The organism is Agrobacterium sp. CFBP 3001 (assembly GCF_027871605.1).
GTDB lineage: Bacteria > Pseudomonadota > Alphaproteobacteria > Rhizobiales > Rhizobiaceae > Agrobacterium > Agrobacterium leguminum.
Map to the genome: position 1 here is coordinate 1 of NZ_JAQAHD010000002.1, position 230,686 is coordinate 230,686.

Here is a 230,686-nt window from a genome sequence, read left to right on the forward strand (position 1 = left end):
TTCTCTTATCCAAACGTGACCGTCAAAGTCTATTCCAGAGGTCCAAATCTCTTCAGACCCCGCAAGCTTCGCCGCCCACGTTTCTCTTTCTTCTCATATTCAATTGTCAAATAACAGACCACTCTAAGCAGTCACAAAACCAAATCCCCAAAGCCTAAACCCCGGGAAACCAACAAGCATTCAGCTCATCAACTTGATTTCTTCAGAACGAAAGTCGCCCTCGCCAGCAGCGCCGCCGCCCTCGTTCAGTGAGCGGACTTATAAGAGATCACCCTCAAACAAGTCAACACACCCATCGTCAAAAAACTGACATTTTTATCAAACTGTTGATTTTATTAGGTAGTTTCGTATTTCTACCGGAAACCGGAGAAAAAGGCAGCCTTCATGTCGCGACTGGCCCTGCTCCAGGAAACATGCAATAGGAACGGACGAGAGTTTCAGAAGACTTGAGGCGTCCAACGCCTCTTTATAAAGCCAAGAATTGGAGAGCCCGTGCGCATTCTCGATGAAGCCGTCATTTCCGAGCTGCCGAATTATTACCGTGGCAAGGTGCGGGAAAACTACGATCTGCCCGACGGCAACCGCATCATCATATCGACCGATCGCCTTAGCGCGTTTGATCGTGTCCTCACCTGCATACCTTATAAGGGACAGGTATTGACCCAGACAGCACGCTACTGGTTCGAACAAACGAAGGATATTTGTCCGAACCACGTCGTGAGCTATCCCGACCCAAATGTCGTCATCGGCAAGCGGCTGGACATATTGCCGGTCGAGGTGGTGGTTCGCGGTTATCTGGCCGGTACCACCGGCACGTCGATCCTGACCCTTTATAAGAAGGGTGAGCGGCAGATGTACGGCATGAGCCTGCCGGACGGGATGAAAGACAACCAGATTCTGCCCGAACCGGTGATCACACCGACGAGCAAGGCCTTCGATGGCGGCCATGACGAACCGCTGACGCCGGCCGAGATCGTGGAGAAGAAACTGCTGACGCAGGAGCAATGGGACACGCTTTCCCGTTACGCGCTGGCGCTGTTCAAGCGCGGGCAGGAAATTGCCGCAAAGCAGGGCCTCATTCTCGTCGACACGAAATATGAATTCGGGACGGATGAAAACGGCACAATCATCCTGGCCGATGAGATCCACACGCCCGATAGCAGCCGCTACTGGATGGCCGACAGTTATGACGAAAGCTTCCGCAACGGAACACGGCCGGCAAGCTTCGACAAGGATTTCGTGAGGGCCTGGGTCGCCGAACGCTGCGACCCCTATAAGGACGAGGTTCCCGAAATTCCGCAGGACCTCGTCTTGCAGACTTCGAAGGTCTATATTGATGCTTACGAGCGCATCACCGGACAGAGCTTCGCTCCCGACGATAGCGGCGAGACACCGCTTGCAAGAATACGCCGGAACCTGGAGCCGTTCTTCCCCGGAGTCTGACCGTGAGCAAAACGATCGAACAGGCGAGAAAGGCCGACAGGAAGAGTGACCGTCCTGTCAGGCGCCGGCCTCGCCGTTCCGCCGAGGAAACGCGGCGGGACATTCTCGCCAAGGCAGAAGAGCTTTTCCGCGAACGTGGTTTCAATGCGGTGGCGATTGCCGATATCGCCGCGGCGCTCGGCATGTCTCCCGCCAACGTCTTCAAGAATTTCAGCTCGAAGAACGCGCTCGTTGATGCGATCGCCTTCGAGCAGATCGGCGCATTCGAACGGGACATCCAGCCGCTGGATAAAAGCCACGCGCCGCTTTCGAGACTGCGCCATCTCGCCCGCACGCTGATGGAACAGCACCACCAGGATCTAAACGACAATCCCTACATATTCGAAATGATCCTGATGACGGCAAAGCAGGACATGAAGTGCGGCGACTATTATAAAGCCGTCATCGCCAACCTGCTCGCCGAGATTATCCGCGATGGTATCGATGCGCGAATCTACGCGCCGGCCGAGATTTCTCCCCTGGCGGAAACCGTGCTCCACGCGCTGACAAGCGTGATTCATCCCGTCCTCATTGCCCGGGAAGATATCGGCAATTTAGCAACACGTTGCGATCAACTCGTCGATTTAATCGACGCGGGATTGCGCAATCCGCTTGCTAAGTGACGATTCCCAATTTACGTCACCTTCTCGCAATTGCTTGCGAAGCGCAAAAGCCTGCGCTTCTATGCGCGTGGCGGTCCGGACAGAATGAGCGAATCGGGTCCTTCCAAGGCCTTCGCCTGTCGTGTCTGTTTCCGGACGCGCATCCGCCGAGCGACATTGCGCTTATAGTTGAATGCGATCGATACGCAGGGAAGAACAATGAGCCGACGTATTTTACCCCTATTTGCTTCTCTGTGTGTGACCGCTCTTCTGGCAGGTTGCAGCGATGGCGGCGAGAGCAGCCAGAACGCCGCCCAGAGCGCCGAGCGTCCGCCGTCCCCGGTCAGCATCATCCTGATGAAGACCAGCGAATATCCCTTGACCACGGTTCTGCCCGGTCGCGCCAGCGCGTTCCAGACAGCGGAAATCCGCCCGCGCGTCACCGGCATCATCCGCGAAATTCCCTTCAAGGAAGGCAGCGAGGTCAAGCAGGGCGATATTCTCTACCAGATCGAGGACAATACCTATCTGGCGGAAGTGGCGCAGGCCAAGGCAAACGTGGCGAAGGCGGAAGCAAGCATTCCGAGCGCCCAGGCGAACCTTGCCCGTTACGAACGCCTGGTCAACAGCGGCGCGACGCAGATCGAATATGAAAACGCCAAGGTGACGCTGCTGCAGGCGCAAGCCGATGTGGCCCAGACCAAGGCGGCGCTGGAAACGGCGGAAATCAACCTCGATCTCACCAAGGTCCGCGCCCCCTTCGACGGCATCACCAGCGCAACCGCCTTCAGCATCGGCAACGTGGTGACGGCCAACCAGACGACGGCTTTGACGACGCTGCGCCGCATCGATCCGATCTATATCGACCTGATGGAATCCAGCATCAATCTTCTGCGCCTGAAAAAGGCGATCTCGTCGGGCCAGCTCGGCGGCGATACGAAGGAGACCGGCATTCACCTGACGCTGGAAGATGGCACGGAATACAAGCATGACGGCAAGATCGACATGTCGGACATGGCCGTGAGCGAAACGACGGGCACCTTCTCCATCCGCGCCCTCTTCGAAAACCCGGACGATCTTCTGCTTCCCGGCACCTATGTCCGCGCCACGCTGACCATCGGCAAGGAAAAAGGCTTCCGCATTCCGCAGCGCGCCGCGAGCCGGAACGCCAATGGCGAACTGACAGCGAAATTCGTGACGGCGGAAAACAAGGTGGAAACCCGCACCTTCCCGTCCAGCCAGCAGTCGGGCAATGCCTGGCTGGTGACGGAAAACGTCAAGGATGGCGACAAGCTCATCGTCGACGGCTTCCAGTGGATTGCCGACGGTGCGACCGTCGCACCGGTTGAAGTGACCATCGACGATCGCGGTATCGTCGTTATGCCGCAGCAAGCTCAGCCTGCCGCCGCCCCCTCGAAATAAGCATGAGCACGAAACCCTCGGTCGAAGCTCGTAAAAGGTAAGGCAGGACTGCCATGGCCCATTTCTTCATCCGGCGCCCCGTGTTTGCATGGGTTATCGCCATCGTCATCATGCTGGGCGGCGCCCTTGCGATCTGGACGCTTTCCATTTCGCAATATCCCGATATCGCACCGACAACGGTACGCGTCAGCGCGACCTATAATGGCGCGAGCGCCGAGACAGTCGAAAAATCGGTGACGACCATCATTGAGGACGGCATGACCGGCCTTGATGATCTCACCTATATGACATCGTCTTCCTCAACCGGCAGCGCCGAAGTGACGCTGACCTTCGGCAATACCATGCTGCCGGACATCGCGCAGGTTCAGGTGCAGAACAAGCTGCAGCTTGTCCAGTCGCAACTGCCTGACACCGTGCAGCAGCAGGGTCTTCAGGTCAGCCGATCCACATCCAGTATTCTGATGGTTGGCGCGCTGATCTCGACCGACGGCAAACGCAACTCGGCCGATCTCGGTGACGTGTTCTCCTCGCGTGTCGAAGACCAGATCAAGCGCCTCGAAGGCGTGGGCAGCATCAACGTCTTCGGTTCCGAATATGCGATGCGCATCTGGCTGGATCCGTTCAAGCTCAACAAGTACCAGCTGACCACGGCCGACGTGACCAGCGCCATCGAGAGCCAGAACACCCAGGTTTCCGTCGGTTCGCTTGGCGCGGTGCCCGCAGTCAAGGGTCAGCAGCTCAACGTGACGGTGACGGCGCAGAGCCAGCTCACCACTGTTGCCGATTTCGAATCGGTCATCCTGAAAGTCGAAAAGGACGGCGCAACCGTTCGCCTGAGCGACGTGGCCCGCATTGAAATCGGCCAGGAAACCTATGGTGGCGATTCCCGTTCGAACGGCCGTCCCTCTGCCGGTTTCGCGGTCAACCTCGCCACGGGTGCCAACGCACTCGATACGGCAGCGCGCGTAAAGTCGGCGCTTTCCGCTGTCGAAGGTTCGCTGCCCGAGGGGGTTTCAATCGAATATCCCTATGACACGACACCCTTCGTGAAGCTGTCGATCGAGAAAGTGGTACACACGCTGATCGAGGCGATCATCCTCGTTTTCGTCGTGCTGCTGGTGTTCCTGCAAAACCTCAGAGCCACCTTCATACCGATGATCGCGGTTCCCGTCGTGCTTCTCGGCACGTTCGGCGTCCTTGCGCTGACAGGATATTCCATCAATACGCTCACCATGTTCGCCATGGTTCTGGCCATCGGCCTTCTCGTTGACGACGCTATCGTCGTTGTCGAAAACGTCGAACGAATCATGTCGGAAGAGGGCTTGTCGCCGGTCGAGGCGACCGAGAAGTCGATGGGCGAGATCACCGGTGCGATCATCGGTATCGCGCTCGTGCTCACCGCCGTGTTCATTCCGATGGCTTTCTTCGGTGGATCGACGGGTATCATCTACCGCCAGTTCTCGGTCACCATCGTTTCGGCCATGTTGCTTTCGGCAGTGGTCGCCATCGTTCTGACGCCGGCGCTCTGTGCCACGATGCTGAAGCCGATCGACCATCACAAGAAGCAGCGCGGACCGGGCGCCTGGTTCAACCGTGGCTTCGGCAAGACGACGGATGGTTACGTCTCCTCTATCGGTTATCTGCTGAAGCGGCCCCTGCGCGTGATGATTATTTTCGCGATCGTCATCGGCGGCTGTGCCTGGTTCTTCAGCAAGCTGCCCAGCTCGTTCCTGCCACAGGAAGACCAGGGCGTGCTGCTGACGATCATCCAGACGCCGACCGGTTCGAACATCGAACGGACCAATGAGGTGGTAAAGCAGGTCGAAAGTTACTTCCGTGAAAAGGAAGCCGCCAATGTCGAATCGGTTTTCGGCGTTCTCGGCTTCAGCTTCAGCGGTTCTGGCCAGAACAACGCCATCGTCTTCACCAAGCTCAAGGATTTCGCCGAGAGAACAGCCCCCGACCAACACGCCGGCGCCATCGTGCAGCGTGCGATGGGCACCTTCTTCGGTTTCCGCGATGCGCAGGTGTTCCCGCTTCTGCCGCCGGCAATTCAGGGCATGGGCACATCGAGCGGTTTCTCGATGTATCTCGTGGATAGCGGCCGCAACGGCACCGAGGCACTGACCGCCACGTCCAAGGAACTGATCGCGCTTGCGACCAGCAATCCGAAGGTCAGCTCGCTCAGAAGCGACAGCCAGGACAATGAAACGCAGATGAAGATCATTCTCGATCAGGAAAAGATGGGCGCCATGGGTGTCGATCTCTCCTCCGTGAACCTCATGCTGTCGACGATCTTTGCCGGCCGGGATGTCAACGACTTCACGCTGAACGGCGAGCTCAAACCCGTTTATGTTCAGGGTGATGCGCCGTACCGCATGCAGCCGGACGATCTCAAGTTCTGGTATGCCCGCAACACCAGCGGCGAGATGGTGCCTTTCTCTTCCTTCAGCGAGGTGAAGTGGATCAATGCTCCGCCGTCTCTCGCCCGCTTCAACGGCACGGGCGCCATCTCGCTCGAAGGCACCGCCGGTGCGGGCGTTGCATCCGGTGACGCCATGGACGAGATGGAACGCCTGACGGCAAGCCTGCCGGGCGGTTACACCGTGGCGTGGCAGGGCATTTCCTATCAGGAACGCCTTTCCGGCTCGCAGGCGCCGATGCTCTATGCGCTGTCGGTTCTGATCGTGTTCCTTTGCCTTGCCGCCCTTTATGAAAGCTGGTCGATCCCCTTCTCGGTCATCATGGCCGTGCCGGTGGGCGTCCTCGGCGCATTGACCGCGGCGCATTTCTTCGGGCAGTCGAACGACGTCTACTTCAAGGTGGGCCTGCTGACGACCATCGGCCTTGCGGCGAAAAACGCGATTCTGATCGTCGAATTCGCCAAGGAAAGACAGGAGCATGGACTAAGCCTGATGGAAGCGACGCTCGAGGCGGCGAAGCTGCGCCTGCGTCCGATCATCATGACGTCGCTAGCCTTCATCCTGGGTGTCGTGCCTCTCGCAATCGCAACCGGAGCGGGTTCTGCCGCACAAAATGCAATTGGTATCGGGGTGCTGGGTGGTATGCTTTCTGCAACACTGCTCGGAATTTTCTTCGTTCCGTCCTTTTTCGTCATCATTCGTCGCCTTTCAAGGCGTTAACAAAACAAAAATGGGCTGTGCCAACCGTTAATACGCTGCTAGAAATGTTGCCGATTTGGCAAATGCACGTTTCTACGGCATATCGACCGCGCAGCCCATTTGTCAGCAAGCCGCGCTCGGTAAGCCAACCAGAGAATTGGGAAAATTACATGCTGTCTATTCGCGCTACTCTTCCCCTGACAATGCTGCTGCTCTCAGGCTGCGTTGTCGGGCCCGACCACAAGACGCCGGAAATTCAATTGCCGGGAAAGTTTGCGGAAGCCGGAAAAACCAGTAATGGCGACATCAGCACCGTTGCGTGGTGGACAGCCTTTAACGATAGCCGCCTCAATGGGTACGTTTCCACTGGCCTCAGCCAGAACCTGACCGTGATGCAGGCGATCGAGCGCATCAATCAGGCGGAAGCACAGGTCATCTCGGCCGGCGCGGGCGGTCTGCCGAGCCTGACGGCTAACGGCAGCCACACGACCAGCGAGACCAAGGGCAGCTACCGTGATGTTCCCGTCACCAACGTGTCCTCAGGCAGTCTCAGCGTCTCCTGGCTGCTTGACCTCTTCGGCCGCTATCGCCGCGCCACGGAAAGCGCCAATGCATCGCTCGATGCCGCTTACTCCACCGTTGATGTTCAGCGCCTGACGCTGATTTCCTCGGTCGCAGCAGCCTATATCGATGTGCGTTATTATCAGGAGCGCCTGGCGATTGCCCGTCAGAACCTGGCTTCCCGCCGCGAAACGCTGGACCTGACCAAGCTGCAGCTTGAAGCGGGCGCGGCCTCCCGCCTCGATGTCGTCCAGTCCGAAGGTCTGGTCAACTCGACGCTGTCCGACATTCCCGGCCTCGAAACCAACTTCCGCAAGGCGGCGCATCGCATCGCCACGCTTCTCGGCCTGCCGGCCTCATCTCTGATTTCCGAATTGCAGAAGGGCGCACGCCAGCCGGTTGCCCGCAGCATTCCGCGCACCGGCATCCCGGCCGATCTCATCCGCAACCGTCCGGACATTCGTGTCGCCGAACGCAATCTCGCCGCCGCAGTTGCCTCAATCGGTGTCGCGGAAGCGCAGCTCTATCCAAGCATCGAGCTCGGCGGCTCGATCACGCCAAGTTACAATTTCCTGAGCGGTGGCGGCAGGGGAACGGCCAATAGCTGGTCCTTCGGTCCGAGCCTCGTTCTGCCGATTCTCGATGGCGGCAGCATCCGCGCCAATATCGATCTGGCCAACTCCCAGGCGCGTGAGGAATATCTCGTCTGGAAGCAGACGGTGCTGACCGCTGTGGAAGAAGTCGAAAACGCTCTGGCCGCTGTCACCCGCGATCAGCGCACGGCCGATGCATTGCGCAAGACCGTGGCGTCCTATCAGGAAGCGTTGCAGCTTTCGACGGCCAGCTACCGCGACGGCGCCTCCTCGCTGCTCGACGTTCTCGATGCGCAGCGCCAGGTTTCCACCGCACAGGCAAGCCTTGCACAGGCTGTTCAGCAGACCGCGCAGGACTACGTCTCGCTGAACGTAGCGCTCGGTGGCGGTTACGCCGTTGGCCAGACCACGGCTCCGAAGAAGGCGCCCGGCCCAACCCGGACCGCGGCAAAGGCCATGTAAGATACGCCGCAAGGCAAAGAAAAGCCCGCGTCTCGACGCGGGCTTTTTTATTATTCGTGACACAAAAAAAGCACCGGTCTCCCGGTGCTTCTGTCTAACCGGCCGTCAGGCTCAGTTCTTGGCGCGCTCGACGTAGGAATTGTCTTCGGTCGCGATGACCACGCGGATACCAGCATCGATATGCGGCGGCACCATGGTGCGGATGCCGTTGGAAAGAATGGCCGGCTTGTAGGAAGAAGACGCCGTCTGGCCCTTAACGACCGGTTCGGTTTCCGTGATTTCCAGCGTGACGTGGCGCGGCAGTTCGACGGCCAGCGGATTGCCTTCATGAATGGAAAGAATGCAGGTCATGCCTTCCTGCAGATAGGCCTTCTGATCGCCCATCGTTTCGGCATCGACCACAACCTGATCATAGTTCTCCGGGTTCATGAAGTGGAAGCCTTCGCCATCTTCATAAAGGAACTGGAAGTTCAGGTCTTCAACGAAAGCGCGCTCGACCTGCTCGGTGGTGCGCCAGCGCTCGGAGACCTTCACGCCGTCAACGATGCGGCGCATGTCCACCTGCGTGACCGGCGTGCCCTTGCCGGGGTGAAAGTTCTGCGCGGTAAGAACGACGTAAAGCTTGCCGTCCACGTCGAGAACATTGCCCTTGCGGACGGATGAGGCGATAACCTTGACCATATGACTTCCTTGTAACTCGATGAAATGCGTCGTAAAGGACTGCGCGGCAGCACCGGCCCCGGCAGACGTTTTGTCTTTTTTCTGGGGCGCAACTACCTTAAATCCGCACGAATTGCCAGCCTTCTACAGCAATTCGCGGAAGAGTGCCTAGCGGTTTTCCGCCCGGAATAGCTTTAAATGACGCGATCAGGCGTTTTGCGGGCCGTTTATCCGCAATTGGGCGCCGCAGAGAAGACGGAAAAGAACAGAGAATGCGCGCAAGCAACGAAACAATGTCGCCATGGTGGACGCCGGACGTCCACGCCGACCGCCGCGCGTTTCTCATTGGGCGCAATGCGATCCAGTCGGCTTTTCGCGGCTATTTCGCCAGCGCCGATTTTCTTGAGGTCGACACTGCTGCATTGCAGATTTCCCCCGGCAATGAAGCGCATCTGCATGCTTTCGCCACGCAGGGCCTGACGCCGGCCGGCGACGCCGTGCCGCTTTATCTGCACACCTCGCCTGAATTCGCCTGCAAGAAGCTGCTCGCCGCCGGTGAAAAACGCATCACCTGTTTTGCCCATGTTTACAGAAACCGGGAACGAGGCCCCCTGCATCATCCGGAATTCACCATGCTGGAATGGTACCGGGTCGGCGAAACCTATGAGAGCCTGATGAAGGACAGCGCCAATCTTCTGGCGCTGGCAGCCGAAACCACAAAGACAAAGAATTTCACCTATCGCGGCCGCAGCGTTGATCCCTTCCTCGAGCCGGAGCGGGTAAGCGTCGCCGAAGCCTTCGAGCGATATGCGGGCGTCGACCTGCTGGCCACCATCAGCCGAAACGGCGAAACCGACGCTCGCCATCTTGCGGCGAACCTCACCGAGGCCGCGATCCGCGTGGCCGATGACGATACCTGGGCAGATATGTTCAGCCGCGTCATCGTGGAGCGGGTGGAACCGGAGCTGGGTTTCGGCAGGGCGACCATTCTCGATGAATATCCGACCTGTGAGGCGGCCCTTGCCCGCAAGTCACCCAAGGATGCGCGCGTGGCGGAGCGTTTCGAGCTATATGCCTGCGGCGTCGAACTCGCCAATGCCTTCGGCGAATTGACCGACGCCGCCGAGCAGAGGCGGCGTTTCGAAATGGAAATGGCCGAGAAGCAGCGGGTTTACGGCGAAACCTATCCGCTTGACGAGGACTTTCTGGCCGCGCTGGCAATCATGCCGCCGGCAAGCGGCATAGCGCTTGGTTTCGACCGGCTGGTGATGCTGGCTACCGGCGCGCGCCGTATCGATCTCGTCATGTGGGCCCCAGTCGCGGAATATGGACGATGACAGGGCTTGAGACCATCAAGACAGCCGAAGCACTTCTCGAAACGGGGCTTATCGAAGCCGAAGCGCTCGAGACGCTGCGCACTGTGACGCAACGTTACGCGCTCGCCATCACGCCATCGATTGCCGGGCTGATTGACAGCCGCGACCCGCAGGATCCCATCGCCCGACAATTCGTTCCTGACCCGGCCGAACTCGTTCATCTTCCTGAAGAACGGGACGATCCGATTGGCGACGACGCGCACAGCCCCGTCCACGGCATCGTCCACCGTTATCCCGACCGGGTGCTTTTAAAGGCAGTGCATGTCTGCCCCGTTTATTGCCGCTTCTGTTTCCGCCGGGAGATGGTCGGACCACAGGGCAACGGCATGATGAGCCCGGCGGAACTTGACGCCGCATTCGGCTATATAAAGGCCAATCCCGCCATCTGGGAGGTCATCCTGACCGGTGGCGATCCGCTGGTGCTTTCCCCCCGGCGCTTGTCCGACCTGATGACGCGCCTGAAAGACATACCGCATGTGAAGATCGTCCGCTTCCACACCCGCGTGCCGGTGGTCGATCCCGACCGTATCGACGCGGCGCTGATCGATGCGCTGAAGGCCAGCGGCAAAACCACCTATGTGGCCCTGCACGCGAATCATTCCCGGGAACTCGGCGAAGCCGCAAGGCAGGCTTCGGCACGCCTGATCGACGCCGGTATCGCCATGGTGAGCCAGACGGTCCTTTTGAAAGGCGTCAATGACGACCCGGCGGTTCTTGCCGAGTTGATGCGCGCCTTTGTCGAGACCCGTATCAAGCCTTATTACCTGCATCATCCCGATCTTGCGCCTGGCACCAGCCATTTCCGGCTGACGATAGAAGAGGGGCAGCGAATCGTTTCCGCTTTGCGGGGGCATGTCTCCGGCCTTTGCCAGCCGACCTATGTTCTCGACATTCCCGGCGGCCACGGCAAGGCGGCAATTGGCAGAAATGCGGCCGAAAAAACCCGCGATGGCTGTTATTCCGTTTCCGACTTCAACGGAAACGATCATGTTTATCCACCACCAGCCACCGGCGACGATTAAAAAATACATAAAAAGCCTGCTACAGCGGGCTTTTCGCGGCGGCAGCCGACGAAAACAAAAATTTCACATTTCCGCCCCTCTCCTGTCATCATAAAGAAAAATATTCTACCTATAACAATCAGCATTGATTTTAGTGCTGGTCTGGATTATCAGTGTGGAACTGGAGAACGAGTCTCCTGATTCCGGGCCAACACCAATACAGGGAGTGTGTCATGTCAAAACATATCAACATCAACGCAATCCTTGGTTTTGAGTCCTGGAACGCTGGATTTAAATCCACGTGTTCCCGCTGCTGTCGAATGTGACTTAACGGTCTCAATTTACTGAAAATCAGTTCGACAACATGCTGTGTGAAGTAGCCACAGCGGGAGTATATCTATGCAGAAGCAAGTTATTGAATTCGCTGGCGAACCCGTCGGCATCGTCATCCCGGATAATGACCGGTTGAAGTTCATCGCGGTGAAGTTCCACGTTCACGACCTGGACGAACAGAAGTTCGACAGCGCAGACGACGTGCGGATTGCGATCCGCGATCTCGTGCGCAACCGGAATCTGGCCGCGGTCGCCTGATGCGGGAAAACTTTCGCCCGTTCACAGAACCGTCAAAACCAGAGCGCGCCAAATATCGGACCCCGAACAGCGGCCCGATGGCGCGCTTTTTTCTCGGTTGACAAGCCATCTACCCGCCTGGCACCAGCCATTCAGGGTGTATCAAAAGCTCTGATGCACTAAGCTAACAAAGCGCCTGAAAGTCAGGATTAGAGCCGAACGCCACGTACGCGGTCTTCCTGACGCACCCCACTCTTCCCTCATTCCTGTGCTCGTCACAAGAATCTAGCCAGATCAAGTCCTTGGGCTGAGAAGCCTCTCCCTCCGCGCAGACGCGCGTCGACTGGATTCCTGTCACAAGCACAGGGATGAGGGCCGAGCTTGTATCGAAGGTTCGAATTGCGGGTCAGAATGCAGTAAAGGTCAGCGTCGTCAGCGAACGCACGATTCCCGGAATATTGACGATGTTCTGGTTGATGAACTTGCCGATATCTTCTTCCTGCGGCAGATAGATTTTCAGCAGCAGATCATATTCACCGCTGGTGGAATAAAGCTCGGAAACCAGTTCCGTCTTATAGATGGCGTCGGCGACATCATAGGTCTTGCCGGGCTCACATTGAAGCTGAACGAAAATGGGCTTCACGGACATCTCCCGTATTTGAACTTTCGGTGCATGGCTGCTCGCGCCACGCGTCATGGCGCACTATTGGCTGAGCAGCGTCCGTCTTGCAAGACCGCTTACCGGTTTACGCCGAAAACTCCGCGGTACTGCCGTTCGCGCCAGTTGCGGCCTCGGAAACGATCCACCGCCGAAAACTTTCGAGCGGCGCATAACCGGCGCGATCCGGCATGCAGGCGAGGTAATAGGCTTCCTCGCTCTCCACTTCCCCCGCAACAGCCGCAACCAGACGACCGCTTCGCAACTCCTCCTCGATCATGAAAGAAGGAATGAGCGAAGCTCCAACCCCGGCGCTCGCCGCCTCGGCAATCGTCGTGAACTGATCGAAAAGCATGCCATGCACATTGTCGAAACTGACGTCATGGCTGCGAAACCATTGCTCCCAGGCATCCGGCCGAGTCGTCATGTGCAGCAACGGGACATACAGCAGATCGTCCGGCCTTGAAAGCCCGTGTCGCGCCTTGAAGGCCGGGCTGCATACCGGAATGACCTTTTCATGCATCAGGAAAACCAGCTCGGTGCCCGGCCAATGCGGCAATCCGAAATGGATGGCCGCATCGACTGTATCGGTGCGGAAATCGAACAGCGATGACCGCGTCAGAAGATTGACCGAAACGCCGGGGTGTCTGGCGATGAAATCGGGAAGGCGCGGCACAAGCCAGCGCGTGCCGAAGCTCGGCAGAACCCCGAGGTTGAGCGTGCCGCCATCCGGATTGGCGCGCAGGTTGAGCGAGGCCGTCGATATGCGCCGCAACGCCTCGCGGATTTCCCGCGCATAGCCCTCCCCAGCCCTTGTCAGCCGGATCGTCTGTCGCTCGCGCAGGAACAGCGCCACGCCTAGCTGCTCTTCGAGCGCCAGGATTTGACGGCTGACCGCACCCTGCGTCAGCCCCAGTTCCCTCGCAGCGGTGGTGACGCTGCCCGTCCGGGAAGCGGCTTCGAAAGCCGCCAGCAGCGAAAGCGACGGCAGAAAACGGCGTGGCGGCAGGACCATATTCCCTCACGGAATGAACTCTTGACGATATGTCGATATTCAACAGGCAAGTCCGCTTGTAAAGTCTTATAAACAAGGGCTTGTCACTCATACGAAGAACAAATGAACTGGCCCGGAACACGGTGGAACGATGTATAATGACCCCCGCTCGCACGGCCTCTGGGAAAAGACCGCGCCGCAGCCGCCCGTAACGCCCGCCTTGCGGGGCGCAGCGGTTGCCGATGTCGTCGTCGTCGGAGGTGGCTTTACCGGCCAGTCCGCCGCCCTTCATCTTGCCGAACGGGGTGTGGATGTCGTTCTTCTCGAAGCAAGGGAAATCGGCTTCGGCGGCGCAGGCCGCAATGTCGGCCTCATCAATGGCGGCATGTGGGTCATGCCGAAAGAGCTACCCGGCGTGCTGGGCGAGGTTTACGGCGAGCGGCTTCTAGACCTTCTGGGCAATGCCCCGCTTCTCGTGCGTGAACTGGTGGAAAAACACGCAATTCCCTGCGAGATCGAAAAAAACGGCACGCTCCATTGCGCCGTCGGAGAAAAAGGGCTCGCCGAAATCCGTGAGCGCTGCGAACAATGGGCGGAGAGAGGCGCACCCGTCCGCATCCTCGATGCCGAAGAGACAGCGAGACGCACCGGCAGTACGGGCTATTCCGGTGCGCTTCTGGATACACGCGCCGGCACGATACAGCCGCTTGCCTATGTTCGAGGCCTTGCCGCAGCCGCCCAGAAAGCGGGCGTGCGCCTGCACACCGAAAGCCCCGTGGTAGCGACCGAACGCAGCAACGGAAAATGGGTGGTGAAGACGTCGCAAGGGTCTGTAACCGCCAACTGGATCGTTGTGGCCACTGAAGCCTATAGCACCGGCCCATGGCGGATCGTTCGCGATGAACAGGTCTACCTGCCCTATTTCAATTTTGCGACGAGACCGCTCGGCGATAATCTGCAAAAGACCATCCTGCCTGGCCGTGAGGGCTGCTGGGATACGAAGGAGATTCTCTCATCCTTCCGCATGGACAAAGCCGGCCGGCTGGTCTTCGGCAGCGTCGGCGCCCTGCGCGGCACCGGCACCGCCATTCATCGCGCCTGGGCGAAGCGCTCGCTGAAGCGACTTTTCCCGCAACTCGGGGATACGGAATTCGAATGTGAATGGTACGGCCAAATCGGCATGACCGACAATGCCGTGCCCCGCTTTCACAAATTCGCTGAAAATGTCGTCGGCTTTTCAGGCTATAACGGCCGCGGCATCGCGCCGGGCACGGCCTTCGGCAAGGTCATTGCGCAGCATATTCTCGGTGAAATTGCTGAAGCCGAATTGCCGCTGCCTTTGACGGAGCCGAAAGCGCAGACTTTCCGGACGGTGAAGGAAGCCTATTACGAGGCAGGCGCACAGATCGCCCATTTCGCCGGCGAGCGTTTTTGATCGGACACAGAGTCGCTTCTAATGAGCCACATCATCCTTGGGCTTGCCTCAAGGATTTAATCACATTCAATAAAATGAAGACGTTGCTGATGCGCGGGACAAGCCAGAGCATGACGAGGAGGGCTTTTCGAGCTTAGCCACCCCTCTCCGCAGACACACCGGCAGCCTCTTTTCCTCATCCCATCGATATATCCTTGAAAATATAATGATTGCCCTATAGGCCTATCGATATATTCATCGGAATATCTCGAACCGGGGGTAACAGACCATGAGACTTTTGCGTCGCAGCTTCTTCAAAACCATTGCCGCAGCCACATCCTTCTGGATGGCGGCCTCACTCGCGGCCGTTCCGGCCCATGCCGCCGAAAAAGTCACGGTGTTTGCCGCCGCAAGCATGAAAAACGCACTCGATGCTCTCAACGCCGAGTGGGCGAAGGAAAGCGGTAACGAAGCAACCGTTTCTTATGCAGCAAGCTCGGCGCTGGCCAAGCAGATCGAGCAGGGCGCACCGGCGGATATCTTCATTTCGGCCGATCTCGCATGGATGGACTATATCGCCGAAAAGAAGCTGATCAACGCTGACACCCGCTCCAATCTTCTCGGCAACCGCATTGTTCTCGTCGCTCCCGCAGACAAGGCAAAGCCGGTCGAGATCAAGCAGGGCTTCGATCTTGCCGCTCTGGTGGGCGATGGCCGACTGGCCATGGGTGCGGTCGATTCCGTGCCGGCGGGCAAATACGGCAAGGCCGCTCTGGAAAAACTCGGCGTCTGGTCCTCGGTGGAACAAAAGGTCGCCGGCGCGGAAAGCGTGCGTGCCGCCCTGCTGCTAGTCTCGCGCGGCGAAGCACCCTATGGCATTGTCTACCAGACCGACGCCGCCGCCGATCCGGGCGTGAAGATCGTCGGCACCTTCCCGGAAGACAGCCATCCGCCGATCATCTACCCGGTCGCCATTCTTTCGGAAGCCAAGTCCCCGGCAGCAAAAGCCTATCTGGATTTCCTGAAATCGGCCAAGGCAACGCCCTTCTTCGAAAAGCAAGGCTTTACCGTTTTGAAATAAACTGCCTTTCGTGGCCCCAACGTATGGGCCACAAGAGATGACGATTGCAGGATATGGCATTGCATTGGTGGACACTCAGCCCTGAAGAATGGACGGCGATCAGGCTCAGCCTGTGGGTGTCGTCCATCGCCATGCTTGCCAGCCTGCCTTTCGGCATTCTGGTCGCCGTGGCGCTGGCGCGCGGCCGCTTCTGGGGCAAGTCTCTCCTCAATGGCATCGTCCACCTGCCGCTCATCCTGCCGCCCGTCGTCACCGGCTTTCTGCTGCTCGTCCTGTTCGGCCGCAGGGGCGCGATCGGGCAATTTCTCGATAGCTGGTTCGGCATCGTCTTTTCCTTCCGCTGGACCGGGGCCGCGCTCGCCTGCGCCGTCATGGCCTTTCCGCTGATGGTGCGTTCCATCCGCCTCTCCATAGAAGCGGTGGACCGCAAGCTGGAAGAAGCGGCGGGAACATTGGGGGCAAGCCCGTTCTGGGTGTTCCTCACCGTCACCCTGCCCTTGACCCTGCCCGGTATCATTGCCGGCATGATCCTGGCTTTCGCCAAGGCCATGGGCGAATTCGGCGCAACCATTACCTTCGTGTCCAATATTCCCGGCGAGACCCAGACTTTGTCCGCCGCCATCTATACCTTCACTCAGGTTCCGGGCGGCGATGCCGGCGCGTTGCGGCTAACAATTGTCTCCGTCGTGATTTCCATGCTCGCTTTGCTCGTCTCGGAGTTTCTGGCCCGCATCGTCGGCAAACGGGTGAGCATCGAATGATGCTTTCGGTCGCCACCCGCCATCGCCTCGGTTCTTTCGAACTCGATGCGTCATTCACCTCCGAAGGCGGCGTCACCGCGCTGTTCGGGCGCTCCGGCTCCGGCAAAACCTCGATGATCCGCATCATAGCAGGCCTGTTGCGGCCGGATGAGGGACAGGTTTTGCTTAATGGTGAAGTGCTGGCAGATAGCGGAACACGGCTGTTCCTGCCGGCTCATCAACGCCGCTTCGGTTATGTTTTTCAGGAAGCGCGGCTCTTCCCGCATCTCAGCGTGGCGCAGAACCTGCATTACGGCAGATGGTTCGCCGTGAACAAAACCGGGAGCGCGAATGAAGACCGCATCGTCGACATGCTCGGCATCGGCCACCTCTTGCAGCGCCGGCCGGACAAGCTTTCCGGCGGCGAAAAACAGCGTGTCGCGATTGGCCGCGCGCTTCTGTCATCGCCTCGCATGTTGCTGATGGACGAGCCGCTCGCCTCGCTCGACGAGGAGCGAAAAGCCGAAATCATTCCCTATCTCGAGCGGCTGCGCGACGAGACAAAAATCCCGATCGTCTATGTCAGCCATTCTATTCAGGAGGTCGCCCGCCTCGCCGACAGCATCGTGGTGATGAAGGACGGCAAGGTGGAGGCGCAGGGAAAAGCGGCCGACGTTCTTTCCAGACCGGATTTCAGCACGTATCTCGAACGGCGCGAGGCGGGCAGCATTCTTTCCGGCCACATTGAAAGCTTTGATGAGCGGCATGGACTTGCCGCCGTAACGCTGAAGACCATGCTGCTCCATGTTCCTGCAAAAAGGGGAACGGCCGGCAGTCCGGCGCGGGTGCTCATACCGGCGCGCGATGTGATGCTGGCAACCGTAAAACCCGAAGGCTTAAGCGCGCTCAACATTCTCGCGGGCCATGTCGCGACGGTTTCTGCCAGCGAAGATGGCATGGTCACCGTTCAGGTGGATTGCGGCGGCGACATCATCCAGTCGCGCATCACCGATCTGTCACGCGAACGACTGCAACTGGAGCCGGGAAAACCGGTGCACGCGATCATAAAGTCGGCGGCTCTCGATCCTTATTGAGAGCCGCATCGGGATTGCGGTTGGCCTCCAGCCAGTCGATATCCGCGCGCAAGGCCTCGTTCATCCGTTTTTCCATGCCGCGATAACGCTCCAGCACCTCAGTGCCGAAAGCGGTCAGCGCCGCACCGCCGCCCTGTTTGCCGCCACGCTGCGATTCGATAACCGGTTGCGTGAACATATGGTTCAGCGCATCCACCAGCAGCCATGCGCGGCGATAGGACATGTCCATCGCCCGCCCGGCGGCAGAGATGGAGCCAGTCTCGACAATCAGCTCCATCAATTCGATCTTGCCGTGACCGAGACGTTCCCCGGGTGGAAAGTCGATACGAAGAACAGGCTTCAATGGAGAAAGGGCCTCACTCATCGTTCAAAGGCTCCGTCCATGAACATCGCGATAGGCCTTTTGCGCTCCATCCACCGGTAAGGCCGTCGCCTCGTAGACGCCACGCGCGACCGCGCGCGCCATCACCATGGTCGCCAGATGGCAAAGCTCGGCGAAATGAACGCCGCCCTCAAGCGGCTTTTCACCGGTCGCGGCCGCGAACATGGTATCGCCGTCGCTCGGCAGATGGGCGGGCAGAACGGCGCGCGCCAGCCCGTCATGCGCCATGATGGAAAGGCGATGCGCCTGCGCCTTGGTCAGCGCGGCATCCGTCACCACCGCACCGATGGTCGTTGCCGTGAGATTGACCCCCTTGAGGCGCAGCGCGGTATGATCCGGCTCGAAACGCTCGGGAAAACCGCAATCGCCGTATTCACCCTGCACTTCAAACGGCGCGGACCAGAAATGGCGGCCCGTTCCAACGGTTGCCGAGCCGAGCGCATTGACGGCAACGATGGCGGCCACCTTATAACCGCCGGAACTGACAGCACTTGCCGAACCGAGTCCGCCCTTGAAGGTGGCTGTCGTCGCACCCGTTCCGGCCCCGACCGTTCCAAGCGCGAAGGGCTCCGGACGCGCCGCCTTGAAGGCCGCATATCCCATCTCGCGATAGGGCGAATGCAGTCCCCAGTCCTTGTCGCCGCCATTCAGCAGATCCATCAGGATCGCCTGTGGCACGATAGGAACGCGGGTGGAACCCACCTGCAGGCCGCGTCCGATTTCGCGCAGCCCGGCCTGAACGCCGCCCGCCGCATCCAGCCCGAAGGCAGAACCACCTGACAGCACGAAGGCATCCACCGTTTCCACCGTCATCGCGGGATCGAGCAGGCCGGTATCGCGCCCGCCCGGCGCACCACCCAAAACAGAACCGGAAGCGATGGCGGGCTTTTCGAAAACAATCGCCGTAACACCGGAGCCGAGAGCAAGATCGGTGACATTGCCGACCGAAACGCCGCCGATATCCGTCAGAAGATTGGTGAGTGCCGCCATGCCGTTTCCCTTTTTCTCCCGGTATCCCGCCACAATCAGGCACTGTCAACGCAAAACGTGAGGTGCCTGATGTCGACGACAAGCCACGATCAGGAAAAAACAGCCGTTCCGATCACGGGCGTCGAGGGAACGGCCATGTCCCTCGGCTCCAGCGGCCCGGAAAGATATGCCTGATGGCCGGCGTCTATGGCGCGGGCGAAAGCCTCCGCCATGCCGACCGGGTCTCCCGCACCCGCCACAGCCGTGTTGAGCAGAACGGCATCGTAACCGAGCTCCATCACCGTGACAGAATGCGACGGGCGGCCGATACCGGCATCGACGATCAGCGGCACATCCGGGAAACGCGCCCGCATGGATTTCAGCGCCGTCAGATTGAGCGGTCCCATGGCGCTGCCGATTGGCGCACACCAGGGCATCAGCACCTTGCAGCCTGCCTCCAGCAGCTTCTCGGCGACGACCAGATCGTCCGTCGTATAGGGAAAGACCTCAAAACCGTCGTCGCAGAGGATTTTTGCCGCCTCGACAAGTGCGAAGACATCGGGCTGCAGCGTGTCGTGATGACCGATGACCTCCAGCTTGATCCAGTTAGTGCGGAACACATCGCGGGCCATCTTTGCCGTCAGCACCGCTTCCTTGACCGTGTGGCAACCGGCGGTATTGGGCAGGATCTGGCGATCCAGCTCACGGATAAGCTCAAAAAACTGACCGCCCTTCTTGCCAGCCGCCGTTTCCCGGCGCAGTGAAATCGTCAGAATATCCGTGTTGCTCGCCCGCACGGCATCGGCAAGCACGGCAGGCGACGGATAGCGCGCCGTGCCGAGCAGGAGACGGGACGAGACCTCGCGGCCATAAAGCGTCAGCATGATTTCAGCCTCCCTGCATCGGCGAGAGGATTTCGATACGGTCGAAAGCCTTCAACTTATAATCGGCGCGCTCTTCCGAATGCACCAGATCGCCGTTTACCGCCGTCGCCAGCCACTCACCCTCGTATTCGAGGCTGGCGAGCAGGCCGGCCAGCGTCTCGGCGGCGAGATCAAGCTCGTCGCCATTCACCATAAGTTTCATGATCCCGTTCCTTTTGAGAGAGAGTTTGGCAGACGATTTCAGCCGCCTGCCGCGCCATCGCCGGCGACAGCAGAAAGCCGTGCCGGTGCGCGCCGTTGATGAAAATTGTCCGGCCATCCTGCGTGACCTTCGGCAGATTGTCGGGATAGGCGGGGCGCACGCCGGTGCCTGTCTCGATGATTTCCGCTTCCGCGAAAGCCGGATGCACGGCATAAGCGGCATTCAGGAACTCCATCATCGAGCGGGCGGAAATGGCGCCCGCATCTTCCGTCTCGATCATCGTCGCGCCCACCATGAAACGGCCGGGCTCGCGCGGCACGATGTAAAGCGGAATGCGCGGATGCAGCAGCCGGACGGGACGAGACAGGGAAACCTCCCGCGTGGCGAGATAGAGCATCTCTCCCCGCACACCGCGAAGTCCGGAAATCCCGCCGATTGCCGCAGAACCAGTGCAATCCACCACCCGGTCGAACGGCTCTTCATCCAGCGGGATACCCATATGGAACTGCACACCCATGGCGCAGAGCCTTCGATACAGCGATTTCAGTGCAAGACGCGGATCGAGATGCCCCTCACCCGGAAAATAAAGCCCGGATCGAAACCGCCCGGCAAGATCTGGCTCCAGCGCGGCGATTTCGCCCTCATCCACCCAGCGATAGCCAGCGGTCCGCGATGCGAAACGCGAAAGCTCCGCCTTATCGCGGGCCGGCGCAACAACCAGCGTGCCGTTACGGACGACAAGGCCGGGTGTCGCTTCATCCCACCAGTCGAGCGCCGCCTGACCGAGCGTCAGAACCGCCGCTTCAGCGCTTTCACGCTCGCACCAAGGCGCCAGCATGCCGCCCGCATACCAGGATGCGCCGCGAGAGGGTTCGGCATTGCGCTCGCAAACCTCGACGGTAACACCGGTCCGCTCCAGTTCGAAGGCCGCCGTCAAACCGGCGACCCCCGTTCCCTTGACCAGAACGCGCATGCTATTCGGCATCCGCAGGCGTCGCGAGCGGCATGTAAAGCTCACCGCCTTCCTTGAAGCGTGCGGCCATGGCCTCCAGTCCCTCCTTCTGCGCCTCGGCGCGGATATCGTGGGAAATCCGCATCGAGCAGAATTTCGGCCCGCACATGGAGCAGAAATGCGCGACCTTGTGCGCTTCCTTCGGCAAGGTCTCGTCATGGAAGGAGCGCGCCGTATCCGGGTCCAGCGACAGGTTGAACTGGTCCTCCCAGCGGAACTCGAACCGCGCGCGCGACAGCGCATCGTCCCGCACCTGTGCCGCCGGATGACCCTTGGCGAGATCGGCGGCATGGGCAGCGATCTTGTAGGTGATGACGCCGACCTTCACGTCGTTGCGATCCGGCAGGCCGAGATGTTCCTTCGGCGTGACGTAGCAGAGCATCGCGGTGCCGAACCAGCCGATCATCGCCGCACCGATGCCGGAGGTAATATGGTCGTAACCCGGCGCAATATCGGTGGTGAGCGGCCCGAGCGTATAGAACGGCGCCTCGCCGCAGGTCTTCAGCTGCTTGTCCATATTTTCCTTGATCTTGTGCATCGGCACATGGCCGGGGCCTTCGATCATCACCTGGCAATCCTTCGCCCAGGCGATCTGCGTCAACTCACCGAGCGTCTCCAGTTCCGCGAATTGTGCGGCGTCATTGGCGTCGGCAATCGAGCCGGGACGCAAGCCATCGCCCAGCGAGAAGGAGACGTCGTAAGCACGGCAAATATCGCAAATCTCGTCGAAATGCTCGTAGAGAAAACTCTCCTTATGGTGATGCAGACACCACTTGGCCATGATCGAGCCGCCGCGCGAAACGATGCCGGTGACGCGGTTGACGGTGAGCGGGATGTAATGCAGCCGCACGCCGGCATGGATGGTGAAATAATCCACACCCTGCTCCGCCTGTTCGATCAGCGTATCGCGGAACACTTCCCAGTTCAGGTCTTCGGCAATGCCGTTGACCTTCTCAAGCGCCTGATAAAGCGGCACCGTGCCGATCGGCACCGGCGAATTGCGGATGATCCATTCGCGGATATTGTGGATGTTGCGGCCGGTAGACAGGTCCATGACGGTATCCGCACCCCAGCGGATCGCCCAGACCATCTTCTCCACCTCTTCCGCCATGGAGGAGGTGACGGCGGAATTGCCGATATTGGCGTTGATCTTGACGAGAAAATTGCGGCCGATGATCATCGGCTCAAGTTCCGAATGATTGATATTGGCAGGGATGATGGCGCGGCCGGCCGCCACTTCCTGACGCACGAATTCCGCCGTGACGTAGTCCGGGATATGCGCCCCGAAGCTTTCGCCGTTGCGCACCAACTTTTCCCTGGCCGCCTCGCGCCCGAGATTTTCGCGGATGGCGATGAATTCCATTTCCGGCGTGATGATACCGGCCCGCGCATAGGCGAGCTGGGTTACGGCTTTACCGGCCGTGGCTCTGAGCGGCTGGTGGCGCACGGAAAATTCAGGCGTCAGGCGTTCGCCGGTGGCAAAGCCGTTATCCTCCGGCTTGACGTGCCGGCCGTCATAGGCCTCGACGTCGCCGCGCGCCACGATCCAGTCATGACGCAGACGCGGCAGACCCTTTTCAATCAAAACGTTATGCGAAGGATCGGTGTAGGGACCGGAGGAATCGTAAACCGTCACCGGCGGTTCACCCGCCGTCGGATGAACGGCGATCTCGCGCATCGGCACGCGGATATGGGGATGTAAAATGCCGGCTTTGTGGATTTTGGTAGAGGCGGCATGCGGCCCCGTAGTAACCGACAACGGGATATTCTTGGCAGCGATATTCATCTTGAGGCTCCAAAGTTTGACAGTGGAGACCCAGTTCGAGCCGGAATGATGGAAAATACCGCAGCGCCGACAGCGCAATGCACACGCCAGCCGACCTTCGGTCTTTGCACCGTCCCTACGCCAGTATGAACTGGATCAGGTTCAACGGGTCACTGCGCAGGAAAGCAGAATCTCAGCCCCTTGACGGGACACCCCTGGTGAATGGCCACAGCAAAAAACACCGACCGGCATTTGTCAAGGCCGACGATCCATGCTTGGCAAAGGTGCGGGAATGGCGCATGCTGCCGTTAGTTGTAATTAACCTAACGGTTTAGGCGAATATTATCGTTTGCAACGTAACGATAAGCACAAACCATCCTGATGTGAAATTCATGGGAGATACGTCGGAATGAGCGCGACTATTCGTGAAATACTGGCCAAATTCGGTCAGCTTCCAACCCCTGTCGATACGATTGCAGATGAAGCCGATCTTTATGCGGCAGGCCTTTCTTCCTTTGCATCCGTGCAATTGATGCTCGGCATCGAAGAAGCATTCGATATCGAATTCCCCGACAATCTGCTGAACCGCAAGTCATTTGCGAGCATCAAGGCCATTGAAGACACCGTTAAGCTCATTCTGGATGGTAAAGAGGCAGCCTGATGAACGTCACCGTAGCGCCGCAGGATGAAACGCTGTCCGCGCGCGCGGGCCGTGTCGCGGCAATTGCCGCCAAACACGCGGATGATGTGGATGTCACCGGCCGTTTCCCACAGGAAGCCGTCGACGCCTTGCGACAGGAACGCCTGCTCGGCATCCAGGTCCCCTCTTCGCTGGGCGGCGAAAGCGCGTCCTTACAGGAGATCGCCGATATCTGCGCCCGGCTCGGCCAGGCCTGTTCGGCAACCGCGATGATTTTCGCCATGCATCACATCAAGCTGTCCAGCCTGGTGGAACACGGCGTGGAAAGCGAATGGCATGCGGGCTTCATGCGCCGCGTTGCCAACGAACAGCTTCTGCTCGGCTCCGCCACCACTGAAGGCGGCATCGGCGGCAATCTGCGCAACTCCATCTGCGCGATCGAAGTCGAAGGCGAAAGCTGCCGGCTGGAAAAGGACGCCACCGTTATTTCCTATGGCAGCAATGCCGATGCGATCCTCATCACCTCGCGCGCCCACAAGGATGCCGCGCCCGCAGATCAGGTGATGACCGTTTTCCTGAAAAATCAGTACACGCTTGAGAAGACCCATGTCTGGGATACGCTCGGCATGCGTGGCACCTGTTCGGATGGCTTCCTGTTCCGGGGCGAGGCGCCGGCGGCGCAGATTTTCCCGAAGCCCTTTGCGGAGATTGCCGCACAATCCATGCTTGCAAGCTCGCATCTGCTGTGGAGCGCCGTCTGGTATGGCATCGCGTCGGATGCGGTGCTGCGCGCCCAGTCCTTTGTCAGAGCCGCGGCCCGCAAGTCGCCCGGAACGGCTCCTCCCGGCGCGATCCGCCTTGCCGAGGTTTCCACCAAGCTGCAGGTGGTGAAATCCAACATCATAGCCGGTATCAAGGCTTACGAAGAGACCAAGAGCGACGCCGAAAAACTGATGTCGATGGCGTTTGCAGTGGCCATGAACAATGTGAAGATCTGCTCTTCGGAAACCATTCTCGAGATAATCGACCATGCCATGCTGGTCTGCGGCATCATGGGCTACAAGAACGGCACGCCCTATAGCCTCGGTCGCCACCTGCGCGACGCGCATTCCGCCCGCCTGATGATTTCCAACGACCGCATTCTCGGCAATTCCGCCAATCTCCTGCTGGTTCACAAGCAGGACACCAGCCTCTTGGGATAAAACCATGGACATGCAAACATCGTTTCTCGATCGACTGTTCGAAGAAGGCCTGCTGATTGAAACCGGTGTGGACGGTCTTTATGGACGCAGCGGCCAGTTCGAGGATGTCATTGCCGCATTCGAGAGGCTGATCGACCGCACGGGCGGCGCTGACGGCGCCGAAGCGATCCGCTTTCCGCCCGGCATCAACCGCGCCTATTTTGAAAAGAGCGGTTATATGAAGAGCTTCCCACAGCTCGCCGGCACGGTCCATTCCTTCTGCGGCTGTGAGCTTGACCATGTCAGCCTGCTGAAAACCATGGACGAGGGCGGCGACTGGACCAAAGACCAGAAAGCGACAGACATCGTGCTGACGCCGGCGGCCTGCTACCCGCTTTATCCGACGATTGCCAAGCGCGGCGCACTGCCTGCCGGCGGCGGTCTCTATGACATCCAGTCCTATTGTTTCCGCCATGAACCCTCCAAGGACCCGGCCCGCCAGCAGCTTTTCCGCATGCGCGAATATGTTTGCATGGGCACCGAATCCGACGTCACCGAATTCCGCCAGACCTGGATGGATCGCGGCGTGGAGATGATGAAAGCGGTCGGGCTAGACGTCACCATCGATATCGCCAACGATCCCTTCTTCGGCCGCGCCGGCAAAATGCTCGCCAACAACCAGCGCGACCAGAATCTGAAATTCGAGCTCTTGATCCCGGTCACATCGACGACCAGCCCGACGGCCTGCATGAGCTTCAATTATCATCAGGATGCCTTCGGCCAGAAATGGGGCCTCAACCTCGCCAATGGCGATGTCGCCCACACCGCCTGTGTCGGTTTCGGCCTTGAACGCATAGCGCTGGCGCTGTTTGCGCATCATGGTCTCGACGTGAAGAAATGGCCTGCGAAGGTCGTGGAAACGCTCTGGGGCTGATTATTCATGCGGCAGATTTTCCCCGGTCTCGATCCCAGAAACTATGTGCAGCATCCACTCCATTCCTCCGAGAGAATGTGGCCGGAGACCAATTGCTACATCGATTTATGGATCGAGGTGCTGGCCTCGAAAGGTCTGCCGCCGGAAGCCATGTTCGGTTTCACGCTCACGCAGGATTTCGAAGGCGACCAGTTCACCTTCTTCAAGGTGCCGCTGGAAGACCTCGAGGCGCTTTATGGCGTTCGCGCCACCGAACTTGCGATCTTCGACAGCGTGGAAAACCACATCGAGGCGCAGCTCGCACGCGGCCGCATCTGCCTGATCGAGATGGACAGCTTCTATATGCCGGATACCCATGGAGTGGGCTACCGGAACGAACATGGCAAGACCACCATCGCCATCAACCGGCTCGACCTCGCGAAGCGCGAACTCGACTATTTCCATAACGCCGGCTTCTTCCACCTTTCAGGTGAAGATTTTGACGGCCTGTTCCAGCATCATCTGGCCGAGACGGACCCGCCATTCCTGCCCTATACCGAATTTGCGAAATTCGCGGATAGCAGCCCCTCGCCCGCACATATTCGCAAGACGGCCGAACGGCTCCTGAAGTTTCATTTTTCCAGACGGCCCTCCGCCAACCCGGTCCGTGCTTTTGCCGGCGTTTTTCCGGCGCAGGTGGAAAAGGTCGCTGACCGACCCTTCGGCTTTTTCCACAAATATGCCTTCAACACGCTGCGCCAGCTCGGCGCCAATTTCGAACTGGCGGCAAGCCACTTCGAATGGCTGGACGCGGAGGGTTTTTCTGAAGCAAGAGACCACGCGCTCAAGATTTCCGAGGTTGCCAAGACCGTGCAGTTCCAGCTCGCCCGCGCCGTCACCCGCCGCAAATTTGATGCGCTGGCCACCGTGCTCGATCCAGCAGCGGATGCGTGGGATGGTGTGATGGAAGCGCTTTCGACTAAACTCACTGATGCCAGCGAGGCCGCGTGAGGACTTATCTTCCCGGCGAAAGCGAGGAATTGCTGAGTGAAGGCTGGACGCTGACGCTGACGCCCGCCGATGCCTGCGAGACGCCGTCCGATATTCCCGCATCGCTTGAAAGCCTTCACGTCTCCGTTCCCGGCACGGTGGCGCAGGCTCTGGAAGCGGCTGGAAAATTCGACCGCCTTGCCCCGGCGCCTCTCAATGACAGGGATGCCTGGTATCGGCTGACGATGATTTCCGATACGCGCGAACGCGCCACCCTGCGCTTCGACGGTCTCTCCACCATTGCCGAAATCTTCTTCAACGGCGAGCTGATCGCCGCGAGCCAGAGCATGTTCGAAAGGCTGGAAGTGCCGGTCGAACTTACGGGCGCGGACGAGCTTTGCATCTGCTTCCGGGCGCTTGCGCCGAGGCTTGAAAAAACCGGTCCCCGCGCCCGCTGGCGGCCGCAGATGATGAATACGCAGGGGTTGCGGCTGATCCGCACCACCGCACTTGGTTACATGCCCGGCTGGTGCCCAGAAATCCACGCCGCCGGCCCATGGCGACCCATCAGTCTGATCAGACGGGACGCGGTGCTTTGCACGCTCCGATCTTCGCTGGACGAGGCAGGAACGGGAACGGTCGCCATCTCGCTGGAAACCAACCGGCCCATAAAATCGGCACGGCTTGGCTGCGCGGGTTACAGCGCCGATCTTTCCAGGGATGAGAACGGCAAGTTTTCCGGCGAACTCCATATACCCGAAGTCGAAACATGGTGGCCGCACACCCATGGCAGGCCTGCGCTGCACGACACGCTTTTGGAATTGGACGGCGAACAACATAGACTGGGGCGTACCGGCTTCCGGCGGGTCGAGATCGATCATGGCGAAGACGGTGAGGGTTTCGGCCTCAAGGTGAACGGTCAGCCGGTCTTCTGCCGTGGCGCGGTCTGGACAACGGCCGATATTGTGCGCCTGCCGGGAACCGGGGCGGATTATGAGCCATGGCTTCGAAAAGCCGCGGAAGCCGGCATGAACATGATCCGCATCGGCGGCACCATGGCTTATGAGACTCCGGAATTTTTCGCGCTTTGCGACGAACTCGGCATCATGGTCTGGCAGGACGCCATGCTCGCCAATTTCGATTACCCGGCAAAGGACGAGAGCCTGCGCCAGCATATCGTCACGGAAATCTCGCAGTTCCTCGAAGCCACCGCGCTTTCTCCATCGCTCACTGTCTTCTGCGGCGGCAGTGAAATGTACCAGCAGGGCGCGATGCTCGGTCTGCCGGAACAGATATGGAAGGGAACGCTCACCGAGGAGGTTCTGCCGGAACTCCTTGCCGAGAAACGCCCGGACACAGCCTATGTCGCCAATTCCCCCTCCGGCGGCGCGTTGCCCTTCTTTCCCAATGTCGGGGTCGGCCATTATTACGGCGTGGGCGCCTATTGCCGCCCGCTGGAAGACGCCCGCCGGGCCGATCTGCGCTTCGCCGCCGAGTGCCTCGCCTTCGCCAATATTCCCGAACAGGAGACGCTGGACAGATATCTACCCGGCGTGGCCGTGCACGATCCGCGATGGAAGGCACGCGCACCGCGCGATCGCGGGGCGTCCTGGGATTTCGAGGATGTTCGCGACCATTATCTAAAGCTGCTCTATGACGTCGAACCGGATGTTCTGCGTCGCGAGGACGGCGGCCTTTATCTCGACATGTCCCGGGCCGCCACGGCCGAGGTCATGGAGGCGACTTTCGCCGAATGGCGGCGCAGCGGCTCCTCCTGTCAGGGCGCTCTGGTCTGGACCCTGCAGGATCTCGTTCCCGGCGCAGGCTGGGGTGTCATCGATGCCACTGGCCGGCCCAAATCCGTCTGGCACGCGTTGAAAAGGGCGTTCCGCCCCATTCAGGTTACTTTTTCCGATGAGGGCACGAACGGGCTGGATATACACCTCGTCAACGAGACCGGCGGCGGCCTCGAAGCCATGCTGGAACTGACCTGCCTGCGCGAAGGTGTGCAACCCGTCGTCCACGCCAAACGACCGCTCACGCTTTCGCTGCGACAGAGCCAGACCATTGCCGCAACAGATTTGTTCGGCGCCTTTTTCGATACGACCTATGCCTATCGTTTCGGCCCTCCGTCCCATGATGTAACGGTCGCCCGGCTTCGCGACGTTGCGACAGGACACGTGATCGCCGACGCATTCCATTTCCCTCTCGGTCGGAAAAAGGCGCTGCACGCCGCGAACCTTCAGGTCGCGATCGGTGAAACGAGCGGCAACTGGTCTCTTGAAATCGGCACGGACCGGCTGGCGCAGTCCGTCCATGTCGAGGTGCAGGGTTATTACGCCTCGGAAAACTGGTTCCATCTCGGCCCCGGCGAAACGAGAAAGATCAGCCTCCTGCCGGAGACCCCGGCGACGGAAGCCCCTCCTTCCGGAGAGGTCGTGTCACTGGGTTCCAGCCGGCGATTTTCCTTCTAGGGCATGACGGCCAGGCATTTTTACCGCAAATGCTCGAGAGCCAGCCGCTTCACCGCGTCGATATAGATTTGTCTGGCTTCCGGCGTTGAAAGATTGTGATCGGCATCGGGAATAATGGTCAGCGACACGTTCTTATAGGCGGCCAGTCCTTCGCCATTGGCGTCGAAGTAATATTGGAAATGTTCCAGACCATCGTCGTTGTCGCTGTAGAGCAAATGAACGGCAGTATCATTCGCTTTCAATTTATCGAACGCACCGTAGACGGCACGCCCTTCCTCGCTGCCCCTGCGGAAAAGCCTCGCCGTTTTTGTCGAAAGCCTCTTGATCGTCGCCTTGACGATGTTCAGCCCCGCACTTGCCACATCGACATCGCCGCTGATGAGACGCTTGAATGTCGCGCCCTGACGAAAACGCTGGCTGTACTCCCCGAAGGAACGCGGGCGTTTATGCAGGGCCTCATCCACCGAGCGGCCTTTACGCCAATGGAAGACGACCGGATTGACCGCGACCACGGCGTCGATCCGCTCATCGGCGATTGCGCCGTTGAAGGCGAGATAAGCGCCGCTGCACCGGCCCGCCGCAATGAAAGGTCCCTTGCCGCGCTTGCCGAGAAAATCGAGTGCGGCAGCCACGTCGTCATTCTGCGCGGCATCGTAAAGAACCTGCTCGGGCACGTTTTTGACCGGAGGGCTGTCGGCAATATTGGCCGCGTCGAAGCGAAGCGATGCCACCCCCTCGCGCGCCAATGTACGGGCCATCTGCACGGAAAGCCTGCCCCAACCCGCATGCCGGTCATAGGCGGCGCCAAGCAGAAGAACCGAAGAAACCACCTCCCGGTCGTCAGGCCCGCAAAAAATACCGAAAAGCCGTCCGCCTTCTCCAAATTGCACCGGCTGCTCGACAAAACCGCGCCCACGCTGCGGGGCATTGACTGTGAAATCCTCCTGGAAGATCGCCGGACTCTCGGCATGGGTCTGGGAGAGCACCCAATCGACCAGCCGGTTGACCACATCGTCGGATATTTTCGAAAGCGTAGGGCTGGAGACGAGATCGTCGTAACCTGAAAACTCCGCCTCCTCCACCGCACCGCCCATCGCAACGAGATGCCTGGCGAAATCGGCATCGGTTACGCGGCCCGGCCGGGAAAGCGCCAGAATGCTGCGCGCCGGAGCAGCGGTCAGATTTGAAAGATTGGCCTTCCTGATCGCATCCGCAACACCGGCAGGCATGGCCATGCCGGCAATCGATCCCGCCTCCGTCATCCGTTGCGCGGGCCGAAGACCGAGGCCATCGTCGATCATGGAGGACCACATCGCCAGCTCACGCAGATAGGCGCGGCCGGAAACGACAGGCGCCAGAAGCGCCATGGAGCCCACTTCAGCCGCATCGGCAAACGCCTGAGCAGCAATCAGGCAGCCGAGGCCCTGAGCGACAACGACCACTTCGGCGCAGCCGGAAAGACGTTTCAGACAGTTGAGCGCCACGCGCGCGTCGGAAATCCAGTCCGCTACACGGCCCGTATCATCAGGGTCGAAGGCGTCACCCGCGCCAAGATAGTCGAATCGCAGGCTGGCGACACCGCAAGCGGCCAGCCGCTCGGCCAGTACCCGTTGAAACTTGCGGCTACACAGCTCCTCCATGCCCCATGGGCTGACGAAAAGAACGGCATGGCGCTGTCTGACGTCCTTGCGCGCCGGATGGAAAATCCCTGTGAGCCCATCAAAAGAGACCGGATGCGCAACCGCCCCATTCGAGGCAATGCCGGAAAGCGACAATGCATCAAGAGACGGATCGCTGCCTGTACGCTCTGAAATATCTATCGCCATCGACCTTGCCATCATTGCGCCAGTGTCTGGCTCAACCATTACGGGATCATTGTATCGAAGCGTCTTACCGCCGGATCTACAATAAAAACAACAACATTAGAGAAGTCTAAAAATATAGTCGCATTTATATCCATTGCCGCCCGCACGCTGCAAAAACGAACACTGCGATGATGGGCAAGTCCCGGCGGGGCCGCTATTTTACTCGAAACCGCTTGAATATACTGATAAATAGCGAGTCCCATACCTATTTGCAGGAGGAGGTTGCGCCACCCGGCCACCGGATCGTCTAGACATCGCGCAAACCAACACGCCGGGCCACGCCCGACAGGTCATAGAAGTTTTATATGGAACAAAGCCTTACGCGTTATATCTGGTCGCACACGAGGCGGCAGCAGCTTTTCATTCTGCTGATCGTGGCCCTGTCGATGATCCCCTATTTCCTCGCCTTCGATCTGCCCAAGCAGATCGTCAACGGCCCAATTCAGGGGGACGGTTTCGAAGGGGCGAATGCGACGCAGCTTTTCATGCATCTCACGGTCGATATCCCCTACTGGGGCACCGTGACATTATTCCCCGGGCTCGAGCTCAACCGTATGTCGATGCTGATGGCGCTCAGCCTGACGTTCCTTGCGCTTGTCATCATCAACGGGCTCTTCAAATATTACATCAATACCTATAAGGGCCGCCTTGGCGAGCGGCTTCTGCGGCGCATCCGTTTCGAGCTCATCGACAAGATCCTGCGGTTCCCACCCTCCCATTTCAAGCGGGTCAAAGGTGCGGAAATCTCCAGCATGGTGAAGGACGAGGTGGAGCCGCTCGGCGGCTTTACCGGCGACGCCTTCGTGCAGCCGGCCCTCCTCGGCGGCCAGGCGCTCTCCGCGCTCTTCTTCATTCTGGTGCAGAATTTCTGGTTGGGCCTGATCGCGGCTTTCATGGCCGCCATTCAGGTGGGTATCATTCCCAAAATGCGCCGCCGCCTCATCGAGCTTGGCCGCCAGCGGCAGCTGAGCGCCCGCCAGCTTGCCGGACGCATCGGCGAAATGGTTGACGGTATCGGCACCATCCATGCCTATGACACGTCGAATTACGAGCGCGCGGATGCCTCGCACCGGCTCGGCGACATCTTCAAGATCCGCTACGATCTCTACCAGTGGAAGTTTCTGGTCAAGTTCATCAATAACTTCCTCGCACAGCTCACTCCCTTCTTCTTTTATGCGCTCGGCGGTTATCTCACACTGAAGGGCAGTCTCGATGTCGGGCAGCTGGTCGCCGTCATCAATGCCTATAAGGAACTGCCCGGACCGCTGAAGGAACTGATCGACTGGGATCAGGCACGTCAGGACGTGCAGGTGAAATACGAGCAGGTCTTCGAGCAGTTCGATGCCCCGAACATGATCGACGAAAAGGTTCAGAAACTGTCTCCCGGCGCAGTCGCGGCGATCAGCGCCCCGATCGTCGTCGCCAATCTGACACTGGAGGACGATAGCGGCAGCCGGCTTCTGGAACAGGCATCGCTGAAGGTCGAGCCGGGCGAGGTGATCGCCATCGTCGGCGGCTCGGGCGCCGAGGCGCTGGCGGATGCAATCGGCCGCACGCTCTGGCCAACCTCGGGCAAGATCAGCATCAACGACGTCGACATATTGGAACTGCCGGAATCGCTGACCGGGCGGCGCATTTCCTATGTGTCCTCGGACAGCTATTTCTTCCACGCCAGCCTGAAGGACAACCTGCTTTACGGCCTCAAACACGCCCCGCTCGCGGACAGGAACTATGAGGGGGCAGCGCTGGAACATCGCAAGTGGGAAATCCGCGAAGCAAAGATGGCGGGCAATCCGCTGATCGATATCAACAGCGAATGGATTGACTACGCTTCGAGCCCGGCCGGCGACGGCAGGCCGGAAAATCTCATCCAGGCCATTCTGGCTGTCCTCGACAGCGTGGAACTGTCGCAGGATATTCTGGAGTTTGCGCTGCGTTCGTCGATCGACCCTTTGACCGACCTGCATCTTGCCGCGCGCATCGTTGAGCTGCGGCATGTGCTGCGTGCGGAGCTCGAAAAGGAAAATCTGAGCGGCCTCATCGCACCCTTTGAACTGGAGAGCTATAACAGCGAGGCGACGGTCGGGGAAAACCTGTTGTTCGGCACCATGCGGGATTCTTCCCAGACGATCCGAACCGTCATCGAAAGCGACTATTTCCGCTCCCTGATGCGCGAAACCGGCCTCGTGAAAACCCTGTTCGAGATGGGTTACACGATTGCTGAAAACATCGTGGAAATCTTCGCCGACCTGCCGGGAGACCACCCCTTCTTCCAGCAGCTTACCTTCATGACGCCTGACGACATTCCGGTGTATCAGCAGATGCTGCAACGCCTTCAGAGCCGGAGTTTCGACGAGGCCAATGAAAGCGAAAAGCGCGCAATGCTGCGGCTCAGCTTCTTCTACATCGAGCCTCGCCAGCGTTTCGGCCTGCTGTCGCCGGAGATCATGAAGCGGATCGTCGAAGTCCGGCACATGTTCCATGAGAACCTGCCCGACAGCCTGAAAAACGTGATCGAAATCTACGATCCGACCAAATATATGAGCGCTACCAGCCTGCTGGACAATATCCTGTTCGGCAAGGTCAGCCATCGCTACACCGACGCCTCGCGGCGCATCACCCGCATCGTCGCCGATGTCATGCGCAAGCAGGGTGTCTATGAGCGCGTGCTGGCGGTGGGCCTGGACTTCAACCTCGGCGCGGGCGGCAAGCGGCTCGGCCCGCTCCAGCGCCAGAAGCTCAATCTGGCACGGGCGCTGATCCGCAAATCCGATTATTACGTCTTCAACCGCCCTCTTCCCGGCCTCGATCCCCGACAACAGGAGGAAATTGTCGAGCGGGTCATCACACTCCTGAAACAGAACAACAATAACCCGTCGATCATATGGGTCCTGTCGAATGCGACGCTCTCCCGCATGTTCGAGCGGGTGATCGTTGTTCATCAGGGCCTGATCACCGCCGACGGAAGTTACGAGACTCTCGCCGAGGAAAACGGTACATTCAAGGACATGGTCGCAACATAAATCCAAGAAGGTGACCGAGGTGGAACAAGAACAGGGTAAGTCAATGCTGTTTAAAGACGAAATTCAGATGCTGAAAAGGGTGCCGTTTTTTTCGGAAATGGAACCGTCAAAGCTCAAACTACTGGCATTCGCATCCGACCGGGTGTCCTATCATGCTGGCGACGTGCTGTTTCATCAGGGAGATGTTGGCGATGCGGCCTATGTCGTCTTGACCGGAAAAGTCGATGTTCTGGTCGATTCCCCTTCGGGCACGCTGAAAGTGGCCGAAATGACCGGCAATGCCATTGTCGGCGAAATCGCTATCCTCTGCGATAGCGTCAGAACCGCGACCGTTCGCGCCTCCACCAATGTGGAAGCCCTGCGCATCGGCAAGGAACAGTTCTTCAAGCTCATGTCCGATTTCCCCGACATCACGATCAAGGTCATGCGCGTTCTGGCCGAACGCCTTACCCAGACGACGGCGGAACTGAGCAAAGCGCGGGCAGGCGCCCGGACATAAACGACAATTCCTTGCTACCTTGAATGGCGATATTGGAAAAATAAATGTCGTACTATTGCAATATAAATGAAATGCTGACTGAATAAGGGGTAAAGGCGTCCGCCAGAAACGAGCGGATATAAGAATCTATAGAGACAACGGGCTTCATGGGAGGAAAGCGTGCAAGATTCCGTTGTTATTGGGGTGTGTCATGGCGTTCGATTCCGACACAGCAAGTCGGGAAAGTAATAGAAATTTTCGGGTAAAGATCTGGGGTGCGCGGGGAACGCTTCCTGTTTCAGGTGAAAACTTCCGAAAATACGGCGGAAATACCATCTGCATCGAGGTAAGATGCGGCGATCACGTTCTTTTGTTCGATGCGGGTTCGGGCTTGCATCCCGCTGGCCTCGCCCTGCGGGCGGAAGGCATTACCGACGTCAACCTGTTCTTCTCGCATTGTCATTACGACCACATTGTCGGCTTCCCCTATTTCAAGCCCTTTTATAACAGCTCCAACGATGTCGCCATCTGGTCGGGCCACCTCGCCGGCACCATGACCACCCGGGAAATGCTCAAGGACTTCATGAGCCCGCCGTGGTTTCCCGTGCCGCTGGAAATCTGCTGCGCAAAAATCGACACGCGGGACTTCATGCCGGGCGATACGCTCGATGTGCATCCCGGCCTTTCGATCAGAACCGGAATGCTCAACCATCCCGGCAACGCCATCGGATATCGGCTGGACTGGGAAGGAAAGTCCCTCGCCATCATCACCGACACCGAACATGAGCCGGGCGATATGGACGAAACCGTGCTCGACCTGATCAGGGATGTCGACCTTTTCCTCTATGACGCCATGTTCACCGATGAGGAAATGAGCCTTTATCGCGGCTATGGCCATTCATCCTGGCAACAGGCGATCCGCCTCGCCAAACACGCCGGCGCAAAAAATGTCGGCTTCATCCACCATGCCCCAAGCCGCAGCGACGAAGAACTGGACACTATCGAAAAACAGGCGAAAGCCCAGTTCAGCGGCGCCTTCGCGGCCATGGACGGCCAGATCATCGAGCTCTGACGCAATCCGGCTTCGGCGAAGTCGACCTGTCCGACCGCGTTTTCGAAACCCTGAATTCGACATCCCTTGCCATGCGGGCGTTCGAACACGCACAATTGACCGTTTCCGATCAATTGCTCCACGATATTGCCACGAGACAGTCTGCAATAAGGGTGCCACCGCATACTACATGATGATTCTGCGCTGAATGACCACATGATGGGATTTGCATGATCCGTTTCTTTTCGGAGACCAATTTGAGACGCGCCCGGATTTTATCCGGCCTCATCATATTTGCTTTCGTATTTTCCCATCTTTTCAATCACTCCCTCGCACTCATCTCCATCGATACCGCCGAACGGGCGCGAAAATGGTTCAGCCTGATCTGGCTCAACCCCGTCAGCAGCCTGCTTTTTTACGGTTCGGTTCTGGTACATGTCTGTCTTGTTCTGCGCTCGCTTTATCTGCGCAGAACGCTGCGCATGCCGCTCCGCGAAGCGCTTCAGGTCATCTTCGGCCTGTCGATCCCGTTCCTGATCATCGGCCACGCCGTCAATATCCGCGTGTCGCATATGCTTTATGGCATCGATGTCGGTTATTATTCGGTCATCCGCAGGCTGTGGATCAACAACCCGATACAGGGCGCCTGGCAAAGCCTCGCCTTGATCGTGATCTGGGTCCACGGATGCATTGGCCTCTATTTCTGGCTGCGTTATCGGGACTGGTATCCGCGGATAGCCGGGCTGTTCATGACGGTGGCCGTGATGCTGCCGCTCCTGGCGCTGCTGGGCTTCAGCGATGCCGGCCGCTGGCTGGCGGAAATCGATGAAAAATACGCGCTCCCACCCGGACTTGCCGACAATACGATTCAAAAGGACGAGCTGCCACTGCAGCGGGAAATGGAAACGCAGATCCGTTTCATCACCGGCACAGCGGAGACGTTGTTCGTCGGCGCGGTAATGCTGGTTTTCGCCATGCGTGGCGTACGCAGCTTTCGGCAACGATTGACGGCGATCGAAATCCGCTATGAACATGGCGCGCAGGCACATGTACCGGCCGGGCTCAGCATTCTGGAAGCCAGCCGCCTTGCGGGAATTCCGCATTACTCCGTCTGCGGCGGCAAGGGGCGCTGCTCAACCTGTCGGGTCAAGGTTCTGAACAGCAAAGGCCCGCTACCGCCACCGGGAGACATCGAGCAAACCACATTGCGGCGCATCCATGCCGATTCCGATGTCCGGCTCGGCTGTCAGCTACGCCCCACCAGCGATATTGATATCGCGCTTCTCGTTTCGCCGCCCCAGCAAAGCGACCTGCCGGCCGATGCACAACCGGCCCGCCCCGGCCGGGAAGAAGAAATCGCTATCCTCTTTTGCGATCTGCGCAACTTCACCACGCTTTCCGAAGCGAAGCTGCCCTATGATGTCGTCTTCCTTCTGAACCGCTATTTCACCATCGTCGGCCAGGCCGTCGAACAGGCGGGAGGCCATCTCGACAAATTCATCGGCGATGGCGCCATGGCGCTTTTCGGACTTGGCGAGGACGCGGAACATGCCTGCCACAACGCCATGAAGGCGGCCGCGACCATATTGCGGGATATCGCAATCCTGAACGAGGGGCTGGAGAAACAATTCGCCGTCCGCCTGGAAGTCGTCGTCGGCATTCATTCCGGTCCGAGCATCGTCGGGGTCATGGGATATGGGGCGGCCAAAACCCTGACGGCAATCGGCGATACCGTCAACGTGGCAAGCAGGCTCGAATCCAAGGCCAAGGAATTCGGCGCAGCCATCGTTGTTTCCGAACCGGCCATCATTCAGGCGGGACAGGTGATTGCCGATCTCAGAAGCGAAGAAATCGCCATTCGCGGCCGCAACTCGCAAATGAAGGTCTTCCTGCTCTCGAAAGAAGAGAGCGAGCGCTATTTATGAGATAGCCCCGACACACCTGTGGGGCGCCCGATCTTAAATCTTGCGATAGAGAAAATAGCGGTCCGTCGGCACGCTTGCCGGCACCGGCAGCGGCTTCAACATGGGATGATCCAGAGGCAGACCGCTGACCGCGAGACCGCCTTTCGCCAGCATGCCCGCCGCAAGATCGGGCAACCATGTGAGGGTAACCGCATCCTTTTCCGGATAGCCCGTGCCGATATCGGCATGCACGAACGCCGCTTCCGTGCCGACGAAAGCCGGAGCGGTTTGCGATATTTCACCGATCACCAGATCTTCCTGTGCCGGAACGGAGGAGGCATGCGCACCCATGGCCCTGTCGAAAGCGATGATGCGGCGGTTGGGGAACAATTCCCGCAGGTGATTGAAGGTGCGCCCATTGCCAAGGCCGATTTCCATGAGCGCGCCTTCATCCGGCAGATCGAGATCGGCTGCGACATGGTTGAGGATATCGCGCTGCGCGGTCAGCCGGCGAATGAAACTATCGAGTCTGCTCATGTTATCAGGCCTTGATGATGTGTTTTGCGGCTATATCCCGACGCGCGAAAACATTGCGCGTGTCGATGATAAGCGGCGCCCATTCGCTTAGAGCGGCATAATCCACATTGTCATGATCGGTCGCAACGAGAACGGCGTCGAAAGCGCCGATCGCCTGCCTGTCCCACGGCACGGATTTCATGCCCATCAGGTGGCTATATTCCCGGGTTTTCGGGATTTCGGCCACGTGAGGATCGAAATAGGCCGCTTCGCCGCCACGCTCCTGAATAAGCTCGATGAGCTTCAGAGAGGGGCTTTCGCGAATATCCGGCACATTCTTTTTATAGGCGAGGCCGACGACCAGCACCTTCGAGCGGCTGAGCGCCTTGCCGGAATGAATATCGAGCGCCTCCGCGACCCGTCCGATGACGTGACGCGGCATGCCGGTATTGATCTCGCCGGCCAGTTCGATGAACCGCGTCGGCAATTCATATTCGCGCGATTTCCAGGTGAGGTAAAAAGGATCGATCGGTATACAATGGCCGCCAAGGCCCGGGCCGGGATAAAACGGCATGAAACCGAACGGCTTGGTCTTCGCCGCATCGATCACTTCCCAGATGTCGATACCCATCGCCTCGTAAACGACCTTGAGTTCGTTGACGAGCGCAATATTGACGGCACGGAAGACGTTTTCGGTGATTTTCACCGCCTCGGCGGTGGCATTTGTCGAGACGGGGACGATCTTTTTGACCACCGAACCGTAAAATGCCGCCATCAGCTTTCCGGCCGCCTCGCCATCGCCAGCGACAACCTTCGGAATGGTCGAAGTTTCGAAATCGCGATTGCCGGGATCTTCCCGTTCGGGTGAAAAACCGATGAAGAAATCAACGCCGGAGACAAGCCCCGTGCTTTCCAGAATGGTCTTCACCACCCCGTCAGTCGTGCCGGGATAAGTGGTCGATTCCAGAACCACGAGCTGGCCCTTGCGCAGATAGGCGGCAATATCGCGACAGGTCTTTTCAACATAGGAAAGGTCCGGCTCGCGATATTTCGTCAGGGGCGTGGGCACGCAGATTGCAATGACATCGCATTCGGCCAGCCTGGAGAAATCCGAGGTGGCGACAAAGCCGTCATCCTGTCTCACACTTGCCAGAACCTCGTCGGAAACGGCCTCGATATAGCTGCGCCCGGTCTCGATCGCAGTAATTTTACCGGGGTCGATATCGAAACCGACAACCTTGAAACCGCCCCTGGCGATCGTCATGGCAAGCGGCAGACCGACATAGCCGAGGCCTATCACCCCCGCTTTGGCGCTTTTGTTTTCAATGCTGGAAAGCAGGTTCCGGGAAATGTCTGGGGAAGTCAAAGCGTGTCACGCTCCGCGCATGTGCAAAAGATGCCTTTCAGTTGGGCAAGAATGACGGACCTGTCAAGGCTCGGCCCTTTCAAATTCCGGTTGACGCCCTAGCCACTGCCAACGCACAACCGTCGCCATGAAGATCGCCTTTTATGCGCCGCTCAAATCTCCCAACCATCCCGTTCCCTCCGGTGACCGGCTGATGGCCCGTTTGCTGATGACGGCGATCACGATGGGCGGTCACGATGTTTCCGTCGCTTCGGAACTGCGCAGCTTCCTGAAACAGCCCGATGACCCGGCAAGGGCGTTGGTCGCCGATGAGGCCGAGCGCGAAATCGAGATCGTCACACGGCGCTGGCGACGGGATGGCGTGCCGGATTTCTGGTTTTGTTACCACCCCTATTACAAGGCGCCGGACTTACTCGGACCGGAACTAAGCAAACGTTTCGACATCCCCTATGTCAGCGCTGAAGCGTCCTATTCGCCGAAACGGAATGGTATGGGATGGCAGGCGGTTCAGGATGGGTTGCTGGCCGCATTGAACGCCGCCGCCATCAATATCTGCTTCACCGCGCGGGATCGTGAAGGGCTTGTGCGGGCCTCGCCCACCCTTCGCTGGGCCATGCTGCCGCCTTTCATCGATACTGGGGCTTTTCTCAAGAACACGCCCAAGCCGTTACCCGCAAGGCTCATCACCGTCGCCATGATGCGGGCGGGTGACAAACTCGACAGCTATCGCGCCCTTTCCGAAGCGCTCGCCCTGTTGCCGCAGGATCTCGACTGGACGCTGGATATCGTCGGCGACGGACCGGAACGCACGGTCGTGCAGGCCATGTTCAGCACGTTTCCCAACCACCGTCTCGTCTGGCACGGGGAAAAAACCGCAGCCGAGATCGCAATGCTCCTTTCAAAAGCCTCTCTCTATGTCTGGCCGGGCCATGGCGAGGCCTATGGTCTTGCCTATCTCGAAGCGCAGGCTGCCGGCCTGCCCGTTGTGGCCGAGGAAGCGGCTGGCGTTCCCGAGGTGGTAAAATCCGGCATCACAGGATTACTGACACCAGAAAATGATAGAGCCGCCTATGCCGACGCGATTAAAACCCTGCTCGGTGACGACAGACAGCGCGAAGAACTGGCACGGGCGGCCCGGCAATTCGTGAGGAACGAACGGTCTCTGGAAAATGCCGCAAAAGAACTGAACCATATCCTGCTGCAAGCAAAGGCGCGAAGATCATGAGTCTGGAAAAACTCGTTGCGGCACTGGACGAATGCGGGCGGCGCGGCATATCCGCCGATCTCTGGCTCCGGGACGACGATGCGGTGGAGCCGACGCCCGCGCTCGACACGTTGCTCGATCTTTGCGGCGGCTTCTCCGCTCCGGTCACGCTCGCGGTCATCCCCGAGATGACGACCGATAAGCTCGCACGGCATCTGGATGTGTCGGACATTGCCCAGGTCGCCGTGCATGGCTGGTCCCATACGAATTATGCCGGCGAGAAGGAAAAGAAACAGGAACTCGGATCGCATCGCGACCCCGCTGTCGTTCTCGATGAATTGCAATCCGGACTGGATAAACTCCACGACCTGCATGGCGGGCGTTTGGTGCCGATGCTCGTGCCGCCGTGGAACCGCATAGATGCCGGTATCGTGAAGGCACTGGCGGGCCTCGGATATCGCGCCCTATCCGTTTTCGGCCCGGAGAAAAGCACCCTGCCGCCCTGCCTGAACACCCATGTCGATGTAATCGACTGGCACGGCAGTCGCGGTGGCCGTAACGACGACGTGCTCTTCGCGGAGACCGCCGCCCGCATCCTGACGACCGCCGAAAACGGCGGCACCACCGGCATCCTCACCCACCATCTCGTCCATGACGACAATGTCTGGCGCTTTCTGAGACGGCTTTTCGAGGTGACCGCCGAACATCCCGCCGCCCGCTGGCGTTCTTCGAAAGACCTCGTCGGCGACATCTCACCATGATTTCCAGGCGATCAGCAACCCGCTCGCCTTGGTGGAAAGTTCCCGCCTGACCGCTTCCACGGTCTCAAGAGGGGCGCGGTCGGGAAGGGACGCGGCAACGAACCCCGCCGGCGCAAGGCTGATACTTCCCGCGCGGGCGATGATGGTGAAGATCAAGGGGCCGGTCGACCACCAGGCAGGCGCGCGCGGCATGTCTTCGATAATCCCGGGAAAGGCTTCCAGCATCCTGCTGAAAACCGGATGTCCGGCAGGCGCAGCAATGAAGGAATTGGCAAGCAGCATGCTGCCCTGCCCCGTGTCCCGTGGCGTTTTTTCGTCAAACACCGTCAGCCCCACCAGAGGCAGGAATGTATCGAAACTCATATCGTCCCGCGCCGGATACCAGTCGCAATCGAGATAGATGCCACCAAACCGCTCCAGCAGCATATAACGGGCCACATCCACCGCGCCCGGATAATCGCCCTTGTCCAGCATGGTTTTGAAGACGCCGTTCGAAAACACACCTTCCCGCTCAAGATCGGCCTCCCGCCAGAGCCGATAGTCGTAACCATGGTTCGAAGCGTGGGCGGCCCATGCCTCAACCGATACCGGCGGGGCTTTTTCCCCGATCCATATCTGGTGAATGAGCCTTGGCACATCTTCACGGCTTTTGAGGCTGATCGTGCGACGTTCTTCCGTGGAAAACCGCGCATATTTCTCCAGCACCTGTGGAGGTGGAACAAGCGTATATTGATAACCGATCTTGGCGACCATATCGCCCTCGGCCTTGGCGAGGCGCAGCCGTGCCGCGTGCAGCCGGCGCGGCAGGCCGAGCACCGTTTGCTCACCCATCAGGTGGCCGTCCTTTGCTGCAACCAGCGATAAGAGAAGCGCATTCGCTTCCGCATACTGACCGCCATTTTGCAACTGCCGGGCCTTATCTAGCTGGGCATCGTAATATTTCTTGTCGGACATGGATCCTCATCCAGAAACGCTCGTTAACATATCGCCAAACAAAAGGCGTCAGGCAAGCCGTCGTGTTTCGGAAGCCGGCTTTGAATTCGCTAAACAATTCGATGTTTCAGAGGCATAGACAGACAACACACCCTGCGATAACGTGGATTTAAGCCCTCCTGAGCAAATTGTCACAAGGCAACGATAAAGAGACGGCAAGGAACCCTTTGGCATGAGCGCAGGCGCAGATTTGCTTCGTATTGAAAATCTGCGGGTCTCGTTTTCTCTCATGGGCGGCACCATAGATGCCGTCAGGGGCGCGAGCCTTCGCATTCTTCCGGGAAAAGTCACGGCTCTCGTCGGCGAGTCCGGCTCCGGAAAATCCGTCATCGGCCAGACCATCATGGGCATCCATCCCAAGACGGCGCGCGTGAATGGCCGCGTGCTGTTCACCGATCCGGAAAATGCCGCGGCCGGCCCTGTCGATCTGCTGCAATTGCCGAAGGACGGCCGGGAAATCCGTTCGATACGCGGAAATCGCATCGGCCTGATTTTTCAGGAGCCCATGACCTCCTTTTCGCCGCTGCACACCATCGGCAACCAGATCGACGAGGCGCTCAGAATCCACAGCATCCTGTCACCGGCAGAGCGCGCGGAAAAAATGTATGAAACGCTCGATCTCGTAGGGTTTTCCAAGCCCAAGAAGGTCGTGAACATGTATCCCTTCGAGCTGTCGGGCGGCATGCGCCAGCGCGCCATGATCGCCATGGCGCTGATCTGTCGTCCCGCACTTCTGATCGCCGACGAGCCGACGACGGCGCTGGATGTGACCATACAGGCGCAAATCCTCAAGCTTCTGCGCGATCTGCAGAGCCGCCTGAACATGAGCATGCTGCTCATCACCCACGATCTCGGCGTGGTGGCCAATATCGCCGACGAGGTTGCCGTGATCTATCAGGGCGAGATCATGGAGGCCGGTACGGTCGACGACATTTTCAAGTCGCCGAGCCACCCCTACCTCAAGGGCCTGATGGCCGCCGTGCCGCATTTCGACATGAAGCCCGGCGAAAGGCTGAAGGCGCTTCGCGAAATCAACATTGACCACGAAAGCCTCGTCGGCAAAAAAAACGCCGCGGTGAACAAGACCCCCGGCCCGCTTCTGACCGTGGACGATATCAGCAAGACTTTCACGACCCGGAAATCCAGCTGGTTCCGCAAAGGCGACGCCAACGCCACCAAGGCGGTCAATAGCGTCAGTTTTGAAATTCGCCGCGGAGAATGCCTCGGGCTGGTGGGTGAAAGCGGCAGCGGCAAAACCACCGTCAGCAAAATCCTCATGCGCGCCGTTCGCCCGGATGAAGGCTCGGTGACCTTTCACCGGCCTGAGGGCGACATCGACGTCCTCAATGCCAGGGATGGAGACCTGAAAGAGCTGCGGTCGAAGATACAGATGGTCTTCCAGGACCCGATATCGTCTCTGTCGCCACGCATGACCGTGGGCAACATCCTGAGCGAGCCGCTGGAAATCCACGGACGGGGGGATGCGAAATACCGCGCGGAGAAAGTCCGGGGTCTCGTCAGGGCCATCGGCCTGGGCGAAAGCGCGCTGAACCGCTACCCCCATAGTTTCTCCGGCGGCCAGAGGCAACGCATCGGCATTGCCCGCGCCTTGGCACTCGGCCCCGAATTGCTGATCTGCGATGAGCCGGTCTCCGCCCTCGATGTCTCGGTGCAGGCGCAGATCCTCAATCTGCTGAAGGATTTGCAGCAGGATCTCGGGCTCACCTATCTCTTTATCTCCCACAATCTCGCAGTGGTGGACTATATGGCCGACCGAGTGGCCGTGATGTGCGAAGGCCGCATCGTGGAGCTGGCGCCGCGCGAAATCCTGATGCGCTCTCCGGTTCATCCCTATACGAAATCCCTTCTGGCGGCCGTGCCTTTCCCCGATCTCGACCGCCCGCTCGATTTCCGCACCATCGGCAAGATCAGCGCGACGGGCAAATTCGACTGGGGCAAACAGTTCCGCGACGAGGGTGATGGCGACATGATCTCCGCCGATCTCGGCGAAGGCCATTTCGTGCTTGCAAACGGCAATGCCGATATCCGGGAGCTTCGCCCTTGATCACGCGTCGCACCACCCTTGCCCTCTTGGCCTCCGTCTTCCTGCCGGCCTATGCGCGGGCCGCCTATACCGACCCCGCCTATTTCAAAGAAAAACGGGAGAAGGGCGAATTGCCCGAGGTGGCCGAACGCCTGCCGAAAAACCCGCGCGTCATCGACATGAAAGCGCTTGGCCGCGAGCCGGGAAAACATGGTGGCTCGGTGCGTATGCTCATTGGCGGCCAGCGCGACATTCGCCTGATGCCGATCAGCAGCTATGCCCGCCTTGTCGGTTATGACGAGAAATTCGAGCTTCATCCGGATATTCTCGAAAGCTACGACGTTCAGGAAGAACGCATCTTCACCTTCAAGCTGCGCGAAGGCCACAAATGGTCCGACGGCAGCGATTTCACCTCCGAGGATTTCCGTTATTTCTGGGAGGACGTTGCCCTCAACAGGGAAATCCACAAGGGCGGCCCGCCGATAGAGCTTCTGGTCAACAGCAAGCCGCCGCTTATCGAAGTCATCGACCGGTTGACGGTGCGCTATACCTGGGATGGTCCGAACCCGGATTTTCTGGCGAAGCTCGCAGCGGCCTCACCGGCGCGGCTGTTCCTGCCCGCCGCCTATATGAAACAGTTCCACGTCAAATATCAGACGGCGGAAAAGCTCGCCAAGCTGATCAAGAAAAACAAGGCGGATGACTGGAGCGGGCTGCATATAAAGATGTCGCGGCAGGTGCGTCCCGAAAATCCCGATCTGCCGACGCTGGATGCCTGGCGCAACACCACCGCGCCGCCGGCCGAACAATTCGTCTTCGAGCGTAACCCCTATTATCACCGGGTCGACGAAAACGGCCTGCAACTGCCCTATCTCGATCGTTTCCTGCTCAACGTCACTTCGTCCGACATCATCTCGGCCAAGACGGCGTCCGGCGATAGCGATCTGCAATATTTCGGCCTCGATTTCGCCGATTACACCTTTCTCAAAGATGCCGAAAAGCGCTTTCCCCTGAAGGTGAACCTCTACAAGCGCTCTCAGGGCTCGCGCATCGCGCTGCTGCCCAACCTCAATTGTGCCGACGCAGTCTGGCGCAGCGCTTTTCAGGACGTGCGCGTGCGCCGGGCGCTGTCGCTCGCGATAAACCGGCACGAAATCAACATGGTCTGCTTTTACGGGCTGGCAAAGGAAAGCGCCGACACCGTTCTGCCGGAAAGCACGCTTTACCGGCAGGAATTTGCGGACGCCTGGAGCGCTTTCGACCGTGCGGCGGCCAACAGGCTGCTCGATGAAGCCGGTCTCGACAAGCGCGACAATGCCGGCCTTCGGCTCCTGCCGGATGGTCGCCCGGCCTATATCATCGTCGAAACGACAGGCGAAAGCACGCTTGAAACCGACGTGATGGAACTGGTGACGGATCACTGGCGGCATATCGGCATTGCCGTTTCCGTCCGCCCCACCCAGCGCGATGTCTTCCGCAAGCGCGCCATGGGCGGCGAGGTGCTGATGTCGGTATGGATGGGCATGGACAACGGTGTGCCGACGCCCGACATGCTGCCTTCCGGCCTCGCGCCCACCGGTGACGACCAGCTGCAATGGCCGGTCTGGGGTGTGCATCATCTTTCCGGCGGCCGCGAAGGCAAGGAGCCCGATCTGCCGGAGGCGGCGCATCTGCTCGATCTCCTGAAAAAATGGCGCCGAAGCGTCACTGAACAGGAGCGCGAAGCCATCTGGCTGGAAATGCTGGGTATTTATACGCAGCAGGTGTTTTCCATCGGCATCGTCAACGGCGCGCTGCAACCCGTCGTTCATGTCAAACGCATGCGAAACGTGCCGGACAAGGCGCTTTTCGGTTACGAGCCCACATCCTATCTCGGCGTCTATATGCCGGATGCCTTCTGGTATGACGGAGACGCCTGATATGCTGCGGTATATTTTAAAGCGCATCCTCGTCATGATCCCGACGCTGATCCTGATCTCGATGCTGGTCTTCACCATCATCGAGCTGCCGCCGGGCGATTATTTCGAAAGCTATGTCGCCGAGCTGCGCGCCATGGGCGAGACGGCGAACCTTGCCGAAATCGAGGAGCTGCGTGTCCGCTACGGTTTCGACCAGCCGGCCCCGATCCGCTATTTCCGCTGGGCGACAGGGATGCTGGTCGGCGATTTCGGTTATTCTTTCGAATATCAACTGCCGGTCAGCGATGTGGTGGGAGACCGCCTGTGGCTGACGGTTCTGGTCTCCTTCGTCACCATCATCGTCACCTGGCTTATCGCCTTCCCGATCGGCATCTACTCCGCCACGCATAAATACAGCTGGGGCGATTACGGCCTCACCTTCCTCGGCCTGCTCGGCATCGCCATTCCCAACTTCATGCTGGCGCTGATCCTGATGTATTTCGCCAATATCTGGTTCGGCATTTCCATCGGCCATCTGATGGACCGGGAATATCTGAACCAGGCGATGAGCTGGGCGAAGTTCAAGTCGATCCTCGAACATATCTGGATTCCCGTCCTCATCATCGGAACGGCGGGCACGGCAGGCATGATCCGTCGTCTGCGCGCCAATCTGCTCGATGAATTGCAGAAACAATATGTGGTGACCGCCCGCGCCAAGGGGCTGCACCCCTTCAAGGTGCTCACCAAATATCCGCTGCGCATGGCGCTGAATTTCTTCATCTCGGACATCGGCTCGATCCTGCCCGCCATCATCTCAGGCGCGGAAATCACCGCCGTCGTGCTGTCGCTCGAAACCACCGGTCCCATGCTCATCAGGGCGTTGCAGAGCCAGGACATGTATCTCGCCGGCTCATTCCTGATGTTCCTCGCATTCCTGACGGTGATCGGCGTTCTGGTGTCGGATATCGCCCTTGCCATACTCGACCCGCGAATCCGCTTCGGAGGTGGTAACGTCAAATGACTTCATCCATTCCGAAACCCGGCGAAGCGCTGCCCCATTACGTCTCGACCGCGCCCTTCGACCCGTCGCTGATCGAACCCAACACGTCAGGAATGGCGGCCTTCAGCAAGGCCTCACAGCTGCGTCTCATGTGGTGGCAGTTCCGTCAGCACAAGATCGCGGTGTGGTCCGGCGCCTTTCTGGTGGTGCTTTATCTTTCGATCCTGATCAGCGAATTCCTCGCACCCTATAATCTCCACACCCGCAATATCGAACATATCTACGCCCCGCCGCAGGCCATTCACCTGTTCAACGACGGAAAATTTGTTGGCCCCTTCGTTTATGGCCGGGAGATGACGCTCGATATGGACAATCTGAGACGGGTCTACCGGGATGTGCCGACGGATATCCAGCCGCTGCGTTTCTTCTGCAAGGGCGATACCTATCGCTTCTGGGGCATGTTCGAGGGCAGAACCCATCTCGTCTGCCCGGCGGAGGGCGGTGAATTGTTCCTGCTCGGCACGGATCGTCTCGGCCGTGACGTGCTGTCCCGCATCATCTATGGCGCGCGCATTTCGCTGACCATCGGCCTTCTCGGCGTCGCCATGAGCTTCGTTCTCGGCATTGTGATCGGCGGTCTGGCGGGTTATCGCGGCGGCACCTTCGATCTGATTGTCCAGCGCATCATCGAGGTGCTGCAATCCATCCCGAGCATTCCGCTCTGGCTGGCGCTTGCGGCGATCATGCCGGTGACCTGGAGCCCCATCCTCGTCTATCTCGGCATCACCATCATTCTCGGCATGCTGGACTGGACGGGCCTTGCGCGCGCCGTGCGCTCAAAACTTCTGGCGCTTCGCGAAGAAGACTATGTTTTGTCTGCACAATTAATGGGTGCCGGAACGCCGCGCATTATCGGCAGACACCTTATTCCCGGCTTCATGTCACACTTGATCGCATCCGCCACCCTGACGATACCGGGCATGATTCTCGGCGAAACCGCGCTGAGCTTCCTCGGCCTCGGTCTCAGACCACCGATCACAAGTTGGGGAATTCTGCTCACGGAGGCGCGCAGCGTCAGCGTCATTGCGCTATATCCATGGCTTCTCATCCCGACGATCCCTGTCGTTCTCGTCATTCTGGCCTTTAATTTCTTCGGCGACGGACTACGTGATGCTGCGGATCCCTTCAGATAAAATGGAACACCCTTTGATAAACTGCCCTTCCGCCATCGCCTTTTTTGTGAAAGGCAAAAAGAGGTGTGGCCCATGACCTCCCGTTTGAACGACGCGCGTATCCTCATGTACAGCCACGATTCCTTCGGGCTCGGGCATCTGCGGCGGTGTCGCACCATCGCGCATGCTCTGGTGGAGGATTATCGCGGCCTCAACGTACTCATCATTTCAGGCGCGACGATTGCCGGCGCTTTCGATTACCGCGCCCGCGTCGATTTCGTGAAAATCCCGAGCGTCATCAAGCTGCGCAACGGCGAATATACGTCCATGGACAGGCATATCGATCTTCAGGAAACGCTGAAGATGCGCCGCTCCATCATCTACCACACCGCCGAAAGCTTCCAGCCGGATATCTTCATCGTCGACAAGGAGCCCATGGGCCTGCGCGGCGAGGTGGAGGAAACGCTCGCCTATCTCAAGGGACAGGGCACCAAGCTCGTCATCGGCCTGCGCGATGTCATGGATGCACCGCAGCTGCTCGAAGCGGAATGGAAGCGCAACAATGTCATGACCAAGATCGGCCAGTTCTATGACCACGTCTGGATTTATGGCCCACCCGATTTCCACGACCCGCTGACGGGGCTCGACGTTCCGCACACCGTTCGCGACAAGATGGATTTCGTCGGTTTCCTGCAAAGATCCAAGACGCAGGCCGAAACCGTAGCGCATCGGCCGGAAGGCGATTACCTTCTCGTCACCACCGGCGGCGGCGGCGATGGCAGCGAATTGATCGACGACGTCATCAACGCCTATCGCCATGACAGCGAACTGACGCACAAGGCGCTGGTGGTGCTCGGCCCCTATATGCCGGCGGATCAACGCCAGCGCTTCACGAGCAGTGTTGCCGATATTCCGCATATCGAAATCATCGAATTCGACAACCGCATGGAAGACCTCGTCGCTGGCGCGCAGGCCGTCGTCTCCATGGGCGGTTACAACACCGTCTGCGAGATATTGTCCTTCGACAAACCCGCCCTCGTCGTGCCGCGTACGGTGCCGCGCGAAGAGCAGCTTATCCGCGCCAGCCGTGCCTCGGAGCTTGGCCTTTTCGACATGCTTCTGCCGGAAGATGCCGAGAACCCGGCAAAAATGGCGGCTGCTCTGAAAGCGCTGCCGAACCGCGCACCGCCTTCCGTCAATGCGCGCGGACTGAAGCTGGACGGTCTGGAAAACATATCGCGCCGGATAGCCGAATGGCTGCCGTCCGAGGGCGACAAGGCGCCGATCACGCTGACTGCGTGACCGATTCCCCGACAAACACCGCTTCAAAAGAGACACGCGCAACGTGACCGATACAAAAAAAATCGTGGTGCTCCTCAAGGGCTATCCGCGCCTGTCCGAGACTTTCATCGCCCAGGAACTTCTGGGGCTGGAAAAGGCAGGGCTGAAACTCGAACTCATGTCGATGCGCCGGCCCACGGACAATAAGCGCCACCCCGTTCACGATGAAATTCGCGCACCCGTCACATATCTTCCGGAATATCTGCACGAGGAGCCACTGCGGGTTTTGAAGGCGCTTTGGGCCTGCCGCAGGAAGCCGGGCTTCACCAAGGCGCTTCGCCGGTTTTTCACCGACCTGCCGCATGATCTCAGCCGCAATCGCTTCCGCCGTTTCGGGCAGGCTGCGGTGCTCGCGCATGAATGGCCGGCGGATGCCGAATGGCTGCATGTCCATTTCATCCACACACCCGCCTCGGTCGCCGCCTATACCCACCTCATCACCGGCACGCCCTGGACGATTTCGGCCCACGCCAAGGACATCTGGACCTCCAGCGACCGCGACCTTGCCGCCAAGCTGCAAAGCGCCCGGTGGGCCGTGACCTGCACTGCCGGCGGCTTCCAGCATCTGCAGACCCTTTCCGGGTCAAGGCAGAATGTGCATCTGAGCTATCACGGCCTAGATCTCACCCGTTTCCCGCATTTCGAAACGCCACGACCGGCAAGAGACGGTTCAGATGCCGATAATCCGGTGAGGATTTTGAGCGTCGGCCGGGCGGTCAAGAAAAAGGGCATCGATATTCTCCTGCGTGCGCTCGCCTCGCTGCCGCAGGATATCCATTGGCGCTTCACCCATATCGGCGGCGGCGATGAACTGGCCTCCCTGAAGAAACTCGCTGACGAACTCGGCGTTGCCGACAGGATCGTCTGGACCGGCGCCATGGACCAGAAGCAGGTGCTGGAGAACTACCGGGAAGCGGACCTCTTCGCCCTTGCCTGCCGCATCACCAGCGATGGCGACCGCGACGGCCTGCCAAATGTGCTGGTCGAGGCCGCAAGCCAGGCGCTGGCCTGCATCTCCACCAATATTTCCGGCATTCCGGAGTTCTTCGTCAGTGGTGAAAACGGCCTGCTGACGGAACCGGAAAATCCGGCCGCCTTCGCAGAGGCCCTGCGCACGGCCATCACCGATCCGCAATTGCGCCAGCGTCTTGGCAGTGCCGCCGAAAACCGTGTGCGCACCGCCTTCGACCATCGCACCAGCATTGTCGAGTTGAAGGCCCTGTTCGAGACCGAGTGGGAAAAAACGCCATGACCGATACGGAAAAACGCCCCTGCGTCTTCTTCTACGTTCAGCACCTTCTCGGCATCGGCCATATCGCCCGCGCCAGCCGCATTGCCAATGCCCTTCAGGCGAACGGTTTCGATGTCGTGCTGGTCACGGGCGGCACGCCGGTTCCGGGCTTTCCGGGCGAGGGCATCCGCCATGTCGAATTGCCGCCCATCGCCGTCAGCGACGGCAGTTTTGCCGGCCTGGTCGACAGTTCCGGCAAACCGGTGGATGACGACTTCAAGAGGCTGAGAACCGATATGCTGATCGGCGCCTATCACGGCGCCAAACCCGATATCGTTATCATCGAGGCGTTCCCGTTCGGTCGCAGGCAGGTGCGTTTCGAATTGTTGCCGCTTCTCGATGAGATAGAAGACAGCGAACCGCGCCCGCTCGTCATGGCGTCACTGCGCGATATCTTGCAGGAAAAGACCAAACCGGGCCGGGACGAAGAGACCGTGTCACTGGTGAAGAAACATTTCGATGCGGTGCTCGTCCATGGCGATCCGGATTTCGCCCGGCTCGAAGACACGTTTCCCCTCGCAGGCGAAATCAGCCAGCGCATCGTCTATACCGGCCTCGTCGCCCCCCTTCCGCCGCCGGAACCGGCAGAAAAATTCGATATCGTGGTTTCCGCAGGCGGCGGCGCCGTTGGGGCCGCACTCATACGGGCTGCTCTCGAGGCTGCCCCCCTCTTGGATGGCATCAAGAGCTGGTGCCTCGTGACCGGTCCAAACATGCCGCAGGCGGATTTCGATGCGATCTCGGCGCGGGCGGCGGGCAATGTGTCCGTCTTCCGTTTCCGCAAGGATTTCGCAAGTTTGCTCGCCGGCGCGCGGCTTTCGATTTCACAGGCCGGTTACAACACCGTCTGCGATATTCTTCAGGCAAAATGCCGCTCGCTTCTGATCCCCTTCGCAGCCGGGGGCGAAACCGAACAGAGCGCCCGCGCCGAACGGCTGGCGCGGCTGGGGCTGGCGCATGTGCTGGAGGAGAAGGATATTTCTGCGCAAGCGATGGCCGATGCCATAAAGGCCGCATTGTCCCTGCCGGCGCCCGGCACGATCACGCTCGATCTCGATGGCGCGGCCGGAACGGCTAGAGCGCTGCGCCGTCTTTACGATGAGCGGTGAGGATCGTCTTCAACTCGCGAACCGCCGCCTCATCGGTAACCTTGCGCCCTGCGCCGGTGAAACCGAGCTTCGCCACCCTGCTGTCCGGATCATAGGATGGAACGGCGGAACAGGATGCGTGGATTTCCGTGATCGGAAAGCGATACAGCAAGGTCTGAACGCTCTGCGGACGCACACCGGCACCGGGCATGATGACGATCCGGCCTGCCGCCATCTCGGACAGGTGGGCCAAAGCCTCGATCCCTTCAAGCGCCGAACGCGCGCCGCCTGAGGTGAGAATTCTTGGGAACCCCAATGCGATGGCAGCTTCCAAGGCCTCGTCCATATCAGGCACGACATCAAAGGCCCGGTGCAGCGTCACATCCAGCCCGTCGGCATGACTGCGCAATTCTTCAAGCAAGCCAATATCTAGTGAACCATCGCCACGCGATGCGCCGAGCACCACGCCGGAAAGACCGGCGGCACGTGCCGTGTCGATATCGCGTTTCATCACATCCGCTTCGTCGCGCGTGAACACGAAATCACCGGCGCGCGGCCTGATCATGACGCTCACCGGCAACCCGCACGCCGCCGCGCGCTGCATGAAACCCGCCGATGGCGTCACACCGCCGCCCGAAAGCGCCGCACAGAGCTCGATCCGATCAGCCCCGCCGCTGACCGCCGCTTCCAGACCGGCGACATCGTCCACGCAAATTTCGAGAATCATCGTAACCTCTTTCATTTGAGTGGCCGTTACCTGCGGCGGCCCTTTCCATCAAGCGCGTAAAGCATATAAACGCCGCCGAGCCCCACGATCGCCCCCAATATGGAAGTTCCCGAATAGCCGGAGACCAGGGTACCAACGGCAAAAATCAGCGCACCGAGACCAGCGCCGAGGAAGATGTTGACGGCGATCAGCGAGCTTCCGAGTCCCGGCCGGTCTGCGATCAGTTCCTGCAGATAGGTAATTGGAATGCTGATGATCGCGGCGGCGCCCAGCGCACTGATGACCGTCTGGGCGTAGATATGCCACGGCGCTGAAGCAAGCCCCTGCAAAATGAGATAGATGGCGTAAAGCCCCGCTCCCGCCGCAAGTGTCAGTGTCTGTGGAACCTTCTTCTCGATCCAGCCCCACAGGAGAATGAAGACGATTTCCAGCGCAGCGACGATACCCGCAACAATGCCGATATCCGCCACCGTGCCCCTGGCCTGTCCGGTTATGATGAGCGAGCGCACGGAATCGTTGAGATGCAGCATCGAGCAGATGAGCGCAATGGCGATGATCCGGAGCAGCACCCGCCGTGATCCGATTTCCGCAAGCGAGGCGCGCAGGCCAAACCGCGCTTCAGTATTTGCCGATGCCGGCGTGGCGGCCCGCGGCAGGCAGAAGGCGACGAGTAGAAAGCAGACAAGCGCGCAGATGCCCGAAAACAGGAACGCCATCAGCATATTGCCGGAATTCACCAGAAAAACACCGACAATGCCCGGCACCAGCACCCAGGAAAGCGAGATGGTTGCCCGCATGATCGAATTCACCGCGATCATCTCACCCGTCGAAAGGTTGCGCGCATCGGCGCGCACATGGGCGAAGATCAACGAATTCATCGCTCCGAAAATCGGCAGAAGCACCAGCTTTGCAGCGACGAAGGCGGTGGCGTTGCCGGCCAGATAGACCAGCAGATAACCGCTGACGCCAAAGAGCGCGATATAGAGCATTGGCTTGCGATATTCACCCAGCCTGTCTGCGACAATGCCCATCAAAACGCTGGCGCTGACATTGATGACGGCAGCAAACAGCATCAACAGCGAATAGACGCTGTTGCTCAGTCCTATTTCGCGAATGCCGATGACCGCCTGATAGGGGGCGGTCGCCGCATTCGAGAACCCGAAGAACAGGATGGCGAGCGCCCCGATGCGGATCGACGGATTGTTGATGACGATGGAAAGAGCCGACGGCATGGATATTCGCCTGAGATGATCCGGCACCGCCGGATCGCTGGGTAAAAGCTACCGGACCGCTGTCATCGCCAGCGGGCCGAAAGGATGGGCTGAGGGGTATAATCGAAATGCGGCTTCCATGGGTAAAAATCGCCGTCCCGGCGGCGATTGGGAAGGTTTTCGATATCCTGATTGATGACCCCTTCCGTCAGCGCCATGAGGTTGGGATTGGCGATAGGCGCAAGCTCCGGTGAAAGATAACCGGACTTGACGACCAGCAGCCGCACCTCCTTTGGATTAAAGCCGAGACGGGTGAAATCGGAAATCATGTGATAGGGCCTGCGCCGCGCCGCCAGAATGACCGTGATGCCGCCGATGGCGACTACTGCCTGCCGCTGGTCAGCAGCACCTGGATCGTCCAGTTTCACAAGACGGGCCTCGACGGTCACGGACGGGCTCTGCGGATCGAGACTGCCGCCGATCTTCAGGGAAAGCGCAGCACCTTCGCCGGCCGCAAAACAGGCTTCGACCGCCGGCCTGTCGGTGATGCCGCCCAGCAACGCGCCCTGCCAGTTGCGCGCAATCAGCGCAGCCAGAACATCGGCGCGATCGCCAACCCCACCGCCGGTCGGGTTATCGCCGGAGTCGGCCAAGATGATTGGCAGCGTTGCCGTTTTTTCGGCGATATCCAGAATGGCCTCGAGCGGCTCGGTCACGGGGCCGAAACGAAAATCCTGCCGGGCATTCCAGTAGGATTGCGCGATCTCGGTCGCGACCGCCTGTGCGGCCGCTTTGTCCGTTCCCGTCACCACGGCGCAGGCCGTCGCCCGGGGTTCGTCCGCCCAGACGTAGCCGATCATGAAATTCGCATCCCAAATGCCGGGCCGCGCATCGTGATCCGGCAAAACCGCATAAAGGCTTTTAGTGGGTTCGTCTTCCGTGGAGGTCTTCTCCCCCGGCAGTAGAACCGGAATTTTCGCCCAGGCGACGCCGGGCTTTTCGCCCGTCTTCAGGGCCTTCAGCAGCATTGTCCACGCCCGCACCATCGTCTCGCGCACATCGATATGCGGCGCAGTTCGGTAGCCGGCAAATATGTCGAGCTGATCGATGATCGTCTGGCTGACATTGCCATGCAAGTCATAGCTCGCAGAGACCACGACATCCGGCCCGACGACGGCGCGGGCGCTGGAAATCCAGTCACCTTCCGCATCGTCCATGCCTTCGACATTCATCGCGCCATGCATGGCGAGATAAAGCCCGTCCAGCGGCGGGCAGGCCTTAAGGCGTTCGAGAAACTCCGCCTTGAACGCCTCATAGGCCACGCGCGACACCGGGCCGCCCGGTACCGCCCGCGCATGCAGAAGCGGCAACACGTCCACCCCGCCTTCACCGAGGAAATTGAAATACTCGGCCTCCAGCAGTTCCGCGCCGCGAAAGACGCGAAAATCCTGCTCGCCCATCAGCACCGGGGAATAGGTGCTGCATTCGGTATGAATTCCACCCACGGCAATACGCATGTCGGTTTCCCCCTCAATAGATCGGGCTCAAGGGGACGATGGCCGCAAAACGCAGCCAGTCCTTTTGCGCCTTTGGCGTCCACGCCGCCTCGGCAATCGCCGGCAGACGGGGGAAAACCAGATGGTTGAAATAGGCGCGATTGAGGAAATGTTCGGACCAGATGCAGGCCTGAACGCCCTTCATCCGCTCCTTCAACTCCTCGGGAAATTCGCCGACAGCCTCATAGGCATAAGTATGCGAAGGCGGAACGGTGCCGGCCCAGCTTGCGCCCGGCTCCTGCCATGCTTCATCCTGCACCATGTCGAGATAATAGGCCTGACCCGGCGTCATCACCACGTCATAGCCTTGGCGTGCAAGCTCAAGCCCGACTTCCGGCTTCTGCCATGCCATCAGCAACGTTCCGGCAGGATCGACGCCACCACCGTGGGAAACCTCATCCCAGCCCGCAAGCTGGCGACCGCGCTCATGCAGCATCCCCTGAATGCGCTTCATGAAATAGGACTGGATACCGAAGGTGCCGTCGAGCCCTTCCTTTTCCATCAGCGCCTTGGCAAGCGGCGAGGCCAGCCACGACCCATCCGCAACCTCATCGCCGCCAATATGGATCAGCCGCGACGGGAACAGCTCCACCATCTCGTCGAATATCTTGCCGAGGAATTCATAGGTCGGTTCGATGGCCGGGTTAAGCGCATTGTTCGGGTATCCCTGCACAGAGCGGTAGCTGTCCGGCGCTTCCTGCCCGTCCGTCAGCTCCGGATAGGCCACGAGAGCCGCCGTGCTGTGGCCGGGAATATCGACTTCCGGCACGATTTCGACGTTCAATGCCGCCGCATGCGCAACGACCATGCGCACCTCATCCTGTGTGTAATAGCCCGACACCGGCTCAGCCCCGTTACCGAGCTGCGGCAGAAGCGGCGCATCCGGGCCGCGCGTTGCGCCAACGGTGGTCAGCAGCGGATAGGCCTTGATTTCGAGCCGCCATGCCTCGTCATCCGTCAGGTGCCAATGGAAGCGGTTCATGCGCAGCCATGCGAGAATATCGATAAGCCGCAGGACATCGCCTGTCGGATAGAATTGCCGGGAGACATCGAGATGGCAGCCGCGCCAGCTATAACGGGGTGCATCGCTGATGGCGCCGGAGGCCGGGAAGCGGAATTGAGGATCGATGCGCGCGCCATGCAGCAGCTGCGCCAGAACCGTCAGGCCATATTGCAGACCGGCAGCGGCCGAATATTCCACGACCACCGCTTCTTTTGAAAAAGTGAGGCGATAACCTTCCGCTTCCAGCCCGCTGTGCCGCTTGAAGCGAAGCGGTTTTCCCTCATGAACCGGCGCAAGGCTAAAGGGCACGTGCCCGACGGCAAAGAGCCGGCGGAACAGCGAAAGCACGGTTTCCACCGCAAGCACTTCTTCTGCACCCGCATCTTCCGCCGGGAAGAGCGCGACGGGAAAACCGTCGCCCGGTTCGGCGTCGATTTCAGCGGGCCAGGGCTGGATGGAAAAGGGCAGATCGAGCTTGCCTTCCGGAAGCAGCACCGGCGCCGGCTCGCTATGACGCCCATCCAGCATCAGGTCACCGACATCGACGGCGCGATGCGTTCCATCGGCAAGGCTGACATAGGCGGATTTCGCGCCATCCGTGCGATGCCGGGCCGGCCGCAGCAGGCCATCGACGGTGAAGCGCCAGGATTTCCCCGGCTCGAGCACGAAGCCCGGCGGCGGTGCAAACTCATGGAAATTGGCGTTGCGGCGCAGGTAAACGGCATTGTCGCAAGCGGGCTTGTCTACCGTCCGCGTCAACGACGTGTAGACGATGCGAAAATCCTTCAGCGGCTCGCGGGAAAGATTGACTAGGGTAAAGGTAAAACCGCCGGAGGCGGAATCTTTGAGCGGATGCCAGGAATTTTCGAGACGATAATGTGCGAGCGCCATGATGCTCCCCTTTATTGCGCATTGAGCCCTCAGGAGGGCTTCGGTCAGTAATGTTCGGATTGCGAGAAGGTCCGGGCCAGCGGCGCCTGCCCCGCCGTCAGTCCGCAATCGACCGGCAGGCACACGCCGCTGATCGCCTCCGCCTGTGGGCCGGCCAGAAAGGCAACGGCATTGGCCACATCGTCGGGCCTCACGATGCGTTGCAGCGGATACCAGTGCTTCGCCTCTTCGAAGACCTGAGGATTGGCGGCGGCCCGCGCCTCCCACGCCTGGGTGCGCACGGTGCCCGGCGCAACGGCATTGGAACGGATGCCGAATTTGCCATATTCCACGGCGATCAGCTTGGTCAGATGGATCAGCCCGGCCTTTGCGGCGCTATAGGCCGGATGGCCGAACACCGCCATGCCGTTGACGGACGTGATATTGACCACCGACCCCTGGGTCCGCTTCAACGCCTCTTCGAAAGCCCTGAAGCAGAGAAACGGCGCTTCCAGATTGAGGGCATTGTCCCTGCGCCATATATCGGCGGTCGTGTCGTGCAGGCTGACCGCTCTTGCCGCGCCCGCATTGTTGACGAGGGTAACAACATCGCCCAGCTCCGCGACCTCAGCGGCCAGCCTCGCAAGGTCCTGCGGATCGGTGACATCGCAGGTTTTCGCAACGAAGCGGGGACTGGAAAGCAGGGATAGCGCGCTCGAAAGGGCGTCGGGATCGATATCGACCAACACGACCTTTGCATGGCTTTCAGCGAGCGCCGTGGCAATTGCCCGGCCAATATCACCTGCCGCGCCGGTAACGACGGCGAGCTGGTCTTTCCTGTCCTTCATCTCCTACAACTCCCTTGAAGCTTTCCGACCCGCCACAAAGCGGGTCTCAGGCAAAGCAGCCTGTGTTTTTCGTCAGCCCGCCTCAGTCACCGAGCAATTGCTTGTCATCCGGGTCACGATGTTCCACGAGCTGCTGCTTGATATGACGCAACGTCACCATCGATCGTTGCCGTTGATGATAGGCAGCAAGCGTCGCCAGAACATCGACGGCGGCCAGATAGGCGTAGCGCGATGAGGTGGGGCGGAAGATATTGTTTCCCTCGGGCACATTGACCGCCACCACCATGTCGGCGGCCGCGGCAACAGGCGTGTCGCTCTGGGTAAGCGCAATGGTGGTGACCCCCATTTCCCGCGCCAGCCTGAAACATTTCACCAGTTCCATGTTGCGGCCGGAAAAGGACGAACCGATGATGACGTCTTCCTTGCGCGCCGCAGCCGTCATCATCAGCTGCATGCTGTGATCGGCGCTGGTCGAAACGCGCAGGCCCAGGCGGAACAGCCGATTCTGGATTTCCGAAGCGATCATCGAGGAGTTGCCGCCTGCGCCGAAGGCATAGATCATGCCGCTATTGGCGATCCTGATCGCCGCTTCATCGGCAAGGGCGGGATCGAGCGTCCTGTGCAACAGGAAAAGCGCTTCCTGTGCCTTGGCGAGCACCTCTTCCGCCACATCCGAGGGACCAGTGCTGGAGGGTTCGGAGGTGAGGTATCGAATACCCACATAGGCCGTCTTGGCGAGGCTGACCTTGAAATCCGAAAAGCTCTGGCACCCCAGCCGACGGCAGAACCGCGTCACGGTCGGCGGAGACACTTCGGCGCGGGCCGCCAGCTCGATGATCGAGGCATTGACGGCGAATTCGAAGTCCGAAACCAGAATATCGGCAATCCGCCGCTCCGACTGCGAGAATTGCCCCCTGTCTTCCTGTATTCTTGCGAAAATATCCATGTTCACCGGTCTCCGTTCCGCCAAAACTTAAGGCTTGGCCCCGTTTCCGATGCACCCTAAGAAAGCGCGCCCGTCAACCGCATAGATCCATGAATCGAGGATGTTTCGTCTTGCTGACGACACCGCGCGCACCTTTGATTTGAAAATTATTTTCTCTGTTGATTGAGAGATGAGCATATGCCAACAATCGACACCAGAGAAATCTCCAAATCTTGAAAATAATTTCAATAATGGACCCAAACCATGCGTGATCCCTTCAAAAACCCCTTTCCCGAAACAGATATCGCCCGCCATTCCATCTGGGAGATGCTGGTAACGCGGGACATCGACGCTTTTCTTGCTGCCGACTGGTCGAAGGTCGCGGATGATTTCGTCGAAGACGGCTTTCTCGGCATCAACGCCAACCGGGATGCGAACCCAGACAATTGGCGCCTGTCGTTCCCTTCGCTCAGCGCCTATCGCGACGAGTGGCTGCGGCAGGCGCAGGATTTTCAAACCCAGCAATTCGCAGATAACCCGCGCGATGCGATCTTTGCGACCACCACGCTGGAAGAAATCGAAGTGGAAGGTGAGACCGCGCTGGTGCGCAAGAAGTTCGACGGTGGGCTTCGCAAGGCCGATGGCAGCTTCGACGTCATGAAATGGCAGACGCTCTATTATTGCCGGCTGCATCAGGGACGCTGGAAGATCAGCGGTTTCACCGGCTACATGCCCAACCCCATGCCGTGATCCGGCGGACATCGGGAAAAGCTTCGCACGCCGGGCCGAAAGACCGGCGTTGTTTTTTCGTCTGGAAGGGGCGGAAAAATGCTGCCGAAGACGGATCGCGTCAGAAACAGCCGGGCATTGGGAAACAGATAACATGGCCCGGCTCCTGCGCCTTATTGGATCAGCTTGAGGACTGAAAGATCGACGCGCCGCTCGAGCGCAATGCCGCTTTCGTCAAACAAATGGCAATCCGATGCCTTGATACCCGTGACGATGGGCTCATCCACGACCACAGGTGCGGAGCCGGAAAGCAGCGCGCAATAATTCTCACCCGTCGGCGCGACGCCATAGGCGATGGTATTGACCCCGAGCCGCTCGATCACGCTGGGCGCGACCGTGACATTGAGGTCGGCCGTTTCGAGGCCGGTATGTTCCGGGCGGATGCCGAGCGTCAGCTGCGCGCCTTCAAGACCGGCGCGGGGCTCTACCGGCACGGTGATCGTCTGGCCCTCATATTCCACCGTCACACCCTCGGCGCTGACGGATTTGCAGGTGACCTTCAGAAAATTCATTTTCGGGTTGCCGATGAATCCTGCCACGAAGAGGTTAGCCGGCTTGTGATAAAGCTCGAGCGGCGCACCGACCTGTGCGATTTCGCCGGCATTCAACACCACGATGCGGTCGGCCATGGTCATGGCTTCCACCTGATCGTGGGTGACATAGATCATCGTCGCCTTCAGCGTCCGGTGAAGATTGGTGAGTTCAATGCGCATATCGGCGCGAAGTGCTGCATCGAGGTTGGAAAGCGGCTCGTCGAACAGGAATATTTTCGGCTCGCGAACGATGGCGCGGCCGATCGCCACGCGCTGGCGCTGGCCGCCGGACAACATGCCGGGGCGCTGCTGCAGACGCTGATCGAGCTGGAGAATCTTGGCGACGCCCTCGACCTTCTGCTTGATCTTGTCCTCCTCCATCTTCTCGACGCGCAGCGGAAAAGCGATGTTTTCAAAAACCGTCATGTGCGGGTAGAGCGCATAGGACTGGAAAACCATGGCGATGCCGCGTTTGACCGGCGGCAAGTCATTGACCTTCACGCCGTTAATGACGACGTCGCCAGCGGAAATATCCTCAAGGCCGGCGACCATGCGCAGCAATGTGGATTTGCCGCATCCCGAGGGGCCGACAAAAACGACGAACTCGCCATCCCTGATGTCGAGCTGAACGCCCTTGATGACTTCGAAATGTCCATAGTTCTTGCGGACGTTGTTGAGATAAAGCTGACCCAAGACTTGCCTCTCCCGTCAGCGGCCGACATCTGGCCACGTTCAGAGATGTTCCGAAACAGGGGCAAAGCCACACGGAATCGGAACCGTTGAAAACAGGGGGAAAGAGCATCCCGGAAGACGCAAGGCATTCCCACGGCGAAACTTGCCGGATGCGGACGGCTAGCGCCCGCATCCGTGCTCATGAAAGATTATTTATACTGCTCGAGAGCCGAAGCCGCTTTCTTCGCGGCATCTTCCGGTGTTGCCTTGCCAGTGACGACAGACTGCACCATTTCGATCATCGTGTCCTGGAAGCCCTTGTAGTCCGTGAAGAGCGGCTCGGGACCACCATAGGCGATACCGTCGATCAGCGGCTTCCAGAAGGGATCCTTGGCGATGAATTCATCGACCTTCGGCGACGGACGCAGCGGGGTGAGGCCCGCGCCGCCCTGCAGTTCGTATTCGCCCTGCGGGCCGGGGGAGGTGATGAATTTGGCGAATTCGGTCGCCTTTTCTTCCACGCCGGTTCCCTTGAAGATCGCAAGACTGTCGGTGATGAGCAGCGTGCCGGGACCCTTTGCTTCCGGGCCGAGCGGCAGCGTGGCGATGCCCCAGTTGATCTTGGTTTCCTGCAGGCGCGTGGCGGCGCCCGAACCGGCCTGGATCATGCCGACCTTGCCATCGAGGAAGATGGCGCGGATTTCGTTCTGCTCATAGGCCGTCGGGCCTTCGACGGAATAGGGCGTGATGTCCTTATAGGCCTTCAGCGCGGCAACAACCTGCGGGCTGTCGACGGTGATCTTGTCGCCGTCGATCACCTTGCCGTTGTTGGTGTAAACCCAGTGCATGAACTGGTGCATGGTGTTGTCGAAGGTCTTGGCCGGCAGGCCGTAACCGGCGATGCCCGTCTTTTCCTTGATCTGCTTGGCAAACGCGATCTCTTCGGCCCAGGTCTTCGGCGGCGTTTCCGGATCGAGACCCGCCTGCTTGAACAGGTCCTTGTTCCAGTAAAGCGCCTTGGTCGAGAAGGCGACCGGCACGCCCCACTGCGTGTCCTCGAAGGTCACTGTGTCGACGATGTTGGGGTAATAGCTCTTCTTTTCATCTTCGGTCATCGGCACCGGAACGATGAGATCGTTCTGCGCGAACTGCTTCAGCGTGCGCGAACCGACATAGGCCATGGCGACCGGGGTGCCGGCAGCGGCGAGTGTAGTCGCCTTGTCCTGGCACTGGGCCCAGCCGACGACCTCAGGCACGACCTTCCAGCCCTCGTTCTTGCCTTCCCATTCCTTGATGTATTTCTCATGGATGGGGTCCATCTTGTCGCCGCAATAGATCCAGCTGATCTCCTTGTCGGCGGCGTGCGCCGTCACCGTCGTAAGGGCAGTGGAACCGGCAAATGCGAAAGCGCAGAGCGCCAATCCGTAATGTTTCAGTGCCATAGGTAGTCTCCCGTTTTGGTGGTCGTTCCGGTTGTTGATTATTTCACCGCGCCGGCGGTAAGGCCGCTGACGAGATATCGTTGCATGAAGAAGATCACGACCATGGCCGGCGCAATGCCGACGAAGCTGGCCGCCATCAACTCATTCCAGATGACTTCCTGGCGACCGAAATAGGCGAAGAGGCCGATGGGCAGCGGCATATATTCGGTCTTGGAATTGAAGGTGAGCGCGAAGATGAACTGCTGGGCATAGGCGCCGATGAAGGTGGTGATGGAGACGACGGCGATACCCGGCATCGCCAGCGGCAGGATCACCCGGCGGAAAGTGTAGAAATAGCTCGCACCGTCCACATAGGCCGCCTCTTCCAGTTCTCGAGGAATACGCAGCATATAGGTGCGCAGCAGCCAGATGGCGGTGGGGATCAGGAAGGCCGCGCCGGGAATGATCATCGCCAGATAGGTGTTCAGCACACCCATGTTGCGCATAAGCCGGTAAAGCGGGATCAGAAGCACCGCGCCCGAAAACATGTTGATCGCCAGAAATGCGCCAAGCAACTGCCCACGCCCACGAAACTCGAAACGGGCGAAAGCATAAGAAGCCGGCACCACCAGGATGAGGACGATGATGGTCGAAATGGTGGAGATGAAGAAGGAGTTGAAAACGTAGCGGGCAAAACCCGGAACGCTGACCCACATGGTCCGGTAGGCCTCGAAGGAACCGTTTTCCGGCCAGAATTTGTAGGGCGAAGAGAAAAGCAGGCTGAGCGGTTTCAGCGAAACCAGAAATCCTTCCACGAAGGGCGCCAGCACGAAGGTCAGGAACACGGCGATGCCGCAATAAATCCCGACGATTTCATACCACCTGTAGCGGTTGATCATCGCATTCTTGTCGCTCATCGGCTGGCCTCCTGCGAGATGCGGCTGGTGATGCGGAAGTAGAAATAAGTGAAGATCGACAGGAAGATGCAGATCAGCACGGCGCGGGCCGCACCTTCACCGTATTTGTAGGAGCCGATCGCCGTCTTGTACGTGTCGATGATCATGGTCGTGGTCTGGCCGGTCGGACCGCCCTGTGTCAGGATCCAGATGATATCGAAGGAATTGAAGGTCGAAATCAGCGAGATCATCGACATGGTAATCATGGCCGGCAGCATCAGCGGCAGCGTGATGCGGCGGAAGCGGTAGAAGCGGCTTGCCCCGTCTGTCCACGCGGCCTCGTAGAGATCCTGCGGAATGGCCTGGATGGCCGCCAGCAGATAGAGCGTCACCATCGGCACGCCGATCCAGACGTCGGTGACGATCGTTGCCCAGAAGGCCGTTCTGCCATAGGCGAGGAACGCGACCGGACCATCCACCAGGCCGAGGTTCTGGAGCACCCCGGAAATCATGCCGAACTGGCCGTTATACATCCAGCCCCACATGAAGATGCCAATAGCCATCGGCACGATCCATGGCGGCATGGTCAGGATACGGAACAGCGCCCGGCCGGGCACGGCCGAATTCAGCAAGACCGCACCGAATGTGCCGATGATCATCTTTATCGAGACGGAAAAGAACGTCCAGATAAAGGTCCGCGTGATGACATCGGCAAAAGTCGCGTTGAAAATCTTCTCGTAGTTGATGAAGCCGACCCAATTCGTCGTTTTTCTAAGCGACGCATCGGTAAAGGACAGGATGAAGGTATCGACGAGCGGATAAGCAACGATAACCGTGATGTATAAAAGCGCCGGCAGAAGAAGAAGCCAGGCAAAGACGACCGCGCTGCGTTTCGCATCCATCGCGCCGCCCCCTCAAGCCGATTTCACAGCGGGGGATTTCGGCTGCCCGTGCAGCGCCAGATCGTATTCCTCCCACACCGGCTTGAGATCGATCACTTTACGGCCATGGCGCGCTTCATCCATGGCAAGCGCCAGAATACCGGCCTCGATCGCATCGAGCGCGGAAACCGGAAGGGCCGCACCCTTGACGATATGGGCGATCACGTCCTCGGCCATCTGCTCGTCCGCACCGTAATGCTGCGAGAGCGCGGTCGCCGCCGAATAGGTCTTGGCCACGGTCTTTTCATTTGTCCGGGCATTGTGCACGTTCAGGAAGCCGCGCACGAAATCGCCCTCAGCCATGCCCTTGGCGCCGATGACGCAGAAACGGCGGAAATCGTCGGGAACATTGAGATTGGTATGGAAGGCGAGCGATGCGCCGTTCTCATATTCGACGATCGCCGTCTGGTAATCGATGATGTCGCCGTCGCTGTCGAAGACCTTGTCGGAACCCATCCAGCCGCTCGGCTTGCGATGGTAAACCTCCATGTCGTTGATGCCGTCATGCTGCGGCGCGTTTGCCGGCGTGAAGCTCTTGCGCCCGCCGAAGCTCGAGACGAAACGCGGCCGCGCACCGACCACGCCATTATAAAGATCGAGGTCGTGGCAGCATTTTTCCAGCATGAAGGAGCCGGAATAATTCTCGTAACGCCGCCAGTCGCGCATGAAGAATGCGCCGTGATAGGGCGGGATATGCTCCGAGGCCTCGATGGAAACGACATCGCCCAGCTTGCCTTCCGCCTGTGCGGCGCGCAGATCGCGGTAGAGCGGGGAATAACGCAAAACCAGACCGACGAGCAGCCGCTCATGCCCGTGCTTGTTGAGCAGCCGGGCGAGCTCAAGACTTTCCTCGATGCTGACGACGATGGGTTTTTCCGAGAAGATGGTGCAGCCGGCCTCAAGCCCGATACGGATATGCTCCAGATGCATGTGGTTCGGTGAGCCGATCATCAAGAGATCGAATTTTTCGTTTTCGATCAGCGCCTCGGGACTATCGTAAGCCTTGCCGGCCGAAATGCCCTTTTCCTGCAGGCCCGGCAGGCCCGCCGGCGCGGGATCGACGTAACCGACGATCTCGAAATCCTTGTCGATCTCATGAAAAACGTAGCCCAGATAACCGAGACGGAATCCGAGTCCGATAATTCCCACCTTCATGAACTTTGTTCCCTGTTCATTCGTAATTCATTTTCGCAGAAGCGACCATTTCTGTGCTGGTCATCCAGTTATCTGCGATAATTTCCTGCCACGATGAAATTAATTTTCACAACGGTCAAGCTAAATTCGATTTCGCAAACGCTGCCGCGAGTCGAAAACCGATTTTCCCGGCGCGACGGATGCGAAACGCATCGCCGCCGACCACCGACGTAAAAAACAATACCAAAAAAATGCCAATCGTCCAGAGCAATTCCGTTATCGAGAAAATTTTTTTGGTTAATGCGAAAATATCAAGCATGCAGCCTTATTATTCGGCAAAATATCGAAAAAACCACCGATTAATCGTACAAATCTAGCAATGGTTCTATTTTGGTATTGCTGATTACGCGGCATATGATATAGCCAGAGCCGGCCATATCGCCGACCACATGGATCGTGACAGAGGTTATGGATGAACGGGGCAGCGCTTAATCTGGACGACCTGCAATCAGGCGGCGGCCCGCTTTACCTGAAACTGCGCCAGACGATTGAAGACGCCATCAATGGCGGCCGCCTGAAGCACGGCGACGCCTTGCCGCCGGAGCGGGATATCGCCGAAAGCGCCTGCGTCAGCCGCGTCACGGTGCGCAAGGCGGTGGACGATCTCGTCCGCGACGGCCTTCTCGTTCGCCGGCACGGTTCGGGTACTTTCGTCGTCAAGCCCATCACCCGCATGCAGCAGCCCCTTACCAAGCTCACCTCGTTTACCGAGGACATGCGCCGGCGCGGAATGACGGCGAGCACCCGCTGGCTGGACAGGGGCCTATTCCACCCGACCGGCGACGAGATGATGGCGCTCGGCCTTTCCCAATCCGCCATGGTGGCGCGGCTCACGCGTCTGCGTCTTGCCAATGACCAGCCAATCGCACTCGAAGTTACCAGCCTGCCGGGCGATATCCTGCCTGACCCGCAACTGGTGGAAAACTCGCTTTATCTGGAGCTTGAGAAAAACGGCATTCGCCCGGTGCGCGCCATTCAGCGCATCTCCGCCCGTAACCTCACCGATGAGGAAACATTGCTGCTCGGGGTTCCGCCGGGCTCGGCAGCGCTTTCCGTTCAGCGAATGGCCTATCTGGAAAGCGGGCGCCTCATGGAAATATCCCGCGCGCTGTACCGCAGCGACGCCTATGACCTCGTCGCCGAACTGACGATGGGGCCCGAGTGACAAATCTCTTGATCAAGGACATGAAACGATGACAACCCTGATGCGCCAGGAAATCGATGAGATTCCCGATGCAGTCGCCCGCCTGCTGGACAATGCCAATGCCGACTTCCACGAAGCCGGAGACAGGCTGAAGGCCCGTGACCCGGCCGTTATCGTCACCATTGCACGCGGCTCCTCCGACCACGCCGCGCATTTTCTGAAATATGCGATCGAATTGCAGACCGGGCTTCCGGTCGCTTCGCTCGGCCCCTCGCTCGCCTCGATCTACCAGACGAAACTGCGGCTGGACCTGGCGGCGGCCTTCGCCGTCTCGCAATCGGGTAAAAGCCCTGACATCGTCGCTCTGGCGGAAAGCGCCCGCAAGGGCGGTGCGCTCACCTTCTCGCTTGTCAACACCCTGCCCTCCCCGCTCGGCGATGCGGCCAATCACGCCATCAATATCCAGGCGGGCCCTGAAAAGGCGGTGGCCGCAACCAAATCTTTCGTCAACTCCATCGTCGCTGGCCTCGCAATCCTGGCCGAATGGACGGAAGACAGCCTGCTCGCCAAAGCCGTCAGCGCCTTGCCGCAGAATTTTGCCAAGGCCATCGGACTCGACTGGAGCCAGATCGGCGAAGCGGTCAAGGGTGAGGAATCGCTCTATATGCTGGGCCGCGGTCCGGCGCTGGCCATTGCCGCGGAAGCCGCGCTGAAATGCAAGGAAACCTGCGAACTCCACGCGGAGGCCTATTCGTCGGCGGAAGTGATGCACGGCCCCGTTTCGCTGGTCGCACCGAAATTTCCCGTCATCGCTTTTGCCGCGCGTGACCGCGCCGAAACCTCCGTGACGGATATCGCGGCCGGTCTCGCCGGTAAGGGCGCAAGTGTTTTCGTCACCTCCGCAAAAGGCAGCCCGGCCAAGCCCCTGCCGTTTGTGGAAACCAATCACCCGCTGACCGATGCCCTGTTGCTGATCGCGCCGTTTTACGGCTTCATCGAGCAATTGTCGCGCGCCCGCGGCTTCAACCCGGATGCGCCCGTGGCATTGAAGAAGGTGACGGAAACCCAATGAGCAGCAGCAAGGCATTTGTCGGCGCCCGCATTTTCGATGGCGCCGCGTGGCACGATGGCAAAGCGCTCGTGACCGGTGATGGCCACATTGCCGACATTGTTGAGCGCGTATCCGTGCCAGCAGACGCCGAAATCATCGACGCGGAAGGACTGTTCATTGCGCCAGGCTTCATCGACCTTCAGGTCAATGGCGGCGGCGGCGTGATGTTCAATAACGAGCCGGATGTGGAAGGCATCGCCCGCATCTGCTCGGCCCATGCGCAATTCGGCACTACGGCGCTGATGGTCACACTCATCACCGACCGGCCGGATATCACAACCAAAGCCGCCGAAGCCGGCATCGCCGCCCACAAGGCAGGGGTGCCCGGCTTTCTCGGCCTGCATTTCGAAGGGCCGCATCTTTCCGTTGCACGCAAGGGCACCCATGATCCGGCGCTGATCCGAAAGATGGAAACGGCCGATCTCGCGGTTCTGACGGACTGCAAGGCGAAGCTTCCTTTCGTGCTGACAACCATCGCCCCGGAAAACGTAACCGAAGCGCAGGTCACAGCGCTGCACAAAGCCGGCATCGTCGTCAGCCTCGGCCATACCGATGTGGGCCTTGGCGTTGCGACGGCCTATGCCGAGGCCGGCGCATCCATGGTGACACATCTTTTCAACGCCATGAGCCCGCTCGGCCATCGCGAGCCGGGACTGGTGGGGGCGGCACTTTCGAACGGCAAGCTGGATTGCGGGCTGATCGCTGACGGCTTCCATGTCGATCCTGCAGCAATCGGCATTGCGCTTCGCGCCAAGAATAATCCCGGCCGCATTTTCCTCGTCACCGACGCCATGTCCACCATCGGCACGGATGATGACGGTTTCGAACTGAACGGCAGGCGCGTCTATCGCAACGGCGGCAGGCTGACGCTGGCCGACGGCACGCTGGCGGGAGCGGATATCGATATGCTCTCCTGCATACGCTTCATGCATGAAAAGCTGGACACACCGCTGGAAGAAGCCTTGAGAATGGCGTCCGCCTATCCCGCCGAGGCAATCGGCGCTTCCGGCAAGGGTAAGCTCCTGCCCGGCTTCGATGCGGATTTCGTCATGCTGACGCCCGACCTTCAGATGCATTCGACATGGATCGGTGCAGAAAAAATCCACGATGCCACCCGTTCCGGAGCCTGAATCATGATCGTTTGCTTCGATATAGGCGGAACGACCATCAAGGGCGCTATTGCCTACGCTCCCGACGATATTCGGCCCGTGCCGCGCATCCCGACGCCCAAGACCAGTTTCGAAGACTTCGCCGCCGGCCTGAAATCCGTCATCGACAATAGCGGCGGCACACCCGCCTGCGTGTCGCTGTCGATTGCGGGCGTCATCGATCCCGACACCGGCAAAGCCACTGTCGCCAATATTCAGAGCATCCATGGCAGGGTCTTGAAAGACGAGCTGGAAAAGGCGCTGAACCTTCCCGTCATCGTATCGAACGACGCGGATTGCTTCGTGATCGCCGAATCGGAAATCGGTTCCGGACGGGGTCATCGCGTGGTCTTCGGCGTCATCCTCGGAACGGGTGTGGGCGGCGGGCTGGTGATCGACGGCAAGCTCATCAACAGCGACGGCGGTTTCGCCGGCGAATGGGGACACGGGCCGGTGGCCGCGACATTGGCCGGAAATCCGCCGGTTTCGCTGCCGCGTTTCGAATGCGGTTGCGGGCTTACCGGCTGCGTCGATGCAATCGGCAGCGCCCGTGGCATGGAAAAACTACATTCGCATCTTCACCAGCAGGCAATGACCAGCGAGGATATTATTGCAGCCTGGCAGGCGGGCGATCCGAAGGCCGCAAGAACCATCGATGTCCTTATCGATATTCTCGCCTCGCCTCTGGCAATGGTGATCAACGTCACCGGCGCAACCATCGTGCCGGTCGGCGGCGGACTTTCGAATTCGAAGGCGCTTCTCGCCGCTTTGGACGAGGTGGTAAGGAGCCGCATTCTGAGGCGCTTCGACCGCCCCTTAGTCGTGCCCGCCATCTGCCGCATCGAGCCGGGGTTGATCGGATCCGCCGTTATCGGGCTGAAATATGAGAAAGAAGCCGCCGGCACTGCCTGAGCGGCATCACATCGTCTCGATCTTTTCCCGGCGGAAACCCAGCCCCACCAGCCGGCCGGTCAAATGGGAAAGAAGCGGAAACCGCATGATGGCCAGCACAAAGGCTGGCGGTCCCTTCGGTTTTTCCGCATCTGCCCGTCCTTTTTTGCCGCCGATACGCATCATCCGCTGCAGAAATTGCGTGGCCTTGGTCGGGAAGGATCGCCGCTTTTCAATTGCGGCGAGATCATCATCGGCAATGGCCCGGCCGGAGACGAGCACCGGCACCAATATATTGGCCACCGCAACCGCATCCTGAATGGCCAGATTAATGCCGACACCGCCGACGGGGGACATGGCGTGGGCCGCATCACCGATGCAGATCAGGCCGGGTTTCCACCAGCGCTTCAGCCGGTCGATACGGACGGTCAGGAGATGCACATCGTCCCAACTCTTGAGCTCATCGAGCCTTTCGCGTGGGAAAGGGCAGATTTCCGCAACCCTATCCCTGAAGGCTTCAATTCCCTGTAGCTTTATGTCAGCGAAAAACCCCTTTCGCACCACATAACCGCATTGCCAGTAATCGCCCCGGTTGATCATGACGAAACCCTGCCGCGAGCCGGCATGCCCCATGGTTTCCGTCGGATCGTCGGGCTGTTTCGAAAGGCGCATCCACAGCACCTCCGTCGGAATGCCGAAGCGCTGCACTTCCAGCCCCGCCGCCTCGCGGACGGTGGAGTTGCGCCCATCCGCCCCCACCACCAGATCGGCCTCTATCTCGATGATGCCTTCCGGCGTGCTGACCGTGAGACCGCCGACATGGCCGCTGCGCTCGATCAGTCCGGTCACCGGCGCATTCATCAGCAATCGGAAATTTTCGTATTGTCCCGCCTTGCCGACGATGAAATTGAGAAAATCCCATTGCGGCATAAAGGCGATGAAGCGGTGGCGGACCGGCAGGCGGGAAAAATCCGCTATCGTGATACGCTCGCCGCCGATAATCGCATTCAGCCTTGGTGCACGTGTGTGCGGCAGGCTCAGAAACTCATCGATGAAACCGAGTTGCTCCATCAATTCAAGCGTTGAAGGGTGGATGGTGTCGCCGCGAAAATCGCGGAGAAAATCCCCGTGTTTCTCGACGACCACAACATCGATACCGCTGCGCGCAAGCAGCAGGCCAAGCATCATGCCCGCCGGCCCGCCACCGGCCACGACGACGGACGTGCGGATGTGCTGAACGGCCCCGCCGTCATTTCCCGGAGCGATTGTCGCTTCTTCCATCACCTTCCCCCTTACATCCCGCTTGAAGGCCTTATCGTGTATCCGCCGCCGGGAGGTTTACATTCTTCGGCTGCGGCCAGCCCTGCGCATCGAACCGGAACAGCATTTCGGACCGGGCAAAGATAAAGGCGAAGGCCATGGCCGTCCACATGCCGAGCAAAAGCCCGGCGGCGACATCGCTTGGATAATGTGCGCCGACGATGACACGCGAAACACCGATGACAAGGGCAAGCAGGAGAAACGCCCAGCGGAAGCGCGGCATCAACATGGCGAAAGCGCCGAAAAACGCCCCGGCGGCGGTCGAATGGCCTGAGGGGAAACTTTCATAGAGATTGTCGCCGTTAAATGGGGTGAGGCTATAGGCGCCCATTTCCAGCACAAGCTCCGGCCGTGCCCGTCCTATCAGGAATTTCAGCGTATGGACGAGAATGCTCGCCGTTCCGATCGTCAGGAAGAAATAGGTAAGAAGCCGCCATGCCGTCCTCAGCCGTCCATTATAGGTCTCCGCCTTTAAAACCCGTGCGGCGATATAGGCCAATATCGCCAGAAGGCCGGTAGAATAGAGCATCCAGCGGAAGGTTCCGAAATCGGTAATGGCGCGATTGAAGGAGACCACGCCGCCTGGCAGCGCCTGCGCACTTTCGGAAAGACGCGGATCAAAAGGAATGAAGACAAGGACCAGCACAAGGCTTGCCGCAAAAATCCACCCGCTGGAAACAAGAAAACGTCGCATCGATATCCTCTCATTGTTTTTCTTGCATATGGCTTTGCCTTCCGCAAAAACAATAGCCCCGGCTTTGTCCTTGTTATGGCTGGTTTTCGCGGGTAGAGGCTAAGGAATGTTGCTCGAAAGTGCATGGCGTTTTCGGGAAAACGACGTGCACCGAGAGGTGCGAACCGGAAACGACCTACGGACTGAAAATGACGAATGCCAGTGAAATGCCACGCAAGCTGACAATATTGGGTTCGACCGGTTCGATCGGCACCAATACGCTGGATGTCGTCCGCCAACTGGGTGGCCGCGACGCGTTCGAGATCACGGCTTTGACCGGCGCGGGCAACATCGCGCTTCTGGCGGAACAGGCGCGGGAATTCGGCGCGCGGCTGGCGGTTACCGCCGAGGACGACAAATACGAAGCGCTGAAATCGGCCCTTGCCGGCACCGGCATCGCGGTTGCGGCGGGCAAATCCGGCCTCGAAGAGGCCGCGTCGACGGATGCCGGCTGGGTGATGGCGGCGATTGCCGGAACCCCCGGCCTTGCACCTACTCTTACAGCCGCACGGCGTGGCGCAGACATAGCGCTCGCCAACAAGGAATGCCTGGTTTCGGCTGGCGATGTTTTTCTGCGCACGGTCAAGCAGGGCGGCGGCAGGCTGATCCCGGTCGACAGCGAGCACAGCGCAATCTTCCAATGCCTGACGGGCGAACATAAACAGGCCGTGGAACGCATCGTGCTGACCGCATCTGGCGGCCCATTCCGCACATGGTCGCGCGAGGAGATGGCCAATGTTACGGCGGATATCGCCCGCGCCCATCCCAACTGGTCGATGGGACTGAAGGTCTCCATCGGCAGCGCCTCCATGTTCAACAAGGGGCTGGAAATGATCGAGGCGAAATATCTCTTCGATCTCAGGCCCGATCAGGTGGAGGTGATCGTCCACCCGCAGTCGATCATCCATTCGATGGTGGGTTACACCGACGGTTCCTATATCGCCCAGCTCGGCTCTCCCGACATGCGCACTGCTATTTCTTATGCCCTCACCTATCCGCAACGCGGCAATCTAAGTGTCGAGCGGCTGGATTTCGCAAAACTGGCGCGGCTCGATTTCGAAGCGCCGGATGAGGCCCGTTTCCCGGCGATCCGTCTGGCTCGCACCGCGCTAGAGCGCGGCGGTCTACAGGGCGCCGCCCTGAATGCCGCCGAAGAGACCGCCTTTCACGCTTTCGTTGCAGGCAATATCGGTTTTCTCGATATGGCCGAGATCGTCGAAACGGTCATGGACCGTTTGCATGACGGTCGCTCCGCCGCCACGATTGAAGATGTCTTCGCAGCGGATGACGAAGCCCGTCGTCACGCCCGCGAACTGATCGCCACCAAAGAAAAGGCCGCGTAAACGCGGCCCGGTCTTCTCTTATCTAAACTGCGGCCTCACGCCACCGCCCGCGCCAGCGCACAATGCGACCAGAGCTGGTGCAGCGCGCCGACCAGATGCTCGATATCGGCATCGCTGTGCAGCGGTGTCGGCGTAATGCGCAGGCGCTCAGTCTTGCGCGGCACGGTCGGATAGTTGATAGGCTGCACATAGACACCGTGACTGTCGAGCAGGATATCCGAAATCCATTTGCACTTGGCGGCATCACCCACCATGACAGGCACGATGTGGCTTGGGTTGTCCATGTGCGGAATACCGCGCGCATCGAGAAGGCCGCGAAGCTTGCGCACCCGGTCCTGATGGCGGGCGCGCTCGAAGGGGCTTGCCTTCAGATGCTGGATCGACGCAATCGCACCGGCGGCAAGCGACGGCGGCAGGGCCGTCGTGAAGATGAAGCCGGAAGCGAAGGAGCGGATGAAGTCGCAAACTGCCGTGGAGCCGGTAATATAGCCGCCCATGACGCCGAAGGCCTTGCCGAGCGTTCCCTCGATGATCGTCAGGCGATCCATCAGGCCTTCGCGCTCGGCAATGCCGCCGCCACGCGTTCCATACATGCCAACGGCATGAACTTCGTCGAGATAGGTCATGGCGCCATAACGGTCGGCCAGATCGCAGATTTCCTTGATCGGAGCGATATCGCCATCCATCGAATAGACGGATTCGAAGGCGATCAGCTTCGGCGCATTCGGATCCGCCGCCTTGAGCTTGGCTTCGAGGTCCTCGAGATCGTTGTGCTTCCAGATCACCCGCTCGCAGCGGCCATAACGGATGCCTTCGATCATCGATGCATGGTTGAGCGCATCCGAGAAAATGATCAGGCCCGGAATTTTCTGACCGAGCGTGCCGAGGGTCGCCCAGTTGGAGACATAACCCGAGGTGAAAATCAGCGCCGATTCCTTGCCGTGGAGATCGGCAAGTTCGCGCTCGAGCAGGACGTGGTAGTGGTTGGTGCCAGAAATATTCCGGGTGCCTCCCGCACCCGCGCCACAGTGATCGATGGCGGCCTTCATGGCTTCGATGACTTTCGGGTTCTGGCCCATGCCGAGATAGTCGTTGGAGCACCAGACGGTCACATCCTTGCGCTCGCCATTGGCGTTATACCGTGTCGCACGTGGGAAATTGCCCTGCTGGCGCTCGATATCCGCAAAAACGCGATAACGTCCCTCAGAATGCAGGCTTTGCAGTTCCGTCGTGAAAAATGCCTCGAAGTCCATGCCATGCTCCAGAATTGACCAGATCGTTTTGTGCCTCGACACCGGGAGCGTCAACCCTTGCGGGCCACATTAACCGCGTCTGCGTCAATTCGCCGTTGTTTTGAACCATTCCAATAAACCGTTTATAGAACCCGATGAAAAGTACAAAATTGATTCACATCAAAAAACCCGGATTTTTGGAACCTTTTTTGCGCCGCGCCGTTGTTTGGGACGCAATCGATTACGCTCGGAGGAATGCCGAAAGTGGAGGCTTCCCTAAACGACATCGAATTGTTAGTTATCTGTGGCGGTCGGAGGTAGCAGTCGCCGCAGATAAATATGGGACGCCTACCGAGCCACAAGAGCTCATTGTAACGTTGGAGAGAGTTTCATGAAAAAGGCAATCATATTTGCGCTGGTCGGCCTGTCGCTCGCAAGCTGCACGCAGACCGAAAAGGGAGCTTCAATCGGCGCCGTTTCCGGTGCTGTCCTTGGCGGCGCTATCACGGGCAACGTTCGTGGCGCGGCAGTGGGTGCGGCAATCGGCGGCGTGGGCGGTGCCCTCATCGGCAATGCTTCCGAACCGGGCTATTGCTATTATCGCGACCAGTACGGTCAGCGTTACACGGCGCGTTGCCGCTAATCGCTTCGCTAAATACCGTTGCACAGAAGCCCCGGTCAACCGGGGCTTTTTGCGTTTTGGGCGGCAAAACACAAGCGCAAGGGTCCTCAAAGCCGTTTATTTATGATTAAATTGCAATGTTAACGGACAGGAAACGGGTTAGGGCGACAATAAAGGCTCAACCATAAAGCAGCTTATGCGAAGAACACGAACTAACCCGAAGACAGGTATTGCGTATCGGAAAGCTGGCACCGCGCTTGCGGTTGCTGTGACGTTCGCCCTGTATCCGGCGTTTACCCGTGATGCCTTTGCCTTCAAACTGTTCGGCATGCGCCTCTGGGGTTCGGAAGAACCGGAGGTCGAGGTTATCAACCCCGTCAAATACGCCGTCACGCTCGATGCCACGGACGCCGATAGTTCCCTGAAAGACAGCCTGGAAAACAGTTCGCTGCTTCTTGCCGACAAGGACAAACCGGCCTCCGGCGATCTTGGCCTTCTGATAAAGGCAAGAGACGACCGGGACAGGCTGATCGCGGCGCTTTATGAAAACGCCCGTTATGGCGGCATCGTCAAGGTCACCGTTGCCGGCAAGGATGTGGATAGCCTGCCGCCCAATCCGGTGTTCGATCATTCCGCTCCGGTGCCCGTGGTCATTACGGTTACGCCCGGCCCGGTCTTCAAACTCGGCAATGTCAGGCTTGAAGGCGATGTCACCGGCCGCAACCTTGAGGAATATGGCCTGACGACCGGCGGCGACGCGGGTTCTCTCGCCATCATCCGCGCCGGCAACAAGCTGATCGATGATCTGAAGGCCGAAGGCCGTCCGCTTGCGAAGCTGACGAAACGCGAGGCCGTCGCCAACCACGCGACAAACACGGTGGACATTACCATGGCGGCCGAAGGCGGTCCCGTGGCGCCCCTCGGCACGGTGACCGTTACGGGGGAAAAAACCGTCGATGGCGATTTTATCCGCCGTTATTCGCGCCTCAATGGCGGCGAGCCCTATTCGCCGGAAAAACTGCGCAAGGCCGCCGACCGGCTGCGGCAGCTGGGCGTCTTTTCCAGCCTGACCATCAAGGAAGCGGGAACGCTGGCGCGCGACGGCACCATTCCGCTTACCATCGAGGTTTCGGAAGGCAAGCACCGCTATTTCGGCGTCGGCGCGCAATATTCCACCACGGAAGGCATCGGCCTCCAGGGTTATTGGGGCCACAGGAACCTGTTCGGGCAGGCGGAATCGCTGCGTATCGAAGGTTCGGTTTCGCGCATCGCAGAGGCATCGAGCGTCGAAGGCATGGATTATTCGGCGGGTATCACTTTCACCAAGCCCGGCATGTTCAATCCACGCACCACATTCAAGACCAGCCTGATTGCCAAGACCGAACACCCGGATACATACGACGCCAAGACCGTGACTGGCACGGCCGGTTTCGCCTACGAGCTGAACGATACCGATACAGCCGCAGCCGGCCTCGAGGTGCAATGGGCCGATACGGAAGACGCATTCGGCAAGAACGAATATCTTACCACTTCCATCCCGCTGGAATTCGTTCGTGATACACGCGACGACAAGCTGAACCCGACAGAAGGCTTTCGCGCCTCTGTGGCCGCCAAGCCAAGCTATGAAGCACTGAACGGCACCTTCTTTTCCTCTTTCGAAGGCTCCATTTCGGGCTATAAGGGACTTGGCGCCGAGGACCGGTTGATCATGGCCGGAAAGCTTTCCGGCGGCGTGCTGGTCGGTGGCAGCGATCTGCAGGACATACCCACCACCAGGCGCTTTTATGCCGGCGGCGGCGGATCGGTACGCGGCTACAGCTATCAGGAAATATCGCCGTATAATGCCGCCGGCGATGCGACGGGCGGCCGCTCCTATGTCGTCGGCTCCATTGAGGCCCGCATCAAGGTCACCGAAACGATCGGCATCGTCCCCTTCATCGATGCGGGTGTGGTTTCGGAAGACGTGGCACCCGATTTTTCCGATATCCGGGCTGGCGCCGGTATCGGTCTGCGTTACGCGACGCCCTTCGGGCCTCTGCGTCTCGATGTCGCCATGCCGCTCGACAAATACGATGGTGGCAACAGTTTCGGCATTTATGCTGGCATCGGTCAGTCTTTTTAAACGCCGCAGTCGAACACCCTTGCAACAGAGTGTAGATTACCCTTTATGAAAACGTTGATTCGATTGCTGAAATGGCTGGGCTACGCTGCCTTGTGCGGCGTGGTGCTGGTGTTGCTTGCGGTTCTGTTCGTCGGTTTTACCCCGATGGGCGCAAGAATTGCCGCAAAGCAGATTTCATCGATCGTTTCCACGCCCGATCAGGTAATCGAAATTTCGCCCCCGAGCGGCCTTTTGACCGGCCGCCTGCGGCTCGACAATGTCACCCTTTCAGACCGGCAGGGACCTTATGCCCGCGTGAGCCAGATCGCCGTCGACTGGTCGCCACTCTCGCTGCTTGCCGGCACCTTCCATGCCGACCGGGTCTCGGCCGGATCGATCGATGTCGAGCGCAAACCGCTTGCCCCGGAGCAGACATCGACCAAGAGCTCCGGCAATTCCTCGCTGCCGATCGAAATCGCCGTCGACAAGTTCAGCTTTCCAGATATCAGCCTCGGCCAATCGCTTCTCGGCCGTCCGTTCGACCTCAACGCGGAAGGCAACCTGACGGCTGCCCAGGACGATATGCGGCTGTCGCTCACCGCCCATCGGCTCAATGCGCCGGATGCGGAGGTCAATGCCGACATCGCCTTCCTTCCGAATGAGAATGTCCTGAAGCTGAAAGCGGAGATGAAGGAGCCCGAAGGCGGTCTTCTCGCCACGCTGCTTTCTCTTCCGGGAACACCTGCGGTGGCGATAGACCTCAACGGCGAAGGCCCGCTTTCCAACTGGACGGGTACGCTGCGCGGCAATGTCGCCGGCAACCCTGTCGTCAACGTCACCGGTCGCCACCTTCTTGCAGATGATGGCACCCGCCGTATCGAAATTGCAGGCGGTGGTCAGCCGGATCTACTTCTGCCCCCGGCCTTCCGTCAGCTTTTTGCTGGCGAGACAAAGCTCGACGCAAATGCAACCCTTTCGCCGCAGGGTCGCATCGAAATCGGCAGCAGCACGCTGGAGACCGGCACCCTGCTGTTGACGGCGTCAGGCACGGTCGATCCGAACGGTCAGAACGATCTCGCCGCCAATCTCATCGGCACCGCTGGCCCCGTGGATTTTCGCTGGCCGCTGGAGAATGGCGAGGTTCAGGCCCTCATCAACGGCCTTGATCTTTCCCTCAAGGGCGGTGCAGACGCCGCGCATCTCAACACGACGGTATCCTTGCGCAGCCTTTCCCTGCCGCAAGGCAGGCTCGATGACGTCAAGCTGACGGCCGAGAGCGCCGATCTCAACATCGCCAACCGCAGCGGCACGATCGCGACGGTCCTGTCCGTGGCGCAATCCTCCTTCGTCAGCCCCGATGTCGACCGGCTGGTGCGGGCGCCCCTCACCATCAAGGCGCCGCTCAGCCTCACTTCGTCAGCTATCGGCTTCGACGGCGCGACGCTGGAAAGCGCCAGTGTCGGTGGGACGTTGAATGGCAGTTTCGATCTCGCCGGCAATCGCCTGACCTCCAGCGTGCAGCTCTTCGCGCTGCCCGCCACCCTTCCACCGGCCCTTGCGGAAAAGTTCGACACCACCATCGCCCTCCAGGGCGATATCGACGTGACCATCGGCGGACGCACCAGCCTTGAAAACCTCGTCGTCAAGTCGGGAACCATCGAAGCAACCGGCAATGTCGGCCTCGAAAACGATGCATTGAGCGCCAGCCTGACGGGTAAATTTCCCGCTCTTGAAAAACTGACGCCACAGGCGAAGGGCGTCGCCGATTTTGCAATCGAGGCCAGCGGCGCGCTGGCAGCACCGGATTTCAACGTCACCCTGAGTTCCGAAAGCGCAATCCTTGCCGGGCGAACACTTGAATCGCTGAAGGTCAATGCAACCGGCAAGGCCGATCCCGCCGCGCCTCAGGCAAAGCTCACCGCCAGCGGCAGCCTCGACCGACAGAAGATCGACGCCCATGCCGATGTGGTGCAGACCGAAAACGGCACGGCCATCCCCGAGCTGCATGTGGCCGTAGGCCGGAACATCCTGAACGGGCAGCTGCAATTCTCGCAGCAATTCCTGCCATCGGGCAATCTCTCCTTCAATTTCCCCGACCTCGCCCTGCTCGCGGCCCTCGCCGCGCAGCAGGCGGATGGCGATATTTCCGGCGATATCGCCCTGAGCAACGCCAATGGCCGAATTGCCGCGACGATCAAGGCCAATGGCAACAGCATCCGCCAGGGCACAACAACGATCTCGAAACTCGCCGCCGATATTTCCATCGACGATCTTCAGGCTCTCGCCATCAATGGCAAGGTCAGCGCCGATAGCGTCAATGCCGGCGCCGCCGCGATATCGGGCCTGAATGCCACCATCGGCCATTCAGGCACGACGACGCAGTTCGACGTCAATGGCCGTTACGACAATGCGCCGCTGGTGGTAAAAGGCAGCGCTGAGACCGGCGGATTGCCGATGACAGTGCGCGTCGACGCCTTTTCCGCCGCCCCCAAGGGCATTGCGGTTCGCCTTGAAAAACCGAGCACCATCGCCATCCAGAACGGCACGGCCCGTATCTCAGATCTGACCATCATCACAGGTGAAGGGCGCGTTGAGGTCAACGGCAGCGCCGGATCGACGCTCGACATCAATGCCGATATCCGTTCGCTGCCCGCCAGTCTCGCAAATGCCTTCGCCACCGGACTGGATGCGGCAGGCAGCATCTCCGGCACGGTGAGCGCCAAGGGTGCGGCATCGAACCCCGCGGTCGATTACAATCTGAACTGGACCAATGCCGAGGTCGCGCAGACACGCGCGGCAGGCCTCGCCGCGCTCGGCATCAAGGCGAACGGCCGCTTTGCGGGCGGCACCTTGCAGATCGACACCAATGTATCCGGCCAGGGCGGCATGTCGCTGTCCGGCGGCGGCTCGCTCGGCATCGCCGGCAATCGTCCGCTTTCCATGGCGTTTTCCGGCAGACTGCCCTTCTCTGCCGTCGCGGCGCAAACCGCATCGCAGGGCCTCGATGTGGACGGCACCGCCGCCATCGATGTGAAGATTTCCGGCAGCGCTTCCGCACCTGTCGTTACCGGCAGCATCACCACCGATGGTACGCGCCTGACCGATGTGCGCCGGAACCTGACCATCAACGACCTGGGCGCCACCATCACCTTCGACCGCGACCGCGCCGTCATTTCGCGACTGACGGGCAAGCTGGCGGGCGGCGGAACGATCTCGGGAACCGGCAGCGTCGGCATAGCCGGTGGTTCTGGTTTCCCCGCCGATATATCGATCACGCTCAATCGCGCCGGTTATAATGACGGCACGCTGGTGACGACGGTGGTAAGCGGCACGCTGACGTTGAAGGGCCCGCTGCTGAATTCTCCCGTGCTGGGCGGTAACCTGACGCTGGACAGAAGCGCCATCACCATTCCGGAAAAGCTTCCGGCCTCGCTGACGGAAATCGATGTCAAGCACAAGAACGCGCCACCGAAGGTGCGCGCGCAGGCCAAGGCGCTCGGGGCTGATCAGGGCGGCAGCGGCAGTTCGTCCACCATCAATCTCGATCTGCAGGTGAACGCACCGAGCGGCATCTTCGTGCGCGGACGCGGCATCGATGCGGAACTCACGGGCAATCTGACGATCCGTGGCACGGCAGCCGTTCCGGTCATTTCCGGCGGCTTCGAAATGCGCCGTGGCCGGCTCGAAATCCTCACTCGCCGCCTCGATTTCACCACCGGCAATATCAGTTTCGGCGGCGGCCTCGTTCCGGTCCTCGATATGAAGGCCGACTCGACAGTCGGTTCGACGACCATCACGGTGGCCGTTTCCGGCAACGCCAACGATCCGACCTTTGCCTTCTCCTCGGCACCGGCCCTGCCGCAGGATGAGGTGATGGCGCAGCTGATCTTCGGCCAGTCCATGTCGAAACTCTCGGCTCTGCAAATCGCAAGGCTGGCCGATGCCGCCGCCCAGTTGGCCGGCGGGCGTTCCACTTCGCTGTTCGACAAGCTCAGAAGCAATCTCGGCGTCGACGATCTCGATATTTCGACCGATTCCGAAGGACAGGCCCGTGTTTCCGCCGGTAAATATCTGAACGAAAGAACCTATCTCGAGCTACAGCAAAGCGGCGAATCCGGCGCAAAAGCCATCATCAACCTCGATGTCGGGCGGGGTGTGAAGCTACGCGGGGAAGCGGGTGGCGATGGCGAAGGCGCAGCCGGCATATTTTACGAGAAGGAATATTAGCATTTCCAGTAAAAGTGCGTGGCGGTTTTTTACATCCGGACAATGCGTAAAATACTCTAGGGCCACTCCGCATTTAGGTTTGCGAAACCATCTGATGATACAAATCATCCATTGAAGACGGAAATATTGTTTCCGGCTGTTCAGGCACCAGGCAGAACGCCAAATCCGCATATGCAAGTGTCGGTGCACTTGCGCCGGCCTCCACAGCGAGCATTGGGAAGAATTCTGATGGCAATGATTAACTCTACCAATTTTGGCGGTGAGACGCTCGAAATCATCGCGTTCCGCCTGCATGATCAGGAATTCTGCGTGAAGACGACGACCATCCGCGAAATTCGCGGCTGGGCGCCTTCTACGCCCATTCCCCACGCACCGAAAGACGTCATCGGCGTCATGAACCTGCGCGGCTCTGTTATTCCGATCATCGATCTGGCTCACAAGCTCGGCATGAAGAGCACTGTCGCCAATGAGAGAAGCGCCATCGTGGTGGCGGAAGTGCACAACATGGTCATCGGCATGCTCGTCGACCGTGTTTCCGACATTCTGACGATCCCGGCAAACCAGGTGCAGCCGGTTCCGGAAATCTCGGCTTCCTTCGACAAGTCCTATTCGGAAGGCATCATCGCCAACGAACACGGCATGATCTGCTTCCTGAACCTTGCGAAAATGTTCAAGGGAACCGAAGCGGAAGATCTCGCGGCCTAATCAGGCCTTTTCGGCTGGCCACGCAACACGAAGACTATCGATCAGTCCAGACCGCCGGCGCTTCCTGCCCGGCGGTTTTGTTTTTACTCTTTACCTCGCCTTACTAAATAAGAACATTTTAATATTATGGATATCTAATATTAAAAGCCCTGGAACAGTATCACGCCGGCAGGAATATCACGCTGGCCCAATACCTGACCGAGGCGGAGAGACGGAAGTGCCTGCATTGCTGCCTTCGGCGGCAAACCTGTTCGTTGTTCAACATGATACGACGTGGACCGCATATCCTGTGCGGCTCACCGCGCCGTGGGCCGTTTTTGGGGGACGTATAATGCTGGGGTTAGGGAAAAGCGCAGATAACAGAAATATACTCGATGCCATATCGAGATCGCAGGCGGTCATAGAATTCGATCTCAAGGGTAATATCCTCACCGCGAATAAAAATTTCTGCACGGCGCTGGGTTATGATCTCACCGAGATCGTCGGCAAGCACCATCGCATCTTCTGCGACAGCGAGCTTGCCGGGTCGCGGGCCTATCAGGAATTCTGGGAGTCTCTCGCCCGTGGCGAGTTCCAGGCCAGGGAATATCGCCGTATCCGCAAGGACGGCTCGGTTATCTGGATCGAGGCCTCTTACAACCCGGTTTTCCGTTCCGGCAAACCCTATAAGGTCGTGAAGATCGCCACCGACATCACCGCCAAGAAAATCAGGGCCGTGGACGATGCGGGCAAGCTGGAGGCGCTCTCCCGTTCGCAGGCCACCATCGAGTTTTTCCCGGATGGCACCATCATTACCGCCAACCCGAATTTCTGCGCCACGGTGAATTACGACCTCAAGGAAATCGAGGGCAGGCATCACCGCATGTTCTGCGATCCGGCCTATGCCGCCTCGCCTGCCTATGGCAATTTCTGGCCGCGACTGGCGGCAGGGGAATTCATCTCGGATGAATTTGTCCGCTATGGAAAGAACGGCAAGGAAATATGGATCCAGGCCGCCTATAATCCGGTGCTGGACGAGGCGGGCAAGGTTGTCAAAGTGGTGAAATTCGCCACGGATGTCACGCCGCGCATGAGCGCCATCAGTGTGCTTGCCGATGCCCTGCGGGCGCTTGCCGAAGGTGATCTTGTGCAGCGCCTCGACAACAGCTTCGTGCCCAGCATGGAAAAGCTGCGCGCGGACTTCAACGAAGTCGTCGCCAAGCTGCAGGCCACCATGCAGACTATCGCCCACAATGCCTCGACAATCGCTTCGGGCTCCGGCGAAATCCGCATCGCTGCCGATCAGCTTTCGCAGCGTACCGAACAGCAGGCCGCCTCGCTGGAAGAGACAGCAGCCGCGCTGGAGGAAATCACCACCACCGTTACCGATGCCAGCCGGCGCGCCGGCGAGGCCGGAAAGCTGGTGCTGCGAACAAGAGAACATGCCGAACACTCCGGCGATATCGTCCAGCAGGCAATTTCCGCCATGGATGCGATCTCGCGTTCCTCGGGTGAAATCACCAATATCATCGGCGTCATTGACGACATCGCCTTCCAGACCAATCTTCTGGCCCTCAATGCGGGTGTCGAAGCCGCCCGGGCCGGCGAAGCGGGCAAGGGTTTCGCCGTTGTGGCGCAGGAAGTCCGCGAACTCGCACAACGGTCCGCCGTTGCGGCCAAGGAAATCAAATCCCTCATCAACACCTCCCGCGAGCAGGTCGCCAACGGTGTGGATCTGGTGGGCAGAACCGGCGGCGCGCTCCGGGATATCCAGTCGCAGATGAGCGAGATCGACACCAATGTCTCGGCGATCGTTGAAGCCTCGCGCGAGCAGGCGAATGGTCTCAGCGAAATCAATCAGGCCGTCAACGTCATGGATCAGGCCACCCAGAAAAACGCCGCCATGGTGGAGGAAACCACCGCCGCCAGCCACGGCCTCGCCACGGAAGCGGAAAATCTGCACGAATTGCTGCGGCAGTTCAGAATATCCCACGAGGCATCGCCCGCCCGCCCGGCCGACAAAAAACCGGCCGTCGTCACCCGGCTCCCGACGCCGCAACCGCGATATGCCGCCGCGCCAAGATCTCACGGAAACGCAGCGGCCGAATGGGCGGAGTTCTAGGCCCGCTCTGAAGCCAAGGGCCGCCGGGAAACGGCGGCCTTAATGTTATAGAAGGATACGATCCGCCCGGGTGAAGATTTCAAAATCCTCACCCCGCACCAGCGCCACAAGTGTGACACCCGAACTCTCGGCCGTTTCGATGGCAAGCGCCGTGGGCGCGGAGATCGCCGCCAGAATGGGGCTGCCAAGAATGGCGGTCTTCTGGACCATTTCCACCGACAGTCGGCTGGTGACCACCACAATGCCCGTATCGGGCGATAGGTCCGCATTGACGACCGCACCTGCGAGCTTATCGAGCGCATTGTGCCGGCCGACATCTTCGCGGACAGCAAGCAGCCCTTTTTGAGGATTGTAGAAACCCGCGCCGTGAACTGCCCTTGTTTCGCGATTGAGGCTTTGCGCTTCATTCAGCGCTTTCACCGCAGCAACGATGTCATCTCCGTCAATGGAGACTTCCACGCCGCTCAACTCCGGTACCACGCGGACCGCCTGTTCTATGGATTCAATGCCACAAAGACCGCAGCCGACGGGGCCTGCCATATGCCGCCGTCTTGCCCTCAGCGCATCCGCATTGGCATCCTGCAAATCCACCTGAACATCGAAGCCCTGCCCGGCCTCGATCACCTCGATGGAACGGATTTCTGCCCTTGTGGATATGATGCCTTCCGTAAGACTGAAACCGACCGCGAAATCGACAAGATCAGCGGGGCTGGCCATCATCACGGCATGGGTGCTGCCGCCATAGGAAAAGGCAACCGGCACCTCCTCCGGCACCGCCCTCTCGCCCTCCACTATGACCCCTTCGCGCAAAGCGGTTCTTGCGACCCTCCGGTAACTTGCCTTTGCCGACACCCGATCACTCCTCCATGACGAAAATCCGCTTCGTCTCTCTCACGATCTCAAAGCAGCATTTCTTCCCGGTTATCACATCTAACCGAAAGCCCTGAAAATCGGAATCGGTTTCACGGGTGCGCCCGTTGAAGGGACTCCTTGCCTCACCCATTTTCCGCACGTGCATCACTGATGCGATCCCGCCGACGCCGTTCGGAAGCTCAGACCGGGCCAAGTGACGGGCTTCTGTGCGAAAGCAGCCATGCTTCGCCTGGATATGGTGAGGCAACAGCCCAAAACAAAAAAGCGACCGAAACGGCCGCTTTCTGCTTTAGGTTTTTTGTGGGCAGTCATTCTTTCGAACCCGCCCGGTGCTTTCAAGCAGCGACGAGAACCTCATGCAGGTTCGTCAGTTCATAAAGATGCTTTTCAAGCTTGGTCAGATGTTCGTGGTGATGATTGCCCTCTTCGATTTCGGCCTTGGCCGCATCGATACGCTTCTGCAGCGTGTCGGGGGACATGTCATCGGCCGAAACGGCGGATTCGGCGAGAAGCGTGCAGCCGGTCGGCAGAATATCGGCAAAACCACCGAAGACGACATATTTATGCGTCTCGCCGGAAGCGAACTTCACCGTTACCAGGCCCGGCTTGATCGTGGTCATCGTCGGCGCATGATTGGCCAGAACGGTCATTTCACCCAGCGTAGCCGGGATGACGACTTCCGTAACCGTTTCGGAAACGAGCAGACGCTCCGGGGAAACGAGATCGAATTTGAAACTGTCAGCCATGGCTATTCACTTCTTTTCAATTACGCGGGCGTCACGGACTTGTCTTTTACAACGCGGGCGAAAGCCGTTCCGGTTCGCCACCATTGTCGGCAGGGCGCGCGGCTAAAGCCACGCGCCCGCCAATTCATGATCAGGCAGCCTCGGCAGCCAGCTTCTTTGCCTTTTCGATGGCTTCTTCCATCGAACCGACCATGTAGAAAGCAGCTTCCGGCAGGCTGTCATACTCGCCGTTGACCAGGCCCTTGAAGCCCTTGATCGTGTCTTCGAGAGCGACGAGCTTGCCCGGCGAACCGGTGAAGACTTCAGCAACGAAGAACGGCTGCGACAGGAAACGCTCGATCTTGCGGGCGCGGGCAACCGTCAGCTTGTCTTCTTCCGACAGTTCGTCCATGCCGAGGATGGCGATGATGTCCTGGAGAGCCTTGTAGCGCTGCAGGGTCGACTGAACCTTACGAGCCACTTCATAGTGCTCTTCGCCGACGATCATCGGGTCAAGCATACGCGAGGTGGAGTCGAGCGGGTCAACAGCCGGGTAGATACCCTTTTCAGCGATCGAACGCGACAGAACCGTCGTTGCGTCAAGGTGGGCGAACGAGGTGGCAGGTGCCGGGTCGGTCAAGTCGTCGGCGGGAACGTAAATGGCCTGAACCGAGGTGATCGAACCCTTGGTCGTGGTGGTGATGCGTTCCTGCATCTGGCCCATGTCGGTTGCGAGCGTCGGCTGGTAGCCCACGGCCGAAGGAATACGGCCGAGCAGAGCCGACACTTCCGAACCAGCCTGCGTGAAGCGGAAGATGTTGTCCACGAAGAACAGAACGTCCTGACCTTCGTCACGGAAGTTTTCAGCGATCGTCAGACCGGTCAGAGCGACACGGGCACGGGCGCCCGGCGGTTCGTTCATCTGGCCGTAAACCAGTGCTGCCTTGGAACCTTCGCCGCCGCCGAGCTTGTTGACGTTCGACTCGATCATTTCGTGATAGAGGTCGTTGCCTTCACGGGTACGCTCACCAACACCGGCGAATACCGAGTAACCGCCGTGCGCCTTGGCGACGTTGTTGATCAGTTCCATGATGAGAACCGTCTTGCCAACGCCGGCGCCGCCGAACAGGCCGATCTTGCCGCCCTTGGCGTAAGGAGCCAGAAGGTCGACGACCTTGATGCCGGTGACGAGGATCTGCGCTTCCGTCGACTGCTCGACATAGGCCGGTGCGTCCTGGTGGATCGCGCGCTTGGAAGCGGTAACGATCGGACCGGCTTCGTCAACCGGCTCACCGATGACATTCATGATACGGCCGAGCGTTTCCGGACCAACCGGAACGGAGATCGGTGCACCCGTGTTGACGACGCCCTGACCGCGAACCAGACCTTCGGTCGAGTCCATGGCGATGGTGCGAACGACGTTTTCGCCGAGATGCTGCGCGACTTCCAGAACGAGGCGGTTGCCATTGTTCTCGGTTTCGAGCGCGTTCAGGATCGGAGGCAGTTCGCCTTCGAACGCCACGTCGACAACAGCGCCGATAACCTGGGTAACCTTGCCCGCGCCGTTCACCGCTGCGGTTTTCTTGGGGGTAGCTGCCTTAGCCATTATCCTTACCCTCTTTCCTTACCTCAGAGCGCTTCCGCGCCCGAAATGATTTCAATGAGTTCCTTGGTGATCTGAGCCTGACGCTGACGGTTGTAGGACAGCGTCAGCTTGTTGATCATCTCACCGGCATTGCGCGTTGCATTGTCCATCGCGCTCATCTTGGCGCCCATTTCACCGGCAACGTTTTCGAGCAGAGCCCGGAAAACCTGAACCGAAATGTTGCGCGGAATAAGGTCTTCCAGAATAGAAGCCGCATCCGGCTCATATTCGTAGACGGCGTTCTGCGTTGCGGCATCCTCTTCCACAACAGGCGTTGCGGCCGGAATGAGCTGCAGACCGGTCGGGATCTGGCTGATGACGGACTTGAATTCCGAGTAGATCAGCGTGCAGACATCGAACTCACCGGCGTTGAAGAGCGAGATCACCTTCTTGGCAATCTGGTCGGCATTTTCAAAACCGACCTTCTTCACGTCGCGCAGTTCGATGCGCTCGATGATGTTGGCTGCAAATTCGCGGCGAAGGCTGTCGTAACCCTTCTTGCCAACCGTGATGATCTTGACCGTCTTGCCTTCCGAAATCAGCTTGCGGGCGTGATCGCGGGCAAAACGGGAAATCTGCGAGTTGAAACCGCCGCAAAGGCCACGTTCAGCCGTGCAGACGACGAGCAGGTGCACGTCGTCCTTGCCGGTGCCGGTCATCAGCGCCGGAGCAACGTCCGCCTCGACCGCCTTGGCGATGTTGGCGAGAACGGCGCTCATGCGCTGAGAATAAGGCCGGGCGGCCTCCGCAGCTTCCTGGGCGCGCCGAAGCTTCGCCGCGGCGACCATTTTCATCGCCTTGGTAATCTTCTGCGTCGCCTTTACGGAGGCAATGCGGTTTTTCAGATCCTTTAGTGAAGGCATCCGTTATCCGTCCGAGTAAAAGAGCCCTGATTACGAGAAAGACTTGGCGAAGCTATCAAGAGCGCCCTTGAGCTTGCCCTTGGTATCGTCGCTGATAGCCTTTTCCGTGCGGATGGTGTCGAGGATCGCCTTGCCTTCCGAGCGGAGGTAGGAAAGCAGACCCTGCTCGAACTTGCCGACCTGTGCGACCGGAACCTTGTCGAGGTAGCCGTTGACACCGGCGAAGATCACCGCAACCTGCTCTTCCGTCTTGAGCGGAGAGAACTGCGGCTGCTTCAGAAGCTCGGTCAGGCGGGCGCCGCGGTTGAGCAGGCGCTGCGTGGAAGCGTCGAGGTCCGAACCGAACTGGGCGAAGGCGGCCATTTCGCGGTACTGGGCGAGTTCACCCTTGATCGAGCCGGCAACCTGCTTCATCGCCTTGATCTGGGCGGCGGAGCCAACGCGCGAAACCGACAGACCGACGTTAACGGCCGGGCGGATACCCTGATAGAACAGGTCGGTTTCAAGGAAGATCTGGCCGTCGGTGATCGAGATCACGTTGGTCGGAATAAAGGCCGAAACGTCGTTACCCTGCGTTTCGATAACCGGCAGAGCCGTCAGCGAACCGGCGCCCATTTCGTCGGAGAGCTTTGCAGCGCGCTCGAGAAGACGGGAATGGAGGTAGAAAACGTCGCCCGGATAAGCTTCGCGGCCCGGAGGACGGCGCAGCAGAAGCGACATCTGACGATAGGCAACGGCCTGCTTGGAAAGGTCGTCGTAGCCGATGAGAGCGTGCTTGCCGTTGTCACGGAAGTACTCGCCCATGGCGCAGCCGGCGAACGGAGCGAGGTACTGCATCGGAGCCGGATCGGAAGCGGTAGCAGCAACGATGATCGAATACTGCAGCGCGCCGCGCTCTTCCAGAACCTTCACGAACTGGGCGACGGTCGAACGCTTCTGACCGATAGCAACGTAGACGCAATAAAGCTTGTCGCCATCCGGGCCATTGTCGTGAATGGCCTTCTGGTTCAGGATCGTATCGAGAATGATGGCGGTCTTGCCGGTCTGGCGGTCGCCGATGACCAGCTCGCGCTGGCCGCGGCCAACCGGGATGAGCGCATCGATGGCCTTGAGGCCGGTCGACATCGGCTCATGAACCGACTTGCGCGGAATGATGCCGGGAGCCTTGACGTCAACGCGCGAACGCTTGGCGGCATTAATCGGGCCCTTGCCGTCGATCGGGTTGCCGAGCGCGTCAACGACGCGGCCAAGCAGTTCCGGACCGACAGGAACGTCAACGATAGCGCCAGTCCGCTTTACGGTGTCGCCTTCCTTGATGTCACGGTCCGAACCGAAGATAACCACACCGACGTTGTCGGCTTCGAGGTTGAGCGCCATGCCGCGAATGCCGCCGGGAAACTCGACCATTTCGCCGGCCTGAACATTGTCGAGGCCATAGACGCGGGCGATACCGTCACCGACGGAAAGCACCTGACCGACTTCCGAGACTTCCGCCTCGTTGCCGAAATTTTTGATTTGATCTTTCAGAATTGCGGAAATTTCCGCGGCGCGGATATCCATCAGCCAACCTCTTTCAGTGCAAGCTTAAGGGTGGAAAGTTTGGTGCGAAGAGACGTATCGATCTGGCGAGAGCCGACCTTGACGATCAGGCCGCCGAGGATCGACGGATCGACGGTAACGGAAACCGCCACATCCTTGCCGGTAACGCTCTTCAGCGCCGCCTTCAGTTCAGTTTCCTGCGCCTCGTCGAGCGCATGTGCCGAGGTAACCTCGGCGGTGATTTCGCCGCGGTGGGCAGCGGCAATGGTGCGGTAGGCGCGGATCATGCCGGGAACGGCAAAGAGACGGCGGTTATTCGCAACGACCTTGAGGAAATTGAGCGCGAGACCGGCAATGCCGGCCTTTTCGCAGATCGCGGTGATTGCCTTGAACTGATCCTCGGCGGAAAACACCGGGCTCGCAACCAGACGCTTCAAATCGTCGCTTTCGTCGAGAAGTGCGCCGAACTTATCCAGATCGGCCTGAACCGCTTCGACCGCACCCGCTTCCAAAGCAAGCTCGAAAAGCGACGACGCATACCTTTCCGCTACACCGGATGTTCCATGGGAGGTGTCTGCCACGGGCACTTTTTCCCTGCTAATCGTCCAAGACCATCAGCGATGGGGCTCCACCGCATCAAATTCTTGAAATCGTTTCAATTTCCCCGAAAAAGACCGGAATTCCCCCCTGCCTTTTCCCAATTTCGCGGTCCGTCTAGCATAGGACGCCGGGACTCGCAACACGCGTAATAGCGGAAAGCGCCGTTTGGGCAAGGGGGAATGCGTTTAAATTTTCCGATTTCGCCCAGGATGCGGCATCTGTGCGTCACAAAAGGCAAAAAGCCCGCTTCAGACCAGCCCGAACACGTAGCTCAACGACAGTGCAGCGAGCAGAAAGTGTACAACCAGAAGTAAGAAATTCCGCATGGTTGCGCCACCATCGGAGAGTATGGAGAGAATGCCGCCAAAGACACTGAGGCCGAAAGCCGCCCCAAAGGCGAGATAGACCATGGGCTGCGCGAGAAGCAGGGCGGCGGCGCCGAGACCGAGATAGAACCCGGCAAGCGACGAGCGCACGAGTGCATAACCATCCCTGCGCTCACCCGCCGGCTGGAGACCGAAGGCACGAAGCGTAATACCCGGCGCAAACATGAAAAAAAGGCCCATCACGGCCGAAACCACCGCCGCTCCGAAGGCCAGCTGCTCGCCGAACTCGGCGGGAAAATAAAACTCCATCTCGTTCCCCAAATCATTTTGACTGCCTGCTGCGTTATGACACGGTCATGACAGCGGGAAAACGCCCCGGCGGCAAAGTTCAAAGGAAACTTTGCGGGTCGATATCGAGCTGCACATGCACGCTGCCGCGCTCTTTCGGGCCATTGGCCAGAAGCGTGCGGAGAAAAGACTGCATGTCGGAATTGCGCCGCCCGTGCACCAGCAGGCGGAAACGGTGGCGACCGCGGATGAGCGCGAGCGGCGCTTCCGCCGGGCCGAGCAGCATGATGCCGGCAACTTGCGGGGCTGCGGCCCTTAAACCACGGGCATGGGTTTCCGCTTCCCCGCGCGTATCGGCCGAAACGATGATCGAGGCAAGCCGTCCGAAAGGCGGCAGAACGGCTTTTTCCCGCTCCACGATTTCCCTTTCGTAGAAGGCCGATGCATCGCCCGAAACGATGGCCTGCATGACGGGATGCTGCGGCTGATAGGTCTGCAACAGGCCATGGCTCTTCAACCCCGTTCGCCCGGCGCGCCCCGTCACCTGCGACAGCAGCTGAAACGTTCGCTCCGCAGCACGCGGATCGCCATTGGCAAGGCCGAGATCGGCATCGACGATGCCCACAAGTGTCATCAGCGGAAAATTATGTCCCTTGGCGACGAGCTGCGTGCCGATCACGATATCAGCCTCGCCCTTGACGATCGCCTCCAGCTCCAGCCGCAGGCGCTTGACGCCCATGAGATCTGAAGAGAGCACGATGGTGCGGGCTTCCGGGAAATGTTTCTCCACCTCCTCGGCAATGCGCTCCACACCCGGCCCGCAGGCCACCAGATGATCGAAGGTGCCGCATTCCGGGCAATGATCGGGCGTCGGCTCGTTGTGGCCGCACTGGTGGCACTGCAATTGATTGCGGAACCGGTGCTCCACCAGCCAGCTGGAACATTGCGGGCATTGGAAACGGTGGCCGCAGACCCGGCAGAGCGTCAGCGGCGCATAACCGCGACGATTGAGGAACAGCAGCGCCTGCTCACCCTTTTCGATGGTCTTGCCAATGCCGCGCAGCAGGACGGGTGACAGAAACCCTCCCCTCTCCGGCGGATGACGCCGCATATCGACAAGATGCAGGTCAGGCATTGCCGCATCGCCGAACCGCGTATGCAGGTGAATAGTGTTGTAACGCCCCGAGCTGCCATTAACCTGGCTTTCCACCGAAGGCGTGGCCGAAACCAGCACGACCGGAAATTCGGCGATCCGCGCCCTCACCACCGCCATGTCGCGGGCATTATAGAAGACGCGGTCTTCCTGCTTATAGGCGGGGTCGTGCTCTTCATCGACGATGATGAGACCGAGATTGTCGAAGGGCAGGAAAAGTGCCGAGCGCGCGCCGGCCACCACCTTCACTTCGCCCGTCACCGCCTGCCGCCAGACTTTTTCGCGCATGCGCGGTGACAGGTCCGAATGCCATTCCGCCGGTTTCGCACCGAAACGGTCCTGAAAACGCTCAAGAAAGGCCGCCGTCAGCGCAATTTCGGGCAGCAGGATGAGAACCTGCTTGCCCTGCCGGAGCGTCTCGGCCACCGCCTCAAAATAGACCTCGGTTTTCCCAGAACCTGTGACGCCGTCGATCAGCGAAACATGAAAGCCGCCCTTGCGCACATCCTCGAGTATTTCCGAAGCGGCCTGTTTCTGCGGGCCTTCCAGACGCGGCTCGACATAATCAGGATCGGGTTCGGCCACGACAGGCGGCGCCGGCAGAAACACCGTCTCGAACACGCCCTGCTTGACGAGACCATCGATCACGCTGGTCGAAACGCCGGCGGCATGGGCAAGCCCGCTCTTCGTCCAGCCATGCCCTTCAGCCGCCAGTTCCATAACCCGCTCGCGGGCGGGGGTCAGGCGCTCCGGCCGGCCTTCGGTCAGCCGCAGCCCCTCGATCATCGGTTCGGGATCGAAGGCCGCGGGGGCTCTGAGCGCCATGCGGGCCACGAGGCCGGGCGGAGAAAGCGTATAGGCGGCGACCCAGTCCACAAAGCGGCGCATTTCCGCCTTCAGCGGCGGGCACTCGAAACTTTTGGTGATGGGCCGCAGCTTCTTCGGATCGACGCCCTTCTCGCCCGCATCGTCCCACACCACGCCGAAGACTTGTCGGGGGCCGAGCGGTACCTGCACGACGGAACCGGTCTCCACCACCATATCCTCGGGCACCGAATAGCTGTAGGGCCCGGGCGCCGGCATGGGCACGAGAACGGGCACCGTGCGCGTGGGCGACGGCGGGTCGAACAGAGCCCCAAACAGATCGGACGAATCTTTTGCCATGATGTGGCGACCATGCCCCGGCGACAGGAAAAAGGAAACCGCCCGGATGTAGTGGGCGCGCCTTGCAAAGTCTACCTCTTAACCAAATGCTGACCATAAGCGCATAGTTTCGAAGCATGGAATGGAGCGCCGCGTGACCGAAATCCTGACATTTGCCCAAGCCGATCTTCTCGATGAGCGCCAGTCCTGGCTCTCCGCCCTCGCGGGCGAACGCCGGCTTTCGGACAATACCGTCGAGGCCTATGAGCGCGATACCCGGCAATTTCTGACATTCCTGACAGGATATATCGGCAAACCGGCCTCCATCACCGATATTGCCGATCTGCGTCCGGTCGATCTTCGCGCCTTTCTGGCAAACCGGCGCAAGGAAGGCGCCGGCGCACGTTCGCTGGGCAGGCATCTGGCAGGCCTGCGCTCCCTGCTCCATCACCTGCAGAAAAAAGGTCTGGTGAACGCCGCAGGCGCCACCGCCATGCGCGCGCCCAAACAGCCGAAATCGCTACCGAAACCGCTGACCGACCGGCAGGCGCTGAAAATCACCACGAGTGAAGCGCAATTGAACGACGAACCATGGATCGCCGCCCGCAATGCCGCGGTTCTTTCACTGCTTTATGGCTGCGGCCTTCGCATTTCCGAGGCGCTCGGTCTTACCCCGGCCGATTTCCCGCCCGGCGCCCGCAGCCTGCGCATTACCGGCAAAGGCAACAAGACGCGGATTGTGCCCCTGCTGGCGGTGGTGACGGAAGCCGTCGATACCTACAGGAAGCTTTGCCCCTATGCCCTGTCGGCGGATGAGCCCATGTTCCTCGGCGCACGCGGCGGAAAGCTGCAGCCCGCCATCGTCCAGAGGGAAATGCAGAAACTGCGCGGCGCTTTCGGCCTGCCGGAAAACGCCACGCCGCATGCGCTGCGCCACTCCTTCGCCACGCACCTTCTCGCCGGCGGCGGCGACCTGCGCACGATTCAGGAACTGCTCGGCCATGCGAGCCTATCCACTACGCAGGTTTATACCGGGGTCGACACTACGAGACTGCTGGAAATCTACGACAACGCCCATCCGCGCGCATGAAGCAGGAAATGGTTAACCATAATAATTAACCAGACATCCAAGCCGCCGTTCTATAAGCGAACGACAACCGGATTGGACCGATGCACAGCCTGATAAAACCGCAAAACCTCACCGCCACCCTGATGGGCAAGACCGGCGACGCCCTGCTGTGGCTACTTGCCGCCCTGCATGTCACCGCCGTCGCAATCCTGCTCATGACCTTGCTTTCGCTGGGGCAAGCGGAAGCCGCGCAGCAGCAGATCACCTGCACCGGCAGCGACATTCTCGTGGAGATGCGCAAGACCGATCCGCAGACCTTCGCAAAGATCGAGCAGGAAGCGGCCGCGATCCCGAACGGCAAGGGCAATTTCTGGCGCATCGAAAAGGCGGGAACGCCCACGTCCTATCTTCTCGGCACCATGCATGTCACCGATCCGCGTGTTCTGGAAATGCCTGCCGCCGCCAGCCCCGCCTTTGAAAAAGCCGCGACGGTGATCGTGGAATCGGACGAAATCGTCGATGACAAGAAGGTCGCGGCGTCGCTGCTGAGCAAGCCCGAACTCACCATGTTTCTGGATGGCAAATCGATCACCGACATCCTGTCGCCGGAAAATGTCGCGCGTCTGGAAAAGGGCCTCAAGGAGCGCGGCATTCCGCTGAACGCCGTATCGCGCATGAAGCCATGGATGCTTTCGAGCTTCGTCGCCCTTCCCGCCTGTGAGTTCGCCCGCAAGGCAACAGGCCTCTCCTTTCTGGACAAGAAGCTGGCCGAAGATGCCATTGCAGACGGAAAACACCTTGTCGGGCTGGAGACAATGGTGGAACAGCTGACGGCCATGTCGGAGCTGCCGATGGAATTTCATCTTCAGGCGCTGATCGAAACGCTTGAACTGGGCGACCGCATGGATGACATCATGACAACCATGACCGATCTCTACGTCGCTGGCGATATCGGCATGACGATGCCCATGCTGAAAAGCATGGACCCCAAGAAGGCCGCAGCGGAAAGCGAACAGGGCTACGCCGCCTTCGAGCAGCGTATCATCACCGACCGCAACCACGTCATGGCGGAACGTGCGGCCCCCGAGCTTGCCAGGGGCAATGTCTTCATGGCCGTCGGTGCACTGCATCTGCCGGGCGAGGAAGGCCTTGTCGAATTGCTGCGCGCGGAAGGCTTCACCCTCACGCGGGTCGATTGACCGGCTCACTCCCGATGCTGACGGGCCGGACATTGGCGCAGAACGGCCGCATCGTCGCTGGCACGATGCGGCGGTGAAACGGTCCGACGACAAGAAGATAGATCCGCCCAAACAGGTTCTTGCGCCTGACAATGGTGGTGACACTCACCAGCTGGCTGTTTTCCTTCTCTTCGAGATCGACGACGATCCGGAAATCGAGATGGCGGTCGTCGAAGCCGAGCACAGTCCGCTGTGGCGTGGAGGACAGGACTGGAAAACCACCCGCCGACGTCCCAGCCACCATTTCGACCGTTCTTAAACCGAAACGCGCCACCACGCGGTTTCGAAGCGCCATAAGGCTGCGGATCCATGCAGGAGGATGATCGAGAAGGAGCCTGCTCACATCGAGTGAGGACGGCTCCGGCGTCATCATCTCTCCCTGATAGCGATCCCGCCAGTCGGCGTCCGGTAATATGTCTTCGAAATCCCGCATTCCCGAACCCCGGCCGCGCCATGCGGCAGGGGTCACCTTCCTCTTTTTCCGAGGCACCGGAAACGCGACAAACCGCCGCTTAGCCGTGCGTCATGCGCTTCAGGACATTGGTGCGCCAGTAGAACTGGTGAACCAGAACGGCGACGACGTGACCGGCGATCAATACCCACATCAGCGCCTTGAAGGGTCCGGAATGCAACTGCCCGGCCGGCTGAGCGCCGAAGTAATAAGCGGCAATACCGGACAGGGGCAGGACGAGGAACAGGGCATAAAAGGTGAAATGCGCCAGCTTCGCCGCAATCTGAAACGGTCGCGGTTCTTCGGCCGGATGCGGCGGCACGCCCTGGAAGAAGCGTAGACAGAGGCGCAGCACCGCAAGCAACAGAATGGTGAAGCCGACATAGGCGTGAATATTGGCCGAAGATACCTGTTCCGGCGTCAGTGTTTCGCCCCGCCGCATCAGCCGGTAGGCATGTTCCATGCCATCGGGAAACAACAGGTTGAAGAAGATCAGAAGCGCCATCGCCCAATGGATGATGCGCTGCGGAACGGTGAAGGAAACTTGACTTGGAAACGCCATTTTATTGCCTTTTATCAAAAGGTTAGACAGGCTGTGGCGCGAGTATGGAAAACCCCGGCCTGCATGGCAAGCCGGGGTTTGGCAGATGACTGAAATTTAATGTTGGAGCAGCGGGCTCCAACACCGATCACATGTGGATCGGCTTGAAGAAGGTCGCCAGCGCCGCTTCCTTCACGGCTTCCGACATGGTCGGGTGCGCATGGCAGGTGCGGCCCAGATCTTCCGAAGAACCGCCGAATTCCATCAGTACGGTGATTTCGTGGATCATTTCGCCAGCGCCGAAGCCGACGATGTGGCCGCCGAGAACCCGGTCGGTTTCCTTGTCGGCGAGGATCTTCACGAAACCATCCGTCACCTGCATGGCGCGCGCGCGGCCATTGGCGGTGAAGGGGAACTTGCCAACCTTGTAGGCGACGCCAGCGGCCTTCAGTTCTTCCTCGGTCTTGCCGACGGAAGCCACTTCCGGCTGCGTATAGACCACGGCCGGAATGACGTCGTAATTCACGTGGCCGCGCTGACCGGCGAGGATTTCCGCGAGAGCAACGCCCTCATCTTCCGCCTTGTGCGCCAGCATCGGGCCCTTCACCACGTCGCCTATCGCATAGATGCCGTCGACATTGGTCTTGTAGTGACCGTCGATTTCAACGCGGCCGCGGCTGTCCAGCACAACGCCTGCTTCCGCAAGGCCAAGACCTTCGGTGTAGGGCTTGCGGCCGGTGGAGATCAGCACGACATTCGCTTCCAGCGTTTCGGCAGCGCCGCCCTTGACCGGCTCGAACACCACCTTTGCACCGGCGGCGGTCTTTTCAACGGCCGTCACCTTGGCGCCGAGCTTGAAATCGAGACCCTGTTTGGCCAGCAGGCGCTGAGCCTGCTTGGAAACTTCACCATCCATGCCGCCGAGAATATTGTCGAGATATTCGACGACGGTAACCTTGGCGCCGAGACGCGACCAGACCGAACCGAGCTCGAGGCCGATGACGCCGCCGCCGACAACGATGAGCTTTTCCGGAACTTTGGAAAGAGCAATCGCACCGGTGGAGGACACGATGACGCTTTCATCGATATCGACCTGAACGCCCGGAATGCCGGCAACATCCGAACCGGTGGCGATGACGATGTTCTTCGCTTCGATCTCCTGTGTCTCACCCTTGTCGTTGGTGACGGAAACCTTGCCGGCGGAAACCACCTTGCCGGTGCCCTGGAAGGCATCGATCTTATTCTTCTTGAACAGGAAGGAAACGCCGTCGACATTGGCCTTCACCACGCCGTCCTTGTGGCCCATCATCTTTTCAAGGTTCAGCTTCGGCGCGGCGACTTCGATACCGAGCGAATCGACACCATGGGCGACATGCGCGAAGGTTTCGGACGCGTGCAGCAGCGCCTTGGACGGGATGCAGCCGACATTGAGGCAGGTGCCGCCATAGGTCGCGCGCTTTTCGATGACAGCGACCTTCAGGCCGAGCTGTGCCGCCTTGACCGCGCAAACATAACCGCCGGGGCCTGTGCCGATTACAACTACATCATATGCCATGTTCGTTTTCCTGATTGATGTCGGGCAAGATGCCGGATCATTGCCCTGCTTGCGTTTGACCTGAAACTCAGGCCGCTTTTTCCGTTGCGAGTTTTATACCGAGAGCGATGAAGACCACACCGCTGGTGCGGTCGATCCATTGGCTGGCGCGCTGAAATGCGGCGCGCATGCGCGGCGTCGTCATGAACAGGCTGACACCGACGAACCACAGGATAAGGCAGCTCGCCATGACGAGCCCGTATCCGAACTTGATGGCGACCGGCGTGTGAGCGTGAACCACCGTCGAAAAGATCGACAGGAAGAAAAACACCGGCTTGGGATTGAGTGCATTGGCGGCAAAACCGAGCGTAAAGGCCTTAAGCGCGGTCTGGCTGCTTTTCGCCTGAACGCCTTCACCTTCAGCGGCGGGCAATTCGGTCTTGCCGGCGCGCAGCGCCTTGATGCCGATATAGATCAGATAGGCGACACCCAGCCATTTGACGATGTTGAAGATATAGATCGACTGAGAAATGATGAGGCCAAGTCCGAGGATCGTATAGGTGACGTGGAACATCAGAGACGTCCCAACCCCGAAGCTGGTGATGATGGCCTGCTTGCGACCATGCACCATTGCCTGGCGCATCACCATAGCGAGATCAGCGCCGGGCGAGACGATCGCAAAGGAAAAGATCGCCATCAGGGATGCAAGTTCGATGAGATATTGATGCATCACGAGCCGCCTTCAAAACATCAGCACGATAAACATGAGTGCCAGACCAAGCATTGAGCCCAGCCAGACGAACGAGCGGATATAAGGAACGCCCGTAAGATAAAGCGGGATATAGACAACACGGCAGATCAGCCAGAGCCAGGCACCAATAAGCGCTAGCCCGGATGGGTCACCCGCCATGATAACGCCGAAGGCGAGTGCCACAAAAGCCGGATAGGTCTCCCGGAAATTCGCCGATGCGCGCGAAGCGCGACCGGAGAGCTTGCCCTGTGGCTTCTGCTCACCGTCCCTGGGACCCGCATTCCATTCACGACCCAACTCTCTGGTCGCCATCATCCCCTGTAACAGGACATGCACGACGAGAAGAAGAACGCTTAGACCGATAAGCGGTAAAAAAGGCGAAGCGGCAAGAAATGTCGGCTGCACGTCTGCTCTCCCGGGTGGTCTTTCAGCGGGGCCTCACTTGAAACCCCGCTGAAACGAAAAGCAAGACCGATTAAAGATCGAGAACCAGACGTTCCGGATCCTCGAGGCTTTCCTTGACGCGAACGAGGAAGGTCACGGCTTCCTTGCCGTCAACGATACGGTGATCGTAGGAGAGCGCAAGATACATCATCGGACGGATGACGACCTGACCGCCGATGGCGACCGGACGCTCCTGGATCTTGTGCATGCCGAGAATGCCCGACTGCGGTGCATTGAGGATCGGCGAGGACATCAGCGAACCGTAGACACCGCCATTGGTGATGGTGAAGGTGCCGCCCTGCATGTCGGCCATGCCGAGCGAACCGTCACGCGCCGCCTTGGCGAGGCGGCCGAGTTCCTTTTCGACACCCGCGATGGAGAGCTGGTCGGCATCACGGATGACCGGAACGACGAGGCCCTTGTCGGTGCCGACAGCCATGCCGACGTGACAATAGTTCTTGTAGATGATGTCCGTGCCGTCGATTTCAGCGTTGACGGCGGGCAGTTCCTTCAGCGCGTGGGTAACAGCCTTGGTGAAGAAGCCCATGAAGCCGAGCTTGACGCCATGCTTCTTCTCGAACACGTCCTTGTAACGGTTACGCAGGTCCATGACGGCGCTCATGTCCACCTCGTTATAGGTGGTGAGCATGGCGGCGGTGTTCTGCGCATCCTTCAGGCGACGGGCGATCGTCTGACGCAGGCGGGTCATCTTCACGCGCTCTTCGCGAACGGCATCCTGCTCGGCGGAAACCGGACGGGGTGCAGCGGCCGGAGCGGGAGCGGCAACCTGTGCCGAAACGCCCTTGGCGACAGCGGCAAGAACATCACCCTTCAGAACCTGACCGCGCTTGCCCGAACCGTCGACCTGATCGGCGGACAGGTTGTTTTCAGCAAGCAGCTTGTCGGCGGCAGGTGCAGGCGGCATGGAGCCGGTTGCCGGTGCGGCAACGGCGGCAGGTGCCGGTGCGGCAGCCGCAGCAGGCTTTGCCGGTTCTGCGGCAGGTGCGGAGGTCGCAGCGCCGGCAGCACCTTCGGCGATCTGGCCGAGAAGCGCGTCGAGACCGACGGTTTCGCCGTTCTGCGCAACGATTTCGGTTAGAACGCCGGACGCAGGCGCCGGGACTTCCACGGTAACCTTGTCGGTTTCCAGTTCAACGAGCGGTTCGTCGGCCTTGACGGTATCGCCGACCTTCTTGAACCAGGTGCCGACGGTCGCTTCGCTGACGGATTCGCCGAGGGTTGGTACGCGGATTTCAGTGGCCATGATCTAGTTCCGTTATTCAGGTGTCTTTTTTGCGGGGCGATGCGGGAGAGTTTTCACTCTCCCAGCGCGTCTTCCAGGAACGCAGCAAGCTGCGCCAGGTGCTTGGACATCAGGCCGGTCGCCGGAGAGGCGGCAGCCGGACGGCCCGTGTAACGGACCTTCTGGTACTTGGCGTCGATATGCGCCAGAACCCATTCCAGGTAAGGATCGATGAACGACCACGCACCCATGTTCTTCGGCTCTTCCTGGCACCAGACCATTTCCGCATTGCGGAAGCGCGACAGCTCGTTGATGAGCGCCTTGGCCGGGAACGGGTAAAGCTGTTCGATACGCAGCAGGTAGATATCGTCGATACCGCGCTTTTCACGCTCTTCGAGCAGATCGTAATAGACCTTGCCCGTGCACATGACGACGCGGCGGATCTTCGAATCCTTCTGCAGCTTGATCGGGCCGTCCTTGATGACCTCGGCATCGTCCCACAGGAGACGGTGGAAGGAGGACTCGCCTGCAAGCTCGGCCAGCGAAGAGGTGGCGCGCTTGTGACGCAGCAGCGACTTCGGCGTCATCAGGATCAGCGGCTTGCGGAAGTCGCGCTTCACCTGGCGGCGCAGGATGTGGAAGTAGTTGGCCGGGGTCGTGCAGTTGGCAACCTGCATGTTGTCTTCGGCGCACATCTGCAGCCAGCGCTCCAGACGGGCGGACGAGTGTTCCGGACCCTGACCTTCGTAGCCATGTGGCAGAAGGCAAACGAGACCGGACATGCGCAGCCACTTGCGTTCACCCGACGAGATGAACTGGTCGAACACGACCTGAGCACCGTTCGCGAAGTCGCCGAACTGGGCTTCCCAGAGCGTCAGCGCATTCGGACGGGCGAGCGAGTAACCGTATTCGAAACCGAGAACGGCCTCTTCCGAAAGCATCGAGTTGATGACTTCGTAACGAGCCTGCGTCGGCGCAAGGTTTGCCAGCGGGATGTAGCGTTCTTCGGTTTCCTGATCATAGAGAACCGAGTGACGCTGCGAGAAGGTGCCGCGTTCGCAATCCTGACCAGAAAGGCGGATCTTGTGGCCGTCAACGACGAGCGAACCGAACGCAAGCGCTTCCGCCATTGCCCAATCGATGCCTTCGCCCGTCTCGACCATCTGCGAGCGGTTTTCCATGAAGCGCTGGATCGTGCGGTGGGCGCTGAAGCCTTCCGGAATGGTCGACAGCTTCTTGCCGATCTCCTTCAGCTGCTTCATCGGCACGCCGGTCTTGCCGCGACGCTGCTCATCGGCATTGTCGGCGGCGCGCAGGCCCGACCACTGGCCGTCCAGCCAGTCGGCCTTGTTCGGCTTGTAGGACTGGCCTGCCTCGAATTCCTGCTCGAGATGAGCGCGCCAGTCGGCCTTCATCTTCTCAAATTCGCCTTCGTTGATCAGGCCTTCGGCGATCAAACGGTCAGCGTAGATGCGCGCCACGGTCTTGTGGCCGCGGATGACCTTGTACATCTTCGGCTGCGTGAACGCCGGCTCGTCGCCTTCGTTGTGGCCGAAGCGGCGGTAGCAGAACATGTCCACGACGACGGGCTTGTGGAACTTCATACGGTATTCTGTCGCAACCTTCGCCGCATAGGTCACAGCTTCCGGATCGTCACCGTTGACATGGAAGATCGGCGCTTCGATCATCTTGGCAACGTCGGACGGATAGGGCGACGAACGCGAGAAGGCCGGGTTCGTCGTGAAGCCGATCTGGTTGTTGATGATGAAGTGCATGGTGCCGGCAACGCGGTGACCGCGCAGACCGGAAAGACCGAGAATTTCAGCAACCACGCCCTGACCGGCAAAAGCGGCATCGCCATGCAGAAGCAGCGGCAGAACCTTGGCGCGCTCGGAAAGCGGAATGATATCGCCGTCCCACTGCTTGGCCAGCTGGTCCTGCTTGGCGCGGGCCTTGCCCATGACGACAGGGTTGACGATTTCAAGGTGCGACGGGTTGGCCGTCAGCGACAGGTGAACCTTGTTGCCGTCGAATTCGCGGTCGGAGGAGGCACCGAGGTGGTACTTCACGTCGCCCGAACCCTCGACATCGTCAGGCTTGAACGAACCGCCCTTGAACTCGTGGAACACGGCGCGGTGCGGTTTGCCCATCACGTTGGTCAGAACGTTCAGACGACCGCGGTGAGCCATGCCGAGAACGACTTCTTCCAGACCTTCCTGGCCGCCACGCTTGATGATCTGCTCCAGCGCCGGGATCAGCGATTCACCGCCATCGAGGCCGAAACGCTTGGTGCCCTTGAAGCGCACGTCGAGGAACTGCTCGTAGCCTTCGGCCTCGACCAGCTTGGACAGAATGGCCTTCTTGCCTTCAGCCGTGAAGGCAACGCCCTTGTCCGGACCTTCGATGCGTTCCTGAATCCAGCCTTTTTCTTCCGGGCTGGACATGTGCATGAATTCGACGCCGATGGTGGAGCAGTAGGTGCGCTCCAGAATATCGATCATCTCGCGCACGGTCGCATATTCGAGGCCGAGCACGTTATCGATGAAAATCTTGCGGTCGTAGTCGCTTTCCTCGAAGCCGTAGGACTTCGGCGACAGCTCGTTGTAATCCTCAACCGCGACCGCGATCCCGAGCGGATCGAGCTTGGCATGCAGGTGGCCGCGCATGCGGTAGGCGCGGATCATCATGATGGCGCGAACGCTGTCACGGGTCGCCTGCAGAACTTCCGCCTGGCTGACCGGCTTGCCGGTGTCGGCGCTCTTGGCCTCAGCTTTCGCCTGAACCTTCTTTTCGATGGCCTTTTCGACCGTGGCCCAGTTGCCGTCGAGTGCGGATACCAGTTCGCCATTCGCCGGGATCGGCCAGTTGGCGCGCTTCCAGGAGGCGCCCTTGGCCGCCTTCTTCACGTCTTCCGGATTGTCGGACAACGCCTTGAAGAAGCTCTGCCACTCCGGCGACACGGAAGAGGGGTCCTCTTCGTACCGGGCATAGAGCTGCTCGATATAGGCTGCATTCGCGCCGTCCAGAAACGACGTGATCTGAAACTGCTCGTTCGCTTCTTGCCTTGCCATTGTGTTCTTGCGGACTTATCCGTCCGCCTCCTCGATGCCGTTAGGGCCGTTCGCCGGCCTGCCGCTTTGATTATTGCTGTCTGCCGCCGGGGCGGTATGCCGTTCTGTCTGTCGTTCCTTGCGGCATCGGGCAGCGTGGCATTGAAGCCGCGCCGCCCGTTACCGATGTCATGTGGTCTCAGCCTTTGAGGACTTCAACCAGCGTCTTGCCGAGGCGCGCCGGGGAAGGCGATACCTTGATGCCCGCTGCTTCCATGGCAGCAATCTTGGATTCCGCGTCACCCTTGCCGCCGGAAACGACAGCGCCGGCGTGGCCCATGGTGCGGCCCTTCGGAGCCGTACGGCCTGCGATGAAGCCGGCCATCGGCTTCTTGCGGCCCTTCTTGGCTTCGTCGATCAGGAATTGCGCCGCATCTTCTTCAGCCGATCCGCCGATTTCGCCGATCATGATGATCGACTGCGTGGCGTCGTCAGCGAGGAACATTTCAAGCACGTCGATGAACTCGGTGCCCTTGACCGGGTCGCCGCCGATACCGACAGCAGTGGTCTGGCCGAGGCCTTCGTTGGAGGTCTGGAACACGGCTTCATAGGTGAGCGTGCCGGAGCGCGAAACGATACCGACCGAACCCTTGCGGAAGATGGAGCCCGGCATGATGCCGATCTTGCATTCTTCCGGCGTCAGGATACCCGGGCAGTTCGGGCCGAGCAGGCGCGACTTGGAGCGGTCGAGGCGAGCCTTGACGCGAACCATGTCCATGACCGGGATACCTTCGGTGATGCAGGTGATGAACGGAATTTCCGCATCGATGGCTTCGATGATGGCATCTGCTGCACCTGCCGGCGGAACGTAGATTACGGATGCGTCTGCACCGGTCTTTTCCTTGGCTTCGGCAACCGTTGCGAAGATCGGCAGGCTCTCACCCTTGGAACCGGTCCAGGTTTCGCCACCCTTCTTCGGGTGAATACCGCCAACCATCTGCGTGCCGTAATAGGCAAGCGCCTGTTCGGTGTGGAAGGTGCCGGTCTTGCCGGTCAGACCCTGAACGAGGATCTTCGTGTCTTTATTAACAAGAATAGACATTATTTCCGGTCCCTCAATTAGCCGTTGATCGCCGCGACGATCTTCTTGGCTGCGTCGTCCAGATCGTCAGCAGCCGTAATCGCAAGGCCAGATTCGTTGAGAAGCTTCTTGCCAAGTTCGACGTTGGTGCCTTCAAGGCGAACGACGAGCGGAACCTGCAAACCGACTTCCTTCACCGCGGCGATTACGCCCTCGGCGATGACGTCGCACTTCATGATGCCGCCGAAGATGTTGACGAGGATGCCCTCGACCTTCGGGTCGGCAGTGATGATCTTGAAAGCTGCCGCGACCTTCTCCTTGCCAGCGCCACCGCCGACGTCGCAGAAGTTAGCCGGCTCTTTGCCGTAAAGCTTGATGATGTCCATGGTCGCCATGGCAAGGCCAGCGCCGTTGACCATGCAACCGATGTTGCCGTCGAGTGCGACGTAAGCGAGGTCCCACTTGGAGGCTTCGATTTCCTTGGCGTCTTCTTCGGTCTCGTCGCGCAGCGCCTTGACGTCGTCATGGCGGAACATGGCGTTGCCGTCGAAGGAAACCTTGGCGTCGAGAACGCGCAGATGGCCATTTTCCATGACGATCAGCGGGTTGATCTCGAGGAGAGCCATGTCTTTCTCGCTGAAGGCCTTGTAGAGGATCGGGAAGAGCGACTTGGCGTCTTCGGCTGCAACGCCGTCAAGCTCAAGCGCCTTGGAGATCGCGGCAACGTCAGCGTCGCTCACACCCTTTTCCGGGTTGATGGCGATGGTATGGATCTTTTCGGGCGTGTCGTGGGCGACAGCTTCGATATCCATGCCGCCTTCAGTGGAAACCACGAAAGCAACCTGACCGACCGAACGGTCCACCAGCAGCGAGCAATAGAGTTCGCGGGCAATGTCCGCGCCGTCTTCGATGTAGAGGCGGTTAACCTGCTTGCCGGCATCGCCCGTCTGCGCCGTGACCAGCGTGTTACCGAGCATGTCCTTGGCGTGGGAAACGACTTCGTCGATGGACTTCGCCAGACGAACGCCGCCCTTGGCGTCGGGGCCGAGTTCCTTGAACTTGCCCTTGCCGCGGCCGCCAGCATGGATCTGGCTCTTGACGACGTAGAGCGGGCCGGGAAGCTGCTTGGCAGCAGCTTCGGCTTCTTCGACCTTGAGAATGGCGACGCCTTCAGCAACCGGCGCGCCGTAGCCCTTCAGAAGAGCCTTGGCCTGATATTCGTGAATATTCATGGAATAATCCCTGTTTGGAGCCGCTAGGCTATTACTTCAGCGACGGAGCGATGTTGATGCAGGCTTCGCAGAGACCAGCGACAGCGCCGACGGACTTCTGGAAGGCGGCTTCTTCTTCCTTGTTGAGTTCGATCTCGATGATGCGCTCGATACCGCCTGCACCGATGATGGTCGGTACGCCGACATACATGTCGTCAACGCCATACTGGCCCGAGAGGTGGGCAGCGGCGGGCAGAACGCGCTTCTTGTCCTTGAGGTAGGATTCAGCCATTTCGATTGCCGAAGCGGCCGGCGCGTAATAGGCCGAACCGGTCTTCAAGAGGCCGACGATTTCCGCACCGCCGTCACGGGTGCGCTGGATGATCTGCTCGAGGCGCTCGGCGGTCAGCCAGCCCATCTTGACGAGATCGGTCAGCGGAACGCCGGCAACGGTGGAGTAACGGGCGAGCGGCACCATGGTGTCGCCATGACCGCCGAGAACGAAAGCGGTGACGTCTTCGACCGAAACGTTGAATTCTTCGGCGAGGAAGAGGCGGAAACGCGCGCTGTCGAGAACGCCGGCCATGCCGACGACCTTGTTCTTCGGCAGGCCGGAAAACTTCTGCAGCGCCCAGACCATGGCGTCGAGCGGGTTGGTGATGCAGATGACGAATGCGTTCGGCGCGTACTTCTTGATGCCGGCGCCGACCTGCTCCATGACCTTGAGGTTGATGCCGAGAAGATCGTCGCGGCTCATGCCCGGCTTGCGGGCAACGCCAGCGGTGACGATGCAGACGTCAGCACCTTCGATGGCGGCGTAATCGGAAGCGCCGGTGAGCTTTGCATTGAAGCCTTCAACCGGGCCGGACTGGGCAATATCCAGACCCTTGCCCTGCGGGATGCCGTCGGCAATATCGAAGAGGACGATATCGCCCAGTTCCTTCAGGCTGGCGAGATGCGCCAGCGTGCCGCCGATCATGCCAGAACCAATAAGTGCAATTTTTTTGCGAGCCATCGAATGCTTCCTCTTGAGCTTCAATTCAATTTCACCGCGCCAAACCGGCAGCCAAATTGTCGCACTCCGATTAGCCCCATTGGCTAAAATTGGCAACAGATTCTTTTCCGGTGAATATTTTCAATCGTTTAGATCATTATTTTCTTACGTAAACGTAAGAAAATACGTCACGAAAGTGTCAAACTTTCTGGCGTTTTTCGTGATGCAGCGCCAGATAATCCGCGCTGCGCATTTCAAACAGGCGCGAGGCGGTGCGATCGAACTCGAAACCTTCTGTTCCCTTGCGCTTGCCGAGCAGGTCTTCCGGCATGGCGGCAGCGGAGGCAAAAAGCCGGACGCTGTGGTCGTAAAGCGCATCGATGAGGATGATGAAACGCTTGGTCTCGTTGCGCTTGTCCGCGTTCAAAAACGGAATGTGATCGATGAAGACCGTGTCGAAACGATTGGCGATGGCAAGGAAGTCGGAAGCCCCAAGCGGCTTTTCGCAAAGATCGGAGAAGGAAAAGCGAGCCACCCGGCCGCTGGCGCGGGGCACCAGAATGGAACGGCCCTTCATCGGTATCTCGGTCGGCGCAACGAGGTGACCGGCAATCATGTGCCGCCAGGCCATGTCCATCGCCTGATCCGCCGAACCGTCGAGCGGCGTGACGTAGACGGGAAGGCTTTCCAGCTTCTCCATCCGATAATCGGTGGGGCTGTCCAGCGTCACCACCTCCACATGTTTTTTCAAGAGATCGACGAAGGGCAGGAACAGGCCGCGATTGAGACCGTCCTTGTAGAGATTGTCCGGCACGACGTTGGACGTCGTCACCAATGTGCAGCCATTGGCGAACAGCTCGCTGAACAGCCGCGCAAGGATCATCGCATCGGCAATATCAGTGACCGTAAATTCGTCGAAGCACAAAAGCTCCGCTTCCGCCAGGAGCTGGGCCGCGACGGGCGGAATCGGATCGGCCTGTTTGGTTTCGCCATTCTTCAGCTTCTGCCGATGTGCATGAACGCGATTATGCACATCCGCCATGAATTCGTGAAAATGGCAGCGCCGTTTGGAGGAAACGGGCGCCATCTCGTAGAACATGTCCATCAGCATCGTCTTGCCGCGGCCGACGCTGCCATAGACATACAGCCCCCTGACGGCTGCCGCAGGTCCGGACTTGCGCGCAAACATCCAGCCGAGCGCGCTCTTCTTCTTGGCGGGCTTGCGCGCCTTCAGATCCGCAAGGATACGGTCCAGATGCGCCGCCACGCCAAGCTGGGCGGCATCGGCCTGCAAGGTACCAGCTGCCGTCAATGCGTTGAGCTGTTCAACGACACTATGATTGTAATCGGGCAAGGGCTTCATGGATAAACGCCTCGGACGCGGGCGCACAAAGGCACCCGCGACGAATGGACAGGCTTAGAGCGAAAAGAGCGTTCCGGCTGCACCGGAAAGACTCATCGGCTGAGGCTGAGCGGCTGGCCGCTATTGGTGGTGCCATCAAAGCGCGCATCGGCACTTTTGTAGACGCGGCCGATCGTGTCACCCGAACGGTTCTTGAAGAGAACCATCTTGCCGGACACTTCCCAGGAACCCATAGCCGTCAGCTCGCCCGCGCAACCACGCGTGCCGCCACGCGAGCCGCTGCCGAGGTTGGTGAGCGTCAGGAACATGTCGCAATTGGCGCCGCCATTGGAAACGCGCCAGTTGCCGACCATGGATTCCTTGGTAACGTCAAGTGCGGCCGCCGGCGGAGCGGCAGAAGCGACATTGGTTCCGCCAGGGGCGGCCGAGGCAGGTGCCGACGGGAACTGGCCGCCCGTGGCGCCACCGGGCGGCGGCAGGGCGCCGGACTGGACGGAGGGCACCGGCTGCGCCTGCAAAGGCGGCGTATAACCAGGATTGTTGCTGCCGTTGTTGTTGTAATCGTAGGAGGTACGTTGGCAACCGGCGAGAGTCATCACAACCGCAAGGCCCGTCACCACATATCTGAATTGCATATCAAGCTCCCGATTCTCTCGCTTCCGGAAAGATCATGATCAAACAAGAAGGCTGAATTATTACCAAAGCCTTATCTTGCGCAAGCGATGGCCGGGATAATTACCATTTCGGTCGATTTTTACCGAATTTTCCCACGCCGGGTTGTAAAAAGGGCCACGGTCGAGACCGCGGCCCGCTAGATTTTCTGTCGTCAGCGAATCGCCTTTAAACGCGGCGCTCGACCATCATCTTCTTTATTTCCGCGATAGCCTTGGCCGGGTTCAAGCCCTTCGGGCAGGCCTGCGCGCAGTTCATGATGGTGTGGCAGCGGTAAAGGCGGAACGGATCCTCGAGATTATCCAGACGCTCGCCGGTTGCCTCATCGCGACTGTCGATCAGCCAGCGATAGGCCTGCAGCAGAACGGCGGGACCGAGATAACGGTCGCCATTCCACCAGTAGCTGGGACAGGAGGTGGAGCAGCAGGCGCAGAGAATGCACTCATAAAGACCGTCCAGCTTCAGGCGGTCCTCATGGCTCTGCTTCCATTCCTTGGCGGGCGTCGGCGAAACCGTCTTCAACCAGGGCTCGATGGAGCGGTGCTGGGCGTAGAAGTTCGACAGATCGGGAACGAGGTCCTTCACGACAGGCATATGCGGCAGCGGATAAACCTTCACCGTGCCGTTGATTTCTTCCATGCCCTTGGTGCAGGCAAGCGTATTGGTGCCGTCGATGTTCATGGCGCAGGAACCGCAGATGCCTTCGCGGCAGGAGCGGCGCAGCGTCAGCGTCGGGTCGATATTGTTCTTGATGTAGAGAAGCGCGTCGAGAACCATCGGCCCGCAATCGTCGACATCGATATAATAGGTATCGATGCGCGGGTTCTGGCCGTCATCCGGGTTCCATCGATAGATGCGGTATTCGCGCACATTCTTGGCGCCGTCCGGCTTCGGCCAGACCTTGCCTTCGCTGATCTGGGAATTCTTGGGGAGAGCGAGTTCAACCATATCCAGTTCCTCAAATCAGTAGACGCGCGCCTTCGGCTCGATCTTTTTCGGATCGATGCCGTCGGCGATGAGGTCGGTGTGAACAGGGCGGTAGTCGAGCTTGACGTCGCCTTCCGGGCTGACCCAGGCAAGCGTGTGCTTGCGCCAGTTCACGTCGTCGCGACCGGCGAACGGACCGTCGACGAAATCCTCGCGGGCGTGCGAACCGCGGCTTTCCTTGCGCGCTTCCGCGCCATAGACCGTGGTGATCGCATTGGCCATGAGGTTGTGCAGCTCGAGCGTCTCGACCAGATCGGAGTTCCAGACCATCGAACGGTCGGTGACCTTGACGTCAGGCAGTTCCTTCCAGATGGCGGAAAGACGCTGGCAACCGCTTTCCAGCGATTCCTGTGTGCGGAAAACGGCCGCATCGTCCTGCATGGCGCGCTGCATCTTGTCGCGCAGCACCGCCGTCGGCGTCGAGCCGTTGGCGTAACGCAGGCTGTCGAAACGCTCCATGATCTTGTCGCAGGCAGCCGTATCGAGAGCGGGAACAGCCTCATCACGATTGATGACCTGAGCGGCACGGATCGCCGCTGCACGGCCGAAGACCACCAGGTCGATCAGCGAGTTGGAACCGAGGCGGTTCGCACCATGAACCGAGGCGCAACCGGCTTCGCCAACAGCCATCAGACCGGGCGCGATACGCTCCGGGTTGTTGGCATCGGCATTCAGCACTTCACCCCAATAGTTGGTCGGAATACCGCCCATATTGTAGTGAACCGTCGGCAGAACCGGGATCGGCTCGCGGGTCACATCGACGCCGGCGAAAATCTTCGCGCTTTCGGAAATGCCCGGAAGACGCTCATGCAGGATCGCCGGATCGAGATGATCGAGGTGCAGGAAGATGTGGTCCTTGTTCTTGCCGACGCCGCGGCCTTCACGGATTTCCATCGTCATGCAGCGGGAGACAACGTCACGCGAGGCAAGGTCCTTGGCGGAAGGCGCATAACGCTCCATGAAGCGTTCGCCTTCGGAGTTGACGAGATAACCGCCTTCGCCGCGTGCACCCTCGGTAATCAGGCAGCCTGCGCCATAAATACCGGTCGGGTGGAACTGCACGAATTCCATGTCCTGGAGCGGCAGGCCAGCGCGGGCGATCATGCCGCCGCCGTCACCGGTGCAGGTATGGGCCGAGGTCGCCGAGAAATAGGCACGGCCGTAACCGCCGGTCGCCAGAACCACCATCTTGGCGGAGAAGCGATGGATCGTGCCGTCATCGAGGTTCCAGGCGACGACGCCGGTGCAGCGGCCGTCCGGAGACATGATGAGGTCGAGCGCGAAATATTCGATGAAGAATTCGGCATTGTTGCGCAGCGACTGGCCATAAAGCGTGTGCAGAATGGCGTGGCCGGTACGGTCGGCAGCGGCGCAGGTGCGCTGCACCGGCGGGCCTTCGCCGTAATTCTGCATGTGACCGCCGAACGGGCGCTGGTAGATCTTGCCTTCTTCGTTGCGCGAGAAAGGCACGCCGTAATGTTCCAGCTCATAGACCGCCTTCGGCGCTTCCATGGCGAGATATTGCATGGCGTCGACGTCGCCGAGCCAGTCGGAGCCCTTTACGGTGTCGTAAAGGTGCCACTGCCAACAGTCGGGCGTCATGTTGGTGAGCGATGCGGCGATGCCGCCCTGCGCCGCGACCGTGTGGGAGCGCGTCGGGAAAACCTTGGTGATGCAGGCCGTGCGGAAACCCTGTTCCGCCATGCCGAGCGTTGCGCGCAGACCCGCGCCGCCGGCGCCCACCACGATCACGTCATAGGAGTGATCGACATAGGTGTAGGCCTTGCCATTCTGGGATGGTGAACTGATCGATGCCATGGCGGGATTATCCTGCGAATGCGATTTTCAGAATGGCGAAGATGCAAAGACCGCCAATGAGAATCGCGAAAAACATATTGAGCATCAGAAGAACGAGCTTCAAAACCTCGGCGTGAATGTAGTCTTCAATGATGACCTGCATGCCGAGCTTCATGTGGATGAGGCCGGAAACCAAAACCAGAGCCATGATGACCGCAACGAGCGGGTTCGACAGCGCCGCAACGACTTCCGGATAGGGCGCGCCGGCATATCTGATGAGGAAGACGACAAAGAAGGTGAGCAACGGAACGTTGGCGACCGCAGTCACGCGCTGACGCCAGAAATGGTCGGTGCCTTCCTTGGCGGAGCCGAGGCCGCGAACCTTTCCGAGAGGTGTACGCATATCCATGAAAAATCTCCTCAGCGCACGATCAGGGCAACGACCCAGATCAGCGCGGTCAGACAGATCGACACCACCCACGAGGCCTTCGCCAGCTTGGTGGTAAAGTGCTTTTCGAAGCCGTAGCCCAGATCCCACATGAAATGGCGAAGGCCGCCAAGCATGTGATGAACCAGAGCCCAGGTGTATCCGATCAGGATGAGCCTGCCGATGATCGTACCCATCGCCCAGTTGACCCAGTCGTAATAGGCCGGACCCGAGGCGATAGCGATCAGCCACCAGGCAACCAGAAGCGTTCCGAAATAAAGCGCGCCGCCCGTGATGCGGTGCACGATGGATGCAACCATCGTCGGAATCAGCTTGTAAACTTGAAGATGCGGCGACAGAGGCCGGTTGTTAGTCGCATTCGCCATCAGAACCTCGCGGCGTTTTCCCGTGCGCCCATCAGACAGGACGCCCCCAAGCAACAGCACATGACGAAAGAATGTGCATTGCACCAACCGCGACGTTTAATCACATGGGAGCATCACGACAAGCACATTTCATGGCCGATTCCAATTTAATCGATTGGTTCACGAATTTTTTTTGGAATTTTTTTGCGTCAAAATAAAAAATCGAGCGTTTCCAAGATTTACGCCCCTAAAATATTTACCTTTACGTAATTCATGAATAGTGTAATTTACCTTTGGTTAACCAAGAAAATCCGGAGAATGAGGCTCATGTTACAGCGCCGAATCGCCGCTTTGACCATGATGGTCGCAGGCGTCATTTTCACTGTGGTGCCTCCGGCGGCGGCAGAGAATTCTTATGGCCGCCGTGATTATCAGCACAACTATCAGCATCGTCAATCGCAGGTAAGCTTCTCCACGGACGGGCTGCCATCCACCCTCTCCGGCGGTACTTACGTCGGTGCGATATCGGCGCTACGCGTTCGAGGCAATGGCAATTATTTCGCAATCGGCGGCGGGCTTTCACGGAAAGGCGCAGCGGTTGCGACGGGCACGCAGCTTGCGCCAAAGGCGAAAATCATCAATGTCCGCGCTGAAACCGCTGGCGACGCCTGCGCCTATGAACATGGCGTCTGCATTATCCGGCCATAGAGTATTTCCGGTAAAAGCATGAAGCGGTTTTACTGCAAATGCGTGATGCGCTGATCAGATGAAACGCCACACTGTGGTCTTCTTCACTTCGCTGTCTTCCAGCGCCCGCGTCACCGGCACCTGATAGGTCGCCTCCGCGCGGAGCCGCTCTTTGGGCAAATAAGCGCGTCCGGGATCGCCGACGAGGATGGTCACGCCCTTTTCCGTCAGTTCCAGAAACCACGGTACGAGAAGTTCGGCAAAGGCACGGTCGTAAAATACGTCGCCGGCCAGCAGAACATCCGCTTCAACCGCTTTCCCAACCAGATCGAGCCCGGTGAAAGCAACGTCCACGCCATTGAGAGCCGCATTCAGCCGAATGGCCGCCTCTGTCCAGGGATCGATATCGGCCGCCAGAACCGCACCGGCGCCCGCCTTTGCCGCAGCGATGGCGACCAGACCGGAGCCGCTGGCGAAATCCAGCACGCGCCTGCCGGACACGCTGTCGGGATGATCGAGAACGTAGCGGGCAAGCCCCTGCCCGCCGGCCCAGGCGAAGGCCCAGAAGGGCGGCGGCAGACCGATCGCTTCCAGCTCCTCCTCCGTCTTCAGCCACAGCTCATGGGCTTCGGTGGCGAGATGAAGACGCAACTCCGGCACATGCGGCGGATGCATGATGGCGGTATTGTCGAGAATGAAGCGTTCGGGATCGGTCCTCACCGAAGCATCAGTCCGGTGACTTCGGTGGATTGGCGAGACCGCCCATGCGGCAGACCTCGAGATATTCCTCTTCCGTCACCGGCTGCACGGAAAGCCGCATGGAAGTGACAAGCGACATCTTCGCCAGCTTCGGATTGGCTTTCACATCCTTCAGCGAAACGGGCTGCGGCATGTCGCAGACGGCGCGGATATCCACGCAATCCCATTTCAGATCGCCTTCGGCGGTCGAGTCCGGATGCGACAATGCGCAGACTTCGACGATGCCGACGACATCCAGCCCCTCATTGGAGTGGTAGAAGAAACCCTTGTCGCCGATCTTCATGGCGCGCATGTTGTTGCGCGCCTGATAGTTACGCACGCCGGTCCATTCTTCGCCCGCCTCGCCCTTGGCCTTCTGCATTTCCCAGGACCATTTGAACGGCTCGGACTTGTAAAGCCAGTAATTCGCCATGTCCGGTCATGCTCCCGGATTGTTGAAGACCCAATTATAGGGCTTCACGTCAACGCTTTCGAACAGGCCGGCCTTGGCGTAGGGATCGGCATCGGCGAGAGCCTTCGCGGCATCGATATCGGCGGCGTCAACGATCACGAGGCTGCCATTCGGCTTGCCTTCGGCATCCAGAAACGGACCGGCGATCTTCAGCGTGCCCTCGGCATTCAGCTTGTTCAGGTGCTCCAGATGCGCCGGGCGTGTTTCCATGCGTACATTCAGATGGCCGGGCTTGTCCTTGCAGATAAAGGCAAACAGCATTTTCGTCTCCTCGTTAAAACATGTCTTCCAAACGCGTCAGCGGTTTGGAGCGAAGACCCGCCCTCATTCGGTGGTGATGGGCCGTGTCATCAATTGTTGCATGGCGCTCGCCACATCCAGATTGCCGTCAATAATAGCGGCCACCGCTTCGGTAACCGGCATGTCGACAGCGTGACTTTCCCCGAGCCGGGCGGCGACGGCTGCCGCAAAAGCGCCCTCCACCAGCCCGCCGGACATGTCCTTGCCCTCACCCCGTCCGAGCGCGATACCGAAACGCAGGTTTCGCGACTGGTGACTGGTGGCGGTCAGCACGAGATCGCCAAGGCCCGAGAGGCCGCGCACCGTGTCCGCCTTCCCGCCCATCGCAACGATGAGACGCGACATTTCGGCAAGGCCGCGCGAAATCAACGCCGCCCGGGCGGAATCGCCAAGGCCCGCGCCTTCGACGATGCCGGCGGCAATGGCGAGGACGTTCTTCAGCGCCCCGCCAAGCTGCACGCCGATGCGGTCGGTAGAGGCATAAAGCCGGAAGGTCTTACCGGAAATCGTGGTCGCAAGCCGCTCGGCTATCACCGCATCTTCCGCCGCAATCGCCATGGCCGTTGGCAGGCCCCGTGCTATGTCGGCCGCAAAGCCCGGACCGGACAGAACCGCAATCGGATGATGCGGCAGTTCCGCTTCCAGAAGTTCCGTCAGCAGCCGGCCGGAGCTCCGGTCGATACCCTTGGCGCAGGTAACAATGATTGAGTCATTAGCCAGATAAGGGCCGTAGTGACGGGCCGCATCGGCATGAGCCTGCGAGGGCATGGCGAAGAGGACGATGCCGGCGCCGGCCAGCACATCTGGCTCGGCGGAAAATTCAAGCGCATCTGGCAGATCGACGCCCGGCAGGGCCGCCTCGTGCACGCGGTCGCTCCTGAGGTCGGCCATCAGCGATGGGTCGCGGCCGAGCAGGGTCACGTCATGCCGGTTTTCCAGCGCGATGACCACAGCAAGCGCTGTTCCGAAGGCGCCGGCGCCGATGACGACGATTTTCTCCCGCTGCATCAGGCCTTGGCTCCCCTTTTACCGAAACCTATCAATGTCTCCGCGCTGCCATCCAGCGGCCAGCGCGAGCGCGGCGGGATTTCGAGCGGATCGGGGTCCCGGCCGTCCGCCATGCGCTCCAGCCCCGCCCAGGCGATCATCGCGGCATTATCGGTGCAGAGCCGGTGCGGCGGCGCGACGAAGCGGAAGCCATGGGTATCGCAAAGCGATTGCAGCGTCTGGCGGATTTCCTGATTGGCGGCAACGCCGCCGGCGACGACCAGAGCAGGCTGGTTTTCTGTATGCGGAAATTCCTGGCTGAAACGGGCAAGGCCGCGGCCGATCCGATCCTTGAGCGTGCGCGACACCGCTTTCTGGAACGAGGCGCAGATATCGGCAATATCCTGCTCGGAAAGCGGCGCGATGGCGGTCGCCGCCTGCCGCACCGCCGTCTTCAGGCCGGAAAAGGAAAAATCGAGCCGTGCTTCGCCGACCATGGGACGCGGAAGCGGAAAGCGGTTCGGATCACCCTTCGCCGCCGCCTTCTCGACCGCAGGCCCGCCCGGATAGGGCAGGCCCAGAAGTTTCGCGGTCTTGTCGAAGGCCTCCCCCAGCGCGTCATCGATGGTGGTGCCCCAACGCTCATAATCGCCCACGCCACGCACCAGCACCAGCTGGGTATGGCCGCCGGAGACGAGCAGCATCAGATAAGGAAAAGACAGACCGTCGGTGAGGCGCGCCGTCAGCGCGTGGCCTTCCAGATGGTTGATGGCGTAAAGCGGCTTGCCGGCCGCCTTGGCGATGGCCTTGCCCGTCATCAAGCCCACCAGCAGGCCGCCGATGAGGCCGGGGCCGGAGGTGGCGGCGATGGCGTCGACATCGGCAAGGGTCACGCCCGCCTGCTCCAGCGCTTCTTCCACCAGCGTATCCAGCGCCTCGACATGGGCGCGCGCGGCAATTTCCGGCACCACGCCGCCATAGGCGCTGTGTTCCTCAAGCTGCGACAAAACGACGTCGGAGACGATCTCGCCATGGCCGTCCGCATGCCGAACCACAATGGATGCAGCGGTTTCGTCACAGCTTGTCTCTATGCCGAGGATACGAAGAAAGGGGGTCATCAAATCTGTTCGTTCATTGCGATCATGCGCTGAGTTGGTCTAAGACAACTCCGGTAACAATGGATAGACGCGGATGCAAACAAAACCTTTCCGAATCGGCACGCGCGGCAGCCCGCTGGCGCTCGCGCAGGCTTACGAGACGCGCAACCGGCTGATGGCGGCGCATGGCCTGCCGGAAGAAATGTTCGAAATCGTCGTGCTGTCCACCAAGGGCGACCGGATAACCGACCGTGCTTTGTCGGAGATCGGCGGCAAGGGCCTGTTTACCGAGGAGCTGGAAAGCCAGCTTCTATCCGGCGAACTCGATATGGCCGTGCATTCCTCCAAGGACATGCCGACCCTTCTGCCCGAAGGGCTCTATCTGTCCGCTTTCCTGCCGCGCGAAGACATACGCGACGCCTTCATCGGCCGCACCGCACCGAAGCTGCTGGAACTGCCGCAGGGCGCCGTGGTCGGCTCCGCATCCCTGCGCCGCCAGGCGCTGATCCGCCGCCTGCGGCCGGATCTGAGCGTTATCATCTTCCGCGGTCAGGTCGATACCCGCCTGCGCAAGCTGGAGGAAGGCCAGGCGGATGCGACGCTTCTCGCCTTTGCGGGTCTGAAGAGACTTGGTAAGGACAATGTGCCGACGGAAATTCTCGACCCGAAGGAATTCCCTCCTGCTCCCGCCCAGGGCGCAATCGGCGTGGAAAGCCGCATCGGCGATGCGCGCATGGACGAACTGCTCGCACCCATAAACGACAGGCCCACTCATGATGCCGTGACCTGCGAGCGCGCCTTTCTGGCAGCACTCGATGGTTCCTGTCGCACGCCGATTGCCGGCTACGCCACCTGCGATGGCGAGGAATTGCATTTTTCCGGCCTGATCCTCACCCCCGATGGCCAAACGAGCCACGGCATCGAAGCCTCCGGCAACCGCCGCGATGCGGCAAAGCTCGGCCGGCAGGCCGGCGAAGACGTGCGCGCCAAGGCGGGCAGCAATTTCTTCGAAGGCTGGAGCTGAGCCGATGCGGATCGTCGTCACCCGGCCGCAACGTTCGGGCGAAAGGACGGCCGCAAAGCTTGAAGCGCTTGGCCATGCGCCGGTGCTTCTTCCGCTGTTTTATCCCGCCCATCATGGCGAACGCGCCGTCTCGGCGCTATCCGCCCCGCTGGCGGCCATCGCGGTGACCAGTGCCGAGGCGCTGCGGGCGCTGGAAACATCACGGGACGGGCTGGCTCCCTATCTGTCAAAACCGCTTTTCGCCGTCGGCGGAGCAACGGCGGAAGCGGCGGGAAAAACAGGCTTCGCACGGATTTTAACCGCCTCCGGCGACGCCGTGAGTCTGACCGCGCTGGTGACTGAGCACCGGACTCTATTTTCCGAAGAAGAGCCCCTGCTTTATCTCGCCGGCAGGCCCCGTGGCGCCGTCTTCGAGGAAGGCCTTACCGCCGCCGGCATTCCGATCAGAACGGTCGATTGTTACGAGATGCTGCCCTCCGACATTTCGGAGACGATGCTAGAGACGGCGCTTGTCGAAAGCGCTGCCGATGTGGTCCTGCTCTATTCATCGGAAGCGGCGCGGGCGTTTTTTCATCATGTATCGACGGAAAAATACGTGGCGGCGCTGGCAACGACACAATTCATCTGCATCAGCCGCAACGTGTTTTCTCTCGTTCCGGAGATCTTCCGCGCAAACGCCAAGGCCGCCGAAGAACCGAGCGAAGCCGCGATGTTTGAACTTCTACGCCACAACTCTGGAACCTAATTCGAGCTCGCCTCTTTCCTTTGCCGCCGTCACTGACTAGGTTTAGATTACTGCAGGCAGAAATGAGGTTGTCATGGTATCGGGAAAGCCGCCACGCCACTCCAAGTCCAAAGCCGAACCGGTCACCATCGACCTGGACGCCAAAGACGTGAAAGCAATTTCCGCCGACGTGGACGCTGCCAAGACGGACGAAAAGCCCGGTGACAAAACACCTGAGGCCACCGCAGAGCCGGGTGTTTCGGAGACAAAGCCCGAAGCAGCCGCAACGGGAAACGCCGCCCCCATCTGGGACCAGCCCAAGAAAACCCCTATCGAGCCCGAACCCAATGTCGGCAAAGCGGAATCCGTAGCCACGGCACCGAAGGCTGAGAGCGCCGCAGACAGGCAGAAAGACCCCGTCTCGCCGGCCCCCGTTTCGCCTAAAGCCGATACAAAACCGTCGACGGGCACCACCGACACGAGCGCGGCTGCGGCCGCAGCAGCTGCTGCGAAGCCGGCCTTCGGCTCCACAGCATCCAGCAGCGCCACCGCTGCAAAACCAACGACGGCGACCTCCTCCTCCTCGGGGCCGGCAAAGCCCTCCACACCGCAGCAGGAGGAGCGCAAACAGGCCGCGACCTCCGGCCTGATCGCGGCAGGTATCGTCGGCGGCCTTGTCGCGCTCGCCGCCGCCGGCAGCATGCAATATGCCGGCATCCTGCCCTCCTTCAATGCAGGCAGGGCGGGAAGCGAAGAAATCGCCGCACTGAAAACCGATCTCGGCAGCTTGCGGCAGCAGCTTGCCAATGCGCCGGTCGGCGACACCTCCGCGCTGGAACAGCGCATCGCAACCCTCGAAGGCGCAAAGGGCGAGGCACCGCAGGTGGATGGGCTGTCGGAAAAAATCGCCGCGCTGGAATCCACCCTCCAGTCGGAGCGATCCGCGCAGGCATCGGCGACGGCGGAACTGACACGCCGCCTTGCGGATGCGGAAGCCAAGATCAACGAGCCGCGCGACGATATCGAAGTCGCCCGCGCCATCGCTTCCGCGGCGCTGAAGGCCGCGATCGATCGCGGTGGGCCGTTCCTGACGGAACTCGACACACTGTCCAAGGTAACGCCCGACGATCCGGCCATCGCATCGCTGCAATCCTTCGCCGCAACCGGTGTACCGTCACGTTCGGAACTGATGCAGAAATTCCCTGACGTCGCCAATGCGATGCTTTCCGCGATCAACCAGCCTGACCCCAATCAGGGCATCATGGAACGCCTGACCGAAAGCGCTTTTTCGCTGGTAAAGGTGCGTCCGGTCGGAAATATCGAGGGCGAAACCTCTGAGGCCAAGATCGCGCGCATGGAAAACAAGCTGCGCAACGGCGATCTGCAGGGCGCAGCACTTGAATGGAACGGGCTTCCCGATGCCGCCAAGACGGCATCCGCCGATTACAAGAAATCGCTGGATGCACGCATCGAGGTCGAGAATCTGGTCGGCGGCACGTTGAACCGCGCCATCACCAGCACCGGCAGGCAGGGGTAAGGGCATGACCAGAATTCTGACTTTCGCCGTTATCGTTCTGGCTCTCGGCTTCGGTTTCTCCTGGCTGGCCGACAGGCCTGGCGTCCTTTCCATCGTCTGGCAGGGCCAGCTGATCGAAATGAGCCTGATGGTCGCCGCCTCCATCATCGCGGCGCTGGTCGCTGCCGTCATGCTGGTCTGGTGGATCGTCAACGCCATCTGGACCTCACCCAATGCCGCCCGTCGTTTTTTCCGCGCCCGCAAGCGCGACCGGGGTTATCAGGCGCTCTCCACAGGGCTCATCGCTGCCGGGGCCGGCAATGCCATCCTTGCCCGCAAGATGACGGCCCGTACTCAAGGGTTGCTCAGCGCCGATCAGGAGCCGCTGATCCATCTGCTCGATGCGCAGGCCGATCTCATCGAAGGCAAATATGACGAGGCGCGGCGCAAATTCGAAGCCATGGCCCGCGATCCCGAGACTCGCGAACTTGGCCTTCGCGGCCTTTATATCGAGGCCCGCCGTCAGGGCGCCTATGAAGCCGCCCAGCAATATGCCGAGGATGCAGCGGAAAAGGCCCCCTATCTGCCCTGGGCCGCGCAGGCGACGCTGGAAAACCGCTGCCGCAACGGACAGTGGGACGATGCCATCCGCCTGCTCGACCAGCAGAAAGCAGCCGGCGTCATTGAACGCGGTGAGGCGGAACGTCTGAAAGCCGTGCTTCTTACTGCCAAGGCCGGCGAAAAGCTGGAAAGCGATCCGGTTGGCGCGCGCGAGGATGCCAAGCACGCTCTCAAGCTTGCCAGGAGCCTGGTTCCGGCAGCGCTGATCGCGGCGAAATCCTATCTCCGGGAAGACAATCTGCGCAAGGCAGCCACGGTTCTGGAACCCGTCTGGAAGAACGATCCGCACCCGCAGATCGCCGAACTTTATGTCCGCGCACGCAGCGGCGATACCGCCATCGACCGGTTGAAACGGGCTGAGCGGCTTGAGGGCCTGAAGCCCAACAACATCGAATCCCTGTTCGCCGTGGCGCAGGCGGCGCTCGACGCCAAGGAATTCGCCAAGGCGCGAGCCAAGGCCGAGGCCGCCGCCCGGATCGAACCTCGCGAGAGCATCTTCTTGCTGATGGCCGATATCGAGGAGGCCGAAAGCGGCGATCAGGGCCGTGTGCGCTACTGGATGGCGCAGGCGCTGCGCGCGCCGCGCGACCCCGCCTGGGTGGCCGACGGCATCGTTTCGGAAAAATGGCTGCCGGTCTCGCCGGTCACCGGCCGTCTCGATGCTTTCGAATGGAAAGCACCTTTCGGCCAGCTCGAAGCGCCCGTTGAAGACCTGACAATCGAAAACGCGATTGCCGCAGCGCCTGCACGGGCCGAACCGGCCGCGAAGACGATCATTGTCGAAACCGCGCCGGAGACGCCCGCCGACCCGAAACCGGCCCCGGCCGCACCGATCGAGGTCAAGCCGGTCGTATCGGTCCCGCAGGAGAAAAAGCCGGTCACAATCGAAGCGCCAGTGGAAACCGGTGTCACGGATGAAAAGGCGGAAGCCGTGCCGTTTTTCGGCGGCGCGCCGGATGATCCGGGCGTCAAGAAACCCGGTGCGGAAGCCGAGCCCAAGACCCGGCTCAAACTCTTCTGACGAACAGGATATCGATGTTCCAGCAAATACAGTCGTTTATTCAGAACCTCGTCGGCCCGCATGGGGATGATTTCAGCCCGGACGATCTGAGGGTGGCGGTGGCCGCCCTCTGTTTCCAGGTCATGGAAGCGGATGGCACCGTCTCGAAAAGCGAGCGCGACCGCCTGCGCGAAATCCTGCAGGATTATTACCATCTCGATGCCGGCAAGTTGGACGCGCTTCTCGCCGCGGGCCAGGAGGCCGGCAAGGAAGCCGTCGATTATTACCGCTTCACCACCGATATACGCCGCCATCTCGATGAAGAGCAGCGTGTGGAGCTTATTGGCATATTATGGGATATTGTTTACGCTGACGGCGAACGAAGCGAAATGGAAGACCATGTGATCTGGCGAGTCGCCGACCTGCTTGGTGTATCCGTGCGCGACAGGGTTCTGCAACGTCAGCAGGCCGCCACGAGGTCCGGGCCCGCTGAAGAAAGCGAAAACGACGACGATGCTGTTTGACCCTTCCAGGCAACAGAGAAAACAACCATCGCTGCTCATCGTCCTGCATCAGGAACGTTCCACGCCCGGCCGCGTCGGCCAAATGCTTGTGGAAAAAGGCTATCGTCTGGATATAAGACGCCCTGCACTCGGCGATGACCTGCCGCAGACACTGGAGAAACACGCGGGCGCCATCATCTTCGGCGGCCCGATGAGCGCTAACGATTCTCATGACTACGTCAAAGCCGAAATCGACTGGCTGAAGGTGCCGCTGAAGGAAAACAAGCCCTTTCTCGGGATCTGTCTCGGCGCGCAGATGTTGTCCAAACATCTCGGCGGCAAGGTGGAGCCCGACAGGGAGGGCAAGGTGGAGATCGGCTGGTATCCGCTTCATGCCACCGAACATGGGCGGCTTCTGATGCCGCATTGGCCGAAGATGGTCTATCATTTCCACAAGGAAGGGTTCGAGCTGCCGCGCGGAGCCGAACTTCTGGCCTCCGGCGAGACCTATCCCAATCAGGCCTACCGCTATGGAAAAAATGCCTGGGGCCTGCAGTTTCACGCCGAGCTGACCCGCGCCATGATGCATAGCTGGGTGGTGCGCGGCGCGCAGCGCTTCGGCATGCCCAATGCGCAGGTGGGCAGCCAGCATCTGGAAGGCCGCATGCTGTTCGACACGCCGCTCAGGGCCTGGCTGGGCAATTTCCTCGATCTCGTTTTTGAGGGGAAGGCGCAGCGCTGAGGCCCGTGGCCGTCAGTGCGGCGCATCCAGATTGTCGATCTTGCGCAGCCTGGAGAAACCGAGCGCCCAGATAATTGCCACAGCAAGCGTGCCCGCCCCGCCGATGACAACGGCCGGTACGGCCCCGACGACATGCGCCATGGTGCCGGCGCGGAATTCGCCCAGCTCGTTCGATGCGCCGACGAACACCATGTTCACGGCATTCACACGCCCGCGCACCTCATCCGGCGTCCACAGCGCGATCAGGGTCTCGCGAACATAAACCGATACCATGTCGGATGCGCCCATGACCACCAGCGCGGCGATGGACAGCCACGCGGTTTGCGAAAGCCCGAAGACCACGGTGGAGATGCCGAAGAGGCCGACGCCGGTAAACATCAGCAGACCGGCGTGGTGACGAATGGGCTTGAAGGCCAGAATGACCGCAACGGTGATGGCCCCGATGCCGGGTGCTGCCCGCAGAAGCCCGAGGCCCCATGGCCCGAGCGTCAGCACTTCCTTGGCAAAAATCGGCATCAGCGCCACCGCGCCGCCCAGCAGCACCGCGAAAAGATCGAGCGAGATCGCACCGAGAACGATTTTTTCCTGCGCGATGAATTTGAACCCGGCGAGCATGGTTTCGAGACTGATGGCTTTTGCCGGGCCGCGTTGTTCCGGCTTGCGGATCGTCACCGCAAGCGCCGCCGATACGATGAAGAGCACGAATGCCACACTATAGGCGACGGAAGCACCGAGGCCATAAAGCAGGCCGCCGGCGACGGGACCGAGAATGGACGCCATCTGCCACGAAGAGGAATTCCAGGCGATGGCGTTCGGCAAATCCTCTACCGGCACGAGATTGGGCGCCAGCGACTGAACCGCCGGCCCCATGAAGGCGCGCTCTATGCCGAAGACGACAAGAATGGCGAAGACCGGCCAGGGGGAAAAGCTGTGCGTCAGCGTAAGACCCAGAAGAGCGGCAGCGCACAGCGCCGCAATCAGCAGGCATATGGACATGATGCGCCGACGATTGTGCCGGTCGGCGACCGTTCCGGTGACGAGGATCAGAAGCAGCGACGGCAGAAACTGGAAAAGACCGATCAGGCCGAGATAAAAGGCGTTGCCGGTCACCTCATACATCTGCCAGCCGACCGAGACGCTGACGATCTGGATGGCGAAGGCCGAAAAAAACCGGGCGCTGAAAAAGCGGCGATAGGAACTGTGCCGGAATGCACCGAAACGGTTTTCGGCGGAAGGGAGGGACATCGGCTGGGTGCTCGCGAGACAATATGAGAGCTTTGCAATAGAGCGATATCACAGGAATCGCCAGCCCTCACTGACGGGATGACGAAAAGTGTGAGCGGTTTTCGTCTGAAATCCCGCTGCAAAGGCACGAGCCAGATTGTGATGATCGCCGGTCGCTCAGACCAAAGATCATTACGATCTGGCGCAACACTTGCCGGTTCACGGTTCAATGTCTAAATGTCTTGCAACCAAGATACGGAGATATTGATGCTTGCCCTGTTTCAGACCATCGATCTGGCCTTGAACCTCTATACGTGGGTGCTGATCGCCAGCGCTATTTTTTCCTGGCTTTACGCCTTCAACGTCATCAATTCCCGCAACCAGTTCGTGAACGCCATCGGCAGCTTTCTGTTCAATGTCACGGAACCGGTTCTGCGCCCCATCCGCCGCATTCTGCCCAATCTCGGCGGCATCGACATTTCGCCGATCATCGTTCTCCTGATCATCTTCTTCATCCGCTCCTTCATGTGGAACACGCTTTACCCGATGGTCGCTTGAGCACCTGCTGGCAGAAGCATAGCGACCATGTCCGCCTGACCGTCCGCCTCACACCGAATGGCGGGCGGAACGCCGTCGACGGCGTGGAAAAGGATGCGGAGGGAAACGCGCATCTGAAGGCCCGCGTCAGCGCCGTGCCGGAAGGCGGCAAGGCCAACAGAGCCCTGATTGTTTTGCTGGCGAAAAAACTCGGCCGGCCGAAATCCTCCATCAGCTTCGTTTCAGGCGAAACGGCGCGTAAAAAAATCCTCCGCATCGACACCGACCCGGAGGATTTCGAAGAGCTATTCAAAAAGCTCGAAAACTAAAGCGCATCGCGTCTAATCTGATTCATGCGACGCGCTTTAAATCTTTGTTTTTAAGCATGTCTAGGTCCCAAAACCGCTGCACACTTTTGGGAGACATGCTTTAGATCAGCCCTGCGCCTTGTAGCGCTCGATGGCTTCGACGATCAGCTTCTTGGCGACGTCGACATCCTGCCAGCCGCCCATCTTCACCCACTTGCCGGGCTCCAGATCCTTGTAGTGCTCGAAGAAGTGCTCGATCTGCTTCAGCGTGATTTCCGGCAGGTCGGTGTAATTGTGGACCTTGTCGTAACGGCGCGTCAGCTTCGGAACCGGCACGGCGAGGATCTTCTCGTCCTTGCCGCCGTCATCTTCCATGATCATCACGCCGATGGGGCGGACATTGATGACGCAGCCCGGAACCAGCGGACGGGTGTTGCAGATGAGAACGTCGATCGGGTCGCCATCGTCAGACAGGGTGTGCGGCACGAAACCATAGTTACCCGGATAGGTCATAGGCGTGTAGAGGAAGCGATCGACGATCAGCGCACCGGCATCCTTGTCCATCTCGTACTTGATCGGGTGTCCACCGACCGGCACTTCAACGATGACATTCACGTCATCCGGCGGATTCTTGCCTACGGAAATTGCATCGATACGCATTCGCTTCCCTCATTCGACGGGTTGGATTTGGTTTTTCGATACTGGGAAAGTCGCCGCATTGCAACATGGCTTTGAGCGGATAAGGCAGAATGCGGGATTTGAGGCTATCGCAATTGCGCATGGCCGGCCGCGAGAATGAACCCGAGGCCAAATCACCCGGCATTGTTTGTCAGTTCCAGACGAAACCGACCTTGCGAAGCGACTTGCCGTCGAAATCTTCCATGCCTTCGGCGATATCGCGGCCACCGTGAGAGCGGAAAAAGCGGTTGGCCACATCGCTGTCTTCAAGGCACCAGACAACGATGCCGTTGCAGCCAAGCGAGGTCAGCAGTCTGCGCGCTTCCGTAAACAGCAGCGAGCCAAGCCCGATGCCCTGATATTCCGGCCGGAGATAAAGTTCGTATATCTCGCCGTCCTGCGGCAGCCCGCGTGCCCGGCTGAGGCCCAGTGTCGCATATCCGGCGACCACACCGGCCACCTCTACCACCAGCATGGTTGCGGAGCCTTTGGTTGCCTTTTTCCACCAAACTTCTCCACGACGCTCGAGCATCTGCGTCAACGGCCGATGCGGGATAAGGCCGGCATAGGCCTGTTGCCACGACAGACGGTGCGCCTCGGAAATGGCGCGCGCATCATGCGGTTCAGCACGGCGAACATCGATGGATAACGTTTTCATAACGCGATTCTGGCCCCGGCCACGGAAACTTACCAGTCATAAAGGTTAACGCCGGCAAGCTTACCCACAGCCTATTCATGTGGACGACCGATAAAAATTAACGCATCCTTAACCTTTGGCACAAGCACCTTTCGACTCATGCACACATAAAAACGAACGCATAAAAAAACCCGGCTCAAGGCCGGGTTCTTTCAAATTCATAACGACAAGCCGCAATCAGACAGCGAGCTTGGCCTTTTCAAAACGCTTGCGATCGTTGGCGTCCAGGAACATCTTGCGCAAACGGATGGACTTCGGCGTCACTTCCATCAGCTCATCGTCCTGAATCCAGGAAAGCGCGCGATCGAGCGTCATGCGGATCGGCGGCGTCAGCTTCACGGCTTCATCCTTGCCGGCAGCGCGGATGTTGGTCAGCTGCTTGCCCTTCAGCACGTTCACTTCGAGATCGTTATCGCGAGAGTGAATACCGATAATCATACCGGCATAGACCTTCTCACCCGGCTCGATGATCATCGGGCCACGATCTTCCAGGTTGAACATGGCGTAAGCAACAGCTTCACCCGAACCGTTCGACAAGAGAACGCCGTTCACGCGACCGGCAATCTGGCCCTTGAAGGGCTGATAGTCGTGGAACAGACGGTTCATGATCGCCGTACCGCGCGTGTCGGTCAAAAGCTCCGACTGGTAGCCGATCAGGCCACGGGTCGGCGCATAGAACTTCAGACGAACGCGATTGCCGCCGGAAGGACGAAGCTCGGCCATTTCAGCCTTGCGCTCGGACATCTTCTGGACGACGACGCCGGAATGTTCTTCATCAACGTCGATCACGACTTCTTCGATCGGCTCCAAGAGGGTGCCGTTCTCATCCTTGTGCATCACGACGCGCGGACGCGAAACGGCAAGCTCGAAGCCTTCGCGACGCATGGTTTCGATCAGAACCGCCAGCTGCAATTCGCCACGACCGGAAACGAAGAACGAATCCTTGCCTTCGGCTTCTTCGATCTTCAGCGCAACGTTACCTTCTGCTTCCTTGAACAGGCGGTCACGGATAACGCGGCTCGTAACCTTGTCGCCTTCGGTGCCAGCCAGCGGGCTGTCGTTGACGATGAACGACATGGTGACGGTCGGCGGGTCAATCGGCTGTGCCTGCATCGCCTCGGTAACCGACGGATCACAGAAGGTGTCGGCGACGGTGCCTTTGGAAAGACCGGCGATGGCGACGATGTCACCCGCATGGGCCTCCTCAATTGCCGTGCGCTCGATACCGCGGAAGGCGAGGATCTTGGAAATGCGGCCTGTTTCAATTGTCTTGCCGTCCTGGCCAAGCACCTTCACAGCCTGGTTCGGCTTGATCGAACCGGACGCGATGCGGCCGGTGATGATGCGGCCGAGGAAGTTGTTGGCTTCAAGGATCGTGCCGATCATGCGGAACGGGCCCTCTTCTACCTTGGGCTCCGGAACGTGCTCAAGAACCAGATCGAGCAGCGGCGCAAGACCCTGATCCTTCGGACCTTCCGGGTTGACGTTCATCCAGCCGTCACGGCCGGAACCGTAGAGGATCGGGAAGTCGAGCTGCTCGTCGGTGGCGTCGAGGTTGGCAAAGAGGTCGAAGACTTCGTTGATGACTTCTTCATGACGCCCATCTGGACGGTCAATCTTGTTGATCGCGACGATCGGGCGAAGACCAACCTTCAGCGCCTTGCTGACCACGAACTTGGTCTGCGGCATCGGGCCTTCCGAGCTATCGACCAGAACGATCGCACCGTCCACCATCGACAGGATACGCTCGACTTCACCGCCGAAGTCGGCGTGGCCGGGGGTGTCGACGATGTTGATGCGGACACCCTTCCACTCCACCGAGGTCGCCTTGGCGAGAATGGTGATGCCACGTTCCTTTTCGAGATCGTTGCTATCCATCACGCGCTCGGCGACACGCTGGTTGTCGCGGAACGAGCCGGACTGCTTCAGGAGCTCGTCCACGAGCGTCGTTTTTCCATGGTCAACGTGCGCGATGATCGCGATGTTGCGAAGTGCCATTGTTCAAAATCTCTGAGGTTGGGCGCTATATTAATGAGAAACGCCAATTTAGTTTGGCGCGCTCATAACCTTTTTTTTGCAAATGCGAAAGGGGGGGCCTTGTCATAAGCCCCCTGCACTCAGGTTCTAGCTCAGAAATATGACAGTCTTTTATACCGGACCCTTATGCCAGACCACGCTTCAAAAGCATGGCGTCCGGGCTTGGCATCTTGCCGCGAAAAGCAAGATAGGCCTCTTCCGGATCGATGGAACCGCCGACGGAATAGATATTGTCTTTCAACTTGCGCGCCATCTCGCCATCGAAGGGATTGCCGGTTTCCTCGAAGGCCGAAAAGGCATCGGCATCCAGAACTTCCGACCACATGTAGGAATAATAGCCTGCCGAATATCCATCGCCGGAGAAAACGTGCTGGAAATGCGGGGTCGCATGCCGCATGACGATAGACTTCGGCATGTTCAGGGTGGAGAGCACCTCACCCTGCACAACCATCGGATCGCTCACGTTTTCCCGCGTGTGGAACGCCATGTCGACAATCGCCGACGAGGTGAATTCCACCGTGCTGAAACCGGCATTGAAGGTCTGCGCGGCCAGAACCTTGTCCAGCAGCGCCTTCGGCATCGGCGCGCCCGTGTCATAATGCAGGGCGTATTTTTCCAGAATTTCCGGCACCGTCAGCCAATGTTCGTAAAGCTGCGACGGCAATTCGACGAAATCGCGCGAGACGCCCGTTCCGGAAACGGAGGGGTAAGTGACATTTGACAACATGCCATGCAGCGCGTGGCCGAATTCGTGAAAAAGCGTGCGGGCATCGTCGAGCGAAAGCAGCGCCGGTTTGCCTTCGGCTGGTTTGGCGAAATTGCAGACATTGTAGATGATCGGAATTTCTCCGACCGTGCCGTTCTTCAAGGGCAGCTTGTGCTGCGACTGGAAGGAGCTCATCCACGCGCCGGAGCGCTTGGAGGGGCGGGCGAAATAATCGCCGAGGAACATGGCCTTCAGACCGCCCTTTTCGTCGCGGATTTCGAAAACCCGCACATCCGGGTGATAGGCGGCGACGCCTTTGACTTCGACCGCCCGAATCCCGAACAGCCGCCCGGCCACATCGAAGCAGGCCTCGATGATCTTTTCGAGCTGGAGATAAGGCTTCAACTCCGCCTCGGAGAAGCTGAATTTCCGTGCCCGCAACTTTTCGGCATAATGCCGCCAGTCCCAGGGCAGCACTTCGTGATTCCTGCCCTCCTCGGCGATGATTGCGGCCAGTTCGGCCTCTTCCTCGCCCGCACGGCGCACGGCCTTTTCCCAGACCTGCCCTAAAAGGCCGTTCACGGCATCCGGCGTCTTCGCCATCGTGTCATCAAGCTTGTAGGCGGCGAAATTCGCGTAACCGAGAAGCTTTGACTTTTCCTCGCGCAGTTCGAGCGTGCGGTGGACGATATCGCGATTGTCGGTCTCGCCGCCATTCTCGCCGCGCGCCACCCAGGCCCTGAAGGCCTGCTCGCGCAGATCGCGGCGTTCGGAAAAGGTCAGGAAAGGCTCGATGATGGAACGGGAAAGGGTGACGGCAAATTTGCCGTCCGCGCCATGCTCACGGGCCGCACCCGCCATCGCGTCGCGCAGGAAACCGGGAATACCGGCAAGTTCCTCTTCCGTGGAAAGCAGAAGCTTCCAGTTCTTTTCATCCGCCAGCACATTCTGCCCGAATTTCGCACCGAGACCCGCAAGCTCCTCATTGATCGCCGCCAAGCGTTCCTGCCGGTCCTTCGGCAGCTTGGCGCCGGAGCGCACGAAACCCTTCCAGTGCCGCTCAAGGACGCGGCTTTCCTCACCCGTCAGCCCAAGCGTTCCGCGCTTTTCCCACAATGTATCGATGCGCTTGAACAACGCTTCGTTCATGCCGATCTTCGAATAGTGCCGCGACAGTTTCGGTGCGATCTCGCGCTCCAGCGCCTGGATCACACCATTGGTATTGGCGCCTGCCCTGTTCCAGAACAGCGCCGAAATGCGCGAAAGATCGTCTCCGGCGATTTCGAGCGCGGTCACGGTGTTTTCGAAGCTCGGGGCCTCAGCATTGCCGGCAATAGCATCGATTTCCTGTTCGTGGGACAGAAGGGCGGCATCGAAGGCCGGAGCGAAATCCTCATCCCTGACCGCATCGAATTTCGGCAGACCATTGTGGCCGTTCCAGTCAACGAGTGCGGGATAAAGCGCGGTCTTGGATGGCATTTCATCTTCCTTGAACGATTCCGGTTTAAGCCCATATGGGCACGCCTCCACCGGCAATTCAATGCCGGACTTTGGTGTAAGGAAGATTGGCTGCGACCTGATTTTTGCTTTTGCCCCAACTGCCGGCACAGACGCCGGATACCGATGGCAGGTGACCTGTGTAAGGGACTTGACCGACGATATGGACCGGGATGTCCGATCTTCTTTGCTTTGGCGTAACAATCGTCGTTTATGTTGCCGACCGTAACGCAATCGAACTGACACATACTTTACTCGATTTTCAACAATATGATTTATGCGCCATTGATTATCGCCGGGATTTTAGTAAGGCTGACTTACGAAAAGGCGAAGCATGGGCACTAAACGCGAAAAAGACTCATTGGCATTTTTACTGAACAGCGGCGCACGCCTGCTGAACAGTGCGTTTGAGCGCCGAATTTCTGAAGCCGGACTGGGCCTGACGCCCGGCGAAGCGCGCGCATTGCTGACGGTTGCCGTCGTTGATGGCAGCAAACAGTCGGATATCGCCGCCCGGCTCGGCATCGAGCCGATGACGATCTGCGCCTATCTCGACAAGCTGCAATCTCTCGATCTCATCGAACGCCAGCAGGACCCGCAGGACAGGCGCTCCAAGCGCATCGTGCTGACAAAAAACTCCACCGACATGCTGGAAGCCGTGCGCCAGGAAATCGATGAACTCGTCCGTCACGCCACGCAGGGCCTGAACGAAGAAGAAGTCGCGCTTTTCCGCAGCTTCCTGCAGACCCTTCGCAACAATCTCCAGCCGGAACAGCCGGGCCAGAGCTGCTGATCGCAATGTCGCCAGAAACGATCATGTCCAGAAAGCGCACGGCCATACTCGGTGCGTTGCTGACGGCGCTGGCGCCGATTTCCATGGCGATCTACACACCGGCCATGCCGGAACTGACGCGGGTTTTCTCCACCACTGAATCCGCCGTCAAACTCAGCCTCTCGCTTTATTTCGCCGGTTTCGCCATCGCCCAGCTACTCGCCGGTCCGGCATCCGATGCCTTCGGTCGGCGAAAGGCGAGTCTCGTCTTCCTCTCCATCTTTCTGGGCGGTGGACTGCTGGCGATCTTTGCCCCAACAATTGAAGTGCTGCTCTTCGCCCGGCTTGTTCAGGGCATTGGCGCCTCCGTCGGCATGACGGTGGCGCGCGCCATCGTGCGCGATCAATTCACGGGCGCAGAAGCCTCCAGCATCATGAACCTCATTGGCATCATGCTGGCCGTTGGCCCCGCCATGGGCCCGACCATCGGCGGGCTTTCGCTTGCGGCTTTCGGGTGGCAATCGGTATTTTTCCTCATGGCCGGCCTCGGGGCCATCGCCATCTTTTCCGTCGTGGTCTTCCTGCGCGAGACGACGAGCCCGGACAAGAACCTGATCCGCCCGCACCGCCTCCTGTCGGCCTATGGGACATTGCTCACCGAGCCGCGTTTTCTTCTGGCCGCACTGGTGCTCGGCGGTTCCATCGGCGCGCTTTATGCGCAGGCGACCATGCTGACCTTCATCCTCATCAACAAGGTCGGCATGACACCCACCGCCTTCGGCATCGGCATGCTGATGCAGACCGGCGCTTATTTCTTCGGCTCAATCGCCCTGCGTTATATCGCACCGCGGCTGGGCGACCGCCGTTCGGTCGTCCTCGGCCTCTGTTTTTCGGGAACAGGCGGTCTCCTTATCCTGCTGTCGGTGTTCCTGATACCGCCATCCTTTCTTTCGATCATGGGACCCGTGGCGGTGGCGACGGTCGGCATCGCCTTATTGACGCCATCCATGGTGACGGCGGCCCTCGCCCCATTCCCACATATTGCCGGCTCGGCATCGGCGATGATGGGGTTCATTCAGATGGGGTCGGGGTTTGCGGGCGGTGCCGCAGCCTCGCTTATCGGTTCGCCGTTGACCGGCTTCGGCATCATCATCCCCGTGATGGAATTCACCGCAATCGCCAGCTATATCGGCTTCCGCATCGTCTCCAGACGAGAGACATGAAAAAACCCGCCGGCGTCGCCGCCAGCGGGGTCTCATTATGTCCATTCCAGCAGAATTACTTGCTGATATTGCGCTTTGCGAGCGTACGAAGACGCAGCGCGTTGAGCTTGATGAAGCCTGCCGCATCCTTCTGGTCATAAGCGCCGTGGTCGTCCTCGAAGGTCACCAGCGCGTCGGAATAGAGCGACTTGGCGCTCTCGCGGCCGGTTACCATGACATTGCCCTTGTAGAGCTTCAGGGTCACTTCGCCTTCCACATGTTCCTGGCTCTTGTCGATCAGCGCCTGCAGCATTTCGCGCTCTGGCGAGAACCAGAAGCCGTAATAGATGAGCTCGGCGTAACGCGGCATCAGCTCGTCCTTGAGGTGGGCTGCACCCCGGTCAAGCGTGATGGATTCGATGGCGCGATGCGCGGCAAGCAGGATGGTGCCGCCGGGCGTCTCGTAAACGCCGCGCGACTTCATGCCGACGAAGCGGTTCTCGACCAGATCGAGGCGACCGATGCCGTTTTCGCGGCCATAGTTGTTCAGCGTCGCAAGAAGCGTCGCCGGCGACATTTCGACGCCGTTGATAGAGCAGGCATCGCCCTTGCGGAAACCGATCTTGATGACGGTTGCCTTGTCGGGCGCGGCTTCCGGGGAAATGGTGCGCATATGCACATATTCCGGTGCTTCCTGCGCCGGATCTTCCAGAACCTTGCCCTCGGAAGAGGAGTGCAGCAGGTTGGCGTCGACCGAGAAAGGCGCCTCGCCCTTCTTGTCCTTGGCAACCGGAATCTGGTGCTGTTCGGCGAAGTTCAAGAGGTCGGTACGGCTCTTGAACGTCCAGTCGCGCCAGGGAGCGATAATCTTGATATCCGGGTTCAGCGCATAGGCCGAAAGCTCGAAACGGACCTGGTCGTTGCCCTTGCCGGTGGCGCCATGGGCGATGGCGTCGGCGCCGGTCTTCTTGGCGATTTCGATCAGGTGCTTGGAAATCAGCGGACGGGCAATGGAGGTGCCGAGCAGATAGACGCCTTCATAAACGGCGTTGGCGCGGAACATCGGGAACACGAAATCACGCACGAACTCTTCGCGGACGTCCTCGATGAAGATTTCCTTGATGCCCAGCATCTCGGCCTTCTTGCGCGCCGGCTCAAGTTCTTCGCCCTGGCCGAGATCGGCGGTGAAGGTCACGACCTCCGCGCCGAGTTCCGTCTGAAGCCATTTCAGGATGATCGAGGTGTCGAGACCGCCGGAATAGGCGAGAACGACTTTCTTAACGTCTTTCGGAAGTGCCATAGTGATGTCCATCTGCATGATGACGGCATTGGGACACCGCCATTTCCTTGGGATTTCGGCACTTTTACAGTGCAACCCGAAATGTGTGAAGCGCTTTTCCGTGAGATAAGCGACAAAACAATTGATGGGCGGGTACGACAGTGGGCGATCACCGGGCGCATCGATGGGAACGAAGCAATTGTCACATGCATTATGAAAATTCGCGCTTTATCATAAGCGGCGCGATCGACTTGAAGACCGTGAATGAAGCCACTCAGGTTCAGGCAACGTTGCAAACCGCTGGAAACAGCCGAAACGACGCGAAGGAGAAACCTATGACGACCATCCACCCCGCATTCAAGGAAGATAATGTCGCTGTCATCACCGGTGCGGCATCCGGCATCGGACTTGCCGCCGCCCGCAAATTCGCCGGTTTCGGCATGAGTGTCGTGCTCGTCGATCTCGACGGCGACAGGCTTGCCGCAGCCCATGCGGATATCCTGGCCGTCGCAAAGGACGGCGAAGCGCAGATCGTCGCCATCCCGACCGACATATCCAAACTCGATGAACTGGAGGCGCTGGAGCGCGCCGTGATCCAGCGTTTCGGACGCGTCCACGTCCTGATGAACAACGCCGGCATTCAGCCCGGCAGCGCCATTTTCGGCCCACAGGCCAATTGGGAAAAAATCATCAACGTCAATCTGATGGGCGTCGTGAACGGCAGCCGCGTTTTCGGCCAGGGCATGATCGCCCATGGCGAGCCGGCGCTCATCATCAATACTGGCTCGAAACAGGGCATCACCACGCCTCCCGGCGATCCCGCCTACAATGTCTCGAAATCCGGCGTCAAAACCTTCACGGAAGCGCTTCAGCACGAATTGCGCAATATTCCGAACGGCTCGGTTTCCGCCCATCTGCTGATCCCCGGTTATGTCTTCACCGGCCTCACCGCCCATGGCAGAACGGAAAAGCCGGAGGGCGCATGGACCGGCGAACAGACCGTCGACTTCATGGTCGAAAGCATCGGCCGCGGTGATTTCTACATTCTCTGCCCGGATGGCGAGGTGGACCGCCCGACGGATGAAAAACGCATTCTCTGGGCGGCCTATGACATCGTCCAGAACCGCCCGCCGCTGTCACGCTGGCACACGGAATACTCCGCCGCCTTCACCAGCTTCCTGAAAAACTGAATGTTCCGGGCCGCCGCGATGTGACCGTTGCGGCGGCTTTTCGCGCCGATGCATTGGCGCTCAAAAACATTGGCAGAAGCGCGAAATCGCGTTAAGCACGGCAACCTCCAGATTTTACGGGTGCCGCGATGGATTTCGTTCCAGGCCTGCCAACATTGATCGCCTTCACCATCGCCATTCTGCTTCTGGCGGTGACGCCGGGGCCTGACATGACGCTGTGGATCAGCCGCTCCCTGCGCGAGGGCCGGACGGCGGGTTTCATGACGCTTCTGGGAACCAATATCGGTATTACCGTGCATACGATGCTCGTCGCCTTCGGCGTCGCCGCCCTCATCGTCGCTTCGCCGACGGCTTTCATGATCCTGAAGACCGGCGGGGCCGCGTATCTCGTCTGGCTCGCCATTCAGGCGATCCGCAAGGGCTCGGATTTCGTGATGGTGAAAAGCACCGGCGAAAAAGCGCAGTCCTCGCTGAAATCAGCGCTGTTAAACGGCATCTGGGTGAACTTGCTGAACCCGAAGATCATCATCTTTTTCATGACCTTTCTGCCACAATTCGTCAGCGCATCCGACCCGCATGTAACCGGCAAGCTGATCTTCCTCGGCATCTGGTCGATCATCGTCGCGCTGCCGATTGGCATCGGCATCGTGATCGCCGCAGATGTTCTTTCAGCCTGGCTGCAACGCAACCGGAAAATTCTGCGCGGACTGGATTATACGATCGCCGGCGTCTTTTCGCTTTTTGCCGTCAAGATTTTCTTCACGCAGGCGCGCTGACGGCAAATTAAAAAAGGCGCCTTACGGCGCCTTTTTACAATCAACCGATCAGCAGCTCATCATCGTCGAGCTTCTGGCCGCGTATCTTGCGGAACATGTCGATCAGGTCCTCGACCTCGAGATCCTTGCGGCTGTCACCGGAGACGTCGAGCACGATCTCACCGGCATGCAGCATGATTGTACGCGTGCCATAATCCAGCGCCTGACGCATGGAATGGGTGACCATCAGCGTCGTCAGCTTGCGCTCAGCCACGACCTTGCGGGTCAGCTCCATCACGAATTCGGCCATGCCGGGATCGAGAGCAGCCGTATGCTCATCGAGCAGCAGCACATCCGAGCCGGACAGTGTCGCCATGACGAGCGAGACCGCCTGCCTCTGACCGCCGGACAGAAGGTCCATGCGGTCCTTCAAGCGATTTTCCAGCCCGAGATTGAGCGAGGCAATGCGCTCCTTGAAGAAATCCCGGCGGCCGCGCCCAAGCGCCGGCAGAAGGCCGCGACGCTCGCCCCGCGACGCTGCGAGCGCCAGATTTTCCTCAATGGTGAGCGCGCCGCAGCTGCCCGCCAGCGGGTCCTGAAACACGCGCGCCACTCGCCCAGCCCGGCTGGCGGTCGGTTTGCGGGTAACATCGGCGCCGCCGATCATCACCTTGCCCGCCGTCGGCAGGACGTCGCCCGCCAGAACGCCGAGCAGCGTCGATTTGCCAGCGCCATTGGAGCCGATGACGGTGACGAAGGAGCCATCCTCGATGGTGAGATCGATCTTGGAGAGCGCCTGCTTCTGCAGCGGCGTGCCGCGTCCGAAGACAACCTGGATATCGGAAAGGGAAATCACGATGTTGCTCCCCCGCGGCGCAGTCGGGGCAGGATCAATGCGATTGCCACCAATACCGCCGTTACGAAATTGAGATCGGACGCCTTGAGGCCCAGCACATCGCTCGACAGGGCAAGCTGGATGGCGAGACGATAGGCGATGGAGCCGAAAACGCAGCCGATCAGCGCGATCAGAATGCCGCGCGCGCCGAACAGCGTTTCGCCGATGATGACGGCGGCAAGGCCGACGACGATGGTGCCGACACCGGAGGTCACATCCGCAAAGCCGTTGGTCTGCGCAAACAGCGCGCCGCCGAGAGCGACCAGCGCATTCGAAAGCGCCATGCCGAGGTAAATCTGGTTGCCGGTCTTCACGCCCTGCGCCCGCGCCATCCGGGCATTGGCACCCGTCGCGCGCATGGCAAGGCCCGCATCGCTTTCAAGGAAACGCCAGACGAGGATGACCGCGATCAGCACCAGTGCGCCGACGAACAGCGGCCGCACCAGATATTCCGACAGGCCGAGGCCGTAAAACGGCGAGATCATCGTATCCTGATTGAGCAGCGCGACATTCGGCTTTCCCATCACGCGCAGATTGACGGAAAACAGCGCGATCATCGTCAGGATCGAGGCAAGCAGGTTGAGGATCTTGAAACGAACGTTGAGCGTCGCGGTCACGATGCCGGCGGCGGCACCGGCCACCATCGCAATCGCCGTCGCAACCCAGGCATTTAGACCGGCGATGATCAGCACGGCAGCCACGGCGGCGCCGAGCGGAAACGAACCGTCCACGGTCAGGTCAGGAAAATCAAGCACCCGGAAAGCGAGATAAACGCCGATCGCCACGAAAGCGAAGACCAGTCCCAGCTCCACGGCACCCCAGAAGGCGATTTGGCTCACGGTAATGTCCTTGTTATTGCCGCCATCAGGCGGAGACGGGCACCATCTCGTGCCACGTAAAACGGGCGGCGAATTTGCCGCCGCCCGTTATTCAGTCTGGTTTCGGTTCAGTCGATGACCTTGGTGGCGCGCTTGGTGATGCTTTCCGGGAAGGTAACGCCAGCTTTTTCGGCGGCCTTCTTGTTGATCACCAGATCAGTGCCGACAGCAACGGTTGCCGGAATATCTCCCGGCTTTTCACCCTTGAGGATGCGGACGACGACGGCACCGGTCTGCTTGCCCACGTCGAAATAGTTGAAGCCGAGGGCGGCAACCGCACCGCGGGCGACGGAATCCGTATCGGCGGCGTAAAGCGGGATCTTGGCTTCGGAAGCAACACTGGCAGCCGCTTCGAAAGCGGAAACGATGGTGTTGTCGGTCGGAACGTAGATCACATCGGCCTTGCCGACCAGCGCGCGGGTTGCGCCCTGCACTTCTGCGGACTTGGTGGCGACGGATTCAACAACCTTGAGACCCGCCTTCTCGGCTTCGGCCTTCAAGAGGGCCAGCGTCGAAACGGAGTTGGCCTCGGCCGAATTGTAGATGAAGCCGATCGACTTGGCGTTCGGGGAGATTTCCTTGATGAGCGCCAGATGTTCGCCAACCGGCAGCATGTCGGAAAGGCCGGTCACGTTGCGGCCGGGCTTTTGCATGTCCTTGACGAGCTGTGCGCCGACCGGATCGGAAACCGCCGTGAAGACGACCGGAATGTCGCGCGTGGCGGCAACGACGGCCTGCGCGGACGGCGTCGAGATTGGCACGATGACGTTGGGCGCATCGCCTACGAACTGGCGGGCGATCTGCGCCGCGGTGCCGGGATTGCCCTGCGCGGACTCATAAAGGAACTTGAGGTTCTCGCCTTCCTTGTAACCAGCCTCGGCAAGCGCGGCTTTGACGCCATCACGGGCGGCATCAAGCGCCGGATGTTCAACGATGGCGGTGACGGCGACGGTGACGTTTTCAGCCTTGGCCGGCAGAACGAGGGCGCTCGCGGCAGCGAGAGCCAGAATGAATGCGCGCATGGATATCCTCCTGTTGGTTCCCTGTTTTCGTCTTCTTAGGAACAAGACAGCCCGAAATCAATCGGAGAACCGCTGCAAAACAAGCTTTCAGGCGGCAATTGCGGCTTATTCAGTCATCCGCGCCATGGTTGGCGATCATCATCGCCTCGAAAGCCAACCTTTCGGTCTTGCGCATGCGCTCGGATTCCGACTTCAGCTGGCCGCAGGCAGCGAGAATATCGCGACCGCGCGGCGTGCGGATCGGCGAAGCATAACCCGCCTGATTGATGAAATCGGCGAACTTCTCGATCTGCGCCCAGTCCGAGCACTGATAGTTCGTGCCCGGCCATGGGTTGAACGGAATGAGGTTGATCTTGGCCGGAACGCCCTTCAGAAGCTGCACCAGCATCTTGGCGTCTTCCAGACTGTCATTCACATCCTTCAGCATCACATATTCGAAGGTGATGCGGCGGGCATTGGAAAGGCCCGGATATTTGCGGCAGGCGTCGATCAGTTCCTTCAGCGGATATTTCTTGTTGATCGGCACCAGCATGTCGCGCAGCTCGTCGCGCACCGCATGCAGCGAAATCGCCAGCATCACGCCGATCTCATCGCCGGTGCGGAAGATTTCCGGCACAACGCCCGAGGTGGAGAGCGTGACGCGACGCTTGGAGAGCGACAGGCCATCGCCATCGGTGGCAATCAGAAGCGCGGTCTTCACATGCTCGAAATTATAAAGCGGCTCGCCCATGCCCATCATCACGATGTTGGAGACCTTGCGGCCTTCACTCGGCACATAAGCGCCTACCGGCGTCGAACCATCAGGGAAATCGCCGAGCCGATCACGGGCCAGCAGAAGCTGGGAGAGGATTTCCTCAGCCGTCAGGTTGCGCACGAGGCGCTGGGTGCCGGTGTGACAGAAGGAACAGGTCAACGAACAGCCCACCTGGCTCGAAATGCACAGCGTACCGCGACCCTCTTCGGGAATATAGACCGTCTCGATTTCGACCGGACGTCCCGCACCGCGCGGCGGGAACCGCATCAGCCATTTGCGGGTACCGTCATTGGAGATCTGCTCCTCGACGATTTCCGGGCGGGCGATGGTGAAGGCCGCCTTCAGCTTCTCGCGAAGCTCCTTGGCGACATTGGTCATGTTGTCGAAATCGGAGACGCCGCGCACATAAAGCCAGTTCCACAACTGGCTGACGCGCATCTTCACCTGCTTCTGCGGCACGCCGATCTCGGCCAGCGCCTCGCCCATGTCCTCACGCGTCAGGCCAATCAGCGACGGCTTGCCGGACATCAGATCGCTATTGGCGATCAGCGGGGTTTTGACTGCCAGGCCGGCAGGGGCTTGCATTACGGACATCACGCTATCCCACCATTCCATGCATCGCACGACCAGCCTGTCGGATAGGCGGAAAATCGTCTGCATGTCGAGAAAATCAAAGGCGGAGCACTTTTCGCGCATCCGCCTGTCAATGTTGCCGCGCCTTTAGCATCAAACAAGCAAAAACGCAAATGGCCGGTCAATGACCGGCCATTGTCGAATGCGATAAAGCGTCAGGGTTACTTGCAGCTCTCGATCTGCTTGAGAGCCGCCGAAATACCCGACAGCGAATAGGAATAGGAGGTCGCCGTGCCCCGGCCGGAAACTGCCTTGACGGTCATCGACTTGCCGCCCTTCATGGCGGCGACGAGTGCCGGTTCTTCAGCAGCGTTTTCAACCCAGGCTGCCTTGTCCTTGGTGAACATGACAAAGTTCTTGTTGTCGATCGTCACATTGACCTTGGAACCCTGCTTCAGCGGATAACCCACCATGGCCTGCGGCTCATAGGAAATGTTCTGGCCGGGACGCTGCGAGACGATGAAGAAGATATCGCCGTGATCGACGCTTGCCGGTTCCTTGGCGGTCGGAATGGAAAGAACGTAGCAGACGGTGCTGTTGCCCGATTTGTACGAATAGGCACCCCACGCATTGAACTGCTGGATGCGCGTGGGCGACTGTGCAGATGCTACGCCGACGCTGGTCAGCAAAATGGCCGCTGCGGTTGCTACACTTCTTACAAACATAGAATTTCCTGCCGGGTTATTGTCTTCCATTAGCCCGAAGCAGCGGCGGGCTCCATTTTCTGGATCGGCCACGTTCAGGTGCGGATCGTCTTTTCTCATTGTGGTCGGGAAGCGGTTACCAAACCGTCAACAACACGCATAAAATGCCGGAAACGTCTTGCGGTGTTACAGATTGGCGACTCCCGACGCCCTGAGGAGAAGGGCGCGAAACACCCTTCCTCCGTGTGTATGACACATAAATTCAGGCAAGAATTTGTCGCCCGTCGGGCTCACCCGAACAGCCAGATCACAGAGGCGTTACCCGGCTTCCTGCTGCCGTTTCAGCATGGCGTCAGCCGCCTCGTAATGCTCCATCTTGATGTGGGCGCGGATCATGGCGAGCGCCGCCGTGATGACGGCAATATCGTCGGTGAATCCGATAACGGCCAGCACATCCGGCACGGCATCCATCGGCATGATGAAATAGGCGAGCGCCGCCAGAATGATACCCTTGGCGCGCAGCGGCGTATCGCGGTCGATCGCGCAATAATAGGCAGCCGCCGCATCGCGTGCGAAAGGCACCTTCGACATCACGCGCTTCAGCTTGGGCCAGAATTTCGCCCGCACCACAGTCTCGCGCTCATGCTGCCTGTCGGTTTCACCCGGCAGAAGAATTTCACCGATTTTCACATCATCCATGATCGACGGTCCTCCGGTCACGGCTATTATATGGGATTTAAGGTCCGCCGTTCAATTGCTTCGGCCCGCAGCCGCCTTTTGCATGGCCTCGGCCAGAAGAAAATCCCGCTCCGTCACACCCTGCGAATCATGGGTGGTAAGGCAGACCTTGACCCGCGAATAGACATTGGACCATTCGGGATGGTGATTGAGCCTTTCCGCGACAAGTGCGGATTCGGCCATGAAACCGAAGGCTTCCGCAAAACTTGAAAACTTGAAGGACCGAACGATAGCCGCGCCGTCCTCGCGCAGGGACCAGCCCTCGAGTTTCGACAGGGCCTGCCGGATGGCGTCCGGCTCGAGTCTGGGATATTTCATTAACTTGCCTCCGCTTGAGACCCATTAACGCTTCAACGACCGGATCGACGCATATTCCATGAAACATACAGCTATTCTTTTTGTCTGCATGGGCAATATCTGCCGTTCACCGCTGGCCGAAGGGGTTTTGAGACACCTTGCCGACGGCGCGGCCATGTCTGATCAGCTTACCATCGATTCCGCCGGCACCGGCGGCTGGCACGCGGGTGACGCACCCGATCCGCGATCCATTGCCATGGCGCGACGGCATGGCGTCGATATTTCCAGGCAGCGGGCGAGACAGGTCACCCCTGCGGATTTCGAGGCCTTCGACCTGATACTCGCCATGGACGAAAACAATCTGGCGAACCTGCTGCAATCAAGCCCGGAAAGACAGCGGCACAAGATCCATCTCTTCATGGACTATGCCACTGGCCGTCGCGAGAACGTCCCCGACCCCTATTACGGGGCCGAGGACGGGTTCCTCAAGGTCTACAACATGCTCTTGGCAGGATGCAGATCGTTGCTCGAAAAAATGGAGCTGGACCGCGCCTCGTGAAGCGGAAACGCCTCTTCAACGATATAGGGTCCGCCGCCCACCGATTCCTTCGACGACATCAGCACGAAACGGCCGACCGTGAAGGGCGAGGTGCGGAAGTTGCCGCGTCCGGAAAGATACTGCACCACGTCGTCCACGCGGTAGGAGCGCAACCGCGCCAGCGTGACATGCGGCATGAACTTGCGCGGATCGGGCGGGAGACCGATCCTCTGGCAGATCCGCTCGATTTCCGCCTGAAGCGCATGCATTTCCGGCGAGGGAGAAACCCCGGCCCAGATGGAATGCGGTTTCTTGGAACCGAAGGACCCCATACCGGTGAGACTGAGCTGGAATTCCGGCCTTTCGATCCGGTCCAGCCTGTCCACCACCTCATCGGCGGTCCGCCCGTCGATGTCACCGATAAAACGCAGGGTTATGTGATAATTCTCCACATCGATCCACCGGGCTCCCGGCAGACCACCGCGCAACAATGAGAGGCTCATAGCCGCATTGCGCGGAATTTCGAGGGCGGTAAACAGTCTCGGCATGGCGAGCTCCCCGAATCTCTTGGCAGAACAAGCATAGCGAATCACGCAATGCAGGCGGGCGCAAGTGCTTATTTTTTTTGCGCACCGATTGTCGTGATGAAGCTTTCAACAGCCGGCAAAGATTTTTCGACCATCATCGCCACACCCTTCGTATTGGGGTGCATCTTGTCGTCCAGCTTCAGCGCATCATCCGTCACCACGCCGTCCAGAAAGAAGGGATAAAGCGGCAGGTTGTATTTTTCGGCGAGCTTCGGAAAGATCGGATTAAAGCGCCTGGCATAATCATCGCCCATATTCGGCGGCGCCATAATGCCGACCAGCAACACGGCTATGTTGCGCTTCTGAAAACCGGAAATGATGGTGTCGAGGTTCTTTTCGGTCTGTTCGGGGGGGATTCCACGCAGCGCATCATTGGCGCCGAGTTCCAGGATGACCCCGTCCGTACCGTCGGGAACCGACCAGTCCGCCCGCGCCAGACCACCGGAAGAGGTATCGCCGGACACACCGGCATTGGCGATGGCGACGTTGACGCCCTTGCCCTTTAATGCAGCCTCAAGCTGTGCGGTGTAGCTGTCATTGGGGGGGAGCTGATAGCCGGCCATCAGGCTGTCGCCGAGTCCGACCAGCTGCAATGTCCGCTCCTGAGCCATGACAACAGTTGCGGAAAAGGCGGCGGCAAAAATGACGATGAAGTGAAACAGGGCAGCTTTAAATCTCATCACGGCTTTCCTAACTTGGTTCCCATTGTCTGAAATACCGACCGCATCGACCGCCAGACCGTTTTCATCACCCTATATAGGAACGAGAATTGTGACGAAAAGCATCATAGAGCTGAAGAAAGCTGACCTCACGCTCGGCAATGCCGCCGCCTCCGTTCACGTTCTCAAGAACATCGATCTTTCAATCGGAGAGAGCGAGGCGGTTGGTATCGTCGGCCCCTCCGGATCGGGAAAGTCGACGCTTCTGATGGTGCTTGCCGGTCTCGAGAGGCTCGATAGCGGTGAAATCATCATCGCGGATACGGAACTGCACAAGCTCGGCGAGGACGCGCTGGCGGATTTTCGTGGCCGCAACATCGGCATTGTTTTCCAGTCCTTCCATCTCATCGCCAATATGACAGCGCTGGAAAACGTTGCGGTCCCACTCGAACTGGCAAACACACCCAACCCCTTCGAGATCGCCAGACGCGAGCTCGTCGCCGTCGGTCTCGGCGAACGTCTCAACCACTATCCCGGCCAGCTCTCCGGCGGCGAGCAGCAGCGTGTCGCCATCGCCCGCGCGCTTGCCCCCTCACCGGCCGTGCTGATCGCCGACGAACCGACAGGCAATCTCGATACCGATACGGGGAAACAGATCGCCGATCTCCTGTTTGCCAAACAGGCCGAACGCGGCATGACGATGATCCTCGTCACCCACGATCCGTCGCTTGCCGCCCGGTGCTCGCGCCAGATCAAGGTCCGCTCCGGCGAGATAGAGGGCGACAGCGCCACCTGCCATATGGCGCGGGCGGTGTCGGCATGAGCGGATCAATTATCCCGTCTCTTGCCAATATCAGAAACGCCGCAAGGCTCGCCCGGCGCGAAATTCGCGGTGGGTTACGCGGCTTTTACATTTTCCTCGCCTGCATCGCGCTTGGAACCGGCGCCATCGCCGCCGTCAATTCCGTCTCGCGCGCGGTGACCAGCGCCATCGCCACGGAAGGTCAGTCCATATTGGCGGGCGATGTGCGTTTCGAACTGCGCAACAGGGAAGCGACACAGGAAGAGCGGGCCTATCTCGACAGCCTCGGAACCGTCGCGGTTTCCACCGGGCTGCGCTCCATGGCGCGCCTCGCCGACGGGTCCGAACAGACCCTGACGGAAGTGAAGGCTATCGATGGCGCTTACCCGCTCTATGGCACCTTCGTTGCCGAGCCGAACCGACCGCTGAATGAGCTTCTGGCCGGGAACGTCGACACCTACGGCGCCATTGCCGCGCCGCTTCTGCTGGAACGGCTCGGCACCAAGGTCGGCGATGAAATCCTGCTCGGCAATGTCAAGCTGAAACTGACCGGCACGGTGGTCGACGAGCCGGATGCTCTCTCCGACGGTTTCGGTTTTGCTCCACGACTGATGGTCAGCCGCGACGCCCTTTTCGCCTCGGGTCTCGTTCAGAACGGCAGTCTGGTCGAGCATGCCTACAAGATCAGGCTGAACGATCCTTCGGCACGGTCAACGATGACCGATTCGGCCAACAAGGCCTTTCCCGATGCCGGCTGGTCCATCCGCACCAGTGACCGGGCGGCCCCATCGCTCACCGAAAACGTCAATCGCTTCTCGCAATTCCTGACGCTGGTGGGCCTCACCGCCCTCATCGTCGGCGGTGTCGGCGTTGCCAATGCCGTTCGCGCGTTTCTGGATTCCAAGCGCACCACCATCGCCTCGTTGAAATGCTTAGGCGCACCGGCCTCGGTGGTCACCATGACCTATCTTTTCCAGATCGCCTTCATTGCCGCCGTTGGCATTGTCATCGGCCTCGTGGTCGGCGCCATCGCGCCTCTCATCGCCATGCGGTTTCTGGAGGGCGTGTTGCCCGTGCCGGAGGAGCTTGCCTTCTATCCCGGCGCACTCGGTCTCGCCGCCCTGTTCGGCCTCCTGACAACGCTCGCTTTCGCCATCGTGCCGCTTGGCCAGGCGCGCGAAGTGCCGGCAACGGCGCTTTTCCGCGAACAGGGTTTCGAGGAGGGAAGCTGGCCATCCTGGCCCTATCTGGCCGCAACCGGCCTGCTGCTGGCAGCGCTCGCCGCGCTGGCCATCCTTTCGGCGGAAGACCGCTTCATCGCCTCGGTCTTCCTTGCCGCCATCGCTTTTGCCTTCGTGGTGCTGAGGCTCGTTGCCTCCGGCGTGAAGGCTATCGCCAAGCGTAGTCCGCGCGTTCATTCGGCTGCGCTCAGGCTGGCGATCGGCAATATTCACCGGCCGGGCGCGCTCACCCCGTCTGTCGTCCTTTCGCTCGGCCTCGGCCTGACCCTGCTCGTGACGCTCACGCTGATAGACGGCAATCTGCGCCGCGAACTGACGGACAGCCTGCCGGACCGCGCACCGAATTTCTTCTTCGTGGATATTCAGGGCAGCGAACTTCAGGGCTTCCGCGATCTTCTGAAGCGGGAAGCGCCGGAAGGCGCGCTGACCGAAGTGCCGATGCTGCGCGGCCGCATCCTGGCGCTCAACGGCGAGGATGTCACGAAAATGGAGGTGCCTCCAGCCGGACGCTGGGTGCTGCGCGGCGACCGGGGTATCACCTATTCGCAGGATATTCCCGAAAACGCGACTCTCACAGAAGGAAGCTGGTGGGGACCGGACTATAGCGGCGAGCCGCTGGTCTCCTTCGCGGCCGAGGAAGCCGGGGAACTGGGTCTCAAGATTGGCGACACGGTGACCGTCAACGTGCTCGGCCGCAGCATAACGGCAAGGATCGCCAATCTGCGCAATGTCGAATGGGAATCCCTGTCAATCAATTTCGTCATGGTGTTTTCGCCAAACACCTTCCGCGGCGCGCCGCATGCGTGGCTGGCGACACTCGCCGACCCCTCCGCAACCGCCGCCGACGAAGGCCGCATATTGCGCGCTGTAACCAACGCCTTTCCGACGATCACCAGCGTGCGCGTGAAGGATGCGCTCGACGTCGTTAACCGGCTTGTCGGCCAGCTTGCCACCGCCATTCGCGCCGCCGCAGCCGTCGCCCTCATCGCCTCCGTCCTGGTTCTCGCCGGCGCTCTTGCCGCCGGAAACCGCGCCCGCACCCATGACGCGGTCATCCTGAAAACGCTGGGCGGCACACGAAACCTGCTCATCCGCGCCTTCTCCTACGAATATATGATGCTCGGCCTCGCCACCGCCGTCTTCGCACTTTTCGCCGGCGGCGTCTCCGCATGGTTCGTGATCGCCCGCATCATGAAGCTGCCCTCCAGCTTCCTGCCGGATGTGGCGATCGGAACGCTCGTCGTCGCCCTCGTCATGACGGTGGGCATCGGCCTCATCGGCACATGGCGGATTCTCGGGCAGAAGGCAGCTCCGGTTCTCCGGCAGGCAGGTGAATGATCGTCGGTTGTGCACCGCTTAACTTTAACGATTAATTCTTTGTAATGATCGCCAAAACGTGAGCGCTTTTCGCGCATATGGTGTCTTTTCAGCTGGAAAAGGCCTTGTATAGAACGCGTTCTGCCATCATATTCTTGATCAGGCTTGCTGAAGCTCCGCAGCGGCGCCCGGGAGGTATCCCGACACCGTAGCAATCACGGAGCTCAAAAGAGGAAACAATGGCTGACTTCAATAACTACCAGAATCGCATGGCGCAGACGCGTGCACAGTCTGGTGCGATGATCGATGAAGGTCTTCGCGCCTATATGCTCAAGGTTTATAACCTGATGGCGCTGGCTCTGGTCATCACCGGCGTTGCAGCGTTCGGCACCTATACGCTTGCCGCTTCCAACCCGGCTTTCGCCCAGCTGCTTTTCGCGTCGCCGCTGCGCTGGGTCGTGATGCTCGCTCCGCTGGCACTGGTCTTCTTCCTTAGCTTCCGCATCCAGAACATGAGCGTTTCTGCTGCGCAGGCGACGTTCTGGGTTTATGCCGCGCTGATGGGTGTTTCGCTCTCGTCGATCTTCCTGGTCTACACCGGCCAGAGCATCGTGCAGACCTTCTTCGTGACCGCGGCCTCGTTCGGTGCGCTCTCGCTTTACGGTTACACGACCAAGAAAGACCTGTCTGGCATGGGTTCGTTCTTGATCATGGGCCTGTTCGGTCTGATCATCGCTTCGATCGTCAACATCTTCCTTGCATCCTCCGCGCTGCAGTTCGCGATTTCCGCGATTGGCGTGCTGATCTTCGCAGGCCTGACCGCCTACGACACCCAGAAGATCAAGGAAATGTATTTCGATGCTGACGATGTTGCCGTCGCTGGCCGTAAGGCCATCATGGGCGCACTGACGCTCTACCTCGACTTCATCAACCTCTTCACCTTCCTCCTGCAGTTCCTCGGAAACCGCGACGACTAAGGTCAAGAGTTCGATTGCAGACATACGAAAGGCGGCCCTTCGGCCGCCTTTTTATTTGGAAAGATTCTTTAGCCCTATCCGCCAGAGGCGGGCAGTCCGCTTTTGCGAAAGCTCACTCGATGAGCTTCAAAACCTTGTCGAAGACCTTCAGAACCTGCGGCAACTCATGCCCTCGCTTGAGAATGCGGCCATCCGTGTTCACCACGCAGTAGGCGCCCTGTTTCGCAGCCAGCTTGGGGTTTTTCTCGATCCTGAAAAGCGGCATTTCACCTGAACGCTTGAAGACGGAAAATACCGCCTTTTCCTTGAGGTGATCGATGGCGTAGTCACGCCATTCACCCTCTCCCACCATGCGGCCATAGATGCGCAGGATCGCATCCAGCTCGCGGCGGTGAAAGGTGACCGGCAAAGGGTCCTTGTTCTTTTTATATTCGCGGAGATCGATAACGGTGGAATTGTCACGTGAAGCGGTCTGCACCTGCTGCACATCCGGTTGATCGGTCATCCAATACCTCCGATTCCACCCAAATCATCCATGCAGTGTGAGCCTGAGAGGGCGAAATTGCAAGTCTTTGCACCGGCATGGCGGATAGGGCAGGGAATTCCGGGAAAGGTTCGACAAGCGTTCGATGCGCAGAGTAACCGGAAGACGTCAGCGCAGAATTGCGCCCGCCGATTCTCCGACGAGCGCTGCCAACGGCAAAGGCAGGGGTTAAAAATGGTAACCATTTAGGCAGCCATTTTCGCATGGGCTGCCGTATTTCGGTCAAACCATGGCCCGAATTGGGTGGAATAGTCCTATTGTCAATTGATGCCTAGGCACCAAGATGACCCGGTCCGGTGCATTGACCCTTTACCCCCAGCCCCCAATGCCCGGACCGGATCTTCCATCGCCCGACAGGCGATCAGGGGTTTTCATTTCCAAGCAGGATACTTGCGCCGACAATTGCCGCAGGATCGCCACCGGCATTGGCCGTCTGCAACAGCACGGCGCAGCCGCCCTTTTTCACCTTGGCCACCACGCTCGCCGGAAGCTTCACCGTCATCGGCGAACCATCCCACATGCCGACTGTCTGCACATCATAGACGCTGTGCCAGTAGGACATTTTTTTCCCCTGGTTTTCGCCCTTCTGCACATCCACGGTCTGCTCTCGCGTGAAATAAGCGACGACGACATCGGCCTTGCCGCTGCCGGCGCCAATATCGATCTCCACCTCATCACCGGCAAATTTCGACGAGACCGGCACGTTCAGTCCCTTGCCCTCGCGCTTGAACGCATCCAGCCTGTCATAGATGCCGCGAACATCGGCACCCTTGACGTGGTCGCGTCCGTTCAGAATGGCCTGCGGCGTATAGACCCCGTTGCGGCCGAGCGCGCGCATATAACCATATTGCCGGTCGGTATTTTCCTTAGACGCCAGCGAATCCGTCCAGCCGAGATAGTTCCAGTAATCGACATGGTAGGAAAGACCGACGACGTCGCCCTTCTGGATCATCTTGCGCAGGGCTTCATCGGCCGGCGGGCAGGATGAGCATCCCTGCGACGTGAACAATTCGACGACGCCCTTCACGGCCTCCTGCGCCTGCGCGGAGGTGACGAGGAACGTGCCGAGAAGACATATCGACAGGGGGAATTTCAGCGGCATTACAAAAACCTTTGTCCGGAAGAGATCCAGACGAATTGATGCGATCAATCCTGCCGGGATGCAAACCGGAAAATAACGTCTATTGCCCTTCAATAGAAAGTCACGAAGGGGTGAGCGACAATCACAAAAAAAGAGACCATGAAATGCAAAGACGCCGGGATTTCTGCCGGCGTCTTCGATTGTTGAAGCTTTATGCGGCCAGATCGCGAAGAACGGTCTGCAAAATGCCGCCGTTGTTCATGTAGATCACTTCGTCCAGCGTATCGATGCGGCAAAGAAGCGGAACTTCCTTCACTGAACCGTCGCTATAGGTGATCTTGGCGATCTTCTTTTCACGCGGCCTGATTTCACCTTCGAGGCCGTCGATCTCGACGGTTTCGTCACCCTTGAGATCGAGGCTCGCCCAGGTCGTGCCTTCTTCGAAGACAAAGGGAACGACGCCCATGCCAACGAGGTTCGACCGGTGGATACGTTCGAAAGACTGCGCAATGACAGCCTTGACGCCAAGCAGGTTGGTGCCCTTCGCCGCCCAGTCGCGGGACGAACCGTTACCATATTCGACACCGGCGAAGATGACGAGCGGGACGCCTTCCGCCTTGTATTTCATGGCCGCGTCATAGATCGACATCTCTTCCTTGGACGGATAATGGATGGTGTAGCCACCTTCCTTGCCGTTCGGGCCGAGCATGTGGTTGCGGATGCGGATATTGGCGAAGGTGCCGCGCATCATCACTTCATGGTTACCGCGACGCGTGCCGTACTGGTTGAAGTCAGCAACGGCGACGCCATGTTCCGTCAGATAGGCGCCGGCAGGCGAAGCAGCCTTGATCGAACCGGCCGGAGAAATATGGTCGGTGGTGATCTTGTCGCCGAAGAGACCGAGGACGCGCGCGCCCTTGATGTTCTTGAGGCCGGTACCCTTTTTGCCCATGCCGACGAAATAGGGCGGGTTCTGAACATAGGTCGACTGGTCGTCCCAGGCATAGGTCTGGCCCGGCGGAACCTGAACGGCCTGCCAGTTCGCATCGCCCTTGAACACGTCGGCATACTTTGTTTCGTAAAGCTCGCGGGTGACGTATTTCAGGATGAATTCCTGGATTTCCTTGGAGGTCGGCCAGATATCCTTGAGGTAGACCGGATTGCCGTTCTGGTCGTCGCCGATCGGCTCCTTCGTCAGATCCTTCTGGACCGTGCCGGCAAGGGCATAGGCCACGACGAGCGGCGGCGAGGCCAGATAGTTCGCCTGAACATCCGGCGAAATACGACCCTCGAAGTTGCGGTTGCCCGAGAGAACACCGGCGGTGATCAGGCCCTTGTCGTTGATCGTCTTGGAGATCGCCGGCGGCAGCGGGCCGGAGTTACCGATGCAGGTCGTGCAGCCGAAGCCGACGAGGTTGAAGCCGATCGCGTCGAGGTCCTTCTGCAGACCGGACTTGTCGAGATATTCGGCAACCACCTGCGATCCGGGTGCGAGCGACGTCTTCACCCACGGCTTGGACTTCAGACCCTTGGCGACGGCGTTGCGGGCGAGGAGGCCGGCAGCGATAAGAACCGAGGGGTTGGAAGTGTTTGTGCAGGAGGTGATGGCGGCAATCGCCACATCGCCATGACCGAGATCGAAAGCCTCACCTTCGACCGCATAACGGCTCGAAAGCTGGCCGGGCTTCTTATAGTCGTTTTCAAGAGCCGTCGCGAAATTCGGCGCGATGGTTTCAAGCGGCAGGCGGCCTTCCGGACGCTTGGGGCCAGCCATGGAGGGCACGACGTCGCCGAGGTCGAGTTCCAGCGTATCGGTGAAGACAAGGTCGGAACCGTCGCCCGTGCGCCACATGTCCTGCGCCTTCGAATAGGCTTCGACAAGCGCGATTCGATCCTTGGCACGACCGGACATGGTCAGGTAATTGATGGTCTCGCTATCGACCGGGAAGAAGCCGCAGGTCGCGCCATATTCCGGGCCCATATTGCCGATGGTGGCGCGGTCGGCCAGAGACATCGAATCGAGGCCGGGGCCGAAGAATTCGACGAATTTGGAGACAACGCCCTTCTTGCGCAGCATCTGAACCACGGTCAGCACGAGGTCGGTCGCGGTCACACCTTCCTTCACCTTGCCGGTCAGCTTGAAGCCGATAACCTCGGGCAGAAGCATGGAGACCGGCTGGCCAAGCATGGCCGCCTCAGCCTCGATACCGCCAACGCCCCAGCCGAGAACGCCGAGACCATTGATCATGGTCGTGTGCGAATCGGTGCCGACGCAGGTATCCGGATAAGCAATCGTCTCGCCATCCTCTTCCTTCGTCCAGACGGTCTGGCCGAGATATTCGAGGTTGACCTGGTGACAGATGCCGGTGCCGGGCGGAACCACACGGAAATTCTTGAACGCCTGCTGGCCCCACTTCAGGAAGCGATAACGCTCGCCGTTGCGCTCGTACTCCAGCTCGACGTTGCGGGCAAAGGCGCTCGGCGTGCCGAATTCGTCGACGATGACCGAGTGGTCGATGACGAGATCGACGGGAACCAGCGGGTTAATCTTTTCCGGATCGCCGCCAAGGGCCTTGATGCCGTCACGCATGGCGGCAAGGTCGACAACGGCGGGAACGCCGGTAAAGTCCTGCATCAGAACGCGGGCGGGGCGATAGGCGATTTCGGTTTCGGTCAGGCCCTTGTTGTTCAGCCATTCGGAAACCGCCAGAATGTGTTCCTTGGTGACGGACTGGCCGTCCTCGAAACGCAGCAGGTTTTCCAAGAGAACCTTCATGGAATAGGGCAGCTTGGAAACGCCCTTCAGGCCATTGGCTTCAGCCTTGGGAAGGCTGAAATAGATGTATTCCTTACCGTCAACGGTAAGGACGGAACGACATTGGAAACTGTCGAGTGATTTGGGCATGGATAAAAACCCCGCTTACTCTGATAGCCAACACGTGCGTGCGGACACCTATGCACTCATGCACATCAGGATGCGGGTACGACCATTTCCGCTGTCCGCACGTGAAAATTGCTCCTCGCAATCGTCAAGTCCGGCGCAAGATGATGTTCACGCCGGCCGCTGGCGTGTTGACACCCATATAGATAATTTCTCTAAAACGTGCCAGACCATTCAACGAACCTAATCGATTTTTTTATGATCGAGACGACGAAATCGTAATCGGAACCGCAGCATGGATTTGACGGCGGAAAATCTTGGCGTGCGACGCGGCGAAGATTTCATATTCATGAATATTTCCTTCAAGTTAAGCGACGGTGAGGCTCTTGTGCTGACCGGTCGCAACGGTTCAGGAAAATCCACCCTGCTGCGCACGGTGGCCGGCCTGCTGCGGCCCGAACAGGGACGAATAAAGATAGCCGGCAAAGAAATAGACGCTGACATGCGCACGTCTGAGGCCTGCCATTATCTTGGCCATCGCAATGCGATGAAAACCGAACTGACCGTTTCGGAGAATCTTCGGTTCTGGAAAGACTTCCTCGGCGATTTTTCCGGCGGCGCGGGCGTGGCGATCGATGAGGCGGCGGAGATCGTCGGCCTCGCCGGCATTACCCACCTGCCCTTCGGTTATCTCTCCGCCGGCCAGCAGCGGCGTTTTGCCATGGCGAAACTTTTGATTGCATGGCGGCCGGTGTGGATTCTCGATGAGCCGACGGCGGCGCTCGACAAGGCTGCGGACAGGATGTTTACCGATCTCGTGAAAAACCACCTTGGGAAAGGCGGCATCGTTCTGGCTGCGACCCATCAGCCCCTGGGGTTGGAGAGCGCGCAGGAATTGCGGATGACGGGGTTTGCGGGTGTGGAGGCTTGGGCATGAGGGCGATGTGCGTGGGGCATACCCCCCTCTGCCCTGCCGGGCATCTCCCCCTCAAGGGGGGAGATCGACCTGTGGCGAGGTCTCGCCCATCTCGATGTTTGAGAATGAAGCGGCGAAAAAGCATCTTGCCGATCTCCCCCCTTGAGGGGGAGATGCCCGGCAGGGCAGAGGGGGGTAAACCACACCCGCAGAGGCCTATCCAATGACCGCCCTCCTCCTCCGCGACATCAAACTCTCCATCCGCGCCGGCGGCGGCGCGCTGATCGGCGTGCTGTTTTTCATGACGGTGGTTGCCGTCATCCCCTTCGGCGTCGGCCCCGATCTCAACCTGCTCGCCCGCATCGGCCCGGCTATCGTCTGGATCGGCGCGCTGCTCTCCGCCCTTCTCGGCCTCGACCGGCTGTTTCAGGCCGAGCGGGATGACGGCTCCCTTGATCTGATCCTGATGCAGGAAACCCCGCTGGTCCTGACCGTGTTCGTGAAATGCCTGGCACACTGGGTCACGACCGGCTTGCCGCTGGTGCTTGCCTCCCCTCTGCTTGGCCTCTTCATGAACATGGACGAAGTGGCGATCGGCGCCGTGATGCTGACCCTTCTCGTCGGCTCGCCCGCCATCACCTTCATCGGCGCGGTAGGGGCGGCGGTTGCCGTTGCCCTGCCGCGCGGAGGGCTTCTGGTGTCCATCCTCGTGCTGCCGCTCGCCATTCCCGTGCTTATATTCGGCGTCAGCGCCTCCTATGCGGCGGTGCAGGACCCGGCGCCCTTCATGCCGCCATTTCTCATTCTGTGTGCGATCACGTTATTTTCAGCCGTGACCGGACCTTTCTTCGCCGCTTTGGCGCTGCGCAATGTTATGGATTGAGGAAACCACGCCAGACGATCCCCGATTGACAGGGATCAATTGCGGGGCGGCCATTCTCGGGTTACACAAACGGCATGAACGAGCAGACCTTCACCATCACCAAATTTAGTGATCTCGCCAATCCCACCCGGTTTCTGGCGCTGGCGGCGCGCATTCTGCCCTGGCTCGCTGCTTTGACGGCGCTGGTGCTGGCCGTCGGCCTCTATCTGTCGTTCACGACGGAAGGCGATTACCAGCAGGGTTACACGGTACGCATCATGTATGTGCACGTACCGTCCGCGTGGCTCGCCATGATGTGTTATTCGGTCATGGCGGTCTCCGCCATCGGCACCCTCGTCTGGCGTCACCCGCTAGCGGATGTCAGCCACAAGGCCGCGGCCCCCATCGGCGCGGCCTTCACGCTGATTGCACTCGTCACCGGCTCGCTCTGGGGCAAGCCCATGTGGGGAACCTGGTGGGTGTGGGATGCGCGGCTGACCTCCGTCTTCGTGCTTTTCCTGATGTATCTGGGCCTGATCGCGCTCAACCGCGCCATGGACGATCCTTCCAGAGCCGCCCGTGTCAGCGCCGTGCTGATCCTCGTCGGTTTCGTGAATATCCCCATCATCAAATTTTCGGTCGAGTGGTGGAACACGCTGCACCAGCCTGCAAGCGTCATCCGCATGGGCGGCTCCGCCATCGATGCGGAATTCCTCTGGCCGCTGCTGACCATGGCCGTCGGCTTCACGCTGCTGTTCTTCACCCTGCACATCGCAGCAATGCGCAACGAAATCTGGCGTCGGCGCGTGGCCGCGCAACGGCGTCTCGCGGCGCGCATAGCGAACCGGGAGGGCTGAGGTAATGACACACGCCTTTTATATCGGCATGTCCTATGCGGCGACCGGCCTTGTCGTTCTCTGTCTCATCGCCTGGGTCGTCGTGGACGGTCAGGCACGCAAACGGGAATTGAAAGAACTCGAGGCATCCGGCGTGCGCCGCAGGGCGAGAGCCGGTTCCGCAGGTGACGCGCAATGACGCAGGCTGACCGGGACATCAAGGCCAAAACGACAGGCCGTGCACGCTATGCGCTTGCGCTGCTGCCGTTGCTGCTGTTCGGCGGTTTCGCCCTCGTCGCCGGCAAGATGCTTTACGATCAGGACGTGAACGGGCTGGATATCAGCGCCATTCCCTCGGCGCTGATCGGCACCAGGGCGCCCACTCTGTCGCTACCGCCGCTGGAAGGCTCCAACCTGCCGGCGCTGACCGATGCCGCCATCAAGGGCAAGCTGACTTTGGTGAACGTCTTCGCCTCCTGGTGCATTCCCTGCCGGCAGGAGCATCCGCTGCTTCAGGAATTGGCGAAAGACAGCCGAATCACCGTCGTCGGCATCAATTACAAGGACAAGCAGGATAATGCGCTGCGCTTCCTCGGCGAGCTCGGCAATCCCTTTGCTGCGATAGGCGTCGATCCAAACGGCAAGGCCGCGATAGACTGGGGCGTCTACGGCATTCCCGAAAGTTACCTGGTCGGCGCGGATGGCACGATCCTTTATAAAAAGGTCGGCCCCTTCGATGCCCGCAGCGTCGAGCGCGATCTGCTGCCAGCCATTGCGGCCGCAGCCGGGAAATAACGCGCTCGGTAGGGCATCACCCCTTGGTAACGACCCTCAGCGAAGGGCCTTCAGCCGGCAGACGTATGCCTTCCAGCACCACCTGATCGCGACCGCCGCGTTTTGCGGCATAGAGACCGTCATCGGCCCGCTTGATGGCGTCATGAATGGAATGATCTCCCCTCGCGACGGCCGAGACACCGAAGCTCGCGGTGATCTGGCTGGTTACACCCCGGTTGCGCCAATCGAGCGACGAAAGACCTGTCCGCATGGCATTGGCCAGCTGGCCGGCTGCGGCAGCTGTCTGGCCGGGCAGGAAGACCACAAACTCCTCACCGCCAAAGCGCGCCACCAGCGCATCCTCGGGCGCATTGCGCCTGAGCAGATCGGAAAGACCGATAAGAACGATATCTCCAGCCGCATGACCGTAAACATCGTTGATACGCTTGAAGTGGTCTATGTCGCAGGCGATGACCACACCCTCAGGGATATCGTTACGAAAATCGGGAACTCGGCGGTCGAAGCCGCGCCGGTTCAGCACGTCCGTCAGCGGATCATGCTCTGCCGCATGCAGATGCCGGTCGACGGTGACGGAAATCTGACTCGCGAGCACGGAGAGCGCCAGCAGGAAGCCGAAGATGCTGGCGGCAAGCTGCATGTAGAAAGCATAGTCGGATTCGAAGAATTCGCTGAGCTCGATCATCGAGCCGCTCGGCGTCATCACCAGCAGCATGCCGATGCGCACCAGCGTCTCCAGCACCACAAGACAGGCAATTCCCACCATCAGCCTGTCGGCAAGCGCGACGGGGCGCTTTCGCACGAGCCAAACCGCAATCGCGAGCAAAAGGGCACAGACGAGATCGCCGATGACGAGTTCGCGTTTCAGATCCGGTGTGACGAAAACATGGAAAGAGACCAGCAAAACCGCGGCAACCACGATCGACAGCCTGCCCGTGATATAAAGCGGCCGCCCGAAATGGACGAGCAGAGCGTGGCCATAGAGGAAGAAGGCGGAGAAGAACAACAGGTTCGAAACAATCGCCTGTATTTCGAAGGGCAGGCCGCCAAGCACCAAAGGTGTCGCAAAACCGAAGGCCGCCGAAAGATATCCTATACCCCAATAGCGGGCGGAAGCGTGGCCGATCCTTTGCAGGAACAGGAACACCACGCCGAATGTCAGCATGATGAAGGGGAGAAGATAGGCGAAGTTGTCTTGCAATGGGTTCTGCCGGAGGGAGATACGAGCCTTTGCCTGACACTACCGCAATGCCATTAAGAAAACCTGCATATATTGCGCGGCTTCCGTGCCTTTCGGCCCGTGGCCCCGGAAAACCCGTTCACATTTGCGGGAGCGCGTTCTGCCATTCCTTGATCGCGTCCACGGGCCAAAGCAGCATGACCACGTTCAGCGTCAGGTTGTCACGGATCAGCCAGCCGGTGAAGATTTCGAAGAAGATGGCGATTGCCACCGTCAGCCACACCGGCACACGGGCGGCGAACAGGAAACCCAGCACCATGAAGACGGTATCCATCGCCGAGTTCAGGATGCTGTCGCCGGTATAACCCAGCGCCATCGTCGCGGTCCGATAACGATCGATGATGAGAGGCGAGTTTTCAAGAATTTCCCATGCCGCTTCCACCAGAACCGCAAGCGAAAGCCGCATGGAAAGCGACCTGTTGCGGAACAGCAGCCAGGCGAACCAGTAGAACAGGAAACCGTGAATGATATGCGAGGGAGTATACCAGTCGGCCAGATGCTGGGAATTGCCCGGCGTGTTTACGCCCGGCTCGAACAGCTTCACATAACCGCATTCGCAGATCGGAATGCGGCCCATGGCGTAAAGGATGACGATTTGCAGGAGAAGCAGCCCGGCGGCCACGCTGAACCATTTGAGCGAGCGCGAACGGGAAGCCGACATCTCTGCAACGGTCATTTTTTGTCCTTGTTAAGCGGTTCCAGCGAATGGCGCATGACGAGCGGCATCTGCGCCATGGTGAAGATGATGGTGATCGGCATCGTGCCCCACACCTTGAAGGCAACCCAGGTGTCGGTGGTAAACATGCGCCACACCACCTCATTCAGCACCGCAAGAAAGAGGAAGAATATGCCCCAGCGCAGCGTCAGCTTGCGCCAGCCCTCATCCGTCAGCCGGAAGGCCGAATTGAAGACATAACCGAGCAGCGATTGCCCGAAGAACAGGCCGCCGAGCAGAATGACACCGAACAGCGTGTTGACGATGGTCGGCTTCATCTTGATGAAAGTATCGTTCTGCAGCCAAAGCGTCAGCGCGCCGAACACGAAGACCACGATGCCCGATATCAGCGGCATGATCGGCAACTTGCGCGTCAGCACCCATGAGACGGAAAGCGCCAAAGCTGTTGCGATCATGAACAGGCCAGTGGCGATGAAGATCGGCCCGCCGAACTCCGTCAGCACGGGGAAAGTGGAGGCCAGCCATTCGCCGCGGGAATTGGCGAAGAAGAATACCATGAGCGGGCCAAGTTCGAGCACGAATTTCAGGAGCGGGCTGATTTCCGCCACCATCTTTTCGCTTTCCTTGGAATTGCTTTCAATATCCATACTCAAACTCCCGCAATGGCCTTGGCGAAATCTTCCGCCTCGAAGGGCTCCAGATCATCAACACCTTCACCCACACCGATGAAATAAACCGGCAGCTTGTGTTTGGCAGCGATGGCAACGAGGATACCGCCCCGCGCCGTGCCATCCAATTTTGTCATAATCAGGCCCGAAACACCCGCGACATTGCGGAATATTTCCACCTGGTTCATGGCGTTCTGGCCGGTCGTCGCATCCAGCGTCTGCAGCACGGTGTGCGGCGCATCCGGATCGAGCTTGCCAAGCACGCGCACGATCTTTTCCAGTTCCGCCATCAGCTCCGTCTTGTTCTGCAGGCGGCCAGCCGTATCGATGATGAGAACGTCGCTTTTCTGCGCCCGCGCCTGCTCATAGGCATCATAGGCAAGCCCGGCCGCATCTGCGCCAAGCTTGGTGCCAATGAATTGCGAACCGGTGCGGTCCGCCCAGATCTTGAGTTGCTCGATGGCCGCCGCGCGGAACGTATCGCCTGCCGCCAGCATGACCTTGAGACCCGAGCCGGAAAGCTTGGCGGCAAGCTTGCCGATAGTCGTCGTCTTGCCCGTACCATTCACACCGACAACGAGAATGACATGCGGCTTGTGTGAAAGATCGAGTTCCAGCGGTTTGGCGACAGGCTTGAGGACCTTGGTGATCTCGCCCGCCATGATGCGCGCCACATCCTCGCCGCTCACATCCTTGCCGTAACGCTCGGAAGACAGGGCGCCGGTGATGCGCATGGCAGTCTCGACGCCGAGATCCGACTGGATGAGAAGATCCTCCAGCTCATCGAGCGTATCCTCATCCAGCTTGCGCTTGGTGAAAAGCGCCGAAATCTGTGTGGTCAGCTGCGACGATGTACGGGCAAGCCCTGCCCGCAGGCGCTGAAACCATGTCAGTTTTACCTGCGGTGCGGCAGGGGCAGGCTCCTGCCGCTCACTGGCGGACGAAAAACCCTTTGGTAGAGCTGGCGGTGTAGCGGAGGGCTCGGCGGCAGTCGCGGCTTCGGCCTCGTCAAGCAGCGCATCCATCGCATCCGCATCCAGCACGACATCCGCTGCCTCGGGGGCAGATTCGACCTGCTCTTCGGCGGCTGCTTCCGCCTGTAGCAACGACAGCGGCACCACGCCCATATCGCCGGAAAGCTCGGCACCGGGCAGAAGCGGTGCGTCCTCTTCCTCGTCATCGTCGGAAAGGACCACGTCCGTCGCCTCGTCCGGGGCTGGTCCGCCGGCCGTCTCCATCTCCAGTTCGGAAACCGGGTCCTTATCGACAGGGCCATGCGCTTCGGCGTCGCTTAGCGCCGCTTCGAAGGAGGCGTTTTCATTGCCGCGCTCAGGTGCGGCGTCCTCTTGCGGCCGGCCATTCGTTTCGGCCTTGTCCTTGCCGAACGAAAAGACTTTTTTGATGAAGCCGAGGGCCATGGTCGTTCCCGTGTCTTTTCTCTTGTGCCGCCTCAGGCCGCATCCGCCGCCAGAAGCTTCATGTTCAGATGTTTGCCGTTGTGGCCGGTAATCGCAACCTGCGCAAGAGTGCGCGGAGCAAGATGCGACGCCTCCACCAGCGTGAAATTGTCGGTATGCGCGAAACCGTTGTTTTCAACGAGGATCGTCTGCACCGAACCGACCATATTTTGCAGATGCGCCAGCTTCAGCGCCTCGCCGCGCTCCCGAAGCCTCGCCGCCCGCTCCTTCACCAAAGCCCGGTCGAGCTGCGGCATGCGTGCCGCGGGCGTCCCCGCACGCGGGCTGTAGGGAAAGACATGCAGGCTGGAAATGCCGCATTCTTCCGCAAGCGTCGCGGCGTTTTCGAACATCTCTTCCGTCTCTGTCGGAAAACCGGCGATCATATCCGCGCCGAAAGCGATATGCGGCCGAAGCGACCGCACCTCGTTGCAGAAGCGAATGGCATCAGCCCGCAAATGGCGGCGTTTCATGCGTTTCAGGATCATGTCGTCGCCATGCTGGAGGGACAGGTGCAGATGCGGCATGAAACGCGGCTCATCGGCAACAAGATCCATCAGATGGCGGTCAGCCTCAATACTGTCGATGGAGGAAAGCCGCAGACGCAGAATATCCGGCACCTGCTTCAGCAATGTCTTGGCAAGATAACCGAGGGAAGGCTCGCCCGGCAGGTCCGCGCCATAGCTCGTGGCGTCCACCCCGGTCAACACGATCTCGCAATAGCCGCTTTCCGTCAGCCTGCGCGCCTGATCCACCACGGCCCCCATCGGCACGGAGCGGGAATTGCCGCGCCCATAGGGAATGATGCAGAAGGTGCAGCGATGATCGCAGCCGTTCTGCACCTGAATAAAGGCGCGCACATGCCCGTCTATGTGCTTCACCATCTGCGGCGCGGTCGCCTTGATGCTCATGATATCGTTGACGCGCAGCTTTTCTTCCGCCGAAACGCCGAAATCCGGCAGCGCACGATAGGAGGCGCTTTTCAGCTTCTCCTCATTGCCCAGCACCGCATCCACCTCGGGCATCTCGGCAAAGGTCTGCTTCTCGGTCTGGGCGGCGCAGCCGGTAACGATGATACGGGCATGCGGATTGTCCCGCCTTGCCCGGCGGATGGCCTGGCGGGCCTGACGCACCGCTTCCCCGGTCACCGCGCAGGTATTGACCAGCACGGCATTGTTAAGCCCGGCCTTTTCGGCCTCCGCCCGCATCACTTCCGATTCATAGGTGTTGAGACGACAGCCGAAGGTTATGACCTCGACGCCGCTCATACAGCCCCCCGCTCGACCGCATCCCGCGCCCAGCCGCCAGTGACGGGATCGACGGAACCCGACCATTCCCATTCGGCCGGGCCGGTCATGATGACATGATTATCCTCGCGCCATTCGATGGTCAGCGGCACACGGATGGGGCTGGAGGCGACATCGATGGTGACCTCCCGGCCGGTGCGACCGGTGCGGGCAGCGGAAACCGCTGAAGCGCAGGCGGCCGAACCGCAGGCGAGTGTCAGCCCGGCGCCGCGTTCCCAGGTACGGGTGCGCAGCGCGCTGTCGGAAATTACCTGCGCCAGCGTGATATTAGCCTTTTCCGGAAACATCGGATGGTTTTCGAGCAGAGGCCCGAAACGTTCGAGATCGAACTCCATCGGATCGCGATCCACCCAGAAAATCGCATGCGGATTGCCCATGGACATGGCGGCCGGCGAATGCAGGATCGGTGCGTCGATCGGCCCGATCTGCAATTCGATGCGGCTGGTATCGTGGAACTCTTCCGAAAGCGGAATATCGCTCCAGCGGAAACGCGGCAGGCCCATATCGACGGAAATCATGCCGTCTTCATGTTCGACGGCGTTGAGGATGCCGGCGACCGTCTGGAAGGTGAAGCTCGTCTTGCCGGTTTCGGAAGACAGCGCCTGCACCACGCAGCGCGTGCCGTTGCCGCAGGCCTGCGCCTTCGTACCATCGCAATTGAGGATGTCGATAAATGCATCCGTGCCACTGACGCGCGGATCGTGGATGGCCATGATCTGGTCGAACTGTGTGGCAGGATCGGCGTTCAGCGCAATCGCCGCCTCCGGTGTGACCATATCTTTACGGCCGCGCATGTCGATAACGAGGATCTTGTTGCCAAGCCCGTTCATCTTCGCAAATTCGACCGTATCCGCCATTGCCCTAAACCTGAAATCTGTCTGAAAATCGGATTGCATAGGGAATTTCCCCGCACTTTCGCCCTATATGGCGGAAAGGACAGCAAATTACCAGACTGTTACGGCGCAAACGCGGCAGCGATCAGGCGGAAGGAGCGTCGAAAACCTCGCCGGGGCGCATGGGCTGAAAACGGCTCTCATCCACCCCTTGCTCCTTGAGTGCCGCCTTGAGCGCCACGAGCGGGGCGTCCACCGCCTCATCGGTCAGTTGCACGGTGCCCCAGTGATGGCCGCAGACATGCGCTGCACCACAAAGCTTCATGCCTTCCACGGCTTCGGCCGGGTTCTGGTGCTGGCCCTTCATGAACCATCGCGGTTCGTAAGCGCCGAAAGGCAGGTTTGCGAGGCGGAAATCGCCGTGCTTCTTGCGCGCGGCGTGATAATTGAGACCTTCATGGAAGCCGGTGTCACCGATATGGTAGATTTTGCCACCGGGCGTTTCGATGACGAAGGCAGCCCATAGCGCCATGCGCCGGTCGTTCAGGCCGCGGGCAGACCAGTGATGGCACGGCTCGAAGTGGATTTTGACCGGCCCTGTCTCCACCACATCGCCCCAGTCGCCCACCTCGATACGCGCCGCCTCGACACCGGTACGGATGATGGCGTCATTGCCGAGCGGCGTGATGAAGAGCGGCTTGTGCGCGACATGCAGGCGCTTCAGCGTTTCCATATCCAGATGGTCGTAGTGATTATGCGTCACCAGCACCAGATCGATGGGCGGCAGGTCCTCGAAACGGATGCCGGGCGCATTGACCCGTTTGGGACCGGCGAAGCTGAACGGGCTGGTGCGCTGCGACCACACCGGATCGATGAGAATATTCAGCCCCGCCGTCTGGATGAGAAACGAGGCATGGCCGACGAAGGTGACACGCATGTCCCTGCCTTCGATCCGGGCTTCCGGTTTTGCGAAGGGAAAAGGGCTCGGATAGCTTTCCGGCCATGTGGCGCGCTCGCCATTGAAGCGCCATTTCATAAGGCCCATGAAATTGCCGGGCGGCGAACCGCCGGGATTGAAGAAGCGCACCCCGTCGAAATGATCGGAGATCGGGCCGCTATAATAGGCGCTCGCGTTCGAACGGCGGGCATAGAGGCCCCCACCCGCCAGAGCGAGCAGACCAAGAGCGGAAAAACGAAAGAAGTTTCGACGTTTCATGACAAAGGTATAAGGAGCGAAAGGGGCCCGTTCAAGCGCCGTCAATGGCCGCCTGCGGCCAATCACGCAAAGATGAAATGCGGGCCTTTTTGGCCACAAACCCGCGCCGCCTTGACTTTTCCCGCACTTTCCTGTTTATCCCGCCCATCAGCTGGCAGTTTCATGACTCCAAGCCGCCGACCGGGACCCGCAAAGGTATAAAGAGATCCCGGAGGTCAACACCCGACAGCGCGATGCGCCCTCGGGTGCTTTTTGGCTTTGCGTCTTGTTTTTGGCAGCGAAAGCACCGACGTTTCGGAAACCCCGGAACGAAGAAGGAAGAAACGATGTTTGAAAACCTCCAGGACCGCCTTGGTTCCATTCTGAATGGACTGACCGGCCGTGGCGCGCTGACGGAAGCCGATGTTGCCGCCGCCCTGCGCGAGGTTCGCCGTGCGCTTTTGGAAGCGGACGTTGCACTGGAAGTCGTGCGTTCCTTCACCGACAGGGTGCGTGAAAAAGCTGTTGGTGCAGCCGTCCTGAAGTCGATCAAACCCGGCCAGATGGTCGTCAAGATCGTGCATGACGAGCTTGTCGAGATGCTCGGCACCGAAGGCGTCTCCATCGATCTCAACGCCCCCGCCCCCGTCGTCATCATGATGGTGGGTCTGCAGGGCTCGGGCAAGACCACCACCACCGGCAAGATCGCCAAACGCCTGACCGACCGCGATAAGAAGAAGGTGCTGATGGCATCTCTCGACACGCGTCGTCCGGCCGCCCAGGAACAGCTTCGCCAGCTTGGTGTCCAGACGAGCATCGACACGCTGCCGATCATTGCCGGCCAGTCGCCGACCGATATCGCCGCGCGCGCAGTGCAGGCCGCCAAACTCGGCGGCCACGACGTCGTCATTCTCGACACCGCCGGCCGTACCCATATCGACGAACCCTTGATGCTGGAAATGGCCGACATCAAGAAGAAGTCCAACCCGCATGAAATCCTGCTGGTCGCGGATTCGCTGACCGGTCAGGACGCCGTCAACCTGGCGCGCAACTTCGATGAGCGCGTCGGCATCACCGGCCTCGTGCTGACCCGTATGGATGGCGACGGACGCGGCGGTGCGGCTCTCTCCATGCGCGCCGTCACCGGCAAGCCTATCAAGCTGATCGGTATCGGCGAGCGCATGAATGAACTCGACGAGTTCCATCCGCGCCGTATCGCCGACCGTATTCTCGGCATGGGCGACATCGTCTCGCTGGTCGAAAAGGCCGCCGAAAACATCGATGCGGAAAAAGCCCGCGCCATGGCCGAGAAGATGGCCAAGGGCAAGTTCGACCTCAACGATCTCTCCGACCAGCTTGCCCAGATGAAGAAGATGGGCGGCATGGGCGGCATCATGGGGCTGATGCCCGGCATGGCCGGCATGAAGGATAAGATGGCTTCGGCCGGTATGAACGACAAGATGTTCGACCGCCAGATCGCCATCATCTCCTCCATGACCAAGGCGGAACGCGCCAATCCCGATATTCTGAAGCACAGCCGCAAGAAGCGCATCGCCGCCGGTTCCGGCACGGATGCCGCTGAAATCAACAAGCTTCTGAAGATGCATCGCGGCATGGCCGACATGATGAAGGCAATGGGCGGCAAGGGCAAAGGCGGCATCATGAAGCAGATGATGGGCGGCCTTGCCGGCAAGATGGGCCTCGGTGGCCTTGGCGGCGGCATGCCTGATCTGTCGAATATCGATCCGAAGCAGCTCGAGGCGCTCCAGAAACAGGCGGAAGCCGCCGGTCTCGGCAAGCCGGGCGCAATGCCCGGTCTTGGCGGTCTGCCGGGCGGATTGCCGGGTGTGGGTGGCGCCAAGCTGCCCGGTTTTGGCGGCATGCCGGGCCTGCCCGGCTTTCCGAAAAAGAAGTGAGGGGGACACCAGTGAACAATGCAGAGGTGAAAGCCCAGCTTTCCGAATACCGCCAGTCGATCGACAATATCGATGCCGCACTGGTTCACATTCTTGCCGAACGTTTCCGCTGTACCAAAGCGGTGGGCGTGCTGAAGGCAAAGTACAATTTGCCGCCGGCCGACCCGGCGCGCGAGGAATACCAGATCGAACGCCTTCGCCGTCTGGCGAAGGACGCCAATCTGGACCCGGATTTCGCCGAGAAGTTCCTGAACTTCGTCATCAAGGAAGTCATCCGGCATCATGAAGCAATCGCCGCCGAACATGGCGGTACCGAAAAGACCGCCTGAAAGGCGGACAAGCCATCCTAAGGAGTATATCACATGGCACTTAAAATTCGTCTCGCACGCGGTGGTTCCAAGAAGCGCCCGTATTACCAGATCGTCGTTGCTGACGCCCGTTCGCCCCGCGACGGCCGTTTCCTCGAGAAGGTCGGTTCCTGGAACCCGATGCTCGGCAAGGACAACCCGCAGCGCGTTGAGCTGAAGGCTGACCTCATCAAGGAATGGATCGCCAAGGGCGCACAGCCGACCGACCGCGTTCTGCGCTTCCTCGCAGAAGCCGGCCTTGCCGAGCGTGCCGCTCGCAGCAACCCGGAAAAGGCAAAGCCGGGCAAGCGCGCTCTCGAGCGTATCGCTGAAAAGAAGCAGAAGGCTGAAGATGCAGCCGCTGCTGCTGCGGAAGCCTCTGCTGCAGAATAATCTGCACGGAAACTTTTGAGGAACGGGTGGCGTGGTTTTCCATGCCGCCCGTTTTTTGTTTATTTTGGCGTCAACAAACCGTAAAGCTGACGCAACCAACACCAGAAGACGGACGGCCCGATGGCAAAGCTGGAAAACCCGGTACTCATGGCAAAGATCGGCGGCGCACAGGGCCTGCGCGGCGAAGTCCGTGTCAGCACCTATACGGCCGATCCGATGGCGCTCGGCGATTATGGCAACCTTGTTACCGCCGATGGCCGTGTTTTCGAAATTCTGGAAGTGCGCGAGGGCAAGAACGTCGTCGTCGTTCGTTTCAGGGGCATCAACGACCGCAATGCGGCGGAAAGCCTGAATGGGCTGGAACTGTTCATCGAGCGTGACAATCTGCCCGACGACGAGCTTGACGATGACGAATTTTATTATGCCGATCTCGAAGGGCTGGAAGCCGTCGATGCCGATGGCAAAAGTTATGGCGCCGTCAGCGCCGTCTATGATTTCGGCGCAGGTGATCTGCTGGAGCTGAAAGGTGCAGGCCGTCGCCCCGCCCTCATTCCCTTTTCGGAAGCGGCCGTGCTGGAAATCGACCTCGAAGCCGGTCGTATTCTCATCGATCCGATGGCCGCCGGCCTGATCGACAACCCTGACGACAAGGACGAAACCGGCGCATCGCCGTTCGGCAAGAAATAAAGTCATGACCTTCAAGGCTACCGTTCTGACGCTCTACCCGGAAATGTTTCCGGGGCATCTCGGATATTCTCTGGCAGGCAAGGCGCTCGAGCGGGGGCAATGGTCGCTGGACGCCGTACAGATCCGCGAATTCGCCACCGACAAACACAGAAGCGTCGATGACACACCGGCGGGCGGCGGCGCCGGTATGGTGCTAAAACCCGACGTTCTCGCGGCGGCCATCGACCATGTTTCGGATGGCGACACACGGCCCCGCCTCCTTATGAGCCCACGTGGCAAACCCCTGTCGCAAAACCGTGTGCGTGAACTGGCAGCCGGAGAAGGCGCGATCATCGTCTGCGGCCGTTTCGAAGGCGTCGACCAGCGGGTGATCGAGGCCCGCGCGCTGGAGGAAGTGTCGATCGGCGATTACATCCTCTCCGGTGGTGAGCCGGCGGCGCTGACGCTTCTTGATGCCATCGTCCGCATCCTGCCGGGCGTCATGGGCAACGATCTTTCCGGCGTGCATGAAAGCTTCGAGGGCGGACTGCTGGAACATCCGCACTATACCCGCCCGCAGGTCTGGGAAGGCCGCGACATCCCAGCCGTTCTCACCTCTGGCAACCACGCCGCCATCGACAAATGGCGGCACGAGCGGGCGCTGGCGTTGACGAAGGAAAGACGCCCCGATCTTCTGGAAAAGGCTCAGGCCGAGACAAAATAATAGGCGGTCAGCACCAGCCCGACGGCGATCACCAGCCAGCGAATGATCCACTGCGGCACCCGCCGTGCCGTATGCACGCCCATATAGCCGCCAAGTGCGGCCGCAGGGAACATGATGAGCGCCGCCCACCAGGAAACGACGCCACCGCTGACGAAGATCGTGATTGCGATGACGGCGATCACGACAGACAAGAGGTTCTTCAACGCATTCAGATGATGATAGCTGCCGCCCGAGGTTATTCCGAGGATGGCCAGCATCATGATGCCCATGCCAGCGCCGAAAAATCCGCCATAGACGGAAGCGAGACCCTGAAAGACGAGGCTCGGCAGATTTCCGGGCGAACGTTCGGCGCTCGCCTTCGGCCGCAGCCACGGGCCGGCAGCGAAAACGGCGGTGGCCGCAAGAAGCAGCCATGGCACGAGCTGGCGGAAGGAAGGATTGTCGAGCGACAAAAGCAGCAGCGATCCGGCCAGCCCGCCGACGACTGAAACGCCCGACAAAAGGATCGCCTCGCGCCAATGGGCGCGGATTTCCGGCCCATAGGCGATCACGGAGGTGATGTAGCCCGGAAACTGCACGATGGCTGACGTGGCGTTGGCGACGATGGGTGGCAGACCGGCCAGCGTCATCGCCCCGAAGGTCAGGAAGGTGCCGCCACCGGCAATCGCATTGACGACACCCGACAGAAAACCGGTGGCGAACAGCATGAGAATAATGAATATGGACATGGCCCCTCCCAAGGTTCCCATGCCATATCCGCCAGCGCGCCGCTTCGCAACCGCCGGAACGCGGCGCGTAATTGATAAAATATTGTCATGAAAGGGATGACAAACGGCGCATCCTCGTGTATGTGCCCGCGTGGAAATGGGAAATATCCCAACCGAAAGCAAAGAATGGCGAACCCGCTCCTGCCGAAAGGCATGGTCTGGAGGCATTGACCGACAGACGAACCGTTGAGCGCTCTGGCTGTTTCAGAAGAAATCAGAGGTTAACATGACCAATATCATTCAGCAGCTGGAAGCCGAACAGGCCGCCAAGATCGAAGCAAAGCGCACCCTGCCCGAGTTTTCTCCGGGCGACACCCTGCGCGTCAACGTGCGCGTTACCGAAGGTAACCGTACCCGCGTTCAGGCTTACGAAGGCGTTTGCATCGCCCGTTCCGGCGGCGGTCTTTCCGAAAGCTTCACCGTTCGCAAGATTTCCTACGGCGAAGGCGTCGAGCGCGTATTCCCGATCTACTCCCCGCTGGTCGAAGGCGTTGAAGTCGTTCGCCGCGGTAAGGTTCGCCGCGCGAAACTCTACTACCTGCGCGACCGTCGCGGCAAGGCTGCCCGTATCGTTGAGAACACCGGTACGCGCGCCCGCAAGCTGAACGAGTCCGAGCGTCAGGCACTTGCCGACGAGAAGGCACGTCTGGAAGCCGAAAAGGTAGCAGCAGCACAGGCTCTCGCCGCCGAGAAGGCAGCAGCCGAAGCCGCAGAAGCCAAGGCAGCGGAAGAAGCAGCAAAGGCTGCGGAAGCCACAGCGGAATAAGATTTCCATTTCGATGGATTGATTGAAAGGCGGTCTTCGGGCCGCCTTTTTTGTTGCGTGGATATAACGCAACAAAGCACGCATGCGGCTTGAAAGCCGCGTTTGGCGAGCATTGGCTGGCCGGAGAATACCGAAGCTCTTTCAATCATTTCCTTTGCGGAAAGATGCGGCAAATTTCGACCGGCGACAAATGCCTGCCTGATTTCTTGCTCGAGTGTTTTAGCCCATCCTCGAACAGCATTGCCTAATTGCATTTATTGTGCGATTTTCTTGCTGTTTCAGGTGTTATTATGTTTTTATTTAATTCTTTTTTAACAAAAAATAAGTCCGCTTTTTTCGCCGCTGGTCTCGCCAGCGCGTTGATGAACATTCTTAATCTTTCCGGCTCGCTTTTCATGCTGGAAGTTTACGACCGCATTTTGCCAAGCAAGAGCATTCCATCCCTTGTGGCACTGGTCGTTCTCCTGATCGTTCTCTACGCGTTTCTGATGGGGTTCGACGCGCTGCGAGGCCGTATATTGGCGCGCATTTCGGACAATATGGACGACGCGCTCAATCAGAAGCTTTTCAGGGCGTCGATCAGTGCGCCGCTCCTTGCCTCGGGAAAGATCGATGGGCTGCAGATCGTCGGCGATCTCGATCAGATCCGCCAGTTCCTCTCGGGACCGGGCCCGGCGGCCTTTTTCGACATTCCCTGGCTGCCCATCTATCTCCTGATCTGTTTTACCCTGCATCCGTGGATCGGGTTCGCTGTGCTCGGCGGAGCTATAGTTCTCATCGTGCTGACGCTCCTTACGAACTGGCTGACCGAAAGGGCGACAAAGCAGGCTTATACCGCACGAGGGCAAAGAAACGTCCTTGTCGGCAGCAGCCAGCGCAACATCGAATCCATCAAGACCATGGGCATGATGGGGGCGGTGACATCCATGTGGGACGAGCTACATTCCAGATACCGCGCCATCACCCTGTTAACATCCGATACTGCCGGCATGCTCGGCGCCATGTCGCGAACCTTCCGCCTGTTGCTGCAATCCGGCGTCATGGCCATCGGCGCCGTTCTCGTCATCGACGGCAATGCATCGGCGGGCAGCATCATCGCAGGCTCGATCCTCTCCGCAAAGGCGCTCGGCCCTGTCGAACATGCGATTGCAAACTGGCGCAGCTTCATGACCGCAAGACAGGGCTGGAAACGCGTCAACGAGTTCCTGGAGCTGGTGCCCGAACCCTCGCCGCCGCTCTCCTTGCCCCGCCCGAAATATACCGTTGCCGTTGATCGGGTAACCGGTGGGCCACCCAATGGCGCGCGCGATACGGTCGCCGATATTTCCTTCACGCTGAACGCCGGCGATGGTCTCGGCATCATCGGCCCAAGCGCCTCGGGCAAATCCACACTGGCACGCTTGATGACCGGCATCTGGCCCTATGAACGCGGTTCCGTCCGCTTCGATGGGGCCGCGCTCAACCAGTGGGATTTCGAGTTTCTCGGCAAATCCATCGGTTACATGCCCCAGCAGGTGGAGCTGATGCCCGGAACCGTGGCGCAGAACATCGCACGCTTCGACCGCGATGCGACAGCGGAAGCGGTTGTGGCCGCAGCCAAGGCCGCGCAGGTGCATGAGCTGATCCTGAACCTGCCCAAGGGTTACGATACCTATATTGGCGACCGTGGCGAGGCCTTGTCGGGCGGTCAGAAACAGCGCATCGGCCTTGCCCGCGCGCTGTTTGGCGAACCCTTCTTCGTCCTTCTCGATGAGCCGAACTCCAATCTGGACAGCGAAGGCGAAGCGGCCCTGCGCACTGCCATTGGCGACATCAGGGCGCGTGGCGGCATTGTCGTCGTCATTGCCCATCGCCCCAGCGCCATCGAAAGCGTCAATCTGGTGATGGTGATGAGCAACGGCCGAATGCTGCGCTTTGGCACCAAGGAGGAGGTGCTCGCGCAAATCCTGCGGCAGAACATCCGCCAGGTGCCTGAGGAGGAAGAAACGCGCAAGATTGAAAACCGGGTGAGCGAAAATGGTTGAGGCGGAAAAACCCGGTATGACGAATGCGTCCATTCTCAGGCACTCGACCGCAGTGGTCGTTCTCGCCCTTGGCCTGCTGGTCGGATTGGGCGGCTGGGCGGCTTTTGCAAGGCTTGCTGGCGCAGTGGTGGCCACCGGCCGGGTTGTCGTTGAAGGCAACTCCAAGAAAATCCAGCATCTTTCCGGCGGCATCGTCAGCGAGATCAATGTCGCCGAAGGCGACAGGGTCGAGGCCGGTCAGGTCCTGTTACGGCTGAGCGCCACCGTCGTGCAGGCCAACCTCTCAATCGTCGAAAATACGCTTGCGCAGCTTTATTCGCGTCGAGCGCGTCTGCGTGCGGAAATTGCCGAGGCGCCGTCTTTCACCGTGCAGGAAGATCTGGCGGCACTGACGAGTTCGAAGGCAGCCAAGACCTTTATCGACAGCGAACAGAACCTTTTCAACAGCCGTCGCAACGCCTTGATCGGCATGAAAAAGCAGCTGGGAACACGCAAGGACCAACTCGCCGACGAGGCACGCGGCCTCGAGGTGCAGGTGGAGGCGACGGACAATGAGCTTGCCATTGTAAAGGAAGATGTTTCCAAGACGGACGAGCTCTTCAAAAAAGGGCTTGTCACACTTCAGCGCCTCAATCTCCTCAAGCGCCAGCTTTCCAATCTCGAAGGTCAGCAGGGCCAATACATCGCCGCCCGGGCACAGACAGTGGGCAAGCTGAGCGAACTGGACCTGCAATTGCTTCAGCTCGATGAAGACCGCAAATCGGAAGTCACGAAAGACCTGACATCGATCGAAGCGACCGTCGCGGAATATGAAGAGCGGCTGGCGGCAACGCGCGACCAGCTGGATCGCCTCGACATCCGCTCACCGATTGCCGGTCGCATCTACCAGCTCTCGGTGCACAATATAAATGGCGTCATTCAACCGGGTGAAGTGCTGATGCTGGTGGTGCCGGAGCGGGATGAGCTTGCCATCGAGGCCAACATAACCCCACGAGACATCGATCAGATTTACGTCGGGCAGCCGGTAACCATTCGCTTCACGGCATTCAATCAAAGCACGACGCCGGATTTGAGCGCGCAAGTTGCTGTCGTCGCCCCCGATCTGCAGACAGATTCCCGAACTGGATCATCTTATTACGCGCTGCGCATCAAACCCGACAAGGCCGGAATGGGTCATCTGCCCGGCGGGAAATTATATCCCGGCATGCCAGCCGAAGTGTTCATACAAACCAGCGAAAGGAGTGTTCTTTCTTATTTTGTGAAGCCGTTCCAGGACAGGCTCAAAAAGACCTTCGTCCAGGAATAAACAGTTTCCATTGCCCATAATTTTACGAAAGGAATTTCCGCAACACGTTAAAGACGCACTTTATTCAAAAAAACAATTTCTTATATTGTATTATCATTTTTTACGTATTAAATATCACCCGCAATATTTATTATAAATTTAATTTCAATTCATCGATTTCTCAAAATTTATGGAGTGTAAAATGGCGTTAAAAGTAACTTTCGGTAATGGTGGCGCCTACACTGTCGCTTCGCTTACCAATTTGGTCGATCAGGAAACATACAAACTCCTCGATGAAGCGACTACGCAGACCAAGACCGGCTCCTCGCTCAATTCCGGCATCGTTCAGGCCGCCCCGGGTGCCAAGATCGCTGTCGGATACAATGCCGACACGAACAGCTTCAATTTCGACGTAACGACGGCGTGGAATTCCGTTAAAAACGTCCTCGCCAAATCCGACACATCCGAAAACCTCTCGTTCAAGGATATCGTTCACGTCGATGTTCACCTCGGCGGCACGGGTTCATCCAATGTTGAAGTACTCAATGCCAAGCGTGGCAATATTTCAACGGGCTCAGGTAACGATACGGTAACCGTCTCTCTCGTTTCGAACGAGAAATTCTGGTCAAATGCCTTCAATGTCGACACAGGTGCTGGCAACGACACCATCACGTTCAAGGCAGGAAAGTCGTTCAACGACACCTCAGCCGAAGGTACGGGCGGTATTCTCGCCCAGGCTGTGAATGGCGGCGCTGGCGTAACCGACGGCAGTTTCACCAATGTCACCATCAATGCAGGCGCCGGTGACGACAAAATCGACCTGAGCGGAGTGAAGCTGGCTTCCTCGCTGGTAACCGGCGGCACGGGTATCGATCGCATCATTGCAAGCGGTGGCGCTGATACCTTCGTTTTCAATCTTGGCGATATGGCCAAGAGCATTGTTACCGACACCATCAACGGCTTCAATGCGTCTATGGACAAGCTGAAGCTGGTCGGGACGACAATTGGCGACTGGACGGTGTCGACTTACGAAGCAGACACGATCTTAAGCTATAATGTCGATGGAGCTCACAAAGGCGAGAAGATCGTTCTGTCCGGCGTCCACCTCACCGGTAGCGATTGGTTCACTGCATAATTGTCTCAAAGATAATTTCATTTCTCGTAGCCTGAAATGATTGTGGCCCGGAAGAATCCGGGCCACAATTTTTTGCTCATGAAACGGTAGGCAATCGCGTCAGCTATCGCAATCGTCCAGTCAAGCCGCCTTGGCCTGAGTGCCCATTCTACGCGTTGCAACGATGACCAGCACTCCGGCAAGCGCCAGGCAGAAGGCAAGGAAGAACATCGGCGCAATGGTGCTGCCGGTCTGATCCTTTATCCAGGGCACCACGTTCTGCGCCACGAAGCCACCCAGATTGCCGACGGAATTGATCGCGGCGATGCCGGCGGCCGCACCTGCTCCCTTGAGGAAGCGGCCGGGCAGGCTCCAGAACACCGGCTGGCCGGCGAAGATGCCTGCAGCGGCGATGCAGAGGAAGGCGAACTGCAAGACCGGATCGTTCAGCAATGCCGACATCAACAGACAAAAGGCGCCGACGAAGGCAGGACCGACGATATAGGGCGTCTTGTTCTTTGCCTTGTCGGCGGCCAGGGGCACAACGAACAGGGCGACGGCCACGATCACCCAGGGTATGATGTTGATGAAGCCATTGGCGGTATTGGAAACGCCGAAGCTCTTCACGATGGTTGGAAGCCAGTAGCTGAGACCATAGGCCGCCAGCGGAAAGCCGACATAGCAGAGCGCCATGAACAGAACGCGCGGATTGACCAGCGCCTTGAAGCCGTCCTCCGCATGCTCTTCCATGCCCTTGTTTTCTTCGGCCAGCCGGTTTTTCAACCAGTCCTTCTCATCCTGCGTCAGAAACTTCGCCTTTTCCGGGGTATCGTCGAGATAAAAGAAGGTGACGATACCGGCAATGACGGCCGGGATACCCGTGGCGAGGAATACCCATTCCCATCCGGCATAACCAAGGAAACCATCCAGATCGAGCAGCATGCCGCCGAGCGGCGCGCCGATGGCATTGGCAAGCGCGCTGAAAATCATGAACAGGCCGATCATGCGGCCGCGATAATCGCGCGGGAACCAGAGCGTCATGAGGAACAATACGCCGGGGAAGAAGCCCGCTTCGCAAAGCCCAAGCAGGAAGCGCAGGATGTAAAACATCGTGGCGTTCTGCGTATAGGCAAGCGCGATGGTGACGGCGCCCCAGGAAACCAGAATACGGGCAAACCATTTGCTGGCGCCGAAACGGTTGAGGAACAGGTTGCTCGGCACTTCGAAGATGAAGTAACCGATGAAGAACAGCGAAGCGCCAAGACCATAGGCATATTCGCTGAGGCTCAACGCGTCGACCATCTGCAGCTTGGCATAGCTGACATTCTGGCGGTCGATATAGGCGATGAGATAGAGAAGGCCAAGAAACGGCATCAGCCGCCATGTGATCTTCGAGATAAGGGCTTTTTCGGATACCATATGCTTTTCCCTCCCTTCGATTTCTCGTCGAAACGCAAATGATAAGGGAACCCATCTATATGTGCATCGCAAAATACGCAAGTTGCATTGCATCATGTCCATTGGAGAACCACAGCAGGGCAGGCCCGTTGCGGGCCTTCAGCCGTGATGCAGTGCACATAGAAAATGCCGGACCGTCGCGTTCCATGCTATGCGCATTGATATTGCCGTAAAACCGGTGATCTGCTATGAAGGCTGCCATGGGATCTAAATTCGGATGTCTCGCGCAGAATGTTTATGTGCTGCAGGACCACAAGCGTCTGCCGGCACGGTTCTTTGCGCGCGTTTCCGGGGCGCTCACCAGCCGACTTAGGCTCGCCTGACAGCACCGCTGTCCACACTTTTCTGAGCCCTGATTACCCTTTTCCATGACAAGGCATAGAGCCATGAGCGCACCCCGCACCCTGTATGACAAAATCTGGGACGACCACGTCGTCAATCGTGACCCGGACGGAACCTGTCTTCTCTACATCGACCGTCACCTCGTCCATGAGGTGACGAGCCCGCAGGCCTTCGAAGGCCTGCGCATGGCCGGTCGTCCCGTGCATTCGCCTGCCCGCACGCTGGCCGTTGTCGACCATAACGTTCCGACCACGGCCGACCGGCTGGAAGGCATCAAGAACGAGGAAAGCCGCATTCAGGTGGAAGCGCTTGCGCAGAACGCCAAGGATTTCGGCGTCGAATATTATTCCGAGCGCGACAAACGCCAGGGCATCGTTCACATCGTCGGCCCTGAACAGGGCTTCACCCTGCCGGGCATGACAATCGTGTGCGGCGACAGTCACACCTCGACCCACGGCGCCTTTGGCGCACTGGCGCATGGCATCGGCACCTCGGAAGTGGAGCACGTTCTGGCGACCCAGACGCTGATCCAGAAGAAAGCCAAGAACATGCTGGTGCGTGTCGACGGCAAAATTCCCGATGGCGTTACCGCCAAGGATATCATCCTCGCCATTATCGGCGAGATCGGCACGGCCGGTGGCACCGGCCACGTGATCGAATTTGCCGGCGAGGCGATCCGTTCGCTCTCCATGGAAGGCCGCATGACGGTCTGCAACATGACCATTGAGGGCGGCGCCCGTGCAGGTCTTATCGCACCTGACGAAACCACCTTCGATTACATCAAGGACAAGCCGCGCTCGCCGAAGGGCGAAACGCTGGAACAGGCCATCGCCTACTGGAAAACGCTGAAATCCGACGAAGGCGCCCATTACGACAAGGTCGTGGTGCTGGATGCGGCCAACCTGCCGCCCATCGTCTCCTGGGGCTCGTCTCCGGAAGACGTGACCTCCGTTGAAGGCATTGTTCCCAATCCCGATGATATCGAGGAAGAAAACAAGCGCGCCTCCAAGTGGCGTGCGCTTGACTACATGGGCCTGAAACCCGGCACGCGCATCACCGATATCGCCATCGACCGTGTCTTCATCGGCTCCTGCACCAACGGCCGCATCGAGGATTTGCGCGCGGCGGCGAAGATCGTTGACGGCCGTAAAGTCGCTCCCACCGTTTCGGCCATGATCGTGCCCGGCTCCGGTCTCGTGAAGGAACAGGCGGAAAAGGAAGGTCTGGACAAGATTTTCCTCGACGCCGGTTTCGAATGGCGCGAGCCAGGCTGCTCCATGTGCCTTGCCATGAATGACGACCGCCTGAAACCCGGCGAACGCTGCGCCTCCACCTCGAACCGCAATTTCGAAGGCCGTCAGGGCTATAAGAGCCGCACCCACCTCGTCTCCCCCGCCATGGCAGCGGCGGCGGCGATTGCCGGTCATTTCGTCGACGTACGTGAGTGGCAATGATTGCCGGATGATGGCTTGACCACAGAACCTCGGAGCGATCCGAGGTTTTTGTTTATTCCGAAATGATCTTCACCCGCTGGCCCGGCTGAATGGTGGCCGTGGCGCTCATGGCATTGATCATGCGGAACATGTCGAGCTTCCGGTCGGTTCCCATCATCCGCGCTGCCATCGTCGCCACGGTTTCACCGGGCTTCACCGTCACCACCCGCACCCTGAGCGGTTTCAGCGAGGCGATTTCCTGCGGCGTCATCTTGCGGAAGCTGGTGCGCAATGTATTGGCGATGGAATCAAGCTGCGTATTGCCCTTCGGCACGGCGGTCAGGAAACGGAATATCTGCTGGCCGACACGAATGACGGTCACGTCGAAGTCCCATTTATCCGCACTTGCCCGGGCCGTCGCGGCCTCCAGACCATTGATCTGGGTTTCCTTGACGGTTTCCGGCAACAGGCCGGCAACCCAGCCGCTGGTCAGGTAATTGGCAAGGCTCGTCTGTTTCGGATCGGCGACACCGTCAAAACGGATGGCCATATCGCCCGGTCCCGTCGCCAGAACGGCCTCAACCTTGTTGTCGATAAGGAAACCTTCCGGCACATCGAAACGAATGCCGAGCGTTCCGTGCAGGAATGTCTGGCCGCGGACATAACCTTCCTGCGGGCTATCGCCATAAAGCAGACCATCTATGCCATCCAGAAACCAGTCGCGACCACGATCGCCGACCTGGCCGTCCTGGCCGAAGGCGCGGGCATGACGGCGCGCAAGCTCGATGCGCTGCGGCGTGTTGGGGTGGCTGGAAAGGAAGTCAAGGCTCTGGTCGTTTTCGGGATCAGCCGAAGAGAACCGCGCATAGGCCGCCATGGAATCCAGAAAACGTGGCGAGGCAAAGGGGTCGTAACCGGCCTCGCCCAGCATCCGCACGCCGATCACATCCGCCTGCAATTCCTGCTGGCGCGAAAAGGCCGCAAGCCGCAGCTTGCCACGCGCAAGCGCCTGCTTGCCGGCGAGATCGCTCGACAGCACTTCGGCAACCACGCGGCTGGCAATCACCTCCGCCTCTTCGCGGCGCTGGCGTTCGATGCCATGATTGGCGGTGACATGGCCCATCTCATGCGAAAGCACGGCGGCCACTTCCGAAGCATCGTTGGCAAGCGCCAGAAGCCCGCGCGTCACGTAAAGATATCCGCCCGGCAGCGCAAAGGCGTTGATGGCCGGCGAGTTGAGAATAGTGATGCGGTAAGACTGTTGCGGATTTTCCGAAACGGCGGTCAGAGCGCCGGCGATACGCGCGACAAGCCGTTCCGTCTTGGCGTCGCGGTACTCACCGCCATAACTCGCCACGATGCGCGGATGCTCGCGAGCGCCCATCTGGGCGCGGGGATCATTCTTCTGCACCTCTTCCACGGTCTGCGGATTATCCGATGGGCGCAGGGTGGACTGGTAGGCCGGGCTGAAGAGAGACTGGCACGACGACAGGAACACCGCAGACGCGGTCAGCACGGAACAGGCTGCAGCCATCCTGCCCGAACGGCGAAGGCCTGAACGGGAGAAGAGCCTCCACTGTGCAGTCATGCTATTTCTCATTCTCTATGCCTGCCCCTAACGTTCCTGATCATCCGTTAATTGCAGACCAGAATAACAGATTCGCCCCAACGGGCGATGAATGCCGAAACGGTAAAAACGATCCATCAAGTCCGGATTATTCCTGAAGAACGCAATAATTCCCATCTTTTCTCGGGCAACAACTTGAAACTGGCAAGTGCAAATTAGCGCCATTGAAGTCATCTAAAGCGATTGCCAGCGGCACACGTCGAAAATAAGGCGATCACCCGTTCAGAAAACTGTCCACCGCCTTCACATTTTGTGTGGCGAAGAAATCTGCGGTCGAGCCGACATAGACAACCCGGCCGCGATCAAGAAAAACCACCTGCTGCGCCAGCTTCTTTATGTCTTCGGGATGGTGGGTGACAATAATCACCGTGTTTTTTGTTTCTCCATGCAAGTCGAGAAGCAGGGAGGTCATACCCGACCGCAGTCCCGGATCGAGTGCGGCAAAGGGCTCGTCGAGCAGCATGACCGGTTTTTTCCTGACCAGCGCACGCGCCAGCGCCGCTCTCTGCCTTTCTCCGCCGGAAAGCGTGCCCGGCAAACGTTTGTCGAAACCCGCCAGACCGACACGCGCAAGCGCCATCTCAATCCGTTCCCGGTCTTCCACCCGCAATTTCAGCCCGGGGCTGACACCGAGAGCGACATTGGTGAAGATATCGAGATGCGCAAACAGATTATTATCCTGAAAGATCGATGAGACCGGTCTTTCCGAAGGATCAAGCGCCGTCATGTCCTGCCCGCCGATCATCACGCGCCCGGAATCCGGCGCTTCGAAACCGGCGACGAGGTTGAGAAGCGTCGACTTTCCCGAACCGGACGCGCCGACGACGGCAATTATCCGGCTCTTCGAGAATGTGCAATCGAGGTCGAAATCCTGTGTTCCAAGCCGCAGCCTCACCTTGTCCAGTTCAACGGCAAAATCATCGCCTGTCATATGCTCGCCCCTGCTGATTGGGATTGCCGTGCAACACCGCCTGCGGCAAGCAGCAGGCAGACGATACCGAGAAGGAAGGCATAACCGGCGGCATCGTTGGTACGATAGCTGCCCATATTGCTATAAACCAGCCATGGAAGGGTGACGAAACTTTCCGATCCGAACAGGGCAACCGCGCCTAAATCGCCGAGAGACAGGGCCATGGCGAAGGAAAACGCCATGGCCAGCGGCCGCCACAGAACCGGAAGATCGGCGAACCGCAGCCGCGCCAGACCCTGAAGCCCGAGACTGGCGGAAAGTCGGCCGGTGCGCAAGAAATGACTGGTGCAGGCCGGCTCCAGAACCCGCATGGCAAGCGGCAAAGCCATCAGCATATTGATCAGCGCCACCAGGACCGGCGCATAAAAGCTGACATCGCCGAAAACCCGCAATAACAGGAACCACCCGCTTCCCAATACGACAGGCGGCACCAAAAGCACCAGCGAAGACCCTGCCCCCAGCATGGCGGAGAGGAAGCGCAGGGGTTGTCCCGCTCGCCGTCTGGAGCCTATCGCCTGGCGCGCGCCGATGATCGCCATGCAGCAAAGCACGACAAGGGCTGCGGAGAGTGCGGCGATTGCAAGACTGGTCGCCGCCGCGCGCAGGAAAATCGGCGCGGACAGAAGACGCGGCAGGTCGGCACTCAAACCCGAGACAGCGATGGCGACAAGCGGCAGGCCGATCAGCAGAACAGCGAACACGATTGCCGCGCCATCCCAGAGGCGGGCACCGATTCCCTTTCCTTCGAAACGGCGAAGGGAACGACCAAGCGAGGGAATTTCCGCTTCGGGCGACGGCAAAAAGGCAAGAAGGCCGAGCAGGATTGCGGTGAGGGCAATCTGCAAAACCGAAAGCGCAATCGCCCGCTGCGGATCGAAATCGAACCGTAACGCCTGATAAATCGCCACCTCCAGCGTCGTTGCCGCCGGCCCGCCGCCCAACAGAAGAACGAGCGTGAAGCTGGTTGCGCACAGCATGAAGACAAGCCCGGCAATGCCGGGGACGAGACGCGCGACCGCCGGCCATTCGATAAAACGGAAAATCGAAACCGGCCCCATGCCGAGGCTCGCCGCCATGCGCCAATATTCGCCCGGAATGCGCTCCAGCCCGGCCAGCATCAGCCGCACCGAAAGCGGAAGATTGAAAAACACATGGGCAATGAGGATGCCGGACAGGCCGTAGATGCTGAAAGGTTCATCCGCCCCGGCAAAAACAAGTGCCGAATTCAAAACGCCCTGCCTGCCCCAGATGGTGATGATACCGAAGGCGCCGACGATCACCGGCAGGCCCATCGGCACCGCCATCAGCCTGATGATCCAGATCCTTCCCGGAAACGCGCGCCGACGGCAGAGCGCCAGCGCCACCGGCAGGCCGAGAACAATGGAAAGAAGGGTGGAAAGCGTTGCCTGATAAAGCGTGAAACGCAGGATGCGCAGCGTATAGGCATCCATGATGCCGGCAGCGGACGCGCCGGCATCAAAAGACAGGAGAGCCGCAACCGCGAGCGCCATGAACAGGAAAACGGCGGCAAAAGCCGCCGTTCCGAAAATGATCGACCGCCGGTAATCGCGACGCAGCATCATGCGCGGGTATGCCTCTTCCTCAATTCATGCTCATGGCGGCAAGCCATTCATCGATCCATGCCTTGCGGTTCTTCGCCACCTCTTCCGGATCCATCAGAAAAGCCTTCTGCGGCACCACGAGTTTTGAAAACGCCTCCGGCAAGGGCTTCGAGGTCGCCGCAACCGGCATCATCCAGTTGTTTTCCGGAATGGCATCCTGAAAACCGGATGTCAGCGTGAAAGCGAGGAATTGCTTTGCCAGTTCCTTGTGCGGCGCGTTTTTGAGGAGACCGGAAACCTCGATCTGGATGTAATGCCCTTCGGAAAAGGCGGCGGCCTGATAACGATCCGTTTTTTCAGCGACCATGTGATAGGCGGGCGACGTGGTATAGGAGAGCACCATCGGCACCTCACCCTTGGTGAAGAGGCCATAGGATTCCGACCAGCCCGGCGTAACAGTGAGAATGCGCTTCCTGAGCTTTTCCCAGGCCTCCGGGGCCTTGTCGCCGTAAACCGATTTCACCCATAGCAGCAGGCCAAGCCCCGGCGTGGAGGTGCGCGGATCCTGAATGACGATTTTCTGCGAGGGGTCGCCTTCCACGAGGTCTTTCAGGCTCGTCGGCGGGTTTTTCACCGTCTGCGTATCATAGATGACAGCGAAATGACCGTAATCATAGGGAACGAAAACATCGTCCGTGTAGCCGCCCGGCACCTTGGCCGCCGATACATCGATGCCGCTGACATCGAACAGACCGGTCTGTTTTGCTTCCGCGACAAGATTGGTGTCGAGACCGACGACGACATCCGCCTTGGACCCCGCCCCTTCAAGCTTCAGACGATTGAGCAGCGCCACGCCATCGGCCACGCCGACGAAATTGACCGTGCAGTTGCAAACCTTCTCGAAGGCCTCCTTCACCTTGGGACCGGGACCCCATTCGGAAACGAAGCTCTCATAGGTGTAGACGGTCAGTTCCTGTCTATCCTGTGCGACGGCAAGACCGGGCAGAAACAGCGAGGCGGCAAAGAGGGAATTCAGGAAAAGACGACGGCGCACGGGTATCTCCTCAAAAAAACGATAGGGAAATAGCCGCCTGCGTTAAAGCCGTCTAATCCCTCCGCCGGTATGAACCGGATCAGGTTCTTCGGGTTGGCAAGCCTCTCAGCCTTTTACACCCAAGCGCAAAAGACACCCCGTTAGATCAAGATGATGGTGTAGTCCCGCCGCCCCTGATTGGCAAGATGGCCGAGGTCAGCCCTGTTCCGTCATATGCACCAGTTCCCAGACGTGCCCGTCGGGATCCTGAAAGCTGCCGGCATACATGAAGCCATGGTCCTGAACGGGCTTCCAGCCGCTGCCGCCGGAGGCGAGCGCCGTGGCGATCATCCGGTCGATTTCCTCCCTGCTTCCGGCGGAAAGACAGGTCAGAACCTCGGTGGTTCGTGTCGCGTCGGCAATGTCGCCGTTGATGAAATCGCGGAAACGTCCCTCCTGGAGAAGCATCACGAAGATATTCTCTTCCACGATCATGCAGAGCGTGCGGTCATCCGAATATTCCGGGTTGAAGCTGAAACCGAGAGCAGTGAAGAAGTTTCTTGATGTCTCGATATTCTTGACCGGCAGATTGACGAAAATCATGCGCATTTTCACAACTCCTCCAAACGAACGCCGGCATAGAACGGCAATTCTGCTTTTCTGTCAAAGGCCGAAGGAGGGCCGGTCAAACGGGGAACTGATGGCCTTCAGCCCTCCAGTTCCTCGCGCAGCATCTCCAGTTCCAGCCATTCTTCTTCCATGGCCTCCAGCTTGTCGCGCAGCTTCGACATTTCCTGCGCCAGCGTGTTGAAGGCCGCGGGGTCCTTTGTGAAAAGCTCCGGATCGGCCATGCGCTGCTCGCGTTTTGCGATTTCGCCTTGCGCCTTTTCCATCTCCTTCGGAAGATTTTCGAGCGCGAATTTCTGCTTGAAGGACAGCTTGCCCTTGGCCTTTGAAGAATCCTGCGATGCAGAGGCCGAAGGTGCGGCCTTCGCCTTTTCCTGTTTCTCAGCCTTGCGTTTTTCTTCCGCCGCGCCCTTGCGCTGCGCCATCATGTCCGAATAGCCACCGGCATATTCGATCCATCGTCCGTCCGGTTCATCCGGATTGACGGGCGCGATGGTGGAGGTGACGGTGCGGTCGAGGAAATCGCGGTCGTGGCTGACGAGGATAACGGTGCCGGAAAAGCCCGCAACGATTTCCTGCAGCAGATCGAGCGTTTCGATATCCAGATCGTTGGTCGGCTCGTCGAGGATCAGAAGATTGGTCGGCCGCGCCAGAATGCGTGCCAGAATAAGGCGCGCGCGCTCGCCCCCGGAAAGGTTGCGGATCGGCGTGCGGGCCTGTTCCGGCTGGAACAGAAAGTCTTTCATATAGCCCGTCACATGCTTCAGTTCGCCGTTGACCAGCAGATTTTCACCGCGGCCATCGGTCAGATAATGCGCGAGCGTATCGTTGGGATTGAGATCCTCGCGCTTCTGGTCGAGCGTCGCAATCGCCAGATTGGTGCCGAGCTTCACCGTGCCGCTATCGGGCTGCAGCTGGCCGGTGAGCATCTTCAGAAGCGTGGTTTTACCGGCGCCATTCGGGCCAACGAAACCGATGCAATCGCCGCGATGGACGCGCAGCGAAAACGGCGCGACGATCACGCGCTCGCCATAAGCCTTGGTGATGGCCTCGGCTTCGATAACGAGCTTGCCGGATTCACGCCCTTCGGTAACGGTCGCCTGCACCGTGCCCTGCGGCCCCTTGTGGCCGCGATATTCCGCACGCATGGCCTGAAGCTCGCCGACGCGGCGCATGTTGCGCTTGCGCCTTGCGGTCACGCCATAACGCATCCAGTGTTCTTCACGCTCGATGGCCTTGCCGAGCTTGTGCTGTTCCAGTTCTTCCTCTTCCAGCACCTTGTCGCGCCATTCCTCGAAATGGGCAAAACCGCGATTGAGACGACGGGACTGGCCACGATCCAGCCAGACGGTCGAGGTCGAGACCTTTTCGAGAAAACGCCGGTCATGCGAAATCAGCACCAGCGCGCTGCGCGTCTGCTGCAGCTCGCTTTCAAGCCATTCGATGGTGGGCAGATCGAGATGGTTGGTCGGTTCGTCCAGCATCAGTATATCGGGCTCAGGCGCCATGACGCGGGCAAGGGCCGCACGTCGCGCTTCACCGCCGGAAAGGCTCGCCGGATGTTCCTGCCCGGTGAGGCCGAGATGCTCAAGAAGATAGGTGACGCGATAGGGATCGTCACCGGGGCCGAGCCCCGCTTCGGCATAGGCCTGAACCGTGTCGTAACCGGCAAAATCCGGAGCCTGCTCCAGATAACGGATGGTGGCGGCCGGATGCCGGAAAACCTCACCCGACTGCGCCTCGACCAGACCCGCGGCGATCTTCATCAGGGTGGACTTGCCGGAACCGTTGCGCCCGACGAGGCAGATGCGGTCGCCCGGTTCCACCTGGAGATTGGCGCCGTCGAGCAGCGGGGTCACGCCGAAGGTCAGCTTGATGTCATCGAGTTTCAAAATTGGGGGTGCCAAGGCGTCAGGCTCCGGTCAGATCATAAGGGCGGGCGAGCACGATGGCTTTTCCGCTTTTCAGCGAGAAATGCACGGGGCCGCCATTCGCGACATTGGAAATAGTGCGGGACGAACCGAAAGCAAGCGCAAAATCCTTCAGCGGATAACGCACATTGCCGATATCGAGCCCCTCAAGGGCGGTAAATCCGGCAACCGAAAACAGCGAGGCGGGCGGCAGATCGATATCCAGCGAACCGGCAAGCAGCGGCCGCGCCTCTTCTTCACCTGACGTCAGCGTAACGTCGATACCACGTTCGGCAAGCGCCACCGCGTAAAGGAGGTGCTGAAGCGCATGGTCGCTTCTCGCGCCTCCAAGCGCACCGACAAGCACCAGCGAATGCGCACCACGGGAGAGAGCTTCCGATACCGCGATCTCGCCATCCGTCACCGCCTTTGCGGCCGGGTATGGCTGCCGCGCCACATCGGGCCAGGCCTCCAGCAACTCTTTGCTGGCGGAATCGAAATCCCCGACCCACAACTCCGGCGCAAGGCCAAGCGGCCGGGCATGGCGCATGCCGCCATCGGCCGCAATCACACGGCTATCCGCGACCGCTGACTTCAGACGATCGGTCACCGTGACATCGCCGCCAAGCAGAATGGTGAAGCGCTCTTTATCCATGCCCTGCCTTATCGCACCTCGGCCAAAAATGGAAAGCGGAAACCCGATGAAATCGGCCTATATTGATTTTCGCCGGCTTCGGGATTATGAAACGCCTCAGTGGTGATTTGCCGACCGGCTTGCAGCCACTTTAAAGAAGTCGCTAAAGGGTCGAGGAAAAGGGCAATTTCCTGGGACCGGTCGCGATTTCGCTGCCGGTTTTTTTGTTTTCGCAACGTTCTTTACGTGATCCGGAAAAGAGAGTTCGACATGCCGATAAAGATTCCCGATACGCTTCCCGCTTTTGAGACCCTCGTTCGTGAGGGCGTGCGGGTCATGACCGAAACGGCGGCCATCCGGCAGGATATCCGCCCGCTCCAGATCGGGCTTCTCAACCTCATGCCGAACAAGATCAAGACGGAAATCCAGATGGCGCGCCTTGTCGGCGCATCGCCGCTGCAGGTAGAGCTGTCGCTGGTGCGGATCGGCGGCCATCGCGCCAAGAACACGCCGGAAGAACATCTCCTGTCCTTCTACGAGACGTGGGAAGAAGTGCGCCACCGCAAGTTTGACGGTTTCATCATTACCGGCGCGCCCGTGGAGACGCTTGCCTACGAAGACGTGACCTACTGGAACGAAATGCGACAAATTTTCGAATGGACGCAGACCAACGTTCATTCGACGCTGAATGTCTGCTGGGGCGCGATGGCCGCCATCTATCATTTCCACGGCGTGCCGAAGCACGAGTTGAAGGAAAAGGCTTTCGGGGTCTACCGTCACCGCAATCTCTGCCCCTCATCGATCTATCTGAATGGCTTTTCGGATGATTTCCAGGTCCCGGTCTCGCGCTGGACGGAGGTACGCCGCGCCGATATCGAAAAACATCCGAAACTCGAAATCCTGATGGAATCCGAGGAAATGGGCGTTTGTCTGGTGCATGAGAAAGAGGGCAACCGGCTCTATATGTTCAACCATGTCGAATATGATTCGACATCGCTTTCCGACGAATATTTCCGTGACGCGAATGCCGGCGTGCCCATCAAGCTTCCGCATGATTATTTTCCACACAACGACCCGGCGCTCGCCCCGCTCAACCGCTGGCGCAGCCATGCCCATCTGTTTTTCGGCAACTGGATCAACGAGATATACCAGACGACACCCTATGATCTCGAAGCCATCGGGCAACTGGCCGCGTAAATTGCGGATTGCGAATTGCCGGGAAATGACGCAACGTCCGCCCGGCAATTCGCAACATCAGGGAGAATGACGATGAGCGACGCGGCGGCTCGGGAGAATTTCGGTTTCACGGCGACGGGCGAAAAAGTCGAACGCGTCACCATCGCGAAAGGCGGGCTGACAGCCAAGGTCATCACCTGGGGCGCCGTCATTCAGGATCTGCGCCTTGAAGGCCACCAGCCGCCGCTCGTCCTCGGCTTCGACAAGTTCGAGGACTACAAATATTCCTCCTATTTCGGCGCCACGCCCGGCCGCAACGCCAACCGCATCGGCGACGGGCGGTTCTCCATCGACGGGCGCGACTACCAGCTGGAGCTCAATGAAAAGGGCGTAACCCACCTGCATGGCGGCAGCGACGGCATGGGCAAGCGCAACTGGATGCTGATGGAACATGGCGAAAGCCACGCGGTTCTGCAGATCATCGATCCCGATGGCCGCGCTGGTTATCCCGGCAATTGCACGGTCACGGCCACCTATACGATCCTCGACGGCGGCGTGCTTTCGGTGGTCTATGAAACGGTGACCGACAAGCCGACCATCGCCAATGTCTGCCAGCATTCCTATTTCAATCTCGATGGCGCAGACACCGCGCTTGGGCATGAGATCAGCATCGCGGCTGATTTTTACCTGCCCACCAATGAAAAGCAGATACCGACGGGCGAAATCCGCTCCGTCGAAGGCACCGTCTTCGACCTGCGCCACCCGACACCGATGCGGCGCAAGGATAATGGCGAGCAGGTTCTCTACGACCACAATTTCTGCCTGTCGCCCGAGCGCCGCGCAAAACGCAAGGTCGCCCGCGCCTATTCGCCGGCCTCCGATATCGCCCTTGAGGTTCACACCACCGAGCCCGGTGTGCAGTTTTATTCGGCCTTCAAACTGGACGTTCCGGTTCCCGGCCTCGATGGCCGTCACTACGGCCCCTTTGCCGGTTTCTGCCTGGAAACGCAGATTTGGCCGGACGCCGTTAACCACCCGGATTTTCCGCACGCTATCCTGCGGCCGGGTGAAACCCTGCGTCAGGAAACCGACTATATTTTCAGGAAAAGCTGACGCGGCGCGCCGGGGTCAATCCAGCACGCAGCCGACATAGCCGCCGGAGGCACGCGCGCGCCGTTCGATAAGGCCGGCAAGCCGTTGCAATCCGCGTCCCGGCTTGCTGGCGACGCGGTCTATGGGATTAGGCAGCGAAACCGCCAGCAGCGCCGCCTGACGGGAGCTCAGTTTTGCGGCCGGCACCTTGAAATGGTGCTGGGCGGCAGCCTCGATTCCATAAATGCCCGGTCCCCATTCGGCAACGTTGAGATAAATCTCCATCATCCGTTTTTTCGACCAGACGAAATCGGCAGCAATCGCCAGCGGCAACTCCAGCCCTTTGCGCAGGAAGGAGCGGCCGTTCCATAAAAACAGGTTCTTGGCCGTCTGCATCGGAATGGTGCTCGCCCCACGCGTCGCGGCCCCGTCCAGCGCATTGCTGACCACGGACTGCATCTGGTTCCAGTCCACGCCGCCATGGAAACAGAATTGCCCGTCCTCGGACATCATAACGGATTGCACAAGGCGCGGCGAAATATCCTCGAGCGGCACCCAGCGCCGGTCATAACCCTGAAAGGTCACCAGATCGGCGAGCATCAGCGTCGAGACCGGCCGGATAAACGGCAGCGCATAAACCGGAATCAGCAGATAGGGCAGGATCAGCAAAGCCAGCAAGGTCATGACGATACGCTTTGCCAACGTGCGAAAATCCACCTTCGGACTGCTCCGGTCTTCCGCCAGTACGGCGTAATCTGCGTCGCTTTCAGGCGTACTGCTCAATATTCGTCAAAGCCCCGCACCAATTGAAGCCTTTCATAGTCCATTGCCGCCTTTAAGGCGAGTCCGCTCAAATAGTTGCACCGCTGGAATCACGAAAAGGTTTGCCTGCATTCGCGCGGCATGCCAAAGAGCGCGGCATGGACGCTGCGATGACAAATTTCGAAACGAAGCTGCGCGAAAACGCGGCAAAAACCGAAGCCCTGCTTGGTCGCCTGCTTTCCGGCGAAGCCCGCGCGGATGAGATCACGCGCCCGCAAAACCTGCTCGACGCCATGCGCCATGGCGTGTTGAACGGCGGTAAGCGCCTGCGACCCTTCCTCGTCATCGAAAGTGCCGCCCTTGCGGGCGGGAATGCCGAAGCCGCCCTTTATGTTGGCGCGGCATTGGAATGCCTCCATTGTTATTCGCTTGTTCATGACGATCTGCCGGCCATGGACGACGACGACCTGCGCCGCGGCCAGCCGACCGTGCATCGCAAATTCGATGAGGCGACAGCAATTCTCGCCGGCGACAGCCTGCTGACGCTTGCCTTCGATATCATCGCATCGGACGAAAATCCGCTTGCGGCCGAGCGCAAGGCCGCGCTCGTACTTTCGCTTGCCCGCGCGGCGGGCATCGGCGGTATGGCCGGCGGCCAGGCGCTCGATCTCGCTGCTGAGAAAAAAGCACCTGATGAAGCCGGTGTCATTACATTGCAGGCTATGAAAACCGGTGCACTGCTGCGTTTTGCCTGCGAAGCGGGCGCAATCATCGCCGGCAGCGATGTTTCCGAAAGGCAAAGGCTGCGTCTCTTCGGCGAAAAGATAGGCCTCGCCTTCCAGCTTGCCGACGACCTTCTGGATTTGACGGCCGATGCCGCCACCATGGGCAAGGCAACCGGCAAGGACGCCGCGCGCGGCAAGGGAACGCTCGTGGCGCTGCGCGGCGAGGACTGGGCGCGCAGCCAGCTGCGGGAGCAAGTGGCGGAAGCAAGCGAACTGCTGGCCCCTTATGGCGAAAAGGCCGCGATTCTCATCGCGGCCGCCAGATTCATCGCTGAACGAAAGAGCTAAGCGGCTTCCACTCAGCTTTTCATTACCCAATCAGCCCTTAAGCGGCGAAATCAGCACTTCGACGCGACGGTTCTGGGCGCGGCCATCCGGCGTTGCATTCGAAGCGATCGGCTGCGACGGGCCGAAGCCGAGCGTCGAAATACGACGTTGATCGACGCCACGCGCGCCGAGATAATTGGCGACCGATGCGGCACGACGTTCCGAAAGGCCCTGATTGTAACCGGCGCTGCCGGTCGAATCGGTATGGCCGTTGATGTCGATCAGCGTGCGGTTGAACTTGTTCAGCACGATGGCGACGGAATCGAGCGTCTGATAGAATGGCGGGATGACCTGATCCTGGTCCGTCGCGAAGGTGATGTTCGACGGCATGTTGAGAACGATGCTGTCGCCACGGCGGGTAACCGAAACGCCGGTTCCCTGAAGCTGGGCGCGAAGCTCGGCTTCCTGGCCATCCATGTAATTACCGATGGCGCCGCCGGCGAGCGCGCCGATGCCCGCACCGATAAGCGCGGCATTACGGCGACCGGTCGGCGAACCGCCGACAGCCAGACCGCCCAGAGCACCGACCACGGCGCCGATGCCGGCGCCGCCCGCCGTGTTCGACATCTTCTGCTCACCCGTATAGGGATCGGTGGTGGTGCAGGCGGAAAGATAGGTCCCGCAAAGGGCGACGATCGCGATTTTTTTGATCATGTGTTTTGATGCTCCGAGAGGTTCAGGAGGTATGACAGTGGAATTCCGGCCTTTTCACGGTACTCTTTACTCCGCCGCATCTTTCCGGCCAAAACGCTTTTCGATGTAATCGATCACAAGCGCTTCAAAATCGGCGGCGATATTGGGACCACGCAGGGTCAGCGCTTTTTCACCGTCGATAAAGACGGGCGCTGCCGGGCTTTCGCCGGTTCCGGGCAGGGAAATGCCGATATCGGCATGTTTGCTTTCACCGGGGCCGTTGACGATACAGCCCATGACGGCAACGTTGAGCGCCTCGACACCCGGATATTTCTCACGCCAGATCGGCATGTTCTTGCGAATATCGTTCTGGATGTTCTGGGCAAGTTCCTGAAAGACGGTGGACGTGGTGCGCCCGCAGCCGGGACATGCCGCAACGACCGGAATGAACTGACGGAAACCCATAACCTGCAGCAATTCCTGCGCCACCTGCACTTCGCGGGTGCGGTCACCATTCGGCTCGGGCGTCAGCGAAACGCGGATGGTATCGCCAATGCCGTGTTGCAAGACGTAACCCATGGCGGCGGACGAGGCGACGATGCCCTTGGAGCCCATGCCCGCCTCGGTGAGGCCGAGATGCAGGGCGTGGTCGGAGCGTTCCGACAGCATGGAATAGACGGCGATCAGGTCCTGCACCTGGCTGACCTTGGCAGACAGGATGATGCGGTTGCGCGGCAGGCCGATCTCTTCGGCAAGCTCGGCGGAAATCAGCGCCGACTGAACAATGGCCTCACGCGTGACCTGACGGGCGGAGAGAGGGAAACCCTGCTCCTTGTTCTTGTCCATCAGCGTCGTCAGAAGTTCCTGATCGAGCGACCCCCAGTTGACGCCGATTCGCACCGGCTTGTCGTAGCGGATCGCCATTTCGACGATCTCGCCGAATTGCTTGTCCTTCTTGTCCTTGAAGCCGACATTGCCCGGATTGATGCGGTATTTCGCCAGCGCTTCGGCGCAGGCCGGATGATCGGCCAGAAGCTTGTGGCCGATATAATGGAAATCGCCGACAAGCGGCACATCAAGCCCAAGCCGCAGCAACCGCTCGCGGATTTTCGGCACGGCGGCCGCACTCTCGTCGCGGTCGACGGTGATGCGCACGATTTCCGAACCGGCCCGGAACAACGCCGCCACCTGTTGCACGGTGGCGTCGATATCCGCCGTATCGGTGTTGGTCATCGACTGCACGACGACGGGCGCGCCGCCACCGACGATGACACCGCCCACGTCTACGGCGACGGATGCGCGGCGGGGCTTGGGATCGTAATCGGCATGTGACGTCATGGCGGTCTCTGGAGCTTGCGGCAAGGTCTGGCAATTGAGGTGAAACAGGCAAGCCTGCTTGTCAACACCCAACGCATGAGAGCTTCTACTTTACCGCAATCATGGCAAAATTCGAGACGCCTATTCCTTGCCCGCGCCATCCGCATGGCGGGCGAGCCGCGACAGTAACAGAACCACCACATGCAAGAGCGGCAGGGCGATGAAGACGCTGGCAAGACCGGTATGCTCGGCAATAAAGCCGATGGCCGATGGCGCCACCAGAATACCGGAATAGCCCATGGTGGTGACCACCGAGAGACCAATGCCGGGCGCCAGTCCCGGCATGTTGCCGGCGGCGGAAAAGGCAATGGGCACCATGTTGGAAATGCCGACGCCGGCAATCGCGAAGCCGATGATCGCGATAGTGGAATTTCCCGCAAGACCGGCAATGAGAAGACCGATAATCGACATGGCCGAACAGAAGCGCAGGGTCGTCACGGCGCCGAAGCGGTCACGCACCAGATCGCCGGCAAACCGCATGGCCGCCATGGTCAGGGAGAAGGCCGCGAAAGCGAAACCGGACTGCGATACCGAAGCACCGAGTTCATTGCGCAGATAAAGCGCGCCCCAGTCGAGGATAGCGCCTTCAGGAATCATCGAGAACAGCGCCATCAGGCCGATGATCCACGGCAGCGGCGTCAGCGGCAGGCCGCCTTTCGGGCGCTCTTCCTCCGGATGCGGACGATCCGCAAGGACGCGCGGCCACGCGATGACCAGCAGCACGAGTGCGATGACCGTCAGCGCAATGGCATGTCCCTGCACACCGATGGCCGTGATGAGATAACCGCCAAGACCGGCGCCAATCAGGCCGCCAAGGCTCCAGAAGGCGTGGCACGACGACATGATGGCGCGGCGCATATCCCGTTCTACCGCTACCGCATTGGCGTTCATGGCTACATCCATCGCCCCCGTCAGCCCGCCGAACAAGAACACCGCAATCACCCCGGCCCACACCGTGCCCGCCCAGGAAATGAAAAGCAGGGTCGGCAAAAAGATCGCCGCAGTGACGAGGCTGACCGTACGTGAGCCGAAACGGGCGATCTGCGAACCGGCAATCGGCATGAAAACCAGCGAACCGATACCGAAGACCAGAATGATCAGGCCGAGCGCGCTCTCACTGAGGGACAGGCGCGCCGCAAATTCCGGAATCTTGGGCGCCCATGACCCCATCATGAAACCGTTCATCAAGAACAGCAGGGAAACGCCCAGCCTGTGCCGCGTCAGATAGGACGAGCGTATGCCTGTCGGCGAAAATGTCGTGGGGCCATTCATCGGCAATATCCTTCAGACTTGACCATGAGAAAACTGAACGGCGTCATCTTCGCCGCAATAAACCTGTACGCCCTTTGCCGACAGCGCCTCGACGAATGCACGGTCGGCATCCTGTTCCAGCACGAGGGAAAGAGGTGGAGAAAAATCATGCACATGGAAAGCTGCCCTGTGGCCGAGCTTTTCCGTGGTGATGGCGGCGACAATCCGCTGGCTGGCGCTGCAGGCAAGCCGCTTGAACACCGCATCCTCGAAAACATCCGCCGACAGACCCGTTTCGGCCGCAACGCCGCAGACACCGAGAATGCAGAGATCGGGCCGCATCAGTTCGAGCTGCCGAAGCGCCATGGCGTCGATCGCAGCACCTACGGCCGGGTCGACCTTGCCGCCGATCAGCACCAGATCGATATCGGCCCGGCCCGTCAGTTCAGCGGCAATGGCGGGCGTATTCGTCACGACCGTCAGGTTGAGCCCGGCGGGAAGCGCCCTTGCAATGGCGAGATTGGTGGAACCGGCATCGATGAAGACTACCATGCCCGGCTCGAGAAGCGGAACAACGGCACGCGCCAGCAGGGCCTTGCGGTCGGCGTCCTCGGCAATGCGCGTCTTCAGCGGCACCGTTTTGCTGTCGGAAAGCAACGCCCCGCCATAAACCCGCAGGCATTCTCCCCGGGCTGCCATCTCACGCAGGTCGCGGCGCACGGTGTCTTCGGAAACGCCGAAATTCTGCGCGAGATCCTGCGCCAGCACCCGGCCGCTTTGCCGCAACTGCGCAAGGATGAGCGCCTGCCGCTCGCTGACAAAATGATCGCTCATCGAAACTCATGCATAAACAGGAATAAACGTGCACGAACATGCATATTCGAGTTTTTACGGCTGCGCAACAAAAAACGCCCGCCGGAGAGGCGGGCGTCTGACACTGCATCAATGATTGGATACGGCTTTATTCTCCGTAAGCGATCAGCAGATCCTTCGCATCAATCTGGTCGCCGGGGCGCACCAGAACTTCTGCGATCTTGCCGTCGCGTTCGGCGTGAAGCGCGGTTTCCATCTTCATGGCTTCGATGGAAAGCAGCACATCGCCGGCCTTGACCTCCTGGCCCTGGTTGACGAAGACGCGGCTGATCACACCCGGCATCGGCGCGCCGATATGGACGGCATTGCCGGGTTCGGCCTTGCGGCGCACGGCGGAGCCGGAAGCGCCATGGGCACGATCCGGCACCTTGATGCGGCGGGGCTGGCCGTTGATCTCGAAGAACACCGTCACCATGCCCTTGTCATCCGTGCCGGACGAGGCCTGATTGACGATGACCAGCGTCTTGCCGCGTTCGATATCGGCAAACAGTTCTTCGCCATCCTCCATGCCGTAGAAATAGGCATGGGTGGGCAGCACTGACACAGGGCCATAGGTCTCGGCTGTCAGCGCGAAATCCGTGAACACCTTCGGATACATCAGATAGGACGCGAACTCGAAATCGTCGACCTTGCGCTCCAGCTTGGTCTCGATAACTTTCCGTTCGGCATCGAGATCAGCATCTTCCAGCAGCGAACCCGGACGAACCGTATAGGGCGCTTCGCCCTTCAGCGCCTTTTTCTGCAGGGCTGCCGGCCAGCCGCCGGGCGACTGTCCAAGATCGCCCTTCAGCATCGACACCACCGATTCCGGGAAAGACACTTCACGATCAGGGTTTTCAACGTCGGCCACCGTCAGATCCTGACTGACCATCATCAGCGCCATATCACCGACGACCTTGGAGGACGGCGTCACCTTGACGATATCGCCGAACATGCGGTTGGCGTCGGCATAGGCCTGCGCCACCTCGTGCCAGCGGCTTTCGAGACCCAGCGAACGCGCCTGTTCCTTGAGGTTGGTGAACTGGCCGCCAGGCATTTCATGCAGATAGACTTCCGAGGCCGGTCCCTTGAGATCGCTCTCGAAGGCGGCATACTGGTTGCGCACGGCCTCCCAGTAGAAGGAAATGCGGCGGATCCATTCGGTATCGAGACCCGTATCGCGTTCCGACCCCGCCAGCGCCTCCACGATCGAGCCGAGGCATGGCTGCGACGTATTGCCGGAGAAGGCATCCATTGCAGCATCGACGGCGTCGACACCGGCATCCACGGCTGCAAGAACGGTCGCGGCGGAAATACCCGACGTATCATGGGTGTGGAAGTGGATCGGCAGACCGGTCGCCTCACGCAGCGCCTTGAACAGAACCCTGGCGGCGGCCGGTTTCAACAGGCCCGCCATGTCCTTCACGGCGATGATATGAGCTCCGGCCTTTTCAAGCTCGGCGGCAAGGTTGGTATAATATTTGAGATCGTATTTCGGACGAGCCGAATTCAACAGATCGCCGGTATAGCAGATGGTCGCCTCGCAGAGCTTGTTCTCCTCGGCAATCGCATCCATCGAGACGCGCATATTCTCCACCCAGTTCAGGCAGTCGAAGACGCGGAAAAGATCGACCCCGCCCTTTGCAGCCTGACGGACGAAATATTTGACGACATTGTCCGGATAATTCTTGTATCCGACGCCGTTCGCGCCGCGCAGAAGCATCTGCAGCAGCAGGTTCGGCGCGCCTTCGCGGATCAGCGCAAGACGCTCCCATGGGTCTTCCGTCAGGAAGCGCATGGAAACGTCGAACGTCGCCCCGCCCCAGCATTCCAGCGAGAGAAGCTGCGGCAGCGCCTTGGCGTAAACGCTGGCGACTCGGGCGATATCATGGGTGCGAACGCGGGTGGCCAGCAGCGACTGGTGTCCATCACGCATGGTCGTATCGGTGACCAGCACGCGCTTTTCGTTGCGCATCCAGTCCGCAAAGCCCTTTGGACCGAGCTTGTCCAGCAACTGCTTGGTACCATCAGGCGTCGGCGCATCGATGTAAGGCACGATGGGCTTTGCCGCCTTGTCGGACGGTCTGGCGCGTCCCTTGGTTTCCGGGTGACCATTGACGGTCACGTCGGCAAGATAGGTCAAAAGCTTGGTGGCGCGGTCCTGACGCTTGACCTGCGCAAACAGCTCCGGCGTCGAATCGATGAAGCGGGTCGTATAGGTGTTGTTGCGGAAACTGTCGTGACCGATGATGGCTTCGAGGAAGGTGAGGTTCGTTGCCACGCCGCGAATACGGAATTCGCGCAGCGCGCGGTCCATGCGGTTGATCGCCTCATCCGGTTGCGGCGCCCAGGCCGTTACCTTGACGAGCAGCGGATCGTAATAGCGGGTGATGACAGCGCCGGTATAGGAAGTGCCGCCATCCAGACGGATGCCGAAGCCAGAGGCGGAACGGTAGGCGGTGATACGGCCGTAATCCGGAATGAAGTTATGTTCCGGGTCTTCAGTGGTGATACGGCACTGCAGCGCATGGCCGTTGAGACGGATATCCTCCTGGCGCGGCACGCCGGATTCCGCGGTGCCGATGGCAGCGCCTTCGAGAATATGGATCTGCGCCTTGACGATATCGATACCGGTAACGACTTCGGTGACGGTATGCTCCACCTGGATGCGCGGATTGACCTCGATGAAGTAGAATTTGCCGGTATCGGCATCCATCAGATATTCGACCGTGCCGGCGCCGATATAGCTGGTCGCGGCGGCGATCTTCAGGGAGTAGGCAGCAAGTTCCTGACGCTGCGCTTCGGTGAGATAAGGCGCGGGCGCACGCTCGACCACCTTTTGATTGCGGCGCTGGATCGAACAATCACGCTCGAACAGATGCACGACATTGCCATGCGTATCGCCGAGAATCTGGCTTTCGACGTGGCGAGCACGCTCGACCAGCTTTTCCAGATAGACCTCGTCCTTGCCGAAGGCGGCCTTCGCCTCGCGCTTGGCTTCCGTCACCTCACGGGCAAGGTCCTCTCGTCTGCGGATGGCGCGCATGCCGCGTCCGCCGCCGCCCCAGGAAGCTTTCAGCATGACCGGATAGCCGATTTCCTCGGCCATGCGCTCCACTTCCGCCATATCGTCGGGCAGCGGATCGGTAGCGGGAACAACGGGGACGTTGACCGAGATCGCCAGATTGCGCGCAGCCACCTTGTTGCCGAGCTGGCGCATGGTTTCCGCCGTCGGTCCGATGAAGGTGATGCCGGCCTTGTTGCAGGCCTCCACGAATTCGGGGCTTTCAGACAGAAGACCGTAACCGGGATGGATCGCGTCCGCTCCGGAAAGCTTGGCTACGCGAATGACCTCCTCGATCGAAAGATAGCTCTCGATCGGTCCCATATCCTTGGCGAGATGCGGCCCCCTGCCGACCTGATAGGATTCGTCCGCCTTGAAGCGGTGCAAAGACAGCTTGTCCTCTTCCGCCCAAATCGCAACGGTTTTAATCCCAAGCTCGTTCGCTGCCCGGAAAACGCGGATCGCAATTTCGGATCGGTTGGCAACAAGTATTTTCGATATTTTCAAGACGGTCTCCCCACACGCCAAAACAAAATTTCTGCTGCACTGCGGAATTAAGCAGCAAAACCCGGTCTTGGAAAGGGCAATTCCGGCGAGAACTGTCCTGTTTGCGCTAGCTCAGCAAACCATGACGAAAAGCAAGTGCTACTGTATGCTGCCGGTTCTTGGCGCTGAAACGGCGCTGAATTCCGTTGATATACCAATCGACCGTGTGGTTGGAGATCGATAGTTGGCGTCCAATTTCGGTGGAGGTCATGCCGTCCGCCATCAGCGTCAGCACCTCCATTTCGCGCCTCGTAAGCTCGAGAGCGGAAACGTCAGGAGCATTGCTGAAGCCGTGGGACTGACCGGAAAGATCGAGCAGGCGCCAGAACACGGCACGCGTGGCCGCATCCAGAAGTTCCACCTGCAAAGAGGGCAATTGCCGATCCTGACCGCCAATGAAGACCGCACCGATGAAGCCCGCGCGGCCATGCACGGGGAAGGCGTAACCACCCTGCAGACCGTACCGGCCGGCATCGTGGAAAAAGACGCTCGCCCTTTTGCGATGCATCGCACGTGGTAGGCCGTCCAGCGCTTCCTTCCACTGAAACGGCTTGTGCACCATGCCGATCACCTTGCGGACGGGATCGACGAGATTGTATTTCTTGGCCCTGTAGACCTCCAGCCAGCCTTCGGGCAGATGTTGCGCAAGGATGTGTCCGGTGGAGGCGAGCTCCCCGGTCATCCGCCTGCTGACAAGAAAATAGTCGAAACCGTATTCGCGAATGAGCGTTGCAAATTCGGAACGAACGCGGTCGGCGCTTCCCGTCTGGTAACACGCAGAGATGAAGTGAAGAATATCATGCATAAAGACACGGGGTCCGGAGCTTGGCTTGAAGGGAATGACACGAAGGACGTGGTCCCGCGATGACGTCATGTTACTCGGGCGCCGGTCGGTTGAGATTGAACATATCGTCGTTAGCAATCCCTGAAACGAAGATGCGAAATCTTGTGACGGCAGTCCCCGGGAAACATCGGGTTCGGTTTTTTTCGGTTCGCACGCGCGGTCAATCTGTTAAGCCGCCATTCAGACAGAAAGAGCGATAATTACACAAATTTCGCCGTCTCATGCAACCTTGCTAAAATAACTTGCCTTGAGACCGAACAAACAACCGCTCGAAAAAGACGCTCGGACTGGATTGAAAATTTGACCTTGTTTCAGGTTTACACACGCGCTCTGCGCTATCTGACCGTACATAAATGGCGGGTGACGGTGGTCGTCATCGCCAACGTCATTCTTGCAGCGATCACCATCGCCGAACCGGTGCTGTTCGGCCGGATCATCGACGCCATCTCTTCCGGCACCAATGTCACGCCCATTCTCATTCTTTGGGCGGGTTTCGGTGTCTTCAACACTGTCGCTTATGTGGCTGTCGCCCGCGAGGCGGACCGGCTGGCCCATGGCCGGCGCGCTTCGCTGCTGACAGAAGCCTTCGGGCGCATCATCTCGATGCCGCTTTCCTGGCACCATCAGCGCGGCACATCCAATGCCCTCCACACGCTGCTGCGCGCCAGCGAAACGCTGTTCGGCCTGTGGCTCGAATTCATGCGCACGCATCTGGCCACCTTCGTCGCACTGGTGCTGCTTGTGCCGACCGCCATGTCCATGGACCTGCGCCTCAGCTTCGTGCTGATCGGCCTCGGTATCGTATACTGGTTCATCGGCAAGTGGGTGATGGGCCGCACCAAGGACGGCCAGGCTTCGGTCGAAGAACACTATCATAGCGTTTTTGCCCATGTCAGCGATTCCATCAGCAACGTCTCGGTGCTGCACAGCTACAACCGCATCGAGGCCGAAACGAAGGCGCTGAAATCTTTCACCGAAAAGCTGCTGAGCGCGCAATATCCGGTGCTCGACTGGTGGGCCTTTGCCAGTGCTTTGAACCGCACGGCTTCCACCGTTTCGATGATGATCATCCTCGTCATCGGCACCGTGCTGGTGAAGAACGGCGAGTTGCGCGTCGGCGATGTCATCGCCTTCATCGGTTTCGCTAATCTCCTGATCGGCCGTCTGGACCAGATGCGCCAATTCGTGACGCAGATTTTCGAAGCCCGCGCCAAGCTCGAGGATTTCTTCGTGCTGGAAGATTCCGTCAAGGAACGGGAAGAGCCGGGCGATGCGCGCGAATTGTCGAATGTCTCCGGCACCGTGGAGTTCCGCAACATCAATTTCGGTTTCGCCAACACCAAGCAGGGCGTTCACGACGTTTCGTTCACGGCCAAGGCCGGCGAGACAGTCGCGATCGTCGGACCGACAGGTGCCGGCAAGACCACGCTCATCAATCTCCTGCAGCGGGTCTACGATCCCGATTCCGGCCAGATTCTGATCGATGGGACCGATATTTCGACGGTGACGAAAAATTCGCTCCGCAACTCCATCGCCACGGTGTTTCAGGATGCCGGCCTGCTGAACCGCTCCATTCGCGAAAACATCCGCCTCGGCCGTGAATCGGCCACCGATGCGGAAGTAGTGGAAGCAGCGGCAGCAGCGGCGGCGACGGATTTCATCGATAGCCGCATCAACGGCTATCTGACCCAGGTGGGTGAACGCGGCAACCGCCTGTCCGGCGGCGAACGCCAGCGCATCGCCATTGCCCGCGCCATACTAAAGAACGCTCCCATTCTGGTTCTGGACGAAGCGACCAGTGCGCTTGATGTGGAAACGGAAGCTCGGGTGAAGGCCGCTGTCGACGCGCTGAGAAAGAACCGTACAACCTTCATCATCGCCCACCGCCTTTCCACGGTCCGCGATGCCGATCTCGTCCTCTTCCTCGATCAGGGCCGGATCATCGAAAAGGGTACTTTCGATGAGCTGAGCCAGCGTGGCGGACGCTTTACCTCGCTGCTGCGCACCAGCGGCCTGCTGACGGAAGACGAAAACCAGCAGCCCCGGCCGAAGGCCATTGCCTCCTGAGGGTCTGGCTGACGGAATGAAGACAGGGCGGACAGCATGTTGTCCGCCCTTTTTCTTTGCCCGTTTCCCGACGGCCCCGCCAGATCACAGGTCGCCTATCGGAGAATTTCGGTCAGGGAACTTGCCAGCCAGAAATCGATCTGCCCGAAGGGGAGGACATTTCCCAGAAAGGCGACAATACCTGCTGCGAGATTGGTCAGGAAAACTCCAAGTACCACGCCAAGCATTATTCCGACGCTCGTTTTCCGTGGGTAGCGCGCCAACCAGCAGGACAACGCCAGGGAAAGAATGGCGAGCAACGCCAACAGTGCAAGTTCTGTGAAAGATGCGCTGAATCGCAAGATAACTCCCTTCCGATCGACCGATTATTCGCGACTGTTGCTTTTCTCGAAAAGATTGACGAGACAGTCCGCACCGGACGATCCGGCACCGCGCCATCAAAACCTTCGCCAATATGACCCTATCCCGGTGCTGCGGGAGCTTCCAGCCGACGCTGCGAACTAGGTCCGGGCTTCCGTGCCATGATCCGACCCACAGACTGAGTCGGAGGCCAGGGTAGCCCCATAAAGATTCAGGCCCCCGCGTTACCACGGGAGCCTGAGTTTAAAGGCGAACGAAGACCTGATCGTCTCAGTCGAAGGGGATCACCCGATCACCTGCCGACAGGGCCTTGCCATCGACGGAAACGGAGACTTCCGCCGTATCGGCCTTGCGGCTTACGACGATATCCCTGGCCCTGCCGTCGAGCGTGATCTTCACCGAGAAGCCGCTCCAGTCCTCCGGCAGCGACGGCGAAATATGCAGCTTGCCGTCGGTGCGGGTGATGCCGAGAATACCCTCGACAGCGGCGCGGTAGAGCCACCCGGCGGAACCCGTGTACCAGCTCCAGCCGCCACGGCCTGCATAAGCGCCTTCACCGTAGACATCCGCAGTCACCACGTAGGGTTCGACCCGATAGGTTTCCGATGCTGCCGCATCGAGCGCATGATTGACTGGGTTGAGCAGCTTGAAGCAGTTCCATGCCTCCTGTGCCCTACCCTGCTTCGCAAGGGCGAGAACCACCCAGGTCGCCGCATGGGTATATTGTCCGCCGTTTTCGCGCACACCCGGCGGATATCCCTTGATGTAACCCGGATCATGTGGCGCTCGCGAGAAGGGCGGCGTGAACAGCCGGATAATGCCGGTCTGCTCATCGACCAGATGCTCCATGACGGCATCCATTGCCTGCCGCGACCGAGCCCCTTCGCCTTCGCCGGAGAGAACGCTCCAGCTCTGGCCGAGCGAATCGATCCGGCATTCCTCGCTTTCGGCGGAACCGAGCGGCGTGCCGTCATCGAAATAACCACGCCGGTAATAGCTGCCATCCCAACCCGCTGTTTCCAGCGCATTGCGTAGCTTTTCCCGGTGCGCCGCCCATTTGCCGACGCGGTCGGTATCGCCACGCTTTTCCGCAATCTCGATGAAATCGCGCAACGCTCCGGACAGGAACCAGCCGAGCCAGACGCTGGTGCCCTTGCCGCCCACGCCGACACGGTTCATGCCGTCGTTCCAGTCGCCGCCGAGGATCAGCGGCAGGCCATTTTCGCCGGTGCGATGAATGGCAAGATCGAGCGCCAGCGCCGCATGCTCGTAAAGCGTGGCGGATCTGTCGCTGGTTTCCGGCTGGAAGAAAGCGTCATGCTGGCCGGGCATCAATGCCGCCCCCTTCAGGAAGGGGATGCTTTCATCGAGGATGGCAGCATCGCCCGTGGCCGAGACATATTGGTTGATCGCATAAGCGAGCCAGACCACATCGTCGGAAATGGTGGTACGAACACCGGCGCCCGTCAGCGGCAGCCACCAGTGCTGCACATCGCCTTCCGGGAACTGGCGGCCTGCCGCGCGCAGGATCTGCTTGCGGGCGAGATCCGGCTGGTAGAGCAGGAAGGCCAGCGTATCCTGAAGCTGGTCGCGGAAGCCGAAAGCACCGCTCGACTGGTAGAAGGCAGTACGCGCCAGAATGCGGCATGCCAGCGCCTGATAGGGCAGCCAGTTGTTGACCATGTGGTTGAAGCCGGAATCAGGCGTGGAAACCTGCAACTGGCCGGTAAAGCCCGTCCAGAACGCCTTGCTCTCATCCAGCACCGTCTGGAAGTCCGCCTTACGAACATCCTTCACCAGCGCTTCGGCCTCTTCCGCATTGTCGGCATCGCCGAGAATGAAGGTCATGTGCCGTTCTTCGCCGGGCTTCAGGTGGATTTCCTGCATCAGCGCGGCACAGGGATCGCCGTCGACCTCCGTGCTGCCACTGAGTGCAGCCCCGGACACGATGCCCTGCGGCGCCTGCGCCGACCCGAAGCGGCCGATGAATTCCCGGCGACTGGTCGTGAAGCCGCTCGCTTCGCTGTCGAGCGTCAGGAAGGCCGTGCGAGCGCTATAGTCGATGCTGTAGGGGTTCGACGCGAAGATCGCATTGTTGCCGGCATCATGCCTGCTCAGAATGAACGGCGCAGATTTCTGGCCGTTATTGCCGAGCACCCATTCCACATAGGCATAGACCTTCAGACGGCGACTTTTCGAGCCCTTGTTGCGAACGATGACCTGCGAGAGTTTGACCGGTTTTTCACGGTCCACGGTCTGCGTCAGCTCCACCTCCAGCGTATCGGCCACGCCCGTCAACACGGAGTAACCGAGACCGTGGCGGGTTTCGAACATGGCTTCGGGATCGCGCGACAGCGCGGCACAGGGCGTATAGAGCTTTCCTGTCTCCACATCGGCGACATAGAAGGCCTCACCCGGCCGGTTGATGACCGGATCGTTGCTCCAGGGTGTCAGCTGATAGTCGCGCGAATTGCGGCTCCAGCTGAAACCGGCGCCTTCGGCCGAAATATGGAAGCCGAAATTCTCGTTCGAGATGACGTTGATCCATGGATGCGGCGTGGACTGCCCGCCATTGAGGCGCACGACATATTCCTGACCGCTTCTGGTAAAACCGCCGAAACCGTTCCAGAAATCGAGATCGCCCGCATCTTCCACCGGCTCCGCCACAGGGAAGACCGGAACAGGCAGACGGGCCTGTGCCGCATCGCTCGTGCCGTCGGGGCTGCGATGGGCCGCAAACAGCGATACCGCACGGTTGATCTGGTCGACGATCTTGCCGTTGCGCACGTGGAGGACGACGCGGGAAGCGGCGAGAAGCGCGCTCCAAGTCTCTTCATCCATCAGGTCGCGGCGCACCGAGAAGACGTGCGGACGTCCGCCATCGGCAGGATTGATGCGGCGCTGCGCCTCGGAAATATGATCGAGTGCATGCTGCATGTCCTGCGCATAGGACGCAGCCCGTTCGTTGACGATGACGAGATCGAAGATCACACCGCGCGAGCGCAGATATTCATGGGCGCTCAGCGCTTCACGGGCGATATCCATGTCCATATCGTCGTTGATGCGCAGGCTGAAGATCGGGAAATCGCCCGAAATCGCAAGCGGCCACAAGGCGCGCTGCGACGCGAGACCCGTTTTCAGCGTTTCCGAATCCGCACGCAGATGCATGTCCGGATAGGTCAGATAACGGCCGAGATGCTGGAAGGCGGCCGCCTGCTGCGAGGTGACGCCCACATGGCGCATCTGCACCTGCGTACGCGTCCAGGCATGCACCAGTTCATGCGCGAAGGCGTCCGGATGACGATAACGGTCGATTGCCTTGTCGACTTCCTCGCGGCTCGGCGCGGCAATCGTCCAGAAGATTACACTCACCTTCTTGCCCGCCGGCACGCGCACGGTGCGGCGCAGCGACAGAATCGGATCAAGCGTGAAGCCGTCGGTGCTGGAAAGCGTCGCACCGGCATCGAAAGCCGCCGCTTCACGCAGCGAGCGTCCGCGACCGATGAACTTGACGCGATCGGTCTCGAACTCCGTCGGGCGCGACGGGCCGGCATTGTCAGCGGCCAGGTGCGCGATGACGGTGCCCGGCTCGTTCGGGCTGCGACGGTTGCGCCACGCACGGATGACGTCGCCGCGACGGCCGATCTCCGTCTGCACGAACATGCGCGAGAACAGCGGATGGGCATTGTCGTCATCCTCCGACGCAATGACCGGCTCCAAATAGGAGGTCACTTCGATATAGCGATCCTCGGAACCGACATTGAGCAGGGTGACGCGGCGGCCTTCGGCATCGTGCTCGGTGGCGACGATGCATTCGACAACGCTTTGCAGATCGCCGGTGGTCTTGTGGAACTCGGCCTTGTCATCGGTGAAGATCGTCTTGGTCTTTTCGCCCTCGATGACACGCGGCTCGGCCGTTGCGCTCCACCATTGTCCATTGGTGGTGTCGCGCAGGAAGATGAAGGTGCCCCAGCGGTCGTCGGTCGGGTCGGCCTTCCAGCGGGAAATGGCCTGGCCGTTCCACTTCGAATAACCGGCACCCGTCGAGGTGAGCATGGTCGAGTAGTGGCCATTCGAGAGGAACACCACTTCGCGGTCGCGCGCGGCCGGGTCGGTGATGGAACGAACTTCCGCACGCAACAAGTCCGCCTGTTCCTTGCCGGGGGTTTCCGGCTCGTATTTGGCGCTCATGACCGGCACTTCGCGCGGCGCCTTTTCCTGCAGCAGCAGTTCTGCCGCCTCGATCACCGGATCGGAGTGGAAGAGTTCGCGCAGCACGCCGTCAAAGGCGACGTTGGCGACGGCCGCAATCGACATGCCGTGGTGGTGTGCATAATAATTGTAGACCACCGCGCAGACCTTGCCATCCGGCACACGTGTCGGCGTGAAATCCACCGCGTCATGGAAACCGTACTGGCCGAGAGCGCCAAGCTTGCGCAGCTTGTCGAGGTTCTCAAGCGCACCATCGGGATCATACTGGCTGGCGAGGATCGATGCGTAAGGTGCGATCACCGCATTCTGGCCAAGGCCACGCTTGAGGCCAAGCGTCGGCACACCGAAGTTGGTGTACTGGTAGTTCATGTTGTGATCGCGGGCGTTGAACGCCGCTTCGGAAATGCCCCACGGCGTGCCGAGACGACGACCGTGGTTCATCTGTTCCTTGACGATCAGATTATTGGTCTGGTTGAGGATGCCACCCTGACGCTCCTGCATGACAAGCGGCGGCATCAGATATTCGAACATCGAGCCGGACCAGGAAACCAGCGCGCCCTGCGCACCGATCGGCACGACCTGACGGCCGAGACGGTACCAGTGCTCGGTCGGCAGATCGCCCTTGGCGATGGCGAAGAGGCTGGTCAAGCGGCATTCGGAAGCCAGAAGGTCGTAGCAGGCCTCGTCAAGCTCCTTGCTTTCGACGCGGTAGCCAATCGACAGAAGACGGCGATCCTTGCGGTAAAGGAAGGTGAAGTCCATCGAGAAAGCAAGGTTACGGCTGCGGTCGCGCAGCGATGCGAGACGCTGGCGCAGCGGCTCCATGTTGGTGAGGTCGATGGCGCTGTCGGAAATATGCGCCTCGCAGCAATCGACGAGCAATTGCGCCCAGCGCGTCACTTCCGCGCTCTGCGCGGATTTCACCTCATGATCGACGTTGGTTGCGAGTTTCTGGATATCGCGCGCAAGAACCGCGAGATTGATGACGCGGATCGAGGCAAATTCATGCTCACGCTTGACGGAGGCGAGAGCGTTCGAGAAGCCGATGATGCGCTCCTCGAGGCGGCGATGCAGCGGGCGCAGGTTCTTGCGGTCGTCGGGCAGCGCCTTCAGCGTTTCGCGCAGAATGCCGGCAAGATCGCCGATACCGTCCAGATTACCCTGAAGATGCGCGGACGGCGCTTCTGCCCAATCACGGCAGGCAGACGAAACCGCAATAAGGTGACCGGCGAGGTTGCCGCTGTCCACCGCAGAAACGTAACGCGGCCCAAGCGTCTGCAAGGTGTCGGTGTGATACCAGTTGTAGAGATGGCCACGATATTTTTCCATCTTCTCGACAGTCTGGATCGTGTTCTCGATCCGCTCCAGCGTATCGGCAAAGCTGATCCAGCCGAACTGACGCGCCGAGATGACGGAGAGCAGATAGACGCCGATATTGGTCGGCGATGTACGCGAAGCAACGATCGGTTCCGGCGTTTCCTGGAAGTTGTCCGGCGGCAGGTGGTTTTCCTGCGGCGTCACGAAAGCCTCGTAATAACGCCAGGTGCGGCGCGCGATCTTGCGAAGCTCGAAGGAGACGTGTTCCGAAACGAACAGCCGGTCTTCGGTTTCAGCCGACTGGCTGACATACCAGGCAACGGCGGGGGACAGAACCCAGAGCAGCGTGAATGGAATGCCGATCAGGAAAGCGTTGTCGCCCGGCAGCGCCGCAAACAACAGGCCAAGCATCGCCACCACGGGCGCATGCCACATCTGGCGATAATAATCGACGATGCTGCCCTGCGCGCTCGACTGCATGCTGGCGGCGGTACGCCATTCCAGCATCAGCTTGTGGCTGACGAGCAGGCGGTAAAGCGAACGGGCAATCGCATCCGTCATCATGCAGGCGGCATCGGCGATGAAGACGATACGCAGCGCAACCTGCGCATTGGTGGCGCGGATTTCCGACCAGATGGTATGGAAATGCGCCTGCGGTACAATATCGGTGGAGCGCGGCACGAGGCCGGACAGCAGGGACAGCGTGGGCGCGACGAACAGCGAGAAGATCAGCAGGATCTGCCAGATCAACGCACCGAGCGGATCCATGAAATACCAACCGAGGATCGAGGCGAAGAACCAGGCGATCGGCGTCAGCGAGCGACGCAGATTGTCGACCATCTTCCAGCGGCCGATGGCGGTAACGCCACGGGCACGATCGAGGATAAAGGGCAGAAGCTGCCAGTCGCCACGCGCCCAGCGATGCTGGCGCGACACTTCCACCTCATAACGGGTTGGGAAGTCCTCCACCAGTTCCACATCGGTCACCAGCGCACAGCGCGCAAAGGAGCCTTCGAGCAGATCGTGACTGAGGATGGAGTTTTCCTCGATTCGGCCCTTCAGCGCCGCCTCGAAGGCATCCACATCGTAAAGGCCCTTGCCGGTAAAGGTACCTTCGGAGGTCAGGTCCTGATAAACGTCGGAAACGGTAAAGACGTAAGGATCGATACCGCGGTTGATCGAGAAAACGCGCTGGAAGACAGAGGCATCCTTGCCGGTCGTCAGCGAAGGCGTCACCCGCGGCTGCAGCAGGCCGTAGCCTTCGACAACCCGTCCGGATACCGGATCGATCACCGGGCGATTGATCGGGTGGTGCATCTTGCCGACGAGCTTGGTCACCGCATCGCGCATCAGGCGCGTATCGGCATCCAGCGTCATGACGTATTTCACGCCCTCCGGCACGACGTTCGCGCCGCCGAGGAAGGTCGTATCCTTGTCGCCGCGCAGCAGCATGTTCAGCTCATGCAGCTTGCCGCGCTTGCGCTCCCAGCCCATCCAGCAGCCTTCGGCCGGATTGTAGAGGCGGCGGCGATGCAGCAGGTAAAAGCGCGTCTTGCCATCAAAGGCGTAGCGGCTGTTCAGCGCCGCAAGCTCGCGCTTGGCATAATCGAGAATCTCGAGGTCATCGTCGGACTGCTCGTATTGCGCATCGCGCCAGTCGCTCACCAGCGAGAAGTAGATCTCGCCATGTGGATTGGCGAGATAATGCACTTCGATATTGCGCATCATCTCGTCGACACTGTCGCGGCTGGTCAGCATGCAGGGCACGGCGACCAATGTGCGGGCGTCCTGCGGAATGCCGTTCTTGAACTCGTATCCGACCAGCCGGAACGGTTTCACGAAGAAGGTGACGAGGGTGTTGAAGAGGCCGGTCGCGCCTTCGGATGCCGGCAATGCGAACATCAGCAGGAACGCGGTCACGACATACCAGGGCATGCCCGCCTGCGCCAGGAACCAGCCGACAGCAAGCATGGCGAGCGCAGTGATCAGAAGCACCGGCGCGGCGATTGCCAGCCAGTTGAACTTGCGCATCGAGCGCACGATGCGCTGCGACACCAGCGGCCGGTAACCCAAAGCCTTTTCAAGCTCGAAGCGGCGCTGGCCGACGAGCACGGAGCCGACATTGACGCGATGGGTTTCATCCGCACCCGCCGGCGTCTCCGAACGCGCCATTTCGACAGCGGCGCGCGCAACCTCGACTTCGGTCTTGGGAGAACGGCGCGCCAGAAGTTCGATCGTGTTGCGGTAGGTGTTGCGCGAACCGAAATCGAGAACCTCGTAGTCGGTCTCTTCGCGCAGAACCTTGTCGATATGGCTGACTTCCTCGAACCACACCGACCATTCGGTATCGTCGATTTCGCGCAGGCTCTTGACGATATTGCCCATCGTCACATTGCCGGATGCCAGGCGGTTATGTTCCGACATCATGACGTTTTCAGCGTCGGTGCCGGCAGCGTGAAGACGCTCTTCGAGCCAAGCAACGGCAAAACCGGAGGTCTGCGAACCGTTTCTCAGACGATAAAGGAACTGCGTCGCGAAAGTCGGGTCGTCGACCAGCGAATCGACCTGCTTGAGAAGCGCTGCCGAGGCTTCCGCATCGTTCAGACGGATGATTTCATCGACGACCTCATTCGCCTTCTGGCGCATGCGGCGCGAACGCTCCACACGGATGGAGATGCGGCGAAGATTTTCGATGAGGACAAAACGGATAATCGACGGCAAAGCCCACAATTCGCCGATCTGCAGCGTCTTCGAGGTCTGATAGCCATCCACCAGCGCCGTCATGTTTTCGCGCGAAACCGTGCTGTGGGTATGGGCGACATAAAGCCAGCCGAGCGCCATGACCCGCGGGATCGTCACGCCGCCCACCGTCATCGTCGGCAGCTGGCGATAGAACTTGCGCGGAAAATCGCGGCGGACTTCCTGGATCGCCTCTTCGATGACGTAGTGATTGTCGAGCAGCCATTCCGCCGCCGGCGTTATCGTGGCGCCATTTTCCGCATCGACGGCCGTCGTGCGATAGACCCTGAGGATTTCCTTCTCGTTCTCACGATGACGCTCGAAGAAATCGAATTCCATGAAGCCGGGAAGACTGTCGGCGCCATCGCGGGAAAGCGCGGCGCCCGCATCATGCAGTTCCTCCACCGTCATATAGGACGCGCGGATCGAATCGTTGTGATCGATCTGCTTCGTCTCGGAATCACGGGCGGCGGCGGTCGGGGTAATATGAAATGACATCGGGCTCGTATTCTGAACTTTATGGAAACTTGTTCGACTTGACCGGCATTTCGTCCGTGGCGGGAACACACACGAAAATCGGGCCACGCTATATTTATGACTTATCCTGAACCTTCGGTGAACCGGACCGGACGCTGCGCGGAACGGATCGTCAAGTGCGGAATATTCGCAGGCGCGTCATGCTGCAGCGTCATTATTCCGGAATATCTGCGAAGCTGGAGATCGGCGCGGACAGGGCTTTTTCGATGAGGGGAAGAAAATGGTATCGTTCGGCCCGGCAATGCCGTTCCGACCGGATTTCGCACCCTCCCCGATGGCGAAAACTGTTCGCGCAACGTCCGATAATCCCCCGTTGACAACCTGAAGGGCAACACGAACCGAAAGGCCCGCGCTACATCCGAAAGAAGCTAATGCCCCAGGACGTCAATAGTTCCATGCCACCTGTCGCGGCACGATGCAAGCGCTGAATTTCGGGGCATTTCCGGGCAGGCTACGCCCCTTACGCATGGCTGCATATGCTGCTATGTCATTTGCAAAAGACGCCGGAAAAAACGGCCGAATCCGGGACTCTAAAAATGACCAGACAGACCGCAAATCTCGCATCCTTTGCCAACCATATGCCGGATGTGGTGGCCATTCGCCGCCACCTCCACCGAAACCCCGAAATCGGCCTTTCGGAGTTCAAGACGTCGGATTTTATTGCCGAACAGTTGGCGGCAATGGGTTATGAGGTGACCCGGGGACTGGCCGGAACCGGTGTCGTCGCCACACTCCGCAATGGCGACAGCACCCGCACGCTCGGCATCCGCGCCGATATCGACGCCCTGCCGATCCATGAAGAAACCGGTGCGGATTATGCGAGCGCCAATCAGGGCGTGATGCATGCCTGCGGACATGACGGCCACACCGCCATGCTGCTCGGCGCGGCGAAGATCATTGCGGAGCGCAAAAATTTCGACGGAACCATGCATCTGATCTTCCAGCCGGCGGAAGAGAATTTCGGCGGCGCCCGCATCATGATCGAGGACGGGCTGTTCGAACGTTTTCCCTGCGATGCGGTTTTTGCCCTTCACAACGATCCCGGCGTGCCCTTCGGGCAATTCGTGCTGCGCGACGGACCTATCCTCGCCGCCGTCGACGAGTGCAAGATTACCGTCAACGGTTACGGCGGCCACGGCGCCGAACCGCAGGATGCGGCCGATCCCATCGTTGCCGGCGCAAGCATCATAATGGCGCTGCAGACGGTGGTGTCCCGCAACATCCATCCGCAACTATCGGCGGTCGTCACCGTTGGCGCGTTCCATGCCGGTGGTGCCAGCAATGTCATTCCCGAAACGGCGGAAATGCTGCTGACCATCCGCTCCTTCGATCCGGGCGTGCGCGACGAGCTGGAAAAGCGCATCCGGGCGATAGCCGAAGGCCAGGCGGCCAGCTATGGCATGAGCGTCACCATCGATTACGAGCGCGGTTACAATGCAACCGTCAACCACAAGGCGGAAACGGACTATGTCGCCGATCTCGCCCGGCGTTTTGCCGGACCTGAAAAGGTGGCCGAGATGCAGCGCCCATCGATGGGTGCGGAAGACTTCGCCTATATGCTGGAGAAACGACCCGGCTGTTATTTCTTCCTCGGCACCGCGCGCACGGATAACGATCCGCCGCTGCACCATCCGAAATTCGATTTCAACGACGATATCCTGCCGATCGGAACCGCTTTCTGGGTCGACCTGGCGGAAGATTACCTGAAGGCGTGAGCGGTCATGAAAAAGGCCGGTCGGAGGAGCGACCGGCCTTTCATTCTCAAATTACCTGATGAGAAAATCGGGAGGATCAGGGAACGAGACCGAAGATGACGGCGGCGACAAAAGCCACGCAGACGCCGACAAGAGCCGCATGAACCGAATCTTTCCAGTTTCGCGGCGACTGGGGCTGCGAGACAAAGTCTTTTACTTTTCCTGCCTTGGAATAAGACATTGTACACTCCCTTCCTGCTCGGCCCTTCAAAGCGGGCATTGCTTATTTCACTCATAGAATAGCTTTATTCCCCACTGTTTCAGTAGAGATAAAATTCCATAAGATTGGCGCATCGGGAAAAATACCGATTGCGACTTGCCCACCGGCAAGCATCAATCTACCCATTGCGCAGGATCAACGCGGTGGAGGGCATTTCCGTTCAAAACCGGTGGCGGGCACGGAAAAGACCATGACGGATATCGACGCCATCATCATCGGAGCCGGGGTGATAGGGCTCGCGACAGCGCGTGAACTGGCGATGCGCGGCCTCACCGTCATCATCCTCGAAAGCGGGAAGGAATTCGGCTCTGCCACCTCCTCCCGCAACAGCGAAGTCATCCACGCCGGGCTCTATTATCCGGCCGGAAGCCTCAAGGCCCGACTTTGCGTGGAGGGCAAGGAGCGGCTCTATGCCTTCTGTCAAAGCCACGGCGTTTCACATCGTCGTTGCGGCAAGCTCATCGTCGCTACGAGCGATGAAGAGACGGCCATGCTCACCACCCTGCGCGAAAAAGGCAAAGCTAACGGCTGCAACGACCTTGAGCTGATCGATGCGCAACAGGCGCTATTGCTCGAACCCGCGCTCGCCTGCGTCGCAGCCCTGATATCGCCCTCGACCGGTATCATCGACAGCCACGGCTATATGCTGGCGCTGCTTGGAGACGCGCAGGATCATGGCGCTGCCCTTGCCCTGAACGCACCCTTCGAAAAGGCAGAGGCGATGGGCAATGGTTTCCGAGTTCATGTCGGCGGAACGGAACCCACCAGCCTGACATGCCGGCTGCTCGTCAATTCCGCCGGGCTTGTTGCACCCATGGTGGCAAGAAAGATCGAAGGATTGCCGGAGGACGGAATCCCGCAGGCGCGTTTCGCCAAGGGCAGCTATTTTTCGCTGGCCGGCAAGTCCCCGTTTTCACGGCTGATCTACCCCGCACCGCACACTCATGGCCTCGGCGTGCATCTCACGCTCGATCTCGCCGGCCAGGCACGTTTCGGGCCGGATGTGGAGTGGGTGGATACCATCGACTATGCGGTCGATCCCCGCCGTATGGAGGGTTTTGGCGATGCGATACGGCGCTATTGGCCGGGCCTTCCCGATGACGCGCTGATCCCGGCCTATTCCGGTATCCGGCCGAAGATTTCCGGCCCGGACGCACCGGCCATGGACTTCCGCATCGACGGACCGGAAACCCACGGCCTTGCCGGCCTCGTCAACCTTTTCGGCATAGAAAGCCCCGGCCTCACCGCCTCGCTGGCGATTGCCGGCGAGGTCGCGGCACGGCTCGAGGCCTGACCTCAACCGAAACGAGAGAGCGCGCCGGCCATGATCTCCGGATCGACATTGCCGCCGGAAGCGACCGCGATCACCGTTTCGCTTTCCAGTTCATCGCCGTGGAAGAGGGCCGCCGCCAGCGCCACCGCGCCACCGGGTTCGACAACGATCTTCAGCCGGTTAAACGCGAGAACCATAGCACGCAGCGCTTCCTCCTCGGTCACGGCAATGCCTTTTCCGCAGAGCCCGGCCATGATGGGGAAAGTAATGTTGCCGGGCTGCGGCGTGACGATCGCGTCGCAAATCGAGCCCGAGGTCGTGGCGTTACGCTCGATCTTACCCGCAGCGAGGGAGCGCGCCACATCGTCGAACCGCTCCGGTTCCGACGTCCTGACCTTGTAGTTCGGCGCTTTTGCTGCGAGTGCCAGGGAGATGCCGGAGGTGAGGCCGCCGCCACCGCAGGGCACCAGAACCTCGGCCGCACCGATGCCCAACTCCGCGCCCTGTTCGGCAATCTCCAGCCCCACTGTCCCCTGCCCGGCAATGACCAGCGGTTCGTCATAGGGCCTGATCAGCGTCAGCCCACGCTCACGCGAAATGCGATCACCGATGGCGTCGCGATCTTCGTTCGCACGGTCATAGAGCACTACCTCCGCGCCATAGGCCCGGGTATTGTCGATTTTGATCTTCGGCGCATCCGACGGCATGATGATGACGGCAGGGACATTGTGCAGCCGGGCGGCAAGCGCCACGCCCTGCGCATGGTTGCCGGAGGAAAAGGCGATCACGCCCTTGACGCGCACCTCCGCCGGAAGGCCGGAGACGGCCGACCAGCCGCCGCGAAACTTGAAGGAACCCGTTCTTTGCAGGCATTCAGCCTTCACGAACAGCTTTCGCCCGGCAATTTCGTCCAGAAAAGGCGATGAAAGAAGCGGTGTGCGAACCGCATGGTTGCCGATGCGCCCACGCGCGGCCTCTATCATCGAAATATCTGTCATGTCCTGCCCCTGTGATGCGGATTTGCGGGTACATTAAGAGGTCGCAATCAATTGCGAAACCGCCCGGAAAAGAAAAATCCCCGGACGTGGCCGGGGATTTTTTGTCGTATGTGATCAATGATTGTGCCGGGGCATCTTCTCGGCGATCCGGCGGAAATCCGCAGCCCCTTCCAGAACCGCGCCATCCGAAAGCTGGGTCACCGATTGACGATAGATGCGCTGCCAGGGCGTCGCATCCGCAGGAACAGCGGGAATGCCGTCAGCCTTGCGGGCGGCAAGCTCCTCATCCGGCACCAGCGCATTGCACTCGCCCTCATTGAAATCGATGCGGATCATATCCCCCGTACGAAGCCATGCCAGCCCACCGCCGGCAGCACTTTCCGGCGAGGCGTTGAGGATGGACGGGCTGTCCGCCGTTCCCGACTGCCGGCCGTCACCGATCGTCGGCAGACTGGTGATGCCCTTTTTCAACAGCGCATCCGGCGGCTGCATGTTGACGACCTCTGCCGAACCCGGCCAGCCGAGTGGCCCCGCACCGCGAATGACGAGAATGGTGCGCTCATCGATATCGAGAGACGGATCGTTGATGCGGGCGTGATAGTCTTCCGAACCATCGAACACCACACATTTGCCCTCGAAAATGCCTTCGCGGCCCGGTTCGCTCAGATAACGCTGGCGGAATTCCGCCGAGATCACGCTCGTCTTCATGATGGCGAAATCGAACAGGTTGCCCTTGAGGACGAGGAAACCGGCCCGCTCCTTCAGCGGCTTGTCATAAGGCAGGATCACATCGCGGTCGGTGGATTCCCGGCCTTCCAGATTTTCCGCCATGGTCTTGCCTGTCACGGTCGGACAGTTTCCGTCGAGCTTGCCGGCCTTGAGAAGCTCCCACATGACGGCGGGCGTGCCGCCGGCGCGGTGATATTTCTCACCCAGCCATTTGCCGGCTGGCTGGACATTGGCGATGAGCGGAATGTCGTAACCGTGAACCTGCCAGTCCTCCTCGCGAAGCTCCACACCCGCATGTTTTGCCATGGCCGCCAGATGCGGCTGGGCGTTGGTGGAACCGCCGATTGCCGAGTTGACGCGGATCGCGTTCAAAAATGCCTCTCGGGTCATGATGTCGGAGGGCTTGATGTTCTCGACAACCAGCTCGACGGCACGGCGGCCGGTGCGATAGGCCATCTGGCCGCGTTCACGGTAAGCGGCGGGAATGGCGCCGCAGCCGGTAAGCGACATGCCGAGCGCCTCCGCCATGGCATTCATGGTCGACGCCGTACCCATGGTGTTGCAATGGCCGACCGAAGGCGCGGATTCGAGCGCTGCCTGCAAAAATTCCTCGCGGGTGATTTCGCCAGCGCCATATTTGCGGCGCATGCGCCAGATGACAGTACCGGAACCGACCAGATCCCCATCATGGTAGCCGTCGAGCATCGGCCCGCCGGACAAGACGATGGCCGGAATATCAACCGTGCTTGCCGCCATCAGCGCTGAAGGCGTGGTCTTGTCGCAGCCCGTGGTCAAAACGACGCCGTCGAGCGGATAACCGTAAAGCACTTCCACAAGGCTGAGATAAGCGAGATTGCGGTCAAGCGCCGCCGTCGGGCGCTTGCAGTTTTCGAACATCGGATGGGTCGGAAACTCGATGGGAATGCCGCCCGCATCGCGGATACCGTCCCGCACCCGCTTGACGAGTTCCACATGGACACGGTTACAGGGCGTCAGGTCGCTGCCGCTCTGGGCGATGCCGATGACCGGCTTGCCGGAACGCAGTTCTTCCGGCGTCACGCCGTAATTCATGAAGCGCTCCAGATAGAGCGCCGTCATGTCGAGATGGTCGGGATTGTCGAACCAGTCCTGCGACCGCAGGCGGCGCATCGGTGTCTTCTCGTCACTCATGAACCTGCCTCAGCCCTGTTCCCGGTTATTCAGTTTTTCGAGGTAAAGCAGGATGCCGCTATGGTCGATATCGGCACCACCGTCACCGACGAAGTCGTCAAATTCCCGCGTCACCTGCTGCGTAAGCGGCAGATTGAGAGACAGATCCTTCGCCGTCGCCAGCACGCCGTTCAGATCCTTGAGCTGGAACTTGGAGGGACCGCCAGGTACGAAATTGCGCTTCACCATGCGGTCGCCATGCAGTTCCAGGATCCGGCTTTCGGCAAAACCGCCGCGTATGGCGTTGCGGAACCCTTCACGCGATGCACCACCCGCCTCCACCAGCATCATCGCCTCGGCAACCGCGCCGATGGTGATGGCAACGATCTGCTGGTTGGCGAGCTTGCAGAGCTGGCCAGCACCCGAGGGACCGACATAGGTGAGCCGGCCCATCGGTGCGAAAACATCGGCAAGACCCGCGATCAGCGCCTCATCGCCACCCGCCATGATCGCAAGCGTACCGGCGGTCGCGCCCGGCACGCCGCCGGAAACCGGCGCGTCGACATGATGAACGCCGAGCGCCTGAAGCCGGGAGGAATGTTCCCGCGCAATCGGCGGCGCAATCGAGCTGCTGTCGATGACGACCGCACCCTTTTTCAGCGCTTCGGCCACGCCGGCCGCAAACAGCACCTCGCCCACAGCCTTGCCGTCGCTCAGCATGGTGATGACGATATCGGCGCCCCTGGCGGCCTCCGCCGGCGATGCCGCGACGACCGCGCCATCGGCAACAAGCGCCTCGGCCTTATCCACGCTACGGTTCCAGACGGTGACCGAAAAGCCGGCGCCCAGCAGACGCCGGGCCATCGGCCCGCCCATCAGGCCTGTGCCGATAAAGGCAACCGACCGCTTCTTCTCCTCCCCGCCAGCACTCATTTCAGTGAACCTCCCAGTTCGTCCTCGATATGAACCTGAATGATTTCTTCAAACGAGCTTTCAGCCGTAAAGCCCAGTTCGCGGGCACGCCTGGCTTCGAAACCGGGGGCCCAGCCTTCGCACATGCGCATGATCATCTCGTTCGGCTCGCGGCGGATAAGGGCAACGGCCTTTTCACCAGCGACCTTGCGCAACGCTTCGATCTGCTCGCCGACGGTGGCGCTGAGGCCGGGCATCGACAGATTGCGGCGCGGGCCGACCTTTTCAACGTCGATCGTTGCCCCATGGATCAGGAAACCGACGGCGGAACGCGGCGAAGCGTGCCAGTGGCGAATGCTTTCCGGCACCGGCAGAACCGCTTCCTGGCCGACCAGCGGCTCGCGCAGGATATTGGAGAAGAAGCCGGAAGCGGCCGCATTCGGCTTGCCGGGACGAATGCAAATGGTCGGCAGGCGAATACCGATACCGTCGAAGAAACCGCGGCGGCTGTAATCGGACAGCAGCAATTCGCAGATCGCCTTCTGCGTACCATAGCTGGTCAGCGGCGTGGTGTGGAATTCATCCGGGATCGGATAGGGAAGCGGCGCACCGAAGACGGCGATGGACGAGGTGAAGACCACGCGCGGCTTGTAACCATCCTTGCCATTGGCAATGCGGATGGCATCGAAGAGATAACGTGTGCCGTCGAGATTGATGCGGTAGCCCTTATCAAAATCGAGCTCGGCTTCACCGGAGACGATGGCGGCGAGGTGAAAAATGGCATCTGGGCGGGCTTCGACCAGCTTTTCGGCCTCACCCGGCGCGGAGAGATCGGCGGTACGCGCATCGACCGCACCGGAAAAACCGGCAGGCGCTTCGGGCTTGAACACGTCGATAAGCGTGAACTTTTCGATTGGCTTGCCGCCAAGCGATCCGTCCTTGACGAGACGCTGAGTCAGCTTGCGGCCCACCATGCCTGCGGCGCCGATGATTGCGATATGCATGTTTTCCTCCTCTTTGTCCCGGCCATTCTCCCGGGACCGAAAAAACATCATCGGCCAGTCGACCGATAAATTAGCTTGTAAGGTTGTCTGATAACCTTATATGATCGGATTGAAAATAGTATTTTTTCACAAACCGGCAAAAGCAAGGGCGAGAGAGCCCTGTCCGGAAATTTAGGGCGGATTGGACGGAGAGGGTGGAATGACGATCGTGAGCGAAACCGATACCGAGGAATTGCGGTTCTCGTTGAAGAACAGGCTCGGCGAGGCTTTGCTGCTGACATCGCAGGAAGACATGGTGCGCTATTGCCGCGACTGGCATGGCGATGTCACCAGTTCGGCCGTGGCCGTTATCCGCCCCCGCTCGACCAAGGAAGTCTCCGACACTGTCCGCGCCTGCGCGGAACTGGGCCTTGCCATCATCCCCCAGGGCGGTAATACCGGACTGGTGCTCGGCGGCATTCCCGATGCCCCCAAGCATCAGGTCGTATTGAGCCTGGAGCGCATGAACGCCATCCGCACCATAGATAGCGACGATTTTTCCGCCGTTGTGGAAGCCGGCTGCATTCTGTCGGAATTCAAGGATGCGGTTGGGGACAAGGGCATGTTTTTCCCGCTGTCGCTCGGTGCACAGGGCAGCTGCCGCATCGGCGGCAACGTCTCCACCAATGCCGGCGGCATCAATGTCCTGCGCTACGGCATGACCCGCGAACTGGTGCTGGGTCTCGAAGTCGTATTGCCTGACGGCACCATCTGGAACGGGCTGTCGACGCTGCGCAAGGATAATCGCGGCATCGATCTGAAGCAGCTCTTCATCGGCGCGGAAGGAACGCTCGGCATCATCACCGCGGTTGCCGTTAAGCTTTATCCCAATCCCGAACATGTCGAGACGGCGCTGCTCGGCCTCACTTCGCTTGACGATGCCATCAAGCTTTACCGCCGCGCCCGCCGCGAATGCTGCGACCTGATGTCCGCCTTCGAATTCATGCCGCCTGTCGCCTTCACACTCGCGATTGAAGCAATTCCCGATCTCAAGATGCCCATCGCCGGCGATTATCCTGCCTATGTACTGATGGAAATTTCCGGCTCGGGGTTGGTCGATACCGCTGACCTGATGGGACGCTTCCTTGAGGGCGTGATGGAAGACGGGCTGGTGCTGGACGGCGTCATCGCTTCTTCACGGGCACAGGCCCAATCGCTCTGGCTGTTCCGCGAAGGCATGAACGAGGGCCAGGCGCTGCGCGGCGCGCATATGCGCACCGACATTTCCGTCCCTTTGTCGAAACTCGCAGCCTTCGTGGCTGAAGCCGAGGCGGAACTTGCGGAAAAACTGCCGGAATGCCTGGCGGTTTCCTATGGCCACGTTGGAGACGGCAACGTCCACCTCAACGTGCTGCCGCCGAACGGTTCGACGCCACAAGAGCGCGACGCCTTCATCTACAAATCCAAGACACTCGTTAACGAGGTCCTCGACCGTTACGTCGGCAGCATCAGCGCCGAGCACGGCATCGGCCGCCTGAAACGCTCCGATTTCGAAAGCCGGCTATCCGACGTACAGCGCCGGATGATTACCGGCCTGAAAAACACCTTCGACCCTGATTTGCGGATGAATCCCGGTTGCCAGATAACCCTGCAACCGGATAGCTAATCGAGGAACGGCAAAGGCGGCTGAAAACGCCGCCTTTGAAAACCCCGCTGACGGCGAAGGAGGAAGTCGCCTGTCGCGGGAAAAAGAACCAATCGTTTCTGTGGAACGGGAGCAACCATGACGCTGGAGTTCAATCAGATACATCGCAACGATCATCTGCCCGGCCGTATCGCCGCGGAGATTGCGCGCGAAATCAATGATTCGAAGCTCGGACCGGGTGACAGGCTGCCGACCGAACATGTTCTGGCAAAAACCTTCGGGGTCAGCCGTTCGGTCATCCGCGAAGCGATTGCACAATTGCGCAACGAAGGCTTTGTCGAAACTCGGCAGGGCGTGGGCGCATTCGTCACCGATCCCCGGCAAAGACTGTCCATCCGCATCGAGCGGTCGCGGCTAAACGACCCGGAAAATTTCCGCGATCTTTTCCAGCTCCGCATGCCGCTGGAAATAGAGGCGGCGGGGCTTGCCGCATTGCACCGCAGCCCGCAGCAGCTGACGCGGCTGGCGGCAGCCTTGGAAAAGATGAAAACCGCCGATGATTGGTCGACGGAAGGCGTTGCCGCCGATCTCGACTTCCACCGCATTCTGGCGGAAGCGACTGAGAACGAATATTTCCTGATGTTCCTCGGCTTCATCGCGGAACGCATCAGCTCCGCCATCAACATCGCTTTCTCCCGCGCGGTTTTTGGTGAAATTCTCGAGGTGACGATTGCCGAACATGTGGCAATCTACGAAGCCGTCGAGAAGGCCGACGCCACTGCCGCCAAGAACGCCATGCGCAAGCACCTGATCGGCGCTGCCAGCCGGGTCAATCTCGAACTAGATATCTTCTGAGCAGCAATGTGGATGCCGGCAAAGCTATAGGACAGGTTTACGGCTTTGCGGGAATTGAGACGCGAAACACGATAATTTTGTCGGCAAGGCCGCTAGACTCGTAGCAAAAGTCATACTAAGAAGAATGGGATTAAGTTGTCAGACATCCAGACAATAAGACCGCAGGAGGCGGCCTGTCGGATGCTGAAGGGGAGGACTACATGACCGGTACAAGGTCCATCGACGCTACCGCAATTTTGCCTGAAGATTTCGAAAACGCGCTGCTCGTCGGCCGTGTCTGGTCGAAAAGCGAAGACGGCCCCTGCCCCGTCCTGCTGAAGGGCGGCGTGCTTTATGACCTCACGTCGATTTCCCCTACCATGTCCGAACTTCTGGAGAAGACCGATCTGCTGGAGCGGCTCGCCGACACCGGCACTTTCGTCGCACTCGGCGCACTGGAAGCTTTTCTGGACGGTTCCGCCGGCGAACTCCTTGCCCCTAACGACATTCAGGCCGTCAAGGCCGCCGGTGTGACCTTCGCCGACAGCATGCTGGAACGCGTGATCGAGGAGCAGGCCAAGGGCGATCCGCTGCGTGCGCAGGAAATTCGCGGACGGCTGGCGCCGGTTCTCGGCGACAATCTCAAGGGACTTGAGGCCGGCTCCGAAAAAGCTGCCGAAGTGAAGAAACTGCTCCAGGAAATGGGCCTCTGGTCACAATATCTGGAAGTGGGCATCGGCCCGGATGCGGAGATATTCTCCAAGGCGCAGGCCATGGCTTCCGTCGGCTGCGGCGCGCTGATCGGCGTTCACCCGAAATCGCAGTGGAACAACCCGGAGCCGGAAGTGGTGCTTGCCATCACCTCCGACGGCCGAATCGTTGGCGCAACGCTCGGCAACGACGTCAACCTGCGCGACTTTGAAGGCCGCTCTGCACTCTTGCTCAGCAAGGCGAAGGACAACAACGCTTCCTGCGCGATCGGTCCCTTTATCCGCCTGTTCGACGGCAACTTCACCATTGAAGATGTGAAGAAATCACAGATATCGCTTCTGGTCGAGGGCGAAGACGGTTTCACCATGACGGGCGTCAGCCCCATGGAGGCGATCAGCCGCACGCCGGAAAACCTCGCTTCGCAGCTCTTGAACCGCAACCATCAATATCCTGACGGCGCCGTCTTTTTCCTTGGCACGATGTTCGCGCCGGTGAAGGATCGTCATGGCCCAGGCCTCGGTTTCACCCATTCAAAGGGCGACCGTGTTGAAATCTCCACGCCCAAGCTCGGTAAGCTGATCAACTGGGTCACCACGACCGACGAATGCCCGGAATGGACATTCGGCACCGCGGCCCTGATGCGCAACCTGGCGAAACGAGGGCTGCTCTAGATATTTCTTCGGGAGGGGAAAATGCAAAAGACCATCAATCTCTTTTACCGGATTCTCGAAATCATTCTCGTCCTGCTGCTTGCCGGCATGTCGATCATGGTCTTCGTCAACGTCGTCATGCGTTATACGATGAACTCCGGCATCAACGTCTCGGAAGAACTGTCGCGTTACTTCTTCGTGTGGCTGACCTTCATCGGCGCCGTGTTGACCTTCCGTGAGAACAGCCACATGGGCATCGAAACGCTCGTGATGTTCCTGTCCCGTCGCGCCCGCATCGTCTGCATGATCGTGTCGAACATCATCATTCTGGCCTGTTCCGCCATCTTCTTCTGGGGCACCTGGAAGCAATCCGGCATCAATGCCAGCATGCATGCGCCCGTCACCAAGCTTTCGATGATCTGGGTCTATGGCGTCGGCATGTTCACCGGCGGCCTGATGTTCATCATCGCACTGGAACGCCTGTACCGTTACTTGACGGGCGGCGTGACAGAAGACGAAATCGCCCAGTTTGCCGGCGAGAATCTGACGATCGAACAGCTTTCGGAGCGCTGATACCATGACACTTCTCGTTTTTGTCGGCTCTCTGCTGGGAGCCATGGCGATTGGCGTTCCCGTCGCGTTCTCGCTGATGTTCTGCGGCGTCGTGCTCATGTGGTATATGGGCATGTTCAACACCGCCATCATCGCCCAGAACATGATTTCGGGCGCGGACACCTTCACGCTGCTCGCCATCCCCTTCTTCATTCTGGCCGGCGAACTGATGAATTCCGGCGGTCTGTCCCGCCGCATCATCGACTTTGCAATCGCACTCGTCGGTCATATCCGTGGCGGTCTCGGCATCGTGGCCATCGTTGCAGCCATCATCATGGCCAGCATTTCCGGCTCGGCCGCAGCCGATACCGCAGCCCTTGCCGCAATCCTCATCCCGATGATGGCAAAGGCCGGTTACAATATTCCGCGCTCCGGCGGTCTCATCGCCGCAGGTGGCATCATCGCCCCGGTCATCCCGCCATCCATGGCCTTCATCGTTTTCGGTGTTGCCGCCAACGTCTCGATCACCCAGCTTTTCCTTGCGGGTATCGTTCCCGGCATTCTGATGGGTGCATCGCTCATCATCGCCTGGCTGATCGTGGTCCGTAAGGATAACGTCAAGCCGCTGCCGAAGACCTCCGCCAAGGAACGCCTGACCGCCACTGCTCGCGCCGGCTGGGCGCTCGGCATGCCCGTCATCATTCTCGGCGGCATCAAGGCAGGCATCATGACGCCGACGGAAGCTGCCGTCGTTGCCGCTGTCTACGCGCTTTTCGTCGGTATGGTGATCTACCGCGAACTGAAACCGGCGGATCTGTTCCACGTGCTTCTGCGCGCCGCCAAGAGCACGTCCATCATCATGTTCCTGGTTTGCGCGGCACTTGTGTCCGCATGGCTCATCACGGCAGCGAACATTCCGAACGAAGTCGCAGGCTATATCGAGCCGCTGATCGACCGCCCGATGCTTCTGATGGCCGCAATGATGGTGCTTGTCTTCATTGTCGGAACCGCACTCGACCTCACGCCGACCATCCTGATCCTGACGCCTGTTCTGATGCCCATCGTCAAACAGGCGGGCATCGACCCGGTCTATTTCGGTGTTCTCTTCATCATCAACAACGCCATCGGCTTGATTACCCCTCCGGTTGGCGTGGTGCTGAACGTCGTCAGCGGCGTCGGCCGCATCCCGCTCGGCAAGGTGACGGTCGGCGTCTGGCCGTTCCTCGTTGCCGAAACCATCGTCCTGGCGCTGCTGGTGATTTTCCCGGACATCGTCCTCGTACCACTGCAGTATCTCCGTTAATTCAACCTGCTTCTCGCAAACAATCCAAGGGAGGATATTATGAGAAAGCTTCTTCTGACCACCACGGCCATCGCTTTCGCAGTTGGCGCCGCCGCTCCGGCAATGGCCGAATTCAACAGCCGTAACATCCGCGTTTCGAACGGCATCAACCAGGATCATCCGGTCGGCAACGGCATTAAGGCCATGCAGGCCTGCCTTGACGACAAGTCCGGCGGCAAGCTGAAGCTGACGGCATTCTGGGGCGGCGCTCTCGGCGGTGACCTTCAGGCAACGCAGGCCCTGCGCTCCGGTGTTCAGGAAGCGGTCGTGACGTCCTCGTCGCCGCTCGTCGGTCTCATCCCGTCGCTCGGCGTCTTCGACCTGCCGTTCCTCTTCGCCAACGCCAAGGAAGCCGATGCCGTCATGGACGGCGCCTTCGGCGACATGATGAACAAGAAGCTGGAAGAACAGGGCCTCGTAAACCTGGCCTACTGGGAAAACGGCTTCCGCAACCTGTCAAACTCCAAGCATGCCGTGAACAAGTGGGAAGACTTCTCGGGCCTTAAGGTCCGCGTGATGCAGAACAACATCTTCCTCGACACCTTCCAGAACCTCGGCGCCAATGCAACGCCGATGGCCTTCGGCGAAGTCTTCTCGGCGCTGGAAACCAACGCGATCGACGCGCAGGAAAACCCCTATGTGACGATCGACACCTCGAAGTTCTACGAAGTGCAGAAATACATCACCGAGACGAACCACGCCTACACGCCGTTCCTCTTCCTCTTCTCCAAGCCGATCTTCGACAGCTACACGCCCGAAGAACAGGCCGCCCTGCGTGAATGCGCAATCGTCGGCCGCGACGAAGAGCGCAAGGTCATCCGCGAACTGAACCAGAAGTCGCTGGAGAAGATCAAGGCTGCCGGCCTCGAAGTGAATACGCTGTCTGCAGAAGAGCAGACCCGTATCCGCGAAAAGTCGATGGTCGTCTACGAAAAGCACAAGGCTGAAATCGGCGCAGACGTCGTCGACGCCGTTCTGGCGGACCTGAAGAAGATCCGCGGCCAGTAATCCTTACCGGATACAATTAAAAACACCCGGAGGTTCCGCCTCCGGGTGTTTTTGTTTGTGAAAATCGCAGATGGAAAAAGGCTGCCGAAGCAGCCCTTCCAGAAGATCAGGACGCGGTGCGGTTCTGCCGGTTGGCGATAAGGTCTTCGACCACCGCTGGATCGGCGAGCGTCGACGTATCCCCCAGCGCACCAAAGTCGTCCTCGGCGATCTTGCGCAGGATGCGCCGCATGATCTTGCCAGACCTTGTCTTGGGCAGGCCCGGCGCGAACTGGATCTTGTCAGGTGTTGCAACCGGCCCGATCTCGTTGCGCACGTGCTTCACCAGCTCCTCGCGCAGCGCATAGTCGCCATTCTGGCCCGCCATCAGCGTGACATAACAATAAATGCCCTGGCCCTTGATGGCATGCGGGTAACCCACCACAGCCGCTTCCGAAACGAGGTGATGCGACACCAGCGCCGATTCCACTTCGGCCGTGCCAAGGCGGTGACCGGAAACGTTCAGCACGTCATCGACGCGGCCGGTGATCCAGTAATAGCCGTCCTCGTCACGCCGGCAGCCGTCGCCGGTGAAGTACTTGCCCTTGTAGGTCGAGAAATACGTATCGACAAAGCGCTGATGATCGCCATAGACGGAGCGCGACTGGCCCGGCCAGCTATCGATGATGCAGAGATTGCCGTCAGCGGGTCCTTCCAGCACATTGCCCTCGGCATCGACAAGCTGCGGCTGCACGCCGAAGAACGGCCTTGTGGCCGAACCGGGCTTCAGATCGGTCGCGCCCGGCAGCGGCGAAATGAGAATGCCGCCGGTTTCCGTCTGCCACCAGGTGTCGACGATCGGGCTCTTGTCCTCGCCGACCACATGGTAATACCACTCCCAGGCTTCCGGATTGATCGGCTCGCCGACCGTGCCGAGAAGCCGCAGGCTCTCGCGCGACGAGCGCTGGACGAACTGGTCGCCCGCCCCCATCAGCGATCTGAGCGCCGTCGGCGCGGTGTAGAAGATATTGACCTTGTGCTTGTCGATGACTTCCCAGAAGCGGCCCTGATCCGGGAAATTGGGAACGCCTTCGAACATCAGCGTCGTCGCGCAGTTCGCAAGCGGACCGTAGACGATATAGGAATGGCCGGTGACCCAGCCGACGTCGGCGGTACACCAGTAAACCTCGCCGTCCTTGTAGTCGAAGACATACTCGTGCGTCATCGACGTATAGACGAGGTAGCCGCCCGTGGTGTGCAACACGCCCTTCGGCTTGCCGGTGGAGCCTGAAGTGTAAAGAATGAACAGCGGGTCTTCCGCACGCATCTTCACCGGCGGGCAATCCGGCTTCACGGTGGCGATTTCCTGATGGTACCAGATATCGCGGCCGGGCGCCCAGCCGGTCTTTCCGCCGGTGCGGCGCACCACCAGAACCTTGTTGACGATGACATATTGTTTGGCGGCGATATCGATCGCCTTGTCGGTATTTTCCTTGAGCGGGATCGGCTTGCCGCCGCGCACGCCCTCATCGCAGGTGATGACGAAGGTGGACTGGCAATCGACGATGCGGCCCGCCAGCGCTTCCGGCGAGAACCCGCCGAACACGACGGAATGGATGGCGCCGATGCGGGCGCAGGCGAGCATCGCGTAAGCCGCCTCGGGTATCATCGGCATATAGATGGTGACGCGGTCGCCCTTCTTGACACCGTGCTTCTTTAGCACATTCGCCAGACGGCAGACATAGTCGTAGAGCTGGTTATAGGTGATCTTCTTGTCGATATACGGGTTGTCGCCTTCCCAGATGATCGCCGTGCGCTCGCCATGCGTTTTCAGGTGCCGGTCGATACAGTTATAGGAAACGTTCGTCAGGCCGTCCTCGAACCACTTGATCGGCACCCTGCCCTTGAAGGACGTGTTCTTGACCTTGGTATAAGGCTTGAACCAGTCGATCCGCCGGCCGTGCTTGTCCCAGAACTTTTCCGGATCCTCGACGCTCTCCTGATACCATTTCTGGTAACGCTCATTGTCGATGAGCGTGCGGGCCTTCGCCGATTTGAGAACCGGGTAGATTTTGGCAGACATAAACTCCTCCTGGAACCGATATGGCTTCTGACGTGGCCCGAGACTCCCACCTCAGGCATGTGTTGAATTCATAGCAGTTCAAATCCGCACGGCAATTAGACAAAGGTCATTTGTTTCGCAAAGAATTGCAATTATGATGCAATCCGGTTATAGAGCGGCAATATCCCGGAAATCAGTGGTTGATACCACGCCCGCGACACCGGCGCGGACGGACAGAAGGACTGTATCTATGGCTCAACAATTGCTCATGCCAAAGGCAACGGCTGTATGGCTGGTTGACAACACCGCGCTGTCGTTCGATCAGATCGCCACGTTCTGCAAACTGCATCCGCTCGAAGTCAAGGCGATTGCCGACGGTGAAGCCGCACAGGGCATCAAGGGTCTTGACCCGATTGCAACCGGACAGCTCTCCCGCGACGAGATTGCCCGCGCTGAAGCCAATCCGAACCATAAGCTGAAGCTTTCCGAGCCGAAGGTGCGCGTGCCCGAATCCAAGCGTCGCGGTCCGCGTTACACGCCGGTTTCCAAGCGTCAGGACCGTCCGAACGCCATTCTCTGGCTCGTTCGCAACCACCCGGAGCTGAAGGATGCGCAGATTTCGCGTCTCGTCGGCACCACGAAGTCGACCATTGAGCAGATTCGTGACCGCACCCACTGGAACTCGGCCAACCTGACGCCGATGGACCCGGTCACCCTCGGCCTCTGCAGCCAGATCGATCTTGACCTCGAAGTTGAACGCGCCTCGCGTGGCCGTCCGCTGCCGACCGCCGAAGAGCTGGACAACACACTGCAGCCGGCGACGGCAACGGAAGGTCTGGATTACAACTTCCAGCGCGAAGAAGACGAACAGATCGACGCCGATGCGGTCTTCAAGAAGCTCTCCTCGCTGAAATCCACGCAGAAGGACGAAGACGAGGACGATCAGTACTGATCGGACGTCTTTTAGAGTTTGAAAACCCGGCCTCAGCGCCGGGTTTTTTATTTGTAGCCTTATCGCGTGCCGAAGATCGCCGAGCCCACACGAACACTCGTCGCGCCGAATTCCACGGCGGTTTCGAAATCGCCCGACATGCCCATGGAAAGCTTCTCAAGCCCACATTGTTTGGCAAGCTTCGCCAGAAGCGCAAAATGCGGACCCGGATTTTCATCCGCCGGCGGAATGCACATCAGTCCTTCAACCCGCAATTTCAGCTCATCCCGACAAAAGGCGACGAAAGCCACGGTCTCACGTGGATCGATACCCGCCTTTTGCGGCTCAAGCCCTGTATTAACCTGCACATAAAAACGAAGGCTTCGCCCCTGTTTGCCGCATTCCTCGGCAAGCGCGCGGGCGATCTTTTCGCGGTCGACGCTCTGCACCACATCAAACAGCGCCACGGCATCCGCCGCCTTGTTGGACTGTAGCGGGCCAATCAGATGCAACTCGATATCAGCCGTCTTCTCTTTAAGCGCAGGCCACTTGCCCTGCGCCTCCTGCACGCGGTTCTCGCCGAATACGCGCTGGCCCGCATCGATGACCGGCTGGATCGCCTCCGCCTCGAAGGTCTTCGAGACCGCGACGAGGGCAACATCCGCCGCCTTGCGTCCGGATTTTTCCGCAACATCGGCAATGCGCTGCCTGACATCCTCAAGACGTGCTTCGATTTCCATCACAAGACCTTCATTTGAACCATTCGCAACGCTAACTAGACCCCGATTGCCTTGATGCCAAGCGGGTTTAGCACCATTTGAGGCACGCTGGCCAAGATTGAACGCCCGAATGCCCCGCCAAACTTGACGCCCCGGTCGTTTCATGGTGAAGGTCAGCGCAAATTTTTCCCCTCGATACCCGGAATTCTAAACAATGGCCATCGAACGTTACAATCCTCGCGACGCCGAGCCGCGCTGGCAGCAGAAATGGAACGAAGACAAGGTTTTCGTCACCGACAACAGCGATCCGCGCGAGAAATATTACGTTCTGGAGATGTTTCCCTATCCTTCGGGACGCATCCACATGGGCCATGTCCGCAACTATGCCATGGGCGACGTGGTTGCCCGCTACAAGCGCGCCCGCGGTTTCAACGTCCTGCACCCGATGGGCTGGGACGCCTTCGGCATGCCTGCCGAAAACGCCGCCATGCAGAACAAGGTTCACCCGAAGGACTGGACCTATCAGAACATCGCCACCATGCGCGGCCAGCTGAAATCCATGGGCCTTTCGCTGGACTGGACCCGCGAATTCGCGACCTGCGACGTGGAATATTACCACCGCCAGCAGGCGCTGTTCGTCGATTTCATGGAAAAGGGTCTGGTCTACCGCAAGCAGTCCAAGGTCAACTGGGACCCGGTCGACCATACGGTTCTCGCCAACGAGCAGGTGATCGACGGCCGTGGCTGGCGCTCCGGCGCGCTGGTCGAACAGCGCGAGCTGACGCAATGGTTCTTCCGCATCACCGATTTCAGCCAGGACCTGCTGGACGAGCTGGATACGCTCGACCAATGGCCGGAAAAAGTGCGCCTGATGCAGAAGAACTGGATCGGCCGCTCCGAAGGCCTGTCGCTGCGCTGGCAGACGGTCGCCGGGACAGTGCCGGAAGGTTTCTCCGACATCACCGTCTATACGACACGCCCGGACACCCTGTTCGGCGCCTCCTTCCTGGCAATTGCCGCCGACCACCCGCTGGCCAGGGAACTGTCCGCGAACAACCCGGCGATTGCCGAGTTCTGCGACGAATGCCGCCGCCATGGCACCTCGCTCGCAGCACTCGAAACGGCTGAAAAGAAAGGCATCGACACCGGCGTCAAGGTCGTACACCCGCTGGATCCCAATTGGGAACTGCCGGTCTACGTCGCCAACTTCGTGCTGATGGACTATGGCACCGGCGCGATCTTCGGCTGCCCGTCGGGTGACCAGCGCGATCTGGATTTCGCCCGCAAATACGGCCTGCCGGTTGTGGCCGTCGTCGCCCCTGAAGGCCCTGATGCTGCAAACTTCACCATCGATGATACCGCCTTCACCGATGACGGCTTGATGATCAATTCCGGCTTCCTGAATGGTATGAAAACGACGGATGCCTTCGAGGCGGTCGTGCAGAAGCTGTCGGCGCAGACGCTGGGCAACGCGCCCCAGGCCGAGCGCAAGGTCAATTTCCGTCTGCGCGACTGGGGCATTTCCCGCCAGCGTTATTGGGGATGCCCGATCCCGGTCATCCATTGCGAAGTCTGCGGCGTCGTGCCGGTCCCGAAGAAGGACCTGCCCGTCAAGCTGCCCGACGACGTGACGTTCGACGTGCCCGGCAACCCGCTGGACCGGCACCCCACCTGGCGTCATGTCTCCTGCCCGCAATGCGGCCATGACGCACGCCGCGAAACCGATACGATGGATACTTTCGTCGATTCCAGCTGGTATTACACGCGCTTCACCGCGCCGTGGGAAGACGCACCGACCGATCCGAAGGTCGCCAACCACTGGCTGCCGGTCGATCAGTATATCGGGGGCATCGAGCACGCTATCCTGCATCTGCTCTATTCGCGCTTCTTCACCCGCGCCATGCGCGAAACCGGCCATGTCGGCGTCAAAGAGCCCTTCAAGGGCCTGTTCACGCAGGGCATGGTGGTTCACGAGACCTATAGCCGCGGCGAAGGCACGGCACGCGAATGGGTGCCGCCGGCCGACCTCAGGATCGAGGAAAGCGACGGCACGCGCCGCGCATTCCTGCTCTCTTCCGGCGAAGAGGTGAAAATCGGCTCCATCGAGAAGATGTCGAAGTCGAAGAAGAACGTGGTTGACCCCGACGATATCATCGCGTCCTACGGCGCCGATACCGCACGCTTCTTCGTGCTGTCGGACTCTCCGCCCGATCGTGACGTCATCTGGTCCGAAGCCGGGGTGGAAGGCGCAAACCGATTCGTTCAGCGCGTCTGGCGCATCATCGGCGAAGCAGCGGAAGAACTGAGAACCGTTCAGCCGAAGCCTGCGACCGAAGGCGAAGGCTTGGCGGCCTCCAAGGTGGCGCACAAGACGCTGAAGGCTGTTCAGGAAGACTTGGACAAGCTCGCCTTCAACAAGGCCATCGCCCGCATCTACGAACTGGTCAACGCGCTGGCCGGCCCGCTCGCCGATGTTGCTTCTGGCGGCAAGTCTGAGGACGTCAAGGCGGCCGCGCGCGACGCCGTCGAAATCCTCATCCGCATCATCGCCCCCATGACGCCGCATCTGGCGGAAGAATGCTGGTCCGCATTGGGCAATGCGGGCCTCGTGGCCCAGACGCCATGGCCGGCCTTCGTCGCTTCGCTTGTCGAGGAAAACGATGTGGTCATGCCCGTGCAGGTCAACGGCAAGAAGCGTGGCGAATTGACAATCGCGCGCGATGCGGATCAAGATGCGGTCCGAACGGCCGCCCTTGCGCTGGATGCCGTCAAATCCATTCTTGCCGGTGGCGAGCCCAAGAAAGTCATCGTGGTTCCGCAGAGGATTGTGAACATTGTTGTCTGACGTTTTTTCAAGATGGGGCCGCGTCGCGGCAGCGATTTCCGTCGTGACGATGGCTGGTCTTCTGGCAGGCTGCCAGGTGCGCCCGCTTTATGGGGAAGCTTCGGGAACCAAGGAGAGACTGGCGGCCGTCAGCGTCTCCGAGACCGGCGGCAGAGTTGGGCAGGAAGTCCGCAATCAGCTGATCTTTCTGATGTCCGGCGGTGCTGGCGAACCCGCCACGGCGCAATATAACGTCAAGGTTTCCGTAAGCTCGAGCGCGACGTCAACGGAAGTGCAGAATTACGACCTGACGACCCGCGCGAACAACAATTACGATGGCCCATACCCTGGTCGTGTCGTGATGAGCGGTCAATATGTGCTGACACGCGTTTCCGACGGTCAAATCCTTCGCTCTGCACGGCGTAGCGTGACG

Annotated in this window: 198 protein-coding genes and 3 riboswitches (1 of these 201 cut by a window edge); of the genes, 91 read left to right on the plus strand and 107 right to left on the minus strand. The window is 59.7% G+C overall.

What is annotated here, in order from left to right:
* The first annotated feature begins 492 nt into the window (after nucleotides 1–492).
* The 5 genes from PH605_RS03720 (at nucleotide 493) to PH605_RS03740 (ending at nucleotide 8,244) form a co-directional block, all read left to right on the plus strand.
* Nucleotides 493–1,443: a phosphoribosylaminoimidazolesuccinocarboxamide synthase gene (locus tag PH605_RS03720; RefSeq protein WP_142844313.1), complete on the plus strand. Its 951-nt coding sequence runs from the start codon at nucleotides 493–495 to the stop codon at nucleotides 1,441–1,443.
* 2 nt (nucleotides 1,444–1,445) lie between these two features.
* Nucleotides 1,446–2,105, plus strand: coding sequence for a TetR/AcrR family transcriptional regulator (locus PH605_RS03725; protein ID WP_065657017.1), 660 nt, complete (start codon nucleotides 1,446–1,448; stop codon nucleotides 2,103–2,105).
* 198 nt (nucleotides 2,106–2,303) lie between these two features.
* A complete protein-coding gene (locus PH605_RS03730; RefSeq protein WP_065657016.1) occupies nucleotides 2,304–3,506 on the plus strand; it encodes an efflux RND transporter periplasmic adaptor subunit in 1,203 nt (400 codons plus the stop codon).
* A 53-nt stretch (nucleotides 3,507–3,559) separates the two neighbouring features.
* Nucleotides 3,560–6,649: an efflux RND transporter permease subunit gene (locus PH605_RS03735; protein ID WP_142844315.1), complete on the plus strand. Its 3,090-nt coding sequence runs from the start codon at nucleotides 3,560–3,562 to the stop codon at nucleotides 6,647–6,649.
* A 149-nt stretch (nucleotides 6,650–6,798) separates the two neighbouring features.
* A complete protein-coding gene (locus PH605_RS03740; protein WP_065657015.1) occupies nucleotides 6,799–8,244 on the plus strand; it encodes an efflux transporter outer membrane subunit in 1,446 nt (481 codons plus the stop codon).
* 111 nt (nucleotides 8,245–8,355) lie between these two features.
* Here PH605_RS03740 and efp read toward each other — a convergent pair whose 3' ends face one another.
* Nucleotides 8,356–8,925 (minus strand): elongation factor P, encoded by a 570-nt coding sequence (efp, locus tag PH605_RS03745; RefSeq protein WP_003504809.1) that lies wholly within the window; start codon nucleotides 8,923–8,925, stop codon nucleotides 8,356–8,358.
* A gap of 251 nt (nucleotides 8,926–9,176) precedes the next feature.
* On the opposite strand from efp, the gene epmA reads away from it, so the two are divergent.
* The 3 genes from epmA (at nucleotide 9,177) to PH605_RS03760 (ending at nucleotide 11,872) form a co-directional block, all read left to right on the plus strand.
* Entirely contained in the window at nucleotides 9,177–10,241 is a 1,065-nt protein-coding gene (epmA, locus tag PH605_RS03750; protein WP_142844317.1) for an EF-P lysine aminoacylase EpmA, read from the plus strand.
* On the plus strand, nucleotides 10,238–11,302 hold the full coding sequence (locus PH605_RS03755; RefSeq protein WP_142844319.1) for a lysine-2,3-aminomutase-like protein: 1,065 nt from the start codon (nucleotides 10,238–10,240) through the stop codon (nucleotides 11,300–11,302). Before epmA ends, PH605_RS03755 begins: the two co-directional genes overlap by 4 nt.
* A gap of 378 nt (nucleotides 11,303–11,680) precedes the next feature.
* The gene (locus tag PH605_RS03760; RefSeq protein WP_003492264.1) at nucleotides 11,681–11,872 is read left to right on the plus strand and encodes a hypothetical protein; all 192 of its coding nucleotides are present in this window, start codon (nucleotides 11,681–11,683) and stop codon (nucleotides 11,870–11,872) included.
* Between the two features lie 385 nt (nucleotides 11,873–12,257).
* On the opposite strand, the gene PH605_RS03765 is transcribed toward PH605_RS03760, so the two are convergent.
* Both PH605_RS03765 and PH605_RS03770 read right to left on the minus strand, forming a co-directional pair.
* On the minus strand, nucleotides 12,258–12,494 hold the full coding sequence (locus PH605_RS03765; protein WP_003521320.1) for an Lrp/AsnC ligand binding domain-containing protein: 237 nt from the start codon (nucleotides 12,492–12,494) through the stop codon (nucleotides 12,258–12,260).
* 103 nt (nucleotides 12,495–12,597) lie between these two features.
* Nucleotides 12,598–13,524 carry a LysR family transcriptional regulator gene (locus PH605_RS03770; protein ID WP_142844323.1) on the minus strand — a complete coding sequence of 309 codons (927 nt, stop codon included), beginning with the start codon at nucleotides 13,522–13,524 and terminating at the stop codon, nucleotides 12,598–12,600.
* Between the two features lie 130 nt (nucleotides 13,525–13,654).
* On the opposite strand from PH605_RS03770, the gene PH605_RS03775 reads away from it, so the two are divergent.
* The 4 genes from PH605_RS03775 to modC all read left to right on the plus strand — a co-directional run bounded on the left by PH605_RS03775 (nucleotide 13,655) and on the right by modC (nucleotide 17,832).
* Nucleotides 13,655–14,938 carry an NAD(P)/FAD-dependent oxidoreductase gene (locus tag PH605_RS03775; protein WP_078052427.1) on the plus strand — a complete coding sequence of 428 codons (1,284 nt, stop codon included), beginning with the start codon at nucleotides 13,655–13,657 and terminating at the stop codon, nucleotides 14,936–14,938.
* Between the two features lie 268 nt (nucleotides 14,939–15,206).
* A complete protein-coding gene (gene modA / locus PH605_RS03780) occupies nucleotides 15,207–15,998 on the plus strand; it encodes a molybdate ABC transporter substrate-binding protein (protein ID WP_078052426.1) in 792 nt (263 codons plus the stop codon).
* A 53-nt stretch (nucleotides 15,999–16,051) separates the two neighbouring features.
* Nucleotides 16,052–16,759, plus strand: coding sequence for a molybdate ABC transporter permease subunit (gene modB / locus PH605_RS03785; protein WP_142844325.1), 708 nt, complete (start codon nucleotides 16,052–16,054; stop codon nucleotides 16,757–16,759).
* Complete coding sequence (modC, locus tag PH605_RS03790) at nucleotides 16,756–17,832, plus strand: molybdenum ABC transporter ATP-binding protein (protein ID WP_142844327.1); 1,077 nt, start codon at nucleotides 16,756–16,758, stop codon at nucleotides 17,830–17,832. Before modB ends, modC begins: the two co-directional genes overlap by 4 nt.
* Here the strand turns inward: modC and PH605_RS03795 are convergent.
* From PH605_RS03795 to thiC, 6 genes are all read right to left on the minus strand, one after another.
* The gene (locus PH605_RS03795; protein WP_142844329.1) at nucleotides 17,801–18,196 is read right to left on the minus strand and encodes a winged helix-turn-helix domain-containing protein; all 396 of its coding nucleotides are present in this window, start codon (nucleotides 18,194–18,196) and stop codon (nucleotides 17,801–17,803) included. The two genes, modC and PH605_RS03795, sit on opposite strands and share 32 nt — an antisense overlap.
* Before the next feature lie 3 nt (nucleotides 18,197–18,199).
* The gene (locus PH605_RS03800; RefSeq protein ID WP_142844331.1) at nucleotides 18,200–19,204 is read right to left on the minus strand and encodes a P1 family peptidase; all 1,005 of its coding nucleotides are present in this window, start codon (nucleotides 19,202–19,204) and stop codon (nucleotides 18,200–18,202) included.
* Between the two features lie 89 nt (nucleotides 19,205–19,293).
* The gene (locus tag PH605_RS03805) at nucleotides 19,294–20,067 is read right to left on the minus strand and encodes a thiazole synthase (protein WP_142844333.1); all 774 of its coding nucleotides are present in this window, start codon (nucleotides 20,065–20,067) and stop codon (nucleotides 19,294–19,296) included.
* 4 nt (nucleotides 20,068–20,071) lie between these two features.
* Nucleotides 20,072–20,269, minus strand: coding sequence for a sulfur carrier protein ThiS (thiS, locus tag PH605_RS03810; protein ID WP_059759987.1), 198 nt, complete (start codon nucleotides 20,267–20,269; stop codon nucleotides 20,072–20,074).
* Nucleotides 20,238–21,242: a glycine oxidase ThiO gene (gene thiO, locus PH605_RS03815; RefSeq protein ID WP_142844335.1), complete on the minus strand. Its 1,005-nt coding sequence runs from the start codon at nucleotides 21,240–21,242 to the stop codon at nucleotides 20,238–20,240. The genes thiS and thiO overlap by 32 nt, the downstream gene beginning before the upstream one ends.
* Before the next feature lies 1 nt (nucleotide 21,243).
* A complete protein-coding gene (thiC, locus tag PH605_RS03820) occupies nucleotides 21,244–23,067 on the minus strand; it encodes a phosphomethylpyrimidine synthase ThiC (RefSeq protein WP_142844337.1) in 1,824 nt (607 codons plus the stop codon).
* A gap of 94 nt (nucleotides 23,068–23,161) precedes the next feature.
* A riboswitch (TPP riboswitch) is annotated at nucleotides 23,162–23,273 on the minus strand.
* A gap of 182 nt (nucleotides 23,274–23,455) precedes the next feature.
* Here thiC and PH605_RS03825 point away from each other — a divergent pair.
* From PH605_RS03825 to PH605_RS03845, 5 genes are read left to right on the plus strand one after another with little or no spacing between them, the layout of a single operon-like run.
* Nucleotides 23,456–23,707 (plus strand): acyl carrier protein, encoded by a 252-nt coding sequence (locus tag PH605_RS03825; RefSeq protein WP_142844339.1) that lies wholly within the window; start codon nucleotides 23,456–23,458, stop codon nucleotides 23,705–23,707.
* Nucleotides 23,707–24,888 carry an acyl-CoA dehydrogenase family protein gene (locus PH605_RS03830; RefSeq protein ID WP_142844341.1) on the plus strand — a complete coding sequence of 394 codons (1,182 nt, stop codon included), beginning with the start codon at nucleotides 23,707–23,709 and terminating at the stop codon, nucleotides 24,886–24,888. The genes PH605_RS03825 and PH605_RS03830 overlap by 1 nt, the downstream gene beginning before the upstream one ends.
* A gap of 4 nt (nucleotides 24,889–24,892) precedes the next feature.
* A complete protein-coding gene (locus PH605_RS03835) occupies nucleotides 24,893–25,801 on the plus strand; it encodes an amino acid--[acyl-carrier-protein] ligase (RefSeq protein WP_142844343.1) in 909 nt (302 codons plus the stop codon).
* 6 nt (nucleotides 25,802–25,807) lie between these two features.
* Complete coding sequence (locus tag PH605_RS03840) at nucleotides 25,808–26,791, plus strand: DUF1839 family protein (RefSeq protein ID WP_142844345.1); 984 nt, start codon at nucleotides 25,808–25,810, stop codon at nucleotides 26,789–26,791.
* Nucleotides 26,788–29,244, plus strand: coding sequence for a beta-mannosidase (locus PH605_RS03845; RefSeq protein WP_142844346.1), 2,457 nt, complete (start codon nucleotides 26,788–26,790; stop codon nucleotides 29,242–29,244). The genes PH605_RS03840 and PH605_RS03845 overlap by 4 nt, the downstream gene beginning before the upstream one ends.
* A 20-nt stretch (nucleotides 29,245–29,264) precedes the next feature.
* On the opposite strand, the gene PH605_RS03850 is transcribed toward PH605_RS03845, so the two are convergent.
* Complete coding sequence (locus tag PH605_RS03850) at nucleotides 29,265–31,070, minus strand: alpha/beta fold hydrolase (protein ID WP_193559567.1); 1,806 nt, start codon at nucleotides 31,068–31,070, stop codon at nucleotides 29,265–29,267.
* Nucleotides 31,071–31,414: 344 nt separating this feature from the next.
* On the opposite strand from PH605_RS03850, the gene PH605_RS03855 reads away from it, so the two are divergent.
* The 4 genes from PH605_RS03855 (at nucleotide 31,415) to PH605_RS03870 (ending at nucleotide 37,586) form a co-directional block, all read left to right on the plus strand.
* A complete protein-coding gene (locus PH605_RS03855) occupies nucleotides 31,415–34,132 on the plus strand; it encodes an ABC transporter ATP-binding protein (RefSeq protein ID WP_065656996.1) in 2,718 nt (905 codons plus the stop codon).
* A gap of 43 nt (nucleotides 34,133–34,175) precedes the next feature.
* On the plus strand, nucleotides 34,176–34,631 hold the full coding sequence (locus PH605_RS03860) for a cyclic nucleotide-binding domain-containing protein (protein ID WP_003521299.1): 456 nt from the start codon (nucleotides 34,176–34,178) through the stop codon (nucleotides 34,629–34,631).
* A 349-nt stretch (nucleotides 34,632–34,980) separates the two neighbouring features.
* Nucleotides 34,981–35,682 (plus strand): MBL fold metallo-hydrolase, encoded by a 702-nt coding sequence (locus tag PH605_RS03865; RefSeq protein WP_233282671.1) that lies wholly within the window; start codon nucleotides 34,981–34,983, stop codon nucleotides 35,680–35,682.
* A 209-nt stretch (nucleotides 35,683–35,891) separates the two neighbouring features.
* Nucleotides 35,892–37,586: an adenylate/guanylate cyclase domain-containing protein gene (locus PH605_RS03870; RefSeq protein WP_142844348.1), complete on the plus strand. Its 1,695-nt coding sequence runs from the start codon at nucleotides 35,892–35,894 to the stop codon at nucleotides 37,584–37,586.
* 33 nt (nucleotides 37,587–37,619) lie between these two features.
* Here the strand turns inward: PH605_RS03870 and PH605_RS03875 are convergent, their stop codons facing one another.
* Nucleotides 37,620–38,102, minus strand: a complete 483-nt coding sequence (locus PH605_RS03875; protein ID WP_078052412.1) for a class I SAM-dependent methyltransferase — start codon at nucleotides 38,100–38,102, stop codon at nucleotides 37,620–37,622.
* A 4-nt stretch (nucleotides 38,103–38,106) separates the two neighbouring features.
* Nucleotides 38,107–39,447 (minus strand): nucleotide sugar dehydrogenase, encoded by a 1,341-nt coding sequence (locus tag PH605_RS03880; RefSeq protein ID WP_161987758.1) that lies wholly within the window; start codon nucleotides 39,445–39,447, stop codon nucleotides 38,107–38,109.
* A gap of 127 nt (nucleotides 39,448–39,574) precedes the next feature.
* Here PH605_RS03880 and PH605_RS03885 point away from each other — a divergent pair, with 127 nt between their 5' ends.
* Both PH605_RS03885 and PH605_RS03890 read left to right on the plus strand, forming a co-directional pair.
* Nucleotides 39,575–40,672, plus strand: a complete 1,098-nt coding sequence (locus PH605_RS03885; RefSeq protein WP_142844349.1) for a glycosyltransferase family 4 protein — start codon at nucleotides 39,575–39,577, stop codon at nucleotides 40,670–40,672.
* The gene (locus PH605_RS03890) at nucleotides 40,669–41,412 is read left to right on the plus strand and encodes a polysaccharide deacetylase family protein (RefSeq protein ID WP_142844350.1); all 744 of its coding nucleotides are present in this window, start codon (nucleotides 40,669–40,671) and stop codon (nucleotides 41,410–41,412) included. The genes PH605_RS03885 and PH605_RS03890 overlap by 4 nt, the downstream gene beginning before the upstream one ends.
* On the opposite strand, the gene PH605_RS03895 is transcribed toward PH605_RS03890, so the two are convergent.
* Nucleotides 41,404–42,366 carry a glycosyltransferase family 32 protein gene (locus PH605_RS03895; protein WP_161987760.1) on the minus strand — a complete coding sequence of 321 codons (963 nt, stop codon included), beginning with the start codon at nucleotides 42,364–42,366 and terminating at the stop codon, nucleotides 41,404–41,406. The genes PH605_RS03890 and PH605_RS03895 overlap by 9 nt on opposite strands.
* A 211-nt stretch (nucleotides 42,367–42,577) precedes the next feature.
* On the opposite strand from PH605_RS03895, the gene PH605_RS03900 reads away from it, so the two are divergent.
* The 7 genes from PH605_RS03900 (at nucleotide 42,578) to PH605_RS03930 (ending at nucleotide 52,260) form a co-directional block, all read left to right on the plus strand.
* On the plus strand, nucleotides 42,578–44,470 hold the full coding sequence (locus tag PH605_RS03900) for an ABC transporter ATP-binding protein (RefSeq protein ID WP_065656987.1): 1,893 nt from the start codon (nucleotides 42,578–42,580) through the stop codon (nucleotides 44,468–44,470).
* Nucleotides 44,467–46,368 carry an ABC transporter substrate-binding protein gene (locus PH605_RS03905; protein ID WP_142844351.1) on the plus strand — a complete coding sequence of 634 codons (1,902 nt, stop codon included), beginning with the start codon at nucleotides 44,467–44,469 and terminating at the stop codon, nucleotides 46,366–46,368. Before PH605_RS03900 ends, PH605_RS03905 begins: the two co-directional genes overlap by 4 nt.
* A 1-nt stretch (nucleotide 46,369) precedes the next feature.
* Nucleotides 46,370–47,368, plus strand: a complete 999-nt coding sequence (locus tag PH605_RS03910; protein WP_003521288.1) for an ABC transporter permease — start codon at nucleotides 46,370–46,372, stop codon at nucleotides 47,366–47,368.
* The gene (locus PH605_RS03915; RefSeq protein WP_065656984.1) at nucleotides 47,365–48,540 is read left to right on the plus strand and encodes an ABC transporter permease; all 1,176 of its coding nucleotides are present in this window, start codon (nucleotides 47,365–47,367) and stop codon (nucleotides 48,538–48,540) included. The genes PH605_RS03910 and PH605_RS03915 overlap by 4 nt, the downstream gene beginning before the upstream one ends.
* Before the next feature lie 72 nt (nucleotides 48,541–48,612).
* Nucleotides 48,613–49,821: a glycosyltransferase family protein gene (locus PH605_RS03920; protein WP_078052407.1), complete on the plus strand. Its 1,209-nt coding sequence runs from the start codon at nucleotides 48,613–48,615 to the stop codon at nucleotides 49,819–49,821.
* 43 nt (nucleotides 49,822–49,864) lie between these two features.
* A complete protein-coding gene (locus PH605_RS03925; protein ID WP_161987762.1) occupies nucleotides 49,865–51,112 on the plus strand; it encodes a glycosyltransferase family 4 protein in 1,248 nt (415 codons plus the stop codon).
* Complete coding sequence (locus tag PH605_RS03930) at nucleotides 51,109–52,260, plus strand: glycosyltransferase family protein (protein ID WP_142844352.1); 1,152 nt, start codon at nucleotides 51,109–51,111, stop codon at nucleotides 52,258–52,260. Before PH605_RS03925 ends, PH605_RS03930 begins: the two co-directional genes overlap by 4 nt.
* On the opposite strand, the gene PH605_RS03935 is transcribed toward PH605_RS03930, so the two are convergent.
* From PH605_RS03935 to PH605_RS03960, 6 genes are all read right to left on the minus strand, one after another.
* Nucleotides 52,226–52,966, minus strand: coding sequence for a copper homeostasis protein CutC (locus tag PH605_RS03935; RefSeq protein WP_142844353.1), 741 nt, complete (start codon nucleotides 52,964–52,966; stop codon nucleotides 52,226–52,228). The genes PH605_RS03930 and PH605_RS03935 overlap by 35 nt on opposite strands.
* Nucleotides 52,967–52,992: 26 nt before the next feature.
* A complete protein-coding gene (locus PH605_RS03940; protein WP_078052405.1) occupies nucleotides 52,993–54,198 on the minus strand; it encodes an MFS transporter in 1,206 nt (401 codons plus the stop codon).
* A gap of 62 nt (nucleotides 54,199–54,260) precedes the next feature.
* A complete protein-coding gene (locus PH605_RS03945; protein WP_078052404.1) occupies nucleotides 54,261–55,694 on the minus strand; it encodes a M81 family metallopeptidase in 1,434 nt (477 codons plus the stop codon).
* 13 nt (nucleotides 55,695–55,707) lie between these two features.
* Complete coding sequence (locus PH605_RS03950) at nucleotides 55,708–57,627, minus strand: beta-N-acetylhexosaminidase (protein ID WP_078052403.1); 1,920 nt, start codon at nucleotides 57,625–57,627, stop codon at nucleotides 55,708–55,710.
* A gap of 44 nt (nucleotides 57,628–57,671) precedes the next feature.
* Nucleotides 57,672–58,454, minus strand: a complete 783-nt coding sequence (locus tag PH605_RS03955; RefSeq protein ID WP_078052402.1) for an SDR family oxidoreductase — start codon at nucleotides 58,452–58,454, stop codon at nucleotides 57,672–57,674.
* Between the two features lie 82 nt (nucleotides 58,455–58,536).
* Nucleotides 58,537–59,400 (minus strand): MurR/RpiR family transcriptional regulator, encoded by an 864-nt coding sequence (locus PH605_RS03960; protein ID WP_003504906.1) that lies wholly within the window; start codon nucleotides 59,398–59,400, stop codon nucleotides 58,537–58,539.
* A gap of 243 nt (nucleotides 59,401–59,643) precedes the next feature.
* Between PH605_RS03960 and PH605_RS03965 the strand changes: the two genes are divergently transcribed.
* Nucleotides 59,644–60,129, plus strand: a complete 486-nt coding sequence (locus PH605_RS03965; protein ID WP_003521277.1) for a hypothetical protein — start codon at nucleotides 59,644–59,646, stop codon at nucleotides 60,127–60,129.
* 152 nt (nucleotides 60,130–60,281) lie between these two features.
* Here PH605_RS03965 and PH605_RS03970 read toward each other — a convergent pair whose 3' ends face one another.
* From PH605_RS03970 to PH605_RS03995, 6 genes are all read right to left on the minus strand, one after another.
* Complete coding sequence (locus PH605_RS03970) at nucleotides 60,282–61,394, minus strand: ABC transporter ATP-binding protein (RefSeq protein WP_142844354.1); 1,113 nt, start codon at nucleotides 61,392–61,394, stop codon at nucleotides 60,282–60,284.
* 188 nt (nucleotides 61,395–61,582) lie between these two features.
* Nucleotides 61,583–62,815, minus strand: coding sequence for an ABC transporter substrate-binding protein (locus PH605_RS03975; protein WP_003521275.1), 1,233 nt, complete (start codon nucleotides 62,813–62,815; stop codon nucleotides 61,583–61,585).
* A 38-nt stretch (nucleotides 62,816–62,853) separates the two neighbouring features.
* A complete protein-coding gene (locus PH605_RS03980) occupies nucleotides 62,854–63,711 on the minus strand; it encodes a carbohydrate ABC transporter permease (protein WP_020809501.1) in 858 nt (285 codons plus the stop codon).
* Nucleotides 63,708–64,592, minus strand: coding sequence for a carbohydrate ABC transporter permease (locus tag PH605_RS03985; protein ID WP_003521273.1), 885 nt, complete (start codon nucleotides 64,590–64,592; stop codon nucleotides 63,708–63,710). The genes PH605_RS03980 and PH605_RS03985 overlap by 4 nt, the downstream gene beginning before the upstream one ends.
* 12 nt (nucleotides 64,593–64,604) lie before the next feature.
* Nucleotides 64,605–65,786, minus strand: a complete 1,182-nt coding sequence (locus tag PH605_RS03990) for a Gfo/Idh/MocA family protein (protein WP_142844355.1) — start codon at nucleotides 65,784–65,786, stop codon at nucleotides 64,605–64,607.
* Between the two features lie 115 nt (nucleotides 65,787–65,901).
* Complete coding sequence (locus tag PH605_RS03995) at nucleotides 65,902–66,084, minus strand: hypothetical protein (protein ID WP_065656974.1); 183 nt, start codon at nucleotides 66,082–66,084, stop codon at nucleotides 65,902–65,904.
* Between the two features lie 153 nt (nucleotides 66,085–66,237).
* Between PH605_RS03995 and PH605_RS04000 the strand changes: the two genes are divergently transcribed.
* From PH605_RS04000 to PH605_RS04015, 4 genes are read left to right on the plus strand one after another with little or no spacing between them, the layout of a single operon-like run.
* Nucleotides 66,238–66,990 (plus strand): GntR family transcriptional regulator, encoded by a 753-nt coding sequence (locus PH605_RS04000; RefSeq protein WP_003521268.1) that lies wholly within the window; start codon nucleotides 66,238–66,240, stop codon nucleotides 66,988–66,990.
* A gap of 28 nt (nucleotides 66,991–67,018) precedes the next feature.
* Nucleotides 67,019–68,041: an SIS domain-containing protein gene (locus tag PH605_RS04005; protein ID WP_142844356.1), complete on the plus strand. Its 1,023-nt coding sequence runs from the start codon at nucleotides 67,019–67,021 to the stop codon at nucleotides 68,039–68,041.
* A complete protein-coding gene (gene nagA / locus PH605_RS04010; RefSeq protein WP_142844357.1) occupies nucleotides 68,038–69,210 on the plus strand; it encodes an N-acetylglucosamine-6-phosphate deacetylase in 1,173 nt (390 codons plus the stop codon). The genes PH605_RS04005 and nagA overlap by 4 nt, the downstream gene beginning before the upstream one ends.
* A 3-nt stretch (nucleotides 69,211–69,213) precedes the next feature.
* On the plus strand, nucleotides 69,214–70,140 hold the full coding sequence (locus PH605_RS04015; protein WP_080856815.1) for an ROK family protein: 927 nt from the start codon (nucleotides 69,214–69,216) through the stop codon (nucleotides 70,138–70,140).
* 6 nt (nucleotides 70,141–70,146) lie between these two features.
* On the opposite strand, the gene PH605_RS04020 is transcribed toward PH605_RS04015, so the two are convergent.
* A complete protein-coding gene (locus PH605_RS04020; protein WP_142844358.1) occupies nucleotides 70,147–71,400 on the minus strand; it encodes an FAD-dependent oxidoreductase in 1,254 nt (417 codons plus the stop codon).
* Nucleotides 71,401–71,431: 31 nt separating this feature from the next.
* Nucleotides 71,432–72,133 carry a phosphatase PAP2 family protein gene (locus tag PH605_RS04025; RefSeq protein ID WP_142844359.1) on the minus strand — a complete coding sequence of 234 codons (702 nt, stop codon included), beginning with the start codon at nucleotides 72,131–72,133 and terminating at the stop codon, nucleotides 71,432–71,434.
* A gap of 188 nt (nucleotides 72,134–72,321) precedes the next feature.
* Between PH605_RS04025 and dxr the strand changes: the two genes are divergently transcribed.
* Nucleotides 72,322–73,515 carry a 1-deoxy-D-xylulose-5-phosphate reductoisomerase gene (gene dxr / locus PH605_RS04030; protein ID WP_142844360.1) on the plus strand — a complete coding sequence of 398 codons (1,194 nt, stop codon included), beginning with the start codon at nucleotides 72,322–72,324 and terminating at the stop codon, nucleotides 73,513–73,515.
* Between the two features lie 35 nt (nucleotides 73,516–73,550).
* Here dxr and hemA read toward each other — a convergent pair whose 3' ends face one another.
* Nucleotides 73,551–74,768, minus strand: a complete 1,218-nt coding sequence (gene hemA, locus PH605_RS04035; RefSeq protein WP_142844361.1) for a 5-aminolevulinate synthase — start codon at nucleotides 74,766–74,768, stop codon at nucleotides 73,551–73,553.
* Nucleotides 74,769–75,138: 370 nt separating this feature from the next.
* Between hemA and PH605_RS04040 the strand changes: the two genes are divergently transcribed.
* The 5 genes from PH605_RS04040 (at nucleotide 75,139) to PH605_RS04060 (ending at nucleotide 84,503) form a co-directional block, all read left to right on the plus strand.
* The gene (locus tag PH605_RS04040) at nucleotides 75,139–75,390 is read left to right on the plus strand and encodes a YMGG-like glycine zipper-containing protein (RefSeq protein WP_003492347.1); all 252 of its coding nucleotides are present in this window, start codon (nucleotides 75,139–75,141) and stop codon (nucleotides 75,388–75,390) included.
* Nucleotides 75,391–75,565: 175 nt separating this feature from the next.
* Nucleotides 75,566–77,491 (plus strand): autotransporter assembly complex protein TamA, encoded by a 1,926-nt coding sequence (locus PH605_RS04045; protein ID WP_142844362.1) that lies wholly within the window; start codon nucleotides 75,566–75,568, stop codon nucleotides 77,489–77,491.
* Nucleotides 77,492–77,536: 45 nt separating this feature from the next.
* Nucleotides 77,537–81,697 carry a translocation/assembly module TamB domain-containing protein gene (locus tag PH605_RS04050; protein WP_142844363.1) on the plus strand — a complete coding sequence of 1,387 codons (4,161 nt, stop codon included), beginning with the start codon at nucleotides 77,537–77,539 and terminating at the stop codon, nucleotides 81,695–81,697.
* Nucleotides 81,698–81,925: 228 nt separating this feature from the next.
* Nucleotides 81,926–82,402, plus strand: coding sequence for a chemotaxis protein CheW (locus PH605_RS04055; RefSeq protein ID WP_003504949.1), 477 nt, complete (start codon nucleotides 81,926–81,928; stop codon nucleotides 82,400–82,402).
* Between the two features lie 331 nt (nucleotides 82,403–82,733).
* A complete protein-coding gene (locus tag PH605_RS04060) occupies nucleotides 82,734–84,503 on the plus strand; it encodes a methyl-accepting chemotaxis protein (RefSeq protein ID WP_078052388.1) in 1,770 nt (589 codons plus the stop codon).
* 45 nt (nucleotides 84,504–84,548) lie between these two features.
* Here PH605_RS04060 and fdhD read toward each other — a convergent pair whose 3' ends face one another.
* The 8 genes from fdhD to PH605_RS04100 all read right to left on the minus strand — a co-directional run bounded on the left by fdhD (nucleotide 84,549) and on the right by PH605_RS04100 (nucleotide 93,679).
* Nucleotides 84,549–85,355, minus strand: a complete 807-nt coding sequence (gene fdhD / locus PH605_RS04065) for a formate dehydrogenase accessory sulfurtransferase FdhD (protein WP_080856820.1) — start codon at nucleotides 85,353–85,355, stop codon at nucleotides 84,549–84,551.
* Between the two features lie 356 nt (nucleotides 85,356–85,711).
* Entirely contained in the window at nucleotides 85,712–86,122 is a 411-nt protein-coding gene (locus PH605_RS04070) for a F0F1 ATP synthase subunit epsilon (RefSeq protein ID WP_003492358.1), read from the minus strand.
* A gap of 130 nt (nucleotides 86,123–86,252) precedes the next feature.
* Entirely contained in the window at nucleotides 86,253–87,707 is a 1,455-nt protein-coding gene (atpD, locus tag PH605_RS04075; RefSeq protein ID WP_142844364.1) for a F0F1 ATP synthase subunit beta, read from the minus strand.
* Nucleotides 87,708–87,730: 23 nt separating this feature from the next.
* Nucleotides 87,731–88,609 (minus strand): F0F1 ATP synthase subunit gamma, encoded by an 879-nt coding sequence (locus tag PH605_RS04080; RefSeq protein ID WP_035263533.1) that lies wholly within the window; start codon nucleotides 88,607–88,609, stop codon nucleotides 87,731–87,733.
* A 30-nt stretch (nucleotides 88,610–88,639) separates the two neighbouring features.
* Nucleotides 88,640–90,169 carry a F0F1 ATP synthase subunit alpha gene (gene atpA, locus PH605_RS04085; RefSeq protein ID WP_004443771.1) on the minus strand — a complete coding sequence of 510 codons (1,530 nt, stop codon included), beginning with the start codon at nucleotides 90,167–90,169 and terminating at the stop codon, nucleotides 88,640–88,642.
* Nucleotides 90,169–90,735, minus strand: a complete 567-nt coding sequence (locus tag PH605_RS04090; protein WP_170988551.1) for a F0F1 ATP synthase subunit delta — start codon at nucleotides 90,733–90,735, stop codon at nucleotides 90,169–90,171. Before PH605_RS04090 ends, atpA begins: the two co-directional genes overlap by 1 nt.
* A gap of 261 nt (nucleotides 90,736–90,996) precedes the next feature.
* Nucleotides 90,997–91,383: an AGROH133_08824 family phage infection protein gene (locus tag PH605_RS04095; protein WP_003523527.1), complete on the minus strand. Its 387-nt coding sequence runs from the start codon at nucleotides 91,381–91,383 to the stop codon at nucleotides 90,997–90,999.
* Nucleotides 91,384–91,462: 79 nt separating this feature from the next.
* Nucleotides 91,463–93,679, minus strand: coding sequence for a primosomal protein N' (locus PH605_RS04100; protein WP_142844365.1), 2,217 nt, complete (start codon nucleotides 93,677–93,679; stop codon nucleotides 91,463–91,465).
* 121 nt (nucleotides 93,680–93,800) lie between these two features.
* On the opposite strand from PH605_RS04100, the gene PH605_RS04105 reads away from it, so the two are divergent.
* On the plus strand, nucleotides 93,801–94,748 hold the full coding sequence (locus PH605_RS04105) for a tyrosine recombinase XerC (protein ID WP_142844366.1): 948 nt from the start codon (nucleotides 93,801–93,803) through the stop codon (nucleotides 94,746–94,748).
* An 80-nt stretch (nucleotides 94,749–94,828) separates the two neighbouring features.
* Complete coding sequence (locus PH605_RS04110) at nucleotides 94,829–95,926, plus strand: TraB/GumN family protein (RefSeq protein ID WP_142844367.1); 1,098 nt, start codon at nucleotides 94,829–94,831, stop codon at nucleotides 95,924–95,926.
* Here PH605_RS04110 and PH605_RS04115 read toward each other — a convergent pair.
* The 16 genes from PH605_RS04115 to sdhC all read right to left on the minus strand — a co-directional run bounded on the left by PH605_RS04115 (nucleotide 95,910) and on the right by sdhC (nucleotide 112,897).
* Nucleotides 95,910–96,398: a DUF2867 domain-containing protein gene (locus PH605_RS04115; RefSeq protein WP_142844368.1), complete on the minus strand. Its 489-nt coding sequence runs from the start codon at nucleotides 96,396–96,398 to the stop codon at nucleotides 95,910–95,912. The two genes, PH605_RS04110 and PH605_RS04115, sit on opposite strands and share 17 nt — an antisense overlap.
* Before the next feature lie 79 nt (nucleotides 96,399–96,477).
* Nucleotides 96,478–96,978, minus strand: a complete 501-nt coding sequence (locus PH605_RS04120) for a cytochrome b (protein WP_065656961.1) — start codon at nucleotides 96,976–96,978, stop codon at nucleotides 96,478–96,480.
* Between the two features lie 127 nt (nucleotides 96,979–97,105).
* A complete protein-coding gene (gene lpdA, locus PH605_RS04125) occupies nucleotides 97,106–98,512 on the minus strand; it encodes a dihydrolipoyl dehydrogenase (RefSeq protein ID WP_125145310.1) in 1,407 nt (468 codons plus the stop codon).
* A gap of 67 nt (nucleotides 98,513–98,579) precedes the next feature.
* A complete protein-coding gene (locus PH605_RS04130) occupies nucleotides 98,580–99,221 on the minus strand; it encodes a LysE family translocator (RefSeq protein WP_065656959.1) in 642 nt (213 codons plus the stop codon).
* A 12-nt stretch (nucleotides 99,222–99,233) separates the two neighbouring features.
* Complete coding sequence (locus tag PH605_RS04135) at nucleotides 99,234–99,647, minus strand: MAPEG family protein (RefSeq protein ID WP_065656958.1); 414 nt, start codon at nucleotides 99,645–99,647, stop codon at nucleotides 99,234–99,236.
* A 70-nt stretch (nucleotides 99,648–99,717) separates the two neighbouring features.
* The gene (gene odhB / locus PH605_RS04140) at nucleotides 99,718–100,950 is read right to left on the minus strand and encodes a 2-oxoglutarate dehydrogenase complex dihydrolipoyllysine-residue succinyltransferase (RefSeq protein ID WP_142844369.1); all 1,233 of its coding nucleotides are present in this window, start codon (nucleotides 100,948–100,950) and stop codon (nucleotides 99,718–99,720) included.
* 53 nt (nucleotides 100,951–101,003) lie between these two features.
* Complete coding sequence (locus PH605_RS04145) at nucleotides 101,004–104,000, minus strand: 2-oxoglutarate dehydrogenase E1 component (RefSeq protein ID WP_065656956.1); 2,997 nt, start codon at nucleotides 103,998–104,000, stop codon at nucleotides 101,004–101,006.
* A 178-nt stretch (nucleotides 104,001–104,178) separates the two neighbouring features.
* Complete coding sequence (gene sucD, locus PH605_RS04150; RefSeq protein ID WP_003492390.1) at nucleotides 104,179–105,081, minus strand: succinate--CoA ligase subunit alpha; 903 nt, start codon at nucleotides 105,079–105,081, stop codon at nucleotides 104,179–104,181.
* Nucleotides 105,082–105,098: 17 nt separating this feature from the next.
* Nucleotides 105,099–106,292 (minus strand): ADP-forming succinate--CoA ligase subunit beta, encoded by a 1,194-nt coding sequence (sucC, locus tag PH605_RS04155; RefSeq protein WP_125145313.1) that lies wholly within the window; start codon nucleotides 106,290–106,292, stop codon nucleotides 105,099–105,101.
* Between the two features lie 31 nt (nucleotides 106,293–106,323).
* The gene (gene mdh, locus PH605_RS04160; protein ID WP_065657038.1) at nucleotides 106,324–107,286 is read right to left on the minus strand and encodes a malate dehydrogenase; all 963 of its coding nucleotides are present in this window, start codon (nucleotides 107,284–107,286) and stop codon (nucleotides 106,324–106,326) included.
* Between the two features lie 178 nt (nucleotides 107,287–107,464).
* On the minus strand, nucleotides 107,465–108,628 hold the full coding sequence (gene zapE / locus PH605_RS04165; RefSeq protein ID WP_142844370.1) for a cell division protein ZapE: 1,164 nt from the start codon (nucleotides 108,626–108,628) through the stop codon (nucleotides 107,465–107,467).
* Nucleotides 108,629–108,720: 92 nt separating this feature from the next.
* A complete protein-coding gene (locus PH605_RS04170) occupies nucleotides 108,721–109,263 on the minus strand; it encodes a protease inhibitor Inh/omp19 family protein (protein ID WP_080815662.1) in 543 nt (180 codons plus the stop codon).
* 205 nt (nucleotides 109,264–109,468) lie between these two features.
* On the minus strand, nucleotides 109,469–110,248 hold the full coding sequence (locus tag PH605_RS04175; RefSeq protein WP_003523509.1) for a succinate dehydrogenase iron-sulfur subunit: 780 nt from the start codon (nucleotides 110,246–110,248) through the stop codon (nucleotides 109,469–109,471).
* A gap of 15 nt (nucleotides 110,249–110,263) precedes the next feature.
* Nucleotides 110,264–112,105, minus strand: coding sequence for a succinate dehydrogenase flavoprotein subunit (gene sdhA / locus PH605_RS04180; protein ID WP_065656952.1), 1,842 nt, complete (start codon nucleotides 112,103–112,105; stop codon nucleotides 110,264–110,266).
* Nucleotides 112,106–112,112: 7 nt separating this feature from the next.
* Nucleotides 112,113–112,493 carry a succinate dehydrogenase, hydrophobic membrane anchor protein gene (gene sdhD / locus PH605_RS04185; RefSeq protein WP_065656951.1) on the minus strand — a complete coding sequence of 127 codons (381 nt, stop codon included), beginning with the start codon at nucleotides 112,491–112,493 and terminating at the stop codon, nucleotides 112,113–112,115.
* Between the two features lie 11 nt (nucleotides 112,494–112,504).
* Nucleotides 112,505–112,897: a succinate dehydrogenase, cytochrome b556 subunit gene (sdhC, locus tag PH605_RS04190; RefSeq protein ID WP_065656950.1), complete on the minus strand. Its 393-nt coding sequence runs from the start codon at nucleotides 112,895–112,897 to the stop codon at nucleotides 112,505–112,507.
* Between the two features lie 306 nt (nucleotides 112,898–113,203).
* On the opposite strand from sdhC, the gene PH605_RS04195 reads away from it, so the two are divergent.
* Nucleotides 113,204–113,584 (plus strand): hypothetical protein, encoded by a 381-nt coding sequence (locus PH605_RS04195; RefSeq protein WP_161987766.1) that lies wholly within the window; start codon nucleotides 113,204–113,206, stop codon nucleotides 113,582–113,584.
* A 54-nt stretch (nucleotides 113,585–113,638) separates the two neighbouring features.
* Here PH605_RS04195 and PH605_RS04200 read toward each other — a convergent pair whose 3' ends face one another.
* The 5 genes from PH605_RS04200 to tsaD form a co-directional block, all read right to left on the minus strand.
* Nucleotides 113,639–114,283: a class I SAM-dependent methyltransferase gene (locus PH605_RS04200; RefSeq protein ID WP_080856830.1), complete on the minus strand. Its 645-nt coding sequence runs from the start codon at nucleotides 114,281–114,283 to the stop codon at nucleotides 113,639–113,641.
* Nucleotides 114,284–114,290: 7 nt separating this feature from the next.
* Nucleotides 114,291–114,734, minus strand: a complete 444-nt coding sequence (locus PH605_RS04205; protein WP_003523502.1) for an EVE domain-containing protein — start codon at nucleotides 114,732–114,734, stop codon at nucleotides 114,291–114,293.
* Nucleotides 114,735–114,740: 6 nt separating this feature from the next.
* Nucleotides 114,741–115,034 (minus strand): YciI-like protein, encoded by a 294-nt coding sequence (locus PH605_RS04210; protein ID WP_003523501.1) that lies wholly within the window; start codon nucleotides 115,032–115,034, stop codon nucleotides 114,741–114,743.
* Between the two features lie 63 nt (nucleotides 115,035–115,097).
* Nucleotides 115,098–116,081 (minus strand): NAD(P)H-dependent glycerol-3-phosphate dehydrogenase, encoded by a 984-nt coding sequence (locus PH605_RS04215; RefSeq protein ID WP_125145317.1) that lies wholly within the window; start codon nucleotides 116,079–116,081, stop codon nucleotides 115,098–115,100.
* Nucleotides 116,081–117,178: a tRNA (adenosine(37)-N6)-threonylcarbamoyltransferase complex transferase subunit TsaD gene (gene tsaD / locus PH605_RS04220; RefSeq protein ID WP_078052370.1), complete on the minus strand. Its 1,098-nt coding sequence runs from the start codon at nucleotides 117,176–117,178 to the stop codon at nucleotides 116,081–116,083. The genes PH605_RS04215 and tsaD overlap by 1 nt, the downstream gene beginning before the upstream one ends.
* A 73-nt stretch (nucleotides 117,179–117,251) precedes the next feature.
* Between tsaD and hemC the strand changes: the two genes are divergently transcribed.
* From hemC to PH605_RS04250, 6 genes are all read left to right on the plus strand, one after another.
* The gene (gene hemC, locus PH605_RS04225) at nucleotides 117,252–118,181 is read left to right on the plus strand and encodes a hydroxymethylbilane synthase (RefSeq protein ID WP_142844371.1); all 930 of its coding nucleotides are present in this window, start codon (nucleotides 117,252–117,254) and stop codon (nucleotides 118,179–118,181) included.
* Between the two features lie 4 nt (nucleotides 118,182–118,185).
* Complete coding sequence (locus tag PH605_RS04230; RefSeq protein ID WP_142844372.1) at nucleotides 118,186–118,926, plus strand: uroporphyrinogen-III synthase; 741 nt, start codon at nucleotides 118,186–118,188, stop codon at nucleotides 118,924–118,926.
* Nucleotides 118,927–118,999: 73 nt separating this feature from the next.
* Nucleotides 119,000–120,442 (plus strand): COG4223 family protein, encoded by a 1,443-nt coding sequence (locus PH605_RS04235; RefSeq protein ID WP_142844373.1) that lies wholly within the window; start codon nucleotides 119,000–119,002, stop codon nucleotides 120,440–120,442.
* Nucleotides 120,443–120,446: 4 nt separating this feature from the next.
* Entirely contained in the window at nucleotides 120,447–122,063 is a 1,617-nt protein-coding gene (locus PH605_RS04240; protein WP_142844374.1) for a heme biosynthesis protein HemY, read from the plus strand.
* Nucleotides 122,064–122,077: 14 nt separating this feature from the next.
* Nucleotides 122,078–122,566, plus strand: coding sequence for a tellurite resistance TerB family protein (locus PH605_RS04245; protein ID WP_080856837.1), 489 nt, complete (start codon nucleotides 122,078–122,080; stop codon nucleotides 122,564–122,566).
* Nucleotides 122,556–123,287 (plus strand): glutamine amidotransferase, encoded by a 732-nt coding sequence (locus PH605_RS04250; RefSeq protein ID WP_080856838.1) that lies wholly within the window; start codon nucleotides 122,556–122,558, stop codon nucleotides 123,285–123,287. The genes PH605_RS04245 and PH605_RS04250 overlap by 11 nt, the downstream gene beginning before the upstream one ends.
* Nucleotides 123,288–123,299: 12 nt before the next feature.
* Here the strand turns inward: PH605_RS04250 and PH605_RS04255 are convergent, their stop codons facing one another.
* Nucleotides 123,300–124,532, minus strand: a complete 1,233-nt coding sequence (locus PH605_RS04255; protein WP_142844375.1) for an MFS transporter — start codon at nucleotides 124,530–124,532, stop codon at nucleotides 123,300–123,302.
* A gap of 246 nt (nucleotides 124,533–124,778) precedes the next feature.
* Here PH605_RS04255 and PH605_RS04260 point away from each other — a divergent pair, with 246 nt between their 5' ends.
* Together PH605_RS04260 and PH605_RS04265 are read left to right on the plus strand one after the other, a co-directional pair.
* Nucleotides 124,779–125,069, plus strand: coding sequence for a YggT family protein (locus PH605_RS04260; protein ID WP_003523487.1), 291 nt, complete (start codon nucleotides 124,779–124,781; stop codon nucleotides 125,067–125,069).
* Nucleotides 125,066–125,377 carry a DUF167 domain-containing protein gene (locus tag PH605_RS04265; protein ID WP_161987767.1) on the plus strand — a complete coding sequence of 104 codons (312 nt, stop codon included), beginning with the start codon at nucleotides 125,066–125,068 and terminating at the stop codon, nucleotides 125,375–125,377. The genes PH605_RS04260 and PH605_RS04265 overlap by 4 nt, the downstream gene beginning before the upstream one ends.
* Nucleotides 125,378–125,482: 105 nt before the next feature.
* Here PH605_RS04265 and ppa read toward each other — a convergent pair whose 3' ends face one another.
* The 4 genes from ppa to PH605_RS04285 all read right to left on the minus strand — a co-directional run bounded on the left by ppa (nucleotide 125,483) and on the right by PH605_RS04285 (nucleotide 130,953).
* Nucleotides 125,483–126,016 carry an inorganic diphosphatase gene (ppa, locus tag PH605_RS04270; RefSeq protein WP_003523485.1) on the minus strand — a complete coding sequence of 178 codons (534 nt, stop codon included), beginning with the start codon at nucleotides 126,014–126,016 and terminating at the stop codon, nucleotides 125,483–125,485.
* Nucleotides 126,017–126,185: 169 nt separating this feature from the next.
* Nucleotides 126,186–126,692: a GNAT family N-acetyltransferase gene (locus tag PH605_RS04275; RefSeq protein ID WP_003523484.1), complete on the minus strand. Its 507-nt coding sequence runs from the start codon at nucleotides 126,690–126,692 to the stop codon at nucleotides 126,186–126,188.
* 216 nt (nucleotides 126,693–126,908) lie between these two features.
* A complete protein-coding gene (gene typA / locus PH605_RS04280; RefSeq protein ID WP_065656937.1) occupies nucleotides 126,909–128,729 on the minus strand; it encodes a translational GTPase TypA in 1,821 nt (606 codons plus the stop codon).
* A 163-nt stretch (nucleotides 128,730–128,892) separates the two neighbouring features.
* Nucleotides 128,893–130,953 carry a M3 family metallopeptidase gene (locus PH605_RS04285; protein WP_142844377.1) on the minus strand — a complete coding sequence of 687 codons (2,061 nt, stop codon included), beginning with the start codon at nucleotides 130,951–130,953 and terminating at the stop codon, nucleotides 128,893–128,895.
* Between the two features lie 191 nt (nucleotides 130,954–131,144).
* Here PH605_RS04285 and PH605_RS04290 point away from each other — a divergent pair, with 191 nt between their 5' ends.
* The 3 genes from PH605_RS04290 to PH605_RS04300 are packed head-to-tail and all read left to right on the plus strand — an operon-like array spanning nucleotide 131,145 to nucleotide 132,966.
* Nucleotides 131,145–131,348: a hypothetical protein gene (locus tag PH605_RS04290; protein ID WP_142844378.1), complete on the plus strand. Its 204-nt coding sequence runs from the start codon at nucleotides 131,145–131,147 to the stop codon at nucleotides 131,346–131,348.
* Complete coding sequence (locus PH605_RS04295) at nucleotides 131,306–131,764, plus strand: MarR family winged helix-turn-helix transcriptional regulator (protein ID WP_020813564.1); 459 nt, start codon at nucleotides 131,306–131,308, stop codon at nucleotides 131,762–131,764. The genes PH605_RS04290 and PH605_RS04295 overlap by 43 nt, the downstream gene beginning before the upstream one ends.
* A 5-nt stretch (nucleotides 131,765–131,769) precedes the next feature.
* The gene (locus PH605_RS04300) at nucleotides 131,770–132,966 is read left to right on the plus strand and encodes a multidrug effflux MFS transporter (RefSeq protein WP_193559568.1); all 1,197 of its coding nucleotides are present in this window, start codon (nucleotides 131,770–131,772) and stop codon (nucleotides 132,964–132,966) included.
* 55 nt (nucleotides 132,967–133,021) lie between these two features.
* Here the strand turns inward: PH605_RS04300 and PH605_RS04305 are convergent, their stop codons facing one another.
* Nucleotides 133,022–134,245: an argininosuccinate synthase gene (locus PH605_RS04305; protein ID WP_125145327.1), complete on the minus strand. Its 1,224-nt coding sequence runs from the start codon at nucleotides 134,243–134,245 to the stop codon at nucleotides 133,022–133,024.
* A 314-nt stretch (nucleotides 134,246–134,559) separates the two neighbouring features.
* Here PH605_RS04305 and PH605_RS04310 point away from each other — a divergent pair, with 314 nt between their 5' ends.
* Both PH605_RS04310 and PH605_RS04315 read left to right on the plus strand, forming a co-directional pair.
* Nucleotides 134,560–135,414 carry an SDR family NAD(P)-dependent oxidoreductase gene (locus PH605_RS04310; RefSeq protein ID WP_031234585.1) on the plus strand — a complete coding sequence of 285 codons (855 nt, stop codon included), beginning with the start codon at nucleotides 134,560–134,562 and terminating at the stop codon, nucleotides 135,412–135,414.
* 128 nt (nucleotides 135,415–135,542) lie between these two features.
* Nucleotides 135,543–136,190, plus strand: a complete 648-nt coding sequence (locus PH605_RS04315; protein WP_003523192.1) for a LysE family translocator — start codon at nucleotides 135,543–135,545, stop codon at nucleotides 136,188–136,190.
* 40 nt (nucleotides 136,191–136,230) lie between these two features.
* Here PH605_RS04315 and PH605_RS04320 read toward each other — a convergent pair whose 3' ends face one another.
* From PH605_RS04320 to PH605_RS04350, 7 genes are all read right to left on the minus strand, one after another.
* A complete protein-coding gene (locus tag PH605_RS04320) occupies nucleotides 136,231–137,025 on the minus strand; it encodes an ABC transporter ATP-binding protein (RefSeq protein WP_080856843.1) in 795 nt (264 codons plus the stop codon).
* A complete protein-coding gene (locus tag PH605_RS04325) occupies nucleotides 137,022–137,903 on the minus strand; it encodes an ABC transporter permease (protein WP_003505036.1) in 882 nt (293 codons plus the stop codon). Before PH605_RS04325 ends, PH605_RS04320 begins: the two co-directional genes overlap by 4 nt.
* 107 nt (nucleotides 137,904–138,010) lie before the next feature.
* The gene (locus tag PH605_RS04330) at nucleotides 138,011–138,964 is read right to left on the minus strand and encodes an ABC transporter substrate-binding protein (protein WP_142844380.1); all 954 of its coding nucleotides are present in this window, start codon (nucleotides 138,962–138,964) and stop codon (nucleotides 138,011–138,013) included.
* Between the two features lie 109 nt (nucleotides 138,965–139,073).
* Nucleotides 139,074–140,246: a 23S rRNA (adenine(2503)-C(2))-methyltransferase RlmN gene (gene rlmN / locus PH605_RS04335; RefSeq protein WP_081307996.1), complete on the minus strand. Its 1,173-nt coding sequence runs from the start codon at nucleotides 140,244–140,246 to the stop codon at nucleotides 139,074–139,076.
* Nucleotides 140,247–140,512: 266 nt separating this feature from the next.
* Complete coding sequence (locus PH605_RS04340) at nucleotides 140,513–141,016, minus strand: invasion associated locus B family protein (protein ID WP_003523183.1); 504 nt, start codon at nucleotides 141,014–141,016, stop codon at nucleotides 140,513–140,515.
* Nucleotides 141,017–141,313: 297 nt separating this feature from the next.
* Entirely contained in the window at nucleotides 141,314–141,694 is a 381-nt protein-coding gene (locus tag PH605_RS04345) for a YkvA family protein (RefSeq protein ID WP_142844381.1), read from the minus strand.
* A 51-nt stretch (nucleotides 141,695–141,745) separates the two neighbouring features.
* A complete protein-coding gene (locus PH605_RS04350) occupies nucleotides 141,746–142,051 on the minus strand; it encodes a 4a-hydroxytetrahydrobiopterin dehydratase (RefSeq protein ID WP_003505045.1) in 306 nt (101 codons plus the stop codon).
* A 58-nt stretch (nucleotides 142,052–142,109) separates the two neighbouring features.
* Here PH605_RS04350 and PH605_RS04355 point away from each other — a divergent pair, with 58 nt between their 5' ends.
* Nucleotides 142,110–142,589, plus strand: coding sequence for a low molecular weight protein-tyrosine-phosphatase (locus tag PH605_RS04355; RefSeq protein ID WP_142844382.1), 480 nt, complete (start codon nucleotides 142,110–142,112; stop codon nucleotides 142,587–142,589).
* Here the strand turns inward: PH605_RS04355 and thpR are convergent.
* Both thpR and PH605_RS04365 read right to left on the minus strand, forming a co-directional pair.
* Nucleotides 142,523–143,116: an RNA 2',3'-cyclic phosphodiesterase gene (gene thpR, locus PH605_RS04360; protein WP_142844383.1), complete on the minus strand. Its 594-nt coding sequence runs from the start codon at nucleotides 143,114–143,116 to the stop codon at nucleotides 142,523–142,525. The two genes, PH605_RS04355 and thpR, sit on opposite strands and share 67 nt — an antisense overlap.
* Before the next feature lie 68 nt (nucleotides 143,117–143,184).
* Entirely contained in the window at nucleotides 143,185–143,835 is a 651-nt protein-coding gene (locus PH605_RS04365; protein ID WP_142844384.1) for an arylesterase, read from the minus strand.
* A 91-nt stretch (nucleotides 143,836–143,926) separates the two neighbouring features.
* On the opposite strand from PH605_RS04365, the gene PH605_RS04370 reads away from it, so the two are divergent.
* The 3 genes from PH605_RS04370 to PH605_RS04380 all read left to right on the plus strand — a co-directional run bounded on the left by PH605_RS04370 (nucleotide 143,927) and on the right by PH605_RS04380 (nucleotide 148,151).
* Nucleotides 143,927–144,637: an ABC transporter ATP-binding protein gene (locus tag PH605_RS04370; protein ID WP_142844385.1), complete on the plus strand. Its 711-nt coding sequence runs from the start codon at nucleotides 143,927–143,929 to the stop codon at nucleotides 144,635–144,637.
* Nucleotides 144,634–147,195, plus strand: coding sequence for an ABC transporter permease (locus PH605_RS04375; protein ID WP_142844386.1), 2,562 nt, complete (start codon nucleotides 144,634–144,636; stop codon nucleotides 147,193–147,195). The genes PH605_RS04370 and PH605_RS04375 overlap by 4 nt, the downstream gene beginning before the upstream one ends.
* Nucleotides 147,196–147,413: 218 nt before the next feature.
* The gene (locus tag PH605_RS04380) at nucleotides 147,414–148,151 is read left to right on the plus strand and encodes a Bax inhibitor-1/YccA family protein (protein WP_142844387.1); all 738 of its coding nucleotides are present in this window, start codon (nucleotides 147,414–147,416) and stop codon (nucleotides 148,149–148,151) included.
* 112 nt (nucleotides 148,152–148,263) lie between these two features.
* On the opposite strand, the gene PH605_RS04385 is transcribed toward PH605_RS04380, so the two are convergent.
* From PH605_RS04385 to acnA, 3 genes are all read right to left on the minus strand, one after another.
* The gene (locus PH605_RS04385) at nucleotides 148,264–148,656 is read right to left on the minus strand and encodes a DUF2794 domain-containing protein (protein WP_003523170.1); all 393 of its coding nucleotides are present in this window, start codon (nucleotides 148,654–148,656) and stop codon (nucleotides 148,264–148,266) included.
* A 400-nt stretch (nucleotides 148,657–149,056) separates the two neighbouring features.
* A complete protein-coding gene (locus PH605_RS04390) occupies nucleotides 149,057–149,797 on the minus strand; it encodes a DUF1223 domain-containing protein (protein ID WP_003523168.1) in 741 nt (246 codons plus the stop codon).
* Between the two features lie 190 nt (nucleotides 149,798–149,987).
* Nucleotides 149,988–152,681, minus strand: a complete 2,694-nt coding sequence (acnA, locus tag PH605_RS04395; protein ID WP_142844388.1) for an aconitate hydratase AcnA — start codon at nucleotides 152,679–152,681, stop codon at nucleotides 149,988–149,990.
* 271 nt (nucleotides 152,682–152,952) lie between these two features.
* Here acnA and ccmA point away from each other — a divergent pair, with 271 nt between their 5' ends.
* The 5 genes from ccmA to PH605_RS04420 all read left to right on the plus strand — a co-directional run bounded on the left by ccmA (nucleotide 152,953) and on the right by PH605_RS04420 (nucleotide 156,066).
* Nucleotides 152,953–153,594 (plus strand): heme ABC exporter ATP-binding protein CcmA, encoded by a 642-nt coding sequence (ccmA, locus tag PH605_RS04400; RefSeq protein WP_142844389.1) that lies wholly within the window; start codon nucleotides 152,953–152,955, stop codon nucleotides 153,592–153,594.
* A 202-nt stretch (nucleotides 153,595–153,796) separates the two neighbouring features.
* A complete protein-coding gene (gene ccmB / locus PH605_RS04405; RefSeq protein WP_059759870.1) occupies nucleotides 153,797–154,456 on the plus strand; it encodes a heme exporter protein CcmB in 660 nt (219 codons plus the stop codon).
* A 74-nt stretch (nucleotides 154,457–154,530) separates the two neighbouring features.
* A complete protein-coding gene (locus tag PH605_RS04410; protein WP_142844390.1) occupies nucleotides 154,531–155,292 on the plus strand; it encodes a heme ABC transporter permease in 762 nt (253 codons plus the stop codon).
* Nucleotides 155,293–155,296: 4 nt separating this feature from the next.
* On the plus strand, nucleotides 155,297–155,470 hold the full coding sequence (gene ccmD / locus PH605_RS04415) for a heme exporter protein CcmD (protein WP_060725377.1): 174 nt from the start codon (nucleotides 155,297–155,299) through the stop codon (nucleotides 155,468–155,470).
* Nucleotides 155,467–156,066, plus strand: coding sequence for a DsbE family thiol:disulfide interchange protein (locus PH605_RS04420; RefSeq protein WP_125145332.1), 600 nt, complete (start codon nucleotides 155,467–155,469; stop codon nucleotides 156,064–156,066). Before ccmD ends, PH605_RS04420 begins: the two co-directional genes overlap by 4 nt.
* A gap of 16 nt (nucleotides 156,067–156,082) precedes the next feature.
* Here the strand turns inward: PH605_RS04420 and PH605_RS04425 are convergent, their stop codons facing one another.
* From PH605_RS04425 to PH605_RS04455, 7 genes are all read right to left on the minus strand, one after another.
* A complete protein-coding gene (locus tag PH605_RS04425) occupies nucleotides 156,083–157,264 on the minus strand; it encodes a GGDEF domain-containing protein (RefSeq protein WP_161987768.1) in 1,182 nt (393 codons plus the stop codon).
* Between the two features lie 118 nt (nucleotides 157,265–157,382).
* Nucleotides 157,383–157,979 carry a DUF2585 domain-containing protein gene (locus tag PH605_RS04430; protein ID WP_142844391.1) on the minus strand — a complete coding sequence of 199 codons (597 nt, stop codon included), beginning with the start codon at nucleotides 157,977–157,979 and terminating at the stop codon, nucleotides 157,383–157,385.
* A complete protein-coding gene (locus PH605_RS04435) occupies nucleotides 157,976–158,626 on the minus strand; it encodes a septation protein A (protein ID WP_142844392.1) in 651 nt (216 codons plus the stop codon). The genes PH605_RS04430 and PH605_RS04435 overlap by 4 nt, the downstream gene beginning before the upstream one ends.
* Before the next feature lie 2 nt (nucleotides 158,627–158,628).
* Nucleotides 158,629–160,065 carry a signal recognition particle-docking protein FtsY gene (ftsY, locus tag PH605_RS04440; RefSeq protein WP_142844393.1) on the minus strand — a complete coding sequence of 479 codons (1,437 nt, stop codon included), beginning with the start codon at nucleotides 160,063–160,065 and terminating at the stop codon, nucleotides 158,629–158,631.
* Nucleotides 160,066–160,097: 32 nt separating this feature from the next.
* The gene (mtaB, locus tag PH605_RS04445; RefSeq protein WP_142844394.1) at nucleotides 160,098–161,372 is read right to left on the minus strand and encodes a tRNA (N(6)-L-threonylcarbamoyladenosine(37)-C(2))-methylthiotransferase MtaB; all 1,275 of its coding nucleotides are present in this window, start codon (nucleotides 161,370–161,372) and stop codon (nucleotides 160,098–160,100) included.
* Complete coding sequence (gene dapF / locus PH605_RS04450) at nucleotides 161,369–162,268, minus strand: diaminopimelate epimerase (RefSeq protein WP_142844395.1); 900 nt, start codon at nucleotides 162,266–162,268, stop codon at nucleotides 161,369–161,371. The genes mtaB and dapF overlap by 4 nt, the downstream gene beginning before the upstream one ends.
* 121 nt (nucleotides 162,269–162,389) lie before the next feature.
* Nucleotides 162,390–163,460, minus strand: a complete 1,071-nt coding sequence (locus PH605_RS04455; RefSeq protein ID WP_142844396.1) for an MBL fold metallo-hydrolase — start codon at nucleotides 163,458–163,460, stop codon at nucleotides 162,390–162,392.
* Between the two features lie 326 nt (nucleotides 163,461–163,786).
* Between PH605_RS04455 and ffh the strand changes: the two genes are divergently transcribed.
* From ffh to trmD, 5 genes are all read left to right on the plus strand, one after another.
* Nucleotides 163,787–165,355, plus strand: coding sequence for a signal recognition particle protein (ffh, locus tag PH605_RS04460; RefSeq protein WP_142844397.1), 1,569 nt, complete (start codon nucleotides 163,787–163,789; stop codon nucleotides 165,353–165,355).
* An 11-nt stretch (nucleotides 165,356–165,366) separates the two neighbouring features.
* Nucleotides 165,367–165,684 carry a chorismate mutase gene (locus tag PH605_RS04465; protein WP_065656918.1) on the plus strand — a complete coding sequence of 106 codons (318 nt, stop codon included), beginning with the start codon at nucleotides 165,367–165,369 and terminating at the stop codon, nucleotides 165,682–165,684.
* Nucleotides 165,685–165,717: 33 nt separating this feature from the next.
* The gene (rpsP, locus tag PH605_RS04470; RefSeq protein WP_003520510.1) at nucleotides 165,718–166,095 is read left to right on the plus strand and encodes a 30S ribosomal protein S16; all 378 of its coding nucleotides are present in this window, start codon (nucleotides 165,718–165,720) and stop codon (nucleotides 166,093–166,095) included.
* A 120-nt stretch (nucleotides 166,096–166,215) separates the two neighbouring features.
* Nucleotides 166,216–166,782, plus strand: coding sequence for a ribosome maturation factor RimM (gene rimM / locus PH605_RS04475; protein ID WP_065656916.1), 567 nt, complete (start codon nucleotides 166,216–166,218; stop codon nucleotides 166,780–166,782).
* Between the two features lie 4 nt (nucleotides 166,783–166,786).
* Nucleotides 166,787–167,485, plus strand: coding sequence for a tRNA (guanosine(37)-N1)-methyltransferase TrmD (gene trmD / locus PH605_RS04480; protein ID WP_142844398.1), 699 nt, complete (start codon nucleotides 166,787–166,789; stop codon nucleotides 167,483–167,485).
* Here trmD and PH605_RS04485 read toward each other — a convergent pair.
* Complete coding sequence (locus PH605_RS04485; RefSeq protein ID WP_078052347.1) at nucleotides 167,467–168,213, minus strand: sulfite exporter TauE/SafE family protein; 747 nt, start codon at nucleotides 168,211–168,213, stop codon at nucleotides 167,467–167,469. The genes trmD and PH605_RS04485 overlap by 19 nt on opposite strands.
* A 265-nt stretch (nucleotides 168,214–168,478) precedes the next feature.
* Here PH605_RS04485 and rplS point away from each other — a divergent pair, with 265 nt between their 5' ends.
* The 4 genes from rplS to PH605_RS04505 all read left to right on the plus strand — a co-directional run bounded on the left by rplS (nucleotide 168,479) and on the right by PH605_RS04505 (nucleotide 173,462).
* The gene (rplS, locus tag PH605_RS04490; protein WP_059759847.1) at nucleotides 168,479–169,018 is read left to right on the plus strand and encodes a 50S ribosomal protein L19; all 540 of its coding nucleotides are present in this window, start codon (nucleotides 168,479–168,481) and stop codon (nucleotides 169,016–169,018) included.
* 290 nt (nucleotides 169,019–169,308) lie between these two features.
* The gene (locus PH605_RS04495; protein ID WP_142844399.1) at nucleotides 169,309–171,042 is read left to right on the plus strand and encodes a type I secretion system permease/ATPase; all 1,734 of its coding nucleotides are present in this window, start codon (nucleotides 169,309–169,311) and stop codon (nucleotides 171,040–171,042) included.
* The gene (locus PH605_RS04500; RefSeq protein ID WP_142844400.1) at nucleotides 171,035–172,348 is read left to right on the plus strand and encodes an HlyD family type I secretion periplasmic adaptor subunit; all 1,314 of its coding nucleotides are present in this window, start codon (nucleotides 171,035–171,037) and stop codon (nucleotides 172,346–172,348) included. Before PH605_RS04495 ends, PH605_RS04500 begins: the two co-directional genes overlap by 8 nt.
* A gap of 181 nt (nucleotides 172,349–172,529) precedes the next feature.
* Nucleotides 172,530–173,462: a rhizobiocin gene (locus PH605_RS04505; protein ID WP_142844401.1), complete on the plus strand. Its 933-nt coding sequence runs from the start codon at nucleotides 172,530–172,532 to the stop codon at nucleotides 173,460–173,462.
* 120 nt (nucleotides 173,463–173,582) lie between these two features.
* On the opposite strand, the gene PH605_RS04510 is transcribed toward PH605_RS04505, so the two are convergent.
* Nucleotides 173,583–174,860: an MFS transporter gene (locus tag PH605_RS04510; protein ID WP_142844402.1), complete on the minus strand. Its 1,278-nt coding sequence runs from the start codon at nucleotides 174,858–174,860 to the stop codon at nucleotides 173,583–173,585.
* Nucleotides 174,861–175,285: 425 nt separating this feature from the next.
* On the opposite strand from PH605_RS04510, the gene leuC reads away from it, so the two are divergent.
* Nucleotides 175,286–176,695: a 3-isopropylmalate dehydratase large subunit gene (gene leuC / locus PH605_RS04515; protein WP_080856860.1), complete on the plus strand. Its 1,410-nt coding sequence runs from the start codon at nucleotides 175,286–175,288 to the stop codon at nucleotides 176,693–176,695.
* Nucleotides 176,696–176,747: 52 nt separating this feature from the next.
* On the opposite strand, the gene PH605_RS04520 is transcribed toward leuC, so the two are convergent.
* From PH605_RS04520 to PH605_RS04550, 7 genes are all read right to left on the minus strand, one after another.
* Nucleotides 176,748–178,208 carry a M48 family metalloprotease gene (locus PH605_RS04520; protein ID WP_161987793.1) on the minus strand — a complete coding sequence of 487 codons (1,461 nt, stop codon included), beginning with the start codon at nucleotides 178,206–178,208 and terminating at the stop codon, nucleotides 176,748–176,750.
* Between the two features lie 307 nt (nucleotides 178,209–178,515).
* A complete protein-coding gene (locus tag PH605_RS04525; protein WP_142844403.1) occupies nucleotides 178,516–179,232 on the minus strand; it encodes a thiamine ABC transporter ATP-binding protein in 717 nt (238 codons plus the stop codon).
* Nucleotides 179,229–180,854, minus strand: coding sequence for a thiamine/thiamine pyrophosphate ABC transporter permease ThiP (gene thiP / locus PH605_RS04530; protein ID WP_142844404.1), 1,626 nt, complete (start codon nucleotides 180,852–180,854; stop codon nucleotides 179,229–179,231). Before thiP ends, PH605_RS04525 begins: the two co-directional genes overlap by 4 nt.
* Nucleotides 180,855–180,873: 19 nt before the next feature.
* Nucleotides 180,874–181,887, minus strand: coding sequence for a thiamine ABC transporter substrate binding subunit (gene thiB, locus PH605_RS04535; protein ID WP_142844405.1), 1,014 nt, complete (start codon nucleotides 181,885–181,887; stop codon nucleotides 180,874–180,876).
* Between the two features lie 39 nt (nucleotides 181,888–181,926).
* Nucleotides 181,927–182,037: riboswitch (TPP riboswitch) on the minus strand.
* Between the two features lie 45 nt (nucleotides 182,038–182,082).
* Complete coding sequence (locus PH605_RS04540) at nucleotides 182,083–182,475, minus strand: VOC family protein (protein WP_003520331.1); 393 nt, start codon at nucleotides 182,473–182,475, stop codon at nucleotides 182,083–182,085.
* 98 nt (nucleotides 182,476–182,573) lie between these two features.
* Entirely contained in the window at nucleotides 182,574–184,400 is a 1,827-nt protein-coding gene (locus PH605_RS04545; protein ID WP_142844406.1) for an ABC-F family ATP-binding cassette domain-containing protein, read from the minus strand.
* A gap of 4 nt (nucleotides 184,401–184,404) precedes the next feature.
* Entirely contained in the window at nucleotides 184,405–185,058 is a 654-nt protein-coding gene (locus PH605_RS04550; protein WP_142844407.1) for a thiamine diphosphokinase, read from the minus strand.
* A gap of 89 nt (nucleotides 185,059–185,147) precedes the next feature.
* Nucleotides 185,148–185,224: riboswitch (SAM riboswitch) on the plus strand.
* Nucleotides 185,225–185,307: 83 nt separating this feature from the next.
* On the opposite strand from PH605_RS04550, the gene metA reads away from it, so the two are divergent.
* Entirely contained in the window at nucleotides 185,308–186,234 is a 927-nt protein-coding gene (gene metA / locus PH605_RS04555) for a homoserine O-acetyltransferase MetA (protein ID WP_065656904.1), read from the plus strand.
* Between the two features lie 72 nt (nucleotides 186,235–186,306).
* Nucleotides 186,307–187,326, plus strand: coding sequence for an aldose epimerase family protein (locus tag PH605_RS04560; RefSeq protein ID WP_080856867.1), 1,020 nt, complete (start codon nucleotides 186,307–186,309; stop codon nucleotides 187,324–187,326).
* A gap of 15 nt (nucleotides 187,327–187,341) precedes the next feature.
* Here PH605_RS04560 and mtgA read toward each other — a convergent pair whose 3' ends face one another.
* On the minus strand, nucleotides 187,342–187,989 hold the full coding sequence (gene mtgA / locus PH605_RS04565) for a monofunctional biosynthetic peptidoglycan transglycosylase (protein WP_211380811.1): 648 nt from the start codon (nucleotides 187,987–187,989) through the stop codon (nucleotides 187,342–187,344).
* Nucleotides 187,990–188,225: 236 nt separating this feature from the next.
* On the opposite strand from mtgA, the gene PH605_RS04570 reads away from it, so the two are divergent.
* The gene (locus PH605_RS04570; protein ID WP_065657031.1) at nucleotides 188,226–189,140 is read left to right on the plus strand and encodes a polyprenyl synthetase family protein; all 915 of its coding nucleotides are present in this window, start codon (nucleotides 188,226–188,228) and stop codon (nucleotides 189,138–189,140) included.
* A 30-nt stretch (nucleotides 189,141–189,170) separates the two neighbouring features.
* On the opposite strand, the gene PH605_RS04575 is transcribed toward PH605_RS04570, so the two are convergent.
* From PH605_RS04575 to PH605_RS04600, 6 genes are all read right to left on the minus strand, one after another.
* Nucleotides 189,171–189,833, minus strand: a complete 663-nt coding sequence (locus tag PH605_RS04575) for an OmpA family protein (RefSeq protein ID WP_003520323.1) — start codon at nucleotides 189,831–189,833, stop codon at nucleotides 189,171–189,173.
* Between the two features lie 66 nt (nucleotides 189,834–189,899).
* The gene (gene ispG / locus PH605_RS04580) at nucleotides 189,900–191,150 is read right to left on the minus strand and encodes a flavodoxin-dependent (E)-4-hydroxy-3-methylbut-2-enyl-diphosphate synthase (protein ID WP_020010805.1); all 1,251 of its coding nucleotides are present in this window, start codon (nucleotides 191,148–191,150) and stop codon (nucleotides 189,900–189,902) included.
* 120 nt (nucleotides 191,151–191,270) lie between these two features.
* Nucleotides 191,271–192,461 (minus strand): MFS transporter, encoded by a 1,191-nt coding sequence (locus PH605_RS04585; RefSeq protein WP_078052330.1) that lies wholly within the window; start codon nucleotides 192,459–192,461, stop codon nucleotides 191,271–191,273.
* Nucleotides 192,462–192,473: 12 nt separating this feature from the next.
* Nucleotides 192,474–193,274 carry a DeoR/GlpR family DNA-binding transcription regulator gene (locus PH605_RS04590; protein ID WP_142844408.1) on the minus strand — a complete coding sequence of 267 codons (801 nt, stop codon included), beginning with the start codon at nucleotides 193,272–193,274 and terminating at the stop codon, nucleotides 192,474–192,476.
* A gap of 127 nt (nucleotides 193,275–193,401) precedes the next feature.
* Nucleotides 193,402–196,863 carry a pyruvate carboxylase gene (pyc, locus tag PH605_RS04595; RefSeq protein WP_142844409.1) on the minus strand — a complete coding sequence of 1,154 codons (3,462 nt, stop codon included), beginning with the start codon at nucleotides 196,861–196,863 and terminating at the stop codon, nucleotides 193,402–193,404.
* A gap of 106 nt (nucleotides 196,864–196,969) precedes the next feature.
* Nucleotides 196,970–197,707 (minus strand): helix-turn-helix transcriptional regulator, encoded by a 738-nt coding sequence (locus PH605_RS04600; protein ID WP_065656899.1) that lies wholly within the window; start codon nucleotides 197,705–197,707, stop codon nucleotides 196,970–196,972.
* 339 nt (nucleotides 197,708–198,046) lie between these two features.
* Between PH605_RS04600 and PH605_RS04605 the strand changes: the two genes are divergently transcribed.
* Nucleotides 198,047–199,813 (plus strand): glucan ABC transporter ATP-binding protein/ permease, encoded by a 1,767-nt coding sequence (locus tag PH605_RS04605; RefSeq protein WP_003520317.1) that lies wholly within the window; start codon nucleotides 198,047–198,049, stop codon nucleotides 199,811–199,813.
* A gap of 95 nt (nucleotides 199,814–199,908) precedes the next feature.
* On the opposite strand, the gene PH605_RS04610 is transcribed toward PH605_RS04605, so the two are convergent.
* Both PH605_RS04610 and PH605_RS04615 read right to left on the minus strand, forming a co-directional pair.
* Entirely contained in the window at nucleotides 199,909–200,154 is a 246-nt protein-coding gene (locus PH605_RS04610; protein WP_142844410.1) for a hypothetical protein, read from the minus strand.
* Between the two features lie 289 nt (nucleotides 200,155–200,443).
* Nucleotides 200,444–208,939 carry a GH36-type glycosyl hydrolase domain-containing protein gene (locus tag PH605_RS04615; RefSeq protein WP_142844411.1) on the minus strand — a complete coding sequence of 2,832 codons (8,496 nt, stop codon included), beginning with the start codon at nucleotides 208,937–208,939 and terminating at the stop codon, nucleotides 200,444–200,446.
* Nucleotides 208,940–209,514: 575 nt separating this feature from the next.
* Here PH605_RS04615 and PH605_RS04620 point away from each other — a divergent pair.
* Nucleotides 209,515–210,693 (plus strand): M20 aminoacylase family protein, encoded by a 1,179-nt coding sequence (locus PH605_RS04620; protein ID WP_161987769.1) that lies wholly within the window; start codon nucleotides 209,515–209,517, stop codon nucleotides 210,691–210,693.
* 76 nt (nucleotides 210,694–210,769) lie between these two features.
* Here PH605_RS04620 and PH605_RS04625 read toward each other — a convergent pair whose 3' ends face one another.
* Nucleotides 210,770–210,913 (minus strand): hypothetical protein, encoded by a 144-nt coding sequence (locus PH605_RS04625; protein ID WP_003505150.1) that lies wholly within the window; start codon nucleotides 210,911–210,913, stop codon nucleotides 210,770–210,772.
* A gap of 229 nt (nucleotides 210,914–211,142) precedes the next feature.
* Here PH605_RS04625 and PH605_RS04630 point away from each other — a divergent pair, with 229 nt between their 5' ends.
* Nucleotides 211,143–212,246 carry an NAD(P)/FAD-dependent oxidoreductase gene (locus PH605_RS04630; protein ID WP_142844412.1) on the plus strand — a complete coding sequence of 368 codons (1,104 nt, stop codon included), beginning with the start codon at nucleotides 211,143–211,145 and terminating at the stop codon, nucleotides 212,244–212,246.
* A 2-nt stretch (nucleotides 212,247–212,248) separates the two neighbouring features.
* Here the strand turns inward: PH605_RS04630 and PH605_RS04635 are convergent, their stop codons facing one another.
* From PH605_RS04635 to denD, 4 genes are all read right to left on the minus strand, one after another.
* Complete coding sequence (locus PH605_RS04635) at nucleotides 212,249–213,223, minus strand: threonine ammonia-lyase (protein WP_142844413.1); 975 nt, start codon at nucleotides 213,221–213,223, stop codon at nucleotides 212,249–212,251.
* Between the two features lie 114 nt (nucleotides 213,224–213,337).
* The gene (locus tag PH605_RS04640; protein WP_142844414.1) at nucleotides 213,338–215,122 is read right to left on the minus strand and encodes an IlvD/Edd family dehydratase; all 1,785 of its coding nucleotides are present in this window, start codon (nucleotides 215,120–215,122) and stop codon (nucleotides 213,338–213,340) included.
* Nucleotides 215,123–215,131: 9 nt separating this feature from the next.
* Nucleotides 215,132–216,034, minus strand: a complete 903-nt coding sequence (locus PH605_RS04645) for an NAD(P)-dependent oxidoreductase (protein WP_142844415.1) — start codon at nucleotides 216,032–216,034, stop codon at nucleotides 215,132–215,134.
* Entirely contained in the window at nucleotides 216,031–217,017 is a 987-nt protein-coding gene (denD, locus tag PH605_RS04650) for a D-erythronate dehydrogenase (protein ID WP_142844416.1), read from the minus strand. The genes PH605_RS04645 and denD overlap by 4 nt, the downstream gene beginning before the upstream one ends.
* A gap of 199 nt (nucleotides 217,018–217,216) precedes the next feature.
* Here denD and PH605_RS04655 point away from each other — a divergent pair, with 199 nt between their 5' ends.
* The 6 genes from PH605_RS04655 (at nucleotide 217,217) to PH605_RS04680 (ending at nucleotide 223,738) form a co-directional block, all read left to right on the plus strand.
* Nucleotides 217,217–218,662, plus strand: coding sequence for an FAD-binding oxidoreductase (locus PH605_RS04655; RefSeq protein ID WP_142844417.1), 1,446 nt, complete (start codon nucleotides 217,217–217,219; stop codon nucleotides 218,660–218,662).
* Between the two features lie 117 nt (nucleotides 218,663–218,779).
* Nucleotides 218,780–219,496, plus strand: a complete 717-nt coding sequence (locus PH605_RS04660) for a FadR/GntR family transcriptional regulator (protein ID WP_003520305.1) — start codon at nucleotides 218,780–218,782, stop codon at nucleotides 219,494–219,496.
* Between the two features lie 200 nt (nucleotides 219,497–219,696).
* Nucleotides 219,697–220,857 (plus strand): fumarylacetoacetate hydrolase family protein, encoded by a 1,161-nt coding sequence (locus PH605_RS04665; RefSeq protein WP_142844418.1) that lies wholly within the window; start codon nucleotides 219,697–219,699, stop codon nucleotides 220,855–220,857.
* A 21-nt stretch (nucleotides 220,858–220,878) separates the two neighbouring features.
* Nucleotides 220,879–221,409: a TRAP transporter small permease gene (locus PH605_RS04670; protein WP_003520303.1), complete on the plus strand. Its 531-nt coding sequence runs from the start codon at nucleotides 220,879–220,881 to the stop codon at nucleotides 221,407–221,409.
* Between the two features lie 4 nt (nucleotides 221,410–221,413).
* Nucleotides 221,414–222,691, plus strand: a complete 1,278-nt coding sequence (locus PH605_RS04675) for a TRAP transporter large permease (protein ID WP_035265222.1) — start codon at nucleotides 221,414–221,416, stop codon at nucleotides 222,689–222,691.
* 39 nt (nucleotides 222,692–222,730) lie between these two features.
* Entirely contained in the window at nucleotides 222,731–223,738 is a 1,008-nt protein-coding gene (locus PH605_RS04680) for a TRAP transporter substrate-binding protein (RefSeq protein WP_065656889.1), read from the plus strand.
* Between the two features lie 106 nt (nucleotides 223,739–223,844).
* Here PH605_RS04680 and acs read toward each other — a convergent pair whose 3' ends face one another.
* On the minus strand, nucleotides 223,845–225,800 hold the full coding sequence (gene acs, locus PH605_RS04685) for an acetate--CoA ligase (protein WP_065656888.1): 1,956 nt from the start codon (nucleotides 225,798–225,800) through the stop codon (nucleotides 223,845–223,847).
* A 229-nt stretch (nucleotides 225,801–226,029) separates the two neighbouring features.
* Here acs and PH605_RS04690 point away from each other — a divergent pair, with 229 nt between their 5' ends.
* Nucleotides 226,030–226,731, plus strand: a complete 702-nt coding sequence (locus tag PH605_RS04690; protein ID WP_006698297.1) for a DUF1013 domain-containing protein — start codon at nucleotides 226,030–226,032, stop codon at nucleotides 226,729–226,731.
* Between the two features lie 59 nt (nucleotides 226,732–226,790).
* On the opposite strand, the gene PH605_RS04695 is transcribed toward PH605_RS04690, so the two are convergent.
* Nucleotides 226,791–227,450 (minus strand): YggS family pyridoxal phosphate-dependent enzyme, encoded by a 660-nt coding sequence (locus PH605_RS04695; RefSeq protein WP_065656886.1) that lies wholly within the window; start codon nucleotides 227,448–227,450, stop codon nucleotides 226,791–226,793.
* Nucleotides 227,451–227,643: 193 nt separating this feature from the next.
* On the opposite strand from PH605_RS04695, the gene leuS reads away from it, so the two are divergent.
* Both leuS and lptE read left to right on the plus strand, forming a co-directional pair.
* Entirely contained in the window at nucleotides 227,644–230,274 is a 2,631-nt protein-coding gene (gene leuS / locus PH605_RS04700) for a leucine--tRNA ligase (protein WP_142844419.1), read from the plus strand.
* Nucleotides 230,267–230,686, plus strand: partial view of an LPS assembly lipoprotein LptE gene (gene lptE / locus PH605_RS04705; RefSeq protein ID WP_161987770.1) — the 5' portion only. The gene runs 126 nt beyond the window's last position; 420 of the gene's 546 nt are visible here — the first part of the coding sequence; the start codon lies at nucleotides 230,267–230,269; its stop codon lies off the right edge, out of view. Before leuS ends, lptE begins: the two co-directional genes overlap by 8 nt.

Coding starts and splice junctions, on each gene's coding strand:
- PH605_RS03730 (WP_065657016.1), top strand. CDS start 2,304: ATGAGCCGACGTATTTTACCCCTATTTGCTTCTCTGTGTGTGACCGCT.
- PH605_RS03735 (WP_142844315.1), top strand. CDS start 3,560: ATGGCCCATTTCTTCATCCGGCGCCCCGTGTTTGCATGGGTTATCGCC.
- PH605_RS03740 (WP_065657015.1), top strand. CDS start 6,799: ATGCTGTCTATTCGCGCTACTCTTCCCCTGACAATGCTGCTGCTCTCA.
- efp (WP_003504809.1), bottom strand. CDS start 8,925: ATGGTCAAGGTTATCGCCTCATCCGTCCGCAAGGGCAATGTTCTCGAC.
- epmA (WP_142844317.1), top strand. CDS start 9,177: ATGCGCGCAAGCAACGAAACAATGTCGCCATGGTGGACGCCGGACGTC.
- PH605_RS03755 (WP_142844319.1), top strand. CDS start 10,238: ATGACAGGGCTTGAGACCATCAAGACAGCCGAAGCACTTCTCGAAACG.
- PH605_RS03760 (WP_003492264.1), top strand. CDS start 11,681: ATGCAGAAGCAAGTTATTGAATTCGCTGGCGAACCCGTCGGCATCGTC.
- PH605_RS03770 (WP_142844323.1), bottom strand. CDS start 13,524: ATGGTCCTGCCGCCACGCCGTTTTCTGCCGTCGCTTTCGCTGCTGGCG.
- PH605_RS03775 (WP_078052427.1), top strand. CDS start 13,655: ATGTATAATGACCCCCGCTCGCACGGCCTCTGGGAAAAGACCGCGCCG.
- modA (WP_078052426.1), top strand. CDS start 15,207: ATGAGACTTTTGCGTCGCAGCTTCTTCAAAACCATTGCCGCAGCCACA.
- modB (WP_142844325.1), top strand. CDS start 16,052: ATGGCATTGCATTGGTGGACACTCAGCCCTGAAGAATGGACGGCGATC.
- modC (WP_142844327.1), top strand. CDS start 16,756: ATGATGCTTTCGGTCGCCACCCGCCATCGCCTCGGTTCTTTCGAACTC.
- PH605_RS03795 (WP_142844329.1), bottom strand. CDS start 18,196: ATGAGTGAGGCCCTTTCTCCATTGAAGCCTGTTCTTCGTATCGACTTT.
- PH605_RS03800 (WP_142844331.1), bottom strand. CDS start 19,204: ATGGCGGCACTCACCAATCTTCTGACGGATATCGGCGGCGTTTCGGTC.
- PH605_RS03805 (WP_142844333.1), bottom strand. CDS start 20,067: ATGCTGACGCTTTATGGCCGCGAGGTCTCGTCCCGTCTCCTGCTCGGC.
- thiS (WP_059759987.1), bottom strand. CDS start 20,269: ATGAAACTTATGGTGAATGGCGACGAGCTTGATCTCGCCGCCGAGACG.
- thiO (WP_142844335.1), bottom strand. CDS start 21,242: ATGCGCGTTCTGGTCAAGGGAACGGGGGTCGCCGGTTTGACGGCGGCC.
- thiC (WP_142844337.1), bottom strand. CDS start 23,067: ATGAATATCGCTGCCAAGAATATCCCGTTGTCGGTTACTACGGGGCCG.
- PH605_RS03825 (WP_142844339.1), top strand. CDS start 23,456: ATGAGCGCGACTATTCGTGAAATACTGGCCAAATTCGGTCAGCTTCCA.
- PH605_RS03830 (WP_142844341.1), top strand. CDS start 23,707: ATGAACGTCACCGTAGCGCCGCAGGATGAAACGCTGTCCGCGCGCGCG.
- PH605_RS03835 (WP_142844343.1), top strand. CDS start 24,893: ATGGACATGCAAACATCGTTTCTCGATCGACTGTTCGAAGAAGGCCTG.
- PH605_RS03840 (WP_142844345.1), top strand. CDS start 25,808: ATGCGGCAGATTTTCCCCGGTCTCGATCCCAGAAACTATGTGCAGCAT.
- PH605_RS03850 (WP_193559567.1), bottom strand. CDS start 31,070: ATGGCGATAGATATTTCAGAGCGTACAGGCAGCGATCCGTCTCTTGAT.
- PH605_RS03855 (WP_065656996.1), top strand. CDS start 31,415: ATGGAACAAAGCCTTACGCGTTATATCTGGTCGCACACGAGGCGGCAG.
- PH605_RS03860 (WP_003521299.1), top strand. CDS start 34,176: ATGCTGTTTAAAGACGAAATTCAGATGCTGAAAAGGGTGCCGTTTTTT.
- PH605_RS03870 (WP_142844348.1), top strand. CDS start 35,892: ATGATCCGTTTCTTTTCGGAGACCAATTTGAGACGCGCCCGGATTTTA.
- PH605_RS03875 (WP_078052412.1), bottom strand. CDS start 38,102: ATGAGCAGACTCGATAGTTTCATTCGCCGGCTGACCGCGCAGCGCGAT.
- PH605_RS03885 (WP_142844349.1), top strand. CDS start 39,575: ATGAAGATCGCCTTTTATGCGCCGCTCAAATCTCCCAACCATCCCGTT.
- PH605_RS03890 (WP_142844350.1), top strand. CDS start 40,669: ATGAGTCTGGAAAAACTCGTTGCGGCACTGGACGAATGCGGGCGGCGC.
- PH605_RS03895 (WP_161987760.1), bottom strand. CDS start 42,366: ATGTCCGACAAGAAATATTACGATGCCCAGCTAGATAAGGCCCGGCAG.
- PH605_RS03900 (WP_065656987.1), top strand. CDS start 42,578: ATGAGCGCAGGCGCAGATTTGCTTCGTATTGAAAATCTGCGGGTCTCG.
- PH605_RS03910 (WP_003521288.1), top strand. CDS start 46,370: ATGCTGCGGTATATTTTAAAGCGCATCCTCGTCATGATCCCGACGCTG.
- PH605_RS03915 (WP_065656984.1), top strand. CDS start 47,365: ATGACTTCATCCATTCCGAAACCCGGCGAAGCGCTGCCCCATTACGTC.
- PH605_RS03920 (WP_078052407.1), top strand. CDS start 48,613: ATGACCTCCCGTTTGAACGACGCGCGTATCCTCATGTACAGCCACGAT.
- PH605_RS03930 (WP_142844352.1), top strand. CDS start 51,109: ATGACCGATACGGAAAAACGCCCCTGCGTCTTCTTCTACGTTCAGCAC.
- PH605_RS03935 (WP_142844353.1), bottom strand. CDS start 52,966: ATGATTCTCGAAATTTGCGTGGACGATGTCGCCGGTCTGGAAGCGGCG.
- PH605_RS03940 (WP_078052405.1), bottom strand. CDS start 54,198: ATGCCGTCGGCTCTTTCCATCGTCATCAACAATCCGTCGATCCGCATC.
- PH605_RS03945 (WP_078052404.1), bottom strand. CDS start 55,694: ATGCGTATTGCCGTGGGTGGAATTCATACCGAATGCAGCACCTATTCC.
- PH605_RS03950 (WP_078052403.1), bottom strand. CDS start 57,627: ATGGCGCTCGCACATTATCGTCTCGAAAATTCCTGGCATCCGCTCAAA.
- PH605_RS03955 (WP_078052402.1), bottom strand. CDS start 58,454: ATGAAGGACAGGAAAGACCAGCTCGCCGTCGTTACCGGCGCGGCAGGT.
- PH605_RS03960 (WP_003504906.1), bottom strand. CDS start 59,400: ATGGATATTTTCGCAAGAATACAGGAAGACAGGGGGCAATTCTCGCAG.
- PH605_RS03965 (WP_003521277.1), top strand. CDS start 59,644: ATGCGTGATCCCTTCAAAAACCCCTTTCCCGAAACAGATATCGCCCGC.
- PH605_RS03975 (WP_003521275.1), bottom strand. CDS start 62,815: ATGGCACTGAAACATTACGGATTGGCGCTCTGCGCTTTCGCATTTGCC.
- PH605_RS03980 (WP_020809501.1), bottom strand. CDS start 63,711: ATGAGCGACAAGAATGCGATGATCAACCGCTACAGGTGGTATGAAATC.
- PH605_RS03985 (WP_003521273.1), bottom strand. CDS start 64,592: ATGGATGCGAAACGCAGCGCGGTCGTCTTTGCCTGGCTTCTTCTTCTG.
- PH605_RS03990 (WP_142844355.1), bottom strand. CDS start 65,786: ATGAAGGTGGGAATTATCGGACTCGGATTCCGTCTCGGTTATCTGGGC.
- PH605_RS03995 (WP_065656974.1), bottom strand. CDS start 66,084: ATGCTTGATATTTTCGCATTAACCAAAAAAATTTTCTCGATAACGGAA.
- PH605_RS04000 (WP_003521268.1), top strand. CDS start 66,238: ATGAACGGGGCAGCGCTTAATCTGGACGACCTGCAATCAGGCGGCGGC.
- PH605_RS04005 (WP_142844356.1), top strand. CDS start 67,019: ATGACAACCCTGATGCGCCAGGAAATCGATGAGATTCCCGATGCAGTC.
- nagA (WP_142844357.1), top strand. CDS start 68,038: ATGAGCAGCAGCAAGGCATTTGTCGGCGCCCGCATTTTCGATGGCGCC.
- PH605_RS04015 (WP_080856815.1), top strand. CDS start 69,214: ATGATCGTTTGCTTCGATATAGGCGGAACGACCATCAAGGGCGCTATT.
- PH605_RS04020 (WP_142844358.1), bottom strand. CDS start 71,400: ATGGAAGAAGCGACAATCGCTCCGGGAAATGACGGCGGGGCCGTTCAG.
- PH605_RS04025 (WP_142844359.1), bottom strand. CDS start 72,133: ATGCGACGTTTTCTTGTTTCCAGCGGGTGGATTTTTGCGGCAAGCCTT.
- dxr (WP_142844360.1), top strand. CDS start 72,322: ATGACGAATGCCAGTGAAATGCCACGCAAGCTGACAATATTGGGTTCG.
- hemA (WP_142844361.1), bottom strand. CDS start 74,768: ATGGACTTCGAGGCATTTTTCACGACGGAACTGCAAAGCCTGCATTCT.
- PH605_RS04040 (WP_003492347.1), top strand. CDS start 75,139: ATGAAAAAGGCAATCATATTTGCGCTGGTCGGCCTGTCGCTCGCAAGC.
- PH605_RS04045 (WP_142844362.1), top strand. CDS start 75,566: ATGCGAAGAACACGAACTAACCCGAAGACAGGTATTGCGTATCGGAAA.
- PH605_RS04050 (WP_142844363.1), top strand. CDS start 77,537: ATGAAAACGTTGATTCGATTGCTGAAATGGCTGGGCTACGCTGCCTTG.
- PH605_RS04055 (WP_003504949.1), top strand. CDS start 81,926: ATGGCAATGATTAACTCTACCAATTTTGGCGGTGAGACGCTCGAAATC.
- PH605_RS04060 (WP_078052388.1), top strand. CDS start 82,734: ATGCTGGGGTTAGGGAAAAGCGCAGATAACAGAAATATACTCGATGCC.
- PH605_RS04070 (WP_003492358.1), bottom strand. CDS start 86,122: ATGGCTGACAGTTTCAAATTCGATCTCGTTTCCCCGGAGCGTCTGCTC.
- atpD (WP_142844364.1), bottom strand. CDS start 87,707: ATGGCTAAGGCAGCTACCCCCAAGAAAACCGCAGCGGTGAACGGCGCG.
- PH605_RS04080 (WP_035263533.1), bottom strand. CDS start 88,609: ATGCCTTCACTAAAGGATCTGAAAAACCGCATTGCCTCCGTAAAGGCG.
- atpA (WP_004443771.1), bottom strand. CDS start 90,169: ATGGATATCCGCGCCGCGGAAATTTCCGCAATTCTGAAAGATCAAATC.
- PH605_RS04095 (WP_003523527.1), bottom strand. CDS start 91,383: ATGGAGTTTTATTTTCCCGCCGAGTTCGGCGAGCAGCTGGCCTTCGGA.
- PH605_RS04100 (WP_142844365.1), bottom strand. CDS start 93,679: ATGGCAAAAGATTCGTCCGATCTGTTTGGGGCTCTGTTCGACCCGCCG.
- PH605_RS04105 (WP_142844366.1), top strand. CDS start 93,801: ATGGAGCGCCGCGTGACCGAAATCCTGACATTTGCCCAAGCCGATCTT.
- PH605_RS04110 (WP_142844367.1), top strand. CDS start 94,829: ATGCACAGCCTGATAAAACCGCAAAACCTCACCGCCACCCTGATGGGC.
- PH605_RS04115 (WP_142844368.1), bottom strand. CDS start 96,398: ATGCGGGATTTCGAAGACATATTACCGGACGCCGACTGGCGGGATCGC.
- PH605_RS04120 (WP_065656961.1), bottom strand. CDS start 96,978: ATGGCGTTTCCAAGTCAAGTTTCCTTCACCGTTCCGCAGCGCATCATC.
- lpdA (WP_125145310.1), bottom strand. CDS start 98,512: ATGGCATATGATGTAGTTGTAATCGGCACAGGCCCCGGCGGTTATGTT.
- PH605_RS04130 (WP_065656959.1), bottom strand. CDS start 99,221: ATGCATCAATATCTCATCGAACTTGCATCCCTGATGGCGATCTTTTCC.
- odhB (WP_142844369.1), bottom strand. CDS start 100,950: ATGGCCACTGAAATCCGCGTACCAACCCTCGGCGAATCCGTCAGCGAA.
- PH605_RS04145 (WP_065656956.1), bottom strand. CDS start 104,000: ATGGCAAGGCAAGAAGCGAACGAGCAGTTTCAGATCACGTCGTTTCTG.
- sucD (WP_003492390.1), bottom strand. CDS start 105,081: ATGTCTATTCTTGTTAATAAAGACACGAAGATCCTCGTTCAGGGTCTG.
- sucC (WP_125145313.1), bottom strand. CDS start 106,292: ATGAATATTCACGAATATCAGGCCAAGGCTCTTCTGAAGGGCTACGGC.
- mdh (WP_065657038.1), bottom strand. CDS start 107,286: ATGGCTCGCAAAAAAATTGCACTTATTGGTTCTGGCATGATCGGCGGC.
- zapE (WP_142844370.1), bottom strand. CDS start 108,628: ATGAAGCCCTTGCCCGATTACAATCATAGTGTCGTTGAACAGCTCAAC.
- PH605_RS04170 (WP_080815662.1), bottom strand. CDS start 109,263: ATGCAATTCAGATATGTGGTGACGGGCCTTGCGGTTGTGATGACTCTC.
- PH605_RS04175 (WP_003523509.1), bottom strand. CDS start 110,248: ATGGTTGAACTCGCTCTCCCCAAGAATTCCCAGATCAGCGAAGGCAAG.
- sdhA (WP_065656952.1), bottom strand. CDS start 112,105: ATGGCATCGATCAGTTCACCATCCCAGAATGGCAAGGCCTACACCTAT.
- sdhD (WP_065656951.1), bottom strand. CDS start 112,493: ATGGATATGCGTACACCTCTCGGAAAGGTTCGCGGCCTCGGCTCCGCC.
- sdhC (WP_065656950.1), bottom strand. CDS start 112,897: ATGGCGAATGCGACTAACAACCGGCCTCTGTCGCCGCATCTTCAAGTT.
- PH605_RS04195 (WP_161987766.1), top strand. CDS start 113,204: ATGTTACAGCGCCGAATCGCCGCTTTGACCATGATGGTCGCAGGCGTC.
- PH605_RS04205 (WP_003523502.1), bottom strand. CDS start 114,734: ATGGCGAATTACTGGCTTTACAAGTCCGAGCCGTTCAAATGGTCCTGG.
- PH605_RS04210 (WP_003523501.1), bottom strand. CDS start 115,034: ATGCTGTTTGCCTTTATCTGCAAGGACAAGCCCGGCCATCTGAATGTA.
- PH605_RS04215 (WP_125145317.1), bottom strand. CDS start 116,081: ATGCAGCGGGAGAAAATCGTCGTCATCGGCGCCGGCGCCTTCGGAACA.
- tsaD (WP_078052370.1), bottom strand. CDS start 117,178: ATGACCCCCTTTCTTCGTATCCTCGGCATAGAGACAAGCTGTGACGAA.
- hemC (WP_142844371.1), top strand. CDS start 117,252: ATGCAAACAAAACCTTTCCGAATCGGCACGCGCGGCAGCCCGCTGGCG.
- PH605_RS04230 (WP_142844372.1), top strand. CDS start 118,186: ATGCGGATCGTCGTCACCCGGCCGCAACGTTCGGGCGAAAGGACGGCC.
- PH605_RS04235 (WP_142844373.1), top strand. CDS start 119,000: ATGGTATCGGGAAAGCCGCCACGCCACTCCAAGTCCAAAGCCGAACCG.
- PH605_RS04240 (WP_142844374.1), top strand. CDS start 120,447: ATGACCAGAATTCTGACTTTCGCCGTTATCGTTCTGGCTCTCGGCTTC.
- PH605_RS04245 (WP_080856837.1), top strand. CDS start 122,078: ATGTTCCAGCAAATACAGTCGTTTATTCAGAACCTCGTCGGCCCGCAT.
- PH605_RS04250 (WP_080856838.1), top strand. CDS start 122,556: ATGCTGTTTGACCCTTCCAGGCAACAGAGAAAACAACCATCGCTGCTC.
- PH605_RS04255 (WP_142844375.1), bottom strand. CDS start 124,532: ATGTCCCTCCCTTCCGCCGAAAACCGTTTCGGTGCATTCCGGCACAGT.
- PH605_RS04260 (WP_003523487.1), top strand. CDS start 124,779: ATGCTTGCCCTGTTTCAGACCATCGATCTGGCCTTGAACCTCTATACG.
- ppa (WP_003523485.1), bottom strand. CDS start 126,016: ATGCGTATCGATGCAATTTCCGTAGGCAAGAATCCGCCGGATGACGTG.
- PH605_RS04275 (WP_003523484.1), bottom strand. CDS start 126,692: ATGAAAACGTTATCCATCGATGTTCGCCGTGCTGAACCGCATGATGCG.
- typA (WP_065656937.1), bottom strand. CDS start 128,729: ATGGCACTTCGCAACATCGCGATCATCGCGCACGTTGACCATGGAAAA.
- PH605_RS04285 (WP_142844377.1), bottom strand. CDS start 130,953: ATGCCATCCAAGACCGCGCTTTATCCCGCACTCGTTGACTGGAACGGC.
- PH605_RS04290 (WP_142844378.1), top strand. CDS start 131,145: ATGTCCGATCTTCTTTGCTTTGGCGTAACAATCGTCGTTTATGTTGCC.
- PH605_RS04295 (WP_020813564.1), top strand. CDS start 131,306: ATGGGCACTAAACGCGAAAAAGACTCATTGGCATTTTTACTGAACAGC.
- PH605_RS04300 (WP_193559568.1), top strand. CDS start 131,770: ATGTCGCCAGAAACGATCATGTCCAGAAAGCGCACGGCCATACTCGGT.
- PH605_RS04305 (WP_125145327.1), bottom strand. CDS start 134,245: ATGGCACTTCCGAAAGACGTTAAGAAAGTCGTTCTCGCCTATTCCGGC.
- PH605_RS04310 (WP_031234585.1), top strand. CDS start 134,560: ATGACGACCATCCACCCCGCATTCAAGGAAGATAATGTCGCTGTCATC.
- PH605_RS04315 (WP_003523192.1), top strand. CDS start 135,543: ATGGATTTCGTTCCAGGCCTGCCAACATTGATCGCCTTCACCATCGCC.
- PH605_RS04330 (WP_142844380.1), bottom strand. CDS start 138,964: ATGCGCGCATTCATTCTGGCTCTCGCTGCCGCGAGCGCCCTCGTTCTG.
- rlmN (WP_081307996.1), bottom strand. CDS start 140,246: ATGTCCGGCAAGCCGTCGCTGATTGGCCTGACGCGTGAGGACATGGGC.
- PH605_RS04340 (WP_003523183.1), bottom strand. CDS start 141,016: ATGTTTGTAAGAAGTGTAGCAACCGCAGCGGCCATTTTGCTGACCAGC.
- PH605_RS04345 (WP_142844381.1), bottom strand. CDS start 141,694: ATGGATGATGTGAAAATCGGTGAAATTCTTCTGCCGGGTGAAACCGAC.
- PH605_RS04350 (WP_003505045.1), bottom strand. CDS start 142,051: ATGAAATATCCCAGACTCGAGCCGGACGCCATCCGGCAGGCCCTGTCG.
- PH605_RS04355 (WP_142844382.1), top strand. CDS start 142,110: ATGAAACATACAGCTATTCTTTTTGTCTGCATGGGCAATATCTGCCGT.
- thpR (WP_142844383.1), bottom strand. CDS start 143,116: ATGCCGAGACTGTTTACCGCCCTCGAAATTCCGCGCAATGCGGCTATG.
- PH605_RS04365 (WP_142844384.1), bottom strand. CDS start 143,835: ATGAGATTTAAAGCTGCCCTGTTTCACTTCATCGTCATTTTTGCCGCC.
- PH605_RS04375 (WP_142844386.1), top strand. CDS start 144,634: ATGAGCGGATCAATTATCCCGTCTCTTGCCAATATCAGAAACGCCGCA.
- PH605_RS04380 (WP_142844387.1), top strand. CDS start 147,414: ATGGCTGACTTCAATAACTACCAGAATCGCATGGCGCAGACGCGTGCA.
- PH605_RS04385 (WP_003523170.1), bottom strand. CDS start 148,656: ATGACCGATCAACCGGATGTGCAGCAGGTGCAGACCGCTTCACGTGAC.
- PH605_RS04390 (WP_003523168.1), bottom strand. CDS start 149,797: ATGCCGCTGAAATTCCCCCTGTCGATATGTCTTCTCGGCACGTTCCTC.
- acnA (WP_142844388.1), bottom strand. CDS start 152,681: ATGCCCAAATCACTCGACAGTTTCCAATGTCGTTCCGTCCTTACCGTT.
- ccmA (WP_142844389.1), top strand. CDS start 152,953: ATGGATTTGACGGCGGAAAATCTTGGCGTGCGACGCGGCGAAGATTTC.
- ccmB (WP_059759870.1), top strand. CDS start 153,797: ATGACCGCCCTCCTCCTCCGCGACATCAAACTCTCCATCCGCGCCGGC.
- PH605_RS04410 (WP_142844390.1), top strand. CDS start 154,531: ATGAACGAGCAGACCTTCACCATCACCAAATTTAGTGATCTCGCCAAT.
- ccmD (WP_060725377.1), top strand. CDS start 155,297: ATGACACACGCCTTTTATATCGGCATGTCCTATGCGGCGACCGGCCTT.
- PH605_RS04420 (WP_125145332.1), top strand. CDS start 155,467: ATGACGCAGGCTGACCGGGACATCAAGGCCAAAACGACAGGCCGTGCA.
- PH605_RS04430 (WP_142844391.1), bottom strand. CDS start 157,979: ATGACCGTTGCAGAGATGTCGGCTTCCCGTTCGCGCTCGCTCAAATGG.
- PH605_RS04435 (WP_142844392.1), bottom strand. CDS start 158,626: ATGGATATTGAAAGCAATTCCAAGGAAAGCGAAAAGATGGTGGCGGAA.
- ftsY (WP_142844393.1), bottom strand. CDS start 160,065: ATGGCCCTCGGCTTCATCAAAAAAGTCTTTTCGTTCGGCAAGGACAAG.
- mtaB (WP_142844394.1), bottom strand. CDS start 161,372: ATGAGCGGCGTCGAGGTCATAACCTTCGGCTGTCGTCTCAACACCTAT.
- dapF (WP_142844395.1), bottom strand. CDS start 162,268: ATGGCGGATACGGTCGAATTTGCGAAGATGAACGGGCTTGGCAACAAG.
- PH605_RS04455 (WP_142844396.1), bottom strand. CDS start 163,460: ATGAAACGTCGAAACTTCTTTCGTTTTTCCGCTCTTGGTCTGCTCGCT.
- ffh (WP_142844397.1), top strand. CDS start 163,787: ATGTTTGAAAACCTCCAGGACCGCCTTGGTTCCATTCTGAATGGACTG.
- rpsP (WP_003520510.1), top strand. CDS start 165,718: ATGGCACTTAAAATTCGTCTCGCACGCGGTGGTTCCAAGAAGCGCCCG.
- rimM (WP_065656916.1), top strand. CDS start 166,216: ATGGCAAAGCTGGAAAACCCGGTACTCATGGCAAAGATCGGCGGCGCA.
- trmD (WP_142844398.1), top strand. CDS start 166,787: ATGACCTTCAAGGCTACCGTTCTGACGCTCTACCCGGAAATGTTTCCG.
- PH605_RS04485 (WP_078052347.1), bottom strand. CDS start 168,213: ATGTCCATATTCATTATTCTCATGCTGTTCGCCACCGGTTTTCTGTCG.
- rplS (WP_059759847.1), top strand. CDS start 168,479: ATGACCAATATCATTCAGCAGCTGGAAGCCGAACAGGCCGCCAAGATC.
- PH605_RS04495 (WP_142844399.1), top strand. CDS start 169,309: ATGTTTTTATTTAATTCTTTTTTAACAAAAAATAAGTCCGCTTTTTTC.
- PH605_RS04500 (WP_142844400.1), top strand. CDS start 171,035: ATGGTTGAGGCGGAAAAACCCGGTATGACGAATGCGTCCATTCTCAGG.
- PH605_RS04505 (WP_142844401.1), top strand. CDS start 172,530: ATGGCGTTAAAAGTAACTTTCGGTAATGGTGGCGCCTACACTGTCGCT.
- PH605_RS04510 (WP_142844402.1), bottom strand. CDS start 174,860: ATGGTATCCGAAAAAGCCCTTATCTCGAAGATCACATGGCGGCTGATG.
- leuC (WP_080856860.1), top strand. CDS start 175,286: ATGAGCGCACCCCGCACCCTGTATGACAAAATCTGGGACGACCACGTC.
- PH605_RS04520 (WP_161987793.1), bottom strand. CDS start 178,208: ATGGCTGCAGCCTGTTCCGTGCTGACCGCGTCTGCGGTGTTCCTGTCG.
- PH605_RS04525 (WP_142844403.1), bottom strand. CDS start 179,232: ATGACAGGCGATGATTTTGCCGTTGAACTGGACAAGGTGAGGCTGCGG.
- thiP (WP_142844404.1), bottom strand. CDS start 180,854: ATGATGCTGCGTCGCGATTACCGGCGGTCGATCATTTTCGGAACGGCG.
- PH605_RS04540 (WP_003520331.1), bottom strand. CDS start 182,475: ATGCGCATGATTTTCGTCAATCTGCCGGTCAAGAATATCGAGACATCA.
- PH605_RS04550 (WP_142844407.1), bottom strand. CDS start 185,058: ATGGATAAAGAGCGCTTCACCATTCTGCTTGGCGGCGATGTCACGGTG.
- metA (WP_065656904.1), top strand. CDS start 185,308: ATGCCGATAAAGATTCCCGATACGCTTCCCGCTTTTGAGACCCTCGTT.
- PH605_RS04560 (WP_080856867.1), top strand. CDS start 186,307: ATGAGCGACGCGGCGGCTCGGGAGAATTTCGGTTTCACGGCGACGGGC.
- mtgA (WP_211380811.1), bottom strand. CDS start 187,989: ATGACCTTGCTGGCTTTGCTGATCCTGCCCTATCTGCTGATTCCGGTT.
- PH605_RS04570 (WP_065657031.1), top strand. CDS start 188,226: ATGGACGCTGCGATGACAAATTTCGAAACGAAGCTGCGCGAAAACGCG.
- PH605_RS04575 (WP_003520323.1), bottom strand. CDS start 189,833: ATGATCAAAAAAATCGCGATCGTCGCCCTTTGCGGGACCTATCTTTCC.
- ispG (WP_020010805.1), bottom strand. CDS start 191,150: ATGACGTCACATGCCGATTACGATCCCAAGCCCCGCCGCGCATCCGTC.
- PH605_RS04585 (WP_078052330.1), bottom strand. CDS start 192,461: ATGAATGGCCCCACGACATTTTCGCCGACAGGCATACGCTCGTCCTAT.
- PH605_RS04590 (WP_142844408.1), bottom strand. CDS start 193,274: ATGAGCGATCATTTTGTCAGCGAGCGGCAGGCGCTCATCCTTGCGCAG.
- PH605_RS04600 (WP_065656899.1), bottom strand. CDS start 197,707: ATGCATGATATTCTTCACTTCATCTCTGCGTGTTACCAGACGGGAAGC.
- PH605_RS04615 (WP_142844411.1), bottom strand. CDS start 208,939: ATGTCATTTCATATTACCCCGACCGCCGCCGCCCGTGATTCCGAGACG.
- PH605_RS04620 (WP_161987769.1), top strand. CDS start 209,515: ATGACCAGACAGACCGCAAATCTCGCATCCTTTGCCAACCATATGCCG.
- PH605_RS04625 (WP_003505150.1), bottom strand. CDS start 210,913: ATGTCTTATTCCAAGGCAGGAAAAGTAAAAGACTTTGTCTCGCAGCCC.
- PH605_RS04630 (WP_142844412.1), top strand. CDS start 211,143: ATGACGGATATCGACGCCATCATCATCGGAGCCGGGGTGATAGGGCTC.
- PH605_RS04635 (WP_142844413.1), bottom strand. CDS start 213,223: ATGACAGATATTTCGATGATAGAGGCCGCGCGTGGGCGCATCGGCAAC.
- PH605_RS04640 (WP_142844414.1), bottom strand. CDS start 215,122: ATGAGTGACGAGAAGACACCGATGCGCCGCCTGCGGTCGCAGGACTGG.
- PH605_RS04645 (WP_142844415.1), bottom strand. CDS start 216,034: ATGAGTGCTGGCGGGGAGGAGAAGAAGCGGTCGGTTGCCTTTATCGGC.
- denD (WP_142844416.1), bottom strand. CDS start 217,017: ATGCATATCGCAATCATCGGCGCCGCAGGCATGGTGGGCCGCAAGCTG.
- PH605_RS04655 (WP_142844417.1), top strand. CDS start 217,217: ATGACGATCGTGAGCGAAACCGATACCGAGGAATTGCGGTTCTCGTTG.
- PH605_RS04660 (WP_003520305.1), top strand. CDS start 218,780: ATGACGCTGGAGTTCAATCAGATACATCGCAACGATCATCTGCCCGGC.
- PH605_RS04665 (WP_142844418.1), top strand. CDS start 219,697: ATGACCGGTACAAGGTCCATCGACGCTACCGCAATTTTGCCTGAAGAT.
- PH605_RS04670 (WP_003520303.1), top strand. CDS start 220,879: ATGCAAAAGACCATCAATCTCTTTTACCGGATTCTCGAAATCATTCTC.
- PH605_RS04675 (WP_035265222.1), top strand. CDS start 221,414: ATGACACTTCTCGTTTTTGTCGGCTCTCTGCTGGGAGCCATGGCGATT.
- PH605_RS04680 (WP_065656889.1), top strand. CDS start 222,731: ATGAGAAAGCTTCTTCTGACCACCACGGCCATCGCTTTCGCAGTTGGC.
- acs (WP_065656888.1), bottom strand. CDS start 225,800: ATGTCTGCCAAAATCTACCCGGTTCTCAAATCGGCGAAGGCCCGCACG.
- PH605_RS04690 (WP_006698297.1), top strand. CDS start 226,030: ATGGCTCAACAATTGCTCATGCCAAAGGCAACGGCTGTATGGCTGGTT.
- PH605_RS04695 (WP_065656886.1), bottom strand. CDS start 227,450: ATGGAAATCGAAGCACGTCTTGAGGATGTCAGGCAGCGCATTGCCGAT.
- leuS (WP_142844419.1), top strand. CDS start 227,644: ATGGCCATCGAACGTTACAATCCTCGCGACGCCGAGCCGCGCTGGCAG.